Origin of the sequence: Cohnella phaseoli (genome assembly GCF_003386235.1) — a bacterium.
GTDB lineage: Bacteria > Bacillota > Bacilli > Paenibacillales > Paenibacillaceae > Cohnella > Cohnella phaseoli.
This window is the reverse complement of the sequence record NZ_QRDZ01000014.1, coordinates 57,672-223,246: the sequence shown is the minus strand read 5'-3', so window position 1 is coordinate 223,246 and position 165,575 is coordinate 57,672. Positions and strand designations below refer to the sequence as shown.

Here is a 165,575-nt window from a genome sequence, read left to right as displayed (position 1 = left end):
CTGTCTCTTCTCACCCATCCCGGACACCTCTTCCTCTTGTTGTTTTCATTATCTGTCTGCTCTTATGAGGTGTCCACTTTTTATTCTAGCTGCAGGGAGACCGTTTGCCCGGGCGAAATCCGGCGGCTCGCCTCCCGCTGCCGCGAGTTACTCGACCAACCGCCATTTCGTCTGGTTTGAGGTGTTCGTCGTCGGCTGCAGACTCAGATTCGCCCCATACGGGTACGAGGTCAGTACCTTGCCGGAGCTTCTGTGAATCAGCCGGACGTAGCCGCCGCCCGCATCGGTCTGACTCCACTGCACGTTGTGCCCCGTCCAAACCGGATCGACCAAATTCAGCTTATTGCCCAAGGCCGGATCGTTGTGCAAATATTTTCCCGTCCGCTTATGCTTGAGAATAAAATACACGCCGTCGACGTCGATTTTCTCCCAGGCGGATTCCGCACTTAATTTGTCGCTCATATAGAAGTATTCATCCTCGTAGCCCACGCTCAGGAAAGTGTCGATCGGCGCGAAGTCCTTTTTGAGTCCCAATCCCGTTCCGTTGTTCTGCGCGGCCTTCTCGACCTTGCCCGCCGCCGTGTCGATAGACAGCTTCGGAAACCAATCGAGCTTCAAATTCGTATCGCTGACGAAATTCAGTTTATGCCATACATATTTTCCGTAGTTAAAATGCTCCCCGAACGCTCCCGCATGACGATCGGTCATGTAAATGTAGTCGGTGCCTTCCGTTCCGGAAACGGGAAGGATGAAGTTGCCTTGGCCTTCGAACGTGGAAGGACTGCCGATGTCGTAGAGGCTCGACCAGCCTGAAGCGATATTCGTAGAGTAAGCGTACTTCGCCTGGTTATACGACCAGCCGGTTGCGCCGGAGGTAAGCAAATAATAGTAGCCGTTGCGCTTGACCATCGCGGGAGCTTCACGGTAGTTGCCGGGAAACAGCGTCGCGGTCAATGCGTCAATCTGCGTGTAGTCGGCGTTCAGCCGATAGACGTTCAGGTCGGCGTTGCCTCTGGCCGAGGAGATAAAGTACGCCGTCCCATCGTCGTCGACGAACAGCGTTGCATCGCGGGATTGGTGCTCCACCCCGTCCGCCTCGGGCCGAAAATGGCCGAGAAATTCGTAATCACCGTCCACCGTGTCGCTAATCGCAACGGCGGCGTGGGCCAGCGAATAGTTGGCTCCGTTCTCGTAGTGCATCCACATGACGAATTTGCCCGTTGCTGCGTTGTAGACGATTTTCGGCCGTTCGACCTTGCTCCAGTTAAGTTCCGGGTGAGAGCCCTGCGTGAGAACGGCATGGACGAACGTCCAGCTTTTCAAATCCGTCGAGCTGTAAAGATTAATCTGCTTAAACGTCCACCCTGCGTCTTCGTTTCGTTCGACTCCATACCAGTAGTACACGCTGCCAACCTTGATCGCGCCTCCGGCATGGGCTTGAATGACGTTGCCCGACATATCCTTCCACTGATTTGCATTTACGATCGCGACCGCGGCCGCCTGAACGGCTGCTCCCGGCATCGTCGCGCTCAATGCGACGACCATCGCCAACAGCAGCCCCCATAAAGCTCTACCTCGTACCGTCAGTTGTGTCCTCATTATGAATTCCCCTTTCGGATTAGATTCTCCCCTTGATTGTAATCGCTTCCATTTCTGCGTTTTAGTCAAATCTTCGGCATAATTGGCTCTTTGTTCGTTTTCTTGCTTTCCGATGAAAATCGTTTGTCAGCTTCACAAGGTTGACATGCCAGCTTGTGGATCATCCGATTGAAACCGATCGAGTTTCAAACCGTAATCATCTTATGGAACAAACGCGAGTGTCGGGTCGACAATTCACTTCGTCGAGGATTCGCGAAGGAGTCAGCAGCAGCCCGCTCCAATAAAAAATACCGTCGGCTTTTGACGGTATTTTGATCTCTTATGCGATTTGATTTTACTTTCTTTTAGACCAAGGCGATTTCGCGAATTTGCACGTTCCTGATTTTGGACAAATCGATGAACTGCTCGCCCGCCTTCACGAGCGGAGCTTCCATGTTGTGAGGATTCAGATAGACGACTTCGGCAGCTCTGCCGTCCGTTAGAACGACCTGTCTGCCAAGCAGCTTCTTCATCAGATTGTCCAGAAACAGAGATACGATCTGCGGATTCAGGTCGCCGAACTTGCCCTGCCTCATCTGCGCGACGATTTCGTGAAACGGTGTCGCCTCGCGATAGGGCCGTTTGGAGGACATCGCGTGGAAAATGTCGGCGATCGCCACGATCGCGCTGAACGGATCGATCCGGCTCTTCTCCAGCCCGTGCGGGTATCCCCGCCCGTCTTCCCGCTCATGGTGCTGCAGGGCGACAAGCGCCACACGAGGGTTGATTCCCGCAGCGTCCTTCAGCAGCTCGTATCCGTACACGGTATGCTTCTTCACGATTTCGAACTCTTCGTCGGTAAGCTTGCCGGGCTTGTTCAGAATCGCCGCGGGCACCTTCACCTTGCCGATGTCGTGCAGCGTGGCCGCCAGGGAGAGCGTGGACAGCTCCTCTTCGCTCAGATTCATCCAGCTGCCGATCAGCGTCGCGATAATGCCGACGCCGATGTTATGCTCGAACGTATAATCGTCCTTGGCCTTAACAATCTCGAACAGCTCGAACAGATCCGGATTGCCGGACAGATCGCGGACCGCAGGCAAAATCTCCTGACGAATGTTCGTCAGCGGAATGCGTCCGGAATCGGAGATAGACTCGAACAATTCCTTCGACCTCGTCACGGTTTGCTTCAACAGCTTACGGTTCTGCGAGCTAGCTTCCCGCTGTGCGGGGAGCGGCTCTAGCGCGAGCGTAGATTCATCGATTCTATGATTATACAAGAGCTTGACGGAGTCTTCATTCAGTACGGTCATCGCCGGAATAATCGTAACTCCGTATTTGTTGATCACATCCGCTAGCACTTTTCGTCCGATTAGATGCTCCATGTATACGCTCCCAATGTCAATTCTTAGGATGTATCATACCATAGATTCAGTCGGAAATAGGAGGAAAATTTTAACCGATTGCTTAATCGTCGCGTTAATGTGTTAAAATTCTGGTTAATCCAACAAGAAGGAGCAGCTTATGTTTATCTTAATTGGACTGTTATTTCTAGCTGTATACGGCGTTCTCGTCTTCTATATCGGCTGGAGCGGCTGGACATGGATGAGGCCGATGGTCTCCTCCAGATTCAAATGGCTGTACGTCGTCGCGCTCGTCTTTCTGGCCTCGTCGTTTATCCTCGGCCGCTTCGTCGGCAATTTTCCCGCGCTGGGCATCATCGGCTCTTACTGGCTGGCCGCTTTCTGTCTGCTGCTTATGCTGCTGCCGATCGTCCATCTCGGAATTTGGCTGTTTCGTCTAACGAGCCTGCCGAGACATCGCGTACAGAAATGGGCCGGCTCTCTTACCCTGCTCATTCTCGTATCGCTGCTCTCTTACGGAACGTTTAACGCATACAGCCCCGTCGTCCGCACTTATGAAATACGCATCGATAAGCAGGCCGGCGATCTTCGGGAGTTGAACGTCGTTATGGCGGCGGACATGCATTTCGGTCTGCTCTCCGGACAAGCCCATGCCAAGCGCATGGTCGAGGAGATCAACGCGCTGAAGCCCGATCTCGTACTGTATCCAGGAGATATTATCGACGACAATCTCGACGTGTATCTCGACAAGGGCATCGGCGAGATTATCTCCGGCGTGCAGGCGACTTACGGCGTATACGCATCGCTCGGCAATCATGACAAATATAAAGGCCGGATGGAGGAGCTGATCTCCGCTCTTGAGCAGAGCGGGATGGACGTGCTTTACGACGAATCGATCTCGTTGGACGGCAAGCTGACGTTAGTCGGTCGCAAGGACAAGACGGAAAGCGACCGGGCCTCGCTTGATTCGCTGATGACTGACCTTCCGCGCGACAATCCGATCTTGCTGTTGGATCATCAGCCCTACGGGCTCGATATTGCCGCGGAGAACGGAGTCGACCTGATGGTCTCCGGACATACGCATCGCGGCCAGATCGCCCCTGCTCACCTGATTACTAGAGCGATATACGAGAACGATTGGGGCCATGTGCAGAAGGGTGAATTCCATTCCATCGTCACGTCCGGCTACGGCTTCTGGGGACCGCCGATACGCTTGGGCAGCCGCTCGGAGATCGTGCAAATTAAGATTTCTTTCGCGAACGGCTGATCCTGGGCTCGACGTATCGGCTGATCCGGGACTCGGTGTGTTGGCTGATCCTGGGCACGGCGTGTTGGCTGATCCGGGACCGGGTGTGTTGGCTGGAGCGGACAACGGCGGGGCGATGGAACTCTATTTGGTAACCTAGCAGCGTGCTCTAGAAATAACGTAGCGAAGCGGCCGTATAATTTTTAGGCGATTGAGAACCACCATTTTTACAATCGCGGTTTGGACGCTCTAAGCTTGGCCAGCACTCTTGCAACCGCCCAACATCGCGGTTGGACGCTCTAAGCTCGGCCAGCACCCTTGCAGCCACACGACATCGCGGTTTGGAAGCTCTAAGCTTGGCCAGCACGCTTGCAGCCACACGACATCGCGGTTGAACGCTCTAAGCTTGGCCAGCACGCTTGCAGCCGCCCAACAATCGCGGTTTGGACGCTCTAAGCTTGGCCAGTACTCTTGCAACCGCCCAACCATCGCAGTTGAACGCTCTAAGCTTGGCCAGCACTCTTGCAACCGCCCAACATCGCCGTTTGGACGCTCTAAGCTCGGCCAGCACTCTTGCAACCGCCCAACATCGCGATTGGACGCTCTAAGCTCGGCCTGCACTCTTGCAGCCGCCCAACATCGCGGTTGGACGCTCTAAGCTTGGCCTGCACCCTTGCAGCCGCCCAACATCGCGGTTGGACGCTCTAAGCTCGGCCAGCAGGCTTGCAGCACATTACGTTTTTTCGGGATCGCTCTACTCATTCTCCGGCGGGAAGATTTCGTTCAGCGTTAAACTGAGGCAGGCCACGGTTGGCGAGGTCAGTGTTTGCTCCTCCGTCAGCGTCGCTACCGCCGCATATTTCCCGTCCAGAAGAACAAACTGCTCTACGAACCGGTGAACGGGATCGACCAGCCAATATTCGCGCACGCCGAATTTCTCGTACCCGTTCTTCTTAAGCGTTTTGTCCCGACGTCCCGTGCTCGAGGATAGAATTTCTACAACCAGATCAGGCGCGCCGTAGATGTACCCGTCCCGGATAATGCCGCGATTCGCATTGGCAATATAAATCAAGTCCGGCTGAAAAATATTATTCTCGTCGAAATGAACATCGAGAGGAGCGAACAGCACCTCTCCGTCTGCCGCACAGTCTTTATGAAAAGCAAGATAGAGTTTCGCTAGTATCCGTTGATGCGCATATATTGGAGACGTCAGGAAATCATACCGCACTCCTTCGATAATCTCGTATCTCTCGTCGATCAGGTAGTTTTCCGGAGTCTCCTTCACTTTCCCCTGTTTGTCCTTGGCTTCGCTCTCGTCGTCCCCCTCGTCCTCCCGTAAGATGTCGCCCAACTTCAAGCTGAGGCAAGGTACGGTCGGCGAGGTCAGTGTCTGCTCCTCCGTCAGTGTCGCCACCGCCGCGTATTTTCCCTCCACAAGCACGAACTGTTCCACGAGCCGATAGGCGAGATCTACTATCCAATACTCGCGCACGCCGAATTTCTCATAGCCGTTCTTCTTAATCGTTTTATCCCGGCTTCCCGTACTTGCAGATAAAATCTCTACAACCAAATCGGGCGCGCCATAGATGTACCCATCCCGGATAATGCCGCGATTCGCGTTGGCAATATAAATCAAATCCGGCTGAAAAATGTTGTCCTTGTCAAAATGAACATCTAGCGGTGCGAACACCACTTTCCCTTCCGTCAAGCAGTTGGTGCGAAAAGCGGCGTACAGCTCCCCTAGCACCTGCTGATGCGCATATACCGGAGACGAAAGGAAATCATACCGCACCCCTTCAATCATTTCATGCCTTTCGTCAATCAGGTAATTTTCAGGATCTCTGGCTTGGCTTCCATCGTTCCGTTTATCCGTCATCCCCTCGGCCTCCTTTGACTCACAATCCTCCGATGCCTTTCAGTTCAAAGCCAACAGCCTCCGAACCAGCTCATCCTTGAATAGGTCGCTAACCGGGAACGAGATACAAGGCAGCTTGTCCGACGACACGCGGTCGTCGTTCTCGAACAAATCGCGCAGCTCATATTGCAGCTCACTGTTCAGTTCAAACCGTTCCAACGTCTGCGCCACAGGTTCAATGATCCAGTATTCTGGTACGCCGTGCCTGGCATAAATCTGGAACTTGTGCAGGCGATCCCTCTTACGAGAACCTGGAGAGAGCACCTCGACGACGAGATCGGGCACCCCCTCCACTCCGCGTATCGTCACGATGTCGGCGCGGCTGCGATGAATCATAATTAAGTCCGGCTGAACAACGTTCGTTCGGCTCAAAATGACGTCCAGTGGAGCTATCAGAATAAAATATTCCGAGGCGCAGCTCTGCACGAGAAGATGCAAGCTTGAACCAATGACCTGATGAACGGTGGACGGCCCCGGAGACATCAGCTCCAGTTCCCCGTCCAGCACCTCGTAACGCAGTCCGTCATCCGGCATTTCCGCATAAGCCTCGTAAGTTACCGGATGCTCCATGATCCGATCCTTATTCGTTTTTTTCCTCCCCATCTACTTCATCTCCCCGCTCAAATTAAAAAACACCCCGACAAAGCCACACATTCCCGTGTCCGACTTTGGCGAGGTGCTTCCCCATTTCTTATATTTCCAATTATGCCATTGCTATCATAATACTGTCAACGCTTGTCGAATTCGTTCATCAGCCTCACCTCATTACACTACCGTCAGCGCCACCCACATTTTTTCGATTGAAATAGCCGTTTTTAAGAAACTAATGAGATGAAAATAAGAAGAAAAACAGGGCCGGTCGAGATAAGATGAAGGAAATGAGCTTTGGGGGAGAAAAAATGACATTGCGCCGATATCCATGGTTGAAGTATGCGGACGATTTGCATGTCGAGCAGTTGCAAGCTTACGAGGAAGGATATGATACCCAAGGGTTGGAAGCGGAAATTGCAGCCATTCAGGCACTTGAAGCTTCGGAACCGGAGCGCGAGGAACGAGCAGGCCAATTGCTGGATCGTACGGCTCAGCTGCCAAGAAGAAGCGGATATGCCTATCGCGAGCCTTCCGATCTCGAGGGCATCCAATTGGAAAGACCTGATCTCCGCTTTCCGGTAATGAAAGCTCCGACCGGACGGCAGCTATATGACAAACTTTACGGGGCTTGGCTCGGACGCTCGGCAGGTTGTTTGCTCGGCCAGCCGGTGGAAGGCTGGAAGCGCGAACGGCTGCACGGGTTCCTTAAAGAAACGGGCAACTATCCGCTGCAATCCTATATGTCTTCGGATGTTCCAGAAGCGCTGATCGGCAAATACGAGATTATAAATGAAGGGCAAGTGTACGGCAGCAGCTTTATTAATTGGATTAACAACGTCCGGCACATGGTCGAGGACGACGATATGAACTATACGATTATCGGACTGTCCATTTTGGAAAAGTACGGATTCGATTTTACGCCGGACGACGTGGCGGATTCGTGGCTGATGAACTTGCCGATTTTGCGTACTTGCACGGCGGAACGGGTCGCATACAAAAACTTGGTTAACGGCATCGAGCCGCCTCGGTCCGCTTCCTGCCGCAACGTCTACCGGGAATGGATCGGCGCGCAGATCCGGGCGGACTTCTTCGGGTATGCAAACCCGGGCCATCCGGAGAAAGCGGCGGAGATGGCATGGCGGGACGCCTCAATCTCGCACGTGAAAAATGGGATTTACGGTGAAATGTGGGTAGCGGCCATGCTGGCGGCGGCAGCCGTGACGGACGACATCGAGCGGATCGTTCAAGCGGGGCTTGCGGAAATTCCGAAGCAGTCCCGATTGGCGGAAGATATCCGCACAGTGCTCAGTTGGAGGCGGGAAGGCATTGGCTGGGAAGAAACAATAGAGCGGATCCATCTTCAATATGACGAGCATAAGTCGCACCATTGGTGCCATACGAATCCGAATGCCATGATCGTCGCTATGGGGCTGCTGTACGGAGATACGGATTTGCAAAAGTCGATCGGACTCGCGGTAACGGCCGCATTCGATACGGATTGCAACGGAGCCACCGTCGGCTCGATCGTCGGCATGATTCTCGGAGCGCAGGCGCTACCGGAAAAATGGATCGCTCCGTTAAACGATAAGATCGTATCCGGAGTGGACGGCTTCGGACTCGTGAAGATCTCGGAGCTGGCAGAGCGGACGGCGACGATTGTGTCGGCGAATCCGTACGTCCAGATTTGATCAGCCGACGCAATTGTTGAACAGGCTCTAATACAAACCTGATCGCGCTAGCCAATGGTGCGGCGATACAAAAAAGGCCGCGAGCGGCAGAGGTGTTCCCTCTGTTCGTTCGCGGCCTGCTTCTTATCCCCCGATCATACGGAAGTCGATCGGACCCGGTGGCGGGAACTTCGCCTTCGCTTCGGTCAGAAGTGCGTCCGACAGCTCCGTTCCCCGCTCCTGCGCCAGCTTCGTCGCATGATACTTATACCACAGATCGATGATCAACACTTCTCCTTCGCGAATGATCGCGAACTCGGTTTCGAACAGCCTCTGCATATACTCGTCCTGGCCCAGTTCCAACGCCGCCGCTCCGACGACGATCCGAATCCGATCGCCCCCGGCCAACTCGTCCGGCAGCGATTCGTAGAGCCGCCACGCCCGTTCGTACTCCCCGCGCCGTACGAGCAGCTGCAAATACTCCTCGGCGAAAGCGCGATCCGGAAAGCCGTTGGATAAGAGATAGGCTTGTTCATAGCAGGCTGCCGCCCGCTCCTCGTCCTCCTGGCGCACGGCAAGCCGGGCCAAGTTCCGGTAAGCCCATGCGGAAGGACGAAGACGAAGCGATGTCTCCCAAGCTGCCTTCGCCTCCTCCTCCTTACCGACCTCCAGCAGCATCACGCCATAATGAAGATAGGCCGTCCAATTCCGTCCCCGGCCGTCCTCCGTGCGCAGACTCGTCTCCAGCAGCTCGCGCCATTCGTCCTGCACCATCCAGGACGCAGGTACGTCCCATGCAGCCGTCTCCGGCATTCGGCCTTCCCTCAGCAGAGCCAGCCATGCATGCTGCGGCTCGCCAAGCGTGCCGTCCGGGAACGAGAGTCCTTCGGGTACGGAGCGACCTTCCCTTTCGGAACGGCGAAGCCGCTCCAGCGCGCCCCAGCCCGATCCGGCATGCAGCGGCTCGCCCGCCTCCTGATCCGCATGCCCCCGCAACCGCTCGTGAATCGCATAGACTTGCTCTTCGTTCAGAAGCGCGTCCACCGTTCTCTCCACAGTCGCCTGCGCCTCGTGCCAATCCGCTGCCTGCGCTTTCTCCGGATCCACCTGATCCATGCCGATTAACTGCGTGAAATCCCACACCGAGTTCCCCGGCATTTTCAGACCGTGCAGCTGCGTCGGAGCGAAGCCTCCCTGAACTTCCACGTAGCCGCCCTCTCCCGGCTTCGCCAAAAAGTCGCGCCAACGCTGGCCTCCCGCATGGTGGCCCCAGCAGAACATTTTGCGATAGCGCAGCCGGGCCGTGGAGCGCTCGTAGAACAGCCGCCCGTCCTCATAAGCGACCGCCTCCCACGGAGAACGGCATTCCTCCGGCGTCAGGAAGAAATATTCGCTGGAAAACGGAAATTCCAGCGGATAGGATGCGTCCCCGCCGGGCAGCGAGGGCAGACTCGGCAGCTCGCCGACGCCGTGGCCGCTCAGCTCCGGAGAAATGTAGATCGCCTTGCCCGTCGCCGCGAACACCCGGCAACGCTCCGTCTCCTCCACAGCGATGTTCGTCCACCAATACATCGGCACGGAACGCTCGTTGTCATTGATAATGCGAACATAGATCTGCAGCTCCTTCGCTCCTGGAGGCAGATGAAAATCGATCTGCCAGAACACGTTGCGGCAGCGCTCGTAGTCGTACATCCGCACGAATTCATGGCCGTCGCGATCGCGCATTCTGGCCGTATGGATGGGCGAGCACGTCCCGAACGTATGACCGACCTGGCCGATATTCCATTCGATGCCGCCCGAAAACCAGGCGTTGAGAATCGCCAGATTGGCCGGCTGGAACGCCGGGTTTCGGTACAGCACGTCCCGGCCTGTCCGCCGATCCTTTAGCGCATACAGCCGTCCCCCGTATTCCGGCAGAAATACGGCCTGAAGCAGCTCGTTTTCCAGCACGATCGTCTTTAGCGCCATGGGTCTTCTCCGACGCGTATAACGGTCCTGCATCCGGTAAGGCAAGTAGCGCTCGCCGGTGTCGTCGCCGAAACCGGTCTTCAGCTCGGGCGTAAAGCTGCCGTCCTCGATAACCTCCCGATGCGGATTGCGGCTCGCGAACATCGGCAGCGGGTTCTCCCCCTCGAGCGGCGCTCCTTCCAGCTCGACAATGGATGTGTAAACCTTCATTCTGGCGATCTCTCCTCCTTATAGGTAATTCACAAACCCGATTTTGACTGTAGTTCTACCCCTTAACAGAACCGATCGTAATGCCGGCGATAATTCTTTTGGACACGAACAAGTAGACGATAAAGCTGGGCAGGAACACGACCATACACGCCGCGAAAATGCCGCCGTAATTCCCCGTGTTGGAATAGCCGTAGACGATCGACTGAAGCGCCAGCGCTAACGTCCGCGTGCCTTCGTCGTTGGCGAAGATCAGCGCGTAGAAGTATTCGTTCCAGACGCCCAGGAAGTTGAAGATCGTCAACGTAATGATGCCCGGCTGCGCGACCGGCAGAATGACCTTCACGAACGCCTTGATCGGGCCGCAACCGTCGATCGCCGCCGACTCCTCGAACTCCTTCGGAATCGACGAGAAAAATCCGGTGAGGAAAAACACGCCGAAAGGCACGTTCGTGCAAATATAGATCAATACCAGCGTCGCAATCGAGCCGGTCAGCTTCATCCCGACAAACAGGGAAAACAGCGGAATCGAGATCAGAATGCCCGGAATCGACATTGCGGACACGAACATCAGATGGATCAGACCGGAGCCCTTGAACTTGACCCGTCCCAAAATATAAGCGGCGGGCGCGGCGACCAGCACGATGCCGGCGCATGAGGCGACGGTATAGATGATACTATTCAAGAAATAGCGACCCATCTCCTGCTGCTCGAACAGATCGGTGTAGTTGGAAAATTGAATGCCGCTGCCTAACAGCGTATTGGTGAAAATGTCCCTCGTCGTGCTGAGCGACGCCAGAATCACCCAGCCGAACAGCACGACGGAAAACGCCAGCCAAGCCGCCAACGGTACGTAGGCAGGAAGCAGCTGCAGCCCTTTTTTGCGCAATGGATTCGCCTCCTCGCTTAATATTCCAGCCGATCCTTAGGGAACAGGCGGCCGATCAGTACAGCGGCGAGAATCGTCGCAACCGTAATGAGAATGCCGACGCCCGCGCCCGCTCCGACGTTGAACGACTCCTCCAAATACACGCTGCCGCCCTTGCCGAACACCTTCTGGTACATGTAATAGCCCGGGGTCACCGTATGCGGATCGTCCAGCCCGAACGTCGCCGACCAGACGAAGAAGTTGAACGCCGTAATCGTCCACAGGACAAGCGTCGTCCGGAACACGTCGCGCAGCAGCGGCATCGTAATTCGGATAAACTTCGTCCAGACGCTTGCTCCGTCCAAAGTCGCCGCCTCATAATAATCGGTCGGAATTCTTCCGATGCCCGCGTTCAATATCAGCATGAAATAGCCGATCGATCCGAAGCTGAATGCAATGATCATCGAGTAGTAGATATGCTCGTTATCGGTCCATTGGATTTCCGCCAGCTTCGTCAGCCCCAGCTTCTCGAACAGCGTCGTCAGAAACCCGTAGCTGGAATTGAAGACGTAATGCAGCCAGACGACGGACAGAACGACGGCCGAAACCGTGTTCGGCAGGAAGATCAGCGAACGCCAGAAGCCCTTCCCGCGCACATCCGAGGTCAGAATCACCGCGAATAGAAAAGCGAACGCGAATATTAGCGCGCCCCCGATCGCCCATATGCCCAACACGTTTTTCACCGAATCGAGAAAATAAGGGCTGCGCCACAGCGTCGCATAATTGTCCCCGCCAATGAATGTCCACTCCGCCACCTTGCTGGACAGCGAAGGAATATCGTAAAAGCTCATCGCGAACGTCCGCAGCGTCGGATACAGGAAAATGACGAGGTAGATCGCGACGGCCGGCCCCAAAAACAAGGCGATGACCGATTTCTTCAGCTTCATGAGACACCTCCCGTTTGAAACTCTTGCAAGTCGGCTTAGACTTAGCTGAAATTTCGTACAAACCTCATCCCTCTTCGCTTATTGGAAATCAAGTTGTACGTTTTATCGTATAAATCTATCGATCCGACTTTTACAACGCCGCATTTTGTACGATAAATCAGATGAAATGCACGCATCGGCCAACAAAATCACGGTATTTGCAGGATTCTATAATGTGCACAAAGCCGGGCGAAGCGGCTAACCCGCCCGCCGCGCCCGGCCCCATCCCCCCACCGAGAGTTAGCCGCCGTAGAACTTCTTCGCCGCCCCGCTCATCTTGTCGACGTAAGCATCCGGGCTCAGCTTGCCCGTCGCCAGCTCCATGAACACGGGGATAACCGTGCCCGTAGAGAAGTCGCCGCCGTTATCGATGCCGTTGCCCCACGGCATATTCACCTTGGCGTTGCCGAATGCGGTCGCGGCTTCCGCCAGCGGAGCCGGCCACTCGGTATCGAGCGTGGCCGGAATAGCCAGCGCTTGATCGGCCATTCCCTGCTGCGCCTTCTTGCCGACCAAATATTTGACGAGCTCGAACGCTGCAGGGACGTTTTTGCTGTTTTTATTCATCAGCAAGCCTTGAGCGCCGAAGGTAAGCCCTTGCAGTCCGCCCTCGCCGTTGCCGTTCGACACAGTCGGGAATTGGAACGAACCCCAACGGAAATCCGGTCCGGCCGTGGCAGCGACCTCGTTAGGCAGCCATGTTCCATTCAAGTACATGCCTGCTTTGCCAAGAGCCAGATCCTGCTGTCCGGCAGGATATTTGTTGCCTGCGATCTTCTTGGAGAGATAGCCTTTCTCCTGAAGCTGCTGCATATCGGAAGCGAATTGCTTGACGATCGGGTCCTTCCACATCTCGCCGGTTTTGTCCTTCACCAGGCTGTCCGTCCAATCGCTGCCCATCGCGCTGCCTAAGTATCCGCCGATAAACAGATCGCGGTAAGCGTCGTCGAACGTAATCGGATCTACGCCGATCTGCTTGAGCGCTTCGCACGCCGCCAGGAACTCCTCCCAGCTCGTTGGAACCGCTGTAATTCCGGCCTTCTCGAACAGTGCTTTGTTATAAAAGAACAACACCGCGTACGGCTGCTGCGGGATCGCGTAGTAGCCCTCTTCCAGGCCCGCTTCCGTCGACAGCGTCTTGACCCACTCGATCAGCGACGGAATGAGCGAATCCTTCACCGACTTGCCGTCACTTCCGACCGACGGCTGCTGCAGCAGATCGTCCAGCTTCATCACGTGGTCCTTCAGATTGGCCAACGCCGAGCCCGGGTCCTGTTCGAAGATGTCGATCTGCTGTCCGCTCTCCAGAGCCGGCTTGATCAGCTTGTTAATGTCCCGGCCGTTAAACTTCAGCTCGACCTCGACGGCGGGATTGTTCGCCTTGAATTCTGCAATCGCTGCCTCAATGACCTTCGCTTGCGGCTCGGTATTGCTCCACATCGACCAGAATACGACTTTGCCCTCCAGCCCCGAGGCGGACGGACTCTCCGAAGCAGACGCCGTCGCCGATTCCGAGGCCGACGCCGACGGAGTCGCAGTAGCGGACGGAGACTCGCTTGGCGATGCCGATGGCGCAGCCGATTTACTGCAGCCTGCCAGCAATACGACCGTCAAAATAAGCGAAAGCAATGCGAGCGTGCCGAGCTTTCTTCTGTTATTCAAATTCGATTCCCCCTATAAATTTGTTGTTAACGCTTACAATAACGATTATAGATCGGCAGCAAATCCCGAAGTATAGCGCCGCCTTAGATAAAAATGGACGACGATTAGCCTCCGCTCGCGCCCAAAGTATGTCTTCTCGTTAGATAAACATGGACTCCAATTAGATGTGCCCTTTGCAGCGACTCTAAAAACTAAGGGAAAGTGATATAATCGGTGTACCTGCAGCGGAAAGCGGTGACCTCGTGGGCGTATTGAAGAAAATGAAAATCAAAACGCAATTTATGATAGCGGTTGCATGCGTACTGGGAGTTATGCTGCTGATCATCTACTCGCTGTACGAGCAAACCTCGCGAATCGTAATCCGCAACAACAGCCAGATCACCGAGGATCTCGTCCGCAAGTTTAAACTCGGCATGTCCCAGAAGGTGGAAGAGGTCGGACAGATGATGCTGAATCTCGGCTTCGACCCGTTCCTTCAGCAATATTTGACGCAGGTTAACCCTAGTCTGCTGTACGAGATGAGCAAAGAGCTGGATCGGAAAATTATCTCCCTGAAGGCGGGACGGCAGGGCATCGAGGATATCGTGCTCATCGGCGCGCGCGGAACAAAGTACAGTCTTAACGGAGGCATTGAATACGTGCGGGGACTGGAGCCGGAAATCTTGGCCGCCGACGGCGTCTATGTCAGCGGCTTGCAGAAATTCAGCTACAGCGGCACGCTGCAGAACGCTCTCGTGTTCGCCCAAAGCATCTATGCCGACGGCTCAAACGGCTCAGCGGATAAAAGAATCGGCTATATTGCGGTCATCGCCAACGTGGAGACGATGTTTTTCGATACCGATACGCCGCAGTCGGAGCCCGGGGCCGGCTTTTATTTGATCGATCGGTACGGCCGCGCGTTCCCGGAGACGAACGTCCCCGACATCGCCCGCAACGTCAAGGCGCTTGCCGGCGCATCTGAAGACCTGCCTGCGAGCAAGGATTCCATCGGGGGAATCAAAGGCTCGGTGCAGCTTCACTCGCTCCCGGACGTTCAAGCCTCCCTGCTTAGCTTCATTCCGGAGGAAGCGCTGCTGGCCGAGCTCAACAAGGTGCGTACGCAAAGCGTCTTTATCGTCCTGTTCGCGCTTCTTCTGATGGCTCTGCCCTTCGCGATGATCATCAACAACATCGTCCATCCGATTCAAGTTCTGGTGAAGTTCATTAACAGCATTAAATCCGGAGGCGCGATTCGCGAAGCGAGGAACGATCTGAAGCTGGAAGGCAATCTGGAAATGAAGGTCGTAGCCGAGAAGCTGAACGGTATGCTGAACGAGCTGAACAGCCTGACACACAAGCTCGTCGAGACGACGACGCATCTATTGGAAGCCGAGATTGAGAAGGAGAAAGCCGCTTCCGCTTATTTGCGCAGCCAGATCAATCCCCATTTCCTGTACAATACGTTGGAATCGATCAAGGGCGTGGCGCTGGAGCTCGGTGCGGACCGCGTCGTGGAGATGACCAAGGCGCTCGGCAAGCTGTTCCACTACAGCATCAAGGGACCGGGCTGGGTGACGCTCGACCGCGAGCTGAACGCCGTACAATCGTACGTCTTCCTGCAACTGATTCGCTTTGAGGACCGTTTTGAAGTCGGCTACGATTTTACCGAGGAAGCTCTAAGGGCCCCGGTGATGAAAATGATTTTGCAGCCGCTTGTCGAGAACGCCGTCTTCCACGGACTCGAACCGAAAACGACGCCGGGCCGGCTGCTAATCACTGGCCGAGTGGATGACGGAGTACTGCTTCTCTCCGTTGTCGACGACGGCGTCGGCGTGGAAGAGCAGGAGCTGGCGGAGATTCGGCGGCGCTTAGCGTTGCCGTCATCGCTCGGCCGCAACGGTCGGGAGCCGGCCGTTCCCGCGGAAGGCCTCGGCGTCCTGAACGTGCATAACCGTCTCAGGTTGGCCTACGGAGAGCAAGGCGGCTTAACCTTCGACAGCGAAGCCGGGCAAGGAACACGAATCGTCCTGCACATTCCTTTGGATACTATGCAGCCGGGAGGGGATACGGATGTATAAAGCGGTTCTCGTCGACGACGAAAATCTGGTGCTCAAAAGTCTCGAGGCCGGAATCGACTGGCGCAAGTCGGGGTTTGCCGTTGCGGGCAAAGCCAATAACGGAACCAAAGCGCTTCAGATGGTTCGGGAGCTGAAGCCCCACATCGTATTTACGGACATTCGGATGCCGGGGCTGTCGGGGCTTGAGTTGATTAAGCAAATTAAGGAAATGGACTCCGACGTCCAGATCGTCGTGATCAGCGGCTACGCCGAGTTCGCTTACGTGCAAAAGTCGCTAAGCTATGGCGTGCTGGGCTACTGCCTGAAGCCGTTCGACGACCATGAGATCGACGGCCTGCTCAAGACGGCGGCCAAGGCAATCGAGGACATCCGACAGAAGCGCGAGAACGAGCTGCTGGAGCTGATCGAGGAGCCTTCCTCGGAACGCGCCGATGCGGCGTTCGATCGCAGCCTGCGGGCGAACGGCCTCGATGCGGACTGTCTGTACGCGCTCGTCTCGCTTGGCAAGGGCCGATTGAGCTTCAGAGAAGGCGTGCACTCGGTCGCTGTCCATCTGGGCGCCTCGCGAATCGGCTATTTCGTGCAATGCGCGGAAGCGGAGCAGCTGCGCGGTTTAATCCGCGAGCCGATCCCGGCGGACATTCTCGGCATTGGAGCCGCGCGCGCGGGACGGGAGCTGTCGGGAGCCATTAAAGCGCTGGATGCGGCGACCGAGCACGCTTGGGATTTCTTCGTCCATGGACGGGATGCGGTTCATTTTCGCGAAGAGGCTGCCGGCGATACGGAGGCCGGCCTCCTGGTGCGACAGCTCGAACGCAGCGCCGCCAAGAAGGATATCGCCGCCATGCGACAGCTGCTCAAGGAGATGGCGCTGCCTGCCAACAAACGAGGCATGACCATCGTACTTGCGCTTATCGTCTACAATATCGTCTACTTCCACTCTTCCTCCGATCCGTCCGCTCCGCCCGAGGAGGAGTACATTTTCAGCCGAGACCAGCTTTATCACTTGTACCGCAGCTTCGACGCGATGATCGACAGCCTGCGGGAGGAGCTCCGTGAGCCGGGATCAACTTCGGGGGAGCGCAAGACGGCGCATGCCAACCTGAAGGAAATCGTTAAGCATATTAACGAAAACTATCGCAGCGACATTTCCATTCAGAGTATCGCGAGAAGCTTCTATATGAATCCCAATTATTTGAGCCAGCTGTTCAAGCGCGAGCTGAACATTACGTTTACCGAGTATTTGACTCAGGTGCGCCTGCGGCAGGCTCGCCTGCTGCTTGAGACGACCGGCCTAACGATCGGCGAAATCGCGGATGGCGTCGGGTTCCGAGACTACTTCTATTTCATTCGGCTGTTCAAGAAATACGAGAAAATAACGCCTCGGCAGTATCGTCTGCAAGCCGGGTCGCCGCGGGAGGGGAACGCATGAGCCGTCGCTTGGCCGTCTGGCCGCTCGTCTCCCTTTTGCTGGCCGCATTGCTTTCCGGGTGCTCCGGCCCGTCCTCGAAAGGCAAAGCTCTCCCCGCTCCTTCGGAACCGCTGGAGATTTCCGTTGCCTTCTGGGATCTGGCGGAGAACATGACGCAGGACGATCCGGCACTCCGGCTGCTGGAGCAAAGACTGAATATTACGATTAAACCGATTCCGATCAAGCTTGAAAATTACATGCAGCAAATTCAAATGTGGGCGTCGGCAGGCCAGTTGCCGGATATCTTCTCCGTCGACGCGATGAATACCCAATCTTACAGGAGCTGGCGGGACCGCGGGGTTATCAAGCCGATTCCCGGCGATCTGTCTGCCTATCCGAATTTGCAGGTCTATTTGAGCTTGCCTGGGACCGACGACCTGAAGGACGACGGCAAGCTGTATTTCATCCCGCGCCAGACGTACGACAGCACCGACTACAACGTTCTGGACCGGATCGTCGCCTATCGGTGGGACCTTGCCCAGCAAGCCGGCATTACTCGGGAACCCGAGACCTGGGAGGAGTTCCGCGAGATGCTGAAGGCGATTGTCGATCATGATCCGGAGAAGAAGAGCGTGAGGGGACTGTCCACTGTCGGCAATCTGCTGCTTGGCGGGCTGTTCTGGCTGTACAGCTCTCCCGCCGCCACCAGCGACGGCAGCGGCAGCGATTTCAAGTGGATCAAGGAGGACGGACGCTACATTCCCGCCGTCTTCTCGAAGCAGTCCATCGAATCGTTGAAGCTGCTCCGAGACTTCTACACGGCCGGCCTGATCGATTCCGATCTCCCTGTCACCCGGGGGGATATGGCCAGAGACAAGTTCGCCGAAGGCAAAATAGCGGCGCTGATCATCGCGGGCGGAGTGCAAAATTTGGACGTTCACATCTATAAGGAGAGATGGCTGAAGCTCCATCCCGGGGACGACAGCTTCTACGATCGAGTCAAGCTGCTTAAGCCGCTGCCGGCTATGGACGGCAATAGATATCATTCCGTATTCAAAACGTTCTGGTCCGAAAGCTATATTTCCGCCAAGGTAGACGACCGGAAGCTGTCTCGCATTTTGGAGCTGTTCGATTATATGAATACGGACGAGTTCAAGGAGATGCGACGTTTCGGCCTGGAAAACACGGACTTCGTTATTGAGGACGGACGCGTTAAGCCGCTTGATCCGGACGTCAGCGTCATGACCAAATACAAAGCGTTCTCTACGTTCGCCAACCTGCTCGATTGGGACGGCATGTTTAAGCTGAACATGGACTACGTGGGAATTTCGCCGAAAGCGCGGACGGCGCAGCGAGGGCTGGTCGACTATTCGATGCGCGAGACCCACAAGCAAGATTACGAGCCGCGGCTGACGCAATTGTCCACCCCGACCAAGGACGGCTTCACCATCTTCGACAACGACGATATGATTCGCGTCATGATCAGCGATTTGCCGGTCGAAGCCGCCTGGCAGGAAATTATAGACGGCTATAAAGAAAAAGGCCTCGATCGAATGATCGAGGAAGTGAATGCGCGAGCCCGCGAGCTCGGTATCGAATAGCTATTTCGCGTACCGGTGGCTGCCGATCGTGGCGATCGTGGTGAGATCGGACCAGAAGGAGCCTTTGGTTACTCGCGGGTTTAAAGGGGCTGGCTCATAAGTAAAAAGAGTCGTACGATAGGATGATCGATAGAGAATGTTGTCGTACATGTATCTCCCTACGATGCTATACGATCCTGAAATGGAACGGTTAACCCGTAATAAGGTGATTTCAGGTTTCAGGACCGTATGAGGCAGTCTCCATACTAATCATGAATCACAACGTTTCCAATTTATTGGATATTAAACTTTTATGACGGATCTATTTGCACACATGAGCTTACGCAGGGAAGTTAGTCGAAATTTCGTACAACACAGCTCGAACCGGGCTTAAACGGCGGACGTTTGTGGGAAAAACCGTACAAAACAACTCGCTCCAGGCTCAAACGACGAACGTTTGTAGGGAAAATCGTATAAATCGACACCCTACTTATAGGACAGTCCCTTTCTTGCACTTACTATCTTTGCTCCGTCTCCCTGATTAGAAGCTCGTCTCCTCCTAACACCGAGACAAGTCGCCCTTCTGCGTCGGCGGCAAACAACACCGTTCGCTCGCTTTCTAACAGGAACGCATACCCTTGGCCGGTTTTGGCATCCCTGATCTCGATCTCGGCATCGCGGCCATACTCGGATACGAACAGGTACAGCGCGCCATCGCCGAAAGCGACTTTGGATCCGAACACTCCGTGAAGCTCCCCGCCTTGAATCCATTCCATTGGCGTTAGATACCCCGCGACAGACAAGGCATGCCGGTACACCTCGGCGATAACCTCCGATCTCTCGTTTAATTCGATCGGCAGCGGACAACGGATGAATGTCCCTTTGCCAAGCTTGGTCCGGTACAGCGAAGCTGGCTCCGTTGTACGCCCGGACGCATTCGAGCCGTCTCTCCCGCTTGGCAATTCCTTATTCACTTCGGAAATGCGGTTCGCTCCGTAAGAGACCGGCAGCACGCGGCCGTCAACCTCAATCGCCTCTTCTCTCATGACGTTGCTTAACTCGTATTCCCCAAGCTCATCCGCATAGCGGGACTCCGGCCGCCAATACTCGTCCAATCCTAGCGGTCCGGTAAACAAGACGACGCCTCCTCTTTCCTTGGCATGATTAACGATTGTGTCGAGCGCTTGTCTACTGAAATTATGCGGACTAGGAACGATAATCAGCTTAGGCGGAGCTTGCTCCAGCGAATCCAGATGATATTCCCCGACCGCGCGAAACGGAACCTTCATCTCGTAAGCGAGAACCCTCGTCAACTTCGTCGTCGCGTCAAAGGCCAGCTTCCGGTTCGAGAAATCGTTCGAATACGGGAATACGACGACGACGTCTTCGAGCTCCCTGTCCTTGAACAAATGTCCGATCTCCCCCATAAAACGGCCGTAACGATAACTTACGTCCGCTTCGGGTTTCTCCGTGCCGTCCGCTCGCAGCGCTCCGATATTGGATTCATTGACGTTGTTCATGTAATAATTCGTATTCCATATCCACTGAACCGCTCCGGCTCCGCCCGCCGCGAAAGCGTAAGCGTATTTTCTCTCCAGAATGTTGCGAATTTCCGTTTCCGTCCGCTTCGCCCGCCCGTTCGGCGTTTCGACGTACATGATGCCCGTCTCTTGAATTAGATTCGGCTTGTTCGCAGTTTTGGAGAACAAGCTATCCCACAACAGATGATCCATCAGCCACCACGAATGCACCGTCGTATAGTCGACCGCTTCCGCATAGAAGAACGGCGACGGTCTCTGGGAGCCGAGCCCCTCGTCCTGGCCGACCGTCACCATCTGCGAACCGTTGTGCGAACGAATCGTAGAGATCAAGTCCTTAGCCCATCTATTGTGCATCTCCATCGTGAACAAGGTGTAATCCAACCAAATCCCGTTCCTCTTCGGGATCGCGTTATCTATAATACTGAAGCTGATCTCTTCAGGTTGCGGCAAGACTACCGAAGAGAAACCGGGAAGTTCGTCGGGGGTCATATCCCAGCGCTCTTGCAGTACGCGAACGTCGCGGTGGCGGCTTTGCAACCATTCCGCGAAAGCCGCCTGCTCGTATGTGTCTCCCACTGTGCGAGGGCCTGAGAACAAGCGCTTGGGATCGAACATCGTCGGTTCGTTGATCAAATCCCAGTGAACGTTAGTCGAACCGGAATGACGCGATACGATCGCGGAGATCAACCGCTTCTGTGCCGCCACGCTTCGTGGATCCAGATAAGGGTTGACTCCCTCCCACAACTCCGGAGTGAACGAGAAGAACGTGAAGACGACTTCCAAACCGTGTTTCTTAGCCGTCAATATAAAAGCGTCGATCGATCGGAGCACTTCCTCGTAAGGATGGCCGTCCACGAACATCACCTGGCGCCAAGCCGTCCATATTCCGGTGCGGATAAGGTTGATGCCGGCCCGTCTCATATGCGCCATGTCCGCATCCCAGAGCCCGGCATTCGGCATGAACAGGAACTTTCGGGAAACGTCGGAAGTCATGTACGTCATTCCGACGATCGGCATAGGCTTGCCCGCCTTCACGAAGTAATCGCGTCCCACCGTCAGTCTTTCCCCTTCGCTCAGCAGCTGATTGTCGCGGCCCCAGAAACCTTGTCTCAGCACGCGCCGCTCGCCACACTCGGATACCGCTTCGCACACGACGCGGTAGAAACCCGGAGCGACCGAAACGGGAACGGACATCCTTTCGATCTTAAGCTCCCGGGAAGACTGCAAGCTATACTGGGTCGTCCAAATGGGCTCGTCGCTTCCCTCTTCGTACAGGGAAAGAGAAACTCGCCATTCTTTGGCGACAGCGTCAGGGTTCGCAGCTCCCAACGTCTGCATATGCAGACTTAAGACAGGCTGCTCCCCGGGCTCGTAACAGGCGTAATTCGGCTTAAGCCACAATTCGGTGACGCCTTCCGCGCAGTACGCCCCCCAAACCTGAAGCGCGGACAAGCCGCCGCCTTCCCAGAAAGCGGGTCCAATTCGCTGATTAACGAACAACCACCGTCCGCCCGCGTATTCCCCCTTCGTATTCTCTATCATCGTTATCGGAGCGGACAGCTTCCTACCTTCGTCCGACACTCCGTACAACAAAGGATAAATATGACCGTCCATCGGACCGCTCGACCCTAGCTCGCCGGGGCGATCGTCCGTCCGGGTCATGTGGAGCGTGAACGAACAGGTCGGCTCGATCGTTAGCAATTGCTCGCAGCCCGCCGCCAACGGAACGTCCGGATTGGCCTCCAGCGCAGTGATCCGATTCGCGTCCGTATTCAGGACCTCGTGAATGCGAAGCTGCCGATGATAGGCCGTTTGTACCCCCTCCGCCACCCATTCTTCCTGATTGCGGTTGACGGGGATTCGAAACGGTGCTCCCCCAATATGGATGAGGCCTTTGCCCTGCTTAAGAAATCGAACGAGGGAGTCCCATGCCAGTTTAGGAAAATAAGGCCCGTGAAGTTGAATCAATACATCCGCGGCGAGAAGAGCATCGGCCAAGCCTTCGGCGTCGACTACCTTGAATTTGCTCTGAAGCTCGTTTATAGTCTCGTTACTCGGACGCTGGCCGTCGTAGGGAAAAGCGGGATCATAAAATACAATGGTGTTTATCATTGAAGGGATTCATCCTTTTCATATTGGCTATTCATCGATACTTTCATAGTTCAGCGTAACTTTGCCGATTTGTGCGGCCCCGGGATTGTCCGAAAACCGGATTTTTAAATACTTTGTCCCTTTCGGAAAATGATCGCCGGTATAGATCGTTTTGTTTGCCGCGCTCTCGGCGGTCTTTTTACCCGGAGTGTACGGCTCATACCCGTCGTCGTCCGACGAGACGTAAAACCGCAGATCCGCGGACGGATCGCTTTCCGCAAGCCAAGCCTCGACTGTAAAGCTTGACAATACGCCCTTTCCCGACGCAAATGGCGCTTTGTAGATAACGTACTCGTTGTTGCCGGATTCGTTCGTGAGCCTCTTCTCGTCCCCTCCGAACGAAGAAGACGGACGTTGATCGTAGATCACGCGTCTGCTCAGCTTGTACGTGCGGGTCAAATCCTTATGCTCATCCACGATCATGCCTGATTTTGGGGCGTCTTCCCATATCGCCTTGATCGTTTCCTCGTCACCAAACGATGAAGGGTACGACTTACTAGACATGAGCGCGTTGTACTCTTTGTTAGAGCCAACGGGGGCGTAACCGAGCGTTCGGTATGCGGGCATCTGGATATGTCCGTTCGGATCGTTCGTCTCCATCCAATCGTAAGCATAAGCCAGCCAGGAACGGCGGTAATCGTCGCTCTGATGAGCGAACCAGGCAATCTCGTCATACCCCCAAGGCCAGAAAGGCTCGCTCTTGCCTGGCGTACCGTTCGTGCCTCCATAATTATCCAATTCGATCAAATACGGCGAGTTGGACGCGACCCATCCTTGAGGATGCAATCCTCCGATCGTGTTCCGATAGATGGAATCCATGTAGTCGATTTCCAGTTTCGTTTCCTGGGGAAAATGAAGCAGCGGTTTGACACGCGCGGGATACCCCACGAAATCGAACGCCAGCTTCCGATCGGATGCATTCGAAGAAGAGGAATCCTCGTCGTCATACACTTCGTTCGTGTGCGCGTCCAACAGAACGTTATGCCGCCGGCCGCGCTCCTCTGCGTATGCCCGAATCCGTTTCAACAATCGGTTCCATTCCGCATAGGAGGTATCTTCTTCTCCTACCAGCCTCACTTGTCCGAAATGGATCGATTCGTAGCCGAGATCGATGAATCTTTTGGCCCGATAGAAGAAAAAAAGTTGCGTCTCCGTCTGCGTAATGTCCGGCACCGATTGTCCCGGTCCCCAGTTATCCAAATATCTTCCGTCGGGATACAGCATAGCTTCATATTTGAAATTCCGGTTTTCCCGAGGTAGTCCGAATTCCTCGAATACCCAAGCCGGTATCGGGATATCGTTCACCGATTTCGCCGTCGTCTCGAAGATGCCGGCCTGCAGAATAACCTCCGGATCCTGGGCATGAACGGCTTCGGCCATTTGCCCGGCGTTGGCGAACATGGTCTCGTCGTATTCGAATTCGGTCCAGATCATCGCGGCCCTTCCGATATGCTTCGCGCCGGTATTCTTGATAAATCTCAGCCATTCCCGCATCTTCTCCGGATCTGAATTCTCCCAAAATAAATACGTGGTCTGCACGGAACGAGACAAGTAACGATTCAGCGTATCTTGCGACATGCGACCGTCGAACGCGTAACCGGAAACCGCCTGTTTCCCTCCGCCTCTGAACTTATCCGCAGTCATCGCCCAAATCCCGGCTAACAGGAAGGCCGCCGCGACGACGATGATCCATTTCCGCACGGATTACCGCCCCCGTTCCGCCAAGATGACGGAGCCGTCTTCTCCGTAAACCATTCTGTATCCGCCAAGAAGCGATTCGATCGCTTTATTGGCAAGAAAAACGTCTTGTCCGTTCGTATCCTCCACCACCTTCGCGATATAGAAATAGCAATCTCCCGGCAGCGAGATTCGCGACCACGGACGAGCCTCGTACGGCCCGTCGAAGCTCTCTGAAACGTAAATCCAATTCTCGAATTTCTCGTCCCCGGTAACGCCCCCGAAGTACATATACCATAATCCGTTGCGGCTCCAGATTTGGGACGTTTCCATCCTCTCGAATTTCCGTGGATAAGCGGCTATCTTATGCGCCTCCCAATCCGTCAGATTCCGGGACCTCAGCATGAGCTGACACCCGCGACTGCCTTGAGGCGCATTGACCTCTTGCGCGTTAATGACCATATAGTAAAAGCCATCCATCGCCTCGGGATAAACGTAAGGATCGGCAAGGGGGGACGCCTGAATCTCTTCTCCGTCCCAATTCGCGATGAAGGGGTCGGGTTTCGAAAATACCGGAGCTTCACCGACTTTGGTCCAATTCGTCAGATCGTCGCTTCGGGCTAGGCCGATCCCTCCTCCGTCCCGACTCGAATTTCCGGTGTACAGCATATTCCAAACACCATCCTTGAACACGACGCTGCCCGTGGCGATTCCCTGGTCGTTCCACGTCCCTGGAATCGGTTGGAGCGCAGTCGGCTTTTCTTCCCAATGCAGCAAATCCTTCGAGACCGCATGCCCTACGCTCTGGCGGGAATGGATATATTCCGGGTCGCCCTCTCTTGGATACTGCAAATAAAAGGCATGATGTTCGTCCCCTTGTCTGGCATACCAAAAATCCCATACGAACTTATCCTCCAGCTTGTAACAATCGATGCCCATACGGAACACCTCCTTTAATAACTGATCGCTTCGATAGAATCGAAATACAACGTGCCCGCTCCCGGGCTCCCGGTGCCGACGCCCGCGTAGAGCGTGAGATTCGCGACCGCCGACAAGTTCATCGGTCCGGTACCGCTATGCCAGGACGGCCTCGCGAAAGCGCTGAAAGGAATCTCGATCATCCTGGCCGTCGGATCCGATAAATCCAGAACTTTATCCCAATAATCTCCGCCGGCCGTTATCATTTGAATCGTTAAATTGCGATTGGAGCCGTCCGGCTTGAGCCAGAAGCGAAGCGCGTCGTACCCGGACCAATCGGCGCCGCCGAGATTCAACGCTACCCCTCCATAGGTTAAGACCCCGACGTTATACTCGTATTTCATTCCGTAATCGCCGTCATTTTTGTTGGCCGCATCCAACGAAACCGTTACCGGATCCGCATTGGGATTGACCTCGTAGGCCGCGTTAAGAGCCAGGTCCGATCCCCCGTAGCTTTCGAAATCGTCGATCCTGCCATCGCTATAGGAACCGGAGTCCGCATAAAACGTCGTAACCTTCCCGATCTGCGGACTCGCCGCGGAAGAAGAGGCGCTGTCGAACTCGACTTTCACGTATCGGGTTCCGACCGGCAGCCTGCTGCCGATGTAGGCGATCTTTGTCATGCTCCCGTTGACCGTAACCTTTTTAGGCGTATAGTGCGTATAGTTGACGTCGTCCGAAGAGACGTAAAACTTAAAGTCGGCGACGGGCGAAGCGGACGAAAACCAAGTATCGACCGCGAATCCGGTCAGTCTCGTACGATCGGTTACGTATGGAGCTTTGTAAACGACATATTCGCTCGTATTCGACGTTCTCGTCAGCCGCGAGCCGTCTCCTCCGTAGGAACCGGGATTGCTGCCGTCCTTGGCCAAATTCGTGCTGAGCCTATAGATTTTCGTCAAGTCGCGCAAATCGTCTTCGACCGCTCCGCTCTGAGCCGCGGAGCTCCATATCGCTTTGATCGCTTCTTCGTCTCCGAGCGTATTCGGATAAATAAGACTCGCCGTTATCGCGTTATAAACATTGCTTCCGTTAACCGGCGCATTGCCCAACGTTCGGTAGGCAGGCATTTGCAAGTGACCGTATGAATCGTTCGTTCTAAACCAATCGTAGGCATATTTCAACCAAGAGCGACGATAGTCGTCGTTCTGATGCGCGAACCAGGCGATTTCATCGTATCCCCAAGGCCAATACGGCGAATCGATTCCCGGGGAACCGTTACTTCCTCCGTAATTGTCCAACTCGATCAAATAAGGGGAATGAGGAGTAACCCAACCTTGCGGGTTTAATCCTCCGATCGTTTTTTGGTAAAGGCTGTCCATGTAATTCACTTCGAGCTTCGTTTCCTGAGGGAAATTCGGAACTCCTTTCATCCTGGCGGGATAACCCACGAAGTCGAAGGCGAGTTTCTTCACGGCGGGATTGGGCTGCTCCAAAGTATCGTGAAGAGCTGCCCCGGTGGCATTGATCTTCACGTCCAACAATTGCACCGTCCAGATGTTCGGCATCGTCTTCCAACTAACTTTCACATAGTTCGTGCCGGCCGGGAGTGGACTCGCGTTCGTCGTCTTGTAATTCGGCCACGTATATTCCGTACGCTGGATTTCTTGAATCGTCTTGCCGACCGACGTCCAGCTCCGGCCGTCCGGGGACGCGTACAGATCGAAACCGTCGGGCTGATCGCCGGCTCCCGCCCAATTCGCAGAGACGACCTCAAAGCCGGTCGCGTTCGCCAGCTTGTACACGATATAGTGCCCGTCGGCCGATTGGGCGCCGTCGGCGCGGTTCAATCTCGATGCGTCGCCATTATAATAATTGCCCGTATTGCCCGGCGCTTCATATCTGAACTGCCCCTTGGCCGTATACCATAACGGATTGGCGTTGTCGTACACTTCGTTCACGTGGGCGTCCAATAAAACGTTGTGCCTCCTGGCATGAACTTCCCCATATGCGCGAACGCGATTCAGCAGGCGGTTCCAGTTCAAATAAAACGGATCCGCTTCGCCCATCAGCCTGACCTGCCCATAATGGATCGACTCGTAACCGAGATCGATGAATCTCTTCGCCCGGTAGAAGAAGAACATCTGCGTTTCGAGGCTCGTAATATCGGGAACGGACTGTCCCGTTCCCCAGTAATTCGAATACCTCCCGTCCTGGTAAAGCATCGCCTCGTAACTGAAATTGCGGGTTTCCGGCTGCAGCCCGAACTCTTCGAACACCCAAGCCGGTACCGGTATTTGATTCACCGATTGCGCCGTCGTCTCAAAGATGGCCGCCTGCAGGATGACTTCAGGATCCTGAGCATGAACGGCATCGGCCATCCGGCCCGAGTGATAGAACATCGTCTCGTCGTCTTGGAAATTCGTCCAGATCATCGCCGCCCGCCCGATCAGCTTGGTGCCGGTATTCTCAACGAAACGCAGCCATTCCTGCTTCTTGCTGGCGTCCGTATCGAACCAGAACATATCCATGATCTGCGCGGATCGGGACAAATAACGATTCAACGTGTCCTGCGACATTTTCCCGTCGAAAGCGTAAGGCGACGGGGCGGTTGCCGACGCCTCTCCTCCGGTCTGCCATCCCCCCGCCAGAAGACTCAAACTGACAACTAAGCCAATCGACTTTTTGCGCATGCGATCATCATCCTCCGATTATTATTTTAAGTTGGCGATGTTGACACCCTTGTTCAAATACTTCTGAGAGAAAATAAAGAACAGCAGCGTCGGGACCAAGGCGATGACGATCGCGACCAGAATCAATGTGTAAGCATTGCTGGTCGGCGAAGTAAAGTAGAGCAGCCCTACCGCAAGCGGATAAGAGCTTCTATCGCTCAAGTAAATAAGCGGCCCGAAGACGTCCTTCCATGAACCGAGAAAGACGAACAACGCAGAGACGATGAGAACCGGTTTCGCCTGCGGCATGATCACGTTCCACCATATCCGCAAATAGCCGCATCCGTCGATCTTGGCCGCCTCGTCGATCTCCCGCGGCAGCGTGATATAGAACTGCCGGATCAGGAAGATTAAATACGCGGAGCCGAACAGTTGCGGCACGAGTAGCGGTTTGTAGCTGCCGAGCCAGCCGATCGACTTGAAGTAAATGAACAGCGGAAGCATGGTAACTTGACCTGGTAGCATCATTGTCGCGATAACAAGAATGAACATACCGTTGCGGAGAGGAAACTTGAATCTCGCGAAACCGTATGCGATCAACGACGAGCTGAGCACGGATAACACGACCGAGCTAACCGCAAGGAACGTGCTGTTCCACATGTAGATGTAGAATTTCAATTCTACGAACACATAGGAATAGTTGCTCCACAAGGCGGGAGACGGTATCCACTCGATTGGAATCTTGAAGTATTGCGCGCTGGTCTTCAAAGACGAAGTAAACAGGTAAACGAACGGGACGAGAATAATGAACGACAATAAAGCCAGGAATGAAAAAATGAATATTTTGCTCGCGAGAAGACCCGATTTATATTTCATTTGCTCTCCTCCTCGCCGAACAGCTGAAACTTTTTGGATAGTCTGAAGATGACCAAACTGAGCAGAAGGCTGACGATAAAGATGACCCACCCGACAACGGCTGCCGAACCCATGTTATAGTCGCGGAAAGCAAGAGTGTATAAGTAGAAAACAAGCGTGGCTAACGAGTTTTCATTGCCCATTCCGCCCGTCTTGAATTCGGAAGCCAGCGTTAACGCCAAATCGAACACTTGCAAGCCGCCGATAATTCCCATGATCGATTGGAACAGCAAAACCGGCGTAAGGAGCGGTATCGTGACCTTGTAGAACTGTTGCAAGCCATTCGCTCCGTCGATCATGGCCGCTTCGAAATACGATGGATCGATCCCTTTAATCCCCGCCAAATAAATAATGACGCCGCTGCCCAAAAACCAGAAGCTCATGGCGACGATTACCCATACGGCTTGACCTGGCTCGGTCAACCAGGATTGATAAGGCAAACCGAGTAAATTCAGAACTTGATTCAAAAGGCCGTATTTCCCGTTGCCGAATACCGGTTGCATCATCATGGCTAATGCCGTCCCGATCACAAGGGAAGGAAGAAAGATGATCGCGCGGAAAACATTGGACCCAAGGTAGTCTTTGGCCAACATCGCGGCGATAATAACGCCGAACACGAGGTAGATCAGGCTGCTTCCGAACGTAATGATCAACGTGTTCTTTAGCGCCGTATAAAAAATCGGATTCCTAAACACTTCTTGGAAGTTAGACAGCCCTACCCATTGCGGGTCCCTCAAGAAATCCCATTTGACGAACGTCAGATAGCCGGAGACTCCCATCGGAAAAAGTCCGAACAATAGGAACCCCACGATCCATGGGGAGACCAGAAGCAAACCCGCAATCTTTTCCCTTTTTTCAATCCCCATTTTTCTTGTGCCTGATCCCAAGTTGTTTCCCTCCTAACTTCGTGCCGAAAATCGGGATGCTCTCCGGATGGAAGAGCATCCCTCTCCTTATACCGCTTATTTGCCGATATTCGCTTGATACTTGTCCAGCATAGGCTGGCCCTCTTTCTCCAATTGTTCGGCGAATTGTTGCGCCGTCACTTTGTCCGATACGAGCTTGCTTTGCAACCCCGTCCGCAACGTATCGAAGTCCGAAGGGAACGGAGGAGTCGGAACGACGCTCGCCTTGGCCGCGGAGAATCCGGTATAGGCATTGGGATCTTCCGCCTCCAGCGCCTTCTGCGTTTCGTCCAGAGCTTCTTTGTGAACGGGAAGATCGGAGAACTTGCCGAACGAAAGCTGCCCTTCCTTGGAGATCATCCACTTAACCAGTTCCCACGCGGCTTCCCGATTCGAGGAGGAGGTAGGGATGGCGTGCGAGTTCAAATAACCGACCTGCGTCGTTTTTCCGCCTTCTATGATCGGCGCCGGGATGGACATATAGTCGATGTTGGCTTCTTTCATCGCCTTCACGCTCCAGGTTCCCGTCCAGCCGATCGCCACTTTCCCGGTCGTTAGCGCGCTGTCCGGATTGCCGTAAGCGCCTTTCCATACGTCGAGAATCGGCACTTGCGCCCCGCTCGCCATGATGTCCTTGAACGCCTGAATAGCCTTTACACCTTCCGGCGAATTGGCCCTCACCTTCTTGCCGTCTTGCGACAGAATCGGCGATCCGGCGCTTAGCGCCAGGGAGTACAACAGTTCTTCAGGGAACAGATTAGCGGCCATCATATCCCCTTCAAGACCCGCTTGAACCTTCTTCATCATCTCTACCCACTGGGTCGCGGTCATCGGCTCGGTCTGGGATGGAAGCGGTACGTTAGCCTTGACGAACAGATCCTTATTAATGAACGGAACTCTTCGGCCCACCCCGATCGGGGCTCCCAATTGCGCGCCATCCACGTTAAACGCCGACACCGAATCCTCGGTCAATTGTCCGAAAGCTTCCTTTGCTCCCGGCATCGTATTCAAGTCCAGGAAAACGTTCGAATAAATGTAAGCAACCCATTCGCTTGAAGTGAAGGCGATAACGTCCGGCGCGTTACCCGAAATCAAGTCCGTTTTCACTTTGGAGCTATAGGTTTCGTAAGGCAAAAATTCAGACTCTACCTTAATATTCGGGTAGGCGTTCTCGAACTCGTCCAACCAGTTCCGGAAGTTGACTTCTTCTTCCCCGGAAGCCCACCTCAAGTATCTGAGCGTAACTTCCTTCTCCTCGCCATTCTCTTTGCTTTGCTGCGCCCCGCTTTCGACGCCGCTTCCCGCGCTGGATTCCGAAGAGGAATTTCCGGAAGAACAGGCCGCCGTAACCAGAAGAATCGCGATAACCAAACTTGTCGATAAAAACGCTTTCAAAGCTTTCATTTCCCTTACCCCCATTTAAGTATGAATGGCCGTTCCTTGCCCTGAAACCGACGCTTGGCTTCCTTTCGTCACCGCTTATCCGCCTCGCATCCCAACTCCTTGCAAAAAAACAAAATGCTAGACTAAAAATAAAATACTACATAATGTTATCTAACATTTTGATAATAAGAATAACATATGCAAAACAAATGTCAATACGTTATTTCAATTGATCGTGCTTCATCTTAAAACCCACAATCAAAAGTTTTTCAAGAAACCACCGTTAATTTCAAATTACAATGCTCATTTTGTTATCTAACAAATCATAAAATATATAGAAATAACGTTTGTCTCATTGTTATTTTGTTAGGTATTGGATATGATTAGAGGTAGATATTTCGAATCGTTCGTCGATTGCCAAGGGAGAGAAAGAAGGATGTCTCGCAAAGTTACTCTGCAACAAATCGCCGATACCGTCGGCTTCTCGAAGTTTGCCGTTTCAAGGGCGCTTGCCGGCAAATCGGGAGTAACCCCCGATACCCGGGATAAAATCATCGAGGCCGCAACGAAGCTGGGGTATTTTTCGCAACGCTCCAAAGATCAAAAGCCGAAGCCCTACGATAGATCGGACCGTAACGTTTCTCCCGCGAAGAAAGTAATCGCCGTAGTCATTCCGAATTTAAGAGATCAAACCAAGGACAATCCTTATTGGGGAAAAATTCTCGACGGAATAACCGAAAGCGTCGAAAAAGCGGGATTAAACATGATTATTATGACGGAGCAGCTTTCCGATCATTTATTTTCCGCGATCAATCAGCAAGGTCTGCTAGGCTATATTTGCGTCGGGTTCATTCCCACGCAGATCGTGCTGGAGATTAGCAATCTTGGCCTCCCTATCGTGTTAGTCGATCATGAAGATCCGTTAATTCCATCGGATTCGATCTTCATGAACAACTTCGATTGCTCGAGGCAACTGACTTCTCATTTGATCGGGCTCGGTCATCGCTCTTTGCAATTCGTGGGCGAAACGTCGTTGATCCGTAGCTATTACGACAGATGGAAAGGTTACTCCGCCGCTTTGGAGGATCACGGCATACCTTCTCGCCAGCATCCTCAATTGTTGAATCTTTTCGTGCTGCGCCCGGAAGAAATCCATGAAGAGACTTTGAATCAATTAAAGGAGCTTCATTCCAACAATGAGCTCCCGACGGCTTTCGTATGCATTAACGATTACATGGCCGACATCGTTATTCATTCGCTACAGAGATTGGGAGTTCAAGTCCCTCGGGATTGTTCCGTGACCGGGTTCGATGACTTGGATGTCAACGCTCTCGGGATTACGACGGTTCACAGCGCCAAGAACGCGCTGGGCAGAAGAGCCGTAGAAATGCTGCAGAGACGCGTTGCGCATCCCCATGAAGACTACGAGAAAATTCTGTTCGCCGGCAGGATGCTCATTAAGAAAACGACAAGCGTCCCTCCAACCTGAATTACAGTAGACAGGCTACAAACAGTTGGCAGCCTGTTTCGAAGTTGTTATCGCCAAAAAAACCTCCGCTTGGCCGACTTGGCCTTGCGGAGGTTTTGGCGTGGCGCATTACGCCATCGCGACACCCCAAAGTTATTTCGCGTACCGGTGGCTGCCGATCGTGGCGATCGTGGAGAGATCGGACCAGAACGAGCCTTTGGTTACTCGCGGGTCATAGAAGTAAACTGCGTCCTTCACGTTGTTCTTCCCGTTCAGCGCGTCCTTGGTGGCGCGCAGGACGGTTGCGTTCGGCTTGCTCTTGTCGAGCAGTCCATTATGAGCCGGCGGAAATTGCTTGCCCGAATAGATGACGTCGCGAATCGTGTCCGGAAACCGCGAGTCTGCCACGCGATTGAGCACGACGTTCGCCACGGCGAGATGCGCCTCGTACGACTCGTACCCGACTTCGACCTGCACGAGCTTAGCCAACAGTCGATAGTCCTCCTCGGAGTACGGTTTAGCTTCGTTCTCGAAAACCGAGGGAATGACAACCCGCAGCTTAGTACCGATCCCAACGTCATCGGCCTTTAGTCCGTTGCGCTTCAACAGCGCGGCTCTGCTGACGTCGTTCTCCTCGGCGATCTCCTTCAAGCCGTACTCCTCCGCCACGACCGCCTGGGCGACCGGCTCGATCTCGACGAGCCGCTCCTCCGGGCTCCACTTGATCTTCGCATGAAGCAGCTCGGCAACGTAGCGAACCGGAATGTAGATTCTGCCGTCCGCGAAGAAGGGCGCGCTCTCCATCACATAACGCGAGTCGTTAAAGTAGACGACGGGCACTCCGTTCGTCAGGATGATTGTATCTTTATGCGCAGTATGGATCGTTACCGCTTCGTTCTCGGAGTCCCAATCGGCTTTAGCGTTCAGATGGCCGGTTAGGCTGGCGATCGGCAGGAACAGTCTGCCTCCGAGAATTTGTGCCGGCTCTGCCAGCTTTACTGTTTTCCCGCTCACTTTAACCGTAATGTTTTCCTCGCTCTCGGCCGCAGCCGAAGTCAGCCCGACGCCGAGCAAGAGCAGGACGGCGAGCGACAGAAGCAAAATCGCGCGAATTTGCTTACTTCTATGGAGCATGAGAACCTCCCGAAGGTACAAAATGTATCGATAGCGTTTTCTTGCTACTGAAAAATATATCACAATACCGGGAGCTTAAAAGATTAACTTTTTCACACAAAAGGGCTTTTTCGCGAAAAAACGGCCGTAATAGGCCGTTTTTTTCTACGATTGAAGCTCTCTTACCCTTTGGAACGAACGAGCAAGTAAAGGAAATACGGAGCGCCGATGACGGCGACGACGATGCCGGTCGGAATTTCCGACGGCTGAAATACCCACCTGCCGAGCGTATCCGCCACAAGAACGAGCAGCGAGCCGGCCAGCACGGTCGTCGGCAGCAAAATCTGATACCTCTGCCCGACTAGCCGCTTCGCGAGATGAGGCGCGATTAGCCCGACGAAGCCAATGCTTCCGCTGACCGCCACGCACGAGCCGGCCAAGCCGACGGCTGCGCCCAGCAGCAGAAGCTGCTCCCGGCTCACCGCGGCGCCGAGATTGGTCGCTAGTTGATTACCCAGAGCCAGTACGTTCACGGTCTGGGACTTGAAATACACATAGGGCAGCAGAACGCAAATGAAAGGCAGCAGCGCCATAACGAACTTCCAGTCCTTGCCCCAGATGCTTCCCGCCATCCAGGTCGCCACGAATTGATACTGCTCCGGGCTGATTCTCAGCGTGATTACGATCGTAGCGGCGGAAATGCCCGAATTGAGCGCGATCCCGTTCAAGATAAGCCGATTCGACGACAGCCCTCTATGCTTGCGATACGACATGACAAAGACGAGCAGCGCCGCTATTCCGCCCCCGACCCACGCCAGCAATGGCAGCACAAAGGCGGAAACTGCGGTAATCGTCGGGAAAAAGGCGACGTACATAAGAATCATGAAGCCGGCTCCGGAGTTGATGCCGATAATGCCCGCATCCGCCAGAGCGTTGCGCGAGACCGACTGCAGAACGCAACCGGACAACGCCAGCCCCGCCCCGATCAAAACCGAGATCACGATCCGAGGCAGCCGGAACTCGTACAGAATCAAGTTTTGCTGCGCCGTCCCGTTTCCGAACAGCGTATTCACCAGATCGGAGGGCGACAAGCGGATAAATCCAGTATTCATGCTTGCCATAAACGCTAGAATGATGGCCACGAACAGAACGATAAGTACGATGATATTTCGCTTGCGCTTGGCAAGCTCTTCGGGAGATTTTAATCTGACGTATTCGCCCATCTCTACAGCTCCCTCCTTTCCTTGTTAGCCAGATAGAGGAAGAAGGGCACCCCGATGAGCGCGATGAGCGCGCCGATCGGCGTCTCGAAGCCCGGACGAACCGTTCTCGCGGCCAAGTCCGCAAGCACGACTAGCACCGCGCCGAGCACTGCGGATGTCGGAATGATCCAACGGTAATCGACGCCGACCAGTTTGCGCGCAAAGTGAGGCACGAGCAGACCGACGAACGAGACCGCTCCAACGGCCGATACGGCCGAACCCGCAAGTACGATAACGATTACCGTCCCCATAAACTTGGTGAAGCCCGAACGAAGACCCAGCCCCTTGGCCACGTCATCTCCGAGGCTAAGCAGCGTAATCGATCTGGAGATGACGATTGCGCCGGCGATCGCCACAATAATCCACGGCGACATGACCTTCAAGTGAATCCATCTCGTCCCGGCCACGCCTCCGGCGTACCAGAAAGCCAAATCCTGACCGATGCGGAAATAAAGAGCTACGCCTTCGCTTAACGCGGTCAGCAAAGCGGATAACGCCGCGCCCGCGAGCACGAGACGAACCGGCGTCAGTCCGCCCTTCGCGATCGAGCCCAGCGCAAATACGAACAGGGCGCTTAGCGCCGCGCCGATAAAGCAGACCAGAACGAGGGACGAATAAGACATCCCCGGGAAAAAGGCAAAGCAAATCGCGAGAGCGAAGCCCGCTCCCGAGTTCAGTCCCAGCAGCCCCGAATCGGCCAACGGGTTGCGCATCATTCCTTGCAGGATCGCTCCCGCTACCGCGAAGCTGCTTCCGACGAGCACGCATCCGAGCACCCTCGGCAAGCGCAGCTCCTGAATGACCTGATGATCGGTCAAATTCGAATTGTACTGGAATACCGCCAACCACACATCCTCGAAACGAATATCTCTCGCGCCGAACGTTACCGACACGCCTATTCCCAAGACCAACGCTATAATTCCGCCTAGAATGATCAGCAGAGCTACATGGGGACGGGAATGAATTCGCTTGAATACATCGGCCGCCCCGGCTTCGCCGACAGCCTCCGGTGCCGTAGAAGCGCCGGAAGGCAAACTAGACTCATTGGATTCTTTCCTTCTAAGTGCCACGATGAGGTCTCCAGTCTAATAGATTTGCATGATTGCACGAGCCTATGTAACAACCTGGTTCTTCTATTGATAAAGATTATCATTGTCATTTGTGACTGTCAATGCTTTGTATCGCCTTATCGGGCCGATTAGGCTGCCAGATTTTCACGCAGGGGAGACCTGCGGGCCTAAATATGTTTTAATTAAGAAGTGTGCAGTTCAATAATGCAAATCCAACCGACCCGACAAGGAGGAATAACAAGATGGAAATCAGATCATTCTTGCTGCCAAAGGACAAAGTCGCTTACTTGACGACCACGCAATCCATGACAGAGGCGCTGGAGCTGCTGGAGGCCTCTCAGTATTCCGCCGTGCCCGTCATCGATACGGATGGAAAATATATCGGTACTTTATCCGAAGGCGATCTGCTCTGGAAGCTGAAATGCACTTCCGGTTTGAATTTTGACAATATGGGCGAAATCCCCGTCTCCGGTATCAAGAAAAGAAATTACAACGAATGCGTCGCTATTAACGCCCATATGGAAGACATGCTGACTCTGGCCGCCGATCAGAACTTCGTTCCGGTCGTCGACGACGATCGCGTGTTTCTGGGGATCGTCAGGCGCAAGGACATTATTGAATACTACACGCGAAATATTACGGACTAACGGCGTGGAGGCCGAGTATGCTTCAGAATCGCCGCCGCAAGTGTCGTTCCGGCATCGGGGGTGCAGTCCGACAAGCAGCTCCGATCCGCATTCGTTCTGGCCTTAGACGCCATGCGACCTCATCTCTTTATTTCCAGCTCTTTGGTCATATAAGCACTGTACGGATCCTCCGAATAATCCGCGAAGGGCTCGCAGTAGCGGAAGCCGAAGCTCTCGTACAGCGCTCTGGCCGGGGCGAACGACTCCGGCGATCCCGTCTCCAAGCTTAGCCGTCGATAGCCCCGACTTACAGCCTCGTCTACTATGCACTGCAGCATCCGCCTGGCAACTCCTTTCCTCAAATGCTTCGTCGCCGTACGCATCGATTTGATCTCTCCGTGCCGCTCGTCCAGCTCTTTCAATGCGCCGCAGCCCAGCAGATCTCCCTGTTCCCATACGCTCCAGAACGTCACGTCCGGACTTCTCAGCCCGTTAATATCCAGAGCATGCACGCTCTCCGGAGGAGAATCCTCGGCCATCGCCGATAGATGCTGCCGGATAAGCTCCCGAACCTCCGCTCCAGACAAATCGTCCTCTTTGATTTCCACGATCGCCGCTCCCGTCCCTCTCGATTTTTCTCTACCTATTTATTTATCATTTTTCGCTTTATTCTTCAATCGTTTGGAGAAGCTAACTCTTTCCGACTGGTCAAAAGGTGTATACGAAAGGTAAAGACTAGTATATGGTATCAGCCTCTCCCCCCTCCTATACTTGAACTTAGGAAGCGAAGCTGCCCCGAGCAGCAGGGCTGACCATAACTAGACATGGCGGAGGGGTAGTATGAAGCTGGGAAGAAAGTTCCTCTTGATCACAACCTTGATTGTCAGCGTGGCGATGACCGCGTGCGGCAACGGCAACACGGCGAAGGAATCCGAGAAGGCGTCTCCAAGCGCATCTCCATCGGCTTCAGCGAGCGCGACAAACTCAAGCGGCGTTGAAGGCGGCGAAGTAATCGAAGTATCGACGGTAGCCCAAAGCGATCCTTACCTGAAGTTCGACGAAGGCGAGAGCTGGGAAAAGAACTCCGTGTACGACGCTTACGAGAAAGACATCGGCGTCAAAATCACGAACAAATGGATCGCCGACATCACCCAATTCAAAGAAAAAGTAAAAATTACGATTGCCTCCGACGATCTGCCAGATTTCCTGCTGGTGAACGCGACTCAGCTCAAAGAGCTGACCGAAGCCGACATGATTATGGATTTGACGGAAGTGTACGATCAATATGCGACGGAAGAAACGAAAAAGTTTCTGACGATGGACGGCGGCCTGCAGCTGAAGACGGCCACGTTCGACGGCAAACTGATGGGCATTCCAAGCTCTTATAACCCGTACCAGTACCAATACCTTTACGTCCGCACGGACTGGCTAAAGGAACTAAACCTTCCCGAGCCAAAAACGATGGCCGACTTGGTGACCATCTCCGAAGCGTTCAAAGCGAAAAACCCGGGCGGCAAAAGCACGACCTACGGACTTGCAGTCAGCAAAAATCCGTTCAACATCGAAACCGGCGTAACCGGATTGCGCGCCTTCCTCAACGGCTATCATGCGTATGAGAATATCTGGATCGACGACGGCAACGGCGGATTGGTCAACAGCGATATTCAACCGGAAGTGAAGCAAGCGCTCGCGGGGCTTCAGGATATGTTCAAGAAAGGCTTGATCGATCCGGAATTTGCCGTCAAGGACACGGAGAAAGCAGCCGAGCTGCTCTACGACGACGGCATCGGCATGGTGTTCGGCGCATCCTGGACTCCTGCGCAGCTCGTTAAGGGCGCGGTCAAAGACAACAAAGTCGTGCAAGAGTGGGGCGTCTTCCCGATTCCGTCGGTGGATGGCAGCCCGGCTCGTCCGCAAATCGGCATCGGCGTAGACGAATACTTCGTCATTTCCAAAAAAGCGAAGCATCCGGAAGGCGTTATCAAGCTGATGAATCAATGGATCGTTATCGACAACCATCCGACTCCGGAGCAAAAAGTGTATACGTTAGGCAAGGACTTGGTCGAGAAAGGCAGCAACTACTGGCTGCTCAATCCGCTTCGCGTCGGCAAGCAGCTCGACAACAACGGAGAGATTCTGCCTAAAGCCATCGAAACCAAGGACGAGAGCATCCTGCAAACGCAAGACCAAAAAACTCGTTACGAGCGCGCAATGAAATTTGTCGACGGCGATACGAGCATGTGGTGGGAATACTTGATTTCCGGTCCGAAGGGCGCCCTGTCCCTCAATCCGGAAATTCAGAACAATAAGCAATACATGCAGAACAAATTCTACGGCGCTCCGACGCCTACAATGGTCGACAGACAGGAAATTCTGACCAAGAAGCGCGACGAAGTGTACTTCAAGATTATGATGAACCAAGTGTCCGTCGACGAATTCGACAAGTTCGTGGAAGAGTGGAAAAAGCTTGGCGGAGACGAGATTACGAAAGAAGTTAATGAATGGTACGCCGCTAATAAATAACCCCGGATGCGCGCGGAAGAGCGTCCCGAAAGTAAAGCCAATCTAGATTATCGTTAGGAAAAAGTGCGCATGTGTCTCCTGGAGAAGGCCTCATACGGTCCTGAAATAACCTTGCAACGGGTTTACCATTCCGGATTTCAGGAGCGTATAGACTCAGATGGAGATACATGCGCGTTTACTATTCAGATATCGAGATCTTTCAACCGCTTTCGGAACAGAACTTCCCGTTGACGGCCCGGCTCCAGCTTAACATCGAGGTGAATGGCATGAATGGACTAACGAGGATATGGAAGAGGGAATGGCCGCTGCATTTTATGCTGATTCCGGGCCTTTTCCTGGTGCTGCTGTTCAGCTACGTCCCGATGGCGGGCATCATCATGGCTTTTCAGAAATACGTGCCTAACAAAGGCTTGTTCGGTTCCCCTTTCATCGGCATGAAAAACTTCCAACTGCTGATCGATTACCCGGATATCGGGCGCATTTTCTTCAATACGATGTTTATTGCGGTCATGAAAATAGCGGCCGGACTGTTCGTGCCGATTACGATAGCGATTCTTCTTAACGAGCTGCGCCGGGAATGGATCAAACGGACTTTCCAGACGCTCGTCTACTTGCCTCATTTTATGTCTTGGGTTTTGCTGAGCGGAATACTCGTCGATATCCTGTCCCCCTCCTCCGGCATTTTCAATCAAGTGCTCGGATGGTTCGGAGTCAAACCGATTTTCTTCCTGGGAAGCAACGACTGGTTCCCGTACGTTATGGTGGCATCGGATGTATGGAAGGAGTTCGGTTTCGGCACGATCGTTTACTTAGCCGCGTTAACCAGCATTAACCCTTCTCTATACGAAGCGGCCGCCATGGACGGCGCCGGGCGGATCAAGCAGACGTTCTACGTCACGCTCCCCGGCATGATGCCGATTATCGTGCTGATGCTGACGCTCAACATCGGCAACGTGCTTAACGCCGGCTTTGAACAGATTTTTAACCTGTACAGCCCTCCCGTCTACGAAAGCGCGGACATCATCGACACCTTCGTCTATCGTATGGGCGTGCAGCAAGCGCAGTTCGGGTTTGCTACAGCCGTAGGCCTGCTGAAATCGATCGTCTCGTTTCTGTTCGTGTCGCTGTCCTACGTCCTAGCCTACCGACTGGCGAATTACCGTATTTTCTAATGATCCGCCCGCCGTTCAGAAGGGAGACTTACCATGATTACTGACCGTTCGCTCGGCAGAAGAGTTTTTATTGCGGGAAACTTCACGTTCCTGTTTCTGATCTCCTTCCTCTGCCTGATGCCTATTATGCATATTCTGGCCATTTCGTTCAGCTCCGGAGCCGCGGCGGCGGCCGGCAAAGTGTCCCTGTGGCCGGTCGACTTCACGACCGCCGCTTACGACAACGTGTTCGGCAAGCCCGAATACCTCCGCGCCTTCTGGGTATCGATCCAACGCGTGCTGCTCGGAACTGCCCTAAGCATGGCGCTTATGATCGTCACCGCTTATCCGCTGTCCAAGGACCCCCGCCAGTTCCGGCTCAGAACGTTTTACGCATGGGTGTTCGTGTTTACCATTTTGTTCAGCGGCGGACTGATTCCGACCTATTTGACCGTCAAAAATCTCGGAATGATCGACACGATGTGGGCGCTCGTGCTTCCAACCGCGATCCCGGTGTTCAACGTCATCTTGCTGCTGAACTTCTACCGCAACCTGCCCAAGGAGCTGGAGGAATCGTCGCGAATCGACGGCGCCGGACATTTTAAGACGCTGTGGAAAATTTACGTTCCCCTCTCCCTGCCGGCTCTGGCCACAACGGGACTGTTCACGGTCGTCGGACATTGGAACAGCTGGTTTGACGGCATGCTATACATGAACCATACCGAGAATTACCCGCTGCAGACGTTCCTTCAGACGGTCATCATCAAGATGGATTTCCGCTTTATCAAGGCGGAACAAGCCGAGTTGATGGTCAAGCTGTCCGACCGCACAAGCCGAGCGGCGCAAATCTTCGTGGCGGCGTTCCCCATTCTGATCGTTTATCCTTTCCTTCAGCGCTTTTTCATTAAAGGCATTGTCATGGGAAGCGTAAAAGAATAAGATCGGAGTGACTCACAACTTGGCGACAGCAAACCCGGGAGCTCGAGCGATGAAAACCTTATTCTCCATGCACGAATCGTCCATATTCAAGAAAATTATGGCTGCCTTCCTGGCAGCCCTTTTGCCTATGCTGGCGATTACCTGGATGATCAACGAACGGGGATCGGCCAACATCCGTAGCGAAATTTCCGAGTCGGTGCTGAATACGACCCGCTTCTATATGGATTCCCTGGACCAGGAAGCCGATCGGATCAGCCGCTATCTGCCCAACTACGTGATGGATCAGGATTTGATGGAGGTTGCGACGACAGGGAAAGAGATGAGCTCTTACGAGCGTTCAAGCAAAATTCTGGACATCCAGAGCAGGCTTGAGCTGATGAAGAACTCCAGCCCGTACATTCGGGAGGCCAAGGCCTACATCCCGCTCATTAACCGCACCGTGCTAAGCAATAACTTCGAAACCCATCTGGATGAACAGGAGTACGCCTCGATGCAGACTAGCGCCAAGTCTTATGACGAAGCGTTTATCTACTGGAACAATCGCTTTTTTATCACGATGCAGTATCCCGTCAACACGTCGCGAAGCCCGCTGTATGTCGTCGGAGTCGAGCTGTCCGCTACCAAAATCAGGGACACGCTGGCGCAAATCGGCGGCAACCGCGGAGGCCACAGCGTCCTGCTGAACCTGAATCGCGGTTGGCATATCGACACCGGCATGGACGACGAGCTGCTGGGTCAGGTCGCAGCCTTCGTGTCGGCTCAGCAGGAAACGCTTTCCAAAGAAGGCTATGACACGATCGTTCATCAGGGCAAGCGGCTGCTCGCCGTCTACAAATATTCCGCCCTATGGAACGCCTATTCGGTCACCTGTATTCCGGAGGAGATGATTCTTGGCTCTTTGCAGATGTACCGGACATTGTTCTGGTGGGCTTGCGCGCTTGCAGCCGCCATTGTGCTGTTCTTTACTTATTTCCTGCTGCGCCTGATTTATCGGCCGCTGATGAAACTGGTTCACTCTTTCCGCCGCGTGCAACAGAATCGACTGGAGCCCATTCAAATCAATCGCGGAGCCGACGAATTCGGTTATTTGTACCAAGCTTTTAACGACACGATAAGCTCGCTGAAAAAGCTAATCGAGGAAAACTACGAGCAGCAAATCCGCAACCAGCGCTCCGAGCTGAAGCGGCTGCAGTCGCAGATTAATCCTCATTTTCTGTACAACTGCTTCTTCGTGCTATGCCGGCTGATCAAATCCGACAAGCATAAGGAGAAGGCGTATCAATTTTGCCTGTATATCGGACAATACTTCCAATTCATTACACGCAACGACGAAGACGAGATCCCGTTGACGCAGGAGATGGAGCATTCCCGGACTTACGTCAAAATGCAGACGATCTGCTACGGGGACCGTATCGAGGTTGGGTTCGACGGCGACGTCCCCCCTATCTCGGTGCCGAGACTGATTTTGCAGCCGATTATCGAGAATGCTTACAAGCATGCGCTCGGCAATATGCTTCTTCCGGGAGAGCTGTGGGTGCATACCGAGCTTAGAGGCGACGAATTTACGATCTATGTAGAGGACAACGGACAAAATATCACGGACGAAGAAATCGAGCTGCTGCGCAAGAAGCTGCGGCATTCCACGAGCCGGATCGAGGAGACGACCGGCCTGCTGAACGTCCACCGCCGGATTCAATTGAGATACGGAGAAGAGTACGGCCTGTCCGTAGCGCGCTCGGAGCTTGGCGGGCTGCGGGTCGGAATTCAACTATGCGCGAGCCAGAGGGGGAACGAGCATGTACAGACTGCTGATCGTTGACGATCTTCCGCTTATTGTGGACGGCCTAGTGGAGCTGTTCGAGCTGAACGAGCATCTGGCGCTCGAGACGGTGACCGCCTATTCGGGAGAAGAAGCGCTGGAGGTGCTCTCCAGCCAGCGCATCGATATCGTGCTGTCCGATATCAAGATGCCGGGCATAGAAGGCATTGAGCTGCTTCGGGAGATCAAATCCCAGTGGCCGGCCTGCAAGGTCATTTTCCTGACCGGCTACAATGACTTCGAATACGCCAAGAGTGCGCTGACGTACGGCGGCTTCGATTATATTCTGAAGGTCGAGAGCGACGACAAAATCGTGCAGGCGGTACAGCGGGCTGTCGTCAAAATCGAAGAGGAACAGGATCAGGCAAACATGATCGTCCGGGCGCAGTCCAAGATGAGGCAGGCGCTGCCTTCTCTTCAGAAGGAGTACATGTGGGGATTGTTTCTGGGCAAGCATGCCACGGAAAGCCAGCTCGATCGAATGTTTCGGGAGCTGGACATCCCGCTTGACGCTTCCTTGCCCGCCTACCTTCTTATCGGAAGGCTGGATGCGTGGAAAGAAACGTTTACGGCCCCGGACAAAGCGCTGCTCTGCTACGCCATGCAGAACATAGGGGATGAGATGCTGTCGGCGCAGGTCAGATGCTTCTCCGTCGTCTTCGAGCTGTCCAAGGTCGTCTGGCTGATCCAGCCGAAAGCCTCAAGCGGGCCCGTTGAGCTCTCTTGCGATCCGGGCAGCGCGGAATGGCTTAAAGCCCACCGTTATGTGAGCGGCATTCTGGAATCGGTGCAGGCCAACTGCCGGAAGCTGCTCGGACTGTCGGTCTCCTTCCTGCTGGCGAGCGAGACGACGGACTGGTCGTCACTGTCGGATCATTTTCACACGAATAAATACGCTTTGAGTCTCGGTCACGGCTTGTTTAACGAAGTTATTCTTACCGATAAGGATGTGCCGCGGAGCCCGTCCGCCGAGTCCGCCGGAGTGCCGCGCGACAGCTTCTACCACGCCCGGGTTCAACTGCTGATGAGCTGTCTGGAGAACAATCATCGCGAGCAATTCGATCAGCTCTTCATCGAGCTTACGGAAGTGTGGAACGATCAGACGGCGCCGCAAGAGCGGAAAATCGAACTGTACCACTCCCTCTCGGCGGTTTTCCTGTTCTTCATTCACCAGAATCGGGATGTCGGCGAATACGTCAATACGCTGCTTGATCTCGACAAGCTGTTCCGATACGACGAGTCGATCTCCTGGTCGGAGCTCGTTCAGTACTATCGGCAGATGGCCGATTGCTTCTTCGAATGGAACGCCCAACGCTGCACGGAGCTGCCGGCCGAAGTCGTGAACAAGGTACACAGCTTTATCGAAGAGAATATTGCCACCGATATCTCCTTAACGGCGCTGGCGGATTACGTAAGCCTGAATCCCTCCTATCTGTCCAGACTTTATAAGCAAATTACGGGAGTCGGGCTGTCGAAATACGTGAACGATTACCGGAATCTGAAGGCGAAGGAAATGCTGCTGAACACGGCGATGAAGGTAAACGAGGTGGCTGCGGCGCTCGGCTACAATTCGGCGCTGGCATTTATCCGCTTCTTCAAGAAGCAGAACGATATGACGCCGCAGGATTTTCGTTCCATGCGTTCCCAACCGACCGAGCAAGGTCAATAAATGTATATGGAATGTAAGCAACGATCTCTTTTGCCTCCCGTGCGTCCCCCTTACAATTGGAGTACGTAAAGCGTACGAGGAGGATGGGTATGAGACAATTGACGGCGGTACTGCTCGGCGCAGGGAGTAGAGGAAGGTATATTTACGGACCGTATGCGGAAAAATTTCCGAACGAGTTAAAATTCGTGGCCGTAGCCGAGCCGGACGAGGAACGCAGAACGAAGTTTGCGGTTATTCACGGCATCGCCCCGGACCGGGTGTACGACTCTTGGGAGAAGGCGTTCGAGCAAGGCCGCATAGCCGATATAATGATCATTTGCACCTTGGACAGAATGCACTACGTGCCTGCGATGACGGCGATGGAGCTGGGCTATCACGTGATGCTGGAGAAGCCAATGTCGCCTTCCTTAGAGGAATGCATTCGGCTGGAGCGTGCCTCGCATAAGTATAGGCGGCTGCTCGCCGTGACGCACGTGCTGCGTTATTCTCCGTTCTGGTCGGGCATCAAGAAATGCATCGCGGACGGAGAGCTCGGCACCATCGGCACGATTCAGCTCACCGAAAATGTCGGCTATCCGCATATGACTCACAGCTACGTGCGCGGCAATTGGCGCAACTCCGCGGAGACGAGCCCGATGATTCTGGCCAAGTCCTGCCACGATCTGGACATTATCTCCTGGCTAATGGATCAGCCCTGCACCGGCGTCAGCTCGTTCGGCTCGCTGCTGCACTTCCGCGAGGAGAACGCTCCGGCAGGCTCGACCGCGCGCTGCATCGACGGCTGCGAGGTAGAACGAGAGTGCGCCTTCTCCGCGTTGAAAATGTACATCCAGCCGCCGCATCATCCGTGGGCGCGCTATATGACGAACGATCTGTCGCAGGAAGGCATCCTGACCGCGCTGCGGGAAGGACCGTTCGGTCGGTGCGTGTATCGCTGCGACAACAACGTCGTCGACCATCAGGTCGTCAACCTGGTCTTCGAGAATGGAGCGAACGCCTCGTTCATTATGTCCGGCTTGACGCAAAGCGGTACGCGCCGGGTTCAGATTATGGGCACGCAGGGCGAGATTATCGGCGACATGGACAAGGGTGCTTTTACGTTGTACAGATATGTGACCGGCGAGCAGGTCGAGATTCGGTGCAATGTGGAAGGCGACGGACACGGTGGCGGCGACGAGCGCATGGTCGCTTCGTTCCTGCGCGGCGTGCGCGGCTTCGACAGCAATCCGTCGCAGGGCCTGACATCGGCGACCGCCTCCCTGCAAAGCCATCTGATGGCCTTCGCCTCCGAGCATTCGCGACTGAACGACGGAATGGCGGTCAAGCTGGCGGATCTGTATCGGACGGAAGTCGTGCTGGCTTAATACGGAAGGAAGAGAGCCGATCCATCGCCAAAGCTGCGGATCGGCTCTTTCTAGAGTTCATTTTGGAAGTTTCATCTGCCGATCGATACCTTAGAGTTGAATAACTCCGACTAAAGTAAGAATCGCAGCGACGATGCCCAATATAAAAAAGATACCGAAATACCATTTGATAAACCTCGTACTGAACCCCGACGTAGCTGTGAAGGCCGTTCCGAAAATAATCGCCCCAAGAATCATGACACTGAGGAACACGATAAAAGCATTGAACATGTTGCCCACCTAAGCCTCTCTCGAATAAATACACTCCGCGACGTACCGCGATTAGTTGCTGAGTTGCTGCATAAACAACATAAAGCAACTTCTTGATTTTCTCTATACCTCGTAAGGGGTATTTTCATGTCGTATTTGGAATGTTGCTCCATTCCGGCTTGCATTCTATAGGCTTATAATAGAGGCGTTAGAGAATAAGATATTAGGAGGATACCCGATGGATATCAAGGGAAAAATCGAAGAGATCGTAGAGCGCGTCAAAGCCGACAAGGATTTCTCTTCCAAGTTCATGAGCGATCCCGTAAAAGCCGTTGAATCTGTGATCGGAATCGACCTTCCGGACGCCCAGATCAATGCGCTCATCGACGGCGTTAAAGCGAAGCTGACCGCCGATAAGGCCGGCGACATGCTCGGTTCTATTAAGAAGTTGTTCTAATGTGTGTAAATCGAGGAGGCTTATGCGCAATTGCATGAGCCTCGCGTTTGCCAACGTAAAAAAACCTAGCGGATCAAACTCATCAGGGTGTTAACACAATCCTTTGCACAATCGGGCATAGTTTTGATGAACGCGGTTTGGTTCGTTAGTAAGTAATAACATTTTCGAATACGTCTTTAACGTTGATAATGAAATCATCATAAAGCGACACTTTGAGATTGAGGGCAACTTCTGATTTTTCTTCTTCAGTCATCTCCTCCCAATCTCCATCGGGAATAACGGTATAAACATCATCTAATTCATATTTGCCGTCTTTCAATAGATAAACTTCAACAGACTTTTCATCCGGGCTGATAATCCAGTACTCTTGTACGCCATGCTGTTCGTATAGTATCTTTTTGTCGCCTCTATCCCTACGTGCTGTAGACGGTGAAAGTACTTCAACGATTAAATCAGGTGCGCCATATACGCCATCTCGTTTGATGATATCTCGGTTACAGATAATCATGCTATCCGGTACGACCCTATTTTGTTCATCCAGATGAACATCCACGCCGTCAGAAAGATTGATACACCTTTTCCCTTTCAAATAAACACCAAATAATATAGACAAATTTACGATGATCTTATTATGGTTAACGACTGGACGCGGTGACATCATAATGGTTACACCATTAATCATTTCAGAACGCTGTTTAAAAAGCCGATCGTCCATTGCCATCCAAATCGCCTCCCTTTTGTAGAAATTCAACACCCACGGTATTATTCCCAGTCTATGGCTTCATAGTCCGTTACTTCTCTCAATTTATCTTATGCTATTTCGGCGATCAGTAACGCCGATGGCATTGGGGCACTCTCATCTTCCTCTAAGCGAAGACGTTCCATTGTAGATTTCAATCCACGCATCCGCGTGGGTTGCGACCCTGTAAGCTCATCTTAACCTCTCCTTTTCGTAATTTCAATCCACGCATCCGCGTGGGATGCGACCGCTGTACCTGGTGCGTGTGACGTAGACCAGGTATTTCAATCCACGCATCCGCGTGGGATGCGACTTACGTGTTCGTCATTGACACTGGCCGAGACGAAATTTCAATCCACGCATCCGCGTGGGATGCGACTATCGCCGTCCAGATATCGAGCTTGTTCTCAACATTTCAATCCACGCATCCGCGTGGGATGCGACGACGGCCGTCGGAAACGTCAGGAACAAGTCGGCGATTTCAATCCACGCATCCGCGTGGGATGCGACTGATTGGCTTATTAATGTCAAGGGCGGAACAAAAATTTCAATCCACGCATCCGCGTGGGATGCGACCCTGATAAACGCCCTTTTTAACATCATGAATTGATTTCAATCCACGCATCCGCGTGGGATGCGACTTACAGAGTTGGCGCTTGTCGTTCCGTCATATGTATTTCAATCCACGCATCCGCGTGGGATGCGACTCCCATGACCCAACCTAATGAGCAGTTAATAGAATTTCAATCCACGCATCCGCGTGGGATGCGACTTTAAGAGCTTCCTGCCCTCTTACGGGGGTTGTATTTCAATCCACGCATCCGCGTGGGATGCGACTCTGACCGAAGGTTAGCGCGTCTTGAACGCTTAATTTCAATCCACGCATCCGCGTGGGATGCGACGTCCTGCCATCGCCTTTCCCTCCTCGTTTGAACTATTTCAATCCACGCATCCGCGTGGGATGCGACAACTCAGGGGAGCGGACCGGGAGACCGGCGTCAGATTTCAATCCACGCATCCGCGTGGGATGCGACAACAATGAGGGCGTAATTGAAATCAGCTATAACATTTCAATCCACGCATCCGCGTGGGATGCGACGTGGTTCAGCACAAGATACTGCGGGAGCTAGGTCATTTCAATCCACGCATCCGCGTGGGATGCGACTTCTCCTCAACGCTGTAAGCTGCTCTCGTTTTAAATTTCAATCCACGCATCCGCGTGGGATGCGACTACCGATTGTACAAGGATGGAGAGTTTATTTCGATTTCAATCCACGCATCCGCGTGGGATGCGACTCATTTTGGACGTTGGTGACGTTGAAACTGAGTACATTTCAATCCACGCATCCGCGTGGGATGCGACAAAGAGAAACCATCTTGTGTGATAATGTATTTAGATTTCAATCCACGCATCCGCGTGGGATGCGACTTTAGTCGTCCCCCATTCGTGAAACTTGAGATAATTTCAATCCACGCATCCGCGTGGGATGCGACTCCCGATTCCTTGAAAAAGTTCAAAGCACTTTGTAATTTCAATCCACGCATCCGCGTGGGATGCGACATGGAAAAGGCGATCGTGCTTCAAGGCGTAATCATTTCAATCCACGCATCCGCGTGGGATGCGACCCCTTGGACGGGGAGCTGCCGCCGATGTTGACCCATTTCAATCCACGCATCCGCGTGGGATGCGACCTCCCAGTCCTCCACGGATGCTGTGACAGCCCCGATTTCAATCCACGCATCCGCGTGGGATGCGACTCCCCCCGCTTAACCACACCAGGCCGTAGGTCTGATTTCAATCCACGCATCCGCGTGGGATGCGACCTGGCCGATAATCTCTAATAGTTTTTGCCGATAATTTCAATCCACGCATCCGCGTGGGATGCGACTACAGCCGGGGAATGTGGAGTTTATCTTCGGTTAATTTCAATCCACGCATCCGCGTGGGATGCGACGTGCAGGCAGCTGGGATACCGTCGACAAGAGGCAATTTCAATCCACGCATCCGCGTGGGATGCGACAATAATCCAATGGAAGGTGTGGACAAGCCGGAAATTTCAATCCACGCATCCGCGTGGGATGCGACGATCAAGAACTCCTCCATGACGACCGCCTCCACAATTTCAATCCACGCATCCGCGTGGGATGCGACTAACGAGGGAAAGCCCGTTATCAAACGGCCAAAATTTCAATCCACGCATCCGCGTGGGATGCGACGGATCTGCGGACGTTGCCGCTTACAGAGCGCAAATTTCAATCCACGCATCCGCGTGGGATGCGACTGACCTTGCTGCCGCTCTTGAGTACGTCCAAGATATTTCAATCCACGCATCCGCGTGGGATGCGACGTCAAAAACACGCCAAAGTGGGTGCGGGAGCCGAAATTTCAATCCACGCATCCGCGTGGGATGCGACCAGCATCTCGAGCAAGAGATCCGTCGGCAGATCATTTCAATCCACGCATCCGCGTGGGATGCGACCGCTTCGTCGTCTCGTCCTGAGAGACTGCTCGAGAATTTCAATCCACGCATCCGCGTGGGATGCGACTGAGATGTGATGCTACAATCTAGTTAAGTAAAAATTTCAATCCACGCATCCGCGTGGGATGCGACTAACGGATCTAAAGCGTTCAACACGGAATACATATTTCAATCCACGCATCCGCGTGGGATGCGACTATACATCAGGCTGATGATTCGTTAAGGCGGAATTTCAATCCACGCATCCGCGTGGGATGCGACTTTTACGGGATGCGATCGGGGACTTGCCAGACCCATTTCAATCCACGCATCCGCGTGGGATGCGACCTTGGAAGGGGACGAGCCGCCGCCGATGTTAACGCATTTCAATCCACGCATCCGCGTGGGATGCGACCGGTGAAATGTGATACTACAATCTAGTTAAATGATTTCAATCCACGCATCCGCGTGGGATGCGACATTGCTTCTTTTTTCTCTTTCATATTAAGTTCCAATTTCAATCCACGCATCCGCGTGGGATGCGACGCATCAGTATGGCTCCAACGAGCCATTGCTGTAATTTCAATCCACGCATCCGCGTGGGATGCGACAGAATGTCCTCGGCAACAGATTTTCCGGAAAAGATTTCAATCCACGCATCCGCGTGGGATGCGACAAAAGCTCCCCGGCCCTGTTTCGGTACTTATTAATTTCAATCCACGCATCCGCGTGGGATGCGACCGCCAATAGGCGGCTTTTTCTTTTGCGTAGGAAGATTTCAATCCACGCATCCGCGTGGGATGCGACGGACGTTTCAGGAGATCCAATCATGCGTGAAGTAATTTCAATCCACGCATCCGCGTGGGATGCGACACTGTTGGAAAGGGAAGAGTATCATCATTAAGTATTTCAATCCACGCATCCGCGTGGGATGCGACAATGCCAAAAAAGTAAAGTAAATTATCTAATTGAATTTCAATCCACGCATCCGCGTGGGATGCGACGATCTCGTCCGGCGTCTTCCGTTTCCAGTCTGCATTTCAATCCACGCATCCGCGTGGGATGCGACTCCGCCATATCCGGTTTGCCCAATTCGGGTAATATTTCAATCCACGCATCCGCGTGGGATGCGACTCTTGACAGCCTTGGGAAAGCCGACATCGAGAACATTTCAATCCACGCATCCGCGTGGGATGCGACTATCTGCGACTGCTACTGTTTATCTTGTTACAGGATTTCAATCCACGCATCCGCGTGGGATGCGACGTCCCTGCAACTGCCTTTAATCAACCGGAGCGGATTTCAATCCACGCATCCGCGTGGGATGCGACTTCTCCTTTCGTGGTCAGTTCAACCTCTGTTTTTATTTCAATCCACGCATCCGCGTGGGATGCGACGTAGTGATTCCTGCACCATACCCGCTCGATCGTATTTCAATCCACGCATCCGCGTGGGATGCGACTTCCTCCTCGTGTGTAACGCGTGGGATGATAAGATTTCAATCCACGCATCCGCGTGGGATGCGACAAAAAATAGATAATTCCGCGCGCTGCGGATTTTATTTCAATCCACGCATCCGCGTGGGATGCGACGGAGGGGGAGGCGGATATGCCTACCGGACAAAAAATTTCAATCCACGCATCCGCGTGGGATGCGACGCTTACCGACCCGACCTATGAGGCATGGGATAAATTTCAATCCACGCATCCGCGTGGGATGCGACTTATCGATGTTGGATTTAACATCACCTATTGAGATTTCAATCCACGCATCCGCGTGGGATGCGACCTAACTCTATTAACTGCTCATTAGGTGTTGGTTATTTCAATCCACGCATCCGCGTGGGATGCGACGGCGAGGTTACGATAAATCTCCGCATCAGCAGTTATTTCAATCCACGCATCCGCGTGGGATGCGACGTTTAATTCTAAATGGAAAGATCAGTACGGATAGATTTCAATCCACGCATCCGCGTGGGATGCGACTCCGACAAGGAGCATGTGGAAAGGCACATCGCGATTTCAATCCACGCATCCGCGTGGGATGCGACACTTGACGAGGTGCTCTATGGTAATCTCTTTCAAATTTCAATCCACGCATCCGCGTGGGATGCGACAGCGATTTTGAGCACAAAAAGGCGAAAACAGCCTATTTTCTTGCTTCAAATCACGTAAATCAACTTAATTCACAGATAATCACTCAGAAAATTAAATTAAATTCCAATAAATTAACTGTTTTCTGGTGCGAATCCCCCGGGGAAATCATGTGAGCCTCACATTCGCACCAGAGATTCGCACCGATTGTAGCACCAAGAGAAGCATAGACTCCCCGCCAACCCCATCTGTCAGAAAATCAAAGGGCCCTCTAAATCGAGAGACTGTTTGGCTCCGACGTGCTCCACTTTGCTCTTGTAGTTGTTACCCAATTGATAGAATCTGAGGCTGTCCGTCTCCTCGTCGATAAGATCAATGAGCTTAAGCTTTAATGTCGTAAACTGTGCAGCGTCTACGATACACTCGAAGACAGAGTTTTGAACGCGCTGGCCATAAGACAAGCAGGCTTTCGAAACCTGCCGCAGCCTACGCTGTCCGGCGCTGCTCACGGTGCTGACATCGTACGTAATGAGTACAAGCATACCGATTCACCTACTTCCATAAGAAAGGCGGATACTCATCCAGGTCCCCTCGTAAATACCTCGCCAGCAACAATGACTGCACATGAGGCAGCAGTCCCCATGAGATTTTCTCCCCCAGATACGGGTGTGTGATTTTCTCCTGCTTCTTGTTCTGCCATTCACTCAGGAAGCTTCTCCTTGCTTCATCCTTCATGATGACGGCGCCGTTTTCTTTTTTCAGGAAATCGTCCTTGCTCACCATACGCTTATTAATGAGAGTAAGAACGAATTTGTCCGCATAGACGCCTCTCAGTTCTTCCATAACATCCAAAGCCAAGGAAGCTCGACCCGGGCGATCACGGTGCAGAAACCCAACATAAGCGTCCAGACCGACACCTTCCAGCGCAGATGCCACATCGTTGGCCAAGAGTGTGTAAGCAAACGACAGCATCGCATTGACGTTATCGAGAGGAGGGCGCCGGGAACGAATGTGAAAATAAAAGTCTTCCTTCTGCTGAAGAATCATCTGATCCAACAGCTTGTTGTAGCTGATCGCGGCTTGTCCTTCCAATCCCCGCAATCTTTCCAAATCCTCGCAGGCTCTGACCTCCAGAATAATAGCGGAAAGCTGTTGGGAAACCTCCTTGAACTTCTCCACATCCACGCGCATCGGATAATCCCGGGTCGCTCTTTCAATCATCCACTTCTGGTTGTAGATCTTGCCGACGATAAAATTACGCGCGATATGCGCAGATTGCGTCTCGTCCTCCGACACTCGATACTGCTTCTTCCGCAGAACGACGTTGCCTCGGCTTTCCCCAATAACGCGGGCGAGGAATCGACCGTTCATGGTGAGAAACACCAGGGAAATATTGCGCTCCGCACAGTATCCCATCAGGGCAGGGCTGGCGCCGGTATATCCAAACGAAACAACCGACTCCAGATTATGCAGCGGCACTCTGCCCAGCTTCTCCTGCTCCTTCTGCAGCACGATATTGTCGCCGTCCAGCGATAAATAAACGTCCGGCTGGGTTACAAACAAAGAATTAAGCAGCTTTTTCATTCTCTGATTTTCCCTTCGACATAGCTTTTTACCGTTCGTTTGTTCATCAATTCCGGCAGGCAGATCGATTCGAGGGAGCAGCTTCGGCAGAAGGAACCGGTTGCCACCTTCGGCGTATATCGTCGTTGATAGTAATCCTGCATTTCCGCAAAGACCGATTTCACCTTCTCCTTGACTTCGATCGTTAGCGGAACTTCGACTCTTTGCTTGATTTCGTTGTAAAACAAGTAGCCGGTATCGACGGGACTGAGCAGCATTTCCTCCAGACAGATCGCTTGTGCCGCCAGTTGCAAAATATCTTCATCCTTCGATTTCGGCCGGCCCCGCTTGTACTCCACCGGATACGCGAGAAATTTCCCTTCCGTACCCGCAATCTCCACGCCGCGATCATCGCGGATAAACTCGACTACATCGCAGATGCCCGAAATTTGCAACTGATTCGATTTGACCGGCATCGCCCGAACGATCAACCGATCTCCCCGCTTCTCCCGCGTGAACGGCTGATCCGCCTTCCGGTGCAAGTGCTGGCCCTCAATCGTTCGAACATTTTCCTCCCATTGCTGCTCGATATGAATGAAAGCCCACTGCCGTTTGCAAAACTGAAAATGCTGAATGCCCGACAGCATCAAATAATCGTCTTCTTTATTGTCCATCGATCATCTCGATAGTTAGCCCTTCCAGCGTTTGCACCTTAAACTCGTAGTCGGTGAATCCTTTTGGCTCCTCGGACAGCTTCTCCCAAGACAGGGAACGGTGAACCTTCGCGGATGAAAATTGGCCCATTTTGGAGCGATGCTCCCACCAGTATACTTTGTGAACTTCCATGCTCCCTTCCGGTCTGGCCGAGGATGCATCATTCTCGAACAAGGTGATCAGCGCTTGCTTGATCCTCTCGGCATCTTCGTTCGTAAAACCTGTTTTCTCAGCCAACTGCGTGTTGATACTTCCGTAGAAAACGTAGACTCCCAAATCGACCCTATGCTTCATCCCCATCGTATCGGAGCCCCTCTCCTTGCCGGGCTCGGAATTGACGCTCTTCGTAATCTGCGTGCTCGTAATATCGATCGGGTCCAGGCTTGTCGCCGTATGGATCGACACGGGGCCTCTAACGCCAACGGATACACTGGAACCGCCCTTATCCGCTTTGAAAGCGAAGACTTGGCCGAAGCTGCGAACGTCCAGCCATTCCAGACAAGCGATTCTGGCAAACTCGTCATTGGACGCCGACTTCGATTTCAAAATCTTCTCCAGTTCGGCGTTAGCGTCGGCCCGCTCTCTCAAGCTGCCATAGGCATCTGACTTCCGATCGTTGGACTGCACGAAAATCGCTTCCCCCATATCCTGAAGCCGGTTACGGATTTTTCGCTTGATCGCAACGTCCGAAATCTCGCCATAGCCGTCGTAATTTTGCCGTGGGCGATTGCCGTTCAGCGGGTCTCCGTTCGGGTTCGCTTTCGTTACGGACAGAACAACTGCAAAATCGATTTTATGATCCAAAATCGTCATCTCGATCTCTCCCTCTTATTTGGATGTTTCCGCTGCCCTCTGGATTGTCCTTCTTCTGATAGAGTTCATGCCGCTGACTATAGAAGCCTAACAAATAAAGCCCGGACAACGGCCTGTTATTGAAATCGGCGATCTGAATCCTTGAAGCCACTTCATCTATAATTTTCGACAGATAAGTCCCCTTCGTACCCAGTCGAGCCTGATAAGGCTGCAAGCAGGACTGAATCGTGCTCCAGGTTCTCTCCGGATGTCTGGCAAAAGCGTTCATATAACGAATCGCATTGGTCGCACGAGTTTCCTCCGAGCCTAATGCTCGCCTTTCAAGTACATCGGCAACAGCCAGCAAACGGCCAAACAAGTAATCCCGGTGATTGTTGCCCTCGTCTAATGCCACGTTTAATTCCTCCTCCCCATTAATCAGAGCACAGGCGATGCTTAACGTTTTCTCCCATTCCCAGTTGTCGAGCGCAACCGGATTGGAGGCTCTATGAATTGCGCTTCCGATAATGTCCTCGGGAACTTTGCGCTCATCCGCAATGCACGGGAAGATGCGCTCCACCAGCCCTTTGACAATCTTATCGTCCGCACGCGGCCCATACGCCGCAAAAGCAATATCCCTCGGTGCCGGTGCCCCGTAAAACTGAATGAACTCTCCCGCCTCATTTTTACGGTAACGATGCAGCCAGGCATGCGTGGAATGCCACTTGACCAGCCGATCGATGTACAACTGCTTGTCCATATTGCGGTAATAGAGTACAGCCATACGTCCCGTTGTCGCCGAGTCCAAAATCAGAATATTGACGTTCTCGCCAGACTCCTTCGCAATCCGGCTCCGATACCCGTCGAGCGCCTTGGCGACTTCCCTCGCATACTCGAGATAGGTGTATGATATTCTTTCCTTAACCTGTGCGGTTTCCGGCGCGAGCGAGAACGAATCCTCGGTCATCCCCGGCTGATCCAGTTCGGTATTTCCCCAGACGAGAAACACGCGTCCGTCAATAATTTTGCCTTGGCGATTAATCAGCCACTTCAGCGCATTGTGAGCCTTCTGGGACACCTCGTAGCTGATACTCGCTGCTTCCCGGCTCAAAGCGAATCGTCCCCGGAATGTAAACCCGCTCGTATCGTTGGCTGAGATCAGCTTCGCTTTATCGCCTGCGTTGCGGATTTTATTCGCATGCTTGTCCGTTCCCGGCTGCCGCCGCCCCGTCACATAGCACAAGTCCTCGTCGCCCAACCGACTGCCGTAGTATTGAATGAAAGAATCGTACATTTCCGGGTCTTTCCACACGACGTTAAAATCATCGTCCGAACGGACGTTAAACCGAACGAACAAGCCCTCTGGACCGCCAACCATTACGGAGAAAATAGGGGGCTTCACACCCTCCTGCTCCCACTTGTCGAGCAGTCGGTTATTCGCATCTGCATACAAAACCCGGTGCTTCACCAAATCCTCGATTAGCCTGCCTCTGCGCAAATAGCGGTAGATACTGACCACTTTAGGAATGGCATAAGGGGATTCCACCCACTCTCCCAACTGCTTGATATACGCTGCGAAGGGATCTTCCTTCTTGATTTCCCCTCCGTAGGTGACAAAATCGCCTGCAACATAGCTCAGTTTATCGTGCAGCGGATAGGGGGCCACCTTCGCTCCGGCGCGGCTTGCGGAATCTTCGGTACAGGGAATTAACGTGCTGGCATCGCTTTTATCGATCACCTCTGCAGAGTGGAACTCTCCGTCCGGAGTAATTTGCACCTCAATGTGCGCATTTTGCGTTGTATGGGAGATCGGCAGCAGCGTAAATTCCTGATCGTTGTATGATTTTTTCTCGATTTTGCCGACGAGGTCCAGATTGGACTCATAGGTTTGATACAGGTTTAACAGCCAACTCATGGATTCCCCCCCACTTCCAATTGTGCAAGCAACTCGTCCGCCGATTCGACTTGAGCTGGATCGAAGCGCTTGGGCAGCATATTCGCGATCGTTCGCACCTGGGGACACTGTTCAGGCCGGATAAATTGGATAATGCCGTTCTTCATGACCGGGCTCCACAAACGGACTTCCATTTGATCTCTGCCTGTCTCGTCGGGATAGTTAAGGCCATGAACCATCGTGCCGAGGTGGATGTCGCCGTAGCCATCATAGAAGCTCTCTCCTTCTCCGAATGTGCAAGGTTCCACATAACCCTGACACTCCCTGGAGCCCAGGAAAATATCCCGGCGTCCTCCCACATGCAAAGCCCTCTTCAGGATGTTGTGATGCTTATGTTCATTCCGGTCGTAAGCCATGTCCGGACGGTTCAGGTTGAACTCGAAGTGCGCCCGTACCTGGTACTCCACGTCCTTCAAGTACGTGTAGTTGGCTAGCGTGTTGCCTCCGCCGTACTCCATTGGTCGAATGCCCTTCGACTCCATTCGGATCGCTTTCATCACCCGGATTTCATCCACGATCATGAGCAAGGTGGGCTTCCAGTAAACCGATTCCAGCACTCCCTTAATGGCTTGGTAGGTTGGCACTTGATAGGAAAGCTTTTCGCCCCCAAGCTTTGTTAGCGGGTCGGTGAATAGAGCGTATTTGCCGTGAACGACAAATTCTACTGCGTTTCTCATAATCCCCCTCCTTTCTCACTATTCTGACAATTAAATTCTACATAATATATGGAATATGTTCAAATGTTAATGTTTTCGTTCTAAAATATCCCGAGATCAAATCCACTATCATTCTCCGCATCCAGCCCGAACTTCTGATGGTATGCCCCCGCTCGTAGCGCCCATACCTTCCCATCCAGCAGGCTGACCAGGCCGTCATTTTGCGCCAGCTTGTCCAACTCGTATTTGAACACGTTAACCGAATATTGCTGGGCTTTGCGCAAGAGCTGCGACAGATTCTCGATTGTTCCCGCTCCGTTCAACTCGGCAATCAGTTCTTTACCTTCGTCCCCGTAGGGAGCCAGAACCGATGTCGTCATGCTCTCGATCACTTCAAAATACTCGGCTGCGGTTCGGTAGCTGTTGACGATAAACAACGGCAAAGACTGCCCCTTACTTCCTCTATACTCAAGGTTATAGGAGTTTCTATTTCTATCCGTCATCAGCAGCTCGACCATATTCTTCTGAAGCTTACGAACCGAATAGTTCAAGCTGGACTCAAATGCCTTGTAGAACTCCTTAAAATATCGTTCCATCGCCCCCACCGACAAAATCTGTCCGCTATATTTGCTAGAGTCGAGCTTGAGGTCCGTCAAAATTTTCCGTGTAATCCTCTTCCCTACTTCGATTTCCGGCAGCCGGCTCAAATTCTCTTCGGCATGATCAATCACGTACACATTCTGTATGCCCCGCTTCCCATGGCGGTTACATCTTCCGGCCGCTTGAGCAATGGAATCCAGCCCGGCAAGCGAACGAATGACGCAGTCAAAGCTGACATCCACCCCCGCTTCAATTAACTGTGTACTAATGCAGATGACTTTGTCCTCGTTGGACAGATGCTCCTTCACCTGATCCAGAATCTGTTTGCGGTGCGCGGCACACATCGAAGTGCTCAAATGGAACACCGGTACGTCGCTTCCCTCCAACAATCCGAATAATCTTTTGACCACCGTCTTCGTATTCAAAATGACCAGTACGCTCTGAACTTCACCGATTTTCTCCGCAACGAAATCTGCTAGCTTGTCGCTGTCATACACCTCTTCTGTCGCTCGATCGATGATCTCCACCCGTTTGAAAGCATCAACGACCCGATCCAGACGCTCAACCATCTCTCTATCTTCACTCACATCCAGCTTGCGTTCGACGAAGTCCAGTGCGGGCTGCGTTGCCGTACACAGAATCAGACTGGATTTCCCATACGTTTTCAAGAAATTAAGCGCGTGATTAAACAAGGAAACGCATTTGACCGGAACCTTCTGTACTTCATCGAAAATAATGACCGCTTCGCTCAAATTGTGCAGCCTGCGTATGCTCCTGCTCCCTTTGGCATAGAAAATGTCCAGAAACTGCACCATCGTTGAAAAAATAATCGGCGAATCCCAGTTGTCTTTCGCCAGCTTGAGCTTCTGCCGAACCGTGATTCTACCGTCTTCTTCCTCGTCCTCATCGTCGTCTTGAGCGACATTGGAATGGTGCTCCAGCAGGTTCCCATCGTCTCCCAGAATGCTACGCACCTCGGCAGCATTCTGTTCAATAATCGTCGTAAAAGGCACAATATAGATGATTCGCTTCATCCCGTAATCTATCGCATGCCGCAGGGCATAACGCAGACTGGCTAACGTTTTGCCGCCGCCTGTCGGAATTGACAACGTATAAATGCCGGACGGCCTTGCCCCAAACCGTTCGCATTGCTCCGACATCTCTCTTCGCAATCGATTGATCGACGAATCCGCATCTTCATGCTGGGCATAGCCGGCTATTCTCTCCATCAATTTATCGTAATACGCGCTGAACAGAGCCTTTCGATCCTCTTCCGGCTCCGGCGACTGATCCTCCTCGAAAGCTCTCGTATTGGAACGATCGGCGTCGATCAAGGCGCTGAACACATATTTTGCGAGAAACATCAGCTTGCTTTCATTGCTTTCCGAGGATGACCGGGTCAGATATGCCTCCAATTCTTCAACAGCCTTTGAGACGTATTGCCTAAACTCCGCTTCGCCCATTACTTCTTCGAAAAACCGCCCCTTGGCTTCTTCAAATTCACACAGCTCTTTATCGCGAACGCGACGCAAATAATCCGATTCCAGACTTTCATTCAGAAAATCGTGAAGATACGCATGATGAGAAATAATCGTATTCCCCACCACTTCGGCCAAAATCCACGGATAACGATCCTGCTGACCCGAATGCAGTCTCTCGTACAGCAATTTCCCTCCCGCCGTGGCGTGATCGACGCTTCCTCGCTTCGGAGGAGTATCAGGGTTGCTCACTGCTTCCTCCAAATATTGCTGAAACTCCTGCGTATATTTGCCCAGATCGTGAAGTACTCCCGCTAGACCGGCAATATGCTTAACTCCAATCTTCTCTCCGAACCCTTCCGCCAATTGCCGGACCTCCAGCAAGTGCCCCTTCACACTTTGACTTGCTCCATCGCCGGCTCGTACATGTGCGACATATTCTGCGACCAAGGGATCACCTTCTCACTTTTGTTGAGACGTATATCCCTATATTCAACAAAAATCCCTAAAATTCCTTTATTTCGCATGAAAATATTCATAGGACTTAAGATTCATGGAGGATTAATACAAAAACAGGAGGAGCACGGATGGATGCAGTTCGACATTTTTTACGAGGATGTTTTTATGATATAATTTTCCATGTACAACCGCCTTGGGTAGGAAATACATACCTCCAGCAGGAGGTGATGTATATGTCGTTTTCGCTTTTAGAAGTTATCGGACTAGGAATGTTCCTCTTAGCCCTACTAACTTACCTAAAACGAAAATAACCTGCCCTAAGGTTAGCGCCAAGGGGGCAGGTTATTTTCTGTCATACTCAAATTTCTTTTCTTTGCTCGGAGGCTTCCCACTCAAGCGTTGTGCGGGAGAACGGTGTTGGCGCACCGTTCTTTTTTATGATTTAAGTGTAAATCACCAGCCGCATTTTTGCAACGTTGCCGTCACACTGAATGGATACCGATCCCCGGGGGGACGAATTGAAGCAATCCCGCCCCGCATATGTTATATTTTGATCAATATTCAAAAAAGTAGGGTTGAGCATGAACCATCTTCAATTGGAGGAGCTGCTTCGAGGCCTGGATGCGGTCGAACGCATTCAGCTCCGTACGCGCGAGAATGTCAACGACTTCGACGGCGGAGAGCTTGCAGACGAGCCCGACGGAATTCCCCGCATGCAGGGCAAGTATTTTTTCGGAAACGATTCGGTGTCCGTACACAAGCATCACCGATTCGCCGTCATGCCCGTCCATAAGCACGATTTTATCGAATTGAACTATATGTACTCCGGTTCGTGCGAGCAGCGGATCGACGGCCGGCAGGTGACGCTGCGCCAGGGCGACGCCTGCTTAATGGATCGCAATGTGCCGCATGGCATCGCGCCGTTGGAAGAGAACGATATCCTTGTGAACCTGCTGCTGCGCAAGGAGGCGCTCGCATCCGCTTACCCGGACCGCATGCCCGAAGGAGGAGCGGTCGCAAGCTTTATCGCCCATGCCCTGTCCGAGCGGCAGCGGCACGGAAGATACATCGTATTTCGTCCCGGACCATATGCGAAGCTGCACGGTCTGATGCGCGATATGATGTGCGAATTTTTCGACCCGGACGGACATTCCGCCGATCTACTGCGTCACTGCGTGCCTATTTTGCTCATCGAGCTGATGCGTATCTACGACCTTGATCTCAACTATGAGCCGGAGCCGTCGCTTCCTCAAGGGGTGATCCGGGATGTGCTGCTCTATATGGAAGAAAATCCGGGAAGCTGCACGCTGGCCGAGCTGGCCGAACGCTTCCACTTCAGTCCCAAATACTTGGGCAGCCTGTTGAAAAGCCGAACGGGCCTCACCTACACGGATTGGGTGCAGCGACAGCGGCTGAACCGGGCAGCTCGGCTGCTCATGGAAACCGACGCAAGCGTCGATGAGGTCGCCAGACAGTGCGGGTACGAAAGCCTTGGATTTTTCTACCGGAAGTTCAAAGCCCGCTTCGGCCGGACGCCCCATGATTTCCGCAACGCTCCACGCTCGGGGCCTTATAATCCGTAACGGCGGATCAGGTAAGTCGGCGTACAGCTCCAGGCATGGCAATAGCTGTTGATCAGGGGGCTGCCGTATGGAGAGAAGTCCGGATTGCCCGGATCGTACAGCTCCCAGAACGTATCGGCCCCGTTCTTCAGCATGCCTCCCCAGTATTGCTTGACGAGGTCCACCGCCTCGTCCTTCAAGCCGACAACAAGAAGCGCCTCCGCGAGATGATGGTACATGTATGGCGTCGTCGGTGCGATATCCGGCTTCGTGCTCAGCAAGCGCCGCATCAGCGTTCTGTTCTCTTCCGACGGCAGAACTTCGGCAAGTGCCATCCAGATTTGCGCGGCCCAGGATACCTGACGTCCTTCCCCACTGACGAAGAAGCCCTGCTTCGCATCCCACAGCAAGTCCAGCGCCGTCCGCCGCGCGTCGGCAAGACAGCGTTCTAATTCGCCGATGCTATCGCATTCGACCGCCTCGGCCAAACGAATAGCGCGTTTCAGCGCATAAATAAGCACGGCATGCGACGGGGCTTGCTTATTTAGCGATTCATGCCAATCGATGAACGACCACCACGTTTCCTCGTCCCGCACGATACCGCTGTCGTCCAGCTGCTCCAACGCCAGCTCCACTTGACGGCGGGCAGTCGGCCATAGCTCTTGCAACGTATCCCTCTCCCCGGTCGCTTCATAATAATCGTACAGGGTTACAGTGAAAAACAACGAGTAGTCGAACAGATACGTATCGTCCGCGATCAGCTCCGGCGCAATGAAAAGATTGGCGGACACCCGCCCGCGTTCGTCGGACACCCCGGCGAACAGATACAGGCAACGCTTGACGAGCGCGTCGTTGCGGAACGTCGCGTAATTCGCCAGCGCTTGCAAGCGCAAGTCGCCCAGCCACAATCGGCGGTCCCGCTTCGGTCCGTCCTCGAATACATCCTGCGTGCAATCCTCCAACGTTCTCACGCTGATCCGGTCGATGTCCCGCAGCAGCGGATCGACATGATCGAACGGGATAACGTTCGCTCTGTCCGCCGAAGTAACGGTCATGCATTTCAGATTAAAAAAGCTTACGCGATACTTGGGGGAAGTGTCCAGCACTTCGAGCTTCACATACCGGAAGCTGTAGCGCCGCGGCAAACTCACTTTTCCCGGGAGTACGTCCACGTACAGCGTCTCCTCCTGCAGCCACGAGCTGCTGAGCGAGCCGTCGTAGCTTGCGAACGGCACCGCCATCTCGACCGGCATCTCTCCGAACGTCAGTCTCAGCTTCAGCGGCGCATCCGGAGGACTGCCGGCCGGCCTAACCTCGAACGACAAGTATCCGACGCGGTGATCGCCGACTGCCCCTTCCCGAGCTCCCGGCTCTCAAGCGAGCCGATCTCCGCATCGCGCACCGCACGCCATCCGTGCATCGCCGTATCGTCGGCTTCGACTCTCGCAAGCTGAGCTGGTTCGACCTCCTCGCTATAAAATTCGGGCTTAAGCTCATCTGCAATCCGAATGAACCGTTCATTGCGCACAATCGTCGTCTGAGCCGCTTGAAATTCGGCTTGATCCGACATGATCCTCGACCTCCATCGTAACGTTTCCTCCACCCTACCTCTTTTCGTCCGCCGGCAACATGCCCGATCGCCTTGTTTTTTTATCCGATGACCGGATTTGACCAATAAAAAAGAACGACAATTTTCGTCGCTCAATTAACAAATGTTCGGTTCGCTGATCGTTGCGATACTGTCCTTTAAACGGAAATAGACCGCCCCCCCGCAAAGGAATCGGTCTATTTCTGCCGCACTTCCTATAAGCCTACCGCCCTTAAAAGCGGCTGTTGTGGGGAGTCGTGTTAGCCGCACGGCTCCTTTACCATGAATCTCATTCTGAGTATATTATAGCATAGCCTACTCAGAAACGTCATACTTTTCCAAAAGGAGTTCCCGAACTGCCCCCCGTTAAGTAAATATTTTGGTTATCGCCCCTGCCGCGCGCCCTTAAAGAAAGGCGGCCTTTCCGTCAATCGCGTGACGACAAGACCGCCTCTCCTAATCGCGTCGCACGCGATCAGTACAAGCTGCTCATGATTTTGTAGATCAACACGGCCGCTTCGGCTCTCGTCGAAGAAGCATGCGGTTTAACGGAACCGTCGCTTCCCGTTACGATTCCGGCAGCTGTCAACGCTGCGATACTGTCCGCCGCGTAAGCGGCGATTTGCGCGCTGTCCGCGTACTGCCGTAAATCCGACGCCCGTCCCACGGCCAATTGCTTGTTGACGATTCGCATTGCCTTCTCGGCCAGAACTATCATATCCTGCCGGGTAATGTCGGCGTCCGGTTCAAAGCGGTTGCCTCCAATCCCGCCGGCAATGCCCAATGTTCTCGCAATGCCAACCTCATTGTAATAATATTTGGCGGGGGAGACATCGTCGAACGACTGGTTTGCCACCGCGTGAAGTTCCAGCGCCGTAACGAGCAGCTTCATAAACTCCGCTCTGCTAATTGAAGCAGCTGGATCGAAGGTTGCCTCCGTTCTTCCGTTAATAATCCCTCTGGCGCTCATCGCTTCAATCTGCTTCCTGGCCCATGGATATCGGTCTAAATCCGCGAAAGACTTCTCTACATAAGTAACGGCATACTTGCCCGCTTGCACGGCATTAAACGTCACTCGGCCCGTTGCCGCATCGTATTTACCGCTTGGTACCGGCGAGACATTGCCCGCCTCGTCAACAAACCATACGATAATATGCTCGGGATTCAGCCGTTCTTCCGCTGTCGGAACATAGGGAATCTGTACGTGGATTGGAGTGTTAGAGTTCCGCCAAGCGACCGCTGAATCGTCCAACCGCACGCTTAAGTCGATGGCCGGCCTATCTCCGACAGCCTTTCTAACCGCCTCGCTCCATGCGGATTTATCCGCCGATCCGATCTGTAGGCTTACCGTTTGCTTGCCTGAGGTATTCATCGTACCCAGCAGGGTGACGGGAACATTCAAATCGCCGGCAGCGCTGAGAACATGAATCCGCTGCGCCCCCTCCTTCCGATCAAGGGCAGTCTTCGGAAGCGAAACAACATAGCTTGCCGCCCCCGCCTTATGAGGAACCTCGATGGAAATCGCCCCCGCACCGCTGGCCATCGCATTCGCCCATGCTTGCTCGATACTTTCTTGATCGACCGTCGAGATGGAGTTGCCGGATGACGCAGCGAGAACGGAATCCGGCTTTATTGTGCTGCCCTTAACTTCTGTCGATGTCTGCTCAGGCGACGCAACTGGGCCGCCATAAGAGCCCCCCGTATTCCCGGTCCCTCCCGTTCCGCCTGAACTGGAAGTGGTTGCAGATACCGCATGCGACAACCCGGATTCCCCATGATCGTTAACGGCGCTAACCTTATAAAAGTAAGATTTGCCAGATGCAAGTCCCGTATCGGCATATTTGTCCGTCGCGCTGGTGCCGACGAAGCCATATTCCCCGTCCGCCGCAACCGCCCGATAGATCCGATACCCGGTTGCCCCAACTGACTCCGCCCAATTCAGGTTGATGGCAGATGTTCCTGCCGCGGCCGCCGTTACGATCGCAGGAGCGGCAGGCGGTCCGTTCGTTGCGCTACCTGCTACTGTAACGATAATCGGAAGGGTCAGCCCGGTCTGCTGATCGGAATTCCGTGTCACCTTCAGCACCAGTTCGACCGCGGCATCGGCTTCGGGAACCGCAATCCGACCGTCGAGCGCGATGACTTCCTCTCGGCTTGAGCTCGCGATCTCAATTCCATACCCCTTCGGCACACCCGGCAGTTTAAGCAGCGTATCTTGCGCCGACGGCGCAGTCAAGCTCCGAATACCGGCGGCTACCTCCGTCGCTGAAGGCGCGAATACCTCGACTTCGGCCAGCTGCATGCGGTATTGATCGGCATCGAACGGAGCCGAACGCAGCTTCGTGCCGACGATCTTGACGTATCTCGCCGCTGTAATACCGTCAAGCGCAAACGACTGCACCTCCCCTGGCGCAGGCAGCGCATAATCCGTTTCGCTGACTACAGTCTCCCAATGCGCATCGTCATTGGACACTTGAACCGTAAAATCGATCGGAAAACCGTAGCCTTCACGATCCGCATCGTTGCGCGGATATAGATCGATTCGGTTCATCGGCACGATGCGTCCCAGATCCAGCTTGATCCATTCCGAGTGGTCTACGCCAAGCTGGTCGGCGCTTGTCCAGCCGAACGGAGGCTGTCCGTCCAATCCCCGAAGGCCGTCCACGGCGAACGACTTGCCCCATACCTCGGCCTCAACCGTGCTGGAAGTCGTAACGGAGGCGGACAGAGCCAGATTGCCGTCAAGCGCGCCAAGCTCCACGCCCGCTTCCCCATCGGTCACCGTAATCCGGAATTGTGCCGTCAGCTCCGGCCTCTCGGCCGCGCGCACTGTAACCATCGTCGTGCCTGGCTTTAAGGGCCGAACCGTCCCGTTATTCCTAACGATAGCGACAGACGGATCCTCCACGCTGAACGTCAGCATCCGATTGCTTACAATTTCCCGCTGCTCGTCCGCCCTTAAACCGTGCACCTCGACATATCCGACTTCGGTGGACGACTGCTGCATATTTTCAACGCTTAGTGCAACTCTGTCCCCTAGGTTGATCTCCGCCATCTTGAAGTTAACCGGCCCGTAGCTTCGCGCTCCGGAGCCCGTCAACATCCGGTCCCCGGCATGATACGGTCCGAGAACCGTGCCTTGCGAGGAATCGTACGTCAGCGCTACGCCGCTGTTATGGAAATAATCGCCGCCCGCCTCTTCCGATGAAGTCATATAGTAGTCCTGGTTGGGCTGCAATACAACAGCTTCGGAAAGAGGACTATACTTGAAGCCCGCTTCGTCCGGCCGGCCTTTCGCCATGTCGATATCCGTCTCGGCCACTTTGTTCATTGCATGATCGTAAATAAACAACGTATGAATGCGATTGCTCCCCGCCGTGTAATACCTCCCCAATTGGCTGACCGTGATCGGGTTTGCCCCGGTTCTGAAAGCGAAGCCCAACCCCTGCGGAACCGTTACGTGGTTAAACAATTCATTGTTGGGACCTGTCGTTACGTCCGCCTTGGTAAAAAATGCGCCCGAATCCCTGAAATCGACGGGGATCCATTCGAACGCTCTTCCGTTAAAAATCAGATGGTATTCCTCGGCAAGCTGCGGAACCGAGATGCCCGGAACGAGCGCGGATACGACGGCCTGATCCAGAGATAACGTCAGGCTCGTCACCCCCGGCTTCAACCCGGTTAACGTACCGTCCGGCGCGGCTGTAATAGCACTGGAAGGTTCTACGGATAATTTAACGAACCGATTGTCCAGCACGATGCTCTGTCCGTCCGCCATATATCCGCGATAAACGGGTTTGAACTGCTTAGGCGCAGACGTCGGCGCCATCTCGGCAATACCAATGGAACGAACATGCTCGATCTGCTTCCATTGCTCGGAATCGGAAGATTTGCTTACGCCGAGGCGAATGACGGTATCCGTCTCGTTCCAGGTCTCTCCCTCCGGAAGGGTAATGGCATACCCCCCGGCATTCTGAACTAGAGACAGAGGGACATCGCTCGCCAGCAAACGGGCTTCATGAAACTCTCTGCCATCGAAAGCGCGATCGATCTGCAGTGTCTGTCCAACGGGAGAGTTCAGTACATGAAGGTACACGTACTGCCCGTCCGCCGAATCCGTCGCCACTCCCCACGTATCGTTCTGCGTCGTGTGCGGATAAGTGATATAGGAGGTGCTGGGCCGCGTACCGAACAAGGACGGACCGATCTCGGCGATCTTCTCGCCCAATCTTGCAAACTCGGCTTCGACGCCGGGCTCCCACTCATTGTTGGCATACGGTCCCGTCGCCCACTGTATACCGCCGTTGCGTTGACCAAGCGTTGCGGCCAAGCGAACCGTATATCTCAGCATGGATTCCGCGTTGTAAAGAATAGGAGTGTTGTACCGGGCCCACCATTCCTGGGTCACTCTATTATTCTCTTGGCCGGACGAGGTAAGCCAATTGTCCGTATTCGCGTCGATGCCGCCCATCGTTTCGGAAGCGACAAAATCGGAAAGATGCGGAAATACGAGGCTGTCGTTATAGCGGATGCCGTAATTCACCCATACGGCTGCTTCCGGGTTATATTGGCGGACGGAAGCTTTAAGCCTCGCGCCGTCAATGCGGTCGGAGCCGGGGGCGCCGTCGAACCAGAAGCCCGCGATCTGCCCGTCGTAGCGATCCCCGATTTCAACGATTAAATCGTTAATGAACTTATTCCATAACTCATAGTTTCCCCAGCCGGTCAACGCCTGCTGCTCCGTCGTCAGATCGTGGCCGTCAACGGGGTGGAAGTACAGAACCAGCTTGATATTCCGAGCCGTCAGCGCGGCGAGCAAATCCCCGATCACATCTCTGTTCGAAGCTTTGCCGGGCATGATCGCATTCATTGTTTCACTGGGGTACAACGCGCTCATCCCCGCATGAAATACAGTAAACGTAACGTATTCGGCACCCATGCTCTGCGCCACGTCCGCGAACCTCTCCTCGTCGAAGCCATCCGCCAGCGCGTTCACGTCGGCGACGGGATTCCCCCCCGGGCTGTCGTAAGTGTGACCATACTCATAGCCGGGATACGAATACGTGTAGTGAACGAAGAGGCCCATTTTCGCGTTCGAGAAGAAATCCAGATTCCCTCCCTCGACTTGCCCTTCCGCCGCCTGCGCGATCGACGGTCCCCCGGTCATGACAGGCGGCGCGATAAGCGCCAGAATCGCAAATGCGAGCACCATTCTTTTTAATCGGCTAATCATGCGAACAACCTCCCCAAGTGTCAGTATGCATGTCCTGCGACTGCTTCTTGCCGCTCTGACGCTTTGCCGCGCCGCGCCCCGTCAACCCTTGACCGCTCCGCCGGTAAGGCCCTGCACGAAATACTTCTGCACGAACAGAAACATCGCTACCAGCGGAATCAGCACCAGACAGATCGCCGCCGACAAAGGCCCCCAGTCCGTTGCGAACTGCGACTTGAACGCGATAACGCCCATCGGAATCGTCTTTAGAGGCGAGGTAGAGAGCGCAATCGAACCCCAGAGCAATTCGCCCCAGAAGCTGACAAAGTTGAAAATGGCGCAAGTGGCAATCGCCGGCAGCATCAGAGGTACGGTAATGCGGTAAAATGTCTTCGTTTCGTTGCAGCCGTCCACCCGGGCCGCTTCCAGCAACTCTTCGGGCAGCGTGCGGAAAAAGCTGCGGAAGATGAAGACGGTCATCGGCAAGCCCCAACCGATATAGGGAATGATAAGCGAGTGAAGCTCGCCGATCATATGAAGCCTGCTCATCATGATATATAGCGGCATAATCGCCGACTCCGACGGCAGCATTGTCGTGGATAGAATCAGGAACATGATTCCGCTTGCGAAGGGCACGTGCAGCCGCGCAAGCGCGTAACCGGCCATCGCTCCGAAGATGACGATGAACAATACGGAAATCCCTACGACGATGCTGGAATTTAAGAAATACTCCCCGATATGAGCATCCAGCCAGGCTTTCGGATAATTAATGGCGTGTACATTCTTAGGCAGACCCCATACGTTAACGAAAAACTCCGCCGTCGACTTGAAAGAAGTATTCAATACGAACAGCACCGGATAGATGGTAAGCACGATAAACAGAACCACGACCGTTCTGCTGATCGGATGCGCGGCGAGATTAGCGGTCAGACCGGGTCTAATATTCATAAGACGTACCCCGCAAAATCCGACTCGTAATCAGAATAATGAGCATAACGGCAATCGTCAGCAGGAAACCCATTGCGGCGGAATATCCGAACTCGCTGTAAGTGAACGCCGTATCGATCATCTGCAGCGGAATCGTACGGGACAGAATGCCGGGTCCGCCTTCGGTCATGACGAATACGAGGTCGTAGGACTTGAACGCCAGCACCAACGTAAAGATGGCCGACAGCTGCACGATCGGTTTGATCAACGGAAGCACGATGGAGAAAAATTGACGGGCGTAGCTCGCCCCCTCCAGTTTGCTGGATTCGAACAAGGATACCGGGATATTCTGCATCGCGGCGAAGACCAGCATCATCGTCAGTCCCGTCAAGCGCCAGATGCCTACAATAATAATGCTTAGAAGCACCGTATCCGGATTTTCCAGCCAAGCTTGCGCCCAGGACCCGAGTCCGATCGTACGCAGCAGCTGGTTGATCAAGCCCATCTCCGGATTGTACATGAAGGTGAACAGCAGCCCGATAATGGCAACCGGCAGCATCACCGGCATAAACAGAATCAAGCGGCATATGGCGCCTTCGCGCCGGCCGAGCCGGTAAATAAACCCTGCCAGCCCGGTTCCGATCACAAGAGCGGCAAACGTCATTGCGACTGCCAGATAGATGGAATTAAACAAGCTCTTGCGCACATTCTCTTCTAGAAGAGCTTCCTTGTAATTGTGAAAACCCACCCATTCTCGATGCAGAAATCCGTCCCATTCCTGAAAGGAAAGCACCACGTTCCAGATCGTCGGAATGAAGATGGCAAAAGCGATAAAAGCAAGGGCCGGAAGCATAAACAAAATGCCCGTTCCTATCATTTTTTTGCGTTGACTGCTCAGAGCCGTCATGTCTGTATGTCTCTCTCCTTCCCCTGAAAAACATTGCCTCTTCGACAAGGGGCTGTCCCATAAGTACAAAGATCCGTATCGAACGATGATCGTTGGAATGGTGCAAGTCGCATCTATCTCCTTCCGCTGCTATACGATCCTGAAATTTTGAAGGGGTAAACCCATGATAGGGTCATTTCAGGAACGTATGAGGCAGTCTCCAGGAGATAGATGCTTCTTCTTTTTCCATCGATCCTCTGGTACGTCTTTGCTTATGAGAAAAGCTCTGCTTTTTATTTATTTAACGTATCCAGACGAACCTTCTCCAGCTTGTCCAATACGCTTGCTTCGCTCTGCCCTACCAATACATGGTTGGGGATAAACTCCTGCTCGAAGAATGCGGCGATCTTCGGCCCGAAATTGTAAAATTCCTTGGCCTGCACATCCGCGCTGAGCTCCATAATGCGCTGGATGACCGGATCGCTGACCTTTACGTTCACGTTCGCGGCCGCGTAACCTTCGTCTGCATGGATCTTCTGGATCGATTCGTTCAAATACGTCTTCAGCACCTCGACCGCCGCATCTTTATCCGTGACATTCGCAGGAATGAACAATCCGTCCGCACCGCCAAGGACGGCATTCTCTGCCCCCATGGAAGGCCAGCTTGCGACAGACACCTCAAAATCCTTGGCATCCGCGATAATTCCTCCCGCATTGGCCGATACCTCGGCAAGCATTGCTACCTTGCCTTGATAGAATGCGGATTTCGCTTCGTCGCGGCTCACGGTTAAAGCTCCCTTGCCCGGATACCAATACTGGTTGTCATACAGAGCTTTAATATTGCTTAACACCTTCGAGAAGATCGGATCCGTACCGGGCACTTTGCCGGCCGCCAGGTCTTCGAGTTTCCCTTCGCTCTTCCCAAGGCTCAATATGCCGTTGCGCGCGAGCCAAGGCTGAATGTCCTTCTCCTTGCCGATCGCGAACGGGTACGCATCCGTCTTCTCCTTAATCGTCTTGCTCGCGGCGATAAATTCCTCCCAGGTCCATTTCGTCGGTACGGGAATTCCGGCTTTCTCGAAAATGGCATTGTTTACGTAGATGACGGAGAAATTGGAGCCCAGCGGAACCGCAATATATTTCCCGTCGAATTTGCCCAACTCCAGCAGCGTCGGGTTGAAGGTTTGTTTCCATGCGCCGTTGTCCGCCTCCAGATACGGCGTCAAATCCAGCGCCTGATTGGCGTCCGCGAACGTCTTCATGTTTTGCGGCCAGAATTGATAGATGTCCGCAGGCGTATTAGAGGCGATGCCCGTCTTGATGATTTTCTCCAGGTTCGCCCAATCGACCTGAATGCCCTCGATATTGTACTTGTCCTTCAACTGCTCCTGAAGCTCGCTTACCATTTTCTCGCCGGACGTATATTCCACGATTTTTCCGTAGAACTTGATATTCTTCTTCGCAGCCGGAGTAGTCGCGGCCGGCGTCGAGGAAGACGCCTCAGCGGACGACTCCGCGCTCGGAATGGCGCTTCCCGCATTGCCGCCCTTTCCGCCGCAAGCGGTTACAAGCAAAATTGCAGCCAACAACATACTGCCGAGCACCCCTGTTTTCTTAACGCTCCTCATTGTTCTTTCCATCCTCCCGGGTTGTTTTGCAGCCTTCACTCGTTCGCTTATTTTGGCTACGCTTTCATTATAGAGAGCAACATCCCGCTCCCACAGGCAACGAATCTACAAACTGTTCCCGCAAATCTACAATTTGCCCGGGACGGCATGTTTACGATAATCGGACGGGGAGCATCCTTCGCTCTTCTTGAACACCTGGCAGAAATACTTGTAATTCTGAAAACCGACGCGATCCATAACTTCATAGGCCAGCAGATTCGTGCTTCTCAGCAATTGTTTGGCTTCATCGATGCGATGTCGATTCAAATATTCGCGGAATGGGACGCCGACCTCTTTGTTAAACAGATGGCTGAAATAATTCGGCGTAATCCCCGTCACCTCCGCCAAAGTTTCCACCGTCAATTCGGATTTATAATGGCTCCGGATATAGTCGGTCGCTTGCGCGATCAGGTACGTATGCTTGCCGCCGCTCCCGTTCCGCTGCCTTTCCAGCGTCATCATGTAACGGCGCAGCACCTCCTCTTTATACGTTTGCATGATCTCATAATGAAGGAAGATCGCCCTGCTCCATTCCGGCCGATCCGATCGGCGCTCTTCCTTCCGCTCTTCGGGCCAAACGCCGTACAGTATTCGCAGCAGCTCCACGCATAGCTCCTCCACCCCTTCCCTGGACAGACCGGCAATCTGCCCGGCTTCTTCAAATTGTCGGTCGATCAGCGCATTAACGGCAGCGACGTCCAGATGGAGCACAGCCTCCGCAAGCTTCTGTTCCACGATTAACGGCAGCGGATAATGGCGCACGGGAACGAAGCCAGACACAGCTCTGAATACAACTCCGCCCCCATGCACCAATTTGCCGTTAAGCGCGCCGCATGCTTCGCCCATTAATCGAAGCAGCGCCTCTACAGACCCCGGAGCGCTCATACCCAAGCTTACGGTAATGCCGAACTTGTCCGTCAGGGTGCCGTTGAGATCCCAGTGCCACTGACGGACCGACGCCTCCCAACTATCCGCCGAATAGACTTGCGCCAATCTGCACAAGACATAGAATCTTCGCTCCCTCATATCTGTCGCGACATACTCTTCGCTCGCAAACCGAGAGAGCAGCTGCTTTCCGACCTCGGCATACATCTGCTCCCGCCGTTCCGGACTTAAAGCGGACAGTCGGACAGCGTAGCCGTCCCATTCCAGCGCCATGCAGACAAAATTTCCGTCCGTGTTCGTCAAATAACGGACAATCTCGCATGCGCCCATGGACAAATTGCTCTGCTCCCCGAGGGCAAGCTTCTCCAGCCAGCGAGCCGCCTGGAGCGTCCTGCGCTCCCGCTCCTCCTGCCGATGCGCCAACAGCTTATGCTGCGCGGCTTTGACCATCTCGATCAGACTGCGCAGCTTGACCGGCTTTAACTCGTAATCGGCAACCCCGATCTGGATCGCTTCCTTGGCGTATTGAAAATCCGCGTAACCGCTCAGGAGAATGACCGCCGCTGAAGGCGTCTTCCGCTTGATCGCCCTGCTCAGCTCCAGGCCGTCCATCCCCGGCATCCGGATGTCCGTGATGACAATATCCGGCAGATGCCGGTTATACAGCTCCCAGGCTTCCGTTCCGTTGGCCGCGGAATACACCTGATCGATATCGAACATCGACCAGTCGATCCCTTCCGCTAGGCCGGTACGGATTTGCACCTCATCGTCGGCAATCAACAGTTTCATTCCGATTCCCCCGTTTCCCGATGTCTTGGTATCGTTAGTTCTACGCAGGCTCCTTGTCCAGGTTCGCTCCTCACCTCAAGCTTGGAGGACGATCCGTATCGCAGCCGCAGCCGATCCGCGATATTACGCAGCGCAAACCCTTTGTGCCCCTCCGGTTCCACCTTGAGAATCTCGTCGATCAGCCCTGCGCCTATCCCGACGCCGTCATCCTGAACCCTCAGAACGATTTCGCCCGCAAGGCGCTCGAATACCGATACGCGAAGCGTCCCGCTGCCGATTTTAGGCTCAATTCCATGAATAATGGCATTCTCGACGAGCGGCTGTAAAAGCAGAGTCGGCACGGGTTCCTCCATGAGCGTCGGATCGACCTCAATATCCCAGCTCAGCTTGTCGGCGAAGCGATTCTGTTGAATGAGCAGGTAGTTTTTGAGATGGTCGATCTCACGGCCGATCGTCGTCGTTTCCCTGCCTTGATTCAGCGTATGGCGAAAAAGATCCGACAGCGCCTCGATCTGCTCTCCGATATCGTAAGCCTTGCGTTTAACGGCCATCCAGCGGATCGAGTCCAGCGTATTGTACAGGAAATGAGGGTTTATCTGCGCTTGCAGCGCCTTCAGCTCCGCTTCTTTCTCGCGAATTTGCCCTTTATATACTTTCTCGATCAAGTTCTGAATCTGCCCTACCATATCGATGAAAATATAAGACACTCTTCCGATCTCATCCTTAGATCGAATTTCTAAATGTACATTAAGATTGCCGCTCTTCACTTTGGCCATCTCCTTGGTCAGCCGCTTAAGCGGCTTGACCACACTCTTGCTCTGGACGATGAAAAACAGAATGCCGAACAACGCGCACAAGGACATGCCGATCAGGATGAACAACTTGACGACCTCAAGCTGGGACAGCAGCTCCCTCTTCGGAACGATCTCGACGACATGCCAGCCCGTATCCTCGATCCGGTAATGAAAGACCGCGCTGTCTGCGCCGTTAATTCGCGCGTCGAAATAACCTTCTTCGAATTGAAGAAGGTATCGAACATACTCTTGATCGCTCAGATCGGCATCCAGCAGATCCTTATTCGGGGAAGAAACGACTTTGCCGGTCCGGTCGACGATAGAGATACCCCCGCCGTTCCACGAGTGGATGCCGGCATACATATTCGATAAATAACTCTCATCCACGCTTACTCGCTCAACAGCGATCTGCCGCGGCGCATTCAAGTCGTTGATGGCTCGCACAAGCGAAATAACCGGTTTGGGAGAAGTCTGCTTGTACCGTTGGTTCAATAGATACGGCGGGGTCCAGAACACCTTGCCGCCTAGCTGCTCCGCAGTCCCGTGAAAACGGGTATCCTCCACCTGAACGGAATCGCCGTACTGGAAGATGATTTCTCGCCCCCGGCTAACGGCAATCGAATTAATATAAGGCTTGCTGTGAAGCAGGGAATCGAAAGACACGAACAGCTTAGCCTTGTTGCGCTCTGCGTCCAGATAGTTTTTCTCCGTATGGAAATGAATAAGCTCTTGCAGATAATCGTCCGACAAAATCGTAAGCGACAGATAATCCGCCTCTCGAACGATATTCTCGATGCCGAACCGGGTTTGCTTGAGCACCTGAAGCAGGTTGTCCCGGGTCTTGTCATAGACGACGTTGGAAGCTTTCAGCTGAATAATAAAAGCCACGATACCTAGGGGGATCATAATAAATACGAGCAGATAGACGACGAGCTTCTTGCCCAAACTCAGCTCCAAAAAGGCATCTCTTATACGCTTCATATCAACAGCCCCATACTTGTAGTCGATCTATTATGTTTGCGCTTACATTATTCTGCATCATTCGACAATGAAACTCAATAATCAATATTGTAGCCTTCTGCGCGACACTCTGGGCAGGCTGCTCAGCTACAAAAAGTTTCGATAATCTACAATACGGAAGAGGCTGCCCATATAGACATGTCAAGTTGCTCTAATAATGTACACGACGATTTGTCCGCTCGACGGTTGTGTCCGCTCGACTGTTGTGTCTGCTCGACGGTTGTGCCCGCTCGACTGTTCCTGTTGAAACTACAGCTTTTCGATCCACAAGGCGACTTCCGTGGGGGAAGTTAGCCGAAAAACCATACAAAGCTACTCCGATTAGATCCAAACGACGGGCATTTGTCAGAAAAATCGTATAAAGTAACTCAAATCAGGCTCAAACGACTGACGTTTGTAGGGAAAACCGTACAAATAGGCGATTGGGGCGATACCGACTGAAAACACCAAACAGGCGAGCCCCCGTTATGGGAAAGCTCGCCTGTTCTGCCTTGCCTTTATTTCATTTCCTTCGTCGGTCCCGCCACAGGAGGAACAGGCAGCCCCGCTTGACGGAGCAGCACCGTCATTTGGCCGCGGTGATGCGTCTGATGATCGATGAACTGGCGCAGAAACTGGCCGCGTTTCGTCGGACCCATGAAGCCTTTGATTTCCTCGGCCAACTGCTCGTCCGACAGATTCTTTGCTTCGTTGTTATAAGCGGCGATAACCTCTTCATACTTAGCGACAATCTCCGCCATCGTCGACGGCACCTCTGAGTCGCGTGGGATCGCAGGAATATTCAGGCCTGCGAAATGGCCGAACCCTCCGCCCGAGCCGACCAGATGCCACGCCAGCCAACCCAGCGAGCTATGTCCCTCAACGATCGCCACATTCATCTTGTCGTCGGTGATCGCCTTCATCACAGCCAGCGTTCCCGCCGACGATGCCGCCCAATCCGCCAAAAAATCCTCCGCTTTACGATACATGATTACGCCTCCCCAAATGGTTTCTACTCTATTTTAAACTCGATGGGGGACGAATTCAAATCGCTGGACAACCCGCTGGCGGCCTGCGAATATGACGCTAAAATTGGATAACCCCCGCTAAAGTAAGCACCCCCGTAATCAACGCCGCGATGAAAAAAACGATGAAAAACCACTTCGTGAATTTCCAGCTCATATTCGAGCCTTGCCACCAAACTGTACCGTAGATGACTGCCCCCAGCAGCATAACGGAAATAAAAGCAATAAAAGCATTAAACACTAACCCCACCTGCGCTTCCCGAAAATGATTATTTAATGAGCTTACATTTCGCAAAATCAGCATAAATCAGCCGCTCGGATTTCTCTATACCTCCGAAGTGATATTTTTACTGTAATCGGAGGCCGCAGACGATTTCTCTATATCGCGCGCCGCTGTTTCTAGTACAATACATTTAGTGGCATTAATCGAGTTTAGAGGTGTGCGGAAATGCAGGGAACAAGGCTGACATTAAGAGACGCGATACAAGAGCAAGGCGCGATGAGCGCGGAACGGTTTCTCCCTCTGGCTAGAGGAGTTGCGGCCGGAGTTGAAAATCTTCATCGCATGCATAAGCTTCATCTGGATTTGCGCCCCGAGAGGATCGAAATCCTGCAGAACGGTACAGAGGCGGCGCTCATCGACACAGGTTACGAGGCGAGCGGCTCGCCCGATGGTTATGCGCGCCCGGCCTATAATGGCAGCTTTCATGCAAGTTTGCCGTATTGCTCCCCGGAGAACACCGGCAGAATGCAAAGAAAAATTGATGAACGCAGCGATTTGTACTCCTTGGGCGTTATTTTCTATGAAATGCTGACCGGACGCTTGCCCTTTCTGGCGGATACCGATCATCCGCTGGAATGGATTTATATGCATCTTGCACAAAGCCCCGCCCCGATAACCGGCGCGGATTTGCAACTGCCGGACGGCCTTGAAGCGATTGTAATGAAGCTATTGGACAAAAACCCGGATCGCCGCTACCAGAACGCCGGACTTCTCATTGCCGACCTGGACAAGATCGGACGCTCCGACGATACCTTCTTCACCATGCCCGGCTTTTACGGCAGAGAGGCCGAAATGGCGGTCCTGACCGAAGCCTTCTATTCCGCCTGCCTCGGATCGGCAGAGGTCGTCTACGTGTCGGGAGAAGCCGGAATCGGAAAATCGAGCCTACTGGACGAAATGTTTCGAAAGCAGCCGCAGACCCGGGACTTCTACTACATTACCGGAAAGTTCGAGCAAATCCCCAAGCAAAGCCCCTATCCTCCGATCATACAAGCCTTTCGCGGACTTGTCCGCCATCTACTGGGCGAAAGGAAGCAGCGGTCCGAGGTCTGGAAGCACAAGCTGCGAACCGCGCTGGGGGCTAACGCTGGCCTCATTACGGCGATGATTCCGGAAGCCGATCTGCTTCTGGACGTTACCTCCTCCGAGAGCGAGTCGGAGCTATCCAATCATGAATCGGGGACAAGATTCGTTTATGCTTTTCGTAAATTCGCGCAGGCGCTGGCATCCAAGGATCATCCCATCGTCCTGTTTATCGACGACTTGCAATGGGCCGATGCTTCATCTCTCGAATTGATTCGCGCTCTGCTCTCCGATCCTGAAAGCCAGTATTTCCTGTTCGTCTGCGCTTACCGTCCTTCGGAGACGGATCGCAGCAAGCTTCCCGGTTACGAGTCGGACGGGAGCGTTGCCGTTCAGGCGGCCATCCGCCACATCCCTCTATCTCCACTTGGCCCGGAGCAGATCAATCGGATTGTGATGGAGACGCTGGGCAGCCCTGCAGACGTGGCGATGCCACTGACGGAATTGCTGTATTCGCAATCCGGCGGAAATCCGTTTCATTTCAAGCAGATTCTGCTCCGCCTGCAGGACGACCGCTGTTTGCTCTACAACCGCGAAAAGCAGAGCTGGCAGTGGAGTCTGGGAGAAATTATCGAGCGCCTGCCCGGGTACGCCATTCACGAATTGATAGAGCATAGGCTGAGCCGCTTGTCTAGCGCCGCACTGAAGCTGCTCCAAGCCGCCGCTTGCGCGGGAAGCGTCTTCGATCCCCGTTTAGTCGCGCCCGTTGCGAACTTGACGTCGGAAGATGCTAAATCGGAATGGTCGGCGATGGAGGCCGAGGGCATGCTTGTTCAAGGAGAGCACGGCAAGCTCCGCTTTGCGCACGACAGCATTCAGAAGCTGATCTACGGGAAGCTCGACGAGCGAACTAAACAGAATATCCATCTGTTAATCGGCCGCAGTCTGATCGCGGCGAATTCCGAGGGTTCCGGAGCCGAAGGAAGCTTATTTGACGGAATAAACCATCTGAATCTGGGCTCCGTGCAAATGACCGACAAGCGGGAGTTAAGACTGCTGGCCGTAAAAAATTGCGATGCGGGCAACCGTGCGCTGGAGACTTCCGCCTATGACGTCGCATTGGAGTATTTCAGCAAGGGCGTCGAGCTGCTATCCGCGGAAGATTGGAACGAGGAGTTCGAGCTCTGCTTCGAGCTGCACGCTCGGAAAGCGGAGTGCGAGTTTCTGTGCGGCAATCATCAGCAATATGAACGGGATATTCAGCTCGTGCTGGATCGGGCGCGCAACCCGGTCGAACGAAGCCGGGCGCAGATGATTAGAATTATGCAGCTGATTAATCAAGGCAAATATGTGGAAGGAACCGCTCTTGGCCTGCAAAGTCTAAACGAGCTGCAAATTAGAGTCTCTTACAATCCGGGAAAATTAACGCTTCTAATGGAAGGAATTCGGATCGAGGCGCTGCTTCGCGGTCGTTTCGACCGGCTTGCCCAGATGGAGGAAATGTCGGATAAAGTCCGGATCGCCGCGATGAATCTGATCTTCGCCATCATTCCGTCCACGTTTTTTACGAATAAGGATATCTTCTTCCTGCTTATGTGCCGCGCCATTCAACTGTCGCTTCGCTACGGCAACACACCCGTATCCGCCGCCGTCTATTCCGCCTACGGCATGCTTCTCGGGAGCGGAATGGGCAAATTCGGCAAAGGCTACACCATCGGCAAGGTCGGCGTCGAGCTGTCCGAACGATACAACGTCCCCTCGGTGACGAGCAAAACCTACACTGTATTCGGCGGAGTGCTATGCCAGTTTGCCGGGAACGCCCGAGAAGGCGACGCTTATTTAGCCAAGGCGCTGCGCTGCGGCTTGGATTCGGGCGATTACGTCTTCGTAAGCTATGCGATGGGCGCTCACGTCAACTCGTTATACACGCGGGCGTCCTTAAGCGAACTTGCGAGAACAATCGCCGATTACATGGCCGTGTTGGATACGACAAAGGACGAATTCGTCAGGCAAAATTTTTATCTGTATCAGCAGGTCATTCTCGCCCTTCAAGGAAGAACGGCTGCGCCGGATTCGTTCAGCAGTCCCGACTTTGACGAGGAGGCGTTTCTGGAGCGGATTCGCCGGGAGGAGACATCGGCCACTACCTTGTTTCAATATGGTACGTATAAGACGCAGCTCTACTATTTGCTGGGCAATTGCGAGGAATCCGCCCGCTGGGCTCGCCATGCGGAAGCCTACGAGGATTATGCCACTCATCTGCCCCATCTGCCGGAATGTCAGTTCTACGAGGCGCTTGCCTTGGCGGAAATCCATGCCCGATCCCGACGAAGCTCGTTAACGAGAAAAAGGCTAGTTCGCGCTCTTCGGCGATTTAAAAGATGGACGAGGTGGAGCTCCGATAACTTTCGTTCTAAACAGCTGCTTCTGGATGCCGAGTATGCGCGGGCTGAAGAAAAATTCGCGCTGGCCGAGGAAATCTACGATAAAGCGATCCGGGAGGCCAGAGAGCAAGACGACTTCCGAATCATCGGACTGGCGGGTGAGCTGGCCGCCGTTCATTACGACAGGTGCGGCAAAAGAACGACGGCGCTCTATTATTGGCAGGTGGCCGTCGACGGGTACGGACAGTGGGAGCTTCCCTTGAAGCTGCGGCAAGCGGAGGAGCGGCTGCAGGCGTTGCGGCGGCAAGAGCAAGCGGCGGCACCCGCGGCGGAATACGAGGCGGATCCGACAGGTCTTCCTGTCGATGTCGCCAACGTCGTCGCGGCGACAAGCGAGCCAGGCGAATCTTATACGCTCGACGGCGCCGATCTTACCGCAATTGTGAAAGCCAGCCAAACGATGGCCAATCGCATAGACATGGACGCTGTGCTCGCCGAAATATTGAGTACGATTCTGAAGCATGCAGGCGCCAGCAAAGGCGCTCTGATCACGGGCGGTCAGGAGGCTCTGTATATTCAGGCATACTCGGATTCCGAGACCGACGCCGAGGGCATGGGCAAAGTTCCTTCTCTACCGCTAGAAGTGCTGGACAGTTCCTTGGTGCCGGAGGGCCTCATTCGCTATGTCGCGCGGACGCGCGAGAACGTCCGTTACTCTGCCGACGAGGAGAGCTGGTTGATCCATAATCCGTATATCGGCAATCGCCGACCTCAATCGGTGCTATGCGCCCCCGTTGTCGTACACGGTATTATGCTGGGCGTGCTGTATTTGGAAAACAGACTGGCCGGCGGCTTATTCGCCGCGGATCGTCTCGCCGTCCTGCTCGCTATGGCTTCGCAGGGCTTGATGCTGTGCGTGCTGCAAAGCTCGCCGAGTCCGGTCTATGCGGAGTCGGAAGCGGAGGATGACTTTCCCGCCCCCGGTCTGATGGACGAGCCGCTTACCGAACGGGAGCTGGAGGTACTCGCCTTGCTTGCGGCCGGACTGTCCAACAAGGAGATCGCCGATCGTCTGATCATCGCCGTCGGCACGGTAAAGGTGCACGTCAAAAATATTTTCGCCAAGCTTAAGGTCAATCGACGCATTAAGGCAATAGAGCAGGCCAAGGAACTCAAGCTGCTGAGGTAACCCTGTCCGGCCGTACTGCATGAAGCTGCCTCGTTTTATACAGATGCAATACGCGTGACCAAGCCTTTCTGCCGTCTTTTGCAGAAATTTGTCGTATGCTACAATGGAAGCGTTAAGTCTCTCCAAAGAATGGAATCTATTATTGACATAACGCCTGAAAGCGAAGTGGACAACCATGTTTTCGGAAATCAAGGATGTCATGTTCCCGGTATCTGCTCTTGAGGAATCCTCTATCGTAGCAATCTTGGATCGCAATAGTGCTTTTTCATATGTCAATCCGCAATTTTGCGCCATATCGAAGTACGCTCCCGAAGAGTTGATTGGACGGACTTATGAATCGCTGACTGCCGCCGACTTTAATTCCGATAAAACTTTGGGAGAAATGAAGCGGACGATAGAGCAAGGGAAGGTATGGAAGGGCGAAATCCGAATTGCGTCCAAGGACGGCGGCGGCGCCTGGCTTGCGCAGACCATCATTCCCCTTGTCAATGAGCACGGAGAGGTGCAGCAATCGGTCTCGATCGGCACGGACATCTCGGAGCGCAAAGAAAATAAGCTTAAGCTTATGCAGACGATGGAAAACCTGCGCGACATCGAGAAAGCTCTGGACGAATCGTCGATCGTCGCCATTACCGATCGTGCAGGGGTTATTACCTACGTTAACGAGAAGTTTTGCGAGATTTCCAAATACGAGAAGCACGAGCTGTTGGGCAAAACGCACCGGGTCATCAACTCCAACTATCATCCGAAAACTTTTTTCAAAGAGATGTGGGGCACGATCAAGAGCGGACAAGTGTGGAGGGGCGAGGTTAAAAATCGGGCGAAGGACGGCACGGAATACTGGATGAATACGACGATCGTTCCCTTCCTCGACGACAATCGCCAGCCTCGTCAGTTTATCTCGATCCGGTCCGATATTACCGATCGGGTGAAGGCCGAGGAAGCGTTGGCCGAGCGCACCGAGCAGTTAGCCAGAACTCGGGACGAAGCGGTCAAGGCCAATATGATCAAAAGCCAATTTCTCGCCAATATGAGCCATGAGCTGCGCACGCCGCTTAATGCGATTATCGGCTATAGCGAAATGCTGCGGGAAGAGGCCGAAGAGCTCGGAGAGACGGTATTCGTCGAAGACTTGGGCAAAATCAGCAAGGCGGGCAACCATCTGCTCGCTCTGATCAACGATATTCTCGATATTTCCAAAATCGAGGCAGGCAAAATGGAGCTTCATCTGGAAACGTGCAGCTTGCCCGACCTGATTCAGGACGTGACCACTACGATCCGGCCTTTGGCGGAGGAAAAAGGAAACCGTCTTAACTATGAATGTATAGCGCAGGACATCATTACGACCGATGTGCTCAAGGTGCGGCAAATTCTGATCAACCTGCTGAGCAACGCGAATAAATTCACCGATGCGGGAACGATCACCTTGCGCATCTTCCGAGAAGCGCGCGATGGCTCGGACGGATACAGCTTTCACGTACAGGATACGGGAATCGGCATGACGCCGGAGCAGATGGAAAAGCTGTTCTTTCCGTTTACTCAGGCCGATGCATCGACGACGCGCAAATACGGCGGCACCGGTCTAGGGCTGGCAATCAGCCAGCGAATCAGCCAGATGCTAGGCGGCGATATCCGCGTGGAAAGCGAGCCGGACGTCGGCACCAGCTTCATCTGCTGGCTCCCGATTATGGAGGAAAAGCCAAGGGAGGCTCAGCAGTCAAGTGTGGAAGCCGATCCGGGCAATGCGGAAGAAGCGTCGTCGTCCATCAATATTCTGCTTATTGACGACGAAGCCTCCAACCGCGAACTGATGCAGCGGTATATCGCCAAAACCGGCTGGAGCATGGCCTACGCTGGCACCGGGCCGCAGGGCATCCGATTGGCGAAGAAACGACGTCCGGACGTCATCTGCCTCGACATTCTGATGCCCGATACCGACGGTTGGGAAGTGCTCGCCGCTCTGAAGGACGACCCGGACACCGCCGACATTCCGGTTATCGTCTGGACGATGCTCAGCGACAGACAGCGCGGCTACGCCTTGGGCGTCTCCGAATTTCTGACCAAGCCGTCCGAACGGGACAAGCTCATCGATACGATTAGCAAGTATATTCGTACTGAAGGGACTGTCTCATACTCCAATTGATTGGAAAGTTAGTCGAAAAATCAAATAAAGCAACTCAAATAAGAAGGAAACGACGTACGCTGTTCGAAAAATCGTACAAAGCAACTCGATTCAGGCTCAAACGACGGAGGTTTGTAGGAAAGACCATACAAGTCGACCAAGATCAAGGGTTGTTAACCTTTACGACTCTACTTAGAAAACGGCAGCTTCAACACTTTATCCATCGGGAAGTCGCGTCCGCTCCAAGCCTTTACCTGCGTCCATGCGGCTTCTCCCTGCCAGAACGGATCGCTCTCCGGCAGACCGAGCGGCAGAAACACTGCCGCACACAGGTACAAGCTGCCGGTCGAGACATAGGGCTCGCCTATGTCCGGTTGATGCCCGCAAAAGCCAACCGTCAGCCAGCCTTCCGCGTCAAACGTATTCGGAGCTTCGATCGTGCGGCGAATGACCGCCGTTAACGCGCAGCGCACCTGGGCGGGCTCTACGGTTGCTTCCATCCGGTGCTGCAGCGCCATCTGCGCAAGATGCTGGAACGCTCCGAAGCGATAGGCCAGCGAACGGCCCAACGGCGGATAAGTTCCGTCCGGCGCGATGAGGCGTTCCAACTGCGACGCATAGCGGATGGCCCGCAGCAGCGCGCGCTCGCGGACGGCGGCCCATTCCGGGTCGAGCGTGTGTACCGCATCCAAAATATCGACCAGCATCGGCTGAATTACGAAGCTATTATAGTAATCCGCATGGTAATCGGGACCGTCTCCGTATACTCCGTCCCCCATGTACCAGTTTTCGTGCGAGCGGATCGCGTAGTCGACGCGCATCTGATCCCAATCCTCGCCTACCCGGTACAGGAACGTCTCGATCATCGCCGAGAACAGCAGCCAGTTGCTGTACACCGGCTTGCGCGTTCGCGTGGCTTTCAGCGCGGCGATCACATTCGCTTTGACCCTCTCGTCCAGCTTATCCCACAGTTCTGTTGGAGCTCTTAAAATCGCATGCGCGAGGAACGAGGCGTCGACGATCGGCTGACCTCCATATGTAAAATTCATATAATCCGGAGAACTCGGATCGGTGCCGGCATCGATCGCATCGCGAGCAAGCTCTGCGTACTCCCTGCGATATCGCCCCTCTTCCCCCTCGTCGCTTCCGCTCTCCAGCCACGGCGCCAGACCGCACAGCAGCCGCCCCAACGCTTCCAGACCGGCATATCTCTCCCTATCTTCGCCATTTGTTTCGATCGGCATTTTCAACTTGAGCTCACGTTTTGCAAGATGAACGAGCACCGGATCTGCGATACGTCTCAGCGTATCGATCCAATAAGCTCGATTCAGCTTTCCGGGATTCATGCGGCTCTCCTCCAGACAGATGCGATCGCTGCGTATCGCTTGATGATCTCCTCCTCATTCTAACGATGCGGTACCGTAGGTGTCGAGAAAATCTCTGCGCTTCGCACGAGCCTGATGGAGTTCCACTCATTTTTTCATACGAAGTAGGATTATTGTCAAGTATTATCCCTCAGTGATATTTGACAAGCAATATCAGAAACAGAAGTTACTATTGAAAAACCTGATTAACATTGAAATTTGTCAACACATTCCCTCCAGAGCCTGCTCAATACTGATAAATTTCTTATAAGACAAATATCCTACACACCATAGAAATATATGAGAGCTTGGGGTTCTATGTCAACGTTGAGATTCTTGGCCGTATTACCAATCTGATTCACACTCAACTATCAGAAGACGATTATTGAACACAAAAAGGACAAGACTATTGATCACATGCATCAATAGCCTCGTCCACTTTCACTTTAAGAAACCATAGCGGTATAGTTTAGATGAATCAGGTGATATTACTTTGGCTTTGCTGAGAGTTGGCGAAATTGCATGTTTAGATATTGGATGGCTATTGTCCCCAGCAGACTAAAAGCGTTTAAAGTCACTCTTCGGGCTGTATCAAGGTAATGATGGATATCTCTTCGATGCTGCTTGCGAACCACAACCTAATTATCTATTAGCGTTGAGACTTCGGAACGTTCTAGGAAAATGAAACGTTTGATCAATCAAACGTTTCCCAAATACTGTACTGTAACAGTCTTTCAATGAAGTCTCGATAATGGCATGCAGACATAATTCTTTCATTAGTTCGAACTTAGGATATCATCCATGATACTTACGTATCTCTCTTCGGTGTATTTATCTGTTATTTGTCCTTCGATAATAAACGACATTTTCTTATGATTTGCTAGTAATATTAAATTATTGTTATTTTTTTTATAGTACATTTCTTTACCGTGAGTTGTTTTGATTGATGCACCGTCAATTGAATTTTCTGTATTACTGATTGATAAATTCAGTATGCTGTTAGCCTCAAATGGCCCATATAAAATTATTATGTCGTTTTTTTCCTTTTGATCAGACCTCAATTTAATTAATTTACCCTTTTCCTCTGTATAGGATACAACTACTGTGTTAACATCCCCAAGGTTATTTTTGCCCATATCCTTTGGAGGTAAGACAACATGTACATAACTAATGATGAGATCATCAATTTGAGGAATTGAAGTATTTATGCCGTATTTTATAATTTCATGATTCAAATTGTTCAATGATTCGCTTTTCGTGTTACAGCCAGATAAGACCAACATCATCATCATAAATATCAATCCAAAGTATTTAACCATAATTCCTCCTCCGTAAAACGTTAAATAATGCTTGGGACCAGGGTCACATCTTATTAGAATTCGACCTCCAACTTGAATTGATATCCATCGTCTTAAATATATAGAATTTATCAAAAAAAAGTACATTTAAGAGCGATCTTTTCACATAATACTATTATTTTCAAGCTGTCACTAATTCCTTTGGACTAGCATTAACAATAGATAAAACGAAAAAGGCATATAAAATGATGGTTCAGTCATAGTCGATTTTTTCATGGATAAATAAATAGCCAGAATAAATCCGGCTATTTATTTCCAATATTAATTAAATGATGTAACAAATTTAATTAATTGATCTTTTGATATATCACCCCTTGCAATAACCATATGACTTGCCCCCTTGCTAAACCAATTATAGGCAACAATATTTTTTCCTGTAAGTTCAAGATATTGTACTTCCAAACCATTAAGCACTATACTTTTTACCCCGTCATCCGCCAGTTCAATCCTTCTTTTCTTTGTAGTATAATCTATCCAATTCTCCTCATTACTCGTGTCTCTATATCTAATTGTGATTTCTTTATCTAAATCAATATTAGGCATTACACCGTTTGGAAATTGAGAAGGTGGTTCATTATAAATTACACTTTCAACTATTAAATTATTTGGAACATAAGTTGGTAATTGGAATTCTATATTGGTAAGGAGTTCTTTAGCTTTTTCAACTGTAATTGTTGATGGTTTAGTAACTATATTATTATCACTGCGAACTTCATGTTTTACTCCGTTGTTTGTTGAAATATCGCCCGAAGATGCAAATACAATACCGCTAATAGAGACTGAGATTAGAAAGATTGTCGAAATAATAAACCTTTTCATTAGTGGATTCCCCTTTCTGATTATTAATTAGAGGTGTAGGCAAATTTGTCATAACTAACATTTGATTGTGATCCACCTACTCCATTTGTATTTGCATAAAAAGCCATTTCGGTATATAGATTGGAAGTGGTTGTTGAATAATTCATGGTTACGCTCCGATCAACAGCAACACTTTCCGAGTACCAGTCCAGAAAAGTCTTTTGATTCGAAGATCCAGATACTATTTTATAAACTCCATATTGAGCACCCGCTGGGTTACTAGTTCCTATACTTGTTGCGACTTTGGAAAAGGTCGCTGATGTTGGTTGAGCTTGATTACCTTTAATAGTTTCCGCCTTCCAATATTTGTATGTCAAAGGTGTGCTTATTATCGAACTTCCACTAATCGAAGCTGAGTAAATCGTTTCGTATTGACTAAGGTTAAAGACTGCATGAAGTTCTGCAAACGCTTTATTACCAAATAAGAAAATGGTAATAAAAATAGTGAGAATACATGCAAGAACATAGGACAATAGGTTTTTCGGTTGCAATTCCCTTTTTAATCTGATCATCATAGTTCTTCACCTCTATTATTAGTTTTGTTTTCCATACTAATATTACCATTTAATCAAAAGTGAGGGAATGGGAGAAAGGGTCCCTTTTTCTACAAGAGCCAGCCAATTGAATGCAGTAATTTGTTGGTTTTTGTCTAATTATTGCGTTAGAAAAATATGCGCCCCTTAATGCGATTATTCGCTAAAGCGAAATGCTGCGGGAAGAGGCCGAAGAGCTTGGAGAAACGGTATTCGTCGGAGGTTTGGGAAAAATCAGGTAGATGTGCAACCATCTGCTCGCTCTGATCAGCCAGTACGCTCATTTTGATTGACGTGCTGTGCCGACCCAACACAAAGTCGCGTCAGAACATAGAAGAAGGACGCTCCCTCGCTTTCGCTTGGGCTGCGTCCTTCATATCGCTACTATCAGATCAAGTCCGACGCTTTCAGCAGCCGCCTGATCATGACCATCACTTCGGCGCGGGTCATATTCTCCTTCGCGGCAAGCCGGTTGCCGCGTCCGTTGACGATCCCCGCTTCCAGAGCCAACGCTGCGCTGCTTCTCGCCCATGGCGACAGCCGATCCGCATCTTCGAAGACGAATAGCCGTTGCTCTGCCGCAGTACCCGACAGCTTGCTTTGCAGGCCCGTAAGCTCCATCGCGCCGGCGAGCATCTTCATGGCCTGTTCCCGCGTAAGAGTCGCATTCGGACGGAAGCTGCCGTCCGCGAAGCCGCCGATCAGACCGTAAGCAGCCGCCGTGGCAATCTCTCCGTTATACCAATCGCTCGTCCTAATATCGCTGAACGGCGCTTTCCCCTTCTCCGCGCGCAAGCCGAGCGCCCGCACGAGAGCCGCCGCAAATTCGGCTCGGGTCATCTTTTGCTCCGGATGGAACAGACCGTCTTCCAGCCCCTTCGCCACCAACCGCGAGCCGAGGTCGTTCACCTCGTCCTTCGCCCAATGCGAAGCCATATCCGCGAAAGCGACCGGATGCCAGACGACAGCGTACGCGCTGTTCGTCAGGCTGTTAATCTGCGCGTAATAGACGCCGTCCTGCCGCACAACTTTCGTCGGCACATGCCTCACGCTGCCGTCGGCCTCCACGACGATTCCCGTCGTAATCCGATTCGGATCAACGCCGGTCGGAATAGCCATTGTGCGCTCCACATACGCGTTGAATTTGGTCACGTCGATCGTTTTCCCGCCATAGGTCGCCTTAACGGTGAAGTCGAGCGGCAATACGACGATCTCCAATCCGTTGTCCGCTGCCGCTTTCTTCGCCGCCTCGACCGTCTGGTCCGACGGCTTCCCGACTTCGATGGCAATCTTGATGTCTTGCAGGGCGACTTGCTTGCCGATCAGCTCGGAAATAGCGTCGATGTCGATTTCCTTCGCCGGCAGCGTATAGGTCGCCTTATCTGTGCGAATCTGTACGAACGCCTGTCTGTTCTCCATATTTTTGACCATGCGGCCGTTTAGCTCTCCAACGACATGGTCGACTCCGGAATTCACGAGGATCGTCAGAATCGCGCGGTCTCCCGCTGTAGCCAAGCGCTGTTCAAGCTTGGCCTCATCCACTTGAACCGTTGTCGTTCGCTGTCCGTTCGCTTCCGTCGTCACCGCTTTGCCCGCCGTCTCCGACTTGCCGTTTACCTGCACTATGGCGTCGGACGTATCCGAGGACGGCGCCGCCGGCGTCCCTCCTCCGGAGCCGGATGACGGAGGTGTAGTCCATTTCGCGAACAGCGTAACATCCCCTTCTACGATAACGAAGGCCGCTCCCGCTTGATAGCTGTCTCCGCTGCCGTCCGCCTTCGTGTTCCAGCCTGCAAAGCGCAGTCCTCCGTGCGTCATCTCTCCGCTGTTCCCCGGCAATATCGCCGTTTCTCCCGCTGCATAAGCACCTGCCGCCGGCGGATTGCCGCCGGTATGGCCGTTGCCGTCGTACGTGATCGCGTACAGCTTCGTCCATTTCGCATACAGAGTCGTTCCGTTCAGCGGTACTTTATCCGAAGCGAAGTCCCAAGCGTTCGCCAAGCCCTCCTCCTTGTACCATCCTGCAAAACGATAACCTGCATGCGCCGGCTCTGCCGGAGCGTCAAGCGTCGTATCGAAATCCGCCTGTATCGCGTCAACCGCGCTTCCCCCGTTGCTCTCGAACGCCACAGAGTAAACGTTCGCGATCCACTTCGCGTACAGGGTATGATTCGACGTCGCCGTGACCTCCGTCAAATCCGTGACTTGCGTTCCCGCTCCGTCCGCTTGCGTATACCAACCCGCGAAGGCATAGCCTTCCCGCTCCGGCGTCGGCAAAGCTTCCGTCGTGCTGCCGTCCGCACCAACGCCGTATGCGGCATTGTGCAGCTTGGATTGCGTTGCCGGGCTCACCGTGCCGCCGTCCGCGTCGAATGTTACCGTGTAGACGCCGGCCAGCCATTTCGCGAATAGCACATGAGCTTCAGTCATCGATACGATCGTCGTATCCGTCACCTGCGTTCCTGCTCCGCTCGCCTGGGTATACCAGCCCGCGAACCCGTAGCCTTCCCGCTCCGGTGTCGGCAGAGCTTCATCGGTGCTGCCGTCCGCTCCCTTGCCGTACGGCGCATCGAATCGCTTCGACTGCATCGTAGGATTCACCGTACCGCCGTCCGCGTCGAACTCAACGATATAGTTTTTAGCCGCCCATTGAGCATATAGAGTGACGTTGGCCGCTTGGTCGATCGTGATCGTGTCGTTCTCGGCATACGACTCGCCGCTTCCATCCGCCTCCGTGTTCCAGCCGGCGAACGTATATCCCGATTTTGCCAATGCTCCCGATCCGACAACTGTCGCTGTCTGGCCTAACTCGTAGGCTTGTCCGTCCTTCGGAGCCGTGCCCGTTCCTCCATTGGCTTGATAGAGGACTTTATACGTCGGGATATACGGATAGTTTGGATTGGTCGTACGAATCGTCGCGATGGTCGCACCCGCATTCAAATCCTGCTCTACCGTATAGTAATAGCCTCCTCCGTTAATCATTCCGAAGCGAGCTTGTCCAAAGCTGTCCAGCGTCGCCGAGGGCACGAACTCGTTGCCCTGTATCCGGTACAGCGAGGTGTTCGGCGTTTCGCCGTTCAGCGTCGTGAACATACCCGCATGAACATTGCCTTCCGCATCTCCGTACAACTGCATCATAGCTCCGGGACTGTCGACAACGATGTCCCATTGAGAGGTGCCCGCATTATATTTGTACAGCTTCGCCGCATTGTCGAAAGGAAGACCCGGATTGTATTGGCGAATATTCGCATACAGCCCTTGCGCCCCGTCGATTGCGATTCCCGACATGGCATAGCTGTAGCTGCCGGCATTCGGGAGCACCGATATGCTGGACCACTGACGATTCGCATCCAGAATGAAAATCTTTTTGCCGTCATGGATATACGCTGTTCCTGCCGCATCGACCACGATCGGATTCAAAGCTCCTGCAGGCGTAAAATTTGACGGCATCACATACGGCGACCAGGTAAGGCCCTCGTCTTCACTGATGTGAATCTTATATTCCGTCGTCATCGGATTCGTGTTCATGTACAGGTCGGCCACATACCATTTGTCGTCGCGAGCGGCAAAAGAGTAGGCAACTCCGAATTGTCCCTGCGGCAGCTCCACGGAGCTCCAACTGCTATCGGACTCGCTTCTGTAATATACAGCGGAGCTCCCCATGCTGAACGCATAGATTTTGTCGTTGTCATAAGACAGCGTCGGTGTAGCAAGCGCCAAATTATCCGTAATATCGTACCAGACGGAAGGCACCAAATTGACTTGCTGAACGACGGTCGCATCCGTGTAGCCGGTCGCTTTGACCTTAATCTGATAGCTTCCGGGCGAGCTCAGCCCCGTAAGCGTGATCGTACCGACGTCTACCAAGAACGGTGCGGCAACGATCGCCCCATTGCGTGTAACCGTTACTTCGGTAATCTCTTCCCGCCAGTCCTCATCGTCGGCGAACGTCAGCTCGATGGCGTGGTCCGTATCGTTGTCGCTCGTATCGGCAACAAGCGTCGGCGATGCTTTGGCGTTGCCGAATATCGGGTTGTCCGTACGCACGATACCCTGGGAATAATCGAGAATATAATAGTAGCTGCCATCGAACGCCACTCCGCCGGATGTCCATTGGAAGTTGTTCGTTGTAGCCTCCATGCTCAGCGACGAGCCGTTGAACGAATAAATATTTGAAGCCGGTGTAAGCATGAAATTATAAGGGCCTTGAGCAAGAAGCATGGTGCCATCCGCAAATGACCTGAGCTCCATATTGCTGGCCGGAAGCGGCGGTGAACTCAACAATGTCCAAACCGTTCCGTTATAGCTGTACAATGCAGCCGTCTGGCCCATTGTAGGCATCATCTTATTGATTTTCATCATGGTCGCATAGAGTTGATCGGACCCGTCGGCCGCCGCGCTGGAGAACCGATATGTGTATGAGGCGTCCTCGGGGAAAGGCAAGATTTTCGTCCATACGCCTTGAGTGTCCAGCTTAAAAATCGCAAAGTAATCGACGACGTACAGATTGCCAGAACCGTCGAAAAATATCGACATCAGGTAGGCCCCGTTCTGAACGGCAGAATACCCGCCCGAAGGACCCGCAACCTCGGTCCAGGTCGCTCCGTTGTCGTCGCTCTTCATAATTTTGGAAGAAACATATGGGGAATTCCCAATGCTCCCGCGGTCGATGATATAGAACACGCCATTGCGAATCGCAAGCTTATAGGGGGAAGTAAACTGATTGCCCGGCAAATCGACAAGCTTCTCCCACTGACTGTCGCTTGCCCCTCTAACGAAAATCTTTTTCTCCAACTCGTTCAGCAAGTATAGCTTGCCGTCCGCCCCGGCGTAGATCCCGCTGGAACCGAGGGTGGCGTTGGCGGTAATGTCGCGCCATTGCGTGCCGGTAGCCGAAGCCTGCCGCTCTCCCCACATTACCCCCGAAATTGCAAGCACAAATACCAGCAGCAAATGTACTGCCGCCCTCCACTTTTTGTTACCCATCATCGTAATATGAATCCCCCTGTCTGAACGTGCCGATCTTTAGCGCTTTTTACTATATCAAGATGCATTGAACCGATTCTGAGCATCGGCCGACCGAGACGCGGCGCAGGCAAGGAAGTGGCTTGGCCAACGGCAAATAGCCCTCACCCCGAAAGGAGAGGACTGGTCAAGCGCATATCAAATACGGGACAGTGGAGGCTGACCGTAATCGCCCAAAGGGCGGGGCGCAAGCGCCGTCGGGTTCGTTCCTCCAACCGATTCGGCCGGCGTTGCGGTTAATCGTTTCCCGAGACGTCGCCTTCGCCGACGCTGCGATCAAGCAAACGCTGCCCGTATGCCCGAAACGGGGCCGTCGTCCTGATTCCCCATTCCTCCTCGAACAGCTCGCAATAGGAGTCGTAGCTGCGCCGCAGTTCCTCCGTCTCCCCGTTTTCGAACAGGCCAATCAGAAGCTCTTTGGCAAGCCGCTCCGAATAAGGGTACAGCTCGCATGCCCGCCTAATTCTCCGCAGCGCCGATTTTACCGCCCCCGACGCCCGTTCCGAAGCGGTCAGCTGCAGGGTCAGAGACACGTAGCCTTGCAGCAGCTTCTCCTTTCTCGCTTTCGCCCAAGGATAATCCTCCTTGTCCAGATAATGCCCGCAATACAGCCCCCAAGCCGTCGCAGCCTCCGAATCGCTCAACCGTCCTTCCGCCGCGGCGTCGGCCGCCTGCTGAAATCGATCCGCATCCGTGACAAGCCCGTCGCCGTGCAGCCGATAGCTTTCCAAAGAAAATTCGAGAGCGGCGTTTATGCCGGTTTCGCGCAGCATGCGTCTGATCTGATACACAGCCGTATGCAGATGAACAAGCGCTTTGTCCAAGTCGAAGGAGGGCCAGATCTCCTCCATCAGCACATCGCGAGACAGTCGCAGTCCCCGGTGCTGAAGCAAATAGGCGAACAGCTCCTTCACCTTCAGCGTACGCCACTTGACGATTCGCCTTCCTCCCGGCTCGACAATTGAAAGCTGGCCGAGCATCTCCATTTCCGGCCGTTCCTGTTCTTCCTGACGAACCGAAGCGGATTTCCCGATAGACTCGCGAAGGCGAACGAGCGTCTTCGCGAAACGCGCAGGATCAATGGGCTTCAGCACGTAATCCAGCGCATTCACTTCGAAGGCTTCGACCGCATAGCTGGAATACGCCGTCACAAATACAATTTGAATCGCTCTGTCAAGAGAGTGGATCGCCTCTGCGGCTTCCAAACCGCTCATGCCCGGCATCTCCATGTCGAGGAACACGATTTCCGTCCGCTGCTCCGCCAGATGGGACAGCCCTTCCGCGGCAGTCTGGTAAGCGCCGGTCACTTCAATATCCGTCGCTTCCTCCAGCATCCACTTCAACTGCAGCAACGCATGCTTTTCGTCGTCTATCAGAATCGCTCTCATGCTCCACTCTCCCGCGGAATATTAAAGCTGACCCGGGTTCCCTCTCCCGGCCAACTCTCAATGTGCAACTGTTCGCCGTACATAAGACGCAACCGACGGCTAATGTTGGCCAATCCTACCCCTCCAGAATCTCCCGTCGACTCCCCGATCTCGGACAGCCGATCGGACGAAATGCCGACGCCGTCGTCCTCGACCGTCACCCTCCAGCCGGAGGCCGCGGGCTCGATCAGTATGCGCACCTTGCCTCCCTCGGGTTTGCGCATAATGCCGTGACGAACCGCGTTCTCGACCAACGGCTGAATCGAGAGCGGAGGCACCGGAATCCATTCGCCGCTCCCGACTTCGATCTCGACCCGCAGACGATCGTCGAAACGCGCCGATTCGATCGCGAGGTAAGAACGCACTAATTCCAGTTCGTTGTGAAGCGGCACCCGCTGCTCCAGATTGCCGAAGTCAAAGCTGGCGCGCAAATAACGGCTAAGCTCCAGCAGCAGCGCTTCCGCCTGAGGCGGGTTCAGTCGGCAGACGGCCATAATAGTATTAATTGCGTTAAATAAAAAGTGGGGCTTGATCTGCGCCTGCAGAAACGCCGTCTCCGTGCGCACGAGACGACGCACCGAGCTGCGCAGCTCCAGCAGAGTGCCCACACGGGCCCGAAGCTCGGAGGTTTCGTACGACTTAACCAGAATGTCGTTGGCCCCCGCCCGGAAGCCCGCCAGCGTCTCGTCGGGCAGGCGACCTTCGCTGAGCAGCAGAACCGGCAGCTCGGAAATCGCGGCATGCTCGCGGATGAGCCGGACCAGCTCCAGGCCGGACATACCCGGCAGCACCAGATCGACAATGACGAGATCGAACGGGCCCGCCTCCTTCAACAGCGACAGCCCCTCCTCTGCGCTCGCGACCGTCTTGATGGCGAGCCGTTCTTCGCCAAGCAGCTGCCTCATCACCTGCGAGCCAAGCCGATCGTCATCGACGATCAGGACGGACCCGCTGCCCCCGGGAGCTTCGGGGGCAGCGGAAGCGGCAAGCTCCTCACGATAATCCCCATCGAAGGCCGGAAGCGTACGCCCGCTTGCCTCGCTAGCGCCCGCTGCGGCCGCTATCGCTTCGGAAGAAGCGATCGGCCAGGAAATGGACAGCGCCTCATCCTCTTCGCTTTCCAAGCCGCGAGCCCGCCATTCGCCGCCGCCCAATTCGATCAGACGTCGGGTCACCGACAGCCGCACCCGCTCGGCGGACTCGGTCGCCGACTCGTCCGCACGGTAAAACTCCGGCTCCTCCCTCTCCGTCGACAGCGCCGAACCTATACCCGGCGCAGCGATTATCAATGCGACACGGTCTTCTTCCGCTTGTATCGCAAGCCGGACGGCTGCTCCGCCGGCATGCTGCAAAGCGTAGGCGACCAAGCTGTGAATGATCTGTCCCACCCGGCGTTCATCAGCAAGCAGCGGTGGAGGATTGGGGGACAGAACCTCCACCTCCCACCCGGGCAGCGCTTGCGGCGGATATAGCTCCAGTACGGAACGGACGACCGGCGGCAGCAGCACAACCCGGCGTTTGTATTCCGCCTCCCCGCTCTTGAGCAGGCTGAAATCGATCATATCGTCAACCAAATAAGAGAGCCGTCTCGCGATCCCTGTAATCATCGTCAGCCGTTCGCTCCCGCCTCCTCCGGCTTCCTGCTGCTCGGCGGCGGCGGCCAAATTCGCGATGCTCCGCAATGGCTCCCGAATCTCGTAGGATGTGCTTAACATAAACTCGTCTTTCCACTCGTCATGTTGCAGCAGCCGCTCGGACATCCTCTCCGCATGTCCAAGCAAGTGCGCAAAGCGAGAAACGATCTGATACGCCTGCGCAGCGCTGAAGACAACGATCGTAAAGGGGAGAATGGCCTGATTCTCCAAATAGCCGAAGCCGTTCAACAAATAGACGAGCAAAATAATCAGCACGCTCTGGATGCTGGCGGTCAGCGCCAGCGTATTTTCCCGGCGGGTCATGACAGCACGAATCAACACGTAGAGCACATAAGCAATCGAGAGCAGCGAACAGACGAGAAGCAGCACTTCGAAGCGAGAGAATTGGGCGGTCGGCAGAGCAAGGCCGGCGAACGTAATGATGCAGGAAATTATCAGGACTAGCCGATCAAGCAAGCGAACCCCGAATTTGGGATAGAGTTGAACGATATAACGAGCCAGAAAATAATAGACGAATGCAGAGGATATGAGCTGCACCCGCAGCACGCTTTCGTAATTCAGCGCTTGCAGCAACGCAAGCGCTGCTTTCTCCCCATGCGTCAGCACAAACAGCAAACTGCACACGCAAAATCCGCCAAGCTGCAGTAACGGCGCTTCCCGCCTGCGCAGCCGGAAGAATAGCAGCAAAAACAAAGCCGGAATCAGAAACCCGCCGGCCGTCAGCCAATATTCAAACAGTCCCAGCTCGCGGCTGCTCACGATCGCCTCCTGCGTCCCGAACCAGATCGGATAAACGATTCCGCCGGAAGCGTAGCTATAATTGGCAACTTGAATGACAATGTCCGCCTCGGATCCCTGAAGCTTGAAAAAGCCGACATTCGGCGTATTGCCGGGCAGCGTGCCCTCTCGATCCAGGCCGGGACGGCCGCTCCCGCCGACTTCTTCGCCATTCACGTAAATTCGGCTGGCCATGCGAATATTGGTCGTGCGGATGCCGTAAATGCCGGAAGCGTCATCCGGCAGGTGTACGCGCAGCCGGTAGGTAGCGGTGCCCAACCCCGATTCCAGGCCGGGAAGCCCGTTCCAGACATCAGGTACGTTCACCGCAACTCCTTGCCTCAGTGGGGATTTGTCGGCTTTCGAGAAATCGGCTTCCGTCAGCGGCAGCCCCGGATACAGCAGCCATTCTCCATTCAATCGCACCGCGCCGCTTGTCGTCATATCCCGATCATGAAGATTAACAATCCCGTTCTCAGCCGGCACCGATCGGTCTCCTTCACTGCGGAGCTCGGCCACAATCCAGCACAAAGGCAATAGAGTGAGCAAAACAATGCTCCCCAGAAGCTTAAGCCAATAGTATTTCGTCATTATACTTCTCCCGCCGCAGCAGCCGTCGATCGCCGCTTATCCCCTGGTTAACTTTCCTCCCTATTCTAACGATACGTTGCCGCAGGTGTCGAGAAAATTTCCGTACTCCGAACGGTACCGACTCGCAAAGCCTGATGCTCCCAGCAACAGTAAAAAAGCGCGATCCCATCTGGCCGCAAACATGGCCAGCGGGATCGCGCTTGTCGGATAAAATTCGTTGCTCATCGCGCTAGCCCTTAACAGCCCCCGCCGTCATGCCCGAAATAATATACTTCTGCCCAATCGCATACACGACAATGATCGGGAGCAGATTTAGAATCATAGCCGCGGACACCAAATTCCAGGAGCTGATATAGGTGCTGAAATAGTTGTACATCACCATAATCATTCCCCATTTGTCCGAGGAATTCAGGAAATAAAGCGGGATGATGAAATCGTTCCAGCAGTTTAAGAAGTTAATAATAATCGCAGTGACCGTTACGGGTTTAAGCAGCGGAAAAATGACTTGAAAAAACAGTCTTCCGCCGCCGCAGCCGTCAATCACCGCGGACTCGTCCAGCTCCTTCGGGATGCTGCCGATAAAACCGAAGTACAAAAATACGGTAAACGGGATAAAGATGGCGGAATAGAGCAAGTAAGCGCCCGTATACGTGTTAATAATATTCAGCATTTGCATGACCTTCATGGTCGTCACGTAGTTCATCGGAGCGACAAGTCCGAGCAGGAAGATCGAATACACCACCATGTTAAGACGCGTTCGGTTCCGGGAAATGACGAACGCAGCCATGGCCGAGACGACCAGCGTAATCAGGGAAGCGGCCGTCGATAAAAACAAGCTGTTAAAGAAGGACGAGTAAATCCGTTTGTCCTTTAACACTTCCAGGTAATTGCTGAACAAAAATTCGGACGGAAGCGACAGGTTCATCGTTGCCGCTTCCGTAACGGACTTGACCGAATTGAGTAGCACCATTAAAAAAGGAACGAGGATGACCAGGCTCAGCAGCCATGCGAATACTTCCTTAGAGAGGTTGACCAATCGTCTGTGCTTAACCATTATCCGTTCGTTTCCTTTCTTGTGAAGATCATGATAATCCCGATTGAAATGACGGCCAGGAAAATAAACATAAGAACCCCCAGCGCCGTGCTGTAGCCGTAATTCCCCATCGAAAATTGATTAAATATCGTAATATTAATAACTTCCGAGGATCTTCCCGGCCCGCCGTTGGTCAATGCGAAGATAACGTCGAATACTTTCAGCCCGGAAATCACGCTTAACAATGTATTAATCAAAATAGAAGGCGCGATGGAAGGAATAATGATCTTGGTAAGCTTATTCCAATAGTTGGCCCCGTCCATATCGCTCGCTTCGATTGTTTCCTTCGATACCGTCTGCAGTCCGGCCAGAAAGATAATCATGACAAAACCGGCCGCCTTCCATACTTCAACGCCGATCGTCGACCACATGACCCATTGCGGATCCTCCAACCAAGCCTGCGTCAAGAAGCTTAATCCGATGAATTCAAGAGCATGATTCAAAATCCCGTTAGAGGGATGGAGCACTTGTTGAAACATTAAACCCACAATCAAATTCGAGATAATAATCGGCAGAAAATAAATCGTGCGCAGAAGCCCTTTGGTTTTAATCCCCTCGTTGAGCATCAGAGCTAATCCCAAACCGATAGCAACCTTCAGTACCGTTGTAAAAAAGGCGTACATAAGCGTGTTCTTAATAAACATAAAGCTGCCGCTATCGTTAAAAATCTCTTTAAAGTTGTCCAAACCGATAAACTTGATATTTTCGCTCATGGAATTCCAGTTGGTTAAGGAATAATAGAAACCCATAAAGCTCGGAAGCAAAAACAACAAGAAAAATAGAATAAGCGCGGGCAAAATAAATTTCTTTGAGTAGATTTTATTTACGTACATAGCCGTTACCTCATTTGTGGATTTCTCGTACGGATCTTGCGGCAATTGGAGAAAAGACCGGCAGACGAGTAACCCTGAATTAATCGTCTCGCCGGTCCTTCATGCCGTTACTGATTCTGAGCGGCAAACAGCTTTTCGCGGTCCTTGTCGATCGCCTCAAGCACTTGGATCGGCGTCTTGCTGCCGAGCATCAGCTCTTGAATGTACTTGCCGACAATGGTGTTGTCCCAGTAGAGCAAGCCGTATTCCATATCCAAGCCTTGACCGCCCGGCGCGTTCTCGAGGATCGTCTTGCCGGCTTGTGACGGCTTGCCCGCCACATCCGTGAACGACGGATTCGATTGCAGGTCGGGACGGCCTTCATAGAAGGTATTCAAGTTTTCCGGCTTGGCCATGAAGTCGAAGAACTGCTTTACGCTATCCAGGTTTTTGGAATCCTTGTACGCGACCCGCATATTGCCGCCCGCGGAGTGCGAATACATATCGTTGCCGGCTAGCGGAATCGGAAACATCTCCCATTCGCTTGCTTTCGAGTCCGCATACTTCTCGGCAACTTCGCCTTGGTACGACTGGTACATCAGAATCATCGCCGATTTGCCTGTGCCCATAGCCTCGTAGCTGGAATCCCAAGCGTTGGACAACGAATTTTTACCGAAGTAGCCTTTGTCGTACAGCGTTTTGAACTCTGCCAGGAACGTCTCGAACTCTTTGACATCGGCAAATTTCATTTCCTGATTGTTCAGCTTGTCGTACAAGCCCGGGTTCGCATGCGCCGCTTTCGGACCGAACTGCGAGAACCAGATCGCCCAATACCAAGCTTCTTTGCCGACCATATAGAGCGGCGTTTCGATACCTGCTGTTTTCAACGTGTCGGCAACCTGCATCAGCTCTTCCATCGTTTTCGGAACCTGGACATTATGCTGCGCGAACAGCTCTTTGTTGTACAAGATGCCCCAGCCGTCTACGTTCCACGTCATGAATCCACTGATTTTATCGTTAATGGTCGTGCCTGTTTTAGCGTATGGCGCATAGCGCGACACCCACTCTTCATTCGATAGATCGGCAAAATATTTTTCCGGCAAATATTTGTACGCTCCCGAACCCGCGCCGACCATGAAGATGTCCGGCACTTCGCCCGAGGTCATTTTCGTCTTCAGCACGTTGGCGTATTGATCGTCCGGCACGACTTGCAGATCGACTTTAATGCCGGTTTCTTTGGTAAATGCCTCAATCAAATCCGAGTCCACTTTTGAGCCTTTGTTCACCCAGTTTTGCGAAGCGACAAAAGTCAATGCGACATCTTTCTTCTCTTCTTTCTTCACTTCGCCGCTGCTCGTCGCCGCTGGAGATTCCGCATTGCCGGATGGGCTTGGCTTGTTATCTGTCGTTGATCCGCACGCCGCCGTAACAAGCAGGGAGCAGAGCATAAGCAGGCTGGTCGCCCATCTTTTCGTTCCCGTTTTTTTCATTTCTGATCCTCCCATTAATCGCTGATCTAAGCTCTTGCTCTTAAATTGTAATCCCTTTCAAATGGGGGATGAATATCGATTACTGACCTAAAACCGTGGATATTATTGACCTCTTGCATTTCTTCTTTCATAAAACAGAAAAAATGATCTATAGTTGAAAAGTGGCGGTTTAGCTAAGGATTTCTTGGTGATGTTGATACTTCTGTTGACGTGGGAGTAGATCCTTACAGCAAAGATGCCTCGACTAGACGATTAACTGCTTCGTTGACAACACGAACAAGGTAGGTGGTTTTCTCCTGGAGGAGCGGAGCGTTTGCCTTTGGAATAGTGAAATCTCCTTGTTACGAGTTTACCCATTCCGATTTCACGATTCCAACCCGGGGTCCCCGCAAAGTAATTGGAATCGGCGTCGATAGCGTCTCTTCACTTTGCGGGGTGGAACAGCAACCGGAAGGCTAATCATGACCCACAACACTTCTAGATAATTGCCAGAAATTATTCGTATAATTATCGATGACGCTTTAGTGACATAGAATCCCTGATCTTGGTTGATTTATACGATTTTCCCCACAAACGTTCGTCGTTTGAGTCTGAGCCGAGTTACTTTGTGCGGTTTTTCCTACAAACGTCCGCCATTTAAGCCTGGTTCGAGCTGCGTTGTACGAATTTTCGACTAACTTCCCTGCGTAAGCTCATGTGTGCAAATAGATCCGTCGTAAAAGTTTAATATCCAATAAATTGGAAACGTTGTGGGTCATGATTAGACCGGAAGGAGATACATCCCCGCTAAAAACTTAATCGAGTAAATAAATCAAGGGCTGCCCATGGGACAGCCCTATTTTTATTTCGCTTATTTGGTGAATGCCAAGGCAATGACGCGATAGAGGATAACGGCCGTCTCGGCGCGCGATGCCGTTTTCTTCGGCAACAATTGCTTGTCGCTGCCTGTAACGAGGTTCAATTTAACCAACGACGCTATACTCGATTTCGCATAACCGGCAACCCGCTCTCCATCCTTGAATGGATCTAACGAAGTCTGGTTCGCAGTCTCCTCAATCAACTTCGTATGGCGCAGCACGCGATCCAAGATCACGAACAGCTCTTCGCGCGTCACTTGCGCATCCGGCTTGAACTCTGTTGCCGATGCTCCTTGGACAAGGCCCAATTGTTTGGCGATCGCAACTTCATTATAGTAATAGGCCGTGCTGCTGACATCGGAGAAGTTGGAATCCGTCTCTGCCGTCAATTGGAACATCCGCACGAGCATAAGGACAAGATCGGCACGCTTCAGGCCCTTCTCAGGCGCGAATTGTTCAGCCCCTACTCCGTTCAGCACACCTCGGGCCGCAAGAGCCTCTATCGCTTCCTCCGCCCATCCATGTTTCGATAGATCGTTAAATTTCTTCGCCGAATATACGACTTCATATTTGTCATCGGCAGAACCTTGTACCGTCACAGTTCCCGTCTTAGGATCGTATTGGCTGAACACGACAGGCGTTCTCGTTCCATCCTTGCCCACTTTTACAACCGATACGAAACCTGGGACTTTAAGCTGTTCAGCCGTCGGCTTGAAGGTAAGCTCCACAGTTCCCGCTTTCGTGTCCGGCTTAGGTTCGGGTTTCGGCTCCGGCTTCGGTTCCGGTTTAGGTTCCGGGTTCACCGACGGCGTTGACGGACCGGATCCCGTATTGCCGCCTCCGCCATTCGATTTTACGGTGACCTTGGCTACAGCTTTAATGGCCGTTCCTTCAACGGTTCCGTTTACGGTAAAAATCCCTTCTTTGGCATAGGCGCTAGGCAAGACAGCCTCCCATACGACGGCCGCATTAGCCGTACTTTCATCCGAATAAGTGACAACGACGCTGGACGGCAGAACCGGTGCGGTTCCTTTCGTCGTTTCGACGTTTACGGCGGCGATATTTTCAATCTGGGCCACGCCCGGCACCCTCACTTCGAATTCAATGGTTTCCGCTTTGCTGTTATCATAGACGCGAGTGACCTCCAGCACGACTTTCACAAGCGTATCGCGTTTAGGGATTACAATCGATCCATCCTGCCGAATAATCTCTTCATGATCGGAGGATTTCACGCCAACTGTAAACCCAAACGGCATGTCGGGAAGCGTCAGCGCTTTGTCGCCTTTGGCAGGCGCCTGAATCGTCTCCACTTCGTCCGCAATCGTATAAGGGGTGATGGATTTCACGACAATCGCTCCCATATCCGGAGCGTAGCCATCCGGATTATAGAGCTCGACTCGATTCACGCCCTCCTTGAGCGGCACTCTAATCGTCTTTTTCTGGACATCCTGCCAGCTGGCGCCCGTTAACGGAACCGCTATGCCTTCTTCCTCATTGGCTCGAACAAATACGGTTCTTGGTACGGCAGTCGCGTATTCCAGCGTAAGCTCATACAAGCTGTCGCCCGGCAACGTAACGTTCGTGAAAGCGGCAGTGTTGTTATTTCCTGGATTGCCGCCTACATATCCGAGAGCATATCCGGTCATATAGTAGTTATCGGCTTTAAGATTGGCTTGCCCGGACAGAACGGCATCTTGCGGACTATACACCTGCTCGATATTTTTAATGCTTCCTTCTGGCACAATCACGGTAATTGGCGCCGTGTAAGCTACTGCTCCGTCCGAGAGACGTTTTACCTGAAGCACAATCGTGACCGTTGTATCCGCCGATGGAGGATTAATTCTTCCATTCAAGTCAATGACTTTCGGCAAATCCGACTTGGCCACCTCTACTTTATACCCTTCCGGAACCGTCGGCCATTTCAGCTTCTGCACGTCTCTCTCAATCGTCGGCATAGAAGCGATACCGGCTGCAAGCTCTTGCAGCGGATCGAGAGCTACCGGCGCATCGGCCGGCGTCAAATAGATCGCCTGACCTGGCAGCAGCGATAAGCTAATCTCGCCGTTAACAATAGCCGCATCCTGCTGAAGCAGACGAGGCAGACCCATGCCGATCTCAAAGATATGCACCTTCTCGACGTCCGCCCATTCCGTCGGCAGCTTCCAGCTTCTCGCCGTATAGCCCGCTTGGCTGAATGCGATAATTTCGCGAGCATCCTTCTTCCACAAGGCCGGAACGAATACGTCCGTGCCATCGACCAGGAACGCTTCGCCCTGTTTAATGACTGGCTTGCTGCCCACTTTAGAACTGGTCACTCCGCCTGAGAACGTCACGGTGTTCGTTGCGCTGTCGTAAGAAAGGCGATCCAACTGATTCAAATATTGCCAAGGCAGCGTCGTAAGACTGAACTCCTGCAGGAAGCCTGGCAAATGAATTTTGTCCTTCATCACAATATCTTCGCCGTGCATACTGATCCCTAATAGATCATTGCCGCCCCGGCCTCCGACCGCAACCTGCGCAGGCAGTTCGATCTGGCTTTGCAGCGTACGCCAGTCGGCCCACCAGGCCATCGGCTGTATGCCGTACAGCGGATCCTCACGATAGAGCTGGAAGTATTCGCTAGTGAAATCTACTCCTTGATCGCGCCAATATCGAATGATCTTTTTCTGCGTTTCCGTGTCTTGACGGAAGGTTGTTTGATGATACGGAGAAGAATAGTCTTCCGGATTCGGTTCGCTAGGCACATAATTAGTTACGAATGCGTCGATATGAATCGTGCCCCCGCGTTTGAGCTGCGGCAGCATCTCCAGCAAATTGTCGATGTTTCTTTGCAAGACGCCGGCTTCCCATGCACGGGTAAGATTAATGCGGTAGCTTTGACCGCTAACCCATAGCCCGCCCTTGATCAGATCGCCGTTCGCTTCCCTGCGAATAAGATCCTTCTCGACGAACTCGTTCCATTGCGGGCTGTTCTCATAGGCGTCCGTCATATTAATGTGGAGGCTCACCGTTGTGTTGTACTTCAGAGCTTCGTCCATTAACCATTTCAGACTGTCCAGCGCCGTTGCGTCCTTTGCCCGTTTGAGTTTCGGGTTAACGACATTCCAATCCGGATATTTGGAATCGTGTCCGTCATGCTGCCATCCGACCAAATAGACGATTTTCGGAATGTTGCGCGTCATGCCGTCCATCTTCTTAATGGCCTCTAGCGCCTCTTCCAAATTGAGATCGACCTGTCCGTTTTTGCCCAAAAACAGCTTCATCGTTAAGGTTTGCGTATAGTCTCTCATATAAGGTCTTGCCGGCTCAGGCTTAATCGTAAAATTCATCTTGTCCGTAAAAATCTCGCCGTCGCGCAGTACGGTAACTTTAACCTCGACGTTCCCGATATCGTAGGTTCCGGCTCTGGCCCGACCGTTCTCTCCGATTACGAAAAGCTTGCTTGGCGCTTCGAATTTCACGGTAGACAAAGCATCGGACAACAAATCGATTGTACCGCCGTCTTCCAGCGTGCCTGTGACGACAAACTGAGTCTCGCCGTCAAGAGGCAGCGCATGCTCCGTTGCGGACAAGGAGATAGAAGCTAGCGGATTGTCGCTCTTCGCGATAAAAGAAATCTTATGAGTTGTCGTCACGCCGTCGATCGTGACATGAATTTTCGCTTCTCCCGGAAGCGTTGCAGCCTGTTCGTAAGTAATTGCGGCTCCTTTATCCACAGCCCAATCCGCCAAAGTAGCCGATACTGCCGGCGCTGCCGCGGTTCCGCTAGCCAGAATGATCTGGTTGGAAGTTTGGAACGGATTGTAGGCAGCCGCAGCTTGGCCGTCCAGCTGCACTTCGGACAACTGATTCAACGATGTGCTCACCAGTTCGACATCGTCGACGTTCAGCCAACCGTCAGGCCCGCTCCGAATCACAATCTCGGCCTCTTCCCCTTTGACCAAAGCCACGTCGGTCAGCTCAGCTAAATTATACGTATTGCTGTATGCTTTAAAGGCAAACGATTTGTCCTTGATGGTCATTGAACCGCCCGCAGCCCAGTTCGCCGCATAGGCCGACAGCCTATACAAGCCGGACTCGGGGATCGTCACCTTTTGCGAAATCGTATTTGTTGTCCCCGGATCGAACCAAGTATGCTTGCTTCCGGTACGCGGTTTATTCTCGGCAATGCCCGTTTTATCGGGTACGAAGCTCCAGTGAGCCTCACCATCCTCAAAGCTCGGATTCAAAACCAGATTAGTAGAACCCGCTTCCGCCGCCAGAGCCTTCTCAGTCGCAAGCGGACTCAGCACAAGGGTAAATACAAGGCAGAACATTGTTATTACAACCAAACTTCTTTTCATAGACATCTCGAGCCTCCACAATTTAGAATACTTACCGGATTTGTGCGTCAAACAGCTTTTGGCGGTCCTTGTCGATCGCCTCAAGTACTTGGATCGGCGTTTTGCTGCCGAGCATCAGCTCTTGAATGTACTTGCCGATGATGGTGTTATCCCAGTGAAGCAGGCCGTATTCCATATCCAGCCCTTGGCCGCCCGGCGCGTTGGCCAGAATCGTTTTGCCTGCCTGCGACGGCTTGCCCGCCACATCCGCGAACGACGGATTCGCTTGCAGATCGGAACGACCGTCGTAGAAGGCATTCAAGTTTTCCGGCTTGGCCAGGAAGTCGAAAAACCGCTTCACGCTATCCAGGTTTTTGGAATCCTTGTACGCCACCCGCATAATGCCGCCTGCCGAGTGCGAGAACATATCATTGCCGGCAAGCGGAATCGGGAACATCTCCCATTCGCTTGCTTTCGAATCTGCATACTTCTCGGCAACCTCGCCTTGGTAGGATTGATACATCATAATCATCGCCGATTTCCCTGTCCCCATCGCCTCATAGCTGGAATCCCAAGCGTTGGACAACGAGTTTTTACCGAAGTAGCCTTTGTCGTACAAGGTTTTGAACTCTGCCAGGAACGTCTCGAATTCCTTAACGTCGGCAAATTTCATTTCTTGATTGTTCAGCTTGTCGTACAAGCCCGGGTTCGCTTGCGCCGCCTTGGAACCGAATTGCGAGAACCAGATGGCCCAATACCAGGCTTCCTTGCCGACCATGTAGAGCGGCGTATCCATGCCGGCCGCTTTCAGCGTATCAATAACCCCCATCAGCTCTTCCATCGTTTTCGGAACCTGAAGGTTATGCTGCGCGAACAGCTCTTTGTTGTACAAAATGCCCCAGCCGTCTACGTTCCACGTCATAAAGCCGCTGATTTTATCATTTATGGTTGTGCCTGCTTTGGCGTAAGGCGCATAGCGCGACACCCATTCTTCATTGGACAAATCCGCAAAATATTTCTCCGGCAAAAACTTGTACGCTCCCGAGCCCGCACCGACCATGAAGATGTCCGGCACTTCGCCTGAAGACAATTTTGTTTTCAGAACGTTGGCGTACTGATCGTCCGGTACGACTTGCAAATCTATTTGAATGCCGGTTTCCTCGGTAAAGGCCTCTATTAATTCCGCGTCTACTTTAGAGCCTTTATTCACCCAGTTTTGCGAGGCGACAAAGGTCAGTGTGACATCTTTCTTCTCTTCGCCGCTACTCGTCGCGGACGTTTCTGTATGACCCGATGAAGCCGAATTGCCTGCCGTCGATCCGCAAGCCGTCAGAATAACCATGGCGCAGAGCATAAGCAGACTGGACATCCATCCTTTCGATCCCATTCCTTTCACTTCTGATCCTCCCTTTAATAGCTGATCTCGTTGCTGCATCTAAATTGTAACCCCTTTCAATTTGAGGTTGAATATCGATTACTGACCTAAAACCGTGGACATTATTGACCTCTTGCATTTTCACTTTCAAAAAGACAAATAAAAAGATTGTGTTATAATCAACGTGATTACGGGCTGCCGGAGGTTAAAGTGTTTAAATTCAAGAGCATACAAGCCAAATTATTTATCAGTTATTCCAGTCTGATTGTGATTATATTGACCGGACTCGGGATCTCCTTCTACGTTTTCACGGCAAATACATTAAAAAAACAAGCTGCTGAATCCCATCAGCAGCTTTCGTTAAATCTGTCCGATACGCTTGACTCTCAATTCAAATATATGGACTCGATTGCGGAAAGAGTGATTAGCGCAGAGCCGGTCAAACAATTGTTTTTCTCCAAAAGCGCCGACCGAGATATTACCGTTCTTCACAATAAATGGGATATTACGAGCATGCTATTTTCAATAACGGGCATCCCTTTACAATTTTTTCAAATGAATTTGTTTGCCCAGGACGGCCACTTCGTTAAGTTCGGAAAAGAATACGACGTTCAGGATCTCGACCCTGCTATCATACAAAGTAAAACATGGATCGATCCCGTATTGCAGCTGGACGGCAGACGGAGTATCTCTATCCCTCGCCCTAACGATTGGGATGCCTCCGGCACGCTCATTATATCGCTTTCCCGGGCATTCTCCGAGGTATTTGGTGCCAAGGTTGACAGTATCGTGGAAATCCAGCAAGAATATAAGGAATTTGCGAATCTTATCGAACGAGCCGTGAATCAAGACCGTTCCCAGTCATCGCTGAACACGAACGTATATATATACAATTCCGATGGCTTTCTCGTATATCCTTATCAACCTGAGGATGAGAAATTGATAGAGTTATCCGCTTTTTACTGGGATAGCATTCAACCGCGTTCTGAAGCTCAGCAAACCTTTTCCGTCAAAAACCGCTATAATCACGAAACCGATAGCGTGTCCTTCACGAAATCCGAATTTTCGGGATGGACCGTTACGTTGGTGCAATCTGAAGCCAGCCTGCTTCAGCCCGTTGTTAATTTCCGCAGTAAAATGCTTTTTCTTGGAGTCATGATTTTATTGATTACGATGATCGTTACGTTCTTCGTCTCCAAGGGCCTCACTCTGCCGATTAAACGGATCCGAAAATCGATTAAAGCGCTCAGCCTGGAAACGTTGGAACCTAAGCTAAGCCAGAATGTCTCGTTAAATGAATTGGAAGAGCTTAATCAATCCTTCCTGGACATGTGTAACCGCTTAAAAATTTCACTCGAAGAAGTCGTATCCGCCAAATCGCACGAAATCCAGGCCAGGCTGTTCGCGCTGCAAGCGCAGATGAATCCGCACTTTTTGTATAACACATTGGCCATTATCAGCATTAAAGCGGAGAACCAAAATCAGGACGATATCGTCGAGATGTGCCACAATTTATCCGAAATGCTGCGTTATATTGCCGTAGAAGGCTCCAAACCCGTAACGATAGAACGAGAAATCGATTATACGTTAAAATATTTGGAATTGATGAAAATACGCTATATGAACCATTTTGATTACGACATTGATATCCCTGCGGAAATGAACGAGATTCCGGTCCCTCGGCTGCTTATTCAGCCGATCGTCGAAAATTGCTTTAAGCACGGCTTCACCCAGAAACCGCCTTGGTCCATCTCCGTAAAGGGCGAATATTCCGAGCAGTCTTGGAAAGTAACCATTCGCGATAACGGCGTCGGGTTCGATCCGCATACGATTAACCGGATCATGAGTAAAGTGAACGGCCAATCCGTCAAATACGGCGATGATTCGGAGCTATTGAACAATATCGGATTAAGCAACATTTATTACAGGCTTAAGCTGCTCTACGATCATCATGTCGTATTTGAAGTTTCCAACGCTCCAGGCAACGGCGCGATGATTATCATTGGCGGAAAACGATTAGACGAAGGAATGATGAAATGACATCCAGACAAAGCTACACCGTTATCGTGGCCGAGGACGAGCAAATTATTTTGGACAACATCATTCAAAAAATCGATCAAGCCGATCTGAATTTCAAGGTGATCGCTTCGGCGGCAGACGGAGAGGATGCTCTATTGCTGGTCGAGCAGATGAAGCCCGATGTCTTATTTACGGACATTCATATGCCCGCTATGGACGGTCTGGAGCTGATCAAGCGCGCCAAAGCGATAAGACCCGACCTGGAAATCGTGATTATTAGCGGCTACAATGACTTCTCTTACGCGCAGCAAGCGATCCGCTTAGGCGTGACCGATTACATTCTTAAGCCCGTTAAGAAAGATTTGCTTAGGCAGACGATTGTGGTAATTAAAGCTCGACTTGATCTCCAGACCCGCAGGCTCGAAAGCGATCTGATTGATAAAATGGTGCATGGGGTCAAGTCCCCGCCCGCATTAACCGAATCGATCAAAGCAACACAACGCCACATGTATTTAATCTGTCTGGGAAATCAGTATACTTACAGCGCCGATGTGCTGGATACCGATTATTTTGACCGTCTTTGGTCGATGATCGATTGGTCCAAAATAACAGCTAACTGCACGAATGAAGCCGTGTCATGGCATTTAATTGACGATAAGTTTTTTAATCAAAAATTCCTTATCCTGAACGGCAGCGAGCAAGCTTGTCATGCGGAAAAACTGATGAATGCGATCTCGTCCTCGCTTCTCCACTCCGTTCCTGTTACAGTCTGTACTGAAGAAGAGCCGGTAAGCTTAGAGCAGATTCGAGATACCGCGCGCAGGATGAGAACTTATCTTGAACGAAATTTGCTGTGCTGTCTGTCCTCGCTTATTACGACGAAGGATCGTAAAGTGCCGGATAGACCGTCTCATCAGGATTCGAATCACATGAATTCGATAAAATTATTCGTTAAGCAGCAGCAGTTCGATTCGTTGCAAAACGAGCTGCTGCATCTATTCTCTCAATGGGAGAAAAGCGACATGACCCAGCGGCAGCTGGAAAAGCTGCTCACCCAACTTGCTGATGAGCTTATGACGCTGATCGGGCATGAAGACGACGATATGATGGGATCCATCGAAAAAGAGCTGTACGACCTCGTTGCGATCTCCACCGACAGCAAAAGTCTGTTTAACGATGCCTTGCAGATCTTGAACAGCTATATGGGCCCGTATAGTCATTCGCGCAAGAAGGGCAGCGATACGTCGGAAGAGCTGTACAATAAGCTGGAGGAATACATTCGGATGAATATGTCCGAGCAGATCACGGTTTCCTCGCTGGCCGAGAAATTCAATTTCAACCCTTCTTATATCATCCGGGTGTTTAAGAAATGCTGCGGAGAGCCGCCGATGAAATACCTAACTTCGTTAAGAATCAACGAGGCTAAGCGATTGATTGAGAGACAGGCCGAGCTGGACTTCAAAGACATTGCCGAAATTATTGGCTATTCCGAGCAGCAATACTTTTCCCGCGTATTTAAGAATATGACCGGGATGAGTCCTTCCGAGTATCGGGAGTCTATTAAGAAATGAGTTTAAGGCAGGTGTCAGGTCCATGTCCCATAACTTTCGCCTTACGAGCTCTCAGACCATGGCCATTCAGCATATCAGACAGATTGCCGCTTCGAGAAGGGAAGCTGCGCAGGCTACCATCCGAGAAATTCTCCAGATGTCGAATATCCCTTGGAGCCGCTGGGAAGAGGCGGTCTCAAAGCTCCGAACGCATGCCCGAGTAGCGTTGCATTTTCATCCCGATCGCCCGCTTGCGGACATGAGAAGCGTGGCGCAAGCCTTGCTTGAGCAAGGAACTTATAAGAGCCAGTTTGAGACGCAAATCTCTAATGGCAGCGTGTCCGCGTACTCGGGCGGCGCTCGGGATCTGTGGGAGATGAAGTTGTTTGGAGGCGCCTATCAATCGGAGGGAAGCTCCAATAGCGACAGGCCCAAATACGGGGCGTTGGATTTGATGCTGCATTCCGACGGTCCGTCTCCGAGGTTCGGCTCGTGCTATTTCCTGCTCGCTCCGCAGTCCTCCTATCGTAGTACCTATACTTACGGCGGTTCTCAGGATGATCCTGCGGAAAAAGGCACCTACGAGGAATTCGATGATATTTTAGCCGCTGTTCTTAGGGATGCCTTCTTCCGAGAGTACGCCCTTGGAGAAAAAGATTTGTCGCCCCGACAAGTGATCGATCGACTGTTGTATCGCTTAGATCAGCCTGTGACTGAACGATTGAAACAGAGGCCAACTCACAATCTTAATCACTTTATCGAGGCTCAAGTCCACGGTGATCTTTCTCTTCAAGACGATGTGGATATTTTGGTAGCCGACCCTTCTTTTCAAGGAAAAGACATAGGGAGAACTCTAGAAAAGCTGTGCACAACCTATGCAATAGAATTGCATTGGCATAAGGGATATTCGATCCGGGCCGATGAAGTACCCTCTGATTTCAGGGGGGCCATCCATGCCCTCGCTCGCCGGACGAATCGCCATCGACAATCGGATTGACGCGAGTGCGATCGGAATCGCGGTCAATGATTTGAGACGCAATCCGGAACGTTGGCGCGACAGAGGAAGTTACGAAGAAGCACTTCAGGAATTGAAATTCATGTGGCACGTTCTGGTGAGGTATGGGGAAATCGTTGATGGGGGATGGCGCCGGGATGGACAAGAATACCGTTCATAAAACCAACCGCTTCTATTGGAATACGAAAGGGAATGACCATTTAGGAGCAATCGTACTTCCTTTGTATGGAGCGTTTGTCTCCGAAGAGAAATGCCAACTCTTTGGCGATGTCTCGGGAAAAAAGATGCTGGAGATTGGTTGTGGAAACGGGCAATCTTTGCAGTATCAGGGAGAGCGCAAAGCAGCTGAACTATGGGGTATGGATATTTCGGAAAAACAAATTGAAAAGGCTACGCAGCATTTGACGTCGTGTGATCTTTCGGCAAGATTGATCTGTTCTCCCATGGAGGAAGAATGCGGCATACCGGAGGATTATTTCGACTTTGTTTATTCGATTTATGCTATAGGCTGGACCACCGACCTCGAGGGTACTTTTTGCCGGATCGCTTCTTACTTGAAAAAAGACGGCGTATTCATTTTCAGTTGGTCTCATCCTATACACAAATGCGTGGCTTTAGAAAATAATAGCCTTGTTTTTAACAAGAGTTATTTTGATGAGTCCTGGTATTCGGTACCTCTGGATTTATCGGGAGAAGGTCTACTAACTTTATCGGACCGTAAACTATCCACCTTTGTGAACGCGTTGGCAAAAGCGGGATTTGTCATTGAGCAAATGGTCGAGCAGCCTGATGATGAACTTATGCTGTCGCGGGACGAGGATACCAGCGATTTTGCCAAAAAAGCAAAGATGCTTCCTTTAACCTTTGTCATCAAGGCGAGAAAACGATAAGTTAAAATAATAAAGCAGGCCTGAGGATAACTATCCCTGGACCTGCTTTATCGCTTATTTGTTAACGTGTGGATAACAAAAGCTGTGGATATGTGGACGATTGCTATTGGAGGTCGGTATAACCTTATCTTGATACCGTTAAGATGTGCATAACCTTGTTGATAACTCGACATTCCACTGTATAACGTGATATTTCACATCCTAAAGTTTTAATACCCGCATCAGAACAGTGGCAAGCAGACCGGCAATGATGCCCCATATCGCGTTGGTGATCAGCACGCTGACGATGGCAAACGGGTTCGTGATCGGACCTTGCAAATGACCGCTCAGAATTGGCGATAGAATAGCACTCAGAACAATTGCCAATAGACCGTATACGATATGCATGGAGAAAGCCAAAAAGCTGTTGGCGGAGCCGGGAATCAAAATCTATGATGTAGCCGAACAGCTTGGCTACCAGGACTGGAAGCACTTCAGCCGCACCTTTAAGGACCGGACCGGCTACGGGCCGGCCGACTATCGAAGCAAGCTTCAAATCAGCGATTCGGAGTAGCTAGTAGCTTCCACGGCTACCATCGTATCGCACCATGCCGCAACAGCTGTCGCACAACGACAAGCCTGTTGCGGCTTCCTGTCGTGGCTTCCTTGACAACGATTCTAACAGAACCTATAATTCTTCTGTCGGTTAGTTGCTTTCCGATACAAACGTATCCATTTGAATGCAGAACCAATCTCTGCGTAAGTCGCATAAATGAACAATTTGTTAGGGAGGCGAACGTTCCGGATGAGGAAAGCCAACTCCGCCAACCCGTCACTGATTCGCGATATTAATCGTTCCAGCGTGCTCGATGTCATGCGGAGGACGGGGCCGATCTCGCAAGCGGATATTGCAAAAATATTGGCGCTCCAACCCTCGACGATTATGCGGATCATAACCGAGTTATTGGAAGAACGACTGATCGTATCTGTCGGTCAGGGCCAGACAACTTCCAAAGGAGGCAGAAAGGCAACCTTGTTGGAACTGAACAAGGACGGCGCATATGCCATCGGCGTCGATCTGAATGCCGACGAAGTCATTGCCGTGCTTCTCGACCTGAGCGGCGCCATTGTTGCCGAGGTTCGGACAGACTGTCCCTCGGAGTCTGGACCGAATCCTGTCCTGGATACGGTTAAACAATCGATCGAAGCGCTCCTTGCCCAACCTACCGTGTCCGCTGATCGAATTATAGGTATCGGCGTGTCCGTTCCGGGAAAAGTGGACAGCGTTACGGGTACGTCCGTCATAGCGATTAATTTTCGGGATTGGTTTAATGTGCCGATCGGCGAACAGTTGGAGCAAGCTTTTCAATTGCCGGTATATGTCGAGCATGATATGCGTTCCATGGCGTTCGGAGAAATGTGGTTCGGCAACGAATACGATCATATGCTGTGCCTTGGCTTCCGAAGCGGCATCGGACTCGGACTCGTTCTTAACGGCGAGCTGTATCGGGGGGCCCATCAGCTTGCGGGAGATGTTGGCCATGTGATTGTCGACCCTGACGGCCCTCCTTGCAGCTGTGGCAGACAAGGTTGCCTGGAAGCCGTCGCAAGCGAAAAAGCCATCCATAACAACGTTCGCCGCTACGTCCAACAGCATTCGCTGTCATCGGCCGGCAACCGTAAGATGACGATGGAAGAGCTGAATATTCGCTTCATTTATGAGACGTTTCGCCAAGGGCATTCCGATATCACCGCAATGATCAAGGAGGCCGCGGATTATATCGGAAAGACGCTTTGCGATCTGGTTCGGGTATACGATCCCCAAGCGATCGTAATCGGCGGAAACGTCCTGGCTTCCAGCAGCGAGTTTCTGGACCTTGTACGTTCCGCGTACCAGTCCATGCAGCCGAATTATGCCGACGATATTCCAAGTATCCAGCCGGCACGGTTCGGAGAGCAAAGTATTGCCATAGGCTCAGCTTCCCTGATGCTGTCCCGGCTGTTCAAGCCAAGCGGAGCGTAATTGAGCGCGATGGAACGCCGCATAATCGGGCGTAGAAACGGAACAACGGCTCGTAAATCCCGCCTCTCTCGCAAGCCGCCTCGATCTCGCGCTCCAGCTCGGCATAGTAGGCGCCCAAGCTCCGGCCTTCCGCATGCTTGTCGAACAAGCCGAGAAGCGGGTCCTGCCAAAGCAGAAACTTCGAAGGATTCGGCGGACTGTACAGGGTCAGACGGTTCCCTTCTTCTTCCGAGATTAAATCGGGCTTCTCTAGCAGCATGAAATCGTCGAATCGGCCGCCCGTGCAGAAAGAGAAACGCGACGAATTGCGGTTCTTCGCAAAGATCCACCGCGACCGTCTCCCCGGCATTTCGCAGCGCTTCGATCAATAATCCCGGACCGCGAAAAAAATGAATCTTGCGCTCATACCGAAGCTCCGCTCCGTGGGTGTCGGCGCAAACCTCTATGCGGCCCGCCCGATGAGTAACGCGAATCGGGTAACCGTCCTCGCTTTGACGAAAACCGAGCTTATCTTCGAGCAGCCGAACGCCTTGCTCCAGATCGGCGGATAAACCGTGAAATCGAAGTTCCATCGTAATCTGCTCCCTCATCTTTAATGAAGTTAACTTTTGACGACGCTGTCGGCCAGTAATCAGGAGTAGCGAATGCGCGAGCGATAGCGAGCGAGCAACGCTTCGTTATGCCGGTCGCCGCCATCCCGGTTCGCGCTGACCAGCACCGGCGGCTCAATACCCCGGGCTACGAGCTTGTCGATCACCGATACGATAAGTGCCTGAATGAGCAATATGCCGCCGATTGTCGACGAAGGACCGGTTTTCCGCCCGGAGCCGTCGTATTCGAGCAATGCGTCTCCCGGCTCTCCGCCGTTATCGAGCACGATATCGGCGATTTCGTAAAGCTTCTTCGCGCTCGGCGAGCGTGAAGCGGTCGTCGTCGAATGGCGCATCGAAGTGATTGCTACGACATGGAGACCTTTCTTCTTGCAGGCCTCGGCGACCTCAACCGGCACGGCGTTGATGCCCGAATTAGACACGACAACGATCGTTTCGCCTGGCTTCAGATCGTAGCCGGTCAGCAGAACTTCCGCATACCCCGGCAGCCGCTCGAGCAGCGTTGCTCGGCCGACGTTCAGCTCCATCAACGAATCTTCGAGCATGGCGTTGACGCAAGCCAGACCGCCTGCGCGATTGAACGCATCTTCAGCAATCATGTGGGAATGGCCGCTGCCAAAGACATGAAGCACACCGCCGCCGGCGATCGAATCGGCAACGCGTTCGGCAGCTTCTTCAATCCGATCGTGCTGTGTCGTTCGAATGCTTGCGATAAGCTCGACCATTCGGTCGAAATAACGTTCCATTAAAGTCATGGGTATCCTCCCGCAATAAATTTAAATGAGTTTCTCTTCCGCGAAGACGGTCGCAGCCGCGCCCATGACGCCGGCCAACGTTGGGAACCTCGCCTGGACAAGTCCGACGGGACTGACCGCATATCGGTAACGCGCCGCGAGCTCATCGCGAGCGGGATCGAGTAACAGGTTCCCCGCCTGGCTGACGCCGCCTCCAATTACGACCGTCGTTGCGCCGAACAGTTGCAAGCAGTTTACGAGACCGATTGCCAGCTTCTGCCCTGCGTCGCGAAATAATTCGGCGGCTTGGAGATCTCCCGATGCGGCCGCCTGTGCGGCCAATTGAAGGAGGTCCGAGTCCGGGCCGTCGCCTGAACTTTGGTTTTTTCCGTTCAGTCGCATGCGCATGGCGGGAGCCGAGACGTACTTTTCCAGGCACCCCTTGTTGCCGCACGCGCAGGAGAGGCCGTCGAATGCGATGCTCATATGGCCCAAATTCAAGGAGGATACAAGGCCGGCGCGATACGGCTCGCCATTCACGAACAAGCTGGCTCCAATCCCCGTTCCTATGCACACATATAGAAAATTCGGCAAACCTTGGGCCGCACCGTAGTGCTTCTCGCCAAGCGCTCCCGCGAGTGCATCGTATTCCAGGTAAACGGGAACGCCTCCGGGCGGTTTCACGAAGCTGTCGAGCGCGACATTCTCCCATTTCAAATTCACCGCGTGCAAAATCTTGCGATTGCGAGTATCCAATAGGCCTGGGCACGACACGCCAATTCCGGCAATGCGGCAACCATGCGGCAACCGTTGGATAAAGCGATCAACGTGAACGGACAAAGCGCGGATGTCGGCTCGCCCGTCCGGGTTCTTCTGCAGAGGAACGGATTCGTGCGCAAGCAACTCTCCGTTAGGCCGGACCGCTCCAAGCTTCAAGTTCGTTCCGCCAATATCTACGCCAATGGCAAGCTCACGCCCAACATTCATAATCGATAAGGCTCCATCCTGTTTATCTTAGTTTCTTTCAGAAAGCAACTAATTAAAATTTAATGGACATCGTTGTACTTGTCAATTCATTTTTTTGATCCGGGCAACGCAAATAGAGCCGCCCGAAGGCGGCCCCGAATCGTGTCTACTGCGCGCTATGGCTGATGGTTATATACAATCCCTACAGCCATTCCTGCAACTGCCTTGTCCAGCGCTAAATAATCGCTCAGCAAGCGATCTAACTGATCTGTAATAGGTTGATATTCTTTCATTTTGGTTCTCCTAGGAATCAGAATAATTCCACCCTCTGATTTCGGCCAATTTCGTAAAAGCTTCGAGAACCCCGCTCCCATAACGGCCTGTGCCGACAACTCCGCCCATTTCCAGTACTCTCTGCTTCACTTCGGGATGGGCGTTGTCGGGACAAATCGCATGCGTCGCGATTTCCGGATCCATCATATCCAAATCCATGATTTCATCGCCGGCTACGACGATCTCGTCGGGATGCAGGCCCTCGATTCTTGCAATTTCCTTAGCGGCCGTCCCTTTCCTTAAGAAAGCGGGATGGGTGTAAAACCGTTGCTCTTCAGGTATAAGCACTATGCGCAGCCCACTATTCGCGAGGTAATTCTCTTCTACGTGCTTTAACAAATGCTCGGATTGTTCCGGCAGAGCCGTCATCGCAAACCAATACCCGTTGAAAAACATATTGCCGCTGTCGAACCTGGAGAGAACATCCCTCATCAAAGGATAAGTATGCTGTCGGTGAGCCTCCTCCAACCGTTGCTCCATCATCCCCGAATACGGTTCAACCTTGCGGAGTTCATTGTCCTCTATTGTGCACAATTGCCCCCCTGATCCGCCGACGACAAATGAAGGACGGCTCGAGGCTGCGCTCGCATAGAAGAGTTGAAGCTGTTGTTTAACCTCCCAGGTCGTATTGGTCGCCCACCTACAGCCATTAGCGGTGAGCCGATCGAGGAACGACGACCATTCGTCGGAAAATCTAGCGTAGGGCTGGCCGCTGCCGCCTAAAGCTGTTCCGTCCAAATCCGTAATAAAAAGCTTGGGCAGTCTACCGCTTGACGGAGCCATTAGGGTCACCTGTTTCGTTGATATTCTTTCGGCGTCATGCCGACGAGCTTTTTGAAAATTTTCTGGAAATACATGTTGTCGGTGAATCCTACGAGATCGGCCACTTCATAAACCTTCAAATCCGGATGGTCCACGAGGAACTGCTTGGCCTTCTCCGTCCGCAGCCGGTTTAAATAATCCGTAATCGTCTCGCCGGCTTGTTGCCTAAACATTTTGCTTACGTAGCTGGGACTGAACCCAACTTTCTCCGAAAGCTTCCTCAGATCGAAGACTTGATTGTATTCTCTCTCCAATAGTTTCCTAACCTGCTGCTCCAAACCTCTTGAAATCTCGGCTCGAGGCTCCGATGCCGTCCCCGCAGACTTTTCCCGTGGCTCCGACCGCTCGGCTTTGGTTTTTTCGAACTGATCAAGAAGTCCAAAAAGCTCGGATTTATCGAGAGGCTTTAACAGGAAATCCGTAACTCCCGCACGAATCGCCTGCCGAGCGTACTCGAACTCGTTATACCCGCTTAGAATAACGACGAATAGCCGGGGCATCGCCACTCGGGCTTGCTCGATCAATTTCAGCCCATTCATGTTCGGCATCTCGATATCGGTAAGCAATACGTCCAATTCCCCATCAGTCATCCCTAATATGCCGAGCATCGCGTCCGCACCGTTGGCGTACGAGCCTGCGATTTGAATTTCTCCCCCGTAACGGGACAATATTTTCTCGATTCCGAGCCGGATACGTTCCTCGTCGTCCACGATCATCACATTCAGCATGTCGCGCCTCCATTGGCCGATAATGTGAGGGTCACGGTCGTTCCTTGACCTGGCGTGCTTTCCACATGCAATCCGTACGTGCTGCCGTAGTGGATTTTTATTCTTTCGTTCACATTTTGCAGCCCGATTCCTCTGCCCGATTCCAGCCTGCGCGTGCCTGCGAGAAGCTCATCCATCGTTCTCATCGTCTCATTATCCATGCCGGCACCGTTATCTTGAACCCGGAAATGCAGCCATTCTCCTTCTTCAATCGCGTCAATGATAATCGTGCCCGCTCCGGTCGTTTGTCTGTACGCGTGGTTAATGGCATTCTCAACGATGGGCTGAAAAATGAGCTTGATGCATTTGCAGAGCAGAAGGTGCTCCGGAATACGGATTTCCAATACGAACCGATTAGCGAAACGATAGTTTTGCAGCGAGACGTAGTCCCGTAGATGATTCATTTCATCTTGAACAGAGACGATTTCGTTGCCCCGGTTAATTCCGTATCGGAGCAATTTGCCGAGCGTATAAGTCATTTCCGCTACCTCTTCGTCGTCGTTCGTCTCGGCCGTCATTCGAATCGTCTCAAGCGTATTATAAATAAAATGCGGATTGATCTGGCTTTGCAGTACGTTAAATTCCGCTTCCCTCTTGCGAGCCTGAGTCACCGCCACTTCTTCGAGCAAATCCTGCACGCGTTGCAGCATAATGTTGAAATGCCTGCCCAGCGACCCTACCTCGTCCAAGTGCTTCACTTTAAACCTGACGTTCAGCTTTCCTCTCTGAACCTCTCTCATGAGTAGCTTGATCTTGCGAAGCGGCGACGTCAGGGCGAAGGCAATTCCAATGGAAGCGGATAGCGCTACCAAAATGATTGCGATTGTCGTCCATAGGGTGACGTTGCGCGTCGTCGTCGTCTGTCGCATGACGTCTTCAAGCGGAATATACACGAGCATCTTCCATCGGGTCAGTTCGGACACGGAATACGCGCATAGGTAGGTCGTCCCATCTCTATCGATGAGAAAATCTCCCCGCTTCTGCGTAGCCAGTCGGACCGCCGGATCGTCGGACAAATCTCTCGTGATTAGCTTAAGATCGCTATCGAACACGACCCGGTCGTTCTCGTCCAGAAGTATCGTTTTCCCTTGGGTGACGGCGTCCATGGAGAGAATCGAGTCTTTAATCGCGCTAATGTTCGTATCGAACGCGATAAACCCGATCGGCTTCAGAAAGTCCAGTTCCTTCAATCCTCGAATGACGGTAAAAGCGTAATAGGGCTTGCTATAGTCCGTCGTGACCTCCCGCGTGCTGACAAGCACTGGTCGGCCATTGCTTTTCTTCGCTAAGTCGGACCAGATCGGCAGCATTTCATCGATATTGTTGCGGGTTCCCCGGGATTTGACGTTATAGAACATATGACCGAAATTATCGAATACGTAGACGGATGCCGTATCCTGTTTGACCCGGTTTAGATTCATGATAAACAATTCCATGCTCTTCAGCTTGGCAAGCCCCGTATCGGGATCGTTCAATAGATGAAGAAAATCCGCGTTGTACAAGGGCATCGACGAAAGGTTGAACAAATCCTCGATATAATCGTCCAAGCCTTGTAACGTTTTGGCGGTCATTTCTACAGCATACTCCGTTGTATTTTTCTCGAAGGATTGCGAGTAATCCCGGAACGACAAGAAGCTGACGGCCGTGATCGGCAAAGTGACAAGAAACAAAAAAACGACGAGAAGCTTGGTCTGCATGCTCAAATTAGCAAAGGAACCGCGGAGCTTAAACCATACGGCACCTCTCGATTGCTGCTTGTCGTCGTCCATGCCGACCGTTCCCCCTCGGTGCTGTAAGCTTATCTATTATTTTACTGCACCTGTCACAATCCCGGCAAAGACGTATTTCTGAAAGAATAGATAGAGAACGACCATCGGCAGCATAATCATTAAGATGGCCGCGGACAAGAGCTCCCACTCCGTGCTCCGCTCCGAGGAAAACCGCATAAGGCTCGTCGACACGACGCCTAGCTTTTGCGAAGGCATGTACAAATAAGGTATAAACATATCGTTATATATTTTGATCGACTTGATAATGATCAAGGTTACGGTCGCGGGCATCAAGAGCGGAAATACGATCGCATAATAGATTTTGAAGAGTGAAGCCCCTTCCATCATCGCGCTTTCGTCCAATTCGTACGGGATGTTTTTGACAAACTGCAAATAAATGAAGATTTGCATGACGTCTGCGCCCAAATGTAACACGATCGCGGCAAAAAGAGTATTGTATAAACCCAATTGTTGAACGACTGTGAACGTCGCGATCTGTACCGTAATCATCGGAATGAAGTTGACCGCGATGAATGTGCCGAGTACGGTTTTACGAAGCTTGAAGGTGAACCTGCCCAGCACATAAGCCGTCATCGTTCCGATCGCCACGTTGCCGATCACCGAGAGGACGATGATGATTCCCGTATTCAGAAACGCTCGGCCCATCTGGGTTCGCTGCAGCACTTCGGAGAAATTACCGAAATAGAAGAAGCTGTCCGGGAGCGAGAACAGATCGGCCCGTCCGAATTCCTCATGGCCTTTGAACGCGTTCAGCACCAAGATGACGATCGGGAAAAAGACGGCAAGCACGGCCGCGAGCAGTAGAACGTGCTTCACAATGGAAGAAACCGAAAATTTCCGAATGTTCATGATTCCCACCTCTTGATCAGCATTCTCTGGGTGAAGATCAACAGCGTGACAACCGCCATCAACGTCGTGCTCATCGCGGAAGCCAAGCCGAAATTGGCGAATTCGAAAGCGGTATCCACCGTCATCGTGACGAACGTCTCGCTGGCTCCGAGCGGTCCGCCGGCGGTCAGCAGGAAGGGCAGATCGAACACTTCCAAGGAACCGATAATCGTCAGGAACAGCAACAATTCAATGACCGTAATCAAATTCGGAAGAATGATGTGCCATACGATTTGGTGTCTTTTCGCCCCGTCGATCCTTGCCGCTTCGATCATTTCCGACGGGATGGATTGCAAAGCGGCCAAGAAGATGACCATATTAAACCCTGTGTATTTCCATACGCTGATGAAAGCCAGAGCATGATTAACGAGTTTGGGGGAACCAAACCAGCTTTGCGTCAGATTGTCCAAACCAATGAAGCGCAGCATGGCATTCAAGGAGCCGTACTCTGTGTGATAGACGTAGTTAAACATGTAGGCAACCGCTACCCCGTTCATAATGTAAGGCATGAACAGAATGACCCTATACATATTGCGGCCTTTCAATCGGGAATTGACGATTAAAGCGGCGAACAGGCCAAGCGCGATCTGGAACATTCCCCAGAATAAGTAGATAAGGTTATGGGAGAATGCGTTTAATATATCCTCCATTCGAAAGACGTCCCGATAATTGGCGAATCCTACCCATTCCTTCACTTTGCTGATGCCGTCCCAATCCGTCAGACTTAAATAGATGAGATAGCTGGCGGGATACAAGGAAAACACGGTCAGGAAAAACAACGGCGCAAGCAGAAAGGAACAGACGATCACCATTTTTTGTTGTTTATACGATAGGCCGAACATGTCGGTTTCCACTCCTTTCTTCCGTTACTAGGTTCCGTCTTCATCTTATCGTTGCGAAGATTGGCGTTGTAAGCGTTGTCCTTTTCTTCATGCCTTTTCCCCTTTTCGTTATACTAAGCAGTACCGCATGACTTTACTATAGCGGGAATCAACTTACGAAATAATGGTACTGCTTTTTATTTATTGTCTTTGGTTGTACAGTTCGAACAGTACGAAGGTGGGTTGTTCTTAGGTCTCATCGATTTTATTAAATGAGGCTGTCCCATAAGCAAAGTTGCTTGAAGATCGATAGTCAAGGTAAGGGGTATGTACCTCCTGTAGATGCCTCATACGCTCCTGAAATTACCCTGTAACGGGTTTCCCATTCAGATTTCGGGAGCGTATAGCATCGGAAGGAGGTACATACCCCTTGGGCCTTTTCGTCGATTAACTTTCACAGCAACTTGAAGGGCTTATGGGACAACCTCTATTAGTTAAGGCGCAATTTGATCGCTATCGACTGTCCCGGGGGTAGGCGTAAGGTTGGAAGCCATCTCTTCCATGTAATAAGAGCCGTTAACCGAATACTTGAACTTCAGCGCCTTCCCGTCTACAGAGCTGTCCTCGCCGTGAGTACCGACAGGGCCGTACACTTCGCTTACGTTCGTGCCGTTATTGTAACGTGCCTGCAATATGCTCACCCCGTCCGAATCGCGCACGAGCTCGATTCGCGCCATACCGCTGTTGCGCAGCGGATTGCTGGGGCGTTTGGTGCTCGTCTGGTAAAGCTCCAGCACGTCGTCGCTCGTCAGACTTGTGCCGTACACGGCATTAAACTGCGACAGCGTCTTCGTGCTGCCCGTTTTCTTGAACCAGATTACCTTGACGCTCTTGGCCGGAATGTAGAAGTCGGTTGCAATGTCCACCGGCTCCTCGTACGTATCTTTTAGCTTATAATCCTTCAAATTTACCGTGTTCTTCGAGTTGTTATACACCTCGACGAAATCATAATCTTCATCCATGTAATCGCCGGCTTTGTAGAAGTCTTTCTCAACCGCAGTCACCCCTACATTCCCGGGAGAATTAGCTACAATCTCGGTGATGTAGATCTCCGGCAAATGAATGCCGCCCGTCACCGACTTACTAATTCCGCCAACCGTTGCGGTCACCCGTGCAAGCACTGTATAGGTGCCTGCTCCGCCTGGAGGCGCCCACGTTGACGAGGCGGTTGAGGTCGCACCTGACCCGATCGAGGCTAACGTCACCTCGCCCAGTTTGTTCGCCGCTGCGTAATTGTCCGTGGACGTTGTGAAATTGTCCTTGAAGAACTCCACCAGAACATTCGAGAGCGCGCTGCCGGTCAAGTTCTTCACATTCGCATTAATCTGAACCGGCACGTCAGCTGTCGCCGTTGTTTGGGTGCTCATCGTCAGCTCCATGGCTGGAGAGTCGTTCACCCAGATCGGAGCGGATACCGCCCAATCGCCATCCGTCTGCTCGACCTTGACGAAGTAATACTTGTAGCTCGGTGCGATGGAAGCCGCGTAATGCGCCATCCGTGAGCTGTACGTCTGAGAGCCGATGACTGTACCACCCGGACCGTAGAGTGTAATCTTAGAGATCGTATCGTTGGTCGGGTTCGACGCCATTACCGATACGTTCAGCGCGGAGCCGGGATTCGTCAGTCGAGAACCCATCGGCTTGCCATTGATCTCGAAGATCAGCTTGAAATCGCGATCCCCGAATGTGGCGTAAGTGCGTCGAGCCCGGATCGCATCCATGATCGCCTCCGGTGTATTCGCCTCCGCTATAACGATGGTCCGGTCGTTGTTCTGCATCCACTTCTCGTAGTGTTCGTCACTGTTCAGCGTTGGCGACAGATGCCAGCCTTTGTCCAGTGCCCGAAAGTATTTGTCGAAGTGTTCCTGCATCAATGCGTTGCTATGCAGCTCGTACAGCGCTGTCTGATCGTCCGCAGCTTGATTGTAATAATCGAAATCCTCGAAATCCCCCCAATACGCGCTCGGATGATTGAACTGTAAGACCGCTTCGGGGTATTCAGCGAGATCGTCCCACAGATTGTGCATATTGTACTGCACGCCTCCGATCGTATCGAGACGATCTACGATCCAAGGGACGTTAAAGACGTTCGCATGTCCCCAAATGCCGGAATCCGTATTGTAAGTCATCTCGAAGCCGGCGAAGGCCGAGAATTGATGCGGCACCGTCGCAAATCCAGCTTGGTATTTGTTATCGACCCACTCGCCATTCGCGACATTCGGATCCCCCCAGTCCATCCGTTCCGAATGATCGCTGAGACCATAGAAATCCCCGTTTTGCGCTTTGGCTGCGATGTAGGCATTAGCAGGCGTGTTGGTAACCGCGGTCGAGCCTTCGTGGGAATGCTTCGTATGGTTATGCAGCTGACCATTGTAGAAATTGTATGGGCTAACAGGCGTCGGATATTGGCCGCTCACGAGCTTGCGCATTTTTACCGTGCCGTCGACCGGATAACCGTAGGTCACGCTGGTATCGGACGCCGTGTCGATCGTCGTGCTGCCCGGGCTCGTCGTGCCGTCATTGTAGGTCGCGCTGACGACAACGGTGCCGCCGTCCGTTCGGAGCTCCACCGTCTTTTGCCCGTCGTTTCCCATACCCTGCGTTTGCGTCACCGTCTGTTCATACACCTTGGAGGACGTCAGATAAGTACTGGGCAAATTGTAGTGATCGGCGAACTGTGCAAGCGTATAGCCGCTGCTCTGCGTCCCTCTCGTCCAGATGATCATGTATCCGTAAGCCGGAATGCTCTTGCTCGCCGTTAGATTGAAATCAAAATAATCCGCCAAGTTGGCGTGGTTCCAATAGTATCGGATGGTGTAGCCGGCGAGATCGATCGCCGAGCCCGTATTGTTGTACAACTCGATGAATTCGAACGCTTCACCCAAATCGGTTGGACTGGAGGAGTTCACCATCAACTCCGTTATCCAAAGGTTTGGCGGCGCCGGCACTGTCCCTGGTGTCGGCTTCTGATTGACCGCCGTTTTGCGCATCGTAATGTTGCCGTCCACCAAATAGTCCGGAAACTCGAATACAATACTGCTGTTCTCGACCGTCGCATCCTCGTTCATGGTTGTACTATTGAAAATCCGGTCGTTGAACTTGGCGATGCAAATCTCTGCGCCCGCATCCGTCGCGACAATCAGCTTCTTGATCCCGGTGTTGCCCAAGCCGCCGTTCGCCCCGAGATCAAGCGTATACAAAGTGGAGCTTGTGAAGCTTGTGCCGTAGTGAGCGTTGAAATTGGCAAGCGTCTTGCCTTGAGCATACGTGTTCTTGATCCAGACTACGCGTGCCTCGCCCGCGGCCAGCGTCTGGCTCGTCGTCAGGTCCCATGTTACGAAAGCGGTAGGCGTGTACCAGAAAATGAATTTGTAATGGCTCAAGTCGATGATGCTGCCGGTGTTGTTCTTCAGTTCCACATATTCGTACGAATCTGTTGCCGACCCGGAATCTCCGCTGGAATTGGCCAATATTTCGGTTACCGTCAAATCCGGGACTGTCGAACTGGCGTGAACGGAACTTTCTTTCGTCACGACACCGAAGCTCCCAGGCAGCAGGATCAATACAGCCATAACGACCATGAAGCACCGCTGCATCCATTTACGCATATTTACCGCTCCTCAAATAGATTTTTGTAAGCGCTTTATATTTGATGTGCACGATAATGCAACAATACGGAATGGACTCCCCGCCGTTACAAGCAACGGGGCATCCATTCCATGCTAGCGGAGTCGCTCTACTTGCCGAGCTCCTTCCTCGCTTCGTTCCACTTTTTGTTGTAATCGTCGAATACGGCCTTCATGTCCCCTAGAACCGCTTCCTGTAGGAGAACCCGGTACTTATACTGCATCTTCTTCTCGACGGCATCAACGTCGTCAGGAACAGGGAGCGATTCCATCATCTCCGGATTGTAGCTGTAGAATTCTTCGAGATATGGCGTGTTCGGCTTCGCATCCTTTAATGGGGAGACCGTCATATGCTCATCGTTGTCGCCCGATTCCTCAAGCATGAATTTAATGAAAGCTTTGGCAGCCGCTTTGTTTTTGCTGTCTTTGTTGACCGCGTAGGACCAGTCGGGCATGATGTTGCCGTACAGCTTGCCGCTGTTGTCGTGCGGCATCGGCGCAAAACCGTAGTTCTCCAGCTTGCCGCCCGCTTGGACGATCGGTTGGATGACCCAGTTGCCGATGTAGGACATTACGACTTTACCGGAAGCCATGTCTCGCAAATTCTGGTCGTACGTCTCGGACAAAATATCGCTCGCCAAGTAGCCTTTGTCATACATCGTTTTGAAAATCGTCAAACCTTGTCCGTATGGGCCGTCCACCGTAAACGGAGTTTCCGTCTTCAGCTTGTCGTTGCGAAGATTGGCGTTGCCGTAGATGAACTCCGACAGCTTCTCGTAATACTGCAGCGTCCAGGCGTCCTTAAAGCCCGTCGCCATTGGAACGTAACCCGCAGCCTTCAGCTTCTCGCATATGTCGTAAAATTCGGCTAAAGTTTTCGGAGGACCTTCGATGCCCACCGTCTTGAATACCTCTTTGTTGTAGACGAGGCCGTTAATTGCCGCTTGCTGGGAGATGGCGTACAGCTTGCCGTCGTATGTTGTGAACTCCTTGAACCAGATTCTGTCGTTCAACCCCAGATCGTCCAACGGCTCATAGTAATTCGGATATTCCGCCGGAGGCATCGCGATAAGACTGAATACGTCAGGCAGCTCGCCGGCCGCGATTCTAACCTTCATGACGCCGCTGTAATCCTTGATCCCTTCAATCTTGACATCCGTAATTCCCGGATACTTCTTCTTGAATGCCTCCGCATAGCGCTCGAGATGCTCAATCTGATCAACCCGATGCGTAGCGAAGGAGATTTCTCCTTTGATCTCCGACTCCGCGGGTTCCGCCGATTCGGATGCGACGGGCGAAGCCGAATTCCCGTTAGATGCGCTTGGCTTGTTCGAAGAAGCCGCGGCATTAGAATCGTTGCTGGAATTACCGCTGCCGCAGCCAGTCAGCAGCGCGAGCGTCATCATTGAAACCAGTGTAAGCGTTGTCCATTTCTTCATGCCCTTTCCCCTTTTCGTAATATTCAGCGGTACCACTAGCCTTACTATAGCGAAAATGAGAGGACAAAATAATGGCATAGCTTTTTATTTATTGTCTTTTGTTGTCGGGATGCATACTGCCTGTTGGCTATGCGTTTCCTCCAGCCCGTAGTGCGGTAGAGACCTCCGGACTTCGCATTTCCGGTTAGGATAACAATAAAAAACCGAGCAAAGATCAGGAGTGAATACCTGAAATTCGCTCGGCCCGGAACCCCCATTCAAACATCATCCGCCAACCGCAGCAAAGTCTCATGCAACGCATCAAATCGCTGTTCATCTTCCGCCGAGAACATCAGTAGATATCCGTCACTATTGTTCATAACCACAATCACTTCGCCCGCTTGGCCAAAAAACTGAACGCCCGTATACAAGTCCGAATCCGCTTGCTTGGATGGATACATCCTCTTAATTTCTTCAACAACCTGTTCATCGATTGGCCAGTATTCCTCATTGCTGAGCTCCATCGAAAACACGGCTTGCAAATGGGCCATCGCAATCAAAAATTCCATCAAAGACTTGCTCGTCTGGTACCACTCTTCTTCTCCATAGTTCTCGTACACAGGGGGATTGGGCGAGGCCGCATCCTCCCGGCGTATGCCCCAAAGGCAAGCACCCTGATTCTCGGTATAAAAAATCAAATAATCGTCATACACATATTTATGAAAATCCTTGGGCTGAATCAAAAAATCCTGGGAACCATTCAGTTGCGGATGAGCTCCCAATTCCAGATAATAATCCTTCAGCACTTCAGGTATACTTCCATATCGGTTGATCCACGGTTGCAGTTCCTTCTCTTCGAGACCGCAAGGTTCCGTGATATGAAATAGGCTGCGGATGGCTGTAAAATCGGTCATTGGCTCCACTCCTCCTTGTAAATAACCCCTATCAAACAAAAGCGAAAGGATAATTTTCAGGCAAATCCGGATGCAACATTCTAAGACAATCTTCCAATTGCCCGGGCAAGTCGCTTTCTGCAAAATTCTCTAACCGATCCGCCCACTCCTCATATTGATGAATCAAATCGGCCAACTGCAAAAACTGCCAAAAATCGATGAATAGCGGTGTCGCTTTCGGCTCGGTCAGGCTATGGTCAAAAAAAGAAAGCTTCCCGTCCATCCTGTTCATTAGCCACGCATCGCCTTGACCGTTAGCGGCAATCTGTACATAGTTGTTTTTCAAATACTCATCTTCACCATACAGATTGTCGCCTTTATCGTCCTCAAACACCATTTCGGCAGCAATCTCTTGACCCGCCAGCATCTGCAGCACCTCCACAAGCCGGATAATATCCAACGGCACCGTGGAAAGCTTGTTGCGCATATAGCGAGACAGCGGCATCTGCACGTTGGCAAAGGGCAACAAAATTTCCTGTACGTCGCGAATTCGAAATGCCGGCTTATCGATAGTCATGAAACTCCTCCACTCCCGTCAATCCCACCAAAAATACCAAATCTCATTATTTTTCAGATAGCTGGCATATTGCCCCACCGAATCAAAGGATTCTAGTACATACTGACAGAACATAAAATGCTCTTTGGCCAGTTGCAGCGCTTCATCATCCGTTGCGGGAAGCCTGCCCGTTCGAACCACCCATGTATCCTGCGTTACCACAAGCGGCGCCGCCTCAAATTCCTCCTGCCAATGCTTAAACAGAGCAGCTTGATAAACCGGAAGCGGACACTCATTATAACCGCCCATCGGTATAATAAGGGGAGCATGGTATCGTTCTTCCGCCTTCATCGGTATCAGCAGCGCTCCATCTTCCATACGAGCCTCTATCCAATCTATATTGATTTCCGGATACGTATAAGACCCGCGAGTCGGTTGTTCATCGACCAACTCATTGCCTTCCCATACGCGGGCATAAGCAGCATAAACCTCGTCAAAGCTTTTTCCATCCATCTGTTTAACCTCTATCGGCAATTCGCTATATGTCAAATAGGCGCTTACAATACTGCGCAATGCATCAAGCTTAGTCAGGCGATGAACTTGCTCCAACTGCTTCTCGACAAACGAAGCCAGAGATCCCTCCTCCTCCTCTGCCTCCTCCATCATCTCCAGAATATTATCGCTAGGCAAAATCAACAACTGTCCCGTCCCATCCGGGCCGCCGAGTGGAAATGTCAGTTGCTCTATGTCTGCCGTGATACATGAATAAGGTTTTAAGAGTGCTAGAATATCTTCCATTGTGGTCTGCTCCTCTCCGATTTAACTTTCATGGCTAATAGTCAGTATGTTTTCATTAACATCCAAATAAACGACAATCAATTGATCCGTAAACTCCGGGTTAAAAGTAAAATCAATAATGAAAATCTGTTCTTGTTGCTCTTTTGCAAAGCTGCTTCCTAGCCACCCTTCGCCTAAGCCGCTTCCCAAGCTCTTCAACATAAGCAGGTCAACCAGCTCCGGCTCGCTTAATGTTTTAGGTTGTTCCGTCCCGAGCATTTCTTTTAGGCTTTCCTCATCCATTTCCGAAAGATGAAAATCAAAGAAGTCGTGCAGCAACGTATAATCCGTGTCTTGTTTACTTTGAATAATATCTTTTAGATGTGCCCGAGCTTTGTTCACCAACTCATCCATGCGATCAAGCGCATAGGCAGCACGGGCGACAGCGGCCTCATTTTGCGTAAGCTTTTCCGACACGTGAAAATAAAACGGGATCTTACTATCAGGCTTAAGGTTATCTAACCAAATATCGTCGCCGGATGTGTACTCTAGACCGGGAAATTTCGTGCTTGGAATTTGTTTCGTCATCTCGTTAGCTCCTTTAGCAAGTAATTTGTAATTGCGTGCCCGACTGGTTAAACGTTTCGGGCTGATGCGATCTATCAATTAAGGTTGTTAATCCTTATTGTACCAATAATATCGTGTTGGTCTCCATCTTGTGGGTCGTTTATACAAACCCACTGACTCTCATTTATGTTGAGCTCCTCCATGCAATAGTCCATTGCATCTTCTATTTCTACAAACCAATGATCCGCATAGCAACCTTTATCTTCATGGGAATCAAATAAAAATACATAAACCCCATTCTTAGATTCATAAATCATTACCTTTCTTATCTTCCCGATCGGTTCTGTAAGAAGAGCATACATTCTCATTTCGGTACCCCCTTCATTCCTTAATCATCATCTTATCATTACACTAAACTGCTAGTTACTTCAACAAACCAAAAAGGAGCTTTGACATGGCAAGCTCCTCAACGACAATCTCTCGTAATATAGTTATTCCCGTTATCTGTAACTAAGTTACACCAGTACTCTCCAACTCCGATCCGGACCGAGGGGCACAGCCCCGAAATGCTAGCAGACCCTACTATTCATCGGATATGCCAAGCGCTTTGTTCCGTTCTTTAAACCTCTCGTTATGCGACGATACATAAGCCATTCTCGGCGCCTCGGGATCCATGTACCGTTTGGCGCTGTTAAGCGCTAAGGCCGCATCCATGAACGCCCCCGCAATGAGGTTGAGCTTGCTTTCGTAATTGGCGAAGTCGCCGGCCCCGAAGATGCCCGGCAAGTTCGTCTCAAGTTTCGGGCTGACGAAGATGTTCCAGTCGTCCATATCCAGCCCCCAATCCTTGATGCCTGTAAAATCGGACTTCAGACCGTGGTTGACGATAACCTCGTCTATTTCTAGCTCGCGCGAGTCCCCTGATTCGATATGGGTAATCGTCACCCGTTCAATCGTCTTTCCGTTGCCGCTGTATAACTGCGTGACTTCATATGGCGTAAGCACATCGGCAGAAGACTCCTTCATTCGAACAATGTTTTTCTCATGTCCGCCGAAGCGGTCGCGCCTATGCACGACTGTGACCTGAGCAGCGATGGGAACCAGTTCGTTCGCCCAATCGACAGCGGAGTTTCCACCGCCCGAAATAAGTACTCGTTTTCCCCTAAAAGGCTCCAGCTCCTGCACCGTATAGTGCAGATTGGACACCTCATAGCGCTCAGCTCCTTCCAGCTCCAGCTTCGCCATTCGCAGAATGCCGCGGCCGATAGCCAGAATGACCGTGCGTGTCCAATGCTTCTCCCCCGTTGCCGCCTCCAGAATGTACGTCGAATCCGCTTGTTTCTCCAATCCGATAATGTGCTGTCCGAATACAATTGTCGGGTCGAACGTCTTCGCCTGCTCCGACAATTGGGCGATTAACTTCTCGCATAAGATCGGCGCAACCCCTCCAACATCCCAAATCATTTTCTCGGGATAAATAAGCATCCGCCCGCCCAGCTCGTCTTTGGCCTCTATCAGCTTCGTCTTTAAATCGCGCATTCCACTATAAAAAGCAGTATACATTCCCGCAGGACCACCGCCGATAATCGTCACATCGTATAATTCAAGCTGCTCAGTCAATTGATGTTCTCCTCCAGCCGACTCATGTGACGGCCATGCTATGATAATCATTATCAATATAATTGTAGCTTCGGCGACGTGACGATAACAATGGACAAAATCGACGGTTATTTTTATACAAAATGGAGGATGCAGACCTTTTAATCGCAAGCAAAACCAAATCAAGCTAACAATCGCAAGATATCATCGATTTTTTTGCCGTTGGAAATAACTCCGTTATTCATCCAGGTTAGAAAATCAACCTCGTAAACGCGGTTGTTTCGTACAGCGGGAAGATCGCGCCACTCTGGCTGCTCCAGCAGTTCCCTCTCCTTTCCTTCTGCCTGGCTATGCCACTTATCGAAAGTAATGAACAGATGATCAGCGGTTAACGCACGCAGGTCCTCTACAGAGAGATTGAACATGCCCGGTCTATTCGCTTTTGAAGCTACGCCTATTGCGGGGTGGGAGCGCAAACCAACGTCGTCGTAAAGAACAGCCGAAACAAAGCCTTGCCCTTCTTCCGTATATTGGATGATGTGGTCCGCAGAGATACGCAAGAAAGCGACCGTTTCACCTTTCATGGCCCGACTCAGCTTATGACTCGCGCTCCGTGCTTTGAAAGCATACTTTGCGATAGCCTCGTCTGCCAACTCCGTCCGACCGAAATAATCGGCGACAGTACGCAGCAGCGTACGCCAATTATGGGTCTGCTCACGCAGGATGCACGTGTTGGATATCCGTCGGCACTGAGAATATTGCTGTTGCTCGTAACGATCCGCAAGTAATATCAAATCAGGCTTATACCCGGAAAGCGCGTCAAAATTGCCGCCGTTCTCGTCGAACGTCGGAATATGGTTTAAGCCTAGATAGTCTTGTTTTCCCCATTTCGCATGCCAATACTGGACGATAGGCTGCATATCCAGTGCGACTATGAAATCCTCCAAATACGGCGCAACTACTCTAAGCTGTCCCTTGCGGCTGCGACGGTATTGTCCGGGCGAGATGCCTACCGTCTGCTTGAAGCGACGATTGAAATAATACTCATTATTGAAGCCTGCATTCAGCGCAATATCGAGCAGCTTGTCATCGGCGCTTGCCAGCCACTTCTTGGCTTGATTAATCCGTACTTCATTCAAGTACTGGAGCGGTACTTGACCCGTAGCCTCTTTGAACAGACGGGTATACTTCCAGCGATCAATGCCTGCGAGGGAGGCCAGCTCCTCCAAGGTCAGAAGCTCACGGTAATACTGATGAATATGACGTATGCTAAGCTCTACCCCCTCCCGCTCGATATCCGTTCCCTTATCCTCCGCTGCAGGAGCATTTTGGCGAAATAGAAAGAGCAGCAGCTCTTGAAATCTCACAAATCGTTGGAACAGCTCAAGCTCGCCGCTCGCCTCGCGGAGTCCATATAACTCATCAAGCAGCTCCATCGTCTTCGCGAAGGGTACGCAGGTAAGCTCTTGCTTATCCGGCAGCAAGCTTGAGACTGCATCATAACCGCTAGCTACGAAGCGTACTCGATAATAACTGCCGCTCATAACCTCTTGATCAACACATAAAGATCTTCCAGACCTCTGCAAATAGCATTTTCCTTGTCCCGTCCCGCTCATGATAACGAGCAGTTCAAAGCTTTCCTTATCGTTCCCATCGCTATCGTCCAATTCACTCATTTCCGCTTGCTCGCCCGCAACGATTAAGCGGATCGATCGCAGCGCATATTGGACTAAAGGAGCAGTCCCCGCTTGTTTGCGCTGTTCAATATCCATCGTTACTATCAACCGCCCTCTAATTGATATTCATTCTCAATGAATACAGTATAAATCAACACAAGCCGCCCATCAACCTGCGTTGATAAGCGGCTCTTTCCCAATTATGGCGATTAGTCCCGCCAATGAACTTACTCTATTTTCTGCTAAGAAACCAACAATCGAAGTAAATCATCCATCTTCAAGCCGTTGGCCGTAATGGCTCCCGTCTGCCAATACGATCTCTCTACGGGATATACATGGCCGTTCTTAAATGCAGGAACGTTCTTCCATAACGGATCCGCCTTCATTTCCTCAAGCGCTTTCGCGTTGCTCTCTTCCTCCCACGTCCCGTTGGACGGAAGCAAAATAATATGGTCCGCGTCAAGCTCCGGTATGACCTCCTTCGACAAGACGATATTGCTCTCCGTCATCGCCTCGGCGAACCCCGGCGCTTTCAGCCCAAGATCCTCATACAAGATTTGTCCGACAAACGTGTTATGAATGCCGAAAATATTAACCGATTTGTCTACGACGTTCATCCGCAGAACAACAAGCTTCTCATCGCCGATCGCCGCGTTCAGCTTCGCCTTCATATCGCCAATACGGGCTTCGTAATCGGCAAGAACCTGCTCCGCCTTGTCGCTGAGACCAAGCAAATCGGCGATTAAAGTCAATGTTTTGCGTGAATCCGCAAGTACGTCATCCGGCAAACGGAACGTCGGCGCAACCTTGGAATAGATCTCGTATTTTTCTGCATCGACCTCTCCGGCGCCGATGATCAAGTCCGGCTCGGACACAAGCAAAGCTTCGATACTGCCGGTTACGTCAAACAACGGCACTTCCAGCTTCAAATAATCCTGCTTGCCCCACATCGGGTTATAATATTGCACAATAGGCGTTACCCCAAGCGCAACCAAATAATCTTCGCGATAAAGAGCCGAGATTCGCTTCGGATTTGTCGGAATCTCTACCTCTCCGAAACCATCGGTTACGATGCGCGTTTCCTTCTGAGACGGAGCTTGGCTTGGCGCTGCCGTTGCCTGTGCAGGCCCGTCGACAGTCGCCGTGGCCACAGCTTGATCGCCTGTCGAGCCGCAACCCGTCACCGTAATCATTGCTGCCGTTATAAGCGATATCCATCCTGTCTTCATAACTCCCGATCTTGCCATAAATAAATTCACTCCCACAAGTTTTAGGTTTTGTAGCAAAACAGTTCGCTTATTTATAATGATAATCATTATCATTTCGCTTTAGTAGATTGTACCCAAATTGCATTGCATGCTCAATACACATTCTCTACGATCGTCTTTATACAAACTCGTCACTTTCTTGGTCCCACCCGGCAATCGGTTCACATCCCCACATAGAATGTCTTTAAAATAAGAAAAAGCCGCAAGTATTATCTTGCGACCGAAATGTACATTAAATTAATAATCTTGCCAACCAGTAAATTCAGGATTCAATTGCGACGAGCCGTTCGCTCTATGGCATCAGCGGTTACTTTGTACAGTTGATGCGGCAGATCGTGTCCCATGCCGTCAACCAGCATTAGCTCGGCGCCCGGGATGGCAGAAGCCGTATCCTCGCCGCACTCCGGGACGAACAGGGGATCGTCCGTCCCATGTATGACAAGTGCCGGCACTTTTAGGGTCGCTAACCGCGGACGACGGTCACCGGAGACAGCGATCGCAGCAATTTGTCGACCTACACTGCCTGGATCATAGGCTCGCTGGACTTCCTCCAGAATGAGGGCTCGATAAGCGTCTTCCTCAAATGGATAGCCATTGCCGGCAATGCGTTTGGCAAAAGAGAGGCTGTGCGCCAAAAATTTCGCTTCATCCTCAAAGGGGTTCGGCGCCGGTTTAGTCATCATCGCCATGACATCAGGGGAAGCTTGTGGAAGACTGGGGTTCCCGGAACTAGACATAATGGAGGTGAGTGACAAAACTCGTTCAGGGTACTCGCTGGCTGCAATCTGGGCGATCATTCCGCCCATCGACCTGCCTACGAAATGTGCCTGATCAATTGAAAGGGCGTCGAGCAGTCCGATAGCGTCATTGGACATGTCATCGAGAGTATAAGGGATGTCCGGTCGCTGTCCTGACATGAGAGCAGTCGCCAGTGCATCAAAATCCAGCGCCCGGTATTGGCTAAAGTGTGTCGAGCAACCTACGTCGCGATTGTCAAAGCGGATCACGCGAAAGCCTCGCGATGCTAATAACCGACAAAACGGAACCGTCCATCGGATCATCTGGGTTCCAAGCCCGGCGATTAGGATAATAGCCTCGTCCTTTTCGTTACCGAAACTGTCATAGGCCAAATCAATGCCGTTAACTTTCAGAATGTTCATGATCGTATTCTCCTTCAATTAATTCGGCATCGTAAGTTCTGCCATGGGCAGAAGGCGTGAATCTTCGATCGCTGCAGTCCGATGCCCGATACCGGCCAGGTAGTCTTGATGACTTGAAAAAGCAAGAAACGACTGCGCGCTGGTCTGGCGGATCAGCATAACAAGATCCCATCTTTCGTCTTCGGGTCCGATAAGAAACTCTCCGCCATCGCCCAGAAACATGATTTCGCCTCCGCTTTCACGGAGAAATGGCAGGGTGTGCTCAATATAGCGGTTGAAAGCTTCGGCACCGCTGATTGGGTCCTCCGGCGTTAGTTCAGGATTGGCTGTGTAATCGGCAACGTCACGAAAACGAAGCAGGTTCAACATGACGATGCTGCCCTCAATGCCTCGCTGCATGAACCTCATGCCGGCGCGTTGCGATGGTTCGATGTAACGAATAGATCCAAACTCCGTCATAACTGCTCCTCTCGTAGTTCTTTCCCTTCAGGGAATGCATTAGCCGCTAATTTTTTGATGTGGTTTCTGATATCAGGTGCCCAGTCATCTATGAAGTGGTAGAAACGATCCGAATCGCCAGCATACAGTTCCCGCAGAGCTTCTTCGTATTGATGGAAGTTCCCGGCCATAGCCGTCATAAAGTAATAGGTTGCTTCTTGTGACTCTCGTATCTTGCTCTGTTCTCCTCCAGCACGGCGAGCTTCGTCAACGAGTTTTCTTAATGTTACCGACGCCCCTCCAGGTTGACTCTTGAGCCATTCCCATTGCCGCGGCAATAACGTAACCTCACCGGATACAACCCCCAGATTGGGTCGACCGACCCGCCGTGTAGGTTGGTGTTTCACATCCTTACTGGGCAAGTCACCAAACTGTTCTCCTAATCGTTTGAGCACGTCATCTGTCTTCCCGCGAAAATCAACATCTATTTGTTTCCCCGTGGAATCGTCAAATATAAGCAACTGCATGAGATCTTTGTCATCCAGAGCATCCTTCACTGTAGAAACAACGTGATGTAAAGAACCACTGGCGACGACTCCCACACCCAAAAATGCCGTGCAGTAAAAGGTCGTCAGGTCATTTTTCATGCTGTACCTCCTCCTCTGAATACCTGCATTAATTATACCCGGGTAAAAATAAAAGTCAATATTACCCGGGTAAAATATGATACCCACGTACATGAAAAGCCGAAACCCCGACTGCCACGGGATTCCGGCTATTGCGAGCTGCGAAGCGGAGCCTGACCCGTGCCTTGTCAAATTCGATTACGGATAAAGGCGTACCTCCTTGATCTGCGAAGAGCCATTCCAGCCGCTGGTAATCGCCAGCCGTACGTATCGGGCGCTGACAGTCGGAAATGTGTAGCGGGCCAGCGCTTCGCTGTCGCTAAGCGCGCTGTAGACGTTAATCCAGTCTGTGCCATTCAAGGATACAAGAATATCGAATGATTGCGGGCCAAGCTTTTGCGCCAGTGTGTTGTTGCGCGAGAACAGCTCGACGCCTGTCACATCCTTTGCGCTACCGAGGTCAAGCGTTAGCGTATGCGGGAAGCTGCCGTTTGGCGACCAATAATTCAAGTCGTTATCGAATATGCCGTCGATCGTCTTACTTGCCTCGAAACCGGTCAATCGCGAAGAAGCGGTCGCAGAGGCGATCGTCCAAGCGGTTATAGGCCGGCTAAACGTCAGTTCCTTAATGAATGCGCTGCCGTTATATCCGCTAGTCACGTTTACCCGGACGTAACGGGCGTTTACCGGGGACCAGGTATATTGCGCCGCTTGGTTGCCTTGACTTGTCACTGTGTAGACGGTGCTCCAGTTGACCGCGTCGGTGGATGTTTGTACTGTAAAGCTTTTCGGCCCTAGCCCGCGCCAATTGATATCGTCCACGGCCAGCCAAGCGAAGCCGTTGGCGGCGATGTCGTCGACCACCTCGAAGTATACTTTCGTTCCGACATAAGCAGAGACGTCCCAGGTATGAGCAACGAAATGGTCGCTCTGCGGCGGCTTGGTGCTGAACAGCACGGCGCCGTCAGATGCCCGCTTCAAGTAATAGAAGTTCTTGTTGGCGGTCCCAAATTGGCCGTCGTAGCCCGCCTTCAGGAACGTAAAGAAGCCTTCCTCCAATATAAAATCTGCGCTGCGCAACGTGCCGACCGCCGTCTCGCCGCCAGCGAACGAATCGGCATGGTAGATCCCGCGCCAGCCGCCCATGTCGGCGTGCCCGGTAACAAGCGGGCCGCCGCCGAACGCCGTACCCGTCTTCGTCCAGCCACCGTAGGTGCCGTCCTCGAAATCGAAATTATTCAGCTGGTAGACGTCGTCGATTGCCAGCCAGGCGTAGCTGGCATCGCTGTTGCCGTCGACAGCTTCGATGTAGACGCTTGTGCCGATATAGGCCGATACGTCCCAATAATAAGTACGGAACGAGCCTTGCGGCGGCTTGCTGCTCAGCAGCACGGCGCCGTCCGACGCCCGCTTCAGGTAAAACCAGTTCTTGTTGTGGGTGCCGAACTGCCCGTCGAAGCCGGCTCCGCGAAACGCCAGCACCGGCTTCTGAATTGTGAAGTCGGCGCTGCGCAGGCTGCCTGTGGCCGCTTCGCCGCCAATCGACGAGTCAGCCCAATAGCGGCCTTCATTTCCGTATACGCCTTCGTGCAGCCGGGTCGTGATTGGATTCGTCCCGAACGCCGTGCCGCTTACCGTCCAGCCGGTAAAGTTGCCGCGCTCGAAATTGTCGTTGCGTCCGAGCACAACATGGTCGATGCCGAGCCAGGCGAAGCCTCCGTCGCTGTCGTTGTCGACAACCTCGAGGTAGGCGGTGACGCCCTTGTACGTCGAGACGTCCCACGTGATGTCGGTGAACATGTCGCTTTGCGGCGGCTTCGTGCTCAGCAATATCGCGCCGTCCGACGCCCGCTTCAGGTAGATGTAGTTCTGGTTGTGGGTACCGAACTCGCCATCGTAGCCGACGGCGCGAAAAGAAAGCAAATTGTCTTCGATAACAAAGTTGGCTGAACGCAGCGTACCGGTTGCCGTCTCGCCTGCCGTCCGTGAATTGCCCCAATACGTACCGCGCCAGCCCTTGACGACGCCGGCATTGTCGGAATTCGAAGGCGCTGCACCAAAAGCCGTTCCGGTTGTGTTCCAGCCTGCGAATGTGCCGGATTCGAACGACAGATCGGCTGTCTCCTTGTTCTCCTTGTAATCGCTTAGCGTCAAATCGTCGGCGCCGAGCCAGGCATGGCCGGGATCGTCGTTGTCGTCGACGATTTCAAAATATGCCTCGGTGCCGATCAGCTGCCCGACGCCCCAACTGATCGTCGCAAACGAATCGCTGAGCGGCGGTTTGGCCGAGAACAGTATCGCGCTATCAGACGCTCGCCGTAAGAAATAATAGTTCTCGTTCTTCTCGCCAAACTGTCCGTCCCAACCGACTGCCTTGAAGCTGAACAGTTCTTTGTCGATGACGAAGTTGCGGCTGCGCAACGTGCCGGTAGCGATCTCGCCGCCATGGAACGAATCGGCCCAGAACGAGCCGCTCCAGCCGGATACGATGCCGCCGTGCGAGTCGATTGTTGGCGCCGCGCCGAATGCCGTCCCGGTTGAGTTCCAGTTGCCAGTGTAGCGGCCGTTCTCGAACGTAAACAGTGGGCTGTCAACACCGTCAGTGTACGGAAAAAGCTGCATGCCCGCGACCGGGAACACGCCGCCAAAGTCAACGGTCAATGTTTGGGGTGCCTCAGCCGTCGGTTTGCCGCCACGCCAGCCGGCGTCATCGTTGCGCGAACCGTCGATTGCCCGGACCGGCGTATAGGGGTAACGGAACATGCCCGCGGTTGCCGAGTGCGCCGGCAGCGTACCATAGGGCTCGGCGCTGAGCGTAACCGGCTGCGACGCCGAAGCGGTGTACGCCATCTGCTTCTGCGGCAGTTTGAGCGACAACTCGCGCAGCGTGGCGCCCGTCACCGTATTCCACGGCGCGGGAATGTCCGCTATGACCGATAATCCGGCAAGCGACGAGTCGCTGCCCAGCACGAATGTCTGTCCATGCGACATATCGCTGACGTTAGCTACAGCAATCACTTTTTCGTCGTTCAGTTTGTTCGTGCCCATATAGGCAGCATGGAAACGATCGCCGTCATACTGGACTTCGCGTTCGATGCCGGCATAATCGGCGAAATCGCGCAAAATCCGGCCCATAAACGAGTCGCGGAACATTTCGCTGTCGCTGACCGGAATTGTGCTGAACAGCACATGTCCGCTGCCGTAGGTATACTCGCACATGAGGACGTTGCCATCGGCATCGACCAACACCGGTGTCGCCCCAGCCGCTAGAGCGGTGAACGCCTGAGCCTGGCCGCTATCGGAAACCGTGAAATTAGCTCCTTCCCCTGACCGCAGTGAGGTCAGCCAGGACGGTTTGCCGGATGCCACGATCGCATAGCGCTGCGATGTTGTCGTCGCCGCCGTGCCGCCGGAGATACCCATCATCCAATCGGTCACGGCAGTGCCTCCTGTGACGGAGCGATCGGCCAGATTGACCTTGTAGTTAAAGGCATCCTTGCCGAAACTGACAATCGCGTTGCCGGCCGCTACCCAGTTCTTGATCTTCGTCTCGGCGTCGTCGGACGTTAGCGTCAGGCTCGTGTTCGGCGCCACCATTAGCTTGTAGCCGTCCAGGGCGCCGTCTTCGATCGTAAAATCGTCGAGCACGTCCGGCGTATCGAGGTAATGCGCCCAACTGGCGAACGGCTTAACCATCCAGCCGATTCCGTGATCGGCGTCGTACACCGACATATAATCAAAGTTGTTCAATCCTTTGCGATAGTTGCCAGAGTATACCGAATTGTAGATGAACACGTCGGCCTGAACCGGCTGCGGTGCGACAGCCAGCAACCGGGCTGTCCGATCTGCATATTGAGTCAATTCCTTCGTACCTACATAAGTGCCGCTCGGGTCCCACAGATCGGTCACAGGGTCATATCCTGTCCCTTCGAAGCTAATCCCGATATTGCTATGGCTGTAAGTACCGATGCCTTTCGCCTGTAGCGCAAAAATGCTGTCTTCTGACATTTTCTCCGTCTGATACGAAGCGTTGTCCATCGCCGTGTCGTAGCCATATAGCCTAGCGGTCGCGGCCACCTGTGCAGCGCCGTACACTTCCTCGGCGCTGCTTGCGGCGAACACGATCGGCTTGTAATTTTGCATCGTCCGTGCAATCCACCCCATCGCCGAGCCGCTCTCCGTTGAAGCACCGAGATAGGCGCCGTCAACCTCGACCACGATCGGCTTGTCGGTCACCGAACGGACCGCGGCGGCATTCTGTTGGGCGTAATCGCTGATGAAGTCGCGCAACCAGAACACAAGGTCGGACCAGTTCTGCCGCGTATCGAGGTCGCCGCTCATGCTACGCTGCGGATAGGGCGGCTGCACGTCATTCCAGGCGGCGTACGACGAACCCCAGGCCGTATTGAGCGCCGCCAGCGACGCGTACTTCGTCTGCAGCCAGGCGTGGAATTTGGCCTTGGCGTTGCTGTCGTAGACACTCATCTTCGGCGTCGTACCTGCGCCGAACGCACCGGTGAATACTTCCATTCCCCCATAAAAGCCGGGACCGTTGATCGACTGCAGCCGCACGTTTGGATTCAAATCGAAATGAGCCGCGATTTTTTTAGTGAAGTTTTTGTCGTAGTCAAGCGCCTGGTCGATGAACGGATTGGGTCCGATCGACCACGTGTTGCCGTCTTCGTCGACAAGCGGCTGATACAGTGCCGGCCACTTGGTTGGACTTAACTTGGACTGGCCCATCAGGACATCAAGGCCGTGGCTGGTAAAGCGGTCGACGATCGCGTCCAGGTTCGTCCACGTGTAATTGGCATCCATGTCGGGATCGCCGCCGCTTGGCAGCAGCGATTCGACCTTAGAAGAATTCTCCGCCAATGCAATGACGCCGGTAATTTGCACGTTGGCGGCCTTCAACGCGTCGAAGCCGGCGTCGGTCAGTCGTGAGAAGTCGTAGAGATTGAGTGCGCCGATTTCCATGACCCGGTGAGGGTAAATCTCCGCGAACCATATCGCTTCGCGCAGTTTGAAGGCTTCGTTAAATCCGGCGGTCGCTGAAATCCGAACATATCGGGCCTTTTGAGGCGTCCAATCGTAAAAACCGTGCTTGTCCGCAGTCAGGCTAACCGTCCGCTGCACGGTATAGTCCGAATCGTCCACGGACGTCTCAATTACAAAATTCTTCGGACCGTATCCCGGCTCCGGGTACAAATCAAGCGCACCGACGAATTTTACCGCGCCGAGATCGAACCTTATCCATTGCGGCGTCAGAGAGCTGGGGGCGGCAGCGGCGGCCCATTGATTAAGCGACGTGTCGTACACATCATCCGCAGCCTTCTGCGGTTCGTTGCCAGTCTGCGACGATGAGGCTGTCACAGCCGCTACATCAAGGTTCTGATTAAACGCCGAAGATTGGCCGGTTGCGCCGAGTAGAAGTGCCAGCATAGCGGCAATAACAGCGGCGATACGAATACGAATGGTCAATGAAATTCTCCTCCCGAATGTTGATGAGAACGGCGGCAATTTGCACAAAAAAAGGCAAGCGTTACCCCATACGGTTGTCGCTTGCCTTTCGCTGCGCCTTGCCCATGTTCGTTGCGCTACTTGCTGCCGCCCAGAATCGCGTCGATCTGTTCGGCAATGCTCTTCGCGCCTTCTTCCGGCGTAATTTTCTTAAACAAAATTTGGTCGCCGACTGTGCCGTACACCTGATCCTCCTCGGCGGTCGTTTCCGTGAACGGGTAAAGTGTCCCCTTTTGCAGCATTTGGGAAATGATTGCTGCGTTAGACGGCATTCCTTCGGCGGTTAGAATGTCCTCGCGGGCCACGACGCTCGGGCGCGGCGGGATAATGCCGCGGGAGGCTGCGTCTTCGGCATAAGAGTCCGGTGTTGTCAGCGCTTCGATGACTGCCCATGCCTCATCGGGATGCTTCGTGTCCTTGGCGATCGAGAAGCCGGAGTTGTGGATATAAGTGGTAAGTGGATCGATCGAGCTATCCTTAACAGGCAGTGGCGCGACGTTCCATTTAAACGGGAGCACCTTGTAGGATCCGATTGCCCAGGAAAAGTTTTGCTCCATAGCGATTTTCCCGGTGGCGAATGTCATCCCGGTGACGTCCTGGCCGCCGCCCGCAGGCGACGGCGCGACTTCGTACTTATTTGCCAGCTCGCTCGTAAACCGCAGCGCGTCGATCACCTTCGGATCGTTGAACACCGATTTCGTACTGTCCGCGTTCAAATACTCGCCGCCGCTTGTGAATACCCAGGCGCTATACCACCAAGGCCCGATACCCGGATAACTGGTGCCGAACTGGGTTGTCCGGTTGCCGTCTTTCTTGGTCAGCTTTTGCGCGTTGTCGAGATAGGTGGCCCACGTCCAGTTGCCTTCCTCATACGATTCCCACGGCGTCTTCAGTCCGGCTTCCTTGAACAAGTCCTCATTGTAGAAGAATAATGCGGTGTTCAGATCTTGCGGCACGCCGTATTGCTTTCCGTCGTATTGATAGAACTCGAGTGATGCCGGATAAAAATCGTCCTTGTTGAATGTTGGACTGGCGTCAATATACGGGGTCAGGTCGAGCAGCTTGTCCTGACTGGCGAATTTTTTCAGCGGCTCGCTTATAAACAGTACGTCCGGCTGGCTGCCGCCGGCGAACATCGTAGTCACTTTGTCCCAATACTCGCCGCCCGGAATTTGCGTCACCTGCAAGTCGATATTAAGCGATTTGTCGAGATACTTGTCGACCCTCGCTTTCAGCACTTTGGCTGCATTCTCGTCGCCTGCGTAGGTCATCGTGATCGTCGTTTTCGGCTTCGCCTGATTCTCGCTGCCGCTTGGATCGCCAGCATTGTTCCCGTTATTCCCGCCGCAGGCGACCGTCAACAATAACAACGCAACGACGGCGATTCCGATAACGCTGCGCCACCGGCATATTCCATGTAATTTGTTCATTTTGCGCAAACCCCCTCGTTATTGTGATCGTGCATACAATATCCGTTTGCAACAACCGTCTGCGTCTTATAGGCATCACTCCCCTCGTCGTACCGCAATCGGCCGCCCGTCGGCGATCAGCCCTTGATCCCCGACACAACGACGCCTTGAATCATCCGTCGCTGAAAGAAGAAGAAGATCATCACTGTCGGCACAAGCGCAATGACGGACGCCGCCATCAGGAGATGCCATTCTACCGTATGCAGTCCGCGCAGCGCGTTGATGCCAAGCTGAATCGTACGCAGTCGTTCGGAGTTAATGTAGATGAGTGGACCGAGAAAGTCGTTCCACGCACTGTTGAAAGCAAAAATGGTCACAACGCCGACGACCGGCAGCGACATCGGCATGATGATGCGGATGAACGTGTTCCAGTAGCCGCATCCGTCGATCTTCGCCGCATCGTTGTACTCCTTCGGAATATTCAGAAAAAACTGACGATACAAAAAGATGCTGAACGGCGTGCCGAACCAAGCGGGTACAATCAGCGGCAAGTACGTGTCGATCCAGCCCAGCCCCTTGTACATGATGAACTGCGGCACTAGCGTAGTATGATAAGGAATCATCAGCGTCGACAGCATAACGACGAACAGAGCGCCCCGGCCGGGAAATCTCAGTCTGGCGAAGCCGTAGCCGACCAAAGCCGACGTGAAGGCAGTGCCGCAGACTGCAAATACAGCGATCAGCAGCGTGTTGAGAACATATCGGCCAAACGGCAATATGCGAAAAATGTCCGTATAGTTGGAAAGCCGAAGACGGTGCGGGATTACCTCTGGCGGGAAAATGAACACGTCTGCGTAAGGCTTGACCGATGTCGCGATCATCCACCAGAGCGGCATGAGCACCATTGCGGCACCGACCGCCAGCGCTGAGTAGGTCAGAATTCGCTCGATACGCGCCATTCTGCTCATAAGCGATTCTCCTCTCCTGCGGTGTAATACACCCATCTGCGAGACGTCGCGAACACAAACAGCGTCACCAGCAGAATGATTAGAAATAGTACCCAAGCGAGCGCCGAGGCATATCCCATCTTGAAGAACTTGAATGCGTTCTGGTACAGGTACATCGCATAGAATAAAGTGGCGTTGTCAGGACCGCCTTTCGTTATCACATACGCCTCGGTAAATGTCTGGAAGGCGCCGATCATCCCCATGATCAGGTTGAAGAAAATGACGGGAGTCATCATCGGCACCGTAATTTGCCACAGCTTGCGCCATCTGCCGCATCCGTCGATTTCCGCAGCCTCGTACAGCTCAGTTGGAATACCTTGGAGTCCAGCCAAGTATATGATCATCCCGCCTCCGGCACCCCACAAGCTCATGATTACAAGCGAAGGCAGTGCCCAAGTCGGGCTCGCAATCCAGCCTGGGCCTTCGATCCCCACATAGGAGAGCAGCAGGTTGATGACGCCGAAATCCGGATTGAGCACCCACATCCACATGAGGGATACGGCGACGCCGGACAGGATGGCCGGAAAATAGTAGATCGTCCGCCACATCGACAGCCCTTTGACCTTCCGGTTGAGCAGCAGTGCGATGGCGAAGCCGAAGGCAATGCCTAGCGGCACGGCAGTGACGACATAAAGGGTTGTAACTTGCAGTGATTTCCAGAACAGCTTGTCCTGGAGTAGCCTAGCGTAATTGTCGCCGCCAATCCATTCGGCCGGAGTCAGTAAGTCCCAGTCGGTCATGCCGACGTACAGCGCAATCAGCAACGGGCCGAGCAGAAACACTAGAAAACCGACGATCCACGGTGAAATAAATAAATAGCCGACGACAGCTTCCCGTTTATCCACTTTCCCCATAATCTTCCCTCCTGAGCGATGCATGTCGCTACGGCTGCAGATCGCTGTATCCGTTCGGGCGGGCGGCGATAGCGTCGATCACGCGCATCGCTTTCAACACGTCGTCCGTGCCGGGGTACGGCTGGCGTCTTTCGATAATCGCATCGACAAACTCGCGCAACTCTCCGGCAAACCCTTGTACGAAATGGCGCGTCTGACCCATATTCGGAATACCGTAGTCAGGCCTCCACATCTGGATATCGGCGAGATCAAATGTCGGCTCAATCTCGTACAACTCAGGCTTCAACAGGTCGATGCCGTGATGACCTTGGCGGTGCAACTCCATCTGCTGCACGTTGTCGACCACGATCAACGCATTGTCGCCGTCGATCGAGCCCGACAGTTCAACGCGCTCCTGGATGCGGGGCTGCGAAGAGTCGAGTGTCAGCTGCGCCCATTGGCCGGACCGGAAATGCAACACTGCTGCGAGCGAAATCGTTCGCCCCGTTTCGTATATTGTCGACGTGACGCCAATTGGCTCCCCAAAGAAGCTGATCGCCAGGTCGATGATGTGCGATGACATCGTTAGCAGCATTTCATTCAAATTGTCGTTTCCCCAGTGGCCGTACTTGAAATGGCCGACGGCGGGCTCAAACAAGCCCGAATCAATCAATTGCCGCGCTTTTTTGTAGGGTAGACCATGCCGTTTCATATATCCTGTCATCAAGAACGTACCGCCGGCTCGTGCTACAGCGACCATCTCTTCGGCTTGGGCAAGCCTCGGCGCCGGCGGCTTCTCGGTGAACACCGCTATGCCGCGCGTCAGCGCCTGCATGCCCAAGCTGTAATGGACTGTCGAAGGGCCGACGATGATGACGCCGTCCAACTGCTGCTCATCGAGCATCCGCCCGGCGTCGGTATAAACGCTGCTCGCACCATACAGCGCTGCGTTGCGATGCGCCAACTGCTCGTCGAGGTCGCAGACGGCGACCAACTCGGCGCGGGTGTAAGCGAGCATCGGGTACAGATTGTTTGTGGCGTGTGTGCCGCAGCCGATGAAGCCGATTTTTGCTTTGTTCATTCTTACGTCATTCCTTTCCATGTTGGGGGAGATTACGGCGACAACTTATAAGTCCGCAAGCATTCGCAAATATTTCAAGCCTTCCCTGGCATAATGATCGGCCTGATCGGCGTCCGCCACCTCCAGCTCTTGGCTCAGAAAACCATCGTAGCCCGCTTGTTTAAGTGCCCGTACCATGCCTTTGTTGTTGGTCTCACCGCTTCCCAGTGCGACCGAATGGATACCGATGTGATCCTTCACATGGACGTGAATGACTTTATCTGCAAACTTTCCGGCGAAGAGCGCCGGATCGACACCGGCGCTGGTGAAATGGCCACTGTCGAGCGTGATGCCAATTTTCGGCGAATCGATGCGGTCGAAGATATGCTCATAATCCTGCGTGTACTGAATCCAATTGTTATAATGGTTTTCCAGACCAATGCGCACCGGATAGCCTTCGAGAAATCGGGCCAGATGCTCCAGCGAGCGCAGAAAAGGTTGAAACGGCTCAGTCGCACGATCAGGCCCTCCTTCAACGATAAGAGCACAACCGAGTTCGGCCGCGAAATCGATCGCCCGTTTGGCATAGTCTGTCAGGCTTTGTCGACGCTGCTCGGTCGAAGTCTGAATTGCGCCAAGGTGGAGCGCCGCCGGCTCCAGCCCGTATTCCGTCAACTCGGCACGCAGTTCATTAGGCTTCATTAGCCATAGATTGCCGTGCAGCACGTTTAATTCGGGTGGGAAGGTAAGGATTTCCACAAACCTGAACCCGCTTTCACTTGCTTTACGCAGCATGCCGGCACGTGTGTCTCGATGCCAGCAGATCGATGATGCCGCCAGATCCATTCGTCTATAAACTCCCTTCATATTCATACCTCTATCAGTCTGCAGCAGCCGGCTAAAATCAAGTATAGGCAATTTCGAAAGCGCTTTACAGATGGTATACTGTCAATAACATATGGCTTCTTGCTTTTTGATGAATGGAGGCTGGAGGGTGTCCCAATCCCTGTTTATCGAACCACTGTTACCTGTCGTGCATGCAGCGACGCTGTACGATCTACCTCCGGGCGAACCCTTCGCCTATCCGCTGCATAACCACCCCGATCTGGCACAAATGCTTCTCATCTGCAACGGCGGAGGCACGTTCCAGATCGACGGGCGTAACTATGAAGGCGGTCCGGGTACGCTGTTGGTATACGATTCTGGCGTATGGCACGAAGAACAGTCCGATGCCGACAAGCCGTTTAAAGCGCTGTCGCTGACGTTTTCCGGATTCCAGTTATCGGGCCTGCCACCAAGTACTTTCATAGCACGCCCGGCCAGTTCAGCGATCGCGCTTGGCGATCGCTACGAGGAGCTATATGCGTTGATGAGTATGATCGTACGACTGATGGACGATTCTTATGCCCCCTCCAAGATTACTGTCGGCCATTATATGGCGATTGTACTTGTCGAATTGGCAAGGATCGTGTACTCCGGGTTCGCCGCTTATCCGGCCAAGAACGGCGACCAAATGGTCACCATGGTCAAGCAATACATCCACAGCCACTATACGGAGAAGCTGTCGCTAGAGGAACTATCCAAAGTATCTTTTTTGAGCCCGGGCTATACATGCAGACTGTTCAGTCAGGCTGAAGGGGTGAGCCCTATTCAGTACCTTGTTGCGTACAGGATGGAGGTGGCCAAGCACCATTTGCTGACCAGCGACCTGCCGGTGTATCGGATCGCGGAGCTCGTAGGATACCAAAGCGAGACGCATTTCAAGAACACATTTAAAAGGCTTGTCGGCCTATCTCCGCGCCAATATCGCATCGGAATGTAGAAGACCGGACTGGCCGACTCCAGTGCACTTATAAACGACAGTATCTTACACTGCCTTGCATTGAACATAAATAGCCCATTCCCACGTAAAATTGGAAATAAGAAGCTTCCAAATTACGGGTATGGGCTCATTTAAATTTTATGTGACGCCATCTATTTTCCAATTAACTTTGTTAGTAATCCGATTTCCATTCAGGATCTGCATTTGTTCAAAATAGCATTCTTACTCATTACTTAACTCCTCGAATACCCTTGTAGACAGATTCGCACAGCTCCGTTGTAAACCTGCCTGACATACCTTCAAGAGCCGTGTTGGTGAACGCTACAACACTAAGCTCCTCACTCGGATCGACAAACCAGGAGTGACCATAGGTGCCGCCCATCCGCCACGTTCCCGGCGATTCCGGTGTATGGGCGTCCGCCGGGTCTTTAAGCAGCGTGAAACCAAGTCCAAATCCCCTCCCCGGCCAATAGGGCATCTCAAGGTTACCAATTTGATTGGTTGTCATTTCCCTGACAAGAGCCTCCGGCAGAATCGGATTTCCTCCCTGCCGCAAAGCTTCCAGCAGTTTAAGAAAGTCTCCTGCACTGCCAATCATGCCGGCTCCCCCGGAAGGGTAAGCTGTCATATCGGTAAACCTGTTGGGTGAAAGAAGAAATCCTGCCGTCCCCTCGATGAAAGGAACGGTATCAAAATCGTGCAAGCGCCTGGGCTCTTCAGCGCTGTCTGCGTAAGCTGCGGTCAATCTGTCCATGTCCACGGGCTTGAAATCCGTGTCCATCATGGAAAGCGGATGAGTGACAAGCATCCGTACAGCTTCACTAAGCGGCATTCCAGTAACCTTCTCGATGACTGCTCCCAGCACGTCTGTTGCTATGGAATACCTCCACATTTTCCCCGGCTCATATAAAAGCGGTACAGAAGCGAGTCTTTGCAGATTCTCTTCAAGTGTAATTCCCGCCAAATCCATGCCGTCCGATACCCCCGCAAGCTCATAAGTTCCCTTTTTTTCCTGGAAGAAACGGTAGGTTAAGCCTGCGGTATGCGTCATCAGCTGGTGAACGGTCATGATGGCATACTGTCCGTTTTGCAGCTTGGGACGAAAGGCGGGCAACCATTTTTCCACCAGATCGTTTAACTGCAATCTCCCTTGCGAAATTAATACTAAGGCTGCCGTGGACACGACCGGCTTGGTGACCGAAGCATATCTAAACAATGTATTTTCCTGCATCGGCCGTTTCTGCTCGCGGTCGGCCCAACCAGCAGGTCTGCTGTAAACGAGGTCTCCGCCTAAAGCAATTTGGACGACGGTACCCACGATCCTTTTTTCCTCAAGTGTGCGGTCAATTACCTCATTGACGCTTTTATGCAGCAATTCCAGATCATTTTTCCTCACGCTTCTCATCCTCTCTATCCTCACCTGCTGTAATTTACTTGATTATTTATAGCAAGTGTGATTATTATATTAATAATTTCTACCGCATTACATAAAGCAAACAAGTTATATGAAGAGATTCACGATGAATACTAAGGTATTTAGAATAAATAACATTTAAAATAAAGGCGGTCGATTCTCTTGGACGAAATCGATAAAAACATCTTGCTCCATTTGCAGAACCAGGCGAGATTATCAATGACAGATTTAGGAAAGCGTGTGGGACTGTCTCAGCCAGCCGTAACAGAACGTGTAAAACGCCTGGAGGAAAATGGTACGATTGAGGAATACCGAACCGTCATTTCATCGCAAAAATTGGGTAAGCAATGCACTGCCTATATGCTTGTTCGGACGCGGAACTGCTACCCATTCCTTGATTTTTGCCGTTCTTCACCGGAGGTCACGGAATGTTATCGGATAAGCGGAGAGCATAATTATTTATTGAAGGTCCTCATGGAAACAACCCAGGAGCTGGAAGAGTTCGAAAACCGGTGCGATCAATACGGAACCTATACAACCCTGATTGTAATGTCTTCACCGATCGCTTATAAAAATCTCATTGGAGAAACGAATTTGCTCGCATAAGATGTAAATTCTCGATGTTTGTAATAGTACATGTAGGAGTGATCCGGTAGGACGTCCAAATTTTTTTGAAAATATCCCAACCTTTATTCCGTTTGGCACACTATTTGATTGTCAGGAATTACAGAGGCAATTGTGGATTGAACGATAACGGGAAGTTGAAACCGCCGTTGCCGCACCAGCAAAAGACGATTTCAACCTGGATGGGGCCGGTTAAGTAAGTCGGGTTCGGAAATGGATACGAAGAATGACCGTTCCCGGTTGGTGGTGGCCAATTTCACGCAATACTCTGTCCAACGCCCACCCATGACGCACATGCGTCATGGGTGGTTTTTGATCACAATCGCATCTGTCGAATTTCATATGTTACACATACTTATGGATTCTTGTAGGAAGGAAAGCCATGCTTTTTGGCAAGCCAAGCTGCAAGCAAGGAGGGAAGCAGCAGGAGGATTAAAGAGCCTGGAAGGAATCCGGCTCCAAGCAGCTCGAGAAGAAACCCGCCGATAATGCCTCCTCCGCCGATTGCCACATTCCACACGGTAACCAGCATCGATTGGGCTATATCTGCGCTTTTTCCCCCAGCCTGTGCTATTGCTGTTTGCAGTAAAGTGGCTGCCCCGCCAAACGTTAGCCCCCATGCCGTAACACCAAGGATGATGATTGCAGGCTGATCCATTCCGATTCCCAAGGCTACAGAAGCCAAAGCAAATCCCGTTATGCTGATTAAAACCAGCATTCTTAGAAAACGGTCAATCAGCATGCCTATCACCCAAATGCCGACAACCGAGGTAATTCCGAAAATAAGCAGAACCAAATCCACTCGCTGAGCAAACGCGGTTTCCGCCAGAAACGGTGCAATATAAGTGTACAAAATATTATGAGCTAGTACCCATGCCAAAACGACGAACAGAATCGGCCGTACACCGGGAATCAGGAAAACCTTGTGAAGAGGGAGCTGATCACCGGCTGGCTCGCCGGCATAATCCGGCACTTTCCAGATCACCCAGCCAATAAGGACTACAGCCAATAAAGATACAGCTCCGAAAATGAGACGCCAACCTGTATAAGCACCGAAAAAAGTGCCAAGCGGAACGCCCAGCGCCAATGCCAAAGGGGTGCCAACCATGGCTATGGCCATCGCTCTTCCTTTCAGCGAATCAGGCACCATACGCCGCGCATAACCGGCCGTCATCCCCCACAGAACACCTGCCGAGACACCTGCAAAGAAACGCGCGACAAGAGTCAGCACATAAGCAGAAGATAATGCGGTGATGGTGTTAAATACAAGAAAGCCAATGATGCATAACAGCAGAAGCGGTCGGCGCCTCCACCCGCGGGTAGCCGTTGTCAAAGGAATGGCGGCCAGAAGAGATCCAACCGCATACAGAGTGACCAATTGTCCGGCAAGAGCTTCTGTGACCCCAAGATCCTGTGCAATTTGCGGCAGTAATCCAGCAGGCAGACCTTCCGTAAGAATGCAGATGAATCCCGCCATGGCTAAGGCCAGCAGCCCGACCCACGGAAGACGTTTGGAAGAAGACACATTTACTCCGGCTTTACTTATAAGAGCAGTGTTTGAGTTCACGAAACAATCTCCTTTATTTATTTTTTTACCGCTTAAAAAAGCTTTCGCTTCCGTATAAGCTTATATAAATAAAGTACTTTCTTAAATGGATGATTAAAGGAGGAAGGAATGAATTAAGAGGAAAATACTTTTATTTTCGTAGAAGTTCCATGATTTTAAAGGCAAAAAAACTTCGACCGACCAATTAACTAACAAGTATTTCCATAAGCCTCTGTCGAAGTATTAACTATCACTTTGATGAAGGTTTCTCTCTTCTGCCACTGCCGAAGAATCGTATCGTGCCCAAAGATAAAATATACTTCAGACCGGAATTTGAGCAGTGTCTCCATTGCGGCGCTAAGCTGAAGAGAAGTCATACAGCATGGAAAAAAAACATCTCTACACTCCAAGGAGTTATATTTAAAAGACATCGCTAAGCCCATCGTCGATTTAGACCGCAAGCTTAAGACTGGTATAAAGAAGAGTCGCCGTGGCATTCGAGAGATGGAAAGAAAACTCAACAAGAGTGAATCTGAAGATTCCGAAGTCGTAAAGGATTACTTGGCAGCCGTCCGTTCTGTATTGCTGGAAGATGGAACCCCTCCCTTAGACTTGCCCGGCATTCGGATCTACGAAACCGCCGAAGTCATTCAGGCATCCTTACAAGCGTGTCTGGATAAAAAAGGGGCCGTCGCTACTCCAGAACGTTTTCAGAATATTCAACAGACTGAGTGAGTTTCAGGAACTCTACAAAGAGGTAAAGCGTTGGTGTGTCCAGTTCATCCTGCAACTTCACTCTCTAATTAACACCTTAATTTTATATTTATAATAAATAATTCCAACGAACTATATCCAAATAAAAAGGGATCATATACCATATAAGGTGAATAATACAACTCTATTGCAGGGGGGGTGATAAAGATGAGGTCATAGGCCTTGAACGCTCTTCTGTTTCGCTAATAATCAAAAGTGCAGCACTAAAATTCCGTTTGAAAGGTATGGTTGAACCCAATTCATTTATTAACTATTAAGGCAAAGGAAGTGTTCTTATGATGAAAAAGAAAATATCTATTTTGCTAACTATGTTCACACTCTTTGCGTTCTTAACAAGTACAAATGCCCTTGCCCACGAAATGTATTTTACACAAAGCGGCTCGACCATCACCACGCTTCCACTTAGATGGACTCCAAAAAACACGACCACTGGCCGTCTGAAAGTCTTGATAAATAAACAAAGCCTTACCGGATCTTGGGCAACCTATTTTGAGGATGCCCGTACGGCGTGGCACTCTTCCTCAGTTCCTGGAGAATTTACGACTACTACCACAACTCCAGTACCAAACACTTATATGGTTACTACCACTCAGCAATATTGGGATGCAATGTACCCAGATGGGCCATTTTCGGAAACCTTAGGAGTTACGGAATTATATGATACAAATGGTTCAGCTATTAATTCCTACGCTACAGCAAATGCTTCGACCAAACAGATCAAAGGAGCAAACATTTATTTAAATCCAAGCCCTAGTTCTACCACTGCATTTACTTATCGGTTTACTATGAGCCACGAGCTCGGGCATGTTCTTGCTCTAGGTCATTCTCATTTACCCCAATATTCACCGGCTAATACGAGTACGGATCCTTCAATAATGAGTTATGATTATTTTGGCTTAGGACTAAGTTACTCACCTCAGACTCATGAAGTAAATGATGTGAAGAACATGTACGGATACTAATCAAAAGAAAGGAAGAGGCCGAATGAAAAGATATATTTTAATAGTCTGTGCGGCATTTGTGGCATTGGCCATCACTGTTTATAGCAGCGGTGAGCTGACAGATACTAAAAGTATGGCGGCAGAAGAGTCCCCTGTAAAACCTCGAATCGTTGAAACCACAAGCGGAAGATTAATCCAAATAACGGATCCCAAGGATTTGAAAGAATTAGTTGATCATTCAACATTGATTGTCAAAGGAACAATTATTAAAGCTGACAATGTTCAAGAAGAAATTCAACTGTTGGAAGGAAGTCCGGAAAGAGCAGCAGTTGAAGCGCAGGGCGGAAATCCCACTCATATCCGTTCGGGTATAAACTATACCATTAAGGTGTCGGATGTAATAAAGGGACAGCTTGATTATCAGGAAATCACAATGTATATAACGGAAGATGGAATAAGCCTCCGTCCAGAAATGAACATCGGCGATCAATTTATCTTTAACTTGGCTTTCAACAAGACAATAGACAGGTTTATCGACGTGCATCCAATCGCAGGTTATTTAAAAGTCGATCCGGAAAATATAGTCAAACCGATGTTTAACAGCACCAAAGAATTTTCGAATTTGGATAATAAATCTTATGATGAAGTAAAGAGGATAATCAAGGATGTCAAATAACATTGTAAGAAAAGGCCGCGATTACGCGGCTTTTTCTTTTGAAGACAAGATAAACGTTGTGTTATGTAATTACTCTCTCGATTACTTTTCTTTTCTATTTATTTGGAAATACAATCGATCCCTTTAAATCATTTTCTAAATACCCCTCACAATTTGAAACTGAAAAGACTGTTCTTTCGTCCTCCTCCACTCTATTCAATTTATTACATTTATAAACTTCTACTGCTCCATTCGTGTATACATCTCTGGATGTATCGTTTATCCATACAATTTCCTTGCCGTTTGAATTGATGTTAGTTATTACTGGCCCAGTGTCTATACTAGGTCCTATTATCATTAAGTAATCATCTTTATTATCCAAAAATCTTTCATAAAGTATATTCATTCTGTTCAAAGCAGTTTGATCGAATTTTCTAAGAACAATTCCTTGAAGGTCATCATCTTTGTTCATTACATTCAATCGAATCGAATAAGCGAGGCCACTGCAAAGGAGAACAACAACAAGTGAAAGGAACCAAATTGTCTTTTTCATGTTATCCCTCCTAATAGCTAAAGTCTCATTTGCGTACTTCATAAATCCGTCATCCTAGTGTATACGCAGAGTAGTTAAACGATTACCCTCTTCGCTTTTTTACCTTTTATACTCCAACCCATAGTTCAAAACACGTCGGCTACCTCCACGCGCTCTTGCCTGTAAACTTAACTAAGTACAGTCAGTGGAAACCTTTTATTTTCCAATTCTAACACTTAATTATCAGTCTGACACCTTTATATAAGGATCAGGTCTATTTCGGAGTTCTTCAAGATCGAGCGGCTTATATCCCAAAATCCTTGCCTCAATTTGTTTAATGAACCGGCTTCCCTTTTCTTTCGCATACTCGCGCCAATCTCTTTCACGCTTGTCATCGTTACATTCCCGGCAGCAAGGGATTACGTTGTTAGGCTCAAGTGTTCCAAAATCCTTATTAGTAACCACATGCTCTTTAGTTAGGGGCTTCTGGTCATCGTTACAATAAGCGCAGCAATTTTTGAAATACTTTTTTGCAATCTCCTTAAACATGCTTGGTGTAAGATTTGTCCGATCCGCCAACAACCTTGTCAAGGCGTCATTTCTTTTTCTTCCTGCGATATTTGCCATGATTGAAGGCGACTGTCCCTTGCGTTTATATTCGCTTATGCCTGATTAGCTTATCAATCCCCCCTAACTGAACTGCTCGAGCCCTGGCTGTCTTAGCGGCGAGCAAAGCGCGAGTTCGCTAAACCAGGAGAACCAATCGAGTTGCATCTTGATCTGCTGTTCGCCGGCACCGGAGCTCCGATAGAAAAACCAATCTCTACTCAGAGTATCAAGAGAGCAGCAGTTGATCGTGCGGGCCGTCGACGTCGCAGCACCAAACACGAAGCAGTGCTTCACTCGGAGAATCAGGAGCGCCTATATACCTCCCTCCTATTATGGGCGCAGAACTATCACATCAGTTTTCTCCTGACCGCAGCGCGGCCGCTGTCAGAAGAAAAGAAAGTATTAGACTGGAGTCTTTGATTTAACACGGTTTTTTCGTCAGCAATTGAAAAAAGATCCATTAATAGCAGCAGCGGCGGACCAAGACTTGAAAAGTAAAGTCTTAGACTGCCGCTGTTGTCATTCAACTAACGTTCCCCGTTAGAATCATTAAGTTTCCAACTAATAGTTGTTAGCTTACTGTTCATAAACTAAAATTGTTATACAATTTATTTCATCAACTGTCTTCCCTGTTTTTCTTTGAATGTTTAATCATTTCCAATAATCCGACTAAATCTAATTGTGTAGAATCAGTATACTCCCATCGAAAATAAGGGCTGAGTGATTCAGCAACCTGTTTCCAAGTCTCACCTTGTTGCTTCGATAGGATTTGATTAATCTTTCCAATAATCAATTCAAAATCTAACTTATCTACAATAAAGTACTGCATTCCCAGAACTATTTTTTCGTTTCTCAATTCTCTTTCTAACGCTTTTGGAGTAATAATTCCAAAATCAAAATTATCTTCTCCTTCAGAGTCTTCTGTTCCGATACATGCTGTTCCTGATAAATAAAAATCATCCCCAATATCTTCTGTTTCTGTAAATTGTAATTTTCCATATATATTGGGGTTTCCAGTAATGATAAGATTCTTCAATATCGGCTTAATCAAGCTTTCCGCTCCTTATTCGCCCTTTGTGTAGAAATGGGTCTTCTATCTACAGGAATAAAAGAAAACTACCCGTTAGCGGAACAGGCTGCCGATGTCAGCAGCCTGTTATCATTGTGCTATCGTTCCCAGTTAGCGTAATAATACAAGCTACTACTTTTTTAGTTTTTTTATTACCAGATACAACATATAGATAATGAATCCAAAGAATCCGATTGCTATTAGCTGAATTATAGCGTTACTCCAATTGAATGACATAAAAATTCCTCCAGTACCTTTTTATGTATTTTTATTATAATGTCGTTTTCCTGTTGAAGCAATCTGCCCGTTAGCACAACAACGGCAGCCGATCGTTCTGGCCGGCTGCCGTCGTCATCATTGAGCTATAGTTTCCCTTTAGTTCAATGAAATATGCCTTAGGCAGAGAGGTCGAATGATCAAAAGTGAATAAATAGAGGTGGATTTCATTGCTAACCTTTACAATGATTTATGTCTCTTTATATTTGGCAAGAAATTCATTCACTGTTTCTACAGCATCATTTAAGTCATCCAGTACAACATCTAACCCATGTTGTAGATCTGGGCACTCTAACCAAAATTCTTTGTTTATTTGTAATAAAGAGCATAATAGATCTCCCCTGTAATAATCCCCAGAGTTCAATGGGTTATTATACAATCTATTAATGGCAATTGGTACAAGGTATTCAAGAGCAATTTGCTGTAGTATCATCCTGGTAAGATCATCATTTGTAAAATCCTTCAAAGGTTTTTTTCTTAATGCAAGACACTTTCTGATCAATCCTGTTTCTCCCGAATCAGGATCACCCCAATTTTCTCCATCGATTTCCTCTAAAGACTTACTTAAATCATTCAAGAAATTTCCCCCCAATCTTCGATCGACTTATAAACGAAGTTCGTAATTTTATATGTTTATTCGTGAAGTGATTGAACTATCCTGCCCGTTACTTCAACGAATTGAAGCAGGCGCCGGGAGGGCCTGCTTCAATCATAATCAATTGGTCTTTATCAGGATGGATCAGGAGCCGTAAACGGTAGCTTCCGTAACCGAAGGTTGGATTTTTATCGTCATCTATAGCGTTGTTCCAGGTTCCCGGCACATCAATGAACACTTTATCATCGGGGATGAAGTGCTCGCTATTGTTCTTCTGTTGAAGCAATACACGAGGATAAAACTCCCATTGCCCATCGAGTGATAACGTACGATTGTCCGTGAAGTCCCAATTTCGTAAATCCAATTCACCCTTAATGGCATTAAGATGATCAGGAGTAGTTTGAAAAAGTATCCATATGATTCGCATTGCCGTTAAGATTAGGAAAAAGCAGCCGACTGTGAAAAAAATTCTTCTTTTGGTTATCATAAGCATATTTTCGACAAAAAATACTATATTCCTCCTCGGGAGAGGAAGCTAGCGGTTAGTCGATGCGGTTATGTCCTGCTGAATTCACCTTCAACACTTCTGCATCGGCCGGATCGAGATGGCTCATAAGCCCAAGCCTGAATATGAAGTTACGAGCTCCATTTGAAAATTCTCCTAAGGAAAGAGGTAACCCTCACTGTGGGTTACCTCTAAGAGTTTTGACGTTTCATCATCTAGTAATATTCAAACAAACTTAGACCACAACTAATAACATTCTGTACACAACTTTAATCCTGTCAGGTGATAAAAAAGTGTGGAACTAATTTTGATGATTCTATTGGGTTTTTCGCGGTACGTGATAAACAAGAAAAGTAAAAAGTCTGGAACCACCGGAAATTTCCATAGAAAGAAAGTTGGAAACCAGAAAGCCATTTACCACTGTACGAAATCGTTGGCCTTCATCCGCATACACCGGTTGTTGCCATTCCCTTATTAACTCTAATCGCAGTTAATCCACGACCGATACAGAAAGTTTCAGTAGCAATATTTAATGCACCGATTGGAGATCTAACTAAAAGCAAAATATCCTCATTCTCTGCAATTTTAGTAGGTTGACTACAATAATACCGCGTCTGTGGGTGTATTACTCCAAAGTCCGCATTTCCTTGATAAAAAGGGCTCCCATTTTTCTCTTGATTATAGGTAGACGATCCTGGAGATTGCCTCATATTCCTGCCTTTGAAAAAAGGAAACACTTACGTGCCTAAGATATCAAAAATGTCACGCGGATCCTTCGTCTTGAACTTGCTCCAGCGCATCATCTGCCCTTGCCCGTCTTGAGGGAACAACTTTGGTGCCAATCCGCCCAAAGCTTCAATGCTCTCGTTCTCCAATTCCTTCTCGTCATTGAGCGGTTAAACATAAGGTATGTAAGCTGCTCTATATCCGTCTACATTTTATCAACCTTGTTGCGAATCTCGCCTGTGAGCATTTAATCTATTAAATATATTACAACAACAAACTCTCATAGTTTTTAATCTAATTGACTAAAATCCAGTTTAATAATCAAGTTTTCAAATGACCTGTTAAGTAATGGAACAATCGAATATGCCGAGCAATTTCATTGTTAATTTTCAATTATTTCACCTCAATTCAATCAAATCAAGTAGTATAATTATTCGTATGTTTACAAAAAAACGATAGGAAGTACTACTCAGAACAGATAATAACTTGTATTCAATCTCTAACCTTACATATAAAATTCTTGTTGAGTTTGGTCAAGTTGTCCCCCAATCCAAGTATCATGTGAATGGATCTATGTACTGGGGATTGAGTGGAACTTGCCAATCATTATACACATTAACAAATAACTTAATAACCGAAGAGACCAGCCAATAAAAGCTGGTCTCCTTAATCAAGGTTTTTCAAAACGCTTTTGTAGCTCCTCTAAGCTAAATTCATCACTTTCAATGAACTCACTGAACTCTTCCAGGTTGTCCGAGATAAATTTACTTTGTACTAATGCATTCGATTGAAATAAACTTAGCATCTCTTTAGGAAATATTCTCTTCAACTCTAATAAATATAGATAAAGATTCTTTTGATGTTCACTCATATGAGTCATAATCTCTTCTGCATCAACCTTCAAAAAGTCTCTAATGTCATATGTACTTGTTAATATGTCGAGGACAATTTGTTGAAACAATACAAGTAATGACACAGAAATATTGCTTTTCATCTTTGAATCGCACCCTGAGAGATATGAAGGAAGGGTATCTGGATGAGTAAAGGAACATAATAATTGGTACAGCGGGTATATCTTATGCTCCTTCATAAGCTCTGATGGGCTAGGTCCTTTTCCCATTGGTATTTCAAAATCTGGATATGTGATTGTTACCTGATGCTTGTTGTTCACAAAGTAGTGAAGTTTGGCCACACTCTCAATAGCTGCACGATAAATAATAGGGGCCTCAATAAAGAAATTATCCTCTATTAATTTTAGAACTGCATCAATATGCGAATGGATTCGATCCAACATCATATTTTCGTAATCACTAGAAGCTTGGTCTATCTTAATATGATTTAAAGAGTTCTTTAATAATTTCTGAAAAAAGTTCTGCGAAGTCGCTTCCAAGTCCTATTCCCCCTATTCAATTAATTTTTGTTTTCTTAACCTAGCTTCTATCGCTCCTAATGTCCTATTATGCAATATGGCCATTTCGTTAATGCTTTTGTTCTCTAATACAAACCTCGTTTTTAGTAGTTCATCCTCTTCCACGGACCAACGTGCGTAAGGCTCATTTTTCTTTTTGTGATTACTCTTGTTATTGTTCTCACTAGAACTCTTTTCTTGAAAGTGAAGTACTTTATTATTAGCTATGAACTCATACGTTGGTTCAGATATCGTCTCTAATTTAAATGGCCCCAATGTCCATTTGATATCATTTTGAATGACGATTGCCACGAAGTCATACCATTCAATTGCATGTTCAACTTTAATTTTCTTAAACTCATCCCAATAAACATCATGATCATTGATTGCATTGATTATTGCATCCACTTTTCTTTGATCAACAATGCGCGATAAATAGTGATTTATCGTTCTTGTTTTTTCAATAATTAAAAAGCCATGACCATTATTTGAACAAAACTTTTGCAAACTATCCCATTTTCTTAAATTAACAAACAGACCCATTTGATTTCTTGGTTTTATTTCAACAACTACAGTTTTGCCATCAGAGAATAATACGCAGTAATCAGGATAATACGTCCTATTTACGCCTTCAGTTGTATAGGGAATTGCAAATGGTTGTTGCACATATTTAATAACATCACCCAAATGCTCGAGATACTGGCAAAACGAGTACTCTAATAGCGATTCATACTCTACCTTCGCATTATTCTTTTTACTGAAGAATGAGCCGGCTTGGCCATCCCCCTCTTGATTAACAGTTCTCTTTGGTTGCAGCTTAACCCATTCAGCTTGACTTGTTTTTTTAAGATTCTTAGGCCATATAGTATGTGAAAACATACGTTCAAAGATTTTTCTCTGCCTCTTTTGATCACCTGAAAACGATATGTATACCTGTTGCATTCTCTCACATAACTGAGCTACTTCTCTTTTCTTTGCACTGCGGTCATCATTATCAAAAACAATTTCTGATATTAGTTCAATAAGTCGAATTGACGGAAAGGATGACAATCTCATCAAAAAACATGCAAAGTAAAAAGTGTCTTGACTATTTCCTGGCATTATCCAAGATCGAATTGTTTGGAATAATATCACACTCGGATGTGAAAAATCATTTCTACTATATCGAGAGTGACATGAAAATCTGATTCTCCGATAGGAGGAATTGATAACTTGTCGAACTCTTTCACGGGAAATACCATGTTGATCTCCGATGTCCTTCAAAGTATGAGATGTCCCATCAAATAGACCTAACCTTAACAGGAGTATCTTTTGATTTCGGGGGTCTTTTATTACTGCCTCAATTGTATCATTCAATTCTAAACTGAACCGCTCAGCGATCTCATCATCCTGAGGTAAAGAATTCTCACTTAATGACAAGAAACTCATACTCCTCTACATCTGTATTTAACAACACATACATGAGATCAACAATTCAAAAATCCTTAATAAAAGTAAAACCCCGACGCGGTGCTACCGCTTCGAGGTTATGCCGGCGCTTCCGGTATTTTTCCATTTTATCGTAAACCTTTACATTAGTCCATAATACCTGCCCAACCTTGTACTCACTTCTACTCAAATACCCGAGTATCCGTACTCTTTGCACGTCAATCACTGTTCAGCTTCATTTTAATTAAGTCTATAATTTCATTTTGATCAACTGCCCTTAATTTATTGAAATGCACTAACCACTCTGCTTCTTTTTCCTTGCTCGTAGTCACTTTCTCATTGTTATAGTTAGAGCTCCCGAGTAGAAGCCATGTTAAATCGACTTGGAATTCAGTATTTATGGAAATTATTATCTCAACGGAAGGGAAGTACTTGTCCTGTTCCAATTCACTCAAAGTTGCTTGTGGTATACCTACTCGACTTGAAAACTCAATCTGATTCAATTCGTTGAGTTTCCTTATCCTCCTAATACGCCCGCCTAAGGTTTCGATTCGAATTACCCCCCTTTAAAATAGTACAGTCCCGATGAGCACTTGCTTCATCGGGACTGACATAGCTGGTTAATGACTTTTTTTACTGGTTAACGACTTTCTTTACTGGTTAATGACTTTTTTATCACCAGACAAAAATCCCGGACACCAGAAGCTATTCCTTCTCCGTATCTCCTACTCCACTGTAACACTCTTAGCCAAATTCCTCGGCTTATCTACGTCATGGCCCAACGCCAGAGAAGCGTAGTAAGACAACAGCTGCAGCGGAATGACGGACAGGGCCGGAGTCAGCAGCGGCAGCGTGCGCGGGATTGCGAAGAAGCGATCGACTGACTTCGCTACCTCCTGCTCGTGCCCCTCGTTAACGATACCGAGAACGTGTGCACCGCGCGCTTTTGTTTCTTTAATGTTGCTAAGCATTTTCTCGTACAGGTCCTCTTGCGTGAGAAGGCCGATCACCGGTGTACCTTCTTCGATCAGAGCCAGCGTTCCGTGCTTCAGCTCCCCTGCCGCATAAGCTTCGGAGTGAATATAGGAAATCTCCTTCAGCTTCAGCGAGCCTTCCATCGCGACCGCATAGTCGACGCCGCGTCCGATGAAGAACAGGCTGCTGTGATGCGAGATCGATTCCGCCACTTCCTTGATCGTTTCGGATTGCCCAAGAATCTTCTCTACTTGCTCAGGCAGCGCCTGCATAGCGGCAAGCACCTGTGCGATAGCCGCCTCATCCTGCGAGCCAACCGTCTGCGCCCAGTAAAGTCCGAACAGGAAGAAAGCGATCAGCTGTGAAGAATATGCCTTCGTGGAAGCCACGGCAATTTCCGGTCCCGCCAGCGTGATGATCACATCGTCGGCTTCACGGGCAACCGAGCTGCCTACAACGTTGGTGATTGCAAGCACTCGTGCGCCGCACCGCTGTGCCTCGCGCAGAGCCGCAAGCGTATCGGCAGTTTCGCCGGATTGGCTCACGACGATAACGAGCGTATCGGGCGTAATGATCGGCGAACGATAACGATACTCCGAGGCAACATCCGTCTCGACCGGAACTCGGACGAGAGATTCGATCACATTTTTCCCGACAAGTCCGGCATGTAGCGCCGTACCGCAGGCAACGATATGCACGCGGTTGATTGCCTTCAACTGCTCCGGCGTCATTTTCAACTCAGGCAGCTCCACGGAACGTCCGTCGTCGCTAATCCGACCCAGCATCGTATCGCGGTACGCCTTCGGCTGCTCGTGAATTTCCTTCAGCATGAAGTGGTCGAAGCCGGCCTTCTCCGCCGTCATCAAATCCCAATCCACATGAAAAATTTCCTTCGCAATAAAATTGCCCTCAATCGTCAGCAGCTCCACCGCATCCCGAGTCAGCACGGCCATCTCGCCGTCGTTCAGAATGTAGATGTCGCGCGTATGCTCAAGAATCGCCGGAATATCCGACGCGATATACTTCTCCCCGTCCCCGACGCCGATAATGAGCGGACTGGCGTAACGCACCGCGACCAGCCGATCCGGCTCGTATTCGGTCAGCACGCCAAGCGCGAATGCGCCTCTCATTTTTTTGACCGCGCGCTGAACGGCTTTCACGATATCCCCATCGTATTCAATGGCGATCAGGTGGGAGATAACCTCCGTATCCGTCTCCGACAGAAAACGATGCCCCGCCTGCACAAGCTCTTCCTTAAGCTCCAGGTAGTTTTCGATAATGCCGTTATGAACGACCGAAAATTTCATGGAGTTATCCGTATGCGGATGAGAGTTAACATCCGAAGGTTTGCCATGGGTCGCCCAACGCGTATGTCCGATGCCGACCGTTCCGCGCAGCGGATCTCCGCTTAGCCGGCTTTCCAGATTGGCCAACCGCCCTACCGTCTTCGTGACTTCCAAGCCCTGCTCTGTCTGTACTGCGATGCCGGCGGAGTCATAGCCCCGATACTCCAGCTTCTTGAGTCCTTCGATCAGAATGGGCTGCGACTCTCTAAAACCAATATATCCAACGATTCCGCACATAATTATATAAGCCTCCGTTTATTGGGTCCTCGACGCTTTCCGAGCACCCGCAACCGGGCTGAGTGAGCAGTATTTTACATGAGGAGGACGCGCCCCCGTCTTTTGGCAATCTTTTAATAAAGGGGCCCGCTCTCCCCTCTTCGATACTATGCCCTCAAGCGACCGATTACAGGCCGCAGATAAGGTCTGGATACTTTTAATTTTGTCATTTTCAAGCATCGTGCCGGAATTTTGTTCGCCCGGTCGCCCTGAGCGTTTTGATTCCGACTATCGGCTCCGATGATGAGCCGGGAGGTCCCCGCCGAACGTTTCGAACGCCTCCACCTCGTCAACTTGCATCCATAGGGCTCTCCGTCAAAGTTAATCGCTCAGACCAGCTTTCCCGTCCCTGATCCACGCGCTTTTCGACTTCCTTCCACCCATCTGCAAGTTCTGGCGCTATCGCTGCTTTTCCCCTCTACCCTGCCCTTCCATTCCAGAATCTATTCCTTATCTTATTCGTTTTGTCGGAACGATGCAACTTGGGCGCAAATATTTCCTTGGAAATGACGATATTCTACATTTTTTTGTATGCGAAAAAGAGAGAATGTCCACCCTTGTCGGATAGAACATTCTCTCCTTTGTGACCAGCACCCGTCCGATATTCGCTTACGACAGCTCCACCTTCACAACCTTGACAATCGAGGCCACGTGGCGCTCGATCTCTTCGCGCTCCGGCCCTTCGGCCATGACGCGGATGAGCGCTTCCGTGCCGGAAGGACGAACGAGTACGCGCCCGTTGTCGCCCAGCGCCTCCTCGGCGGCCGTAACGGCCGCAGCAATCGCTTCATTGCCTGGATAGCGGGATTTATCGGCCACACGCACATTTACAAGCACCTGAGGATATTTCCGCATCATCTGCTTCAGCTCGCCCAGCTTTTTGCCCGATCCGACGATCGTATCCAGCAGCTGCAGGCCGGTCAGAATCCCGTCGCCCGTCGTGCTGTGATCGAGGAAGATCACATGCCCGGATTGCTCGCCGCCGAGATTATAACCGCCGTTCAC

120 protein-coding genes, 1 pseudogene and 1 CRISPR repeat array (1 of these 122 only partly in view) are annotated in these 165,575 nt (G+C 51.7%); of the genes and pseudogenes, 28 read left to right on the top strand and 93 right to left on the bottom strand.

Annotated elements, in window-relative coordinates; all coding sequences use genetic code 11:
* Positions 1-147: 147 nt before the first annotated feature.
* Together DFP98_RS18680 and DFP98_RS18675 are read right to left on the bottom strand one after the other, a co-directional pair.
* Positions 148-1,599 (bottom strand): family 43 glycosylhydrolase, encoded by a 1,452-nt coding sequence (locus DFP98_RS18680; RefSeq protein WP_116062116.1) that lies wholly within the window; start codon positions 1,597-1,599, stop codon positions 148-150.
* Positions 1,600-1,943: 344 nt separating this feature from the next.
* On the bottom strand, positions 1,944-2,960 hold the full coding sequence (locus DFP98_RS18675) for an HD-GYP domain-containing protein (RefSeq protein ID WP_116062115.1): 1,017 nt from the start codon (positions 2,958-2,960) through the stop codon (positions 1,944-1,946).
* A 139-nt stretch (positions 2,961-3,099) separates the two neighbouring features.
* Between DFP98_RS18675 and DFP98_RS18670 the strand changes: the two genes are divergently transcribed.
* Positions 3,100-4,206, top strand: a complete 1,107-nt coding sequence (locus DFP98_RS18670; RefSeq protein ID WP_116062114.1) for a metallophosphoesterase — start codon at positions 3,100-3,102, stop codon at positions 4,204-4,206.
* A 228-nt stretch (positions 4,207-4,434) separates the two neighbouring features.
* On the opposite strand, the gene DFP98_RS38710 is transcribed toward DFP98_RS18670, so the two are convergent.
* The 3 genes from DFP98_RS38710 to DFP98_RS18660 form a co-directional block, all read right to left on the bottom strand.
* Complete coding sequence (locus DFP98_RS38710) at positions 4,435-4,674, bottom strand: hypothetical protein (protein WP_147310235.1); 240 nt, start codon at positions 4,672-4,674, stop codon at positions 4,435-4,437.
* Positions 4,675-4,939: 265 nt separating this feature from the next.
* On the bottom strand, positions 4,940-6,061 hold the full coding sequence (locus DFP98_RS18665; protein WP_116062113.1) for a Uma2 family endonuclease: 1,122 nt from the start codon (positions 6,059-6,061) through the stop codon (positions 4,940-4,942).
* 39 nt (positions 6,062-6,100) lie between these two features.
* Complete coding sequence (locus DFP98_RS18660; RefSeq protein ID WP_116062112.1) at positions 6,101-6,703, bottom strand: Uma2 family endonuclease; 603 nt, start codon at positions 6,701-6,703, stop codon at positions 6,101-6,103.
* Positions 6,704-6,999: 296 nt separating this feature from the next.
* On the opposite strand from DFP98_RS18660, the gene DFP98_RS18655 reads away from it, so the two are divergent.
* Positions 7,000-8,379, top strand: a complete 1,380-nt coding sequence (locus DFP98_RS18655; protein ID WP_116062111.1) for an ADP-ribosylglycohydrolase family protein — start codon at positions 7,000-7,002, stop codon at positions 8,377-8,379.
* Between the two features lie 123 nt (positions 8,380-8,502).
* Here the strand turns inward: DFP98_RS18655 and DFP98_RS18650 are convergent, their stop codons facing one another.
* The 4 genes from DFP98_RS18650 to DFP98_RS18635 all read right to left on the bottom strand — a co-directional run bounded on the left by DFP98_RS18650 (position 8,503) and on the right by DFP98_RS18635 (position 14,049).
* Entirely contained in the window at positions 8,503-10,536 is a 2,034-nt protein-coding gene (locus DFP98_RS18650; RefSeq protein ID WP_116062110.1) for a DUF5107 domain-containing protein, read from the bottom strand.
* A 55-nt stretch (positions 10,537-10,591) separates the two neighbouring features.
* On the bottom strand, positions 10,592-11,422 hold the full coding sequence (locus DFP98_RS18645; RefSeq protein WP_116062109.1) for a carbohydrate ABC transporter permease: 831 nt from the start codon (positions 11,420-11,422) through the stop codon (positions 10,592-10,594).
* Between the two features lie 17 nt (positions 11,423-11,439).
* Entirely contained in the window at positions 11,440-12,348 is a 909-nt protein-coding gene (locus tag DFP98_RS18640; RefSeq protein WP_116062108.1) for a carbohydrate ABC transporter permease, read from the bottom strand.
* Positions 12,349-12,627: 279 nt separating this feature from the next.
* On the bottom strand, positions 12,628-14,049 hold the full coding sequence (locus tag DFP98_RS18635) for an ABC transporter substrate-binding protein (protein ID WP_147310234.1): 1,422 nt from the start codon (positions 14,047-14,049) through the stop codon (positions 12,628-12,630).
* A 260-nt stretch (positions 14,050-14,309) separates the two neighbouring features.
* On the opposite strand from DFP98_RS18635, the gene DFP98_RS18625 reads away from it, so the two are divergent.
* The 3 genes from DFP98_RS18625 to DFP98_RS18615 are packed head-to-tail and all read left to right on the top strand — an operon-like array spanning position 14,310 to position 19,118.
* On the top strand, positions 14,310-16,106 hold the full coding sequence (locus DFP98_RS18625) for a sensor histidine kinase (protein ID WP_147310233.1): 1,797 nt from the start codon (positions 14,310-14,312) through the stop codon (positions 16,104-16,106).
* A complete protein-coding gene (locus DFP98_RS18620) occupies positions 16,099-17,538 on the top strand; it encodes a response regulator transcription factor (RefSeq protein ID WP_116062104.1) in 1,440 nt (479 codons plus the stop codon). Before DFP98_RS18625 ends, DFP98_RS18620 begins: the two co-directional genes overlap by 8 nt.
* Positions 17,535-19,118: an extracellular solute-binding protein gene (locus DFP98_RS18615; RefSeq protein ID WP_116062103.1), complete on the top strand. Its 1,584-nt coding sequence runs from the start codon at positions 17,535-17,537 to the stop codon at positions 19,116-19,118. The genes DFP98_RS18620 and DFP98_RS18615 overlap by 4 nt, the downstream gene beginning before the upstream one ends.
* Before the next feature lie 497 nt (positions 19,119-19,615).
* Here the strand turns inward: DFP98_RS18615 and DFP98_RS18610 are convergent, their stop codons facing one another.
* The 7 genes from DFP98_RS18610 to DFP98_RS18580 all read right to left on the bottom strand — a co-directional run bounded on the left by DFP98_RS18610 (position 19,616) and on the right by DFP98_RS18580 (position 31,280).
* Entirely contained in the window at positions 19,616-22,750 is a 3,135-nt protein-coding gene (locus DFP98_RS18610) for a beta-galactosidase (RefSeq protein WP_116062102.1), read from the bottom strand.
* Positions 22,751-22,777: 27 nt separating this feature from the next.
* Positions 22,778-24,490 carry a hypothetical protein gene (locus DFP98_RS18605; RefSeq protein ID WP_116062101.1) on the bottom strand — a complete coding sequence of 571 codons (1,713 nt, stop codon included), beginning with the start codon at positions 24,488-24,490 and terminating at the stop codon, positions 22,778-22,780.
* A 3-nt stretch (positions 24,491-24,493) separates the two neighbouring features.
* Positions 24,494-25,405: a glycoside hydrolase family protein gene (locus DFP98_RS18600; protein WP_116062100.1), complete on the bottom strand. Its 912-nt coding sequence runs from the start codon at positions 25,403-25,405 to the stop codon at positions 24,494-24,496.
* A gap of 14 nt (positions 25,406-25,419) precedes the next feature.
* A complete protein-coding gene (locus tag DFP98_RS18595; protein ID WP_116062099.1) occupies positions 25,420-28,077 on the bottom strand; it encodes a carbohydrate binding domain-containing protein in 2,658 nt (885 codons plus the stop codon).
* 21 nt (positions 28,078-28,098) lie between these two features.
* The gene (locus DFP98_RS18590; protein ID WP_116062098.1) at positions 28,099-28,932 is read right to left on the bottom strand and encodes a carbohydrate ABC transporter permease; all 834 of its coding nucleotides are present in this window, start codon (positions 28,930-28,932) and stop codon (positions 28,099-28,101) included.
* Positions 28,929-29,858, bottom strand: coding sequence for a carbohydrate ABC transporter permease (locus tag DFP98_RS18585; RefSeq protein WP_147310232.1), 930 nt, complete (start codon positions 29,856-29,858; stop codon positions 28,929-28,931). The genes DFP98_RS18590 and DFP98_RS18585 overlap by 4 nt, the downstream gene beginning before the upstream one ends.
* A 75-nt stretch (positions 29,859-29,933) precedes the next feature.
* Complete coding sequence (locus tag DFP98_RS18580; protein WP_181917778.1) at positions 29,934-31,280, bottom strand: ABC transporter substrate-binding protein; 1,347 nt, start codon at positions 31,278-31,280, stop codon at positions 29,934-29,936.
* Between the two features lie 415 nt (positions 31,281-31,695).
* Here DFP98_RS18580 and DFP98_RS18575 point away from each other — a divergent pair, with 415 nt between their 5' ends.
* The gene (locus DFP98_RS18575) at positions 31,696-32,748 is read left to right on the top strand and encodes a LacI family DNA-binding transcriptional regulator (RefSeq protein WP_181917777.1); all 1,053 of its coding nucleotides are present in this window, start codon (positions 31,696-31,698) and stop codon (positions 32,746-32,748) included.
* Between the two features lie 132 nt (positions 32,749-32,880).
* On the opposite strand, the gene DFP98_RS18570 is transcribed toward DFP98_RS18575, so the two are convergent.
* From DFP98_RS18570 to DFP98_RS18560, 3 genes are all read right to left on the bottom strand, one after another.
* On the bottom strand, positions 32,881-33,861 hold the full coding sequence (locus DFP98_RS18570; RefSeq protein WP_116062094.1) for a cell wall hydrolase: 981 nt from the start codon (positions 33,859-33,861) through the stop codon (positions 32,881-32,883).
* Positions 33,862-34,022: 161 nt separating this feature from the next.
* The gene (locus DFP98_RS18565; protein ID WP_116062093.1) at positions 34,023-35,063 is read right to left on the bottom strand and encodes a FecCD family ABC transporter permease; all 1,041 of its coding nucleotides are present in this window, start codon (positions 35,061-35,063) and stop codon (positions 34,023-34,025) included.
* 2 nt (positions 35,064-35,065) lie between these two features.
* Positions 35,066-36,067: a FecCD family ABC transporter permease gene (locus DFP98_RS18560; protein ID WP_246016591.1), complete on the bottom strand. Its 1,002-nt coding sequence runs from the start codon at positions 36,065-36,067 to the stop codon at positions 35,066-35,068.
* Positions 36,068-36,414: 347 nt separating this feature from the next.
* Here DFP98_RS18560 and DFP98_RS18555 point away from each other — a divergent pair, with 347 nt between their 5' ends.
* On the top strand, positions 36,415-36,819 hold the full coding sequence (locus tag DFP98_RS18555) for a CBS domain-containing protein (RefSeq protein ID WP_116062091.1): 405 nt from the start codon (positions 36,415-36,417) through the stop codon (positions 36,817-36,819).
* A gap of 119 nt (positions 36,820-36,938) precedes the next feature.
* Here the strand turns inward: DFP98_RS18555 and DFP98_RS18550 are convergent, their stop codons facing one another.
* Positions 36,939-37,406, bottom strand: a complete 468-nt coding sequence (locus DFP98_RS18550) for a GNAT family N-acetyltransferase (RefSeq protein WP_116062090.1) — start codon at positions 37,404-37,406, stop codon at positions 36,939-36,941.
* A gap of 232 nt (positions 37,407-37,638) precedes the next feature.
* Between DFP98_RS18550 and DFP98_RS18545 the strand changes: the two genes are divergently transcribed.
* The 6 genes from DFP98_RS18545 to DFP98_RS18520 all read left to right on the top strand — a co-directional run bounded on the left by DFP98_RS18545 (position 37,639) and on the right by DFP98_RS18520 (position 46,263).
* On the top strand, positions 37,639-39,321 hold the full coding sequence (locus DFP98_RS18545) for an extracellular solute-binding protein (protein ID WP_116062088.1): 1,683 nt from the start codon (positions 37,639-37,641) through the stop codon (positions 39,319-39,321).
* Between the two features lie 266 nt (positions 39,322-39,587).
* Complete coding sequence (locus tag DFP98_RS18540; protein WP_094044549.1) at positions 39,588-40,493, top strand: ABC transporter permease; 906 nt, start codon at positions 39,588-39,590, stop codon at positions 40,491-40,493.
* A 33-nt stretch (positions 40,494-40,526) separates the two neighbouring features.
* Positions 40,527-41,411, top strand: a complete 885-nt coding sequence (locus DFP98_RS18535) for a carbohydrate ABC transporter permease (protein WP_116062087.1) — start codon at positions 40,527-40,529, stop codon at positions 41,409-41,411.
* Between the two features lie 49 nt (positions 41,412-41,460).
* On the top strand, positions 41,461-43,230 hold the full coding sequence (locus DFP98_RS18530) for a sensor histidine kinase (RefSeq protein ID WP_116062086.1): 1,770 nt from the start codon (positions 41,461-41,463) through the stop codon (positions 43,228-43,230).
* Complete coding sequence (locus DFP98_RS18525; RefSeq protein WP_116062084.1) at positions 43,208-44,899, top strand: response regulator; 1,692 nt, start codon at positions 43,208-43,210, stop codon at positions 44,897-44,899. Before DFP98_RS18530 ends, DFP98_RS18525 begins: the two co-directional genes overlap by 23 nt.
* Before the next feature lie 89 nt (positions 44,900-44,988).
* Positions 44,989-46,263 (top strand): Gfo/Idh/MocA family protein, encoded by a 1,275-nt coding sequence (locus DFP98_RS18520; protein WP_116062083.1) that lies wholly within the window; start codon positions 44,989-44,991, stop codon positions 46,261-46,263.
* Positions 46,264-46,353: 90 nt separating this feature from the next.
* Here the strand turns inward: DFP98_RS18520 and DFP98_RS18515 are convergent, their stop codons facing one another.
* Positions 46,354-46,533, bottom strand: a complete 180-nt coding sequence (locus DFP98_RS18515; protein ID WP_147310230.1) for a hypothetical protein — start codon at positions 46,531-46,533, stop codon at positions 46,354-46,356.
* 217 nt (positions 46,534-46,750) lie between these two features.
* Between DFP98_RS18515 and DFP98_RS18510 the strand changes: the two genes are divergently transcribed.
* Entirely contained in the window at positions 46,751-46,969 is a 219-nt protein-coding gene (locus DFP98_RS18510) for a hypothetical protein (RefSeq protein ID WP_116062080.1), read from the top strand.
* Between the two features lie 145 nt (positions 46,970-47,114).
* On the opposite strand, the gene DFP98_RS18505 is transcribed toward DFP98_RS18510, so the two are convergent.
* The 8 genes from DFP98_RS18505 to cas3 all read right to left on the bottom strand — a co-directional run bounded on the left by DFP98_RS18505 (position 47,115) and on the right by cas3 (position 60,413).
* A complete protein-coding gene (locus DFP98_RS18505) occupies positions 47,115-47,690 on the bottom strand; it encodes a Uma2 family endonuclease (protein ID WP_116062079.1) in 576 nt (191 codons plus the stop codon).
* A 169-nt stretch (positions 47,691-47,859) separates the two neighbouring features.
* A CRISPR array of direct repeats spans positions 47,860-52,283; the repeat unit is 32 nt; unit sequence ATTTCAATCCACGCATCCGCGTGGGATGCGAC.
* Positions 52,284-52,511: 228 nt separating this feature from the next.
* On the bottom strand, positions 52,512-52,802 hold the full coding sequence (gene cas2 / locus DFP98_RS18500) for a CRISPR-associated endonuclease Cas2 (RefSeq protein WP_116062078.1): 291 nt from the start codon (positions 52,800-52,802) through the stop codon (positions 52,512-52,514).
* Positions 52,803-52,812: 10 nt separating this feature from the next.
* A complete protein-coding gene (cas1c, locus tag DFP98_RS18495; protein ID WP_116062077.1) occupies positions 52,813-53,844 on the bottom strand; it encodes a type I-C CRISPR-associated endonuclease Cas1c in 1,032 nt (343 codons plus the stop codon).
* The gene (gene cas4 / locus DFP98_RS18490; RefSeq protein WP_116062076.1) at positions 53,841-54,497 is read right to left on the bottom strand and encodes a CRISPR-associated protein Cas4; all 657 of its coding nucleotides are present in this window, start codon (positions 54,495-54,497) and stop codon (positions 53,841-53,843) included. The genes cas1c and cas4 overlap by 4 nt, the downstream gene beginning before the upstream one ends.
* A complete protein-coding gene (gene cas7c, locus DFP98_RS18485) occupies positions 54,487-55,350 on the bottom strand; it encodes a type I-C CRISPR-associated protein Cas7/Csd2 (RefSeq protein WP_116062075.1) in 864 nt (287 codons plus the stop codon). Before cas7c ends, cas4 begins: the two co-directional genes overlap by 11 nt.
* Entirely contained in the window at positions 55,331-57,244 is a 1,914-nt protein-coding gene (gene cas8c, locus DFP98_RS18480; RefSeq protein WP_116062074.1) for a type I-C CRISPR-associated protein Cas8c/Csd1, read from the bottom strand. The genes cas7c and cas8c overlap by 20 nt, the downstream gene beginning before the upstream one ends.
* Positions 57,241-57,960, bottom strand: a complete 720-nt coding sequence (gene cas5c / locus DFP98_RS18475) for a type I-C CRISPR-associated protein Cas5c (RefSeq protein ID WP_116062073.1) — start codon at positions 57,958-57,960, stop codon at positions 57,241-57,243. Before cas5c ends, cas8c begins: the two co-directional genes overlap by 4 nt.
* A gap of 80 nt (positions 57,961-58,040) precedes the next feature.
* Positions 58,041-60,413: a CRISPR-associated helicase Cas3' gene (cas3, locus tag DFP98_RS18470; RefSeq protein ID WP_246016589.1), complete on the bottom strand. Its 2,373-nt coding sequence runs from the start codon at positions 60,411-60,413 to the stop codon at positions 58,041-58,043.
* A 644-nt stretch (positions 60,414-61,057) separates the two neighbouring features.
* Here cas3 and DFP98_RS18460 point away from each other — a divergent pair.
* Complete coding sequence (locus DFP98_RS18460) at positions 61,058-62,059, top strand: AraC family transcriptional regulator (RefSeq protein WP_116062070.1); 1,002 nt, start codon at positions 61,058-61,060, stop codon at positions 62,057-62,059.
* On the opposite strand, the gene DFP98_RS18455 is transcribed toward DFP98_RS18460, so the two are convergent.
* From DFP98_RS18455 to DFP98_RS18415, 10 genes are all read right to left on the bottom strand, one after another.
* Positions 62,047-63,363 (bottom strand): alpha-L-rhamnosidase-related protein, encoded by a 1,317-nt coding sequence (locus DFP98_RS18455; RefSeq protein ID WP_246016588.1) that lies wholly within the window; start codon positions 63,361-63,363, stop codon positions 62,047-62,049. The two genes, DFP98_RS18460 and DFP98_RS18455, sit on opposite strands and share 13 nt — an antisense overlap.
* On the bottom strand, positions 63,315-63,608 hold the full coding sequence (locus DFP98_RS39795) for a hypothetical protein (RefSeq protein WP_246016587.1): 294 nt from the start codon (positions 63,606-63,608) through the stop codon (positions 63,315-63,317). The genes DFP98_RS18455 and DFP98_RS39795 overlap by 49 nt, the downstream gene beginning before the upstream one ends.
* A 493-nt stretch (positions 63,609-64,101) precedes the next feature.
* The gene (locus DFP98_RS18450) at positions 64,102-68,859 is read right to left on the bottom strand and encodes an S-layer homology domain-containing protein (protein ID WP_116062069.1); all 4,758 of its coding nucleotides are present in this window, start codon (positions 68,857-68,859) and stop codon (positions 64,102-64,104) included.
* 81 nt (positions 68,860-68,940) lie between these two features.
* The gene (locus DFP98_RS18445) at positions 68,941-69,786 is read right to left on the bottom strand and encodes a carbohydrate ABC transporter permease (protein WP_116062068.1); all 846 of its coding nucleotides are present in this window, start codon (positions 69,784-69,786) and stop codon (positions 68,941-68,943) included.
* Complete coding sequence (locus DFP98_RS18440) at positions 69,776-70,672, bottom strand: carbohydrate ABC transporter permease (RefSeq protein WP_116062067.1); 897 nt, start codon at positions 70,670-70,672, stop codon at positions 69,776-69,778. The genes DFP98_RS18445 and DFP98_RS18440 overlap by 11 nt, the downstream gene beginning before the upstream one ends.
* Positions 70,673-70,944: 272 nt before the next feature.
* Entirely contained in the window at positions 70,945-72,279 is a 1,335-nt protein-coding gene (locus DFP98_RS18435; RefSeq protein WP_181917776.1) for an ABC transporter substrate-binding protein, read from the bottom strand.
* 126 nt (positions 72,280-72,405) lie between these two features.
* Positions 72,406-73,992 carry a response regulator transcription factor gene (locus DFP98_RS18430; protein WP_116062065.1) on the bottom strand — a complete coding sequence of 529 codons (1,587 nt, stop codon included), beginning with the start codon at positions 73,990-73,992 and terminating at the stop codon, positions 72,406-72,408.
* On the bottom strand, positions 73,989-75,767 hold the full coding sequence (locus tag DFP98_RS18425) for a sensor histidine kinase (RefSeq protein ID WP_116062064.1): 1,779 nt from the start codon (positions 75,765-75,767) through the stop codon (positions 73,989-73,991). Before DFP98_RS18425 ends, DFP98_RS18430 begins: the two co-directional genes overlap by 4 nt.
* Before the next feature lie 536 nt (positions 75,768-76,303).
* On the bottom strand, positions 76,304-76,774 hold the full coding sequence (locus DFP98_RS18420) for a DinB family protein (RefSeq protein WP_116062063.1): 471 nt from the start codon (positions 76,772-76,774) through the stop codon (positions 76,304-76,306).
* A 97-nt stretch (positions 76,775-76,871) separates the two neighbouring features.
* Positions 76,872-77,051: a hypothetical protein gene (locus tag DFP98_RS18415; RefSeq protein WP_116062124.1), complete on the bottom strand. Its 180-nt coding sequence runs from the start codon at positions 77,049-77,051 to the stop codon at positions 76,872-76,874.
* A gap of 207 nt (positions 77,052-77,258) precedes the next feature.
* Here DFP98_RS18415 and DFP98_RS18410 point away from each other — a divergent pair, with 207 nt between their 5' ends.
* Together DFP98_RS18410 and DFP98_RS18405 are read left to right on the top strand one after the other, a co-directional pair.
* Complete coding sequence (locus DFP98_RS18410; RefSeq protein ID WP_116062062.1) at positions 77,259-81,689, top strand: AAA family ATPase; 4,431 nt, start codon at positions 77,259-77,261, stop codon at positions 81,687-81,689.
* Positions 81,690-81,864: 175 nt separating this feature from the next.
* On the top strand, positions 81,865-83,832 hold the full coding sequence (locus DFP98_RS18405) for a PAS domain-containing hybrid sensor histidine kinase/response regulator (RefSeq protein ID WP_116062061.1): 1,968 nt from the start codon (positions 81,865-81,867) through the stop codon (positions 83,830-83,832).
* Between the two features lie 167 nt (positions 83,833-83,999).
* Here the strand turns inward: DFP98_RS18405 and DFP98_RS18400 are convergent, their stop codons facing one another.
* The 13 genes from DFP98_RS18400 to DFP98_RS18350 form a co-directional block, all read right to left on the bottom strand.
* Positions 84,000-85,157, bottom strand: coding sequence for a DUF2264 domain-containing protein (locus tag DFP98_RS18400; RefSeq protein WP_116062060.1), 1,158 nt, complete (start codon positions 85,155-85,157; stop codon positions 84,000-84,002).
* A 794-nt stretch (positions 85,158-85,951) separates the two neighbouring features.
* Positions 85,952-86,494, bottom strand: coding sequence for a hypothetical protein (locus DFP98_RS18395; protein ID WP_116062059.1), 543 nt, complete (start codon positions 86,492-86,494; stop codon positions 85,952-85,954).
* A 300-nt stretch (positions 86,495-86,794) separates the two neighbouring features.
* On the bottom strand, positions 86,795-87,352 hold the full coding sequence (locus tag DFP98_RS18390) for a hypothetical protein (RefSeq protein ID WP_116062058.1): 558 nt from the start codon (positions 87,350-87,352) through the stop codon (positions 86,795-86,797).
* A 23-nt stretch (positions 87,353-87,375) separates the two neighbouring features.
* Entirely contained in the window at positions 87,376-87,906 is a 531-nt protein-coding gene (locus DFP98_RS38705; RefSeq protein WP_147310229.1) for a hypothetical protein, read from the bottom strand.
* Between the two features lie 405 nt (positions 87,907-88,311).
* A complete protein-coding gene (locus DFP98_RS18385; protein WP_116062057.1) occupies positions 88,312-92,913 on the bottom strand; it encodes an InlB B-repeat-containing protein in 4,602 nt (1,533 codons plus the stop codon).
* 272 nt (positions 92,914-93,185) lie between these two features.
* Entirely contained in the window at positions 93,186-94,337 is a 1,152-nt protein-coding gene (locus DFP98_RS18380; protein WP_116062056.1) for a response regulator, read from the bottom strand.
* The gene (locus DFP98_RS18375) at positions 94,334-97,399 is read right to left on the bottom strand and encodes an ATP-binding protein (protein ID WP_116062055.1); all 3,066 of its coding nucleotides are present in this window, start codon (positions 97,397-97,399) and stop codon (positions 94,334-94,336) included. Before DFP98_RS18375 ends, DFP98_RS18380 begins: the two co-directional genes overlap by 4 nt.
* Positions 97,400-97,459: 60 nt before the next feature.
* A complete protein-coding gene (locus DFP98_RS39150; RefSeq protein WP_181917773.1) occupies positions 97,460-97,624 on the bottom strand; it encodes a hypothetical protein in 165 nt (54 codons plus the stop codon).
* Between the two features lie 4 nt (positions 97,625-97,628).
* Positions 97,629-98,453 (bottom strand): carbohydrate ABC transporter permease, encoded by an 825-nt coding sequence (locus DFP98_RS18370; protein ID WP_116062054.1) that lies wholly within the window; start codon positions 98,451-98,453, stop codon positions 97,629-97,631.
* A complete protein-coding gene (locus DFP98_RS18365; RefSeq protein ID WP_116062053.1) occupies positions 98,453-99,325 on the bottom strand; it encodes a carbohydrate ABC transporter permease in 873 nt (290 codons plus the stop codon). The genes DFP98_RS18370 and DFP98_RS18365 overlap by 1 nt, the downstream gene beginning before the upstream one ends.
* Positions 99,326-99,432: 107 nt before the next feature.
* Positions 99,433-100,794 carry an ABC transporter substrate-binding protein gene (locus DFP98_RS18360; protein WP_246016586.1) on the bottom strand — a complete coding sequence of 454 codons (1,362 nt, stop codon included), beginning with the start codon at positions 100,792-100,794 and terminating at the stop codon, positions 99,433-99,435.
* 850 nt (positions 100,795-101,644) lie between these two features.
* Entirely contained in the window at positions 101,645-105,994 is a 4,350-nt protein-coding gene (locus DFP98_RS18355; protein ID WP_181917772.1) for an S-layer homology domain-containing protein, read from the bottom strand.
* A gap of 31 nt (positions 105,995-106,025) precedes the next feature.
* Positions 106,026-107,360 (bottom strand): ABC transporter substrate-binding protein, encoded by a 1,335-nt coding sequence (locus DFP98_RS18350; protein ID WP_116062122.1) that lies wholly within the window; start codon positions 107,358-107,360, stop codon positions 106,026-106,028.
* A gap of 198 nt (positions 107,361-107,558) precedes the next feature.
* Here DFP98_RS18350 and DFP98_RS18345 point away from each other — a divergent pair, with 198 nt between their 5' ends.
* The 4 genes and pseudogenes from DFP98_RS18345 (at position 107,559) to DFP98_RS18330 (ending at position 112,822) form a co-directional block, all read left to right on the top strand.
* The gene (locus DFP98_RS18345; protein WP_116062051.1) at positions 107,559-109,388 is read left to right on the top strand and encodes a sensor histidine kinase; all 1,830 of its coding nucleotides are present in this window, start codon (positions 107,559-107,561) and stop codon (positions 109,386-109,388) included.
* Complete coding sequence (locus tag DFP98_RS18340; RefSeq protein WP_116062050.1) at positions 109,385-110,938, top strand: response regulator transcription factor; 1,554 nt, start codon at positions 109,385-109,387, stop codon at positions 110,936-110,938. The genes DFP98_RS18345 and DFP98_RS18340 overlap by 4 nt, the downstream gene beginning before the upstream one ends.
* A 22-nt stretch (positions 110,939-110,960) precedes the next feature.
* Positions 110,961-112,092, top strand: a pseudogene (locus tag DFP98_RS18335) (DUF3626 domain-containing protein).
* Positions 112,070-112,822 carry a class I SAM-dependent methyltransferase gene (locus tag DFP98_RS18330; RefSeq protein ID WP_116062121.1) on the top strand — a complete coding sequence of 251 codons (753 nt, stop codon included), beginning with the start codon at positions 112,070-112,072 and terminating at the stop codon, positions 112,820-112,822. The pseudogene DFP98_RS18335 and the gene DFP98_RS18330 overlap by 23 nt, the downstream one beginning before the upstream one ends.
* A gap of 201 nt (positions 112,823-113,023) precedes the next feature.
* Here DFP98_RS18330 and DFP98_RS18325 read toward each other — a convergent pair whose 3' ends face one another.
* Positions 113,024-113,209 carry a hypothetical protein gene (locus tag DFP98_RS18325; protein ID WP_116062049.1) on the bottom strand — a complete coding sequence of 62 codons (186 nt, stop codon included), beginning with the start codon at positions 113,207-113,209 and terminating at the stop codon, positions 113,024-113,026.
* Between DFP98_RS18325 and DFP98_RS18320 the strand changes: the two genes are divergently transcribed.
* Together DFP98_RS18320 and DFP98_RS18315 are read left to right on the top strand one after the other, a co-directional pair.
* The gene (locus tag DFP98_RS18320; protein ID WP_116062048.1) at positions 113,208-113,375 is read left to right on the top strand and encodes a helix-turn-helix domain-containing protein; all 168 of its coding nucleotides are present in this window, start codon (positions 113,208-113,210) and stop codon (positions 113,373-113,375) included. The genes DFP98_RS18325 and DFP98_RS18320 overlap by 2 nt on opposite strands.
* 231 nt (positions 113,376-113,606) lie before the next feature.
* Positions 113,607-114,824: an ROK family transcriptional regulator gene (locus tag DFP98_RS18315; protein WP_181917771.1), complete on the top strand. Its 1,218-nt coding sequence runs from the start codon at positions 113,607-113,609 to the stop codon at positions 114,822-114,824.
* Here DFP98_RS18315 and DFP98_RS18310 read toward each other — a convergent pair.
* From DFP98_RS18310 to DFP98_RS18180, 27 genes are all read right to left on the bottom strand, one after another.
* Positions 114,805-115,173 (bottom strand): hypothetical protein, encoded by a 369-nt coding sequence (locus tag DFP98_RS18310; RefSeq protein ID WP_116062046.1) that lies wholly within the window; start codon positions 115,171-115,173, stop codon positions 114,805-114,807. The genes DFP98_RS18315 and DFP98_RS18310 overlap by 20 nt on opposite strands.
* A gap of 282 nt (positions 115,174-115,455) precedes the next feature.
* Complete coding sequence (locus tag DFP98_RS18305) at positions 115,456-116,190, bottom strand: sugar isomerase domain-containing protein (protein ID WP_116062045.1); 735 nt, start codon at positions 116,188-116,190, stop codon at positions 115,456-115,458.
* A gap of 21 nt (positions 116,191-116,211) precedes the next feature.
* The gene (locus DFP98_RS18300) at positions 116,212-117,156 is read right to left on the bottom strand and encodes an ROK family protein (RefSeq protein WP_116062044.1); all 945 of its coding nucleotides are present in this window, start codon (positions 117,154-117,156) and stop codon (positions 116,212-116,214) included.
* Between the two features lie 282 nt (positions 117,157-117,438).
* On the bottom strand, positions 117,439-118,251 hold the full coding sequence (locus DFP98_RS18295) for an HAD family hydrolase (RefSeq protein WP_116062043.1): 813 nt from the start codon (positions 118,249-118,251) through the stop codon (positions 117,439-117,441).
* A 5-nt stretch (positions 118,252-118,256) separates the two neighbouring features.
* Positions 118,257-119,018, bottom strand: a complete 762-nt coding sequence (locus DFP98_RS18290; protein ID WP_116062042.1) for a response regulator transcription factor — start codon at positions 119,016-119,018, stop codon at positions 118,257-118,259.
* Positions 119,012-120,826, bottom strand: coding sequence for a cache domain-containing sensor histidine kinase (locus DFP98_RS18285; RefSeq protein ID WP_116062041.1), 1,815 nt, complete (start codon positions 120,824-120,826; stop codon positions 119,012-119,014). Before DFP98_RS18285 ends, DFP98_RS18290 begins: the two co-directional genes overlap by 7 nt.
* A gap of 36 nt (positions 120,827-120,862) precedes the next feature.
* Positions 120,863-121,696 carry a carbohydrate ABC transporter permease gene (locus DFP98_RS18280; protein ID WP_116062040.1) on the bottom strand — a complete coding sequence of 278 codons (834 nt, stop codon included), beginning with the start codon at positions 121,694-121,696 and terminating at the stop codon, positions 120,863-120,865.
* A complete protein-coding gene (locus DFP98_RS18275; RefSeq protein WP_116062039.1) occupies positions 121,693-122,577 on the bottom strand; it encodes a carbohydrate ABC transporter permease in 885 nt (294 codons plus the stop codon). The genes DFP98_RS18280 and DFP98_RS18275 overlap by 4 nt, the downstream gene beginning before the upstream one ends.
* Positions 122,578-123,050: 473 nt before the next feature.
* Positions 123,051-126,224, bottom strand: coding sequence for a lamin tail domain-containing protein (locus tag DFP98_RS18270; protein WP_116062038.1), 3,174 nt, complete (start codon positions 126,222-126,224; stop codon positions 123,051-123,053).
* A 128-nt stretch (positions 126,225-126,352) separates the two neighbouring features.
* A complete protein-coding gene (locus DFP98_RS18265) occupies positions 126,353-127,681 on the bottom strand; it encodes an ABC transporter substrate-binding protein (RefSeq protein ID WP_181917770.1) in 1,329 nt (442 codons plus the stop codon).
* 257 nt (positions 127,682-127,938) lie between these two features.
* Positions 127,939-128,574 carry a hypothetical protein gene (locus DFP98_RS18260; protein WP_116062036.1) on the bottom strand — a complete coding sequence of 212 codons (636 nt, stop codon included), beginning with the start codon at positions 128,572-128,574 and terminating at the stop codon, positions 127,939-127,941.
* A gap of 31 nt (positions 128,575-128,605) precedes the next feature.
* The gene (locus DFP98_RS18255; RefSeq protein ID WP_116062035.1) at positions 128,606-129,130 is read right to left on the bottom strand and encodes a hypothetical protein; all 525 of its coding nucleotides are present in this window, start codon (positions 129,128-129,130) and stop codon (positions 128,606-128,608) included.
* An 18-nt stretch (positions 129,131-129,148) separates the two neighbouring features.
* Complete coding sequence (locus DFP98_RS39785; protein WP_246016585.1) at positions 129,149-129,907, bottom strand: DUF4253 domain-containing protein; 759 nt, start codon at positions 129,905-129,907, stop codon at positions 129,149-129,151.
* Between the two features lie 21 nt (positions 129,908-129,928).
* Positions 129,929-130,474, bottom strand: a complete 546-nt coding sequence (locus DFP98_RS18245; RefSeq protein WP_116062034.1) for a DUF2004 domain-containing protein — start codon at positions 130,472-130,474, stop codon at positions 129,929-129,931.
* Between the two features lie 74 nt (positions 130,475-130,548).
* Positions 130,549-130,821, bottom strand: coding sequence for a hypothetical protein (locus DFP98_RS18240; RefSeq protein ID WP_116062033.1), 273 nt, complete (start codon positions 130,819-130,821; stop codon positions 130,549-130,551).
* Between the two features lie 214 nt (positions 130,822-131,035).
* Entirely contained in the window at positions 131,036-132,073 is a 1,038-nt protein-coding gene (locus tag DFP98_RS18235) for an NAD(P)/FAD-dependent oxidoreductase (protein WP_116062032.1), read from the bottom strand.
* Between the two features lie 161 nt (positions 132,074-132,234).
* Positions 132,235-133,824: a helix-turn-helix domain-containing protein gene (locus DFP98_RS18230; protein ID WP_116062031.1), complete on the bottom strand. Its 1,590-nt coding sequence runs from the start codon at positions 133,822-133,824 to the stop codon at positions 132,235-132,237.
* A gap of 146 nt (positions 133,825-133,970) precedes the next feature.
* Positions 133,971-134,975 (bottom strand): ABC transporter substrate-binding protein, encoded by a 1,005-nt coding sequence (locus DFP98_RS18225; protein WP_116062030.1) that lies wholly within the window; start codon positions 134,973-134,975, stop codon positions 133,971-133,973.
* Positions 134,976-135,265: 290 nt separating this feature from the next.
* The gene (locus DFP98_RS18220) at positions 135,266-136,156 is read right to left on the bottom strand and encodes an alpha/beta hydrolase (RefSeq protein WP_116062029.1); all 891 of its coding nucleotides are present in this window, start codon (positions 136,154-136,156) and stop codon (positions 135,266-135,268) included.
* Positions 136,157-136,174: 18 nt separating this feature from the next.
* Positions 136,175-136,615: a DUF1330 domain-containing protein gene (locus DFP98_RS18215; RefSeq protein WP_116062028.1), complete on the bottom strand. Its 441-nt coding sequence runs from the start codon at positions 136,613-136,615 to the stop codon at positions 136,175-136,177.
* The gene (locus DFP98_RS18210; protein WP_116062119.1) at positions 136,612-137,241 is read right to left on the bottom strand and encodes a DUF2239 family protein; all 630 of its coding nucleotides are present in this window, start codon (positions 137,239-137,241) and stop codon (positions 136,612-136,614) included. Before DFP98_RS18210 ends, DFP98_RS18215 begins: the two co-directional genes overlap by 4 nt.
* Positions 137,242-137,418: 177 nt before the next feature.
* A complete protein-coding gene (locus DFP98_RS18205) occupies positions 137,419-142,701 on the bottom strand; it encodes a discoidin domain-containing protein (protein WP_116062027.1) in 5,283 nt (1,760 codons plus the stop codon).
* Positions 142,702-142,817: 116 nt separating this feature from the next.
* The gene (locus DFP98_RS18200; protein WP_116062026.1) at positions 142,818-144,170 is read right to left on the bottom strand and encodes an ABC transporter substrate-binding protein; all 1,353 of its coding nucleotides are present in this window, start codon (positions 144,168-144,170) and stop codon (positions 142,818-142,820) included.
* Between the two features lie 116 nt (positions 144,171-144,286).
* Positions 144,287-145,117: a carbohydrate ABC transporter permease gene (locus DFP98_RS18195; RefSeq protein ID WP_220377132.1), complete on the bottom strand. Its 831-nt coding sequence runs from the start codon at positions 145,115-145,117 to the stop codon at positions 144,287-144,289.
* The gene (locus DFP98_RS18190) at positions 145,114-146,010 is read right to left on the bottom strand and encodes a carbohydrate ABC transporter permease (protein WP_246016584.1); all 897 of its coding nucleotides are present in this window, start codon (positions 146,008-146,010) and stop codon (positions 145,114-145,116) included. Before DFP98_RS18190 ends, DFP98_RS18195 begins: the two co-directional genes overlap by 4 nt.
* Before the next feature lie 28 nt (positions 146,011-146,038).
* Positions 146,039-147,091, bottom strand: a complete 1,053-nt coding sequence (locus DFP98_RS18185; protein ID WP_116062024.1) for a Gfo/Idh/MocA family oxidoreductase — start codon at positions 147,089-147,091, stop codon at positions 146,039-146,041.
* 24 nt (positions 147,092-147,115) lie between these two features.
* Positions 147,116-147,895 carry a sugar phosphate isomerase/epimerase family protein gene (locus DFP98_RS18180; protein WP_181917769.1) on the bottom strand — a complete coding sequence of 260 codons (780 nt, stop codon included), beginning with the start codon at positions 147,893-147,895 and terminating at the stop codon, positions 147,116-147,118.
* 148 nt (positions 147,896-148,043) lie between these two features.
* Between DFP98_RS18180 and DFP98_RS18175 the strand changes: the two genes are divergently transcribed.
* The gene (locus DFP98_RS18175; protein ID WP_181917768.1) at positions 148,044-148,871 is read left to right on the top strand and encodes an AraC family transcriptional regulator; all 828 of its coding nucleotides are present in this window, start codon (positions 148,044-148,046) and stop codon (positions 148,869-148,871) included.
* Between the two features lie 229 nt (positions 148,872-149,100).
* On the opposite strand, the gene DFP98_RS18170 is transcribed toward DFP98_RS18175, so the two are convergent.
* A complete protein-coding gene (locus tag DFP98_RS18170; RefSeq protein ID WP_220377131.1) occupies positions 149,101-150,267 on the bottom strand; it encodes a serine hydrolase domain-containing protein in 1,167 nt (388 codons plus the stop codon).
* Between the two features lie 180 nt (positions 150,268-150,447).
* On the opposite strand from DFP98_RS18170, the gene DFP98_RS18165 reads away from it, so the two are divergent.
* Complete coding sequence (locus DFP98_RS18165; RefSeq protein ID WP_116062020.1) at positions 150,448-150,891, top strand: Lrp/AsnC family transcriptional regulator; 444 nt, start codon at positions 150,448-150,450, stop codon at positions 150,889-150,891.
* Between the two features lie 373 nt (positions 150,892-151,264).
* Here the strand turns inward: DFP98_RS18165 and DFP98_RS18160 are convergent, their stop codons facing one another.
* Positions 151,265-152,476 carry an MFS transporter gene (locus tag DFP98_RS18160; protein WP_116062019.1) on the bottom strand — a complete coding sequence of 404 codons (1,212 nt, stop codon included), beginning with the start codon at positions 152,474-152,476 and terminating at the stop codon, positions 151,265-151,267.
* A 483-nt stretch (positions 152,477-152,959) separates the two neighbouring features.
* Here DFP98_RS18160 and DFP98_RS18155 point away from each other — a divergent pair, with 483 nt between their 5' ends.
* The 3 genes from DFP98_RS18155 (at position 152,960) to DFP98_RS18150 (ending at position 154,846) form a co-directional block, all read left to right on the top strand.
* Complete coding sequence (locus tag DFP98_RS18155; protein ID WP_116062018.1) at positions 152,960-153,190, top strand: hypothetical protein; 231 nt, start codon at positions 152,960-152,962, stop codon at positions 153,188-153,190.
* Positions 153,191-153,504: 314 nt separating this feature from the next.
* Complete coding sequence (locus DFP98_RS38700) at positions 153,505-154,191, top strand: zinc metalloprotease (RefSeq protein ID WP_147310227.1); 687 nt, start codon at positions 153,505-153,507, stop codon at positions 154,189-154,191.
* Positions 154,192-154,213: 22 nt separating this feature from the next.
* Entirely contained in the window at positions 154,214-154,846 is a 633-nt protein-coding gene (locus DFP98_RS18150; RefSeq protein ID WP_116062017.1) for a hypothetical protein, read from the top strand.
* Between the two features lie 94 nt (positions 154,847-154,940).
* On the opposite strand, the gene DFP98_RS18145 is transcribed toward DFP98_RS18150, so the two are convergent.
* The 11 genes from DFP98_RS18145 to glmM form a co-directional block, all read right to left on the bottom strand.
* Positions 154,941-155,378 carry a DUF4362 domain-containing protein gene (locus DFP98_RS18145; protein ID WP_181917767.1) on the bottom strand — a complete coding sequence of 146 codons (438 nt, stop codon included), beginning with the start codon at positions 155,376-155,378 and terminating at the stop codon, positions 154,941-154,943.
* Positions 155,379-155,600: 222 nt separating this feature from the next.
* Positions 155,601-155,984: an HNH endonuclease gene (locus DFP98_RS18140; protein WP_116062015.1), complete on the bottom strand. Its 384-nt coding sequence runs from the start codon at positions 155,982-155,984 to the stop codon at positions 155,601-155,603.
* A gap of 329 nt (positions 155,985-156,313) precedes the next feature.
* The gene (locus DFP98_RS38695; RefSeq protein WP_147310226.1) at positions 156,314-156,493 is read right to left on the bottom strand and encodes a hypothetical protein; all 180 of its coding nucleotides are present in this window, start codon (positions 156,491-156,493) and stop codon (positions 156,314-156,316) included.
* Positions 156,494-156,582: 89 nt separating this feature from the next.
* A complete protein-coding gene (locus tag DFP98_RS18130; protein ID WP_116062013.1) occupies positions 156,583-157,017 on the bottom strand; it encodes an Imm8 family immunity protein in 435 nt (144 codons plus the stop codon).
* A 484-nt stretch (positions 157,018-157,501) separates the two neighbouring features.
* Positions 157,502-157,888 (bottom strand): contact-dependent growth inhibition system immunity protein, encoded by a 387-nt coding sequence (locus tag DFP98_RS18125; RefSeq protein WP_116062012.1) that lies wholly within the window; start codon positions 157,886-157,888, stop codon positions 157,502-157,504.
* A gap of 88 nt (positions 157,889-157,976) precedes the next feature.
* Positions 157,977-158,393 carry a hypothetical protein gene (locus DFP98_RS18120; protein ID WP_147310225.1) on the bottom strand — a complete coding sequence of 139 codons (417 nt, stop codon included), beginning with the start codon at positions 158,391-158,393 and terminating at the stop codon, positions 157,977-157,979.
* A 1,414-nt stretch (positions 158,394-159,807) separates the two neighbouring features.
* Entirely contained in the window at positions 159,808-160,527 is a 720-nt protein-coding gene (locus DFP98_RS18110) for a hypothetical protein (RefSeq protein ID WP_116062010.1), read from the bottom strand.
* Between the two features lie 12 nt (positions 160,528-160,539).
* Positions 160,540-161,964, bottom strand: a complete 1,425-nt coding sequence (locus DFP98_RS18105; protein WP_181917765.1) for a TnsA endonuclease N-terminal domain-containing protein — start codon at positions 161,962-161,964, stop codon at positions 160,540-160,542.
* Between the two features lie 227 nt (positions 161,965-162,191).
* Positions 162,192-162,503, bottom strand: coding sequence for a helix-turn-helix domain-containing protein (locus DFP98_RS18100; protein WP_425455542.1), 312 nt, complete (start codon positions 162,501-162,503; stop codon positions 162,192-162,194).
* Between the two features lie 195 nt (positions 162,504-162,698).
* Positions 162,699-164,531: a glutamine--fructose-6-phosphate transaminase (isomerizing) gene (glmS, locus tag DFP98_RS18095; protein WP_116062007.1), complete on the bottom strand. Its 1,833-nt coding sequence runs from the start codon at positions 164,529-164,531 to the stop codon at positions 162,699-162,701.
* A 648-nt stretch (positions 164,532-165,179) separates the two neighbouring features.
* A protein-coding gene (gene glmM / locus DFP98_RS18090) for a phosphoglucosamine mutase (protein WP_116062006.1) crosses the window boundary here: on the bottom strand, positions 165,180-165,575 show its final stretch. 945 nt of this gene lie beyond the right edge of the window; the window shows 396 of its 1,341 coding nt (coding positions 946-1,341); its start codon lies off the right edge, out of view; its stop codon occupies positions 165,180-165,182.

What these genes read in the sequence shown, in the direction of transcription:
- DFP98_RS18620 (WP_116062104.1), top strand. Translation starts at nt 16,099, where the DNA reads ATGTATAAAGCGGTTCTCGTCGACGACGAAAATCTGGTGCTCAAAAGT.
- DFP98_RS18350 (WP_116062122.1), bottom strand. Translation starts at nt 107,360, where the DNA reads ATGGGATCGAAAGGATGGATGTCCAGTCTGCTTATGCTCTGCGCCATG.
- DFP98_RS18320 (WP_116062048.1), top strand. Translation starts at nt 113,208, where the DNA reads ATGGAGAAAGCCAAAAAGCTGTTGGCGGAGCCGGGAATCAAAATCTAT.
- DFP98_RS18315 (WP_181917771.1), top strand. Translation starts at nt 113,607, where the DNA reads ATGAGGAAAGCCAACTCCGCCAACCCGTCACTGATTCGCGATATTAAT.
- DFP98_RS18600 (WP_116062100.1), bottom strand. Translation starts at nt 25,405, where the DNA reads ATGGGCATCGATTGTTACAAGCTGGAGGATAAGTTCGTATGGGATTTT.
- DFP98_RS18180 (WP_181917769.1), bottom strand. Translation starts at nt 147,895, where the DNA reads ATGGATCTGGCGGCATCATCGATCTGCTGGCATCGAGACACACGTGCC.
- DFP98_RS18385 (WP_116062057.1), bottom strand. Translation starts at nt 92,913, where the DNA reads ATGATGGGTAACAAAAAGTGGAGGGCGGCAGTACATTTGCTGCTGGTA.
- DFP98_RS18140 (WP_116062015.1), bottom strand. Translation starts at nt 155,984, where the DNA reads ATGGCAAATATCGCAGGAAGAAAAAGAAATGACGCCTTGACAAGGTTG.
- DFP98_RS18305 (WP_116062045.1), bottom strand. Translation starts at nt 116,190, where the DNA reads ATGACTTTAATGGAACGTTATTTCGACCGAATGGTCGAGCTTATCGCA.
- DFP98_RS18365 (WP_116062053.1), bottom strand. Translation starts at nt 99,325, where the DNA reads ATGTACGTAAATAAAATCTACTCAAAGAAATTTATTTTGCCCGCGCTT.
- DFP98_RS18145 (WP_181917767.1), bottom strand. Translation starts at nt 155,378, where the DNA reads ATGAAAAAGACAATTTGGTTCCTTTCACTTGTTGTTGTTCTCCTTTGC.
- DFP98_RS18150 (WP_116062017.1), top strand. Translation starts at nt 154,214, where the DNA reads ATGAAAAGATATATTTTAATAGTCTGTGCGGCATTTGTGGCATTGGCC.
- cas2 (WP_116062078.1), bottom strand. Translation starts at nt 52,802, where the DNA reads ATGCTTGTACTCATTACGTACGATGTCAGCACCGTGAGCAGCGCCGGA.
- DFP98_RS18210 (WP_116062119.1), bottom strand. Translation starts at nt 137,241, where the DNA reads ATGAAAAATGACCTGACGACCTTTTACTGCACGGCATTTTTGGGTGTG.
- DFP98_RS18445 (WP_116062068.1), bottom strand. Translation starts at nt 69,786, where the DNA reads ATGAATATTAGACCCGGTCTGACCGCTAATCTCGCCGCGCATCCGATC.
- DFP98_RS38700 (WP_147310227.1), top strand. Translation starts at nt 153,505, where the DNA reads ATGATGAAAAAGAAAATATCTATTTTGCTAACTATGTTCACACTCTTT.
- cas8c (WP_116062074.1), bottom strand. Translation starts at nt 57,244, where the DNA reads ATGAGTTGGCTGTTAAACCTGTATCAAACCTATGAGTCCAATCTGGAC.
- DFP98_RS18650 (WP_116062110.1), bottom strand. Translation starts at nt 10,536, where the DNA reads ATGAAGGTTTACACATCCATTGTCGAGCTGGAAGGAGCGCCGCTCGAG.
- DFP98_RS18450 (WP_116062069.1), bottom strand. Translation starts at nt 68,859, where the DNA reads ATGATTAGCCGATTAAAAAGAATGGTGCTCGCATTTGCGATTCTGGCG.
- DFP98_RS18655 (WP_116062111.1), top strand. Translation starts at nt 7,000, where the DNA reads ATGACATTGCGCCGATATCCATGGTTGAAGTATGCGGACGATTTGCAT.
- DFP98_RS39150 (WP_181917773.1), bottom strand. Translation starts at nt 97,624, where the DNA reads ATGAGCAACGAATTTTATCCGACAAGCGCGATCCCGCTGGCCATGTTT.
- glmS (WP_116062007.1), bottom strand. Translation starts at nt 164,531, where the DNA reads ATGTGCGGAATCGTTGGATATATTGGTTTTAGAGAGTCGCAGCCCATT.
- DFP98_RS18525 (WP_116062084.1), top strand. Translation starts at nt 43,208, where the DNA reads ATGTACAGACTGCTGATCGTTGACGATCTTCCGCTTATTGTGGACGGC.
- DFP98_RS18680 (WP_116062116.1), bottom strand. Translation starts at nt 1,599, where the DNA reads ATGAGGACACAACTGACGGTACGAGGTAGAGCTTTATGGGGGCTGCTG.
- DFP98_RS18240 (WP_116062033.1), bottom strand. Translation starts at nt 130,821, where the DNA reads ATGAGAATGTATGCTCTTCTTACAGAACCGATCGGGAAGATAAGAAAG.
- DFP98_RS38705 (WP_147310229.1), bottom strand. Translation starts at nt 87,906, where the DNA reads ATGATGATCAGATTAAAAAGGGAATTGCAACCGAAAAACCTATTGTCC.
- DFP98_RS18675 (WP_116062115.1), bottom strand. Translation starts at nt 2,960, where the DNA reads ATGGAGCATCTAATCGGACGAAAAGTGCTAGCGGATGTGATCAACAAA.
- DFP98_RS18340 (WP_116062050.1), top strand. Translation starts at nt 109,385, where the DNA reads ATGACATCCAGACAAAGCTACACCGTTATCGTGGCCGAGGACGAGCAA.
- DFP98_RS18300 (WP_116062044.1), bottom strand. Translation starts at nt 117,156, where the DNA reads ATGAATGTTGGGCGTGAGCTTGCCATTGGCGTAGATATTGGCGGAACG.
- DFP98_RS18260 (WP_116062036.1), bottom strand. Translation starts at nt 128,574, where the DNA reads ATGACCGATTTTACAGCCATCCGCAGCCTATTTCATATCACGGAACCT.
- DFP98_RS18225 (WP_116062030.1), bottom strand. Translation starts at nt 134,975, where the DNA reads ATGGCAAGATCGGGAGTTATGAAGACAGGATGGATATCGCTTATAACG.
- DFP98_RS18280 (WP_116062040.1), bottom strand. Translation starts at nt 121,696, where the DNA reads ATGAACATTCGGAAATTTTCGGTTTCTTCCATTGTGAAGCACGTTCTA.
- DFP98_RS18255 (WP_116062035.1), bottom strand. Translation starts at nt 129,130, where the DNA reads ATGACTATCGATAAGCCGGCATTTCGAATTCGCGACGTACAGGAAATT.
- DFP98_RS18215 (WP_116062028.1), bottom strand. Translation starts at nt 136,615, where the DNA reads ATGACGGAGTTTGGATCTATTCGTTACATCGAACCATCGCAACGCGCC.
- DFP98_RS39795 (WP_246016587.1), bottom strand. Translation starts at nt 63,608, where the DNA reads ATGTCGGATCAAGCCGAATTTCAAGCGGCTCAGACGACGATTGTGCGC.
- DFP98_RS18400 (WP_116062060.1), bottom strand. Translation starts at nt 85,157, where the DNA reads ATGAATCCCGGAAAGCTGAATCGAGCTTATTGGATCGATACGCTGAGA.
- DFP98_RS38710 (WP_147310235.1), bottom strand. Translation starts at nt 4,674, where the DNA reads ATGGTTGGGCGGTTGCAAGAGTACTGGCCAAGCTTAGAGCGTCCAAAC.
- DFP98_RS18660 (WP_116062112.1), bottom strand. Translation starts at nt 6,703, where the DNA reads ATGGGGAGGAAAAAAACGAATAAGGATCGGATCATGGAGCATCCGGTA.
- DFP98_RS18275 (WP_116062039.1), bottom strand. Translation starts at nt 122,577, where the DNA reads ATGTTCGGCCTATCGTATAAACAACAAAAAATGGTGATCGTCTGTTCC.
- DFP98_RS18375 (WP_116062055.1), bottom strand. Translation starts at nt 97,399, where the DNA reads ATGACGAAATACTATTGGCTTAAGCTTCTGGGGAGCATTGTTTTGCTC.
- DFP98_RS18665 (WP_116062113.1), bottom strand. Translation starts at nt 6,061, where the DNA reads ATGACGGATAAACGGAACGATGGAAGCCAAGCCAGAGATCCTGAAAAT.
- DFP98_RS18265 (WP_181917770.1), bottom strand. Translation starts at nt 127,681, where the DNA reads ATGAAGAAATGGACAACGCTTACACTGGTTTCAATGATGACGCTCGCG.
- DFP98_RS18530 (WP_116062086.1), top strand. Translation starts at nt 41,461, where the DNA reads ATGAAAACCTTATTCTCCATGCACGAATCGTCCATATTCAAGAAAATT.
- DFP98_RS18540 (WP_094044549.1), top strand. Translation starts at nt 39,588, where the DNA reads ATGAATGGACTAACGAGGATATGGAAGAGGGAATGGCCGCTGCATTTT.
- DFP98_RS18390 (WP_116062058.1), bottom strand. Translation starts at nt 87,352, where the DNA reads ATGAAAAGGTTTATTATTTCGACAATCTTTCTAATCTCAGTCTCTATT.
- cas5c (WP_116062073.1), bottom strand. Translation starts at nt 57,960, where the DNA reads ATGAGAAACGCAGTAGAATTTGTCGTTCACGGCAAATACGCTCTATTC.
- DFP98_RS18615 (WP_116062103.1), top strand. Translation starts at nt 17,535, where the DNA reads ATGAGCCGTCGCTTGGCCGTCTGGCCGCTCGTCTCCCTTTTGCTGGCC.
- DFP98_RS18515 (WP_147310230.1), bottom strand. Translation starts at nt 46,533, where the DNA reads ATGTTCAATGCTTTTATCGTGTTCCTCAGTGTCATGATTCTTGGGGCG.
- DFP98_RS18590 (WP_116062098.1), bottom strand. Translation starts at nt 28,932, where the DNA reads ATGAAATATAAATCGGGTCTTCTCGCGAGCAAAATATTCATTTTTTCA.
- cas1c (WP_116062077.1), bottom strand. Translation starts at nt 53,844, where the DNA reads ATGAAAAAGCTGCTTAATTCTTTGTTTGTAACCCAGCCGGACGTTTAT.
- DFP98_RS18220 (WP_116062029.1), bottom strand. Translation starts at nt 136,156, where the DNA reads ATGAACATTCTGAAAGTTAACGGCATTGATTTGGCCTATGACAGTTTC.
- DFP98_RS18290 (WP_116062042.1), bottom strand. Translation starts at nt 119,018, where the DNA reads ATGCTGAATGTGATGATCGTGGACGACGAGGAACGTATCCGGCTCGGA.
- DFP98_RS18420 (WP_116062063.1), bottom strand. Translation starts at nt 76,774, where the DNA reads ATGTATCGTAAAGCGGAGGATTTTTTGGCGGATTGGGCGGCATCGTCG.
- DFP98_RS18510 (WP_116062080.1), top strand. Translation starts at nt 46,751, where the DNA reads ATGGATATCAAGGGAAAAATCGAAGAGATCGTAGAGCGCGTCAAAGCC.
- DFP98_RS18405 (WP_116062061.1), top strand. Translation starts at nt 81,865, where the DNA reads ATGTTTTCGGAAATCAAGGATGTCATGTTCCCGGTATCTGCTCTTGAG.
- DFP98_RS18200 (WP_116062026.1), bottom strand. Translation starts at nt 144,170, where the DNA reads ATGAACAAATTACATGGAATATGCCGGTGGCGCAGCGTTATCGGAATC.
- DFP98_RS18230 (WP_116062031.1), bottom strand. Translation starts at nt 133,824, where the DNA reads ATGGATATTGAACAGCGCAAACAAGCGGGGACTGCTCCTTTAGTCCAA.
- DFP98_RS18355 (WP_181917772.1), bottom strand. Translation starts at nt 105,994, where the DNA reads ATGAAAAGAAGTTTGGTTGTAATAACAATGTTCTGCCTTGTATTTACC.
- DFP98_RS18535 (WP_116062087.1), top strand. Translation starts at nt 40,527, where the DNA reads ATGATTACTGACCGTTCGCTCGGCAGAAGAGTTTTTATTGCGGGAAAC.
- cas4 (WP_116062076.1), bottom strand. Translation starts at nt 54,497, where the DNA reads ATGGACAATAAAGAAGACGATTATTTGATGCTGTCGGGCATTCAGCAT.
- DFP98_RS18425 (WP_116062064.1), bottom strand. Translation starts at nt 75,767, where the DNA reads ATGAAGCGTATAAGAGATGCCTTTTTGGAGCTGAGTTTGGGCAAGAAG.
- DFP98_RS18285 (WP_116062041.1), bottom strand. Translation starts at nt 120,826, where the DNA reads ATGGACGACGACAAGCAGCAATCGAGAGGTGCCGTATGGTTTAAGCTC.
- DFP98_RS18190 (WP_246016584.1), bottom strand. Translation starts at nt 146,010, where the DNA reads ATGGGGAAAGTGGATAAACGGGAAGCTGTCGTCGGCTATTTATTTATT.
- DFP98_RS18295 (WP_116062043.1), bottom strand. Translation starts at nt 118,251, where the DNA reads ATGGCTCCGTCAAGCGGTAGACTGCCCAAGCTTTTTATTACGGATTTG.
- DFP98_RS18120 (WP_147310225.1), bottom strand. Translation starts at nt 158,393, where the DNA reads ATGATAACCAAAAGAAGAATTTTTTTCACAGTCGGCTGCTTTTTCCTA.
- DFP98_RS18195 (WP_220377132.1), bottom strand. Translation starts at nt 145,117, where the DNA reads ATGAGCAGAATGGCGCGTATCGAGCGAATTCTGACCTACTCAGCGCTG.
- DFP98_RS18595 (WP_116062099.1), bottom strand. Translation starts at nt 28,077, where the DNA reads ATGCGCAAAAAGTCGATTGGCTTAGTTGTCAGTTTGAGTCTTCTGGCG.
- DFP98_RS18610 (WP_116062102.1), bottom strand. Translation starts at nt 22,750, where the DNA reads ATGATAAACACCATTGTATTTTATGATCCCGCTTTTCCCTACGACGGC.
- DFP98_RS39785 (WP_246016585.1), bottom strand. Translation starts at nt 129,907, where the DNA reads ATGGAAGATATTCTAGCACTCTTAAAACCTTATTCATGTATCACGGCA.
- DFP98_RS18245 (WP_116062034.1), bottom strand. Translation starts at nt 130,474, where the DNA reads ATGACGAAACAAATTCCAAGCACGAAATTTCCCGGTCTAGAGTACACA.
- DFP98_RS18460 (WP_116062070.1), top strand. Translation starts at nt 61,058, where the DNA reads ATGAACCATCTTCAATTGGAGGAGCTGCTTCGAGGCCTGGATGCGGTC.
- DFP98_RS18570 (WP_116062094.1), bottom strand. Translation starts at nt 33,861, where the DNA reads ATGCTCCATAGAAGTAAGCAAATTCGCGCGATTTTGCTTCTGTCGCTC.
- cas7c (WP_116062075.1), bottom strand. Translation starts at nt 55,350, where the DNA reads ATGACGATTTTGGATCATAAAATCGATTTTGCAGTTGTTCTGTCCGTA.
- DFP98_RS18360 (WP_246016586.1), bottom strand. Translation starts at nt 100,794, where the DNA reads ATGAAAAAAACGGGAACGAAAAGATGGGCGACCAGCCTGCTTATGCTC.
- DFP98_RS18670 (WP_116062114.1), top strand. Translation starts at nt 3,100, where the DNA reads ATGTTTATCTTAATTGGACTGTTATTTCTAGCTGTATACGGCGTTCTC.
- DFP98_RS18435 (WP_181917776.1), bottom strand. Translation starts at nt 72,279, where the DNA reads ATGAGGAGCGTTAAGAAAACAGGGGTGCTCGGCAGTATGTTGTTGGCT.
- DFP98_RS18410 (WP_116062062.1), top strand. Translation starts at nt 77,259, where the DNA reads ATGCAGGGAACAAGGCTGACATTAAGAGACGCGATACAAGAGCAAGGC.
- DFP98_RS18185 (WP_116062024.1), bottom strand. Translation starts at nt 147,091, where the DNA reads ATGGAAAGGAATGACGTAAGAATGAACAAAGCAAAAATCGGCTTCATC.
- DFP98_RS18580 (WP_181917778.1), bottom strand. Translation starts at nt 31,280, where the DNA reads ATGAAAGCTTTGAAAGCGTTTTTATCGACAAGTTTGGTTATCGCGATT.
- DFP98_RS18380 (WP_116062056.1), bottom strand. Translation starts at nt 94,337, where the DNA reads ATGAGAGCGATTCTGATAGACGACGAAAAGCATGCGTTGCTGCAGTTG.
- DFP98_RS18330 (WP_116062121.1), top strand. Translation starts at nt 112,070, where the DNA reads ATGGACAAGAATACCGTTCATAAAACCAACCGCTTCTATTGGAATACG.
- DFP98_RS18370 (WP_116062054.1), bottom strand. Translation starts at nt 98,453, where the DNA reads ATGGTTAAGCACAGACGATTGGTCAACCTCTCTAAGGAAGTATTCGCA.
- DFP98_RS18395 (WP_116062059.1), bottom strand. Translation starts at nt 86,494, where the DNA reads ATGGTTAAATACTTTGGATTGATATTTATGATGATGATGTTGGTCTTA.
- DFP98_RS18640 (WP_116062108.1), bottom strand. Translation starts at nt 12,348, where the DNA reads ATGAAGCTGAAGAAATCGGTCATCGCCTTGTTTTTGGGGCCGGCCGTC.
- DFP98_RS18520 (WP_116062083.1), top strand. Translation starts at nt 44,989, where the DNA reads ATGAGACAATTGACGGCGGTACTGCTCGGCGCAGGGAGTAGAGGAAGG.
- DFP98_RS18270 (WP_116062038.1), bottom strand. Translation starts at nt 126,224, where the DNA reads ATGCGTAAATGGATGCAGCGGTGCTTCATGGTCGTTATGGCTGTATTG.
- DFP98_RS18440 (WP_116062067.1), bottom strand. Translation starts at nt 70,672, where the DNA reads ATGACGGCTCTGAGCAGTCAACGCAAAAAAATGATAGGAACGGGCATT.
- DFP98_RS18310 (WP_116062046.1), bottom strand. Translation starts at nt 115,173, where the DNA reads ATGCCGGGGAGACGGTCGCGGTGGATCTTTGCGAAGAACCGCAATTCG.
- DFP98_RS18505 (WP_116062079.1), bottom strand. Translation starts at nt 47,690, where the DNA reads ATGGCAATGGACGATCGGCTTTTTAAACAGCGTTCTGAAATGATTAAT.
- DFP98_RS18575 (WP_181917777.1), top strand. Translation starts at nt 31,696, where the DNA reads ATGTCTCGCAAAGTTACTCTGCAACAAATCGCCGATACCGTCGGCTTC.
- DFP98_RS18325 (WP_116062049.1), bottom strand. Translation starts at nt 113,209, where the DNA reads ATGCATATCGTATACGGTCTATTGGCAATTGTTCTGAGTGCTATTCTA.
- DFP98_RS18155 (WP_116062018.1), top strand. Translation starts at nt 152,960, where the DNA reads ATGGAAAGAAAACTCAACAAGAGTGAATCTGAAGATTCCGAAGTCGTA.
- DFP98_RS18625 (WP_147310233.1), top strand. Translation starts at nt 14,310, where the DNA reads ATGAAAATCAAAACGCAATTTATGATAGCGGTTGCATGCGTACTGGGA.
- DFP98_RS18555 (WP_116062091.1), top strand. Translation starts at nt 36,415, where the DNA reads ATGGAAATCAGATCATTCTTGCTGCCAAAGGACAAAGTCGCTTACTTG.
- DFP98_RS18430 (WP_116062065.1), bottom strand. Translation starts at nt 73,992, where the DNA reads ATGAAACTGTTGATTGCCGACGATGAGGTGCAAATCCGTACCGGCCTA.
- DFP98_RS18545 (WP_116062088.1), top strand. Translation starts at nt 37,639, where the DNA reads ATGAAGCTGGGAAGAAAGTTCCTCTTGATCACAACCTTGATTGTCAGC.
- DFP98_RS18565 (WP_116062093.1), bottom strand. Translation starts at nt 35,063, where the DNA reads ATGGGCGAATACGTCAGATTAAAATCTCCCGAAGAGCTTGCCAAGCGC.